The sequence below is a fragment of the Bradyrhizobium sp. WSM2793 genome, assembly GCF_000379585.1.
GTDB lineage: Bacteria > Pseudomonadota > Alphaproteobacteria > Rhizobiales > Xanthobacteraceae > Bradyrhizobium.
In genome coordinates this window covers 1-226,901 of the sequence record NZ_KB902791.1, presented here as the reverse complement: position 1 = coordinate 226,901, position 226,901 = coordinate 1, and the positions used below count along the sequence as shown (strand labels likewise).

General features: G+C 64.3%; 214 protein-coding genes and 4 tRNA genes (1 of these 218 running past the window's edge). 71 read left to right on the top strand and 147 right to left on the bottom strand.

What is annotated here, in order from left to right:
- From lpxD to A3AS_RS0124495, 15 genes are all read right to left on the bottom strand, one after another.
- A protein-coding gene (gene lpxD, locus A3AS_RS0124570) for a UDP-3-O-(3-hydroxymyristoyl)glucosamine N-acyltransferase (RefSeq protein ID WP_018320212.1) crosses the window boundary here: on the bottom strand, positions 1-213 show its beginning. 855 nt of this gene lie to the left of the window's left edge; only the first 213 of its 1,068 coding nucleotides appear in the window; its start codon is at positions 211-213; its stop codon lies off the left edge, out of view.
- Between the two features lie 125 nt (positions 214-338).
- Complete coding sequence (gene bamA, locus A3AS_RS0124565) at positions 339-2,876, bottom strand: outer membrane protein assembly factor BamA (protein WP_018320211.1); 2,538 nt, start codon at positions 2,874-2,876, stop codon at positions 339-341.
- A gap of 177 nt (positions 2,877-3,053) precedes the next feature.
- Positions 3,054-4,205 (bottom strand): RIP metalloprotease RseP, encoded by a 1,152-nt coding sequence (gene rseP / locus A3AS_RS0124560; protein WP_018320210.1) that lies wholly within the window; start codon positions 4,203-4,205, stop codon positions 3,054-3,056.
- A 44-nt stretch (positions 4,206-4,249) separates the two neighbouring features.
- The gene (gene dxr, locus A3AS_RS0124555) at positions 4,250-5,473 is read right to left on the bottom strand and encodes a 1-deoxy-D-xylulose-5-phosphate reductoisomerase (RefSeq protein WP_018320209.1); all 1,224 of its coding nucleotides are present in this window, start codon (positions 5,471-5,473) and stop codon (positions 4,250-4,252) included.
- A 4-nt stretch (positions 5,474-5,477) separates the two neighbouring features.
- Positions 5,478-6,320: a phosphatidate cytidylyltransferase gene (locus A3AS_RS0124550; protein WP_018320208.1), complete on the bottom strand. Its 843-nt coding sequence runs from the start codon at positions 6,318-6,320 to the stop codon at positions 5,478-5,480.
- Positions 6,317-7,075, bottom strand: a complete 759-nt coding sequence (locus A3AS_RS0124545; protein ID WP_018320207.1) for an isoprenyl transferase — start codon at positions 7,073-7,075, stop codon at positions 6,317-6,319. The genes A3AS_RS0124550 and A3AS_RS0124545 overlap by 4 nt, the downstream gene beginning before the upstream one ends.
- A 100-nt stretch (positions 7,076-7,175) precedes the next feature.
- On the bottom strand, positions 7,176-7,739 hold the full coding sequence (frr, locus tag A3AS_RS0124540) for a ribosome recycling factor (RefSeq protein ID WP_026202318.1): 564 nt from the start codon (positions 7,737-7,739) through the stop codon (positions 7,176-7,178).
- Between the two features lie 69 nt (positions 7,740-7,808).
- Entirely contained in the window at positions 7,809-8,525 is a 717-nt protein-coding gene (gene pyrH, locus A3AS_RS0124535) for a UMP kinase (RefSeq protein ID WP_026202317.1), read from the bottom strand.
- 60 nt (positions 8,526-8,585) lie between these two features.
- Positions 8,586-9,509, bottom strand: coding sequence for a translation elongation factor Ts (gene tsf, locus A3AS_RS0124530; protein ID WP_018320204.1), 924 nt, complete (start codon positions 9,507-9,509; stop codon positions 8,586-8,588).
- A gap of 132 nt (positions 9,510-9,641) precedes the next feature.
- Entirely contained in the window at positions 9,642-10,637 is a 996-nt protein-coding gene (locus A3AS_RS0124525; RefSeq protein WP_018320203.1) for a 30S ribosomal protein S2, read from the bottom strand.
- A gap of 222 nt (positions 10,638-10,859) precedes the next feature.
- Positions 10,860-13,406 (bottom strand): caspase domain-containing protein, encoded by a 2,547-nt coding sequence (locus A3AS_RS0124520; RefSeq protein ID WP_018320202.1) that lies wholly within the window; start codon positions 13,404-13,406, stop codon positions 10,860-10,862.
- A gap of 153 nt (positions 13,407-13,559) precedes the next feature.
- On the bottom strand, positions 13,560-14,087 hold the full coding sequence (locus tag A3AS_RS0124515; RefSeq protein WP_018320201.1) for a DUF2846 domain-containing protein: 528 nt from the start codon (positions 14,085-14,087) through the stop codon (positions 13,560-13,562).
- Positions 14,088-14,231: 144 nt separating this feature from the next.
- Positions 14,232-14,975: a carbonic anhydrase gene (locus tag A3AS_RS0124510; RefSeq protein ID WP_018320200.1), complete on the bottom strand. Its 744-nt coding sequence runs from the start codon at positions 14,973-14,975 to the stop codon at positions 14,232-14,234.
- A 128-nt stretch (positions 14,976-15,103) separates the two neighbouring features.
- The gene (dnaE, locus tag A3AS_RS0124505; protein ID WP_018320199.1) at positions 15,104-18,607 is read right to left on the bottom strand and encodes a DNA polymerase III subunit alpha; all 3,504 of its coding nucleotides are present in this window, start codon (positions 18,605-18,607) and stop codon (positions 15,104-15,106) included.
- Between the two features lie 488 nt (positions 18,608-19,095).
- A complete protein-coding gene (locus A3AS_RS0124495; protein ID WP_018320197.1) occupies positions 19,096-19,818 on the bottom strand; it encodes an outer membrane protein in 723 nt (240 codons plus the stop codon).
- Between the two features lie 253 nt (positions 19,819-20,071).
- On the opposite strand from A3AS_RS0124495, the gene A3AS_RS0124490 reads away from it, so the two are divergent.
- Both A3AS_RS0124490 and A3AS_RS0124485 read left to right on the top strand, forming a co-directional pair.
- The gene (locus A3AS_RS0124490; RefSeq protein WP_018320196.1) at positions 20,072-20,392 is read left to right on the top strand and encodes a DUF3551 domain-containing protein; all 321 of its coding nucleotides are present in this window, start codon (positions 20,072-20,074) and stop codon (positions 20,390-20,392) included.
- Position 20,393: 1 nt separating this feature from the next.
- Complete coding sequence (locus A3AS_RS0124485) at positions 20,394-20,660, top strand: DUF3551 domain-containing protein (RefSeq protein WP_018320195.1); 267 nt, start codon at positions 20,394-20,396, stop codon at positions 20,658-20,660.
- Between the two features lie 50 nt (positions 20,661-20,710).
- On the opposite strand, the gene A3AS_RS0124480 is transcribed toward A3AS_RS0124485, so the two are convergent.
- On the bottom strand, positions 20,711-21,349 hold the full coding sequence (locus A3AS_RS0124480; RefSeq protein WP_026202315.1) for an HD domain-containing protein: 639 nt from the start codon (positions 21,347-21,349) through the stop codon (positions 20,711-20,713).
- A gap of 44 nt (positions 21,350-21,393) precedes the next feature.
- Positions 21,394-21,855: a carboxymuconolactone decarboxylase family protein gene (locus A3AS_RS0124475; protein ID WP_018320193.1), complete on the bottom strand. Its 462-nt coding sequence runs from the start codon at positions 21,853-21,855 to the stop codon at positions 21,394-21,396.
- Between the two features lie 108 nt (positions 21,856-21,963).
- Here A3AS_RS0124475 and A3AS_RS0124470 point away from each other — a divergent pair, with 108 nt between their 5' ends.
- Positions 21,964-23,373 carry a PLP-dependent aminotransferase family protein gene (locus tag A3AS_RS0124470; RefSeq protein WP_018320192.1) on the top strand — a complete coding sequence of 470 codons (1,410 nt, stop codon included), beginning with the start codon at positions 21,964-21,966 and terminating at the stop codon, positions 23,371-23,373.
- Between the two features lie 22 nt (positions 23,374-23,395).
- Here A3AS_RS0124470 and map read toward each other — a convergent pair whose 3' ends face one another.
- The 3 genes from map to A3AS_RS0124455 all read right to left on the bottom strand — a co-directional run bounded on the left by map (position 23,396) and on the right by A3AS_RS0124455 (position 26,607).
- Positions 23,396-24,145, bottom strand: coding sequence for a type I methionyl aminopeptidase (map, locus tag A3AS_RS0124465; protein WP_018320191.1), 750 nt, complete (start codon positions 24,143-24,145; stop codon positions 23,396-23,398).
- 132 nt (positions 24,146-24,277) lie between these two features.
- Entirely contained in the window at positions 24,278-25,177 is a 900-nt protein-coding gene (locus A3AS_RS0124460; protein ID WP_026202314.1) for a GNAT family N-acetyltransferase, read from the bottom strand.
- A gap of 53 nt (positions 25,178-25,230) precedes the next feature.
- The gene (locus A3AS_RS0124455; protein WP_018320189.1) at positions 25,231-26,607 is read right to left on the bottom strand and encodes an FAD-binding oxidoreductase; all 1,377 of its coding nucleotides are present in this window, start codon (positions 26,605-26,607) and stop codon (positions 25,231-25,233) included.
- 33 nt (positions 26,608-26,640) lie between these two features.
- On the opposite strand from A3AS_RS0124455, the gene A3AS_RS0124450 reads away from it, so the two are divergent.
- Positions 26,641-27,624, top strand: a complete 984-nt coding sequence (locus A3AS_RS0124450) for a LysR substrate-binding domain-containing protein (protein WP_198293723.1) — start codon at positions 26,641-26,643, stop codon at positions 27,622-27,624.
- Between the two features lie 142 nt (positions 27,625-27,766).
- On the top strand, positions 27,767-29,074 hold the full coding sequence (locus tag A3AS_RS0124445; RefSeq protein ID WP_018320187.1) for a hypothetical protein: 1,308 nt from the start codon (positions 27,767-27,769) through the stop codon (positions 29,072-29,074).
- Positions 29,075-29,122: 48 nt separating this feature from the next.
- Here the strand turns inward: A3AS_RS0124445 and A3AS_RS0124440 are convergent, their stop codons facing one another.
- Positions 29,123-29,902, bottom strand: a complete 780-nt coding sequence (locus tag A3AS_RS0124440; RefSeq protein WP_018320186.1) for a helix-turn-helix transcriptional regulator — start codon at positions 29,900-29,902, stop codon at positions 29,123-29,125.
- A gap of 110 nt (positions 29,903-30,012) precedes the next feature.
- Between A3AS_RS0124440 and A3AS_RS0124435 the strand changes: the two genes are divergently transcribed.
- Positions 30,013-31,092 (top strand): zinc-binding alcohol dehydrogenase family protein, encoded by a 1,080-nt coding sequence (locus tag A3AS_RS0124435; protein WP_018320185.1) that lies wholly within the window; start codon positions 30,013-30,015, stop codon positions 31,090-31,092.
- An 85-nt stretch (positions 31,093-31,177) separates the two neighbouring features.
- Here the strand turns inward: A3AS_RS0124435 and A3AS_RS0124430 are convergent, their stop codons facing one another.
- The 10 genes from A3AS_RS0124430 to A3AS_RS0124385 all read right to left on the bottom strand — a co-directional run bounded on the left by A3AS_RS0124430 (position 31,178) and on the right by A3AS_RS0124385 (position 42,016).
- Entirely contained in the window at positions 31,178-31,882 is a 705-nt protein-coding gene (locus A3AS_RS0124430) for an ABC transporter ATP-binding protein (RefSeq protein ID WP_018320184.1), read from the bottom strand.
- Between the two features lie 7 nt (positions 31,883-31,889).
- Positions 31,890-33,170, bottom strand: a complete 1,281-nt coding sequence (locus A3AS_RS0124425; RefSeq protein WP_018320183.1) for a lipoprotein-releasing ABC transporter permease subunit — start codon at positions 33,168-33,170, stop codon at positions 31,890-31,892.
- Positions 33,171-33,260: 90 nt separating this feature from the next.
- Positions 33,261-34,580 (bottom strand): proline--tRNA ligase, encoded by a 1,320-nt coding sequence (gene proS / locus A3AS_RS0124420; protein WP_018320182.1) that lies wholly within the window; start codon positions 34,578-34,580, stop codon positions 33,261-33,263.
- A 144-nt stretch (positions 34,581-34,724) separates the two neighbouring features.
- Positions 34,725-36,287 (bottom strand): CopD family protein, encoded by a 1,563-nt coding sequence (locus A3AS_RS0124415; RefSeq protein ID WP_018320181.1) that lies wholly within the window; start codon positions 36,285-36,287, stop codon positions 34,725-34,727.
- Positions 36,287-36,817, bottom strand: coding sequence for a YcnI family protein (locus A3AS_RS0124410; RefSeq protein WP_018320180.1), 531 nt, complete (start codon positions 36,815-36,817; stop codon positions 36,287-36,289). Before A3AS_RS0124410 ends, A3AS_RS0124415 begins: the two co-directional genes overlap by 1 nt.
- Positions 36,818-36,846: 29 nt before the next feature.
- Positions 36,847-37,383 (bottom strand): copper chaperone PCu(A)C, encoded by a 537-nt coding sequence (locus tag A3AS_RS0124405; RefSeq protein WP_018320179.1) that lies wholly within the window; start codon positions 37,381-37,383, stop codon positions 36,847-36,849.
- 27 nt (positions 37,384-37,410) lie between these two features.
- Positions 37,411-37,908, bottom strand: coding sequence for a TlpA disulfide reductase family protein (locus tag A3AS_RS0124400; RefSeq protein ID WP_018320178.1), 498 nt, complete (start codon positions 37,906-37,908; stop codon positions 37,411-37,413).
- On the bottom strand, positions 37,905-39,116 hold the full coding sequence (locus A3AS_RS0124395; protein ID WP_018320177.1) for a sialidase family protein: 1,212 nt from the start codon (positions 39,114-39,116) through the stop codon (positions 37,905-37,907). Before A3AS_RS0124395 ends, A3AS_RS0124400 begins: the two co-directional genes overlap by 4 nt.
- Before the next feature lie 26 nt (positions 39,117-39,142).
- The gene (locus A3AS_RS0124390; protein ID WP_157644377.1) at positions 39,143-41,296 is read right to left on the bottom strand and encodes a TonB-dependent receptor; all 2,154 of its coding nucleotides are present in this window, start codon (positions 41,294-41,296) and stop codon (positions 39,143-39,145) included.
- Between the two features lie 345 nt (positions 41,297-41,641).
- A complete protein-coding gene (locus A3AS_RS0124385; protein ID WP_018320175.1) occupies positions 41,642-42,016 on the bottom strand; it encodes a DUF2946 domain-containing protein in 375 nt (124 codons plus the stop codon).
- Between the two features lie 481 nt (positions 42,017-42,497).
- Between A3AS_RS0124385 and A3AS_RS0124375 the strand changes: the two genes are divergently transcribed.
- From A3AS_RS0124375 to A3AS_RS0124360, 4 genes are all read left to right on the top strand, one after another.
- Positions 42,498-42,902 carry a globin gene (locus A3AS_RS0124375; protein ID WP_026202313.1) on the top strand — a complete coding sequence of 135 codons (405 nt, stop codon included), beginning with the start codon at positions 42,498-42,500 and terminating at the stop codon, positions 42,900-42,902.
- A 139-nt stretch (positions 42,903-43,041) separates the two neighbouring features.
- Positions 43,042-44,064: a sugar ABC transporter substrate-binding protein gene (locus A3AS_RS0124370; protein WP_018320172.1), complete on the top strand. Its 1,023-nt coding sequence runs from the start codon at positions 43,042-43,044 to the stop codon at positions 44,062-44,064.
- Positions 44,065-44,070: 6 nt separating this feature from the next.
- Positions 44,071-45,573, top strand: coding sequence for a sugar ABC transporter ATP-binding protein (locus A3AS_RS0124365; protein WP_018320171.1), 1,503 nt, complete (start codon positions 44,071-44,073; stop codon positions 45,571-45,573).
- A 12-nt stretch (positions 45,574-45,585) separates the two neighbouring features.
- Complete coding sequence (locus A3AS_RS0124360) at positions 45,586-46,614, top strand: ABC transporter permease (RefSeq protein ID WP_018320170.1); 1,029 nt, start codon at positions 45,586-45,588, stop codon at positions 46,612-46,614.
- Positions 46,615-46,885: 271 nt separating this feature from the next.
- Here the strand turns inward: A3AS_RS0124360 and A3AS_RS0124355 are convergent, their stop codons facing one another.
- From A3AS_RS0124355 to A3AS_RS0124335, 5 genes are all read right to left on the bottom strand, one after another.
- Positions 46,886-47,929, bottom strand: coding sequence for an ABC transporter ATP-binding protein (locus tag A3AS_RS0124355; RefSeq protein ID WP_018320169.1), 1,044 nt, complete (start codon positions 47,927-47,929; stop codon positions 46,886-46,888).
- On the bottom strand, positions 47,922-48,902 hold the full coding sequence (locus A3AS_RS0124350; RefSeq protein WP_018320168.1) for an ABC transporter ATP-binding protein: 981 nt from the start codon (positions 48,900-48,902) through the stop codon (positions 47,922-47,924). Before A3AS_RS0124350 ends, A3AS_RS0124355 begins: the two co-directional genes overlap by 8 nt.
- Positions 48,899-49,720: an ABC transporter permease gene (locus A3AS_RS0124345; protein ID WP_018320167.1), complete on the bottom strand. Its 822-nt coding sequence runs from the start codon at positions 49,718-49,720 to the stop codon at positions 48,899-48,901. The genes A3AS_RS0124350 and A3AS_RS0124345 overlap by 4 nt, the downstream gene beginning before the upstream one ends.
- A 274-nt stretch (positions 49,721-49,994) precedes the next feature.
- Entirely contained in the window at positions 49,995-50,918 is a 924-nt protein-coding gene (locus A3AS_RS0124340; RefSeq protein WP_018320166.1) for an ABC transporter permease, read from the bottom strand.
- Between the two features lie 60 nt (positions 50,919-50,978).
- Entirely contained in the window at positions 50,979-52,568 is a 1,590-nt protein-coding gene (locus tag A3AS_RS0124335; protein WP_018320165.1) for an ABC transporter substrate-binding protein, read from the bottom strand.
- Positions 52,569-52,684: 116 nt separating this feature from the next.
- Between A3AS_RS0124335 and A3AS_RS0124325 the strand changes: the two genes are divergently transcribed.
- Positions 52,685-53,734, top strand: coding sequence for a hypothetical protein (locus tag A3AS_RS0124325; protein ID WP_245283269.1), 1,050 nt, complete (start codon positions 52,685-52,687; stop codon positions 53,732-53,734).
- A 223-nt stretch (positions 53,735-53,957) separates the two neighbouring features.
- On the opposite strand, the gene mtnK is transcribed toward A3AS_RS0124325, so the two are convergent.
- Positions 53,958-55,247: an S-methyl-5-thioribose kinase gene (gene mtnK / locus A3AS_RS0124315; RefSeq protein WP_018320161.1), complete on the bottom strand. Its 1,290-nt coding sequence runs from the start codon at positions 55,245-55,247 to the stop codon at positions 53,958-53,960.
- Between the two features lie 270 nt (positions 55,248-55,517).
- Here mtnK and A3AS_RS0124305 point away from each other — a divergent pair, with 270 nt between their 5' ends.
- Together A3AS_RS0124305 and A3AS_RS0124300 are read left to right on the top strand one after the other, a co-directional pair.
- Positions 55,518-55,967 (top strand): YidB family protein, encoded by a 450-nt coding sequence (locus A3AS_RS0124305; RefSeq protein WP_018320159.1) that lies wholly within the window; start codon positions 55,518-55,520, stop codon positions 55,965-55,967.
- A 33-nt stretch (positions 55,968-56,000) separates the two neighbouring features.
- On the top strand, positions 56,001-56,264 hold the full coding sequence (locus A3AS_RS0124300; protein ID WP_018320158.1) for a GlsB/YeaQ/YmgE family stress response membrane protein: 264 nt from the start codon (positions 56,001-56,003) through the stop codon (positions 56,262-56,264).
- A gap of 67 nt (positions 56,265-56,331) precedes the next feature.
- Here A3AS_RS0124300 and A3AS_RS0124295 read toward each other — a convergent pair whose 3' ends face one another.
- From A3AS_RS0124295 to A3AS_RS0124185, 23 genes are all read right to left on the bottom strand, one after another.
- Entirely contained in the window at positions 56,332-56,700 is a 369-nt protein-coding gene (locus A3AS_RS0124295; protein WP_245283268.1) for a hypothetical protein, read from the bottom strand.
- 47 nt (positions 56,701-56,747) lie between these two features.
- Positions 56,748-57,023, bottom strand: coding sequence for a DUF1467 family protein (locus tag A3AS_RS0124290; protein WP_018320157.1), 276 nt, complete (start codon positions 57,021-57,023; stop codon positions 56,748-56,750).
- A 9-nt stretch (positions 57,024-57,032) separates the two neighbouring features.
- Positions 57,033-57,437: a methylmalonyl-CoA epimerase gene (gene mce / locus A3AS_RS0124285; protein ID WP_018320156.1), complete on the bottom strand. Its 405-nt coding sequence runs from the start codon at positions 57,435-57,437 to the stop codon at positions 57,033-57,035.
- A gap of 13 nt (positions 57,438-57,450) precedes the next feature.
- Entirely contained in the window at positions 57,451-59,121 is a 1,671-nt protein-coding gene (locus A3AS_RS0124280) for a ribonuclease J (protein ID WP_018320155.1), read from the bottom strand.
- On the bottom strand, positions 59,121-59,927 hold the full coding sequence (locus A3AS_RS0124275) for a biotin--[acetyl-CoA-carboxylase] ligase (RefSeq protein WP_018320154.1): 807 nt from the start codon (positions 59,925-59,927) through the stop codon (positions 59,121-59,123). The genes A3AS_RS0124280 and A3AS_RS0124275 overlap by 1 nt, the downstream gene beginning before the upstream one ends.
- A 1-nt stretch (position 59,928) precedes the next feature.
- Positions 59,929-61,365, bottom strand: a complete 1,437-nt coding sequence (gene nuoN, locus A3AS_RS0124270; protein WP_018320153.1) for an NADH-quinone oxidoreductase subunit NuoN — start codon at positions 61,363-61,365, stop codon at positions 59,929-59,931.
- Between the two features lie 22 nt (positions 61,366-61,387).
- Positions 61,388-62,896 (bottom strand): NADH-quinone oxidoreductase subunit M, encoded by a 1,509-nt coding sequence (locus A3AS_RS0124265; RefSeq protein WP_018320152.1) that lies wholly within the window; start codon positions 62,894-62,896, stop codon positions 61,388-61,390.
- On the bottom strand, positions 62,897-64,999 hold the full coding sequence (gene nuoL, locus A3AS_RS0124260; protein WP_018320151.1) for an NADH-quinone oxidoreductase subunit L: 2,103 nt from the start codon (positions 64,997-64,999) through the stop codon (positions 62,897-62,899).
- A gap of 8 nt (positions 65,000-65,007) precedes the next feature.
- Positions 65,008-65,316 carry an NADH-quinone oxidoreductase subunit NuoK gene (gene nuoK / locus A3AS_RS0124255; protein WP_008547737.1) on the bottom strand — a complete coding sequence of 103 codons (309 nt, stop codon included), beginning with the start codon at positions 65,314-65,316 and terminating at the stop codon, positions 65,008-65,010.
- The gene (locus tag A3AS_RS0124250) at positions 65,313-65,951 is read right to left on the bottom strand and encodes an NADH-quinone oxidoreductase subunit J (protein ID WP_018320150.1); all 639 of its coding nucleotides are present in this window, start codon (positions 65,949-65,951) and stop codon (positions 65,313-65,315) included. Before A3AS_RS0124250 ends, nuoK begins: the two co-directional genes overlap by 4 nt.
- 9 nt (positions 65,952-65,960) lie before the next feature.
- Positions 65,961-66,455 carry an NADH-quinone oxidoreductase subunit NuoI gene (gene nuoI / locus A3AS_RS0124245; RefSeq protein WP_191093171.1) on the bottom strand — a complete coding sequence of 165 codons (495 nt, stop codon included), beginning with the start codon at positions 66,453-66,455 and terminating at the stop codon, positions 65,961-65,963.
- A gap of 8 nt (positions 66,456-66,463) precedes the next feature.
- Positions 66,464-67,531, bottom strand: a complete 1,068-nt coding sequence (nuoH, locus tag A3AS_RS0124240) for an NADH-quinone oxidoreductase subunit NuoH (RefSeq protein ID WP_018320148.1) — start codon at positions 67,529-67,531, stop codon at positions 66,464-66,466.
- A 10-nt stretch (positions 67,532-67,541) separates the two neighbouring features.
- Positions 67,542-69,617 carry an NADH-quinone oxidoreductase subunit NuoG gene (nuoG, locus tag A3AS_RS0124235; RefSeq protein WP_018320147.1) on the bottom strand — a complete coding sequence of 692 codons (2,076 nt, stop codon included), beginning with the start codon at positions 69,615-69,617 and terminating at the stop codon, positions 67,542-67,544.
- A 5-nt stretch (positions 69,618-69,622) separates the two neighbouring features.
- A complete protein-coding gene (gene nuoF, locus A3AS_RS0124230; RefSeq protein ID WP_018320146.1) occupies positions 69,623-70,948 on the bottom strand; it encodes an NADH-quinone oxidoreductase subunit NuoF in 1,326 nt (441 codons plus the stop codon).
- 15 nt (positions 70,949-70,963) lie between these two features.
- A complete protein-coding gene (locus A3AS_RS0124225; protein WP_018320145.1) occupies positions 70,964-71,170 on the bottom strand; it encodes a hypothetical protein in 207 nt (68 codons plus the stop codon).
- Positions 71,170-71,781 (bottom strand): NADH-quinone oxidoreductase subunit NuoE, encoded by a 612-nt coding sequence (gene nuoE, locus A3AS_RS0124220; protein ID WP_018320144.1) that lies wholly within the window; start codon positions 71,779-71,781, stop codon positions 71,170-71,172. The genes A3AS_RS0124225 and nuoE overlap by 1 nt, the downstream gene beginning before the upstream one ends.
- Before the next feature lie 12 nt (positions 71,782-71,793).
- Complete coding sequence (locus A3AS_RS0124215; RefSeq protein ID WP_018320143.1) at positions 71,794-72,759, bottom strand: FkbM family methyltransferase; 966 nt, start codon at positions 72,757-72,759, stop codon at positions 71,794-71,796.
- A complete protein-coding gene (locus A3AS_RS0124210; protein ID WP_018320142.1) occupies positions 72,759-73,955 on the bottom strand; it encodes an NADH-quinone oxidoreductase subunit D in 1,197 nt (398 codons plus the stop codon). The genes A3AS_RS0124215 and A3AS_RS0124210 overlap by 1 nt, the downstream gene beginning before the upstream one ends.
- 2 nt (positions 73,956-73,957) lie before the next feature.
- Entirely contained in the window at positions 73,958-74,572 is a 615-nt protein-coding gene (locus A3AS_RS0124205) for an NADH-quinone oxidoreductase subunit C (RefSeq protein WP_018320141.1), read from the bottom strand.
- Positions 74,573-74,583: 11 nt separating this feature from the next.
- Positions 74,584-75,171 carry an NADH-quinone oxidoreductase subunit B family protein gene (locus tag A3AS_RS0124200; protein ID WP_026202310.1) on the bottom strand — a complete coding sequence of 196 codons (588 nt, stop codon included), beginning with the start codon at positions 75,169-75,171 and terminating at the stop codon, positions 74,584-74,586.
- Positions 75,162-75,527, bottom strand: coding sequence for an NADH-quinone oxidoreductase subunit A (locus tag A3AS_RS0124195; RefSeq protein WP_018320139.1), 366 nt, complete (start codon positions 75,525-75,527; stop codon positions 75,162-75,164). The genes A3AS_RS0124200 and A3AS_RS0124195 overlap by 10 nt, the downstream gene beginning before the upstream one ends.
- Positions 75,528-76,095: 568 nt before the next feature.
- Complete coding sequence (locus A3AS_RS0124190) at positions 76,096-78,351, bottom strand: TonB-dependent siderophore receptor (protein WP_018320138.1); 2,256 nt, start codon at positions 78,349-78,351, stop codon at positions 76,096-76,098.
- Positions 78,352-78,528: 177 nt separating this feature from the next.
- Positions 78,529-79,044 carry a MarR family winged helix-turn-helix transcriptional regulator gene (locus tag A3AS_RS0124185; protein ID WP_018320137.1) on the bottom strand — a complete coding sequence of 172 codons (516 nt, stop codon included), beginning with the start codon at positions 79,042-79,044 and terminating at the stop codon, positions 78,529-78,531.
- Positions 79,045-79,249: 205 nt separating this feature from the next.
- Here A3AS_RS0124185 and A3AS_RS0124180 point away from each other — a divergent pair, with 205 nt between their 5' ends.
- The 6 genes from A3AS_RS0124180 to pepT all read left to right on the top strand — a co-directional run bounded on the left by A3AS_RS0124180 (position 79,250) and on the right by pepT (position 84,267).
- Positions 79,250-80,440: an aromatic ring-hydroxylating dioxygenase subunit alpha gene (locus tag A3AS_RS0124180; RefSeq protein ID WP_018320136.1), complete on the top strand. Its 1,191-nt coding sequence runs from the start codon at positions 79,250-79,252 to the stop codon at positions 80,438-80,440.
- A gap of 62 nt (positions 80,441-80,502) precedes the next feature.
- On the top strand, positions 80,503-81,798 hold the full coding sequence (locus A3AS_RS0124175) for an MFS transporter (RefSeq protein ID WP_018320135.1): 1,296 nt from the start codon (positions 80,503-80,505) through the stop codon (positions 81,796-81,798).
- 142 nt (positions 81,799-81,940) lie between these two features.
- Positions 81,941-82,144, top strand: coding sequence for a hypothetical protein (locus tag A3AS_RS0124170; RefSeq protein ID WP_018320134.1), 204 nt, complete (start codon positions 81,941-81,943; stop codon positions 82,142-82,144).
- A 160-nt stretch (positions 82,145-82,304) separates the two neighbouring features.
- Positions 82,305-82,381: transfer RNA gene (locus A3AS_RS0124165), tRNA-Asp, on the top strand.
- A 203-nt stretch (positions 82,382-82,584) separates the two neighbouring features.
- A complete protein-coding gene (locus tag A3AS_RS0124160; RefSeq protein WP_018320133.1) occupies positions 82,585-82,914 on the top strand; it encodes an HU family DNA-binding protein in 330 nt (109 codons plus the stop codon).
- A 102-nt stretch (positions 82,915-83,016) separates the two neighbouring features.
- Positions 83,017-84,267 (top strand): peptidase T, encoded by a 1,251-nt coding sequence (gene pepT / locus A3AS_RS0124155; RefSeq protein WP_018320132.1) that lies wholly within the window; start codon positions 83,017-83,019, stop codon positions 84,265-84,267.
- 62 nt (positions 84,268-84,329) lie between these two features.
- On the opposite strand, the gene A3AS_RS0124150 is transcribed toward pepT, so the two are convergent.
- Positions 84,330-85,217, bottom strand: a complete 888-nt coding sequence (locus A3AS_RS0124150; RefSeq protein ID WP_018320131.1) for a hypothetical protein — start codon at positions 85,215-85,217, stop codon at positions 84,330-84,332.
- A gap of 350 nt (positions 85,218-85,567) precedes the next feature.
- Between A3AS_RS0124150 and A3AS_RS0124140 the strand changes: the two genes are divergently transcribed.
- From A3AS_RS0124140 to A3AS_RS0124115, 6 genes are all read left to right on the top strand, one after another.
- The gene (locus A3AS_RS0124140; protein WP_018320129.1) at positions 85,568-85,789 is read left to right on the top strand and encodes a hypothetical protein; all 222 of its coding nucleotides are present in this window, start codon (positions 85,568-85,570) and stop codon (positions 85,787-85,789) included.
- Between the two features lie 120 nt (positions 85,790-85,909).
- Positions 85,910-86,272, top strand: a complete 363-nt coding sequence (locus tag A3AS_RS0124135) for a hypothetical protein (RefSeq protein WP_018320128.1) — start codon at positions 85,910-85,912, stop codon at positions 86,270-86,272.
- 54 nt (positions 86,273-86,326) lie between these two features.
- Positions 86,327-87,601, top strand: a complete 1,275-nt coding sequence (ihpA, locus tag A3AS_RS0124130; protein WP_018320127.1) for a divalent metal ion exporter subunit IhpA — start codon at positions 86,327-86,329, stop codon at positions 87,599-87,601.
- Positions 87,598-88,572, top strand: a complete 975-nt coding sequence (ihpB, locus tag A3AS_RS0124125) for a divalent metal ion exporter adaptor subunit IhpB (protein WP_018320126.1) — start codon at positions 87,598-87,600, stop codon at positions 88,570-88,572. Before ihpA ends, ihpB begins: the two co-directional genes overlap by 4 nt.
- Positions 88,565-91,783, top strand: a complete 3,219-nt coding sequence (locus A3AS_RS0124120; protein WP_018320125.1) for an efflux RND transporter permease subunit — start codon at positions 88,565-88,567, stop codon at positions 91,781-91,783. Before ihpB ends, A3AS_RS0124120 begins: the two co-directional genes overlap by 8 nt.
- Positions 91,784-91,785: 2 nt before the next feature.
- Positions 91,786-92,742 (top strand): cation diffusion facilitator family transporter, encoded by a 957-nt coding sequence (locus tag A3AS_RS0124115; RefSeq protein ID WP_018320124.1) that lies wholly within the window; start codon positions 91,786-91,788, stop codon positions 92,740-92,742.
- Positions 92,743-92,947: 205 nt separating this feature from the next.
- On the opposite strand, the gene A3AS_RS0124110 is transcribed toward A3AS_RS0124115, so the two are convergent.
- Positions 92,948-93,808 (bottom strand): class I SAM-dependent methyltransferase, encoded by an 861-nt coding sequence (locus A3AS_RS0124110; protein WP_026202308.1) that lies wholly within the window; start codon positions 93,806-93,808, stop codon positions 92,948-92,950.
- A gap of 372 nt (positions 93,809-94,180) precedes the next feature.
- Between A3AS_RS0124110 and A3AS_RS0124105 the strand changes: the two genes are divergently transcribed.
- The 3 genes from A3AS_RS0124105 (at position 94,181) to A3AS_RS0124095 (ending at position 96,773) form a co-directional block, all read left to right on the top strand.
- On the top strand, positions 94,181-96,037 hold the full coding sequence (locus tag A3AS_RS0124105; protein ID WP_026202307.1) for a caspase family protein: 1,857 nt from the start codon (positions 94,181-94,183) through the stop codon (positions 96,035-96,037).
- Positions 96,038-96,169: 132 nt separating this feature from the next.
- The gene (locus A3AS_RS0124100; RefSeq protein WP_018320121.1) at positions 96,170-96,532 is read left to right on the top strand and encodes a hypothetical protein; all 363 of its coding nucleotides are present in this window, start codon (positions 96,170-96,172) and stop codon (positions 96,530-96,532) included.
- A gap of 164 nt (positions 96,533-96,696) precedes the next feature.
- Positions 96,697-96,773: transfer RNA gene (locus tag A3AS_RS0124095), tRNA-Val, on the top strand.
- 120 nt (positions 96,774-96,893) lie between these two features.
- Here the strand turns inward: A3AS_RS0124095 and A3AS_RS0124090 are convergent.
- The 3 genes from A3AS_RS0124090 to clpX all read right to left on the bottom strand — a co-directional run bounded on the left by A3AS_RS0124090 (position 96,894) and on the right by clpX (position 101,391).
- Entirely contained in the window at positions 96,894-97,298 is a 405-nt protein-coding gene (locus A3AS_RS0124090) for a GFA family protein (RefSeq protein ID WP_018320120.1), read from the bottom strand.
- Between the two features lie 71 nt (positions 97,299-97,369).
- Entirely contained in the window at positions 97,370-99,793 is a 2,424-nt protein-coding gene (gene lon, locus A3AS_RS0124085) for an endopeptidase La (protein WP_018320119.1), read from the bottom strand.
- A 326-nt stretch (positions 99,794-100,119) separates the two neighbouring features.
- Positions 100,120-101,391 (bottom strand): ATP-dependent Clp protease ATP-binding subunit ClpX, encoded by a 1,272-nt coding sequence (gene clpX, locus A3AS_RS0124080; RefSeq protein WP_018320118.1) that lies wholly within the window; start codon positions 101,389-101,391, stop codon positions 100,120-100,122.
- Between the two features lie 178 nt (positions 101,392-101,569).
- Here clpX and A3AS_RS47550 point away from each other — a divergent pair, with 178 nt between their 5' ends.
- A complete protein-coding gene (locus A3AS_RS47550) occupies positions 101,570-101,791 on the top strand; it encodes a hypothetical protein (protein WP_157644368.1) in 222 nt (73 codons plus the stop codon).
- Positions 101,792-101,859: 68 nt separating this feature from the next.
- Here A3AS_RS47550 and A3AS_RS0124075 read toward each other — a convergent pair whose 3' ends face one another.
- From A3AS_RS0124075 to A3AS_RS0124065, 3 genes are all read right to left on the bottom strand, one after another.
- A complete protein-coding gene (locus A3AS_RS0124075; RefSeq protein ID WP_018320117.1) occupies positions 101,860-102,495 on the bottom strand; it encodes an ATP-dependent Clp protease proteolytic subunit in 636 nt (211 codons plus the stop codon).
- 307 nt (positions 102,496-102,802) lie between these two features.
- The gene (tig, locus tag A3AS_RS0124070; protein WP_018320116.1) at positions 102,803-104,164 is read right to left on the bottom strand and encodes a trigger factor; all 1,362 of its coding nucleotides are present in this window, start codon (positions 104,162-104,164) and stop codon (positions 102,803-102,805) included.
- Positions 104,165-104,336: 172 nt separating this feature from the next.
- A tRNA-Leu gene (locus A3AS_RS0124065) sits at positions 104,337-104,421 on the bottom strand.
- A 154-nt stretch (positions 104,422-104,575) separates the two neighbouring features.
- On the opposite strand from A3AS_RS0124065, the gene A3AS_RS0124060 reads away from it, so the two are divergent.
- On the top strand, positions 104,576-105,904 hold the full coding sequence (locus tag A3AS_RS0124060; protein ID WP_018320115.1) for a multicopper oxidase family protein: 1,329 nt from the start codon (positions 104,576-104,578) through the stop codon (positions 105,902-105,904).
- A gap of 8 nt (positions 105,905-105,912) precedes the next feature.
- Here the strand turns inward: A3AS_RS0124060 and A3AS_RS0124055 are convergent, their stop codons facing one another.
- The 4 genes from A3AS_RS0124055 to A3AS_RS0124040 are packed head-to-tail and all read right to left on the bottom strand — an operon-like array spanning position 105,913 to position 108,472.
- Positions 105,913-106,200, bottom strand: a complete 288-nt coding sequence (locus A3AS_RS0124055; RefSeq protein ID WP_018320114.1) for an addiction module antidote protein — start codon at positions 106,198-106,200, stop codon at positions 105,913-105,915.
- A gap of 2 nt (positions 106,201-106,202) precedes the next feature.
- On the bottom strand, positions 106,203-106,499 hold the full coding sequence (locus tag A3AS_RS0124050) for a type II toxin-antitoxin system RelE/ParE family toxin (protein WP_018320113.1): 297 nt from the start codon (positions 106,497-106,499) through the stop codon (positions 106,203-106,205).
- Between the two features lie 9 nt (positions 106,500-106,508).
- Positions 106,509-106,973, bottom strand: a complete 465-nt coding sequence (locus A3AS_RS0124045) for a GNAT family N-acetyltransferase (RefSeq protein WP_018320112.1) — start codon at positions 106,971-106,973, stop codon at positions 106,509-106,511.
- Positions 106,973-108,472, bottom strand: a complete 1,500-nt coding sequence (locus tag A3AS_RS0124040) for a bifunctional ADP-dependent NAD(P)H-hydrate dehydratase/NAD(P)H-hydrate epimerase (protein ID WP_018320111.1) — start codon at positions 108,470-108,472, stop codon at positions 106,973-106,975. The genes A3AS_RS0124045 and A3AS_RS0124040 overlap by 1 nt, the downstream gene beginning before the upstream one ends.
- A 382-nt stretch (positions 108,473-108,854) precedes the next feature.
- Here A3AS_RS0124040 and A3AS_RS0124035 point away from each other — a divergent pair, with 382 nt between their 5' ends.
- Both A3AS_RS0124035 and glnA read left to right on the top strand, forming a co-directional pair.
- Positions 108,855-109,193 (top strand): P-II family nitrogen regulator, encoded by a 339-nt coding sequence (locus tag A3AS_RS0124035; RefSeq protein ID WP_007603495.1) that lies wholly within the window; start codon positions 108,855-108,857, stop codon positions 109,191-109,193.
- A gap of 151 nt (positions 109,194-109,344) precedes the next feature.
- The gene (gene glnA, locus A3AS_RS0124030) at positions 109,345-110,754 is read left to right on the top strand and encodes a type I glutamate--ammonia ligase (protein WP_018320110.1); all 1,410 of its coding nucleotides are present in this window, start codon (positions 109,345-109,347) and stop codon (positions 110,752-110,754) included.
- Positions 110,755-110,837: 83 nt separating this feature from the next.
- On the opposite strand, the gene A3AS_RS0124025 is transcribed toward glnA, so the two are convergent.
- The 10 genes from A3AS_RS0124025 to A3AS_RS0123980 form a co-directional block, all read right to left on the bottom strand.
- The gene (locus A3AS_RS0124025) at positions 110,838-111,956 is read right to left on the bottom strand and encodes a type II asparaginase (RefSeq protein WP_049814968.1); all 1,119 of its coding nucleotides are present in this window, start codon (positions 111,954-111,956) and stop codon (positions 110,838-110,840) included.
- A gap of 81 nt (positions 111,957-112,037) precedes the next feature.
- Entirely contained in the window at positions 112,038-112,799 is a 762-nt protein-coding gene (locus A3AS_RS0124020) for a slipin family protein (RefSeq protein WP_018320108.1), read from the bottom strand.
- Entirely contained in the window at positions 112,796-114,217 is a 1,422-nt protein-coding gene (locus A3AS_RS0124015; RefSeq protein WP_018320107.1) for a nodulation protein NfeD, read from the bottom strand. Before A3AS_RS0124015 ends, A3AS_RS0124020 begins: the two co-directional genes overlap by 4 nt.
- Before the next feature lie 181 nt (positions 114,218-114,398).
- Positions 114,399-114,656: a 4-oxalocrotonate tautomerase gene (locus tag A3AS_RS0124010; RefSeq protein ID WP_157644376.1), complete on the bottom strand. Its 258-nt coding sequence runs from the start codon at positions 114,654-114,656 to the stop codon at positions 114,399-114,401.
- A gap of 471 nt (positions 114,657-115,127) precedes the next feature.
- Positions 115,128-115,337, bottom strand: a complete 210-nt coding sequence (locus A3AS_RS0124005; RefSeq protein WP_026202305.1) for a hypothetical protein — start codon at positions 115,335-115,337, stop codon at positions 115,128-115,130.
- A gap of 188 nt (positions 115,338-115,525) precedes the next feature.
- A complete protein-coding gene (locus tag A3AS_RS0124000; protein ID WP_018320104.1) occupies positions 115,526-117,130 on the bottom strand; it encodes a TRAP transporter large permease subunit in 1,605 nt (534 codons plus the stop codon).
- The gene (locus A3AS_RS0123995; protein WP_018320103.1) at positions 117,127-117,666 is read right to left on the bottom strand and encodes a TRAP transporter small permease subunit; all 540 of its coding nucleotides are present in this window, start codon (positions 117,664-117,666) and stop codon (positions 117,127-117,129) included. Before A3AS_RS0123995 ends, A3AS_RS0124000 begins: the two co-directional genes overlap by 4 nt.
- A 305-nt stretch (positions 117,667-117,971) precedes the next feature.
- Positions 117,972-118,208, bottom strand: coding sequence for a hypothetical protein (locus A3AS_RS0123990; protein WP_026202304.1), 237 nt, complete (start codon positions 118,206-118,208; stop codon positions 117,972-117,974).
- Positions 118,209-119,307: 1,099 nt separating this feature from the next.
- On the bottom strand, positions 119,308-120,081 hold the full coding sequence (locus A3AS_RS0123985) for a gamma-glutamyl-gamma-aminobutyrate hydrolase family protein (protein WP_020508730.1): 774 nt from the start codon (positions 120,079-120,081) through the stop codon (positions 119,308-119,310).
- Positions 120,082-120,172: 91 nt separating this feature from the next.
- Positions 120,173-120,883 carry a hypothetical protein gene (locus tag A3AS_RS0123980; protein WP_018320100.1) on the bottom strand — a complete coding sequence of 237 codons (711 nt, stop codon included), beginning with the start codon at positions 120,881-120,883 and terminating at the stop codon, positions 120,173-120,175.
- A 141-nt stretch (positions 120,884-121,024) separates the two neighbouring features.
- Between A3AS_RS0123980 and A3AS_RS0123975 the strand changes: the two genes are divergently transcribed.
- On the top strand, positions 121,025-122,161 hold the full coding sequence (locus tag A3AS_RS0123975; protein WP_085964141.1) for an AI-2E family transporter: 1,137 nt from the start codon (positions 121,025-121,027) through the stop codon (positions 122,159-122,161).
- Positions 122,162-122,222: 61 nt separating this feature from the next.
- Here A3AS_RS0123975 and A3AS_RS0123970 read toward each other — a convergent pair whose 3' ends face one another.
- The 6 genes from A3AS_RS0123970 to A3AS_RS0123945 all read right to left on the bottom strand — a co-directional run bounded on the left by A3AS_RS0123970 (position 122,223) and on the right by A3AS_RS0123945 (position 125,904).
- Complete coding sequence (locus tag A3AS_RS0123970; protein ID WP_018320098.1) at positions 122,223-122,519, bottom strand: antibiotic biosynthesis monooxygenase; 297 nt, start codon at positions 122,517-122,519, stop codon at positions 122,223-122,225.
- Between the two features lie 103 nt (positions 122,520-122,622).
- Positions 122,623-122,862, bottom strand: coding sequence for a hypothetical protein (locus A3AS_RS0123965; RefSeq protein WP_018320097.1), 240 nt, complete (start codon positions 122,860-122,862; stop codon positions 122,623-122,625).
- A 59-nt stretch (positions 122,863-122,921) separates the two neighbouring features.
- Complete coding sequence (locus A3AS_RS0123960) at positions 122,922-124,142, bottom strand: diguanylate cyclase (RefSeq protein ID WP_018320096.1); 1,221 nt, start codon at positions 124,140-124,142, stop codon at positions 122,922-122,924.
- A 229-nt stretch (positions 124,143-124,371) separates the two neighbouring features.
- A complete protein-coding gene (rpsI, locus tag A3AS_RS0123955; RefSeq protein WP_018320095.1) occupies positions 124,372-124,851 on the bottom strand; it encodes a 30S ribosomal protein S9 in 480 nt (159 codons plus the stop codon).
- Between the two features lies 1 nt (position 124,852).
- Positions 124,853-125,317 carry a 50S ribosomal protein L13 gene (rplM, locus tag A3AS_RS0123950; RefSeq protein ID WP_011087726.1) on the bottom strand — a complete coding sequence of 155 codons (465 nt, stop codon included), beginning with the start codon at positions 125,315-125,317 and terminating at the stop codon, positions 124,853-124,855.
- 158 nt (positions 125,318-125,475) lie between these two features.
- Positions 125,476-125,904 carry a PaaI family thioesterase gene (locus tag A3AS_RS0123945; protein WP_018320094.1) on the bottom strand — a complete coding sequence of 143 codons (429 nt, stop codon included), beginning with the start codon at positions 125,902-125,904 and terminating at the stop codon, positions 125,476-125,478.
- Positions 125,905-125,989: 85 nt separating this feature from the next.
- On the opposite strand from A3AS_RS0123945, the gene A3AS_RS0123940 reads away from it, so the two are divergent.
- The 4 genes from A3AS_RS0123940 to A3AS_RS0123925 all read left to right on the top strand — a co-directional run bounded on the left by A3AS_RS0123940 (position 125,990) and on the right by A3AS_RS0123925 (position 129,472).
- Positions 125,990-126,814, top strand: coding sequence for an enoyl-CoA hydratase (locus A3AS_RS0123940; protein ID WP_018320093.1), 825 nt, complete (start codon positions 125,990-125,992; stop codon positions 126,812-126,814).
- A 123-nt stretch (positions 126,815-126,937) separates the two neighbouring features.
- The gene (locus A3AS_RS0123935; RefSeq protein WP_018320092.1) at positions 126,938-127,522 is read left to right on the top strand and encodes a CoA-binding protein; all 585 of its coding nucleotides are present in this window, start codon (positions 126,938-126,940) and stop codon (positions 127,520-127,522) included.
- A gap of 149 nt (positions 127,523-127,671) precedes the next feature.
- Complete coding sequence (locus A3AS_RS0123930) at positions 127,672-128,952, top strand: O-acetylhomoserine aminocarboxypropyltransferase (protein ID WP_018320091.1); 1,281 nt, start codon at positions 127,672-127,674, stop codon at positions 128,950-128,952.
- 175 nt (positions 128,953-129,127) lie between these two features.
- Positions 129,128-129,472: a hypothetical protein gene (locus tag A3AS_RS0123925; RefSeq protein ID WP_018320090.1), complete on the top strand. Its 345-nt coding sequence runs from the start codon at positions 129,128-129,130 to the stop codon at positions 129,470-129,472.
- Here the strand turns inward: A3AS_RS0123925 and A3AS_RS0123920 are convergent, their stop codons facing one another.
- Positions 129,473-130,555 (bottom strand): COX15/CtaA family protein, encoded by a 1,083-nt coding sequence (locus A3AS_RS0123920; RefSeq protein ID WP_018320089.1) that lies wholly within the window; start codon positions 130,553-130,555, stop codon positions 129,473-129,475.
- Between the two features lie 97 nt (positions 130,556-130,652).
- Here A3AS_RS0123920 and A3AS_RS0123915 point away from each other — a divergent pair, with 97 nt between their 5' ends.
- On the top strand, positions 130,653-130,874 hold the full coding sequence (locus A3AS_RS0123915; protein WP_018320088.1) for a DUF2842 domain-containing protein: 222 nt from the start codon (positions 130,653-130,655) through the stop codon (positions 130,872-130,874).
- Here the strand turns inward: A3AS_RS0123915 and A3AS_RS0123910 are convergent.
- Positions 130,858-131,901 carry a polysaccharide deacetylase family protein gene (locus A3AS_RS0123910; RefSeq protein ID WP_018320087.1) on the bottom strand — a complete coding sequence of 348 codons (1,044 nt, stop codon included), beginning with the start codon at positions 131,899-131,901 and terminating at the stop codon, positions 130,858-130,860. The genes A3AS_RS0123915 and A3AS_RS0123910 overlap by 17 nt on opposite strands.
- Positions 131,902-132,028: 127 nt before the next feature.
- Here A3AS_RS0123910 and A3AS_RS0123905 point away from each other — a divergent pair, with 127 nt between their 5' ends.
- Entirely contained in the window at positions 132,029-133,210 is a 1,182-nt protein-coding gene (locus tag A3AS_RS0123905) for a GNAT family N-acetyltransferase (RefSeq protein WP_018320086.1), read from the top strand.
- Between the two features lie 144 nt (positions 133,211-133,354).
- Here the strand turns inward: A3AS_RS0123905 and A3AS_RS0123900 are convergent, their stop codons facing one another.
- Positions 133,355-135,679, bottom strand: a complete 2,325-nt coding sequence (locus A3AS_RS0123900; RefSeq protein WP_018320085.1) for an exopolysaccharide transport family protein — start codon at positions 135,677-135,679, stop codon at positions 133,355-133,357.
- Between the two features lie 205 nt (positions 135,680-135,884).
- Between A3AS_RS0123900 and A3AS_RS0123895 the strand changes: the two genes are divergently transcribed.
- The 3 genes from A3AS_RS0123895 (at position 135,885) to A3AS_RS0123885 (ending at position 140,110) form a co-directional block, all read left to right on the top strand.
- Positions 135,885-137,018: a glycosyltransferase family 4 protein gene (locus A3AS_RS0123895; protein WP_018320084.1), complete on the top strand. Its 1,134-nt coding sequence runs from the start codon at positions 135,885-135,887 to the stop codon at positions 137,016-137,018.
- A gap of 120 nt (positions 137,019-137,138) precedes the next feature.
- A complete protein-coding gene (locus A3AS_RS0123890; protein ID WP_026202303.1) occupies positions 137,139-138,686 on the top strand; it encodes an undecaprenyl-phosphate glucose phosphotransferase in 1,548 nt (515 codons plus the stop codon).
- A gap of 173 nt (positions 138,687-138,859) precedes the next feature.
- The gene (locus A3AS_RS0123885; protein ID WP_018320082.1) at positions 138,860-140,110 is read left to right on the top strand and encodes an O-antigen ligase; all 1,251 of its coding nucleotides are present in this window, start codon (positions 138,860-138,862) and stop codon (positions 140,108-140,110) included.
- On the opposite strand, the gene A3AS_RS0123880 is transcribed toward A3AS_RS0123885, so the two are convergent.
- Positions 140,085-140,555, bottom strand: coding sequence for a MarR family transcriptional regulator (locus A3AS_RS0123880; protein ID WP_049814971.1), 471 nt, complete (start codon positions 140,553-140,555; stop codon positions 140,085-140,087). The two genes, A3AS_RS0123885 and A3AS_RS0123880, sit on opposite strands and share 26 nt — an antisense overlap.
- Before the next feature lie 147 nt (positions 140,556-140,702).
- Here A3AS_RS0123880 and A3AS_RS0123875 point away from each other — a divergent pair, with 147 nt between their 5' ends.
- Positions 140,703-141,899: an FAD-dependent monooxygenase gene (locus tag A3AS_RS0123875; RefSeq protein ID WP_018320080.1), complete on the top strand. Its 1,197-nt coding sequence runs from the start codon at positions 140,703-140,705 to the stop codon at positions 141,897-141,899.
- Between the two features lie 113 nt (positions 141,900-142,012).
- On the opposite strand, the gene A3AS_RS0123870 is transcribed toward A3AS_RS0123875, so the two are convergent.
- From A3AS_RS0123870 to A3AS_RS0123860, 3 genes are read right to left on the bottom strand one after another with little or no spacing between them, the layout of a single operon-like run.
- On the bottom strand, positions 142,013-143,191 hold the full coding sequence (locus tag A3AS_RS0123870) for a trans-acting enoyl reductase family protein (protein WP_018320079.1): 1,179 nt from the start codon (positions 143,189-143,191) through the stop codon (positions 142,013-142,015).
- A gap of 9 nt (positions 143,192-143,200) precedes the next feature.
- Positions 143,201-143,983 carry a DUF169 domain-containing protein gene (locus tag A3AS_RS0123865; protein ID WP_018320078.1) on the bottom strand — a complete coding sequence of 261 codons (783 nt, stop codon included), beginning with the start codon at positions 143,981-143,983 and terminating at the stop codon, positions 143,201-143,203.
- 56 nt (positions 143,984-144,039) lie between these two features.
- Complete coding sequence (locus tag A3AS_RS0123860; protein WP_198293724.1) at positions 144,040-144,789, bottom strand: YdcF family protein; 750 nt, start codon at positions 144,787-144,789, stop codon at positions 144,040-144,042.
- Between the two features lie 183 nt (positions 144,790-144,972).
- On the opposite strand from A3AS_RS0123860, the gene A3AS_RS0123855 reads away from it, so the two are divergent.
- The 3 genes from A3AS_RS0123855 (at position 144,973) to A3AS_RS0123845 (ending at position 146,855) form a co-directional block, all read left to right on the top strand.
- Positions 144,973-145,914, top strand: a complete 942-nt coding sequence (locus A3AS_RS0123855) for an acetamidase/formamidase family protein (protein ID WP_018320076.1) — start codon at positions 144,973-144,975, stop codon at positions 145,912-145,914.
- A 200-nt stretch (positions 145,915-146,114) separates the two neighbouring features.
- Entirely contained in the window at positions 146,115-146,312 is a 198-nt protein-coding gene (locus A3AS_RS0123850; RefSeq protein ID WP_007603456.1) for a hypothetical protein, read from the top strand.
- A 72-nt stretch (positions 146,313-146,384) separates the two neighbouring features.
- Positions 146,385-146,855: a GcrA family cell cycle regulator gene (locus tag A3AS_RS0123845; protein WP_018320075.1), complete on the top strand. Its 471-nt coding sequence runs from the start codon at positions 146,385-146,387 to the stop codon at positions 146,853-146,855.
- Between the two features lie 319 nt (positions 146,856-147,174).
- On the opposite strand, the gene A3AS_RS0123840 is transcribed toward A3AS_RS0123845, so the two are convergent.
- Positions 147,175-148,731 (bottom strand): porin, encoded by a 1,557-nt coding sequence (locus A3AS_RS0123840; RefSeq protein ID WP_026202300.1) that lies wholly within the window; start codon positions 148,729-148,731, stop codon positions 147,175-147,177.
- A 402-nt stretch (positions 148,732-149,133) separates the two neighbouring features.
- On the opposite strand from A3AS_RS0123840, the gene A3AS_RS0123835 reads away from it, so the two are divergent.
- Positions 149,134-149,640, top strand: coding sequence for a MarR family winged helix-turn-helix transcriptional regulator (locus A3AS_RS0123835; RefSeq protein ID WP_026202299.1), 507 nt, complete (start codon positions 149,134-149,136; stop codon positions 149,638-149,640).
- 18 nt (positions 149,641-149,658) lie between these two features.
- Here A3AS_RS0123835 and A3AS_RS0123830 read toward each other — a convergent pair whose 3' ends face one another.
- Together A3AS_RS0123830 and A3AS_RS0123825 are read right to left on the bottom strand one after the other, a co-directional pair.
- Positions 149,659-150,774 (bottom strand): S9 family peptidase, encoded by a 1,116-nt coding sequence (locus tag A3AS_RS0123830; protein ID WP_018320072.1) that lies wholly within the window; start codon positions 150,772-150,774, stop codon positions 149,659-149,661.
- A gap of 251 nt (positions 150,775-151,025) precedes the next feature.
- Entirely contained in the window at positions 151,026-151,997 is a 972-nt protein-coding gene (locus tag A3AS_RS0123825; RefSeq protein WP_026202298.1) for an SDR family oxidoreductase, read from the bottom strand.
- 487 nt (positions 151,998-152,484) lie between these two features.
- On the opposite strand from A3AS_RS0123825, the gene A3AS_RS0123820 reads away from it, so the two are divergent.
- Positions 152,485-152,724 carry a hypothetical protein gene (locus tag A3AS_RS0123820; RefSeq protein ID WP_018320070.1) on the top strand — a complete coding sequence of 80 codons (240 nt, stop codon included), beginning with the start codon at positions 152,485-152,487 and terminating at the stop codon, positions 152,722-152,724.
- 137 nt (positions 152,725-152,861) lie between these two features.
- Here the strand turns inward: A3AS_RS0123820 and A3AS_RS0123815 are convergent, their stop codons facing one another.
- Complete coding sequence (locus A3AS_RS0123815) at positions 152,862-153,827, bottom strand: alpha/beta hydrolase fold domain-containing protein (RefSeq protein ID WP_026202297.1); 966 nt, start codon at positions 153,825-153,827, stop codon at positions 152,862-152,864.
- A gap of 163 nt (positions 153,828-153,990) precedes the next feature.
- Between A3AS_RS0123815 and A3AS_RS0123810 the strand changes: the two genes are divergently transcribed.
- Positions 153,991-154,575: a TetR/AcrR family transcriptional regulator gene (locus A3AS_RS0123810; protein ID WP_018320068.1), complete on the top strand. Its 585-nt coding sequence runs from the start codon at positions 153,991-153,993 to the stop codon at positions 154,573-154,575.
- Between the two features lie 28 nt (positions 154,576-154,603).
- Here A3AS_RS0123810 and A3AS_RS45460 read toward each other — a convergent pair whose 3' ends face one another.
- Positions 154,604-155,230 carry an outer membrane protein gene (locus tag A3AS_RS45460; protein ID WP_157644367.1) on the bottom strand — a complete coding sequence of 209 codons (627 nt, stop codon included), beginning with the start codon at positions 155,228-155,230 and terminating at the stop codon, positions 154,604-154,606.
- Between the two features lie 848 nt (positions 155,231-156,078).
- On the opposite strand from A3AS_RS45460, the gene A3AS_RS0123795 reads away from it, so the two are divergent.
- The 5 genes from A3AS_RS0123795 to A3AS_RS0123775 all read left to right on the top strand — a co-directional run bounded on the left by A3AS_RS0123795 (position 156,079) and on the right by A3AS_RS0123775 (position 160,162).
- On the top strand, positions 156,079-156,543 hold the full coding sequence (locus tag A3AS_RS0123795) for an RNA ligase family protein (RefSeq protein WP_371260709.1): 465 nt from the start codon (positions 156,079-156,081) through the stop codon (positions 156,541-156,543).
- A 102-nt stretch (positions 156,544-156,645) separates the two neighbouring features.
- Entirely contained in the window at positions 156,646-157,257 is a 612-nt protein-coding gene (locus A3AS_RS0123790; RefSeq protein WP_245283266.1) for a cupin domain-containing protein, read from the top strand.
- A gap of 329 nt (positions 157,258-157,586) precedes the next feature.
- A complete protein-coding gene (locus A3AS_RS0123785) occupies positions 157,587-157,880 on the top strand; it encodes a hypothetical protein (RefSeq protein ID WP_157644366.1) in 294 nt (97 codons plus the stop codon).
- Positions 157,881-158,318: 438 nt separating this feature from the next.
- Positions 158,319-158,567, top strand: coding sequence for a hypothetical protein (locus tag A3AS_RS48805; protein WP_157644365.1), 249 nt, complete (start codon positions 158,319-158,321; stop codon positions 158,565-158,567).
- 254 nt (positions 158,568-158,821) lie between these two features.
- Complete coding sequence (locus A3AS_RS0123775) at positions 158,822-160,162, top strand: adenylate/guanylate cyclase domain-containing protein (protein WP_018320062.1); 1,341 nt, start codon at positions 158,822-158,824, stop codon at positions 160,160-160,162.
- A 353-nt stretch (positions 160,163-160,515) separates the two neighbouring features.
- On the opposite strand, the gene A3AS_RS47540 is transcribed toward A3AS_RS0123775, so the two are convergent.
- The 9 genes from A3AS_RS47540 to A3AS_RS0123725 all read right to left on the bottom strand — a co-directional run bounded on the left by A3AS_RS47540 (position 160,516) and on the right by A3AS_RS0123725 (position 166,339).
- Positions 160,516-160,695 (bottom strand): hypothetical protein, encoded by a 180-nt coding sequence (locus A3AS_RS47540; protein WP_157644364.1) that lies wholly within the window; start codon positions 160,693-160,695, stop codon positions 160,516-160,518.
- 362 nt (positions 160,696-161,057) lie between these two features.
- The gene (locus tag A3AS_RS0123760; protein WP_018320059.1) at positions 161,058-161,351 is read right to left on the bottom strand and encodes a hypothetical protein; all 294 of its coding nucleotides are present in this window, start codon (positions 161,349-161,351) and stop codon (positions 161,058-161,060) included.
- A gap of 248 nt (positions 161,352-161,599) precedes the next feature.
- Positions 161,600-161,677 (bottom strand) — tRNA-Pro (locus tag A3AS_RS0123755).
- A gap of 109 nt (positions 161,678-161,786) precedes the next feature.
- Positions 161,787-162,371 (bottom strand): MerR family transcriptional regulator, encoded by a 585-nt coding sequence (locus A3AS_RS0123750; protein ID WP_018320058.1) that lies wholly within the window; start codon positions 162,369-162,371, stop codon positions 161,787-161,789.
- Positions 162,372-162,395: 24 nt separating this feature from the next.
- Positions 162,396-162,737, bottom strand: coding sequence for an integration host factor subunit alpha (locus A3AS_RS0123745; protein WP_026202294.1), 342 nt, complete (start codon positions 162,735-162,737; stop codon positions 162,396-162,398).
- 134 nt (positions 162,738-162,871) lie between these two features.
- Positions 162,872-163,852, bottom strand: coding sequence for a beta-ketoacyl-ACP synthase III (locus A3AS_RS0123740; RefSeq protein WP_018320056.1), 981 nt, complete (start codon positions 163,850-163,852; stop codon positions 162,872-162,874).
- Positions 163,849-164,910, bottom strand: a complete 1,062-nt coding sequence (gene plsX / locus A3AS_RS0123735) for a phosphate acyltransferase PlsX (protein WP_018320055.1) — start codon at positions 164,908-164,910, stop codon at positions 163,849-163,851. The genes A3AS_RS0123740 and plsX overlap by 4 nt, the downstream gene beginning before the upstream one ends.
- 299 nt (positions 164,911-165,209) lie before the next feature.
- The gene (locus A3AS_RS0123730; protein WP_018320054.1) at positions 165,210-165,779 is read right to left on the bottom strand and encodes a DUF177 domain-containing protein; all 570 of its coding nucleotides are present in this window, start codon (positions 165,777-165,779) and stop codon (positions 165,210-165,212) included.
- The gene (locus A3AS_RS0123725) at positions 165,776-166,339 is read right to left on the bottom strand and encodes a ubiquinol-cytochrome C chaperone family protein (protein WP_018320053.1); all 564 of its coding nucleotides are present in this window, start codon (positions 166,337-166,339) and stop codon (positions 165,776-165,778) included. The genes A3AS_RS0123730 and A3AS_RS0123725 overlap by 4 nt, the downstream gene beginning before the upstream one ends.
- A 98-nt stretch (positions 166,340-166,437) precedes the next feature.
- Here A3AS_RS0123725 and A3AS_RS0123720 point away from each other — a divergent pair, with 98 nt between their 5' ends.
- Complete coding sequence (locus tag A3AS_RS0123720) at positions 166,438-166,923, top strand: outer membrane protein assembly factor BamE (protein ID WP_018320052.1); 486 nt, start codon at positions 166,438-166,440, stop codon at positions 166,921-166,923.
- Positions 166,924-167,141: 218 nt separating this feature from the next.
- Entirely contained in the window at positions 167,142-168,140 is a 999-nt protein-coding gene (locus A3AS_RS0123715; protein ID WP_018320051.1) for a tripartite tricarboxylate transporter substrate binding protein, read from the top strand.
- A gap of 172 nt (positions 168,141-168,312) precedes the next feature.
- Here the strand turns inward: A3AS_RS0123715 and A3AS_RS0123710 are convergent, their stop codons facing one another.
- The 8 genes from A3AS_RS0123710 to glyA form a co-directional block, all read right to left on the bottom strand.
- Positions 168,313-170,433, bottom strand: a complete 2,121-nt coding sequence (locus A3AS_RS0123710) for a sodium-translocating pyrophosphatase (protein ID WP_018320050.1) — start codon at positions 170,431-170,433, stop codon at positions 168,313-168,315.
- A 234-nt stretch (positions 170,434-170,667) separates the two neighbouring features.
- On the bottom strand, positions 170,668-171,708 hold the full coding sequence (gene thiL / locus A3AS_RS0123705) for a thiamine-phosphate kinase (RefSeq protein ID WP_049814967.1): 1,041 nt from the start codon (positions 171,706-171,708) through the stop codon (positions 170,668-170,670).
- A gap of 143 nt (positions 171,709-171,851) precedes the next feature.
- Positions 171,852-172,349 (bottom strand): transcription antitermination factor NusB, encoded by a 498-nt coding sequence (gene nusB / locus A3AS_RS0123700; RefSeq protein WP_018320048.1) that lies wholly within the window; start codon positions 172,347-172,349, stop codon positions 171,852-171,854.
- A gap of 3 nt (positions 172,350-172,352) precedes the next feature.
- Entirely contained in the window at positions 172,353-172,844 is a 492-nt protein-coding gene (ribH, locus tag A3AS_RS0123695; protein WP_018320047.1) for a 6,7-dimethyl-8-ribityllumazine synthase, read from the bottom strand.
- A 164-nt stretch (positions 172,845-173,008) separates the two neighbouring features.
- A complete protein-coding gene (locus A3AS_RS0123690; RefSeq protein ID WP_018320046.1) occupies positions 173,009-173,632 on the bottom strand; it encodes a riboflavin synthase in 624 nt (207 codons plus the stop codon).
- On the bottom strand, positions 173,632-174,780 hold the full coding sequence (gene ribD, locus A3AS_RS0123685; RefSeq protein WP_018320045.1) for a bifunctional diaminohydroxyphosphoribosylaminopyrimidine deaminase/5-amino-6-(5-phosphoribosylamino)uracil reductase RibD: 1,149 nt from the start codon (positions 174,778-174,780) through the stop codon (positions 173,632-173,634). The genes A3AS_RS0123690 and ribD overlap by 1 nt, the downstream gene beginning before the upstream one ends.
- The gene (nrdR, locus tag A3AS_RS0123680; RefSeq protein ID WP_011087793.1) at positions 174,777-175,259 is read right to left on the bottom strand and encodes a transcriptional regulator NrdR; all 483 of its coding nucleotides are present in this window, start codon (positions 175,257-175,259) and stop codon (positions 174,777-174,779) included. The genes ribD and nrdR overlap by 4 nt, the downstream gene beginning before the upstream one ends.
- Positions 175,260-175,274: 15 nt before the next feature.
- Positions 175,275-176,573: a serine hydroxymethyltransferase gene (glyA, locus tag A3AS_RS0123675; RefSeq protein WP_018320044.1), complete on the bottom strand. Its 1,299-nt coding sequence runs from the start codon at positions 176,571-176,573 to the stop codon at positions 175,275-175,277.
- A 334-nt stretch (positions 176,574-176,907) separates the two neighbouring features.
- Between glyA and A3AS_RS0123670 the strand changes: the two genes are divergently transcribed.
- Positions 176,908-177,228 (top strand): hypothetical protein, encoded by a 321-nt coding sequence (locus A3AS_RS0123670; protein ID WP_018320043.1) that lies wholly within the window; start codon positions 176,908-176,910, stop codon positions 177,226-177,228.
- 40 nt (positions 177,229-177,268) lie between these two features.
- Here the strand turns inward: A3AS_RS0123670 and A3AS_RS0123665 are convergent, their stop codons facing one another.
- The 4 genes from A3AS_RS0123665 to A3AS_RS0123650 all read right to left on the bottom strand — a co-directional run bounded on the left by A3AS_RS0123665 (position 177,269) and on the right by A3AS_RS0123650 (position 179,526).
- Positions 177,269-177,490: a hypothetical protein gene (locus tag A3AS_RS0123665; protein ID WP_018320042.1), complete on the bottom strand. Its 222-nt coding sequence runs from the start codon at positions 177,488-177,490 to the stop codon at positions 177,269-177,271.
- Positions 177,491-177,545: 55 nt separating this feature from the next.
- Positions 177,546-177,782 carry a hypothetical protein gene (locus A3AS_RS0123660; protein WP_018320041.1) on the bottom strand — a complete coding sequence of 79 codons (237 nt, stop codon included), beginning with the start codon at positions 177,780-177,782 and terminating at the stop codon, positions 177,546-177,548.
- Between the two features lie 198 nt (positions 177,783-177,980).
- The gene (ldtR, locus tag A3AS_RS0123655) at positions 177,981-178,499 is read right to left on the bottom strand and encodes a transcriptional regulator LdtR (protein WP_018320040.1); all 519 of its coding nucleotides are present in this window, start codon (positions 178,497-178,499) and stop codon (positions 177,981-177,983) included.
- A gap of 526 nt (positions 178,500-179,025) precedes the next feature.
- The gene (locus tag A3AS_RS0123650) at positions 179,026-179,526 is read right to left on the bottom strand and encodes a DUF6163 family protein (RefSeq protein WP_018320039.1); all 501 of its coding nucleotides are present in this window, start codon (positions 179,524-179,526) and stop codon (positions 179,026-179,028) included.
- Between the two features lie 151 nt (positions 179,527-179,677).
- Between A3AS_RS0123650 and hemB the strand changes: the two genes are divergently transcribed.
- From hemB to A3AS_RS0123635, 3 genes are all read left to right on the top strand, one after another.
- Complete coding sequence (gene hemB, locus A3AS_RS0123645; protein WP_018320038.1) at positions 179,678-180,739, top strand: porphobilinogen synthase; 1,062 nt, start codon at positions 179,678-179,680, stop codon at positions 180,737-180,739.
- 262 nt (positions 180,740-181,001) lie between these two features.
- Positions 181,002-181,544 (top strand): RDD family protein, encoded by a 543-nt coding sequence (locus tag A3AS_RS0123640; RefSeq protein WP_018320037.1) that lies wholly within the window; start codon positions 181,002-181,004, stop codon positions 181,542-181,544.
- A 122-nt stretch (positions 181,545-181,666) separates the two neighbouring features.
- Positions 181,667-182,443 (top strand): arginyltransferase, encoded by a 777-nt coding sequence (locus A3AS_RS0123635; protein WP_018320036.1) that lies wholly within the window; start codon positions 181,667-181,669, stop codon positions 182,441-182,443.
- Between the two features lie 36 nt (positions 182,444-182,479).
- Here the strand turns inward: A3AS_RS0123635 and A3AS_RS0123630 are convergent, their stop codons facing one another.
- The 5 genes from A3AS_RS0123630 to A3AS_RS0123610 all read right to left on the bottom strand — a co-directional run bounded on the left by A3AS_RS0123630 (position 182,480) and on the right by A3AS_RS0123610 (position 192,111).
- Entirely contained in the window at positions 182,480-183,961 is a 1,482-nt protein-coding gene (locus tag A3AS_RS0123630) for a Dyp-type peroxidase domain-containing protein (RefSeq protein ID WP_018320035.1), read from the bottom strand.
- Positions 183,958-185,766 (bottom strand): hypothetical protein, encoded by a 1,809-nt coding sequence (locus tag A3AS_RS0123625; protein WP_018320034.1) that lies wholly within the window; start codon positions 185,764-185,766, stop codon positions 183,958-183,960. Before A3AS_RS0123625 ends, A3AS_RS0123630 begins: the two co-directional genes overlap by 4 nt.
- Before the next feature lie 21 nt (positions 185,767-185,787).
- Entirely contained in the window at positions 185,788-186,918 is a 1,131-nt protein-coding gene (locus tag A3AS_RS0123620; protein ID WP_245283265.1) for a cytochrome P450, read from the bottom strand.
- Between the two features lie 149 nt (positions 186,919-187,067).
- Positions 187,068-190,127, bottom strand: a complete 3,060-nt coding sequence (locus tag A3AS_RS0123615) for an adenylate/guanylate cyclase domain-containing protein (protein WP_245283264.1) — start codon at positions 190,125-190,127, stop codon at positions 187,068-187,070.
- 631 nt (positions 190,128-190,758) lie between these two features.
- Positions 190,759-192,111 (bottom strand): Nramp family divalent metal transporter, encoded by a 1,353-nt coding sequence (locus A3AS_RS0123610; protein WP_018320031.1) that lies wholly within the window; start codon positions 192,109-192,111, stop codon positions 190,759-190,761.
- A 167-nt stretch (positions 192,112-192,278) separates the two neighbouring features.
- Between A3AS_RS0123610 and A3AS_RS0123605 the strand changes: the two genes are divergently transcribed.
- Entirely contained in the window at positions 192,279-193,523 is a 1,245-nt protein-coding gene (locus A3AS_RS0123605) for an MFS transporter (RefSeq protein WP_018320030.1), read from the top strand.
- Here A3AS_RS0123605 and A3AS_RS0123600 read toward each other — a convergent pair.
- Complete coding sequence (locus A3AS_RS0123600) at positions 193,520-194,779, bottom strand: adenylate/guanylate cyclase domain-containing protein (RefSeq protein ID WP_018320029.1); 1,260 nt, start codon at positions 194,777-194,779, stop codon at positions 193,520-193,522. The genes A3AS_RS0123605 and A3AS_RS0123600 overlap by 4 nt on opposite strands.
- Before the next feature lie 163 nt (positions 194,780-194,942).
- Here A3AS_RS0123600 and A3AS_RS0123595 point away from each other — a divergent pair, with 163 nt between their 5' ends.
- Together A3AS_RS0123595 and A3AS_RS0123590 are read left to right on the top strand one after the other, a co-directional pair.
- Entirely contained in the window at positions 194,943-196,097 is a 1,155-nt protein-coding gene (locus A3AS_RS0123595; RefSeq protein ID WP_018320028.1) for an MFS transporter, read from the top strand.
- Between the two features lie 31 nt (positions 196,098-196,128).
- Positions 196,129-196,320 carry a hypothetical protein gene (locus tag A3AS_RS0123590; RefSeq protein ID WP_018320027.1) on the top strand — a complete coding sequence of 64 codons (192 nt, stop codon included), beginning with the start codon at positions 196,129-196,131 and terminating at the stop codon, positions 196,318-196,320.
- Positions 196,321-196,326: 6 nt separating this feature from the next.
- Here the strand turns inward: A3AS_RS0123590 and A3AS_RS0123585 are convergent, their stop codons facing one another.
- A complete protein-coding gene (locus A3AS_RS0123585; RefSeq protein WP_018320026.1) occupies positions 196,327-197,157 on the bottom strand; it encodes an N-acyl homoserine lactonase family protein in 831 nt (276 codons plus the stop codon).
- Positions 197,158-197,238: 81 nt separating this feature from the next.
- The gene (gene dmeF, locus A3AS_RS0123580; RefSeq protein ID WP_018320025.1) at positions 197,239-198,213 is read right to left on the bottom strand and encodes a CDF family Co(II)/Ni(II) efflux transporter DmeF; all 975 of its coding nucleotides are present in this window, start codon (positions 198,211-198,213) and stop codon (positions 197,239-197,241) included.
- Positions 198,214-198,410: 197 nt separating this feature from the next.
- Here dmeF and A3AS_RS0123575 point away from each other — a divergent pair, with 197 nt between their 5' ends.
- The 4 genes from A3AS_RS0123575 to A3AS_RS47535 all read left to right on the top strand — a co-directional run bounded on the left by A3AS_RS0123575 (position 198,411) and on the right by A3AS_RS47535 (position 202,137).
- Positions 198,411-199,229 (top strand): chromate resistance protein ChrB domain-containing protein, encoded by an 819-nt coding sequence (locus tag A3AS_RS0123575; protein WP_026202293.1) that lies wholly within the window; start codon positions 198,411-198,413, stop codon positions 199,227-199,229.
- A complete protein-coding gene (chrA, locus tag A3AS_RS0123570; RefSeq protein WP_018320023.1) occupies positions 199,229-200,614 on the top strand; it encodes a chromate efflux transporter in 1,386 nt (461 codons plus the stop codon). The genes A3AS_RS0123575 and chrA overlap by 1 nt, the downstream gene beginning before the upstream one ends.
- A gap of 489 nt (positions 200,615-201,103) precedes the next feature.
- Positions 201,104-201,481 (top strand): PRC-barrel domain-containing protein, encoded by a 378-nt coding sequence (locus A3AS_RS45455; protein WP_018320022.1) that lies wholly within the window; start codon positions 201,104-201,106, stop codon positions 201,479-201,481.
- Between the two features lie 368 nt (positions 201,482-201,849).
- On the top strand, positions 201,850-202,137 hold the full coding sequence (locus A3AS_RS47535) for a hypothetical protein (RefSeq protein WP_157644363.1): 288 nt from the start codon (positions 201,850-201,852) through the stop codon (positions 202,135-202,137).
- A gap of 144 nt (positions 202,138-202,281) precedes the next feature.
- Here A3AS_RS47535 and A3AS_RS0123565 read toward each other — a convergent pair whose 3' ends face one another.
- The gene (locus A3AS_RS0123565; protein ID WP_018320021.1) at positions 202,282-203,259 is read right to left on the bottom strand and encodes an ABC transporter substrate-binding protein; all 978 of its coding nucleotides are present in this window, start codon (positions 203,257-203,259) and stop codon (positions 202,282-202,284) included.
- A gap of 402 nt (positions 203,260-203,661) precedes the next feature.
- Here A3AS_RS0123565 and A3AS_RS43765 point away from each other — a divergent pair, with 402 nt between their 5' ends.
- Complete coding sequence (locus tag A3AS_RS43765; RefSeq protein ID WP_018320020.1) at positions 203,662-203,976, top strand: RidA family protein; 315 nt, start codon at positions 203,662-203,664, stop codon at positions 203,974-203,976.
- 1,801 nt (positions 203,977-205,777) lie between these two features.
- Here the strand turns inward: A3AS_RS43765 and A3AS_RS0123555 are convergent.
- From A3AS_RS0123555 to rpoZ, 12 genes are all read right to left on the bottom strand, one after another.
- Positions 205,778-207,322: a GMC family oxidoreductase gene (locus A3AS_RS0123555; protein ID WP_018320019.1), complete on the bottom strand. Its 1,545-nt coding sequence runs from the start codon at positions 207,320-207,322 to the stop codon at positions 205,778-205,780.
- A gap of 315 nt (positions 207,323-207,637) precedes the next feature.
- Entirely contained in the window at positions 207,638-209,896 is a 2,259-nt protein-coding gene (gene parC / locus A3AS_RS0123545; RefSeq protein WP_018320017.1) for a DNA topoisomerase IV subunit A, read from the bottom strand.
- Positions 209,897-209,956: 60 nt separating this feature from the next.
- Positions 209,957-210,244 (bottom strand): hypothetical protein, encoded by a 288-nt coding sequence (locus A3AS_RS0123540; RefSeq protein ID WP_018320016.1) that lies wholly within the window; start codon positions 210,242-210,244, stop codon positions 209,957-209,959.
- Positions 210,245-210,345: 101 nt separating this feature from the next.
- Positions 210,346-211,098, bottom strand: a complete 753-nt coding sequence (recO, locus tag A3AS_RS0123535; RefSeq protein WP_018320015.1) for a DNA repair protein RecO — start codon at positions 211,096-211,098, stop codon at positions 210,346-210,348.
- 128 nt (positions 211,099-211,226) lie between these two features.
- On the bottom strand, positions 211,227-211,607 hold the full coding sequence (locus A3AS_RS0123530) for a hypothetical protein (protein WP_018320014.1): 381 nt from the start codon (positions 211,605-211,607) through the stop codon (positions 211,227-211,229).
- Positions 211,608-211,628: 21 nt separating this feature from the next.
- On the bottom strand, positions 211,629-212,555 hold the full coding sequence (era, locus tag A3AS_RS0123525; RefSeq protein ID WP_018320013.1) for a GTPase Era: 927 nt from the start codon (positions 212,553-212,555) through the stop codon (positions 211,629-211,631).
- Entirely contained in the window at positions 212,545-213,366 is an 822-nt protein-coding gene (gene rnc / locus A3AS_RS0123520; RefSeq protein WP_018320012.1) for a ribonuclease III, read from the bottom strand. Before rnc ends, era begins: the two co-directional genes overlap by 11 nt.
- Positions 213,363-214,127 (bottom strand): signal peptidase I, encoded by a 765-nt coding sequence (lepB, locus tag A3AS_RS0123515; protein ID WP_018320011.1) that lies wholly within the window; start codon positions 214,125-214,127, stop codon positions 213,363-213,365. Before lepB ends, rnc begins: the two co-directional genes overlap by 4 nt.
- A gap of 249 nt (positions 214,128-214,376) precedes the next feature.
- Positions 214,377-214,796 carry a holo-ACP synthase gene (acpS, locus tag A3AS_RS0123510; protein WP_018320010.1) on the bottom strand — a complete coding sequence of 140 codons (420 nt, stop codon included), beginning with the start codon at positions 214,794-214,796 and terminating at the stop codon, positions 214,377-214,379.
- Positions 214,793-215,545: a pyridoxine 5'-phosphate synthase gene (locus A3AS_RS0123505; RefSeq protein ID WP_018320009.1), complete on the bottom strand. Its 753-nt coding sequence runs from the start codon at positions 215,543-215,545 to the stop codon at positions 214,793-214,795. The genes acpS and A3AS_RS0123505 overlap by 4 nt, the downstream gene beginning before the upstream one ends.
- Before the next feature lie 45 nt (positions 215,546-215,590).
- On the bottom strand, positions 215,591-217,876 hold the full coding sequence (locus A3AS_RS0123500; RefSeq protein ID WP_018320008.1) for a bifunctional (p)ppGpp synthetase/guanosine-3',5'-bis(diphosphate) 3'-pyrophosphohydrolase: 2,286 nt from the start codon (positions 217,874-217,876) through the stop codon (positions 215,591-215,593).
- 204 nt (positions 217,877-218,080) lie between these two features.
- Positions 218,081-218,473 (bottom strand): DNA-directed RNA polymerase subunit omega, encoded by a 393-nt coding sequence (rpoZ, locus tag A3AS_RS0123495; RefSeq protein WP_008133017.1) that lies wholly within the window; start codon positions 218,471-218,473, stop codon positions 218,081-218,083.
- A 329-nt stretch (positions 218,474-218,802) separates the two neighbouring features.
- Here rpoZ and A3AS_RS0123490 point away from each other — a divergent pair, with 329 nt between their 5' ends.
- Both A3AS_RS0123490 and A3AS_RS0123485 read left to right on the top strand, forming a co-directional pair.
- Complete coding sequence (locus A3AS_RS0123490; RefSeq protein WP_018320007.1) at positions 218,803-219,447, top strand: NYN domain-containing protein; 645 nt, start codon at positions 218,803-218,805, stop codon at positions 219,445-219,447.
- Positions 219,428-220,102 (top strand): uracil-DNA glycosylase, encoded by a 675-nt coding sequence (locus A3AS_RS0123485; RefSeq protein WP_018320006.1) that lies wholly within the window; start codon positions 219,428-219,430, stop codon positions 220,100-220,102. Before A3AS_RS0123490 ends, A3AS_RS0123485 begins: the two co-directional genes overlap by 20 nt.
- Positions 220,103-220,111: 9 nt before the next feature.
- Here A3AS_RS0123485 and A3AS_RS0123480 read toward each other — a convergent pair whose 3' ends face one another.
- Genes A3AS_RS0123480 through dapA form a run of 4 tightly spaced genes read right to left on the bottom strand, consistent with a single transcriptional unit; the run spans position 220,112 to position 222,589 of the window.
- Complete coding sequence (locus tag A3AS_RS0123480) at positions 220,112-220,693, bottom strand: peroxiredoxin (RefSeq protein WP_018320005.1); 582 nt, start codon at positions 220,691-220,693, stop codon at positions 220,112-220,114.
- Positions 220,694-220,697: 4 nt separating this feature from the next.
- On the bottom strand, positions 220,698-221,171 hold the full coding sequence (gene smpB / locus A3AS_RS0123475; protein ID WP_018320004.1) for an SsrA-binding protein SmpB: 474 nt from the start codon (positions 221,169-221,171) through the stop codon (positions 220,698-220,700).
- Positions 221,172-221,230: 59 nt separating this feature from the next.
- Positions 221,231-221,644 carry a large conductance mechanosensitive channel protein MscL gene (gene mscL, locus A3AS_RS0123470; protein WP_026202292.1) on the bottom strand — a complete coding sequence of 138 codons (414 nt, stop codon included), beginning with the start codon at positions 221,642-221,644 and terminating at the stop codon, positions 221,231-221,233.
- 54 nt (positions 221,645-221,698) lie between these two features.
- The gene (gene dapA, locus A3AS_RS0123465) at positions 221,699-222,589 is read right to left on the bottom strand and encodes a 4-hydroxy-tetrahydrodipicolinate synthase (RefSeq protein ID WP_018320002.1); all 891 of its coding nucleotides are present in this window, start codon (positions 222,587-222,589) and stop codon (positions 221,699-221,701) included.
- A gap of 280 nt (positions 222,590-222,869) precedes the next feature.
- On the opposite strand from dapA, the gene A3AS_RS0123460 reads away from it, so the two are divergent.
- Positions 222,870-225,290, top strand: coding sequence for a lytic transglycosylase domain-containing protein (locus A3AS_RS0123460; protein WP_049814966.1), 2,421 nt, complete (start codon positions 222,870-222,872; stop codon positions 225,288-225,290).
- Positions 225,291-225,826: 536 nt separating this feature from the next.
- Here the strand turns inward: A3AS_RS0123460 and A3AS_RS0123455 are convergent.
- On the bottom strand, positions 225,827-226,901 hold a 1,075-nt coding region (locus A3AS_RS0123455), incomplete at its 5' end, for a porin (RefSeq protein WP_018320000.1).

The window sequence follows — 226,901 nt, the reverse complement described above, 5'->3', positions numbered from 1 at the left end:
CAGGCAAGCGCCGGCCTTGGTCGCCTTGAGCTCATCGGCGTATTTGAGGTTGTCGAAGAACGCCAGATGCATCGGGCCCGCTTCGTCAAGCGAAGCTAGGCCCGTGATGATGTGGCCGCCCCTGGCGGGATCGACCAGCTGCGCCTTGGTCAGCGTGGCGATGTCAGCCAGCGTTGAGGCAGGCGGCTTTGTGAAGAAGGTCGGCTGCGCCATTCCACCCCGTCGCGGTCCGGCTTCGGCATGAAGCGGTCGAGCCGCATCATGCTCCATCTCTTGGATCGGCACGATCCCTTTCGGAAACCGGTTCCAGTGATCCGGATCGTGCCGTGCTGATCGAATTAGAACGTGGTGCCGCCGCCGAACCGGAACTCCTGCGTGCGATCGTACTTGCCCTTGCTGAGCGGCACGGCGTAGTCGAAGCGCAGCGGACCGAACGGCGACTGCCAGATCAGGCCGACACCAACCGACGAGCGGACCACCTTGCTGTCGTCATACACGAGGCCGGTACAGGTTCCGGCGCTCGATGGATTGATCGACGACGGGATACAACCAGGTGCATTGACTTCGTTGGTGCCTGAGACGCCGTTAAACGCCCAGCTGGTTGGTCCTTGGTAGTCGTAGAGGCCGCCGGCGTCGGCATAAACCGCACCCTTCAGACCCACTTCCTTCGGCAGGAACCAGAACGGCATCTGCAATTCGAGCGAAGCGCCCCAGTACTTGGTGCCGCCGAGGGCGTCCTGCGTACCGAACGGATTCAAATCGCGCGGGCCGATGCCGTTCGGAGCAAAGCCGCGGACGAGGTTCGAACCCATCTGGAAGTGATCGAGCATGCGCAGATCGCTGCCCATCTTGTTCAGCATGCCGCTCTGCAGGCGGACGAGGCCGACGATGTCCGACACCAGCGGAGTGTAGTACTTCGCATCGATGACCGACTTCATGTAGGAGACGTCGCCGCCGACGCCGGCGAAATCCTGACGGAAGTCGATGAGCAGACCGTCGGTGGGGTTCTTGTTGTTGTCCAGCGTGTTGTAGGTCAGCGTGTAGCCGAGCGCCGAGGTCAAAGTCTTGCCGTTGGCAAGCTCCTTGCGCACCGGCAGCGAGGCTTCACCGTCGCTGTAGCAGCCGAGGCCGTTGGTGGAGACAAGACTGATACCGTTAGCGGCGGCGTAAGCCGGGCTTGGATTAAAGGCCGCTGAGCCGGCAACGTTGTTACAGTTCGCCAGGTAGTTCGGCAGGGTGATTTCCTGCTGGTAGATCGAGTAGCGCAGCTGGAGCGCCAGATCTTCACGCAAGGAGAAGCCGAGGCGCGGCGAGAAGCCGAGCGTCTTGGTGCCGTAGGAGATGTAGCTGTTGGACAGCTGCTGGCGCTGATAGAGGTCGAGGCCGAGCGCGACGCGGTAGTCGAGCAGATACGGCTCGACGAACGACAGCGAGTAGCCGCGTGCGTATTGGCCATAGGTCACCGACGCCTTGGCGAACAGACCGCGGCCAAGCAGGTTGCGTTCGGAGATCGAGACTTCGGCCAGCGCACCGTCGGTGGTGGAGTAACCGCCCGAGATCGAGAAGTCGCCGGTCGATTTCTCTTCCATGTCGACGATCAGGACGACGCGATCGCTCGACGAGCCGGGCTCCGTCGTGATCTTCACGCTCTTGAAATAGTCGAGGTTCTTCAGGCGCCGCTCGGCACGGTCGACCAGGGCGCGGTTGTAGGCGTCGCCCTCGGAGATATCGAACTCGCGGCGGATCACGTAATCGCGGGTACGCGTGTTGCCGCGCAGGTTGATGCGCTCGATATAGGTGCGCGGACCTTCGTCGATGTTGAACACGACGGAAACGGTGTGCGCCTCGAAATTGCGGTCGCCGCCGGGCCGGACCACGGCGAAGGCATAGCCGCGGCGCGAGGCCTCGATCTGCATCTCCTCGACCGACTTCTCGACCGATTCGACGTTGTAGAGCGAGCCGACATTGACGCGCGAATAGGCGCGCATCGACGAGGGATCGAAGTTCGGAATGCTGGAGCGGAAGTCGATCGCGCCGACGCGGTACTGCGATCCTTCCTCGATCTTGAAGGTGACGTTGAAGCCCTTCTTCTCCGGATCGTATTCGGTGAGCGCGGCCACCACCTGGACGTCGGCGAAACCGTTCTTGAGATAGAAGCGGCGGATCAGGTCGCGGTCGGCTTCGACGCGGTCGGGATCATAGATGTCGCCGCTGGCCAGGAAGCTCAGCAGGTTCGATTCGCGGGTCTTGATGACGTCCCTGAGGCGATAGGACGAGAATGCGACATTGCCGATGAACTCGATCGACTTGACGCCGGTCTTGGCGCCCTCCTCGATCGTGAAGATGAGATCGACGCGGTTGTTCGGCTGCTCGATGACCTCGGGCGTGACGCGCACGTCGTAGCGGCCGGACCGGCGGTAGATTTCAGCGATTCGCAGCGTGTCGGACTGCACCATGGCGCGGGAGAAGGTGCCGCGCGCCTTGGACTGGACCTCAGTGGTGAGCTGCTCGTCCTTGATCTTCTTGTTGCCCTCGAAGGCGATGCGGCCGATCACCGGGTTTTCCACCACGGAGACGACGATCTGACCGCCGCCGCCGCGGTTGATTCTCACGTCCTGGAACAGGCCGGTCTCGATCAGGGCCTTGAGGCCGTCGTCGATGGCGCCTTGATCCAGGCGGCCGCCCGGACCCGGCTTGAAATAGGAGCGGATCGTCTCCACCTCGACCCGGCGATTTCCTTCGACGGAAATCGACTGCACGGTCTGAGCGAGCGCAGACGAAGACACAAAAACAGCCCCGACCGGGGCAATCACCGGCGCGCCGAACATGATCAGGGTTGCGAGCAAGCCCCCCCGGAGTCGCAGTCCAAACTTCATCGCGCAACGCGCCCTTATCATTCCGAGCCAGACCCAACCCCAACGCCGGTCTGGAAGATTCCCCAAGTTCAGGCCGCTTGTAGCCAATTTCACCGACGCCGCAAACGGCCGAAAGCGCCGTAATTTCAATTTCATTCCAAGACGTTGCTCATCAGCAACGCCACAAAAAAGCCTCCATCAAGATGCCGCCATCCGCAGGATGTCGTTATAGGTCGCAAACACCATCAACATCAGCACCAAACCGAGCCCGATTCGGAACCCCATCTCCTGAGTCCGCTCGGACAGGGGTCGGCCACGGACGACCTCCGCCGCATAGAACATCAGGTGGCCGCCATCGAGCAGCGGGATCGGGAACAGGTTCAGCAGGCCGATCGACACCGACAGCACCGCGCACAGATTGATCACGAACTGGAACCCGGCGCTGGCCGCCTGCCCCGACATCTTCGCGATGCCCAGGACGCCGCTGACCTCGTTGGGATTGCCATTTCCGACGAACAGAGAGCCCAGGAACTTGAAGGTGCTGGTGATGATGAACCAGACCTGCTCGACCCCGATCTTGAGCGCCTCACCGATGCCCACCGGGGCGGTCGAGGCCTCGCCGGCCTGCGATTTGTGCTCGACGCCGAGCACACCGAGACGGTGGCTGTTGCCGAACGGATCCTTGCGCTCGAGCAGGGCCGGCGTTGCGGTCAGCGAGACGATGGCGCCGTCCCGCTTCACCTGGAAGGCAAGCGCCGAACCCGCATTCATCGCAACGATTCGCTGCATGTCGGCAAAGCTCTCGATCGGCTTGCCGTCGATCTGGACGACGACGTCCCCGATCTTGAAGCCGGCCGCGGCCGCGGCGCCATCGGCGACGACGCCATCGACACGCGCGATCGTGCTCGGCTTGCCGTAATACAGCGCCATGCCCGCGAAGATCAGCGCGCCCAGGATGAAATTGGCGATGGGTCCGGCCGCGACGATGGCCGCGCGCGGGCCGACCTTCTTGTGGTGGAAGCTGCCGGCGCGCTCCTCGGTCGTCATGGCCGCGAGCGTCTGGGCCGAGGGGGTCGAGGCCTCGCTCTCGTCGCCGAAGAACTTGACGTAGCCGCCGAGCGGGATGGCCGAGATCTTCCAGCGGGTGCCGTGGCGGTCATTGAAACCGACCAGCTCAGGTCCGAAGCCGAGCGAGAAGGTCAACACGCGAACGCCCGCCCAGCGCGCGACCAGGAAATGGCCAAGTTCGTGGAAGAACACGACGATCGTCAGGACGAACAGGAAGGGAACCGCGTAGCCGAGGAGCCCATGGCTCAACGCATTGAAACTATGGACAAAAAAGTCGATCATCGAATTCCCTCATCCAGCGCCGCAAGGCCCTGGCCCCGAACCATCTAGGATGCCTTTAAGGCAATTTGAGGCAATAGGGCGGCAGCTCTATTTCGAGCAACATGGTCAACAGAGATTGCATCATCGGCGGACGTCAGGGGCGCCTGGTTCCCGCTGCGGATCCAGTCGTCCAGTGTTGCCTCCACCAGCCGGGCGATCGCGCCGAACCGGATCTTGCCGGCGATGAACGCGGCGACCGCGACCTCATTGGCCGCATTGTAGACGGTGGTCGCCCCCTTCCCGGTCCGGAGCGAGTCGAAAGCCAGCCGTAGCCCGGGGAAGCGCTCGAAATCGGGCGCCTCGAAGGTCAGCTGGCCGATCTTGGCGAGGTCCAGCTTGGCCGCCGGCCCTTTGATCCGGTCGGGCCAGCCCAGGCAGTGCGCGATGGGGGTGCGCATGTCAGGCGCGCCGAGCTGGGCCATCACCGAACGGTCGGAGAACTCGACCATGCCGTGAATGATCGACTGCGGATGCACGAGGACGTCGATCTCGTCGGGCGACAGCGCGAACAGGTACGACGCTTCGATCACCTCGAGCCCCTTGTTCATCATCGACGCCGAATCGATCGTGATCTTCTGGCCCATGCTCCAGTTCGGGTGCTTCAGGGCCTGCTCGAGCGTCGCCTGCTCGATGTCGGCCGGCTTCCAGGTGCGGAACGGGCCGCCCGACGCGGTGATGATGACGCGGACGAGTTCGTCCCGATTACCCGAGGCAAGCGCCTGGAACAGCGCATTGTGCTCGGAATCGGCCGGCAGGATGCAGGCGCCGGCCTTGGCGGCGCGCTGCATGAAGAAATCCCCGGCGCAGACCAAACATTCCTTGTTGGCCAATGCCACATGCGCGCCGCGGTCGACCGCGGCGAGTGCCGGCTTCAATCCGGCAGCGCCGCTCACCGCCGCCATCACCCAATCGGCCGGACGCGCGCCGGCTTCGATCACCGCGCTTTCGCCGGCGCCGCATTCGGTGCTGGTCCCGGCGAGCGCGGCCTTGAGCTCGGCGAGCTTGGAGGCGTCGGCGATCGCGACGTAGCGCGCGGAGAATTCCTTGGCGAGCTTGGCCAGCGCTTCGACATTGCCGTTCGCCGTCAGCGCCTCGACGCGATAGCGCTCGGGCGAGGCGCGCAGCAGATCCATCGTGCTGTCGCCGATCGAGCCGGTGGCGCCGAGAACCGTGACGCTGCGGACGCTGGACGCCGCAGCCTTGTTATTACGCAATGGAACCGCGCTCATATCCTCACCAAACCATAAGACCGCTTCCGGCGCTATGCACACCATGGCGGAGAAAGCCGATAATCCATGCCGCCAGGATGGCGGCGACAAAACCGTCCAGGCGGTCCATAAGCCCGCCATGGCCGGGAATTAAGTGACTGGAATCCTTGACACCGAAGCGCCGCTTTACCGCGGATTCGAACAGATCGCCCAGTGCCGACACCACCGAAAGGATGGCGCTGACGAGCAGCAATGGTCCCATCTTTCCGAACCCGTAAGCCGCAAAGCCCACCGCAACCAGAAGGCTTGCGGCGAAGCCGCCCAGCGCCCCGGACCAGGTCTTTTTCGGGCTCACGCGCGGCCAGAGCTTCGGCCCGCCGATGCTGCGACCGGCAAAATAGCCGCCGATATCGGTCGCCCAAACCACCAGCAGCACGAACATCAGCGCAGAGAAGCCGTTGACGAGATCCTTCCGCACCAGGATCGAGGCCAGCAGCGCTGCCGCTGCATAAGCGAATCCGGTCGCCGCCCAGAGGAACTTGCCGCGCGCGATCAGCGTCACGATCGCGCCGCCGACGAGGCCGACGATGATTGAGGTCTTCAGCCCGCCAAAAGCGACGGCGGCCCCCATCATCGCGATGACGATCGTCCCCGCCCCGGTCAGCGCGGCCGAGCCCGCGCCCACCACCGTCAGCCATTCCGCGAACAGCCCGATCGACACCAGGGTGACGAGCAGCGCCCACAGCCAGCCGCCGGCATAAGCGACCGCGATGGTCAGCGGCGCCAGCACCAGCGCTGCGAGGACCCGCATCACCAGATTGCTCGGGGCAGGCTTGGCGCCCACCGGTGCGGCGTCTTGTTCGCTCACGAGGCGGTTTTCGCGACCAGGCCGCCGAAACGGCGCTCGCGCCTGGCGAATTCGGCGATCGCGCTTTCCAGCGCCGCCTTGTCGAAATCGGGCCAGTGGATCGGCACGAACACGAGCTCGCTATAGGCGGCCTGCCACATGAGGAAGTTGGACAGGCGCTGCTCGCCGCTGGTGCGGATGATGAGATCGGGATCGGGAATGTCGGGCGCATCGAGATGCGCCCCGAGCGTCTCGGCGTCGATCGTGGCAGGATCGCGCTTACCTTCCGCGACCTCGCGCGCCAGCTTCTGCGCCGCCTTCGCGATCTCCTGCCGCGAGCCGTAATTGAAGGCGACGACGAGCGTGAGGCGCGTGTTGTCGCGCGTCAATTCCTCGGCCTCGTTAAGCAGCGCGCAGATGTCGCTCTCGAGCCCATCGCGTTCGCCGATGATGCGGACCTTGACGCCGTCGCGATGCAGGCTCGCCAAGTCGTTGCGGATGAAGCGGCGGAGCAGACCGAAGAGATCGCCGATCTCGCTCGCCGGACGCGACCAGTTCTCCGACGAGAAGGAGAAGATGGTGAGGTAGCGGATGCCGAGCTCGTGCGAGGCACGCACGACGCGACGCAAGGCCTCGACGCCGCGGCGATGCCCTTCCGCACGCGGCAGACCGCGCGCGGCCGCCCAACGCCCGTTGCCATCCATGATGATGGCGACATGCGCGGGCGCCTCGGACCGATCGGGTCCTTCCGTTGCGGGCGCGGCGGCGTTCGACATTGAAGGTGGCCTTAAAGCATGATCCGGAAAAGTGCGAAGCGGTTTTCCGAAAAGATCATGCGCTTACAATAACCTGAAGCGCGATGACATTCATCGCGCTTCAGACGGTGAGGATTTCTTTTTCCTTGGCGGCCAGCAACTGGTCGATTTCGGTGATCGTACCGTCGGTCGCCTTCTGCACCTCGTCGGCGTGGCGCTTCTGGTCATCCTCGGACATTTCGTGGTTCTTCTCGAGCTTCTTGAGGACGTCGAGGCCATCGCGGCGGACGTGGCGCGCGGCGACCTTGGCGGCTTCCGCATATTTATGCGCGACCTTCACCAGTTCCTTGCGCCGTTCCTCGTTCAGCTCGGGGATGCGCAGGCGCAGCACCTGGCCTTCGGTCGCGGGCGACAGGCCGAGGTTGGAATCGACGATCGCCTTCTCCACCGCCTTGACCATCGACTTGTCCCAGACCTGCACCGAAATCAGGCGGGGCTCCGGCACGCTGACGGTGGCGAGCTGATTAAGCGGCATGTGGCTGCCATAGGCGTCGACCTGCACCGGATCGAGCATCGAGGCGGAGGCGCGCCCCGTACGCAGGCCGCCGAGCTCGTGCTTGAGGGACTGGACGGCGCCCTGCATGCGGCGCTTCACTTCGTTGAGGTCGAAAGTACCCGTGGGCATCACGTTTCTCCTTCAAGATCCCGGCGACCGCTCCGCAACCTTCCCTAAAGGCACCCGACGGATGAGCGGTCAGCCGGCGACAATGGTTCCGTGGCCGACGCCACGTAGAATCGCGCCGATCGAACCCGGCTCCGCGATCGAGAATACGATGATAGGCAGAGACGTCTCGCGAGCAAGCGCGAAGGCGGTCGCATCCATCACCTTGTAGCCGCCCTCGATCGCCTGCGAATGGGTCAGCCGGTCAAACCGCGTGGCGGACGGATCCTTCTTCGGATCGGCCGAGTAGACGCCGTCGACATTGGTCGCTTTCAGCACCGCCTGGGCGCCGATTTCGGCGGCGCGCAGCACCGCGGTCGTATCGGTGGTGAAGAACGGATTGCCGGTTCCGCCGCCGAGCAGCACGATCCGGCCCTCGGCGAGATATTTGTGCGCCGCAGTGCGGGTGAACAGCTCGGAAATCTCGGGCATGACGAAGGCCGACAGCGTGCGCGCCGGCGTGCCCTTGCGCTCGATCGCCGCTTCCAGCGCGAGGCAGTTCATCATGGTGGCGAGCATGCCCATGGTATCGCCGGTCGGGCGCGACACACCGCGGGAGGAGACCTCGACGCCGCGCACGATGTTGCCGCCGCCGATCACGACTGCAACCTCGGTGCCGAGCTTGCGGGCCGCGATCAGATCGTCCGCAACCCGGTCGACGGTCGGCTGATCGATGCCAAAGCCTTGCTGTCCCGCGAGATATTCGCCGGACAGCTTGATCACGACGCGACGATAGACCGGATCAGACATGAGCACTTTCCTTGTCCGAGCGCCGCTTCCGGCGGCACGCCGGAAGGAACGTTCCGGCGCTTACTTCTTGCCGCTGGCCGCAGCGACCTCGGCCGCGAAGTCGCTTTCCTGCTTCTCGATTCCCTCACCGAGAGCATAGCGCACAAAGCCGGCGATCTTCACAGCGCCGCCGACCTTGCCTTCGGCTTCCTTCAACGCCTGCGCCACCGACTTGCCGGTGTCGTGGATGAAGGCCTGCTCGAGCAGGCAGACTTCCTTGTAGTAGGTCTTGAGGCCGGACTCGACGATCTTCTCGATCACGTTCTCGGGCTTGCCCTGCTGGCGATATTTGTCGGCGAGCACGTCCTTCTCGCGCTTGACGACCGCCGGATCGAGGCCGGACGGATCGAGCGCCAGCGGATTCGCGGCGGCAATGTGCATCGCGATCTGGCGGCCGAGCGTTGCGAGCTCATCGGCCTTGCCGGGCGATTCCAGCGCCACGATCACGCCCATCTTGCCGGCGCCCTCGACGACCGCGCCGTGGACGTAGTTCGACACCACGCCCTGGCTCACTTCGAGCGAAGCTGCGCGGCGCAGCGTCATGTTCTCGCCGATGGTGGCGATCGCGTCATTGATGGCGGCCTCGACCGTGACGTCGCCGACCTTGGCGGCCTTGATTTTCTCGACATCGGAGCCAGCGTCGAATGCGACCTGGGCGACCATTTTGACGAGGCCCTGGAACTGGCCATTGCGCGCGACGAAGTCGGTTTCGGAGTTGACCTCGACCACGACACCCTTGGTGCCCTTGGTCAGGGCGCCGATCAGGCCCTCGGCCGCGACGCGGCCCGACTTCTTGGCGGCCTTGGACAGGCCCTTCTTGCGCAGCCAATCCTGCGCCGCTTCCATGTTACCGTCGTTTTCGGTCAGCGCGGCCTTGCAGTCCATCATGCCCGCGCCGGTCGACTCGCGCAGGTCCTTGACCATCGCAGCTGTGATCGTTGCCATCGTTGAAAATCCTTTGTGCCTGCTGGTTCGCCGCGGCGTGGCATCGAAGCGCCCCGCCGCGGTCCATCTCAGGGATTCGCGTCAACTGAAATGGTGGCCGGATCTTGTCCGGCCAACCCATCGCTCTCTTGACTATTCCGCTTCCGCGGTCAGCGCCTTGGCCTTGGCCACCCAGGCGTCCGCACGGCTCGGCAGACCGACTTCTTCGCCGATCGTGTGCGCGGTGTCGTGATCGAGCTCGGCGAGCTGCCAGAAGTGGAAGATGCCGAGGTCGTTGAACTTCTTCTCGATCGCACCCGACACGCCCGGGAGCTTCTTGAGGTCGTCGGCGGTGCCGCGCGGACCTGCGAGGCCCTGGAAGCCGCTCGACGAAGCCGCCGGCAGCTCTTCAGCGAGCGGACGGGCCGAGGCGCCGACGTCGATACCCGAATCGCCCTGGGCGCGGGAGATGCCGTCGATCGCGGCACGCGCGATCAGGTCGCAATAGAGCGCGATCGCACGACCGGCGTCGTCATTGCCCGGCACCACATAAGTGATGCCCTTCGGGTCCGAATTGGTGTCGACGATCGCAGCGACCGGGATGTTGAGCCGCTGGGCTTCCTGGATCGCGATGTCTTCCTTGTTGGTGTCGATCACGAAGATCAGGTCGGGCAGACCGCCCATGTCCTTGATGCCGCCGAGCGAGCGGTCGAGCTTGTCGCGCTCGCGCTGAAGCGTCAGGCGCTCCTTCTTGGTGTAGGAGCTGGCATCGCCGCCCGAGAGCACGTCGTCGAGGTGACGCAGACGCTTGATCGAGGCCGAGATCGTCTTCCAGTTGGTCAGCGTGCCGCCGAGCCAGCGCGAATTGACGAAATACTGCGCGCAGCGCTTGGCAGCGTCCGCGACGCCGTCCTGCGCCTGGCGCTTGGTGCCGACGAACAGGATGCGGCCGCCCTTGGCGACGGTGTCGCTGACCGCCTGCAAGGCGTTGTGCAGCATCGGCACGGTCTGCGCGAGGTCGACGATGTGAATGTTGTTGCGAGCGCCGAAAATGAACGGAGCCATTTTCGGATTCCAGCGGTGAGACTGGTGACCAAAGTGCACGCCAGCTTCAAGCAGCTGACGCATGGTGAAATCGGGTAGCGCCATCGTTCTAATTCTCCGGTTGGTTCCTCCGGAAACGTGTGAGCAAAACGGAGCGTCCTCGCCCCGGTTGCCACCGGACGGCCTTGTGAGCCATGTTTCCGTGTGAGATGGCGCGCTATATAGCGCCATTTCGGCCAGAAGCAAGGAAATAAGGGCCGTTCGGAGGCGGTTTTCGCCCGCGAGAGGCCCTTTCCCTGGAGACCGGGCCGCTCCCTAGCGCCCCGACTAGCATCTGGGCTGGTTCGGCGGGCATTTCTTGGCCGCCGGCGGCGGAGGCGCGGGACGCGGCGGAGGCGCGGCCGGGCGCGGCGGGGGTGGTGGCGCAACGGCCATACGCGGCGGCGGCGGGGGTGCCGGTCGGGCCACCGGCGGCGGTGGAGCGGGCCGCGCCATGGGCGGAGGCGCCGGCCGCGCGACGGCAACCGGAGGAGCCGGGCGTGGCGGCGGAGGTGCGGCCATCCTCGGTGGCGGCGCCGACACATGCGGCGGGGGTGGTGGCGTGGGCCGCGCCACGGCCTGCGGCCGCGGCGGCGGTGCAGCCGGCCTGGCCGCCTGCGGCGGGGCCGCAGATGGCAGATGCTGCGGCCTGATCGGCTCACGTGCCGCTGAAGGCGGCGGCGCGATCGGCCTCCCGGCCGCGGCCGGAGGTGTCGCCGGCGCGCCTGCACCGGCGGGCGGCGAGCCAGCAGGCTCACGGGTCGCAGACTTGGCGCGATCCGCAGGCCCGGTGCCGGGCGGCGTCTGCGCCACCGGCGGCCTGGGGGGCTGGCCGGGCACAGCAGTCGGGTTGGTCACGGCGGGCGCAGCGGTTGCCGGCGCGGCAGCCGTTGGCGCATTGGAATGAGCAGGCAGTGTTGTGCCGGGACCGGCCGTTGTGCCGGGAGCAGCTGTGGTCGGCGCCGCCGGACGAGCCGGCGGTGTCACACCGGGTGCGGTCGCCGTCGGCGGTACGGGCCTTCCGCCCGGCAGAGGCCCTGCCCCCGCTGGCGGTGGCGGCGGGCCGCCATGGGCACCAGGAACCGGCAGCGTGTTGGCCTGGGGCAGCCTGGTCTGCGGAGCAAGTGTCGGCGCCGTCTGCGGCGCAGCCGTTGGCGCTGCGGTCGGCGCGACTGCCGTCGTCGGCGTCACCGGAGGCGCGCCGGGCCTCGCCGTCGGCTGGATCGTCGCGCTTGGGGGCATCGGCGCCTTGCCCTGCTGGATCAGCGCGGCGCGCTGCACGACCGCCTGCGGAACGGCAGGCCCGGCTGGGTTGGCACGGCCGGCAATCGCTGGCGCCAGATTGCCCGGTCCGGCCCCTGCCCCGGTAGCCGGTGCTGGTGCCGGCAGGCGGTTGATCACGGTGTTGATCACCGTCGTATTATGGATGTTCTGGTAGATGATGTTGTTCGGCGGCGGCGCGACATAGACCGGCGGCCTGACGAACACCGGGATCGGCACGAACACCGGCTGCGGCAGCACGAACAGGCCGACCACGGGCAGCGGCGGCGGCAACACGACGAAATCCGGCGGCGGCGGCGGCAGATAATAGACCGGAGGCGGCGGTGGCGGCGCGAAGCCGAAATCGGGATCGCTGAAATACAGCACCGGACGGTCGACATAGACCACCTCCTCCGGCGGCGGTGGCGGCACGTCGTAGTCGATCATCGCAAAGCTGGGCGGCGGCTCGGCCGGCGCCGTGAGGATCGCGAGGCGCCGGCGCGCGTCCGCCGCATGCGGCCCGCGCGGATAGCGGCGCAGATACGACCAATAGGCTTCCGGCGTGTCGTTCCGGTAAGTGCGTCGCCAGGTGATCGCTTCGCGGCGCGCCGCGACGATCGCCATCACGCGCTTCGCCAAGGGATCACCGGGATAGGCGGCGAGAAACTCCTCATAGGCCGGCAGCGTGTCGCGCTCGAGCGCGGCGGCATAGGCATCCCGCACGCCGAGGTCGCGGATCGGCCTGCTCCGGATCGCGGCGACCTGGTCGGGCGCGGCCTCCGGCGGCGGCGCGTCAGGCCCGCGCTCGAAGAACGAGAATGGCGCCGAGATCTTCTGCTCGTTCCAGGGTACCTGCGCGCCCTTGGAGGCCTCGTTGACGCGCAGGCGAACGCGGTCGAACACCTCAGGCAACGGCAGGCCGCCGGTCCGGATCATCTCGGCCAGCGACTGGGCGTAGATGCCGTAGGGCCCCGGCTCCTCCGGCGCGACCGTGCCGGGCGCGGCGTTGAACGCGATCAGCATGTTCGGCTCCGGCTCGACCAGCGCCAGACCGCTCGCGATCGGCTGGCCGCCCTCGATGAAGGGCTGCGCGCGGGCCGCGTCGAGCACGACGATGTTGGCCTTGAGCGGGATCGAGGCGAGCTGGCGCACATAATCACTGATCCGCAACGCCTCGGTCGGAACGTCGGTGTCGCGGGTGATGTTGGAATCGACCGGGATGAAATAGTTCTCGCCGGCAAGCTGCACGCCGTAGCCGCCGAGATAGATCATCGCGACCGTGCCCGGCCCCGAGGCCTGGGCCTTCTGGATGAAGTCGCGAAAACTCTTGCGCAGCGTGTCGCCGTCGAGATCTCGGGCACCGACGACGTCGAAGCCGGCCGCCTGCAGCGTCTGCGCGATCAGGCCGGCGTCGTTCGCAGTCGTTGCCAGCGGCGACTTGGCATAAGCGCCGTTGCCAACCACGAGCGCGATGCGCTTCTCCTGCTGCTGCGCGTTTGCTGCTCCCGGCGTGCCAGCGGCAAGGGCCACGATCGGCAGGAGAAGGCAAATGAAGACTCGGAACGTCCCACGCATGGCTTGCTTGCCCGCTACTGTAGTTGAGGTGCCACCACGCATGAGGCGCGCGGCCGGCTGAACGGCGGTTGAACGAAAAGCTCGGATTGAGGCAGTGGCGTGGCCACGCCGCTGCTGGCGTCAGCTTCAGGTCAGCTTCAAGTCAGCCTCACCTTACTCCACAGCTTGCAGCTCGGCGAGCTTCGTTCGCGCGGTCGCCTCGTCCAGCGCAATGAGTTCGGCCGGCCCGGGATTCGCCTCTCCTGCCGTCGCGATGGAAACAGCCGCAAGCCCGACCAGGCCGCCGAGGACCGCGCCGCCCGTCGCGGCGTCGTGCCTGGGGCTGCTCTTGATGAGATAGAAATGCGTCCGGCCGGCTTCCATCACGATCTCGCGCTTGGTGTCGCCCGGAAACATCAGCTCCGTCACCAGCAATTCATGGCGACCCGCGGGACGATCGGCATAGGCATATTTCCCGGCGACGATTTTGCCGAGTGCAGCACCGTCGAGCTTCACCTCGCAGGCGCAGATCGCCATGCTGAGGCCATTCCTCTTGTCCTGGAGCAGGACGACGCGCGAGTGCCCGGCGCGCGGAGGCCCGACCTTTCTTGACACAGAGGCAAAGTCGGTCCCGACCTGATCGCTGACACAGCCCACCAGCATCACACCAACGGCCAACAACAACGCGCCCCGTCGCAGCATCGCACACCCCAGTCCATTCCCCGGGATTCATGCTAGCTGGAATCAGCGACAGGTTGCAACAACGCCCGGCAACCATCGCGTGGATGGCGCGGGCCGGGCGTCGGAGCTGCTGCACACGACGCCCGATGCTCCAAACGCCGGGCTCTAGCCCTGGGCGATCAGCTCGACGGTCCCCGTGCTCAGCCGGTAGATGCCGCCGACCACCTTGAGCTTGCCCTGTTCGACCGCTGCGTTGAGAAGCGGGGCGGCCGATTTCAGCTTGGCAACGTTATCGATGACGTTCTGGCGAATAGCGTTGTCGAGCGCGTTTCCGCTCTGCTGGGCCGCCGTCTTCACCGAAGGTGCGATCGCGGCGACCAGCGTCGGGATGTGTCCCGGCAGCGGCTTGTCGTCCTTCAGCGACTTGATGGTCGCATCGACCGCGCCGCAATTGTCATGGCCGAGCACCAGGATCAGGGGCGTGCCCAGAACGGCGACGGTGTATTCCATGCTCGCAACCGTCTCGTCGCCGGCAAAGTTTCCGGCAACGCGGCACACGAACAGATCGCCGCGTCCGCTGTCGAACGCATATTCGGGCGCGATGCGCGAATCGGCGCAGCTCAAGACGGCGGCGTAGGGATTCTGACCGCCGACCAGCGCTTCGCGCTCATGCGTGAAGTCGTGGCGGCGCGACACACCCGACACATAGCGCGAATTGCCCTCCATCAGCCGCTTGAGCGCAGCATCGGGCGAAAGCACGTTCTGGGGTTTGGGCGGCGCCTTCGCCTCCTTGGCTAATGCGGTCCCGCCAAACGCCGCCACTCCGAGTGCCGAAGCGGCAAGAAGCATCATCGAGCGCCGGGAGGGGGCAACCGATTGATGCAGATTTTCAGAGCATTTGTCGCACATGGCTGTTGTTCTTCCTGGCTTCGCCGATCGAGATTCTCGGAACAACAACTAATAGCTGCGTGCGAGCGACTTCGAAACCGGGCGGGAGCCAAATAGTTAAGCTTTGGTTTGCGGCGGTGCCGACAGTATCAGAGCTGCTGCACGTCCACCACGCCCGCGACCGCCTTGATCGCGCCGGCAATCTGCGGCGAGACCTTGAAACGGCCTGGCAGCTTCATCTCCACCTCGGTCTCGAGGTCGAGCATCATCACCAGCGAGACCTCGCCGTCGCCATTCGAGCGCGGCGCGATACCGGGACTGCCGACCTTCGGCGCGGCGCCGTTCGAGGCGGCCATGTCGGGACCGGCCAAGCGCTTGGCGATCGATTCCAGCGGCTTGGTGTCGCGCAGGAAGATGCGCAGGCCCTTCTGCGTCTTGGCGGCGGCGTCATCCAGCGGCTCGGCATGCAGCACGCGGGCGCGGACGTCCTCGCCCTGCAGCTCGGCACCGAGCTGCAGCAGCACGGCAGCGCCCGGCTCCAGCACGTCGCGATATTGCGCGAGACCTTCGGAGAACAGCACGGCCTCGAAGTGGCCCGTGGGATCGGAGAGCCCCATGATGCCCATCTTGTTGCCGGTCTTGGTGCGCCGCTCCATGCGCGAGACCACGGTGGCCGCGACCTTGCCGGCGGTGGCACCGGTCTTCACCGCGCGCGAGAATTCGGCCCATGACTGCACCCGCAGCCGCTTCAGCACGGTGGCGTAATCGTCGAGCGGATGGCCCGACAGGAAGAAGCCGACGGCGTCGTATTCGCGGCGGAGCTTTTCGGCCGGCAGCCAGGGCTCGATCTGCGGCAGCATGATGGTCGGCGCATCCGCCGACATGCCGAACATGTCGTTCTGGCCGATGGTCTCGGCCTGATGCGCGCGCTGGCAGGCGGCCAGGATCGAGTCCGCGCCGGCGAAGACGCGGGCGCGGTTCGGCTCCAGCGTGTCGAACGCGCCGGCGGCGGCGAGACTTTCGATGATGCGCTTGTTGATCGCGCGCGGATTGACCCGCGCGGCGAAGTCGGCGAGCGAGGTAAACAGCCCGCGCTTGGTGCGCTCCTCGATGATCTGCTCGATCGCCTGGATGCCGACGCCCTTGAGCGCTGCGAGCGCGTAGTAAATGACCTTGTCGCCGACCTCGAAGGTCGCGCCGGAGCGGTTGATGTTCGGCGGCTCGACCTTGATGCCGAGGCGCTGCGCCTCGGAGCGGAATTCCGAGAGCTTGTCGGTGTTGTTCAGGTCGAGCGTCATCGACGCCGCGATGAACTCCACCGGATAATGCGCCTTCATGTAGGCGGTGTGATAGGACACCAGCGCATAGGCCGCCGCGTGGCTCTTGTTGAAGCCGTAGTCGGCGAACTTCGCCAGGAGCTCGAAGATGGTCTCGGCCTGCCCCTTCGGCACGCCGTTCTTCACCGCGCCCGCAACGAAGATGTCGCGCTGCTTGTCCATCTCGGCGCGGATCTTCTTGCCCATGGCGCGGCGCAGCAGGTCGGCGTCGCCGAGCGAATAGCCCGACATCACCTGCGCGATCTGCATCACCTGTTCCTGGTAGATGATGACACCGAAGGTCTCCTTCAGGATCGGCTCCAGCACGGGATGCAGATACTCCGGCTCCTCGTCGCCGTGCTTGCGCGCGCAATAGGTCGGGATGTTCGCCATCGGACCCGGGCGATACAGCGCCACCAGCGCGATGATGTCCTCGAAACGGTCGGGGCGCATGTCGACGAGCGCGCGCCGCATGCCCTGGCTTTCAACCTGGAACACGCCGACCACCTCGCCGCGCGCCAGCATCTGGTAGCTCTCGGAATCGTCGATCGGCAGCGTCGCGAGATCGACGTCGATGTTGCGCGGCTTGAGCAGCTTGCAGGCGACGTCGAGCACCGTCAGCGTCTTCAGGCCGAGGAAGTCGAATTTGACGAGGCCCGCCGGCTCGACCCATTTCATGTTGAACTGGGTCACCGGCATGTCGGATTTGGGATCGCGGTAGAGCGGCACGAGCTCGCTCAAGGGGCGATCGCCGATCACGATGCCGGCGGCATGGGTCGAGGCGTGGCGGGTGAGGCCTTCGAGGCGCTGGGCGATATCGAAGGCGCGCGCCACGATCGGATCTTCGTCGCGGAACGCCTGGAGTTTTGGCTCGCTTTCGATTGCGGCCGCGAGCGTGACGGGCGCGGCCGGATTCTGCGGCACCAGCTTGGTCAGCTTGTCGACCTGGCCATAGGGCATCTGCAGCACACGGCCGACGTCGCGCAGCACGCCGCGCGCCTGCAGCGTTCCGAAGGTGATGATCTGCGCGACCTGGTCGCGGCCGTAGCGCTCCTGGACGTACCTGATCACCTCGCCGCGGCGGTCCTGGCAGAAGTCGATGTCGAAGTCCGGCATCGAGACGCGTTCGGGATTGAGGAAGCGCTCGAACAGCAGGCCGAACTTGATCGGGTCGAGGTCGGTGATGGTCAGCGCCCACGCCACCAGCGAGCCTGCGCCGGAACCGCGGCCCGGCCCGACCGGAATGCCCTGGCCCTTCGCCCATTTGATGAAGTCGGACACGATCAGGAAGTAGCCCGCGTATTTCATGCGCATGATGACGTCGAGCTCGAACGCCAGGCGCTTGCTGTAATCCTCGTCCGTCGTGCCCTGCGACAGGCCGTGGACCCGCAGGCGATTGGCGAGCCCCTCCTCCGCCTGGCGCTTCAGCTCCGCGGCCTCGACTGCGGCGGCATCCGAGCTCGACGCGGCGCCGACGGTGAAGAACGGCAGGATCGGCTTGCGCGTCATCGGGCGGAACGAGCAGCGCTCGGCGATCTCCACCGTCGAGGCCAGCGCCTCCGGAATATCGGCGAACAGCACCGCCATCTCGGCGCGGGTCTTGAAACGATGATCCGGCGTCAGCTGCTCGCGCTCGGTCTCGGCGATCAGCCGCCCGCCGGCAATGCACAGCAGCGCGTCATGCGCTTCGTAGTCGTCGGTCGCAGCGAAATACGGCTCGTTGGTCGCGACCAGCGGCAGTCCCTTGGCGTAGGCGATGTCGATCAGGCCGCTTTCGACGCGCCGCTCCTTCTCGGTGTTGTGGCGTTGCAATTCGATGTAGAGGCGGTCGCCGAACAGGCCGGCCAGACGCTCGCAGCGCAGGGCGGCAAGCTCGGCATGACCGCCGGCAAGCGCCAGCGAGATCGGCCCGTCGGGTCCGCCCGTCAGCGCGATCAGCCCTTCGGTCTCGCCCTCGAACCAGTCGAGCTTGACGAACGGCGCGTGGCTATCCGGCGACTCGAGGAAGGCGCGCGAGTTGAGCCGCATCAGGCTGCGATAGCCGCGCTCCTGCGCGGCCAGCAGCACCACGCGTGACGGCCCCATCGCGTTGCGCGCATTCGGATCCTGGTCGCCGAAATCGATCGCCAGCTCGCAGCCGACGATCGGCTGGATGCCGGAGCCCGCCATCTTGTCGGAAAACTCCAGCGCACCGAACAGATTGTCGGTGTCGGTCAGCGCCAGCGCCGGCTGGTGGTCCTTCTTGGCAAGCTCGGCCAACTTGGCGATCTTGATCGAGCCCTTGAGCAGCGAATAGGCCGAGTGAACGTGAAGGTGGACAAATCCGGCGCTCGGCATGGTCGCGTGACGGCCTCTTGCAGATGGAATGGAGCGGTCGCCGGCTCCTCAAAGGCATCATGCACTCGCCATTTGCCTTCGCTTGCCGACTCGCCTCGCAATGGTGAGGTGTCGCAGCTTCAGAGTCCACGCCGGAGCGGCCAATTGGCCGCGTCGTCCCGCTTTTCCCCAAGGGGGCACCGGTCGGGAGAGCATCGGTTTACAAAACCGCTGCCCCTAGAGCTGCGGTATGACCTGCGCCCAGATCGCGATCATCCCGACGAACAGCGTGATCGACGCCAGTGCGGCGGCCTCTTCCACGAAAACCCTGAACATGGCTTGCTCCCTTGTTGGAACGTATGCAGAACATTGTTCTCATTTCGTTCTCAAGAGTCAAGCGTGGCGGACGACCTCCAAAGGCAATGGTTAACTCGCTGAATTCACGCAATAAAAAAGCCCCGGCCTAAGCCGGGGCTTTTCGAGGACCGCTCGTTGACGAGCGATCAGTCTCAGTAACGGCCGAGGATCGGACCGCCGAACTTGTAGTTCAGGCGGACGAGACCCATGTCGACGTCCTGCTTGACGCGCTCGACAGCGCCGCTGGCAAAGGTGATGTCGTGGTCGCCGAGGAAGATGTGGTTGTACTCGACGCCGACCGTCCAGTTCGGAGCAAAGCCATACTCCAGGCCCGCGCCAACCGTGGCACCCCAGCGGGTCTCGTCAGCCCGGTCGAGGTTTGCACCCGTAACAGTGCTGTAGACGTCGTACTTGTTGCTGACGACAGCCGCACCGCCCTTTGCGTAGAGCAGGACGTTGTTCCAGGCGTAGCCAACCTGGCCGGTGATCAGACCGAACGAGTCGACGCGCGTACGATTCCGGAATCCGGTGATGCCGCTGATGTTGTCACCCGAGAAGTCGGCCCAGTTGCCCTGGCCTTCGAGGCCGAACACGAACTGGCCGGACTGCCAGCGGTAACCGACCTGACCACCGACCGTGCCGCCGGTCGAGTTGTGCGAGCCTTCCGCACCGAAGTTAACCAGGTTCCACGACGTGTCCGCCGAACCGCCGCCGCCGTTGACGCCGATATAGAAGCCGCTCCAGTCATAGACCGCGGCGATCGCCGCCGGCGGTGCCTTGGTGTACGGCCGAGCTGCGAGGTCAGCAGCCAGCGCCGGCGCAGTCGCGCTCAGCGCGACAAGGCTCACAGCGGCAAGCAACAAATTCTTCTTCATTTGAGTCCCGTTCCAGTTTCGTCGTTAGGCCCCCTGGCCGCGGCGTGGTCATAACAGTGATCGACGGAATTGCTGTAACCTCGACGCAACAGTTCGCTCCAAAGGCCCGCGCTTCATTAATGAAGATTTATCAGCGCGTTCTGGAAACCCTTTGAAATAAGTGTTTTCTGTAGTTCCATTGTCGGCGACACGAGATAAATTGCATGCGCGCGTAACAACGTCGCGCGCACATTCGCGTGATGGAGAATTGAAGATGCGCAGACGAATTGTCCTCCCCATTGTCGCCACACTTTCGCTCGCACTCGCCACATTTGCATTCGTGTCGAGCGCATCAACACCCGCGCGCGCGTTCGGCACGCATCATCCATTCTGCCTCACCGGCGATGAATGGCCGGGCCTGAGCAATTGCAGGTTCGACACCTACGCGCAGTGTCAGGCGAGCGCATCGGGACGCGCGCTGACCTGCATCGCCAATCCGTATTTCGTCGGACAGAGCGACGACCCCTACGCCTATCAGAATCGTCCGCGCGCGCAGACGCAGGGCTATTCACCGGGCTACTTCCTGCCGCGCTGAGATGCGCTGCGCTCGCCTCGCACTGGCCGTGATCGGCCTGCTTCTCGCGGGCGGATCTGCATGCGCGCAGACCTATGATCCGAGCTATCCCGTGTGCATGCAGATCTACGGCCAGGTCGGCTATTTCGACTGCCGCTACGGCTCGCTCGAGCAGTGCCGATATCTCGCCGTCGGGCGTTCGGCGACATGCGTGATGAACCCGTATTTTCCGCTGAAGAAACCAACGCGCCCTCGCCGCTCGAGCCCGCCGCCTCGCCCCGGATCCTAACCGTTCAGTTTCCGGCGGAGATAGGGCGGCGTAGGCGTGCGGCGATCGGCTCAGCTCTGCCAGGGCGTGCTGCGGATGCGCGTGCACGCATTCGGCTTGCGGAAGCTGGGATCGTGATCCTCGATGTAGTCGAAATTGACCGTCCCGAACGTCGTCTGCGGCTTCTTCAGCGCCGAGCAGGTCTGCACCTTCAGGAACTCGTTCTTGAAGTCACCGCGCGGAAACGCCGAGATCACCTGGCCGCGCTGCTCCGGCGTGTAGTCGTCATACCCAATGCCGACGACGTCCACCAGGACACCCGCGTTGGTGAGCGCGATTTCCGGCCGCATGAATTGCGGAATGCCGGGCGTGGTGTGCAGCGCGATTGCCTCCCACACCAGATCGGCTTGCGGCTCGGCGATGCCGCGCGCCCGCAAGAACTCACGCGCAGCGTCGGCTCCGTCAACCTCAAATCGCTTTGTCTGCGTGTGGTAATGGTCGACGAGGCCGAGATCGTGAAACAACGCCGCGACATAGAGAAGTTCGGGATCGAATTTCAGCTGCTGACGCAGCCCCTTCATGGCGCCGAAGACGTAGACCCGGACGGAATGGTTGAAAAGCATGTCGTCTTCGTAGCTGCGCACCAGTTCAGCCGCCTCGCGCGCCAGCTTGCTGTCGGGGATTTTGACGCCGGAAATCACACTCATCATCTTCAAGCTCCTGCTTTGCGTTTCGGCTGATGCCGCGCGATCCGTCAGGCCGCCTTCTCGAGCGCGGCCTGCGGAGTATTTCGGAAGCTGATCGACATGCGATTGTACGCATTCATCAGGCTGATTGCGATCGTAAGATCGACAAGCTCGCGCTCGCTGAAGACCTTGCGGGCGGCTTGATAGGCCTCATCGGGCACGTTGGTCTCGGCGACGCGGGTGACAGTCTCGGCCCAGGCGAGAGCCGCGCGCTCGCGGTCGTCGAAGAGATCGCCGCCCTCGGCCCAAGCCTGCAGCAGCGCGAGCTTTTCGACCTTCACACCGCTCTTCAGCAGATCCCGCGTGTGCATGTCGAGGCAGTAGGCGCAGTTGTTGATCTGCGAGATGCGCAGGTAAGTGAGGGTCACCAGCGTCGCGGGAAGCCCGCTCTGCATCACGTAGCCATAGACGCCGCCCAGTGCCTTCGCGCCTGCCGGCGCAATGTGGTTGTAGTTGAGACGTTCACTCATCCGCTTTCTCCTTGATCATCGAGGAAGCCCCTCTTTCCTCCCTCAGATGCCCCTGTCGTGGTCTATAAAAAAGAACCAAGAACGCGAGAAAATCGTGTACCAAGGATCATGACCAGATCGCTGCGGTTGAAGCTCGACCGGTCGGCGAAGACGCCGCTGGCGGAGCAAATCCACAGGGGGATCAGGGCCGCCATCGAGCGCGGCGTGCTCGCCCCGGGCGCGCGCCTGCCCTCATGGCAGGATTTGGCGGCCCAGCTTGGCGTCGCGCGCGGCACCGTGCGCTCAGCCTATGAAAAGCTCTCATCGGCCCAACTGATCATCGCGGCCCGCGCGACAGGCACGCACGTCGCCGACCGACCGTCCATTCCCGTGCGGCGGGACAAGGCGCCGGACCCCGGCTCGTTCATGGAGATGTACCAGGAGCTCACGGCGGGGCCGGCGATCTTCCAGATGGGCGTGCCTTCGCAGGAGACCTTTCCTGCGACGCTGCTCGCGCGAATGCGCGCACGGGCAATTCGCGTCGAGATGAGCGCACCTGCGATCTACCCCGATCCGCGCGGCGAGCTGGACTTGCGCCGCGAGATCGCGGCCTATCTTGCGCTGGCGCGCGGGATCGAATGCGCACCGTCCCAGATCATCATCTCCAGCGGCTTCAGCGGCGGCCTCGGCCTGGCGCTCCGTGTCCTCGACCTCGGGGAAAGGAAGAAGGTCTGGATGGAGGATCCCGGCTTTCCCTTCACCCGGCACGGCCTCGAACTTGCGGGATTGTCGATCGTGCCAATCAAGGTTGACGCAGATGGGATCGATGTCGATGACGGCCTGCAACAAGCGCCCGACGCCGCGCTGGTTGTCGTGACACCGGGGCAGCAGGCGCCGCTCGGATCCACGCTGTCACTGGCACGTCGATCGCGCCTGCTCGACTGGGCAACCCAAAACAACGCGTGGGTGATCGAGGATGACTATCTCAGCGAACTTCAGCTCAAGGGCCGGGCCACGCCGGCGCTCGCCTCGCTCGATCGCGCCGGCCGCGTCATTCACATTGGCTCCTTCAGCAAGACCGTAACGCCTGCCCTACGGCTTGGCTTTGTCGTTGCACCAGCCGCTCTGGCGTCGCGATTTGCCGAGACTGCGGCGTGCCTCGCGCCGGCACCCGGACCAGCGGTGCAGCTCGCCACGGCAGACTTCATCCGCGAAGGCCATTATCTGCGGCATCTGCGGCGCACCAAGCGCGCCTACACCGCGCAAGGCGATGCATTGCTGAAGCAGCTTCGAACGCGCACCACGAACGTTGCGATTGCAGGACTGGCCGCGGTCCTGCGCTTGCCGGACGGAGCGCCTGATCTCGCCATCGCCAGGCAAGCTGCATCGTTCGGACTGGCGCCCACGCCGCTCTCGCTCTGGTATGCCTCGAAGGCTTCGGCGCGTCCGGGACTGTTGCTGGGCGTCGCGACGTCTCCACTCAAAAGGATCGACGCGTCCTGCGACCGGCTCCTTCAGATCATCGACCGTCTGACATGATCCCACTCCGACCTCGGCGGCCTTAACCCGCCCTCGTCACGATCAAAGGTCCGTTGCGGGTGGCGACAACCGTGTGCTCGTATTGAACGGTCGGCGCCTCGGGGCTGCTGTAGAGCGTCCATGGGTCGTCGCCATTCTCCGCCCATGCGGCACCCATGGAGAGGAACGGCTCGACGGTGAACACGAGGCCATCCTTCATGATGCGGCGTTCGGAGCGGTCGGGCCAGGTTGCGATCTCCGTCGGCTCCTCATGGAGCGACAGGCCGACGCCGTGACTGGCCAGATTCCTGACCAGGCTGTAGCCGTTCTTTCGCGCAAATGTCCCGATCGCCTGGCCGATGCCGGCAATCGGCCTGCCGGCGCCAACCTGCTGCAGGCCGGTCCACATCGCCCGCCGGCCGTCCCGGCAAAGACGTTCGATCGCGCGGTTTACGGGGGGAACGGCGAACGAGGCTCCCGTATCGGCAAAGAAGCCGTTCTTCTCGGCCGACACGTCGATGTTCACGAGGTCGCCGCGCGCGATCCGCCGTTCGCCCGGAATGCCGTGAGCGATCTCCTCGTTCACGCTGATGCAGGTCGCCCCGGGAAAATCATAGGCCAGCTCCGGCGCCGAACGCGCGCCAGCGGCCTCCAGCAACTTTCGTCCGATCTGGTCGAGCTCGGAGGTGCTCATGCCCGGCTCAATCGCCTTCCCCATCGCCTCCAGCGTATTGGCGACGATGCGACCGATCTCTTTCAGGCGCGTCAGGTCGTTGTCATCGGAGATTGTCATGTCAGGGCTCTTGTCCGGGAGGCCCGGACATAGCCCCTGCAAGGTCGGCTTGCAAACGCAGCAGGTACGCCAGAATCGTTCGCGCAGCCGCGTCAGCGTTCCGCCAACGCGGGATCGCAAGTCCTGCCAGACCTACATGAAGCCCGGATTGCGCGGAAGGTAACTAACCCAATCTCCGAACTGTCGATTGGACATCAGCAGCATCGGGAACGTCAGATGCATGCCGTAGTCGGTCGCCACCTTGAGCGCCGGCTCGCTCGAACCCGGCAGGAAGGCCGAGATGGTTGCAACATCGCTCCGCGCCGCCAACGAAAGCGCAGCCGCAAAGGCGGGGCCAACCAGATCCGGCCGGCGGACCGCGAGCGGGCCAATGTGTCCATCTGAAATATAGACATACCCGATTGACTCACGGCCGGCGTGAATGGTGAACCCGTTCGTCGTGCTGTCGCCGAGGAGATATCGATGATGCTTCGCTCTGGAGACGCCGAGAGCGCTGACATCGATCGGCACCAGGTCCTCGAACCGGGCCGTCGCGGCGGCAAGAGGTTCAAGACGCAGCGGCGGCTCGGCCAACCGTGACGCCAGGCGTTCACGAGGCACGCTGACCATGTAGATCAGACAGCGCGGGAATAGTCCGTGACGGATGTAGAGGCCCTGCGACACGTTGTTGAAGGTGAAGGTGATCAACGCTTTGACGGATGCTCCGCGCGTTACCGCGTGAGCGAATGACTTGCCGAGCAATTGATTGCCAATGGCGTCGCTCTGCCGATCAGGCGCCACGAACAGCTGCGCCAAGAACCAAAGCTCGCCACACACCCAACTCCACGCGAAGCCGACAATGTCTCCGTCATCCTCCGCAACCCATAGACCTTCGGGATCATCCGCAAGCGAGAAGGCTTGAAAATGCTGCGGGCGGGAGGACGCCATCTTGCCGAACCCCCGCCGTTCCGTGAGTTCGTTGATGCTGGCGACCACGAGTTCGTCGGCTCTCGCCAAATCGTCGCTACAAGCGGGTCGGCACACGACAGCCATTCTCGAATTCTCCCGAAGACGGCCATGAGAGCGACGAAATCCTCAACCGGCCATCAGGCCAGGGGCCGGATGTTCTGGTTCATCCGAAAGAAATTCGTCGGGTCGTATTTCGCCTTGATCCGCTGCAGGCGCCGGTAGTTCGGTCCATAGGCGGCTGCGACAGGATCGCCCGTCTCGTCATCGTCGAGATAATTGACATAGCGGCCGGAGGCGAAGAAAGGTCGCATCCTTTCGTAGGTGTCGCGCGCCCAGGACATGCAGCGGCTGGTATCGCTGGCCTGCATCCACTGCGCGAGAATCAGGAAATTATAGCCCTCCTGCCGATGCGGGAATGCCGTATCCCCGGCATCGACGCGGGCCGCCGCGCCGTGGACGTGTTCGACCAGGAACTGCCCCATGGGAGTCGGGCAGCGCGCGAAGCATTCGATCATGGTCGCAATCGCGCCATCACTGAGCTCCGCGAGGAAGTTCGATTTCCAATAGTTGAAGGCGCCTTTCGGATAGTTGGCGTCGAGCATGCGGTTGAGGTCGCAATAGGGAATCGGCCCGACTGCATCCAGGATCGGAGTCCCGAACTGTTTCAGCGGCCGCACCGCTCGTTCGGCATCCGCCAGCGGTCCGCAGTGACTGGTGACCAGGACCCCGACCTCCGTGCCGGAGCCGTCCGGCGCATGCGTCAGGGATGCAAACAGCATGTGCTCGTCCGCGAGCGACCGCGTGCTGGTCCGGAAGAATTCGAGCACCTCACGGGAGCGTTCGATGGGATGGACGATCGGACCGCCGGTCATGATCGGTCCGACCGTATGAAGATCGTATTCGAGACTGGTGGCGATCCCGAAGTTTCCGCCGCCGCCGCGGAGGGCCCAGAACAGATCGGGCTCCTCCTGCCTGCTGGCGCGCAAAACCTTGCCATCGGCGGTGACGAGTTCGACGGCTCGCAGATTATCCAGTGCCAGACCGTACTTGCCCATCAGCCAGCCCAGTCCTCCGCCGAGGGTCAGGCCGGCAATCCCGGTGGTCGAGACCACGCCGCCGGTGACCGCAAGTCCGTGAAGTTGCGTTTCGCGATTGACCTCGCCCCAGGTGGCCCCGCCCTGCGCCCAAACGGTCTTGCCAACAGGGTCGACCCGGACACCCTTCATGGGCGAGAGGTCAATCATGATCCCCCCGTCGATGGTCGCGCGTCCTGCTACATTGTGGCCGCCGCCGCGAACGGCGACTTCGAGGCCGAGCTTGGTCGCAAGAGCGACGGCGTCGACGACGTCGGCCACGCTGCGGCACCTGGCGATCAATGCCGGCCGCTTGTCGACCAGCCCGTTATGGACCTTTCGCGCTTCGTCATAGCCCTCGTCCGCCGGTTTGAGGAGTTGCCCTCCAAAGGAGGTGCCAAGATCGGCGGCAGCGCTTGCGACAGATGCGATGGACGACATGACCTGATCTCCTCAGCTTGACCCGCCATATCCTTGACCGCGCACTATCTCCGCGCAAATCCGAAGAATTCAGGTGACGATGAATTAGTTTCACCTAGACTGGACGGCATGCACAAGCTCCCGCCCCTGATCGAGCTTCGGGCTTTTGAAGCCGCCGCCCGCCATCTGAGCTTCAAGAAGGCAGCGGCAGAACTCGGCGTGACGCCAACGGCGATCAGCCACCAGATCGGATTGCTCGAGCTTTATTGCGGTCGCGCTCTGTTCCGCCGCAGACCAAGGCCGCTCTCGTTGACCGATGCCGGAGCGCGGCTTTTCCCCGCCATACGCGGCGGGCTCGAGGTGTTTGCCGCGGCCATTGCGAGCGTCAAGCAGGAAGGCGCCCAACAGCCTCTCCGGGTGACGACAACCAACGCATTCGCCAGCCGCTGGCTCGTGCCCCGCCTGCCCCTGTGGCGCAAGTTGCATCCCGACGTGCCGCTGGAGGTCATCGGCACCGACACGGTGCTCGATCTGCAGGCCGGAGACGGCGACGTCGCCATTCGCTACGCGACCAGCCGAATACGGCCGACAGACGGCATCGTCGAAGATCTCTTCACCGATACATTCTGGGCCGTCTGCAGTCCGCGCCTGCTTGCAACGGGGCGCCTGAAGCGACCGGTCGACCTCGCAAATCACGTCCTGATCCACTCTTATTGGTCGCCGGCCGATCGTGAGCCGCCCACCTGGCAGCGATGGCTCTCCGCGGCTCAGCGCAGATGGCGTGATGTGCCCCCGTTCAAGGACATGCAGCATCTGAGTTTCCGCGAGGAATTGCACGCCATCGAGGCGGTGATCGCAGGACAAGGAATCGGAGTGTTCAGTGATGTGCTGACGGCCCACGACCTCGCCGCCGGTACGCTCGTGAAGGCGTTCAAGTTGAGCTTGCCTGGCTACGGCTTCCATGTGGTCAGCAAGGCAGGCCATCCGCACGCGAGAACCATCCGCGCCTTTTCGGAATGGCTGCGGTCAAATCCTTGATCCGCGTCCCTGTGCCGTTCGAGATGTCCACTCCGTGTCCCAACGAAAAAAACGTGGACCGCCATGCCACCGCAAGTTGTGATCACGCCGATCGTCGTATAGCGTCAGTCACGGTCCCTCACCATACGTAGTCGATCGCTTCATGCTCGCCCGAATATTGCTTCTGCTGGCCTTGCTGTCGCTTCCCGGCGCATTGCGTGCCGAAGGAACCCCGGCCGAGAAACCCGGCTTTGCCTCCAGGCTGACGATCTATCTCGCCAAAGGCGCGCCCGACGCGTGCGGGCCGGGCTGCGACCGCTGGATCGCGATCGAGGGCCAGATCGATCAGGACGCAGCGTCCCGCATTCGCCGCTTCCTCGCCGGCGTCAAGGACCTGCAGCGTCCGATTTACCTCCATTCGCCCGGTGGAAACGTTGAGCAGTCCTATGCCATCGCCCGGCTGCTGCGCAGCCGCAAGGCGATCGCCCGGGTTGGCCGGACGATCGCGACGGCGTGCGCCGCGGGCACGCAGATCGACGCCGCATGCCTGAAGATCAAGAACGCGACCGGCGAGGTCGAGGCCGAACTCAGCACCTATCACGCGATGTGCAACTCGGCCTGCGGCTACCTGTTTCTCGGAGCGACCTCTCGCGAGGTTGCGCCCGATGCCGCGCTGGCGGTCCATAACTCCAGGCTGATCCTCCGGTTTCGAGGCGATCCGCCTCCGGAAGTGGTCGCCGAAGCGCGGCGGCGCCGGATCGCCGGCGCCGACCGCGACCGCGCCGCGTTCATTGCGGCGATGGGAATCAGCCGCGAGCTCGATGCGCTGATCAGCACCGTGAAGTTCGAAAGCCTGCACGTGCTGACGCGGCCCGAGCTCTACCGGTTCGGGATCGACACGCGACCGTTGGCCGAGACGATGTGGCGGCTGGAAAAGGGAGCGCGGCCGTTCATCAGGAAGATCGCCGCGGTGAAGAAGGAGAGCGACGCCTCGTTCCGGACCATGGAATGGCGCCTGTATTGCGAAAACAAGAAGCGCGTGCCGCTGATGTTCGCGGGTGAGATCGACGCATCGGCCGCCGGCAAGAAAACGATTCTCATCGCAGCGAGCGCCGACATGAGCAAGCAAGCCGGAGGGCCTCCGGTGCGGTTCGGGAAGTACGAGGTCTGGAACGGCGCCGTCGACCCCGACATGGTCAAGGCGGTACTAGCCTCGCACTCCCTGCAGGTCCGGGAAACCACGCCGGAACCAGAGGGACGGGCTGACGTCACGAGCTTCAACATCGACACGACCGGTTTGGCCTCGGCGTGGACGCAACTCGGGACGTCGTGCACCTCGGTGGCGACAGGCCCGGCAAAACCCTGGCCGGCGAATTCTCTGCAGCCGACACCCTGGACGGACAATCCATGGACAGCGGGCGGTACCCTGCCGAACGCCAGCGCAACGCCCGCGGCCACGCAGTCGCCGTAGCGCGCAGGCTTGCAAAGCAGTCTTCAAGAGCTGGAGCCTGCCCCTCCCTCAGTCCTCGACCGGCGTGTAGATCACCAGCTTCAGTGCGGGATCGTCGTTGGCCTGGAAGCTGGTGTGCTCGAACCGGAGTACACCCCTGGTCGGATGATTCATGGTCTTGAGACCCGCGGCGGTGTTGCGGATGTCGTGGGCTTCCCACCATTTGACGAATTCCGGACTGCCCTGGCGCAGCCGCGTCAGCAGCTCCGTGAAAGCGGGATCGCCGGCCCAGACGTCGTGATTGGCGCGGAACATCGCGACCATGCTTCTGGCGACGTCGGTCCAGCTCGCGCCGTAGAATTTTCGCGTCTGCTTGTTGGTCATCACCAGCAGCAGCGTGTTGCGATCCTGCTCGGGCAACTGACCGAAGGCAAAGACCTCCTCGGCCGCCGCGTTCCAGGCCAGCACATCCCAGCGGCGCCCGGTGATATAGGCCGGCTGGTGCAGGCTCTCGATCATCCGCCGAATGGGCGGCGGCACGATCTCGCGCGTGAACGCCCCCCTGGCGCCGTCGCGCGCCAGCGCCTTCAAATGCGCGTGCTCGGTCTTGCTGAGGCGCAGCGCGCGGGCCAGCGCGTCGACGGTGGTGACCGACGGGCTGACGGTTCGGCCCTGCTCGAGGCGGATGTACCAGTCGACGCCGATGCCGGCGAGCTGCGCGACCTCCTCGCGGCGTAGCCCCGCGGTGCGCCGGCGCCCGCCGATCGGAAGCCCGACGGTCTTCGGCGATAGCTTTTCGCGGCGAGACCTCAGGAAGTCGCCGAATTCAACGCGGCGCGGATCGGCCATGATGTCGCTCCCCCATGGAGGGTCTTTGGAATACTAGGATAATACCAGGCCTTCTTGGCCCATCCAAGGCGGCGCATATGGGTTTCACCGCGACTTTGAGGTGAACATCCATGAAAGCAGCCGTACTCAAATCCTTTGGATCGCCGCTGGTGATCGAGCATGTCCCGGAGCCAATCATCGGAACCGGTGAGGTTGTCGTCGACGTCGTCGCCACGCGCGTGCTGTCCTACATGAACGAGGTATTTGACGGGACGCGCAATTACGCGCTCGATCTGCCTGTTATCCCCGGTCCCGGCGGCATCGGCCGGGTCCGCGCGATCGGCCCGGATGCCACCAAGCTCAGCGTCGGCGACTGGGTGTTTTGCGATCCGACGGTGCGCTCGCGCGACGACACCGTTGCGCCCGATATCGCCCTCCAGGGGCTCACCGCCGCCGGCCCCGGCGGCATCCGCCTGCAACAGCATTTTCGCCACGGCTCCTTTGCCGAGCAGATGCGCTTGCCGACCGAGAATGTGAAGCGGCTCGGCGCGATCGCGCCGGAGGAGGCGACGCAATGGTGCGCGCTGGGCACGCTGCTGGTGCCTTACGGAGGCTTCCTCGCTGCGAACCTTAGACCAGGCGAGACCGTGCTGGTGAGCGGGGCCACCGGCAATTTCGGCAGCGCCGCCGTTTCGGTCGCGCTCGCGATGGGCGCAGCCGGCGTGGTCGCGCCCGGCCGCAACGAGAAAATTCTCGCCGACCTCGTCCGCCGCTTCGGCAGCCGCGTGCAACCGGTCAGGCTTACGGGCAATGAAGATCACGACCGCGAGGCGATGAAGCGCGCTGCATCAGGCCCGATCGATTGCGTGTTCGACATCATGCCGCCCTCGGTGAGCACGGAGGTCGTGCGCGCGGCGATCATGACGGTGCGCCCCTATGGACGCGTCGTGCTGATGGGCGGCGTCGGCATGGCCGGCGGCGCGGGCCTCGAGCTGCCCTATCCCTGGATCATGCGCAACTGCATCAGTATCCACGGCGTCTGGATGTACCCGCCCGATGCGGCGAGCCGTCTGATCGCGCTGGTGCGCGCGGGGCTGCTCAGGCTGGAGGAATATGAGACGACGGCCTTCGGTCTCGACCAGGCCAACGAGGCGGTGGCGTACGCCGCGGCCAATGGCGGGCCGTTCAAGATGACGGTGATCAGGCCTTGAGTCTCAGGGTGCGACGAAATGGCGATTTTTTTCGCAAGCCCCGCCAAGCACTTGGCTACTGTGCATGGGGTTGTTTTCGCGTTTTTTACTCGAGCTCGACCACCTGGCCGTTCGACAGCGACACCCGCCGGTCCATGCGGCCGGCGAGCTCCATGTTGTGGGTCGCGATCAGCATCGAGACCTTGGTCGCCTTCACCAGCTGCATCAGGGCCTGGAACACATGGTCCGCCGTGTGCGGATCGAGGTTGCCGGTCGGCTCGTCCGCAAACAGCACGCGTGGCGCGTTGGCCACCGCACGTGCGATCGCGACGCGCTGCTGCTCGCCGCCGGACAGCTCGGCCGGGCGATGCGTGATGCGGTCGCCGAGGCCGAGATAGCCCAATATCTCCTTGGCGCGCTTGACGCTCTCGGACTTCTTCAGGCCACGGATCATCTGCGGCATCATCACGTTCTCCAGCGCCGAGAATTCCGGCAATAGCCGGTGCGACTGGTAGACGAAGCCGATATCGGTGCGGCGCAGCTGGGTGCGCTCGATGTCGGGCAGCTGCGAAGTCGGCGCGCCCGAGACATAGACCTCGCCGGAATCGGGCGCTTCCAATAGCCCCGCGATGTGCAGCAGCGTCGATTTACCCGAGCCTGACGGCGCCACCAGCGCCACCGACTGGCCGGCCCACAGCGCGAGCTTGGCGCCATCGAGGATCGTCAGCGGCACCTCGCCCTGCAAGTACTGCCGCTTTATCTCGTGGAGATAAATGACCGGAACGTCTTCCGCCCCCTGCTGCTGCTCCATCAACCCCTCACTCGTACCGCAGCGCTTCGACGGGATCGAGGCGCGCGGCGCGCCACGACGGATACAGCGTCGCCAGGAACGACAGCGTCAGCGCCATGATGACGACGGCCGTGGTCTCGCCGACGTCGATCTCGGCGGGCAGTTTCGACAGGAAATAGAGTTCTGGCGAGAACAGCTCGGTGCTGGTCAGCCATGACAGGAATTGCCGGATGGATTCGATGTTCAGGCAGATCACGAGGCCGACGACAAAGCCGACCAGCGTGCCGACCACGCCGATCGAGGCGCCCGTGATCAGAAAGATGCGCATGATCGAGCCTTGCGAGGCGCCCATCGTGCGCAGGATCGCGATGTCGCTGCCCTTGTCCTTCACCAGCATGATCAGGCCGGAGACGATGTTGAGCGCTGCGACCAGCACGATCATGGTCAGGATCAGGAACATCACGTTGCGCTCGACCTGGAGCGCGTTGAAGAAGGTCGAATTGCGCTGCCGCCAATCCACCAGGAACACCGGCCTGCCCGCAGCCTCGGTCACGGCCTGGCGGAAGGCGACGATCTGATCGGGATTGGTGGTGAACACCTCGATCGAGGTGACGTCGTTGCTGCGGTTGAAATAGGCCTGCGCTTCCGCGAGCGGCATGAACACGAAGCCGAGATCGTACTCGGACATGCCGATCTCGAACACGGCGACGATCTTGTACGGCTTGATGCGCGGCGTCGTGCCCATGGGCGTCACCGCGCCTTTCGGCGCCACCAGCGTGATGCTGTCGCCGGCATGCAGCGACAGCTGGTCGGCGAGGCGCCGGCCGATCGCGACGCCCTGCCCGTCGTCAAAGCCCTCGAGCGAGCCCTGCTTGATGTTCTTGGCGATCGAGGTGAGGTTGTTGAGGTCGTCGGAGCGGATGCCGCGCACCAGCACGCCCGAAGCGTTCCAGGGCGAGGACGCCAGCGCCTGGCCGTCGACCACGGGCGCTGCAAGCCGGATGCCTTTGACCTGGCTGAGGCGGTCGGCGACGTCCTTCCAGTCGGTCAGCGGCGATTCCAGCGGCTGCACAAGGATGTGCCCGTTCAGCCCCAGGATCTTGTCGAGCAGCTCTTTGCGGAAGCCGTTCATCACGGCCATGACGATGATCAGCGTCGCCACACCCAGCATGATGCCGAGAAAGGAGAACCCGGCGATGACCGAGATGAATCCCTCCTTGCGGCGCGCCCGCAAATAGCGCGCCGACAGCATCCACTCGAATGGCGCAAAAGGCGCGGTTTGCACGGTTTCGGTCATGGTCTCATCCATCGCTCGATAATCCCATGATTCGGGGTCAATTGTGGCCGGATTGGCGGCCGCGATATCGGGCGATGAACAATATTCAGCCGACCAGGCTTATCAGCCCACAAGTCTTGCGACCGCGTCCGCAGGCGACATGGTCTCGCGGGAGCCGTCGGCTCGCCGCTTGATCTCGACCTTGCCGTCAGCGAGCCCCTTCGGGCCGATCATGATCTGCCAGGGGATACCGATCAGATCGGCGGCGGCGAATTTGGCGCCGGCGCGCTGGTCGGTGTCGTCATAGAGCACGTCGACGCCCTTGGCGGTGAGCTCGGCATAAAGCTTCTCGCAGGCCGCATCGACGGCGGCATCGCCCTGCTTGAGATTGAGAATCGACACGCGGAACGGCGCGACAGCCTCCGGCCATTTGATGCCGGCATCGTCATGGCAGGCCTCGATGATCGCGCCGAGCAGGCGCGAGACGCCGACGCCGTAGGAACCGCCATGGATCGGCACATCGACGCCGTCGGGTCCCGCCACCAGGGCCTTCATCGCGTCGGAATATTTGGTCCCGAAATAGAAGATCTGGCCGACCTCGATGCCGCGGGTGTTCACCCGCTTGTCCGCCGGCACTTCCTGCTCGAAGCGCGCAGCGTCGTGGACGTCCTCCGTGGCGGCGTAGACCGAGGTCCATTGCTTGATGATCGGCGTCAGGTCGCTGTCGTAGTCGACGTCCTCGCCCGGCACCGGCAGGTCCAGCACGTCGCGATTGATGAAGACGCCGGATTCGCCGGTTTCGGCCAGCACGATGAACTCGTGGCTGAGATCGCCGCCGATCGGGCCGGTCTCGGCGCGCATCGGGATCGCCTTCAGCCCCATCCGCGCAAAGGTGCGCAAATACGCCACGAACATCTTGTTGTAGGCGACGCGCGCCGCGGCTTCGTTGAGGTCGAACGAATAAGCGTCCTTCATCAGGAACTCGCGGCCGCGCATCACGCCGAAACGCGGACGCTGCTCGTCGCGGAATTTCCATTGGATATGATAGAGATTCAGCGGCAGGTTTTTGTAGGACTTCACATAGGCGCGGAAGATCTCGGTGATCATTTCCTCGTTGGTCGGCCCGTACAAGAGCTCGCGCTTGTGGCGGTCGGCGATGCGCAACATCTCCGGACCATAGGCGTCATAGCGGCCGCTCTCGCGCCAGAGATCGGCAAGCTGGAGCGTCGGCATCAACAGTTCCAGCGCGCCGGAGCGGTCCTGCTCCTCGCGCACGATCTGCTCGATCTTCTTCAGCACGCGGAAGCCGAGCGGCAGCCAGGCATAGATACCGGCGGCCTCCTGCCGGATCATGCCGGCGCGCAGCATCAGCCGATGCGAGACGATCTCCGCCTCTTTCGGATTTTCCTTCAGGATGGGCAGAAAGAACCGCGACAACCGCATGGTAATACTCTGGGAATCAGTGATGGATTGCAGTGAAACCGGATTGAGAGCGAAAACACAAGACCGGGAATGAGGAAAAGCCGCTAACGCAACGGAATTCCTGTCATTTTTCCGTCGGACTTCAGGTTCAGCCCGAGCTGCGTCTCACGGCGGCGTGACGTCGAGTTCATCTTCGAGCGTGATCTGCTCGAAGTCGGTCACCAGCGCGTCGATCCGCACGTGCCAGCGGCCGGCAAAGGGCAGCTCGACCTTGCGCACATGCCAATAACCATCGGGCCCGAGCGAGGCCCTTCGCTCCATCGGCTCGATGCCGCGCTCGGGCAGGCTCAGGGTCAACGTCGCCTCCTTGGCCGCCAGCGGCGTCCCCTCGCCGGTCATGAGCTGGAGCACCACATCATTGGCCCCCGCCTTGCCTGGCGAGACCAGGACCTGGAACATCGCCTTGTCGCTATGGATGTGGATCGCCAAAGGCGTCTCCGGCACGATCGTCCGCGGCGGCGGCGCGAAGCGCCAGCCGGCGACCACCGCCAGGACGGCGAGAGCAATCGTACCTTCCAGCACGATCGAGCGCTTGAGCGCGGGCGTCCCTGTCTCGTTCCGCGCCAGAGCCGGAGTCAACCGGAACCGATTGAGCGCGGCCAGCGCCAGCAATCCCGTGACCAGAACTAGCTTGACCGAGAGGATCAGCCCGTAGCGAGTCTCGACCAGCGCTCCAGGCTTTTCGAGTTGCACGATCGCGAGTGCGAGACCGGTCAAGGCCAACACGCCGACCGCCAGCGCAGCAATGCGGGAAAAGCGGTTCACAATCGCGAGCGTCGCAATCGTCGGCTTCGACACCAGCGCCACGAGCGGCGCGAGAGCACCGATCCAGATGGTGACACCGAGGCCATGAAGAAAGATCGCAGGTCGGGTCAACGCCTCAGGCGGTGCCGTTGCGGCGTGCCCGGTCATGGCGAGCGACAGACCGACGCCGACCAACGCCATGATCGCAAGAGCACGCGCGTACCACGCACTGCGCAGCGCTATCAACGCGAGTAGCATCGCAAGCACGGCAACCAGCAGCGCAGGGCCGGCGCTGGTCGCGAGCGCGACTTTCCAGGGAGCCGCGGTCGCGAGGGCTGCCAGCGGCAGCCCGAGGAGATCGAGGCCCAACGCGCCGACGGACGCCACCGCGCTCGGGAGACCGAGCGCGAGCGCCATGCGCGGCACGGCCATGCCGGTCATCGACCAAGCAACCCAGCGCGCGAAGAACACGCCGCCGACGCCGATGAACAGCCCAACGTATAGGCCGACGCGCGCCAGCCAGATCAGCGCGTTCAACCAGCTATCCTCAGCGGCGGCAGGCTTCGTCGCGGTCGGCATGCCAATCGAGAAGATCACCGATCCGGTGACGGGATGACCGTCCTGCGAGATCACGCGATAGCTGACGACCGCGGTCCCCTCAGGCAGATCCGCCGGCATCACGACCGAAATGGTCTCGCCCAACGCGCTGACGCGCGCATCATCCCGCGCCCTGCCCGCACCATCGATCAGCCGGATCGCGCCCGGCGTTACCGCCTCGTTGAAGCGCAGCTCCACCGCCTTGGGCGCGGCCGCGAGCATGCTGCCGCTCGCCGGTTCGACCGAGAGCAGCGCCGCATGCGCCGACGCACCGCTTGCGAAGCCGGCAACGAGGAGCAGCGTCGCAAGCGCGGCGAAGAGGCGCATCAGGGTTTTGGCAACAGTTTCACGCCCGGCGCCGGCGACTTGCCCTCGGACTTGCCCTCATGTGAATGCCCTGCCCCCGCCGCCGGAATTTCGATCCAGCGGCTGACGCCGGCCTCGCATTCCTGAACGACGGGGAAGTACAGAACCGTGTTCGGCTTCAGGCTGTCGGTCAGGAACGTGCTGAGGACAAATTCGTCATAGTTCTTGTCCGGCAGCTTGCCGCCGGACCACGCCACCTCCTTGACGCCGGAGGAGAGCTTGTTGCCGTGATAGTCGTATTCCCCGGCATATTTGCCCTCGACGACATCGATGGTCCAGCCGGCCTTCGGCATCGGCTTCACCGCGATCACCCCTTCCGGAATCTGCACCCGGATCTTCACCGTCGGCGAGCCCGCGCAGCCATGCGGCACGGTGAAGACGGCCTTGTAGGACGCGCCGACCGTGGCTTGCTTGGTCTCGATCGACACGTGCGCCGCCGCCGGCGAGGCGGCGAGCGCGGCAACCAGGATCAGGCAGGATTGCTTCGACATGTTCGGTCTCCCGAGAATCCAGATCAATCTCATTTCATCTTCATTCCCGAGTGATCCGGCATTTTCTTCATGTCCATATGACCTGAATGCCCGGCATCGCCAGGCGCCTGCGCGCCGACGCCCTGGACGTCGAGGGAGACCGCGACCTTGCCGGCCTTCTCGAATTGCAGCGTCACCGGCACCTTGTCGCCCTGCTTGAACGCGCCCTTCAGCTCCTGGAGCATCAAATGATTGCCGCCGGGCGCGAGCTTCACCGTCTTGCCGGCATCGACCACCAGCCCCTTGTCGAGCGGGCGCATCTTCATCACGCCATTGTCCATCGCCATCTCGTGAATCTCGGCCTTGCCCGCGATATCGGCGGACACGCTGACCAGTCTGTCGGCCGCCGTGCCCTTGTTCTCGATGGTCAGATAGCCGCCGGCGACCTTCGCGCCGCCCGGCGTCGCCCGGCTCCAGGCCTGCGAGACGACGAGATCGCCGGCCTTGACCTCGTCGGCGACCGCCGGTGCTGCGGAGATCGCGAGAGCGAACGCAGCGAGCAGCACGTTTTTCGAGATTGTCTTCATATCGGTATTCCCTTTGCAGACTGAACTTCAGTGTTTGGAGCGTTGTTGCGCTGACCATTTTTCGAGATCGGCAATCTCAGCCGAGCCTTCGATCGTCGTGACGGTCCCTTCCGGGGAGATGAGCATGGTCCTGGGGATGTCGCCCTGCCAAGCCGGATCGATCTCGAACCGCAAACGCTCGACAAAGCCGTCGTTGAAGATGAAATTTTCGGTCGACGACAGACCCGCCTTGTCGAGCATCGATTGCGTGGCGGCCGGCAGGTTCGGCACGAGATCGGCGCTGACAGTGACGACGTCGACGTCAGGATGATCCTTGGCAAACTGGCCGAGCAGCGGCAGCTCGACCTTGCAGGGGCCACAGGTCACGCCCCAGAAATGCACGAGCACGGGGCGGCCGGCGTGCCCCCGAAGGACGCTTTGCCAAGTGCCGCGTTCGAATGGCTTCAAAGCGGGAGATACGGCAAGCGCAGCCACTGAAGCGATCAGAACGACAAGACCCGCAATGCCTACAAATCGAAATCTCATGGTTGGTCCTCGATAGCCCTGAGCCGATAGCCATCCGCCTTCGTCATCCACGACAGGTAGGTCTGCTTGCCGTTGGAGACGAGCAAAGGATGGTCGGACGTGTCGGTCGTACTCGATATCGTCTTCGGCGGCGACCACGTCTCGCCATCGTCGCGGGAGATCGTCATCTGGACCGAGGTCTTCTCGCCGTCGAACTCCTTCCAGACCATCACCGTTCCCGGCGCGCCCGCGAGCACGAAGGGGCGCGTCGGATTGCGATCCGGCCGCCCCAACGCCATCGGCGAAGAGAACGTGCGGCCTTCGTCGCGCGAGTGCGCGTAGAAAAGTCCCTTCCGCGCCTTTCCGTTGGTGTACCAGGCGACGTGATAGGTGCCGTTCGGCGCAACGGTGAGGCTCGGCCCATGGTGTGGGCAGGCATTGATCTGCCAGTCGTCGTTGCTGACCCGGCGGACTTCGCCTGGCGTCGCGACGTCGGTGAAGGTCATCACCGCGTGGTCGCGCACGCCGCCCTCAAAAATGTTCCTGAAGATTGCGACCGGCCGCCCGGACGCAGCGAATGCCAGCCCCAACCGGCAGCATTCGCAGGTGCCCTCACGCGCCAGCTTCGCGTCTGCGTAGGCGGTGCCGCCGTCGCTGGACGACGTGAAGAACAGCCCGGCCCCCTCGTACTTCTGTCCCGCTTCCTTCGCAAAAATGCGATTGCGCTTGTCCAGCCACGCCGCAAATACTGTTCCATCCTGATCGAGCGCCAGCGCCTCGAAACGTTGGCTCTCGTTGCTGGCGGTGATCGGCTTCAGCTCCGCGAAGCTTTTCCCGCCGTCGGCCGAGCGCGTGGTGAACACCTGACCGTTGAAGGCCTCGTCCCTGAAGGTCGAGAACGCGAGCGCGATGCCCCCCTTGCGGTCGACCACGATCTTCGGCCGCGCATCCGGCCCCCAATCGAGGTTCAGCCGCTTCGTCGTGACTTGAGTGGGCGTCGAGAAACTTCGGCCGTAGTCCTGCGAACTTGCGACCGAGACCTGCCCTCCCGCCATCCAGACCAGCCACAGCGTCCCGTCCGGACCGAAGGCGGGCGTCGCCTTGGTCTCACAGCGCAGCGTCGGCTCCTCGCACGCAGCTTCGGACGCGTGCTTGCCGTGCATCTGCCCCAGCGCCGCACCTTGCAGGCATGCGAGAGCGGCTATCGCGAGCAAGCCAGTTCGGATCATGGCCCTATTCCCTTCGAGAGCCCGGATCATTTGAAGGCCACCTTCATACCTGCAACGAACAGGCGTGGCGAGCCCGCATAGATCGACCCCGGTGCCGTGCTTGCGAGCGTGTTCCCTGGAATTTGCAGGCCGGCCGCCGTCACGGTGTTTGCAATGTTGTTTGCCGACGCAACATAGGTGCGATCGAATACGTTCCTGACCTCAAGAAACAGATTGAGTGACTTGAAGGTGTCCGACACCAAGTCGGTCTTGTAATGGACGTTCACATTGACCAGCTCGTAGCCCGGCGCCTTCAGCAGATTCGCGTTGTCCATGTAGAAAGAGGCCTTCCACTGGACCTCGACGAAGCCGCCGAGGCCTGCCAGCGGGCCGGCGAACTCGTCGTAGCCAATTCGAGCCGTCAGCTCGTTAGGCGAGATACCGGGAATTTTATTGCCGGCACGGTTGAAGTTGAAGACGGCGCCATTGGTGATGTTCTCGACATATTCGGTGTAGACCTCGTCGAGATAGGTGTACGCCGCCATGAACCGCCAGCCCGGAGAGAACTTCCAGTCGGCGGCAAGCTCAATGCCCCGATGCTCCGATCGCGGCGCGTTGAACGAGTAATTTACGCCCGCGACCGACGTCGCCTGGTTGACGATCTCGTTACGGAAAAACTCGTAAAAGCCGGTCGCGCTGAGCTTGAACGCGCTGTTCGGCGTCCAATCGAAACCGAGATCGTAGCCAAGATTCTTCTGGGCCTGGAGCTGGGTATTGTTGCCCGACAATCCCGTTTGAGCGACGAAAAGATTCGAGACCTGCGGTGTGCCATACCCCGTGGCAACGCGTGCCCGGAACAGCCATTCGTTGTTGAGATTGTAGAGCAGCGCCAACTCTGGCGCAGTATTTTGAAACTGCCGGTCCGCGGTCGTCGGCGTCGTCGTGGTGATGCCGGTGGGACCAGCATATGAATAGGCCGTGTTGGTGCCCTTGAGCAAGGTCGTCTCCCAACCGATACCCGCAACGGCCGTTAGCGACGATGTAAGCTCGAGCTCTTCCCTGGCACGAACACCATAATTGGTCGTCTCGCTGTAGAGATTGCTCGACAGCCTGCCGAGCGTCGCGTTGCCTCCCGGCATCACGTTTCGCGTATCGCTCGATGCCGTCAGGGTGTTGTAGAAGGCGCCGAAGAACGCGGTGGACTCCAGGCCGAGAATCTCTCCGCGCTTGGTGAGATCACTCATGTAGTTGTAGGACGGGAAGTCGCCGATCGAGCTGGTGGAGCCAGTTGGCTGACTGATGTTCCGATCGTCGAACACGAACTGGTTGCGCCAGGTCGTATTGTTGTCGAAATCATGCTCCCACCGGCCCCCGACGATGGTGCGGCGGTCGTTGCGGCCGAGCCCGGCCTGCACGGCCGTCTCCGTATCGGTCCCGGCGGTCGCGTTGAAGCCATTGTTGAACAGCCTGACCGTACCGCATCCGGGCGCCGCCGTGGCACCGGTCGCACAGCCCTGCTGGAAGGGATTGGTGTAGAACTGGTTCAGCGACTGCCGCAGCGGCAGCCGCGCGCTGAGATCGTTGTTGATGATCTTGACCGTGAAACGGTCGTCCGGTGTCGCCTTGAGCGTGCCGAGGAAGTTGACGGTCTGCGTATTGAACCAACTATTGCCGATATAGCCGTCGCCTCTTGTGTCGCTCGCAAACAGCGAGCCCTCGAAGTTCCCGACCTTCTTGCCGGCCGCAAGGTAATTGTTGAGGTAGCCATAGCTGCCGCCGTCGACGCCGTATTCGACGCCGTCGATCATGCCGCCCGGCCGCGTGCGAAAATTGAGCGCGCCGCCGGTCGCATAATTGCCGTAGAGCGCCGATGAGGGGCCGCGGATCACGTCGACCGCGCCATAGGCGTGGGGATCGATCAGGTCGCTGCGCGACAGGCCGTCCGGCTGCGTCACCGGGAAACCGTCGTCGAAGATCACGAGATTGCGGATGCCGAAACCGTTCCGGGCATTGGATCCGCGAATCGAGATACCGAAATCGCGCGGACCATTACCCTGCTTGATCGAAATGCCCGGACTGTCCCGCAAGACGTCGCTGACCGAAAACGAGGGCCGGTTGTCGAACTGGCTGCGATCGATGGTCGTCGCGGTCTGACCGGCCGGCGCCTGATTGAGACCGGCCCGCACTGCTCCGGCGGACATTGTGTTGTTCTGCCTCTGGGCGCCATCGGTCGCGTTCGGCGCGACCGGCCTCGCTGCGCGCGCCGCCGAAGTGGAGCGCTGCCGCGTTGACCGGGTGATTGGCTTGGGACGGGACGTCTTGGGCGCCTCGACCGTCACCGCGGGAATCGCTTCCGAGGCAGCCTGGGCGAGCGCGTCTGAACCGATCGGGGACACCAGTCCGAAAAGCACGGGCAAGCCCGCGCGCCCGATCGCACGAATGCATAACATCTCTTGAATTCCTGACATCCGGCACCTCGACCGGTCCATTGAGCACGCCCATCGGCACAGCAACGGCGCGCGCCAATGGTTCGGTTTGTCGCTACGTCAGGAAAATTGAGGGGGGGCGCGGGCCTGGGCGCTCGAACCCCTGGGAGCGGCGATGGCGGACGCATCCGCCGGCTGCCACACCACGCGCGCGGCATGGCGGAAGGGAATCGAGAGTGCCGCGTGCGTCGGCGAATCCAGCGACGCGCCCGCTTGGGCCAGACAACACAGGGCGCACGCACCCGCATGCGCGGTCGGGGTGCCCGTCCGATCGTCGAGGCCACCCTGATCGCTCGCACTGTGGCAGATGACGGCGACTGACAGCGGATCGGCGATGGCTTGTCCCGTCGCCCAACAGGCGGCGATCGGCGCCAGCACCTGCATCACCAAGGCGAGCAGGACCAGGGGTAGGAATTTCTGTAACCGCGCGCGCATCCGCCGAACCGTTCGTTCGTCTGCTAACTAAACACCGCGCCGGGCCCAAGTCGAGATCAGTTCCGCCGCCTTCTTGGCCCAGCGCAAATTTGTCGGAAAGCCATGGTCGGGCTACCCCATCATGGGCTCGGGGGCCGGCATTTGAGCCAGATCAAACGGCCCGACATCCACAAATTTCTTATATTTGTCATATACTTGCGGGGCCGGAAGCCCGATCATTTCGTCTATTGCTCGAATTTTGAACATTCGTTGCCGAAAATGATGACAAGTGAGAAAAGTTGATCTAGCATCCCCCTTGCTCAGGCTGGCCGTGAGGTCGAAGTCTGGTGGTCCAAGTCTCGGGAGGAGCCCCTGGCGCGCAAAACGCAGCGTCGCCCCGTCAATCAAGAGCAAATCTTAGAATCGGGGATAATAGGGTCGACACAATTTTTGAGCGGGGCCAGGGCCCCGCTCTTTTTTTGTCCGCATGGCACTTTCGCCGATGAATATGCCCTCCAATCCAGTCGAACTCAGCTTTGAACTCGCGGCCTCGCGCTGCGCGGATCTCACGCCCCTCGTCTACCAGCGCCTGTTCGACGAGCATCCCGAAACGCAGGCGATGTTCCGCTCGGAGGGCGCCGACCTCGTGAAGGGATCGATGCTCGCGCTGACGATCGAGGCGATTCTCGATTTCGCCGGGATGCGTCATGGGCATTTCCGGCTGATCGCCTGCGAGGTTGCCTCACACGACGCCTATGGCACGTCGCCCCAGCTGTTCACCGCCTTCTTCACCATTATCAGGGATACGCTGCGCGATCTGCTCGGCGATGAATGGTCGATCGAGATCGCGCAAGCCTGGGACACATTGCTCGTCGACATCGACGCACTCGCCGGCACGACGGCCTGATGCTTTGCGCTGCACCAACGCGGCGTGCTGCGATGGCGCGTGTGATTGCAGATTGAGTGGCATCAACTCTTGTGAGACACTTTCGACATCGGTTGCGCAATCAATGACGCGCCGACGATAAAATTTATGGGAGCGAGCGATGTCCGGGACGAAAGATTTCTCGACGACGAGGCGCGATCTTCTTCAGGCGGCTGCGACCGCCGGCGCCGGAGCTGCCCTCCTCGGCAGCATGGGCATAAACCCCGCATTGGCCGCCGAGGTCGGGCGAAGCGAGAAGCCGTTGAAGGCGGCGTTCTCCAATGCGGGCCTGCAGGCTACATGGTGCGCGCAAGGAAAGCAGGCCGCCGAATTCTGGGGCAAGCTGTTCAACGTCGAAGTCACCTGGTTCGACGGCCAGCTCGACGCCGTGAAGCAGCGCGCGGCCATCGACAACATGGCCTCGCAGAAATGGGACTTCGTCGCGATCCAGGCGTTCGGTATCGGCACCCTCACCCAGCCCGTGCAAAAGATGATCGACGCCGGCACGCCCGTGATCGACATGGACACGCTGATTGCGCCGCTCGACCAGATCAACGTCCACTCCTTCCTCGCTCCCGACAACGAGTTCATGGGCGCCTCGGTGACCCAGGCGCTGTGCAACGCGATGGGCGGCAAGGGCAAGATCATCATGACGCAGGGCGCGCTCGGCCACACCGGCGCGCAAGGGCGCGCAAAGGGCTTCACCAACACGGTGAAGCAATTCCCGGGGATCGAGGTGCTCGACACCCAGCCGGCCGACTGGGACGTCTCCAAGACCGCGCGCCTCTGGGAAACATATCTGACCAAGTATCCGCAGATCGACGCGGCTTTCTTCCACAATGACGACATGGCACTCGCCGCTGCCAACATCATGAAGGCGCGCGGCCGCACCAACATCCTGATCGGCGGCGTCGATGCCATGCCGCCGGCGATCCAGGCGGTGAGCGAAGGACGCATGTTCGCGACCGTCCGCAATCCGTCCTGCCGCATCCATGGCGGCGCCATCATCGCGGGCGTCTCCGCCGTGGTCGGCGGCGAGAAGAGCGGACAGGGCATTCCCAAGAACGTCGTCACCGACGGCCCGGTCGTGACCAAGGCCAATGCCGCCGGGATGCAGTGGATGCAGGATCACTTCCTGATCTGAGCTTTTATGCCCGAGGTGCGTTCGCCCATCCTTGAACTGCAGGGCATCACGAAGAGCTTCGGCGGCGTCGAAGCGCTTCGTGGTGTCGACTTCGCGCTCCATCCCGGCGAGATCCACGGTCTCGTCGGCGAGAACGGCGCGGGAAAAAGCACGCTGATGAAGATCATCGCCGGCGTGCACACCGAATTCTCCGGCCGCTTCCTGATCGACAGTCAGGAGACGCATTTCCGCTCAGCGCGCGATGCGCATGCGGCCGGCATTGCCATGGTGCACCAGGAGCTCAGTGTCGCGCCCGACCTCACGGTCGCCGAGAACGTTTTCCTCGGCAACCAGCCAACCAACGCCCTTGGCCTCGTGCAATGGCGGCGCATGGCGCGCGAGGCCGGCGAGCAGCTCGCCCGCTTCGGCATCGACGTCGATCCGATGAGCCGGCTGGGTGATTTGCCCATCGGGCTGCAGCAGCTGATCGAGATCGCGCGCGTGCTGTTCTCCGGCGCCCGCATCGTGATCCTGGACGAGCCGACCTCCGCCCTCTCCCCGCCCGAGGTCGAGCGGCTGTTCGCGACGCTGCGGCGGCTGCGTGAAGAAGGCACCAGCATCGTCTTCATCTCGCATTTCATCGAGGACATCCTGCGCGTGTCCGACACGGTGACCGTGTTCCGCAACGGGCGGAAAGTCGCAGAGACAGCCAGCGCCGCCACCAGCAAGGGCGCGCTGATCGAGGCCATGATCGGGCGCGGCGGCGAAGCGCTCGAGCACAGCTACACCGACGACCTGCTGCTGCCGCAACCGAGCGACAGCGCGGTGGTTCTGAAGGTCGACCAGCTGACGCTCGCCCGCAGCCTGAAGGACATCTCCTTCGAGGCGCGCGCTGGCGAGGTGCTGGGCATCTACGGCTTCATGGGCTGCGGCCAGCAGGAGCTGTCGCGCATCCTGTTCGGCAAGCTGAAGCCTGATAGCGGCGCGCTTCTCGTCGAGGGTCAGCCAAAAACCTTTGCCAGCACGGCGGCGGCGCGGCGCGCCGGCGTGGCGCTGGTGCCCGAGAGCCGTCGCGACATGCTGTTCCACCAGGAGCCGGTCTACAAGAACATCTCGATCAGCATTCTCGACCGCATCTCGTCTTTGCTGCTCAAGCCGGCGCAGGAGCGCGATATCGCGAAGCGTCAGGTCGAGCAATTGCAGATCCGGCCCCCGGTGGTCGGCCTCGATCTCGGCATGCTCTCCGGCGGCAACCAGCAGAAGGTGGCGCTGGCAAAATGGCTGACCTATCCGCCCAAGCTCCTGGTGCTGTGCGAGCCGACCCGCGGCATGGACGTCGGCGCCAAGAACGACGTCATCAACATCGTCCGCGACCTCCGCGCCAAGGGACTCGCCATCATCGTGCTGTCGACTGAGCCGGAAACGGTGCTGTCGCTGGCCGACCGCATTCTCGTGCTCAAGCGCGGTGCACTGGTGCGGGAATTCAAAAACGAGCCGGTCAGCAAGGACCGCCTGCTGGAAGCGGCGTGACGGAGAAGCACAATGGCGAGCAGTGAGACGGCTTTGGCGGCGGGGCAGCGGGCGCGCGGGCTGGCGCCCTTCCTGCGCTCGCAGATGCGCAACATCGCCCCGTTCCTCACCCTGATCTTCCTGTCCGGCTTCTTCGCCTTTGCCAGCCCCTCCTTCGCGACGCTCGACAATCTCGGCAACATCCTCACGCAAGTGTCGGTCACCGGCATCATCGCCGTCGGCCTCACCTTCGTGATCCTGTGCGCCGAGATCGACCTCTCGATCGCCAGCATCGCCAACGTCACGGGCATCGCGGTCGCCTACTTCACGCTGCAGGAATCCTACGTCAACATCGCCAACATTCCCCTCCCCGGCGCGGTCGCCATCCTGCTATCGATCCTGCTCTGCGCCTTGCTCGGCCTCGTCAATGCGCTGGGGCTGACCGTGATCGGCATCCCCTCCTTCATCATGACGCTGGCGATGATGCAGATCGCCGCCGGCATCTCGGCGCTGCTGGTGCGCGGCCAGATCGCCTACAAGGTGCCGAGCCTAATCACGACGCTCGGCTCAGGCTCGATCGGCGGCGTCCCCTGGCTCGTCATCATCGCCGCGCTGATGCTGCTCGGCGGGCATCTGGTGCTGACCTACACGCGCTTCGGCCGCTACGTCTACATGGTCGGGGGCAATCGCGAGGCGGCCGAATATTCCGGCCTCAACGTCAAGCTCATCCTAGGCGCGGTGATGGTGATCTCGGCGGTGTGCTCGGGCATCGGCGGCATGCTCGGCGTCGCCCATTTCGGCAGCGCGCAGCAGAACGAGTTCGACACCTATCTGCTCGACTCCATCGCCGCCGTCGTGGTCGGCGGCACCAGCCTGTTCGGTGGCCGCGGCGGCATCGGCAACACCATCGTTGGGCTTTTCGTTCTCGGTGTTCTCAATAACGGCCTTGACCACGTCAACATCGACAGCTTCCTGAAGATCCTGATCCGCGGCCTGATCCTGCTGGCCGCACTGGTCATCAACGTCTATGCGCAGCGGCTGAGGGAAAAGGCGGCGGACTAGACAGTCCTCAAAACAAAAACTGCGAAAACAACCCCATGCACAGTAGAAACTGTGAGGAAGTTCAGCTGCTTATCGAAGCCGCAAGTGCGTGAGCCCACCGAACCGGGATTGACCCGTCGGGCAAAACAGAAGCAGAAGCAACAATGACCCCGTCATCCCTAAGGTGCGGAGCAGGCGATGCGAAGGCATCACATGCGGAGCCTCGAAGGATGAACGGCCGAGGTGCCAGCCGGGCCGTCGCCCTTCGAGGGCCGCCGAAGAAGCGGCCACCTCAGGGTGACGGTGATAGGGCAAGGCTCGCTGCACCGATCTCATCCGCCCGCCAACACCTCACCGCGTGTCCATCGGCTCGCGTCTCCAGCAGCGGCCCCGGCTCGTGCCGGCACACCGCCTCCGCATAACGGCAGCGCGGGCTGAAGGCGCAGCCGTTTGGGGGATTGAGCGGGTTGGGAAGGTCGCCGCCTGTGGTCGCCAGCGAGGCATGGTGTAACGGATCAGGAATCGCGGCGATCAGGGCTTGCGTATAGGGATGCGCCGGGCGCTCGAAGATCTCGCGCCAGTGGCCGTTCTCGACGATGCGGCCGAGATACATCACCGCGACGCGGTCGCTCATGTGCTCGACGACGCCGAGGTCGTGGCTGATCATGATGTAGGACAGGCCGAGCGTGTCCTTCAGTTCCAGCAGCAGATTGATGATCTGGGCGCGGATCGAGACGTCGAGTGCTGAGACCGGCTCGTCGCAGATGACGATTTTGGGGTTGAGGATCAGCGCGCGAGCAATGCCGATGCGCTGGCGCTGACCGCCCGAGAATTCATGCGGGTAGCGGCCCGACTGCTCGGGCCGCAAGCCGACATGCCGCAGCATGATTGCGACGCGATCCTCGATCTCGCTTTTCGCGGTGACGCCGTGCACCCGCAGGGGATCTTCCAGCGTGCGGCGAACGGTCTGACGGGGATTGAGCGAGGCGTAAGGGTCCTGAAACACCATCTGCACGGTGCGCGCCAACGCCTTCCGATCGCCGGATTGCCTGCTCCTCACGACCTGCCCGTCCAGCACGATGCGGCCGCGCGTCGGCGTCAGCAGGCCAAGGATCGACAACGCGACCGTCGACTTGCCGGAGCCGGACTCGCCGACGAGGCCGAGGCATTCGCCGCGCTTCAGCTTGAGATCGACGCCATCGACGGCCCGGAGCATCCTCTTGCCGCGGCCCAGCAGGCCGCCACCCAGAGGAAAATGAACCGCCAGATCCTCGACGCTGAGGATGAGGTCATCGTCCGGCCTTCGGTCACCCAGCATGTTTTGCGGCTCATGCATGGTGATGACACCTGACCAGACCGCCCGCCGCCAGCAGATCGGTCTCCGGCGCGACTCTTCGGCAAATATCCGTCGCCTGCGCGCAGCGCGGATTGAACCGGCAGCCATTAGGGAAATTCGTGATCGCCGGGACGACGCCGGCGATCTCCTTGAGCCTGGTGCGGCCGAGCGCAGCGCGGCTGCCGAGCCTCGGCAGCGAGGCGACCAGGCCTTGCGTATAGGGGTGCGAGGGGAAACGGAAGATATCGGCCGAACCCCGCTCCTCGACGATGCGGCCGGCATACATCACGGCGACGCGGCGGCAGACGTTCGCGACCAGGCCGAGATCATGGCTGATCATCAGGATGGCCGTTCCCCGCTCGGCGCACAAATTCCGCATCAGCTCGATGATCTCGGCCTGCACGGTCACGTCGAGCGCCGTGGTCGGCTCGTCGGCGATCAGGAGATCCGGACCGCAGGCGAGCGCAATCGCGATCATCACGCGCTGGCGCATGCCGCCGGAGAGCTGGTGCGGGTAATCGTTGACGCGGCGCTCAGGCGCGGGAACGCGGACGCTCGCCAGCGCCTCGACCGCCAGCCGGCTCGCTTCCCGCCAGCTCTTGCCCTTGTGCAGCACGAACATCTCGGCGATCTGCCGGCCCACGGGCGAGACCGGGTTCAGCGCCGTCATCGGCTCCTGGAAGATCATGGCAATGCGGTTGCCGCGCAACTCCCGCTGCCTGGCGGCGGAGAGGTGCTGGATCTCCTGTCCTTCGAACCGGATGACGCCGCCGCCGATCGAGAGCGGCGGCCGCAACAGCCCGATCAAGGCCAGCGCCGTGATGCTCTTGCCGCAACCGGATTCGCCGACGAGGCCGAACGTCTCGCCGCGTGAGATGCGGAACGAAATGCCCTCGGCCGCCGCGACGCGCCTCGATCCGTCGTCGAGATCGATGCGCAAATCCTCAACCTCGATCAGCGGCGCGCCGGTCATGTCCGCCGGCTCCGCGATTGGGGATCGAGAATGTCGCGCAGGCCATCGCCGAGCAGGTTGAGGCCAAGCACGGTCAGGAAGATGGCGAGGCCCGGAAATACCGAGAGCCACGGCGCCGTCGTGATCTGCTCGCGGGCCTCCGACAGCATGCTGCCCCAGCTGGGAAACGGCGGTCGGACGCCGAGGCCGAGGAACGACAATGCGGCTTCGGACAACACCGCGCTGCCCATGCCCAGCGTGCCGATGACGATGATGGGGCCCAGCATGTTCGGCAGCAGCTGCGTGATCATGATGCGCAGATCGCCGTAGCCCAGCACGGTCGCAGCCTGCACGTAGCCCTGGCTCCTCAGCGACAGCGCCGAGGCCCGCGCAATCCGGCACGTAAAGGACCAGTTGGTCAGCCCGAGTGCGATCAGCAGGCTGGTCAGGCCAGGTCCGAGCACCGCCATGATCGCCAGCGCGAAGATCAGCGAGGGGATCGCGAGCATGAGATTGGTCAGGGCGTTGACGACATCGTCCCACCAGCCGCCAAAATAGCCAGCGCTCAGCCCCAAGGCCACGCCGATGACGCTGTTGATGAGCTGAGAGATGATGCCGACCGTCAGCGAGACCCGCGCGCCATACACGACGCGGGAATAGATGTCGCGGCCCTGGTCGTCGGTCCCGAACCACCAGGTCCAGCTCGGGGGCTCCTCCGCATTCATCAAATTGGCGTCCATGACCGGATCGGTGTGCGCCAGCCAGGGCGCGAGCAGGCCGACCAGGATCGCCAGCGCGAACAACACCCCACCGATGACGAGATTGGCGCGGAGCTTCATTGCAAGCGCTCCACCGCGAAAAGGATAATCGTGTGTGGCTTTAGCGAGAACTCGCCGCGGGCGAGTTTCGCCTCTCCCGCTTGCGGGGGCGGCCGACGCGCTCGGAGAGCGCGGCGGGTGGGGGCTCTCGCCACACAGGGAACCCCGATGCGGAGACACCCCCACCCCACCCCTCCCCCGCAAGCGGGAGAGGGGGCGCAGCACCCGTGACGCCACACCGCGCGCCTCGTATGCGATTGTCTTCCCGTCCAAGCGTGATGGAGCCCGCCCGCGCTCATGCGTATCTGATCCTGGGATCGATCACGCCGTAGAGCACGTCGATCAGCAGATTGATCGCGAGAAAGGCCAGCACCACGACGAGAATGGAGCCCTGGACCGCCGGAATATCGCGCTGCAAGACACTGTCGACCAGCAATGAGCCGATCCCCGGCCACGAGAACAGTTTCTCGACCACGACCGCCTGCCCCATCAGCGCACCGAATTGCAGGCCGACGGTGGTGAGAATGATGACGAGCGCGTTGCGCATCACATGCCACTTCACCACCCGCGTCTCGCTCATGCCCTTGGATCGCGCGGTGCGGACGAAATCGGCGGTCATGATCTCGAGGACCGCGGCGCGCGTCGTCCGGGCAAACAGCGCCATCGGCGAGACGCCGAGCGTCACCGCCGGCAGGAGCAGATATTTCAGTCCGCCATCGCCATAGCCGAAACTCGGCAGCCAGCCGAGCTTCAACGCGAACAGGTACATCAGAACCAGTCCGAGCCAGAATTTGGCGATGGAAAGGCCCGACACCGCGACGACCATGGCAAGCGTATCGACGATTCCGCCCGGTCGCAGTGCCGCGATGAAGCCAAGCGGCACGCCGATCACGACCGAGAACGCCATGGCTGCGAAGATCAGTTGCAGCGTCGGCCATGCCCGCTTGGCGATCATGGTCGTGACAGGCTCGCGGGTCCGGAACGAGGTGCCGAAATCACCGGTCGCGAGCTTGGCAATGTAGGCGCCGAAACGCACGTAAACGGGATCGTCGAGGCCGAGCTGCTTCTTCATGCGCAGCTCGACCTGCGGATCGCTGTCGTCGCTCATGGAGGAGACGATGCTGCCGGGAACGACGCTGAACAGCACGAAGACCAGCAGCACGACGGCAAGCACGGTCGGAATGGTCTGCAGCAGGCGACGGAACAGGAAGGAGAGCATCGGCACTTTTCCTCTCTCCCTCCATCGTCTGTGGCGACGGAGGGAGCGCGAGAGCGTATGTCACTTCGCGGGCGAGGTCTCGTCGACCCAGAGGTCTTCGACGTTCTGATGGGTCAGCTCCGTGGCGTTGAGCTGAATCCCCTTGAGCCACGGCTGCACCGCCATGACCGCCTTGTTGTAGTTGAAGAACCAGACCGGTGCCTCCTCATAGAGCAGCGCATTGGCCTTTTGCAGCAGTTGGGCGCGCTTTGCCGGGTCGTCGGCCTGTCCGGCCTCGTCGACGATCTTGTCGAAATCGGCGTTCTTGAAGATCATGTAGTTGCAGGCTGGCTGCGGCGTCGACGAGTGGAAGCATTTGAGGGCCGCCTGCGGATCCGGGCCGCTCGCCTGGGAATAGATGAAGGCCTGGTAGTCGCCGGTGCGAACCACCTCCGCCAGCACCGCGGTCTCGACCTGCTTGACCTTCGCCTTGATGCCGACCTTGTCCAGCATCGGAATCACGGCCGAGACGATCGGCAAGCCCCAGCTCTCGTTCTGGCTGGTGGTCCATTCGAACTCGAAGCCGTTGGGATAGCCGGCCTCGTTAAGCAGCTGCTTGGCCTTGGCCGGATCGTAAGCGTAGGGCTTCATCGCCTTGTCGTAAGCGGGCGAGGTCAGCGGCAGCCAGCTGGTGGCGCGATAGGCCTTGCCCTTGACCAGCTTGTTGATGATCAGGTCGGTATCGATCGCGTAGTTGATCGCCTGTCTCACGCGCTTGTCGGCGAACGGCTTGAATGACGGATTCATCCCCATGTAGCGGGTGAAGACCTCGGCGACCTCGACGATGGTGCCCTTGAGATTGGCGTCGGACTGATAGGCCACATATTGCGCGGGCCCGAGCACCGAGGTGTCGACCTCCTTGTTGCGGAAGGCAACATCGCGCGCCGCGGCCTCGCCCATGATCGACACGACGATCTTGTCGGCGTAGGGCCTGCCGGGCTTATAAAACCGATCCCACCGCTCCAGGACAATGCGCGATCCCGGTACGTGCTCGACGAATTTGAAGGGCCCGAGACCGATCGGCTTCTGGATAAAACTCTCCTTGGCACCCTCGTCGGCGGGATAGATCGAGGTCAGCGCGGTGAAGAAGTAGAAGCCGGGATCGACCTTCTCGGTCAGCTTCATCTCGACGGTGAAGTCGTCGATCTTCTTCAGCCCGGAGATCTCCTTGGCCTGGCCCTTCTCGACCGCGGCCGCCCCCTCGATCACGCGGACAAACCGCGCGCCGGGATAGGCCTTGGTGCCGTCCATGATGCGGGTGTAGGACCAGATGATATCGTCGGCCGTCATCTTGCGGCCATTGTGGAAATAGGCGTCGTCGCGCAGCTTGAAGGTGTGAACGAGACCGCCGCCCGAGACCACATCCTCCTTGGCAAGCTCCAGGACCGGCTTGCCCTCCGCGGAATTCCAGATGTACAGCGAGCGGTGCAGCGCCTTGGCGTAGATCTCGTCCTGGGCACGCTGCGTGGTGTGAATGTCCAGACTGGTGAAACTCGAGCCATAGGGCGCGGTCATCCGGATGGTTCCGCCCTTGCGCGGCGTCTGGGCCTCCGCAGATCCAGCGAGCGCCAGTCCCAAGCCCGCGACGATCGCCATCATCCTAAACATCATGTGTCCCCCACCAACGCAGGTATTCCGATCAGGGATTTGATCATTCGCGGCCTGTCGAATGCAAGCTTCGTTTTTGATGGAGACCAATGTCAGTTCCGGAAGGCGGCCGTTCGGCGATGCCTTCGGGGCCGGTTGCATCCGCCCGGCGATGCAAGCCCTCGATTGACGCGGTGCGTCATCGAGCAACGGGAATAGTGAACATTTCTCGCGATCGGCGCGACCAAGCTCAGGACCGTTATCTGAGCCCCAGGGATCGCGGAAAACAAGGATCGCGCAAAAAAATGACCCGCCGAACGCTAGGTATCCTGCTCGCCGGCAGTCTGGTCGCCGCGACAGCGGCGATGGCGATCCCCGTCACGCCGGACCCTGCCCGCGACGGCCCGACGAAAAACATTCATATCAATTGGTCCCACACCAAGCGGTCAAACGGGTTTGTCGACGATACATGGTGGGCACTCAGGGGCCGTTGCGCCCCGGACTATCTTGGCGAGCGCCTGCTCTGCGACACTGTCGGGCTTCTGACACAAGCCGCGAGCCGGACATTCGAGGCCAAGATGTCCGACGACATGGGCCTGCCGCTGGTCGACCGTTGGACCCTGATGACCGCGAAGAATTCGCCTTTCATGAGGTCGGCTCACGTCGAGACGCCGCTCAGTCTCGAGGACGTGCTCGGCTTCTATCGCGCTGCACTCGAAAAGCGCGGCTGGACCGAGAACGACGGAGCGGTCGTCGCGCCCGACAGAGCCGTCGTCGCCTTCACGACGTCAGACGGGCCGGCGCTGCTCCGGCTCGTCCGTCAGGGCAACACAACGATCGCCGACCTTGCGCTGCGCAAGCCGTTGGCCGCCACGGCCAAAATCCGGCCGGCGCCGGGACAAGTGATGTTGTTGCTCGGCAACAAAACGGATGAAGCGGCCGACATCACCGTCAATGAGCGAACCATCCGACTGGCGGCTCACGCCGGAGAAGAACTGATCGATTTTGACGCCGCTGCGGATGAGTTGCCTGATAGCCAGAAAATTGATCTGCCGCCGGGCCAGTACAAGGTCACCCTGAAGCTCAAGGGCAGCGCGGCCCAGACGCGTGAGTTCGAGGTCGCGGTCAACGAGACCTGGGGTCTGCTGGTCGGCCCCGAAGGCGCGCCGCTGCCGATGCGGTTGTATTGAGGGCGCGCTGGCGTGTTGGACCGTCATCCTGAGGTGCGAAGCATGCGATGCGAACGCAGCGCGTGCTGAGCCTCGAAGGATGAACGGCCGCGATGCAGCCGGGCTGTCGCCCTTCGAGGCCTTCGCTACGCTCCGGCACCTCAGGGTGACGATGAAACATTGGCGCCTGTTGCACCGCTTTGTCATTGCGAGCGCCGAGGCGCGCTCCTCGCCATGAACTCTCTCAACCCGTTAGCTCCGGCCTCCAGTCCCGCAGTTTTCGCGCAGCACCCGTTGCATCGCTAATCGTCCGAAACGTCCCTGTCTCCACCATCATCGCCCGTGCGAGCCGCACCGCGCGGGCTTCGCTGACGGCGCGCTTTTTCGGATCCTCGATCAACTCGAAATCGATGTTGTGAGCGAGGCCGAAGATGCGGCGGATGGTCTTTGCGGCGGCGAAGCCGACCGTGTCGGCGAACAGGCGCTGCATGTAGGCTTGGCGCTCGGCCTCCAAACGCGCAGCGCCCTGCGCGCCGGCAAAGAGTGAGACCGGATAGGCATCGCCAGTGCCATTCGCTCGCCAGAGGTCGAGGAATTTGCCGGCGAACTCGTTCCAGACCTGCTCGATCGTCTCCAGCACCCAGGCCTCGAACGCGGCCCGCTCGCCCGGTGCGCGCTCGTGCCCGGCGGAGGCAAAATAGGCCATCACAAGGTTGGCCAGCACGGCGCCGACGTCGAACCCCATCGGGCCATAGAATGCGAATTCCGGATCGATCACCCGCGTCTGGTTGTTCGTCACCATGATCGAGCCGGTGTGGAGGTCGCCGTGGAGCAGCGCCTCGGGGCTTGCCATGAACTTCAGCTTCAGCCGGGAGATCGCGACATGCAGCTCCATGTCATCGCGCAGGCTTGCAGCGAGCGCATCGAGATCCGGCGCAGTCCAGCGGTTTTGCTCGGCGATGCGGTAGGGATCGGTGAAGATCAGATCCTCGGTGATCTTGCAGAGCGCATGATTGCCGGCGAAGGCCGCAATGCCCTCCTTCTTCTCGGCCGCGGACAGCGCGAGGTCGGAGGTGAAGAACAGCGTTCGCGCCATGAAGGTGGTGATGTCACCGACGAAGCCCGGATATCGCGTTCCCGCAACCAGTCCCTTGCGCATGATGATGTGAGGCTCGAGCAGCTCCATCACCGTCAGCGCCAGGGCCTCGTTGTGATGCAGCAAAGCCGGCACGAGGCCGGGCGCGAGCTCGGCCTGCCGGGACAGAGCCAGATATTCGTAATGGGCCCGCGACAGCGGCAGCGGCCAGCTTTCGCCGACGAGGCGGACATAAGGCAGCGCCTGCTTGACGGCGACGCCGCCGCGCCCGCCCTTCATGATGAAGACGAGATTGAGATTGCCGTCGCCGACCTCGGTGATCTTCCATGAGGCCGGCTCACCGCCGAGGAGTGCGGCGATATCGGGAAGGCCTGCGAGATAATCCCGCAGCGCCGCTTCATGCAGAATTCGATAGTCCCCCGCCCGGTCCCCGGTCATGACGATCCCACCCCATGCTTGGCATGGCCTGGTCGTTACTCCCGCTTCTGTGAAGCTCGGGCGATCCCGGCCATTCTTTTGATCGGATCGTAGTCGCAATCAAGGCGGTCCGCCACCCGTGTATCGCCGGCGCACCCCGGGACCAGTTGCACCGAAAGTTCTTCGTGTCGGACGACCAAGCCGGGGGTCGCGAGCCCCCCATTTGCCGATTTTTGGAACACAAGCGGGCTGAGGCAGTTTTGCGTGTCTGAGATTTTGAAGGAGTTAGCGATGAGCCGCGGAATGCCCTCCATGACTGCCCTTCTGGCGATGCTGGCCATGGCCGGCTATCAGAACCGCGACAAGTTGGCAGAGCTGCTGAAAGGTGCGACCGGCGGCTCATCCGCGGGCGGTCAGCAGCCGCCTGGGGGAGTGCTTGGTAATCTCGGCGGCATGCTCGGCGCGGGCGGGATCGGGGGCCTGCTCAATGGCGGCATTGGCGAGCTCCTGGAGCGGTTCAACCAGAACGGCCAGGGCGAGGTCGCCGATTCATGGGTGAAGCCCGGACCCAACAAGGAGATCTCGTCGCCTGAGCTGAGGAATGCGATCGGCTCCGACGTTCTGGAGAAGCTCGAACAGCAGACGGGACTCTCGCAAGACGAGATCCTCACAAGGCTATCCCGGGAATTGCCCTCGGCGGTCGACAAGTACACGCCGGACGGACGTCTGCCTGAGGCATAGTTGTTACCGCTTAAATCTGGAAGAGGTGTGGAAATGGGTCTTCTCTGGACAATCATCATCGGCTTCGTCGCCGGCGTGATCGCCAAGTTCATCATGCCTGGCGACAACGAGCCGTCCGGCTTCATCCTGACGACCATCTTGGGGATCGTCGGCGCCTTCGTTGCGACTTACCTCGGGCAGGCGCTCGGATGGTATCGTGCCGAAGAAGGTGCCGGACTGATCGGTGCGGTCGTCGGCGCGATCATCGTGCTGTTCGTCTACGGGCTCTTCGCCGGCCGACAACGCCGAGCGATCTAGCCCGCCTGCGTGAGCGGCTGATCGGGCGTGCGCGAACTCGCGCCGCATCGAGCAGGCGGCGGCGCGCTCATGCCTGCGAGCGCCGGATCGTTACTCCCGCTCCAGGAAGCTCGACCCGATCCGCCTTTCTTTTGATCGGATCGTAATCGCAATAGACGCTGTCCGCCACCAGCGTGTAGCTGGCGCTGACCGTGTATTTGTCCAGCTTGGCGGAGTTGAGGCCGATCACCGAGGTGCTCTTGCCTCCGTTCCATTTGAACGGCGTCGAGCTTTTGGCCTGCTCGCAGGCCATCACGGCCTCGTTGAAGACATAGCCCTCGACGAACGCCTTCAGGGTACGCACCTGCGCGGCCATCCGCCATTCGAAATAGCCGATGGCACCGATGCCGGCGACGATCAGCACCAGAAGAGCAATGACGATCCTCTGAAAAGTCATTCGTTCCCCCAAACAATGTCGTCAGCAAAAACGTCTAGCAAGAACGTCTAGAAAGGCATTCCCATCAATTTCGACAGGCGCTCGATCGAGAGATAGCCGGCGTGATAGGCGACCATGCCGAGGCCGTAGATGATCGCCGAGATGATGGTGGTCCAGATCAGCTTGCGGCCCATCCGCGTCAGGATCGGCGCACCAGGGTCGGTGCCGGGCGCACCGACGCCATCCTCGTGCTGGCTGCGTACGCCGAACGGCAGCGTCAGGAACAGCGCGACCCACCAGATGACGAAGTAGATTGCAATCGCGGTTGAGATCTGGATGGCCATGGTTCGGCCTTATGCCTGCTCGATCTCGACCAGCGCGCCGGAAAAATCCTTCGGGTGCAGGAACAGCACCGGCTTGCCATGGGCGCCGATCTTCGGCACGCCGTCGCCGAGCACCCGCGCGCCCTCCTTCACCAGCGTGTCGCGCGAGGCGATGATGTCGACGACCTCGTAGCAGACATGGTGGATGCCGCCGTCGGGGTTACGCTCGACGAATTTTGCGATCGGCGAGGCCTCGCCGAGCGGTTCGATGAATTCGATCTTGGTGTTGGGCAGCGTCGCGAACACGGTGATGACGCCGTGCTCGGGCAGCGGCACGGCTTCCGAGATCTGAGCGCCGAACGCGGCGCCATAGATCCTGGCGGCCTTGACGGCGTCCTTGGTCGCGATCGCGACATGGTTGAGCCGGCCCAGCATGTGTCTTCTCCCCTTACACTGTCAGTACGTGTACCAGACAGGGGGGCTTTTTGCCCCAATGTTCGTTGATCACGGCCCGGACAGCACGTCGCACCGACTCGCCCAATGCGTCGGGGTCGCGGCGGCGCGCCTTCGGCAGGCCCTCGATGGTGGAGACCACGGCATCGAAGACGAGGTCGTCGAAGGGCTCGCCTGCCCTGTTCTTCTCGGGGATGCCGACCAGATCGACCTCGGGATCGTCGGCCAGCTCGCCCTGCTCGGTCATGGCAATGGCGACGAAGGCACAGCCGGAAAACGCCATGCGCCGCCGCTCGACCACGGCTCGGGACTTGGAGTCCTCCAGGATCGTGCCGTCCTTGTAGAGGCGGCCGGAAGGCACTTCGCCAATGATGCCGGGATCGCCCGGGCCGAGCTTGATCAGGTCGCCGTTGCGGACCACCAGCACGCGCGGCACGCCGGCGGCGCGCGCGAGCTTGGCGTGCTCGTTCAGGTGCAGCGCCTCGCCGTGGACGGGGATCAGGAGCTGCGGCTTCACCCAGCCAATCATGTCGCGCAATTCGTCGCGGCGGGGATGGCCGGAGACGTGGACCAGATGGTCGCGGTCGGTGATGATCTCGACGCCCTGCAGCACGAGGTTGTTGATGATCGAACCGACCGCCTTCTCGTTGCCCGGGATGGTCCGCGAGGAAAAGATGACGCTGTCGCCGCGGTTGAGCGTGATCTCGGGATGGTCGTCATTGGCGATGCGCGCCAGCGCCGCGCGCGGCTCGCCCTGGCTGCCGGTGCACAACGCCAGCACCTTGTCCTGCGGCAGATGGCCGTAAACCTCGGGCGAGCGGAAATTCTGCACGCCATCGAGATAGCCGCATTCGCGCGCGACCTGCACCACGCGCTCCATGGCGCGGCCAACCACGACGACCTCGCGGTCGGCGGCCCTGGCAGCAGCAGCGACGGCCTTGATGCGCGCGACGTTGGAGGCGAAGGTCGTGACCGCAACGCGGCCCTTGGCTGATTTCACCAGGTCGATGATGGTGCGGGCGACCTCGGCTTCCGAGGGTGAACGGCCGTCGCGCACCGCGTTGGTGGAATCGCCGATGAGGGCGAGCACGCCCTCCTCACCGAGTTCGCGCAGCCGCTTCTCGTCGGTAGGCGCGCCAAGTGTCGGGGTCGGGTCGATCTTCCAGTCGCCGGTGTGCAGCACCGTGCCGGCTTCGGTGTGGATCGCCAGCGCATGCGCCTCCGGAATCGAATGCGCGACGGGGATGAACTCGACGTTGAACGGGCCGACGTCGACGCGGCCCCCGGACGGCACCACCGTCACCGGGATCTTCGGCGCGTTGCGCTCGGCGGCGCATTTGGCCTCGAACAGGGCAGCACTGAACTGCGTCGCATAGATCGGGCATTTCAGCTTCGGCCAGAGATCGATGATGGCGCCGAAATGGTCCTCGTGGGCGTGGGTCAGCACCAGGCCCATCAAGTTCTTGCGCTCCTTCTCCAGGAAGCTGATGTCGGGCATGATCAGGTCGATGCCCGGCAGATGCTCCTCGTCGCCGAAGGAGACGCCGAGATCGACCGCCATCCAGGCGCGCTGCTGGCGGTTGCCGAGGCCGTAGATCGACAGGTTCATGCCGATCTCGCCGACGCCGCCGAGCGGCGCAAACACCAGTTCGTCGGGCTTGGCCATCACGCAGCTCCCACGGAGGCGGCCGAGCCGAAGAACACCTCACCCGCGGCGACCGGTACCCGGCGGCCCTCCGCGGTGCGGACGATCAGACAGCCGGTGTCGTCGATGGTGTCAAAAATGCCTTCCAGCGTCATCGTCCCCGTGTGGATTGCGACCCGCTCGCCGAGGCCGGCGGCGCGCTCCAGCCACAGCTTGCGGATCTCGGCAAAGCCGCTTCCATTGTCCCAGATGCCGCGGAACTCGACCCAGGCGTCGGATAGTGCCGAGAACAGCTCCTCGGCACTGATCTGCACCCCGAGCGCCGCCAACGACACCGCGGGCGTCGGCACGCCCTCGGGCGCTGCAACGACATTGGTGCCGATGCCGACGACGACGGCCAGGCGGTCGCCGATGGCTTCGGCTTCGAGGCCGATGCCGACGAGCTTCTTGCCCCCGGCCAAGACGTCGTTCGGCCATTTCAGGGCGTAGCGCGGACGATCAGGGCCGAGGCGGATTGCGGCCTCGAGGCTGACCTTCTCCAGCGCGGCCTCCTCGGCTAGCCCGGCGGCAAAGCCGAGGGTGGCGGCGACGGCCGGCGCGACGTCCATGACTTCGAGGATGCTGGCGGCGAGGTTGCCGCGGGGCGCGATCCAGGCGCGTTGACGGCGGCCGCGGCCGGCGGTCTGCTCTGACGTGACGAACCACATCGGGCCGCGCTCTCCGGCCCTCGCACGTTCGATCGCCTCGGTATTGGTCGAGCCGGTCCGCTCGAACGCCGCGAGCCTGTAGCCCGCGGACAATGCGCGAGGACCGAGCGCGAAACCCATCCTAGAACAGCGACTTTGCCGCGGCGGAGGCGACGCTCACCACGGGACCTGCGAACAGCGCGAACAGGATATTGAACAGGCCGAAAACCGCCAGCACCGTCTTCACCTCGACGCGCACCGGATCGACCTGGCCGGCCGGCTCGTCGAAATACATCGTCTTGACGATGGCGAGGTAGTAGTAGGCGCCGACCACGCTGGTCAGCACGCCGACGACCGCGAGCGTAAACAGGTTCGCCTTGATGGCGGCGACGAAGACGTACCATTTGGCGAAGAAGCCGGCGAGCGGCGGAATGCCCGCCAGCGAGAACAGCAGCATCGCGAACATGAAGGCGAGCAGCGGATTGGTCCGCGACAGGCCGGCGAAATCGCTGATCTGCTCGACCGCCTGGCCGTTGCGGCGCATGGCGAGGATGATCGAGAACGAGCCCAGCGTCATCGCGACATAGATCACGATGTACATCAACACGCCCTGCGCGCCTTCGACGGTGCCGGAGGCAAGGCCGACTAGCGCGAAGCCCATGTGGCCGATCGAGGAATAGGCCATCAGGCGCTTGATGTTGCTCTGGCCGATCGCGGCGAAGGAGCCGAGCGCCATCGAGGCGATCGCCACGAACACCAGGATCTGCTGCCACTGCGAGACGATGCCCGGGAAAGCGGTGAGCGTGACGCGGGTGAACACGGCAAGCGCGGCGACCTTCGGCGCCGACGCGAAGAAGGCGGTGACCGGGGTCGGCGCCCCCTCGTACACGTCAGGCGTCCACATGTGGAACGGCACGGCCGAAACCTTGAAGCAGAGGCCGACGAGCAGGAAGACCAGACCGAACACGAGGCCGACATTCGAGATCGTCGCGGCCGCCGCGATGCCGGTGAAGCTGACCGTGCCAGTGAAGCCGTAGATCAGCGAGGCGCCGTACAGCAGCATGCCCGAGGACAGTGCGCCCAGCACGAAATACTTCAGGCCGGCTTCGGTCGACTTGGCGTTGTCGCGGTTCGAGGCCGCGACGACATAGAGCGCCAGCGACATCAGTTCGAGGCCGAGATAGAGCGAGATCAGGTCGCCGGCCGAGATCAGCACCATCATGCCGAGCGTCGAGAGCAGCACCAGGATGGCGTATTCGAAGATGCGGCGCGAGGGGTCGGACAGGAACTCGGTCGACAGCACCAGCGTCACCGCCGAGCCGATCAGGGCCAGGATCTTCATGAAGCGGGCGAAGTCATCGACGATGAAGCTGCCGCCGAAGGTCACCTGCTTGCCCGCGGGCAGCATGTATTCGAGCACGCCGACCACGACCAGGAGCACGACCGCCAGCGAGGTGACCGCACCGGTCGTCCCCTGCCCGCGATAGGCACCCAGCATCAGCAGAGCCATGGCGCCGATCGCGAGCACGATCTCGGGCAGCACCGGCGCCAGTTGATAACCTGCAGTCTCAAAGCTCATGGCGATATCCTGACCTGCCCGATCACTGGAGCAGTGCGGCGGCCTTCACGGCCGTCACAGCGGTGTTGTAGTTGTTGACGAGTTGCTGGACCGAGGCGGCCGACATGTCGAGCACCGGCTTCGGATAGACGCCGAAGAGGATCGTCAGCGCGATCATCGGGAACAGCGTCAGGCACTCGCGGAAGGTGAGATCCTTCATGCTCGCCAGCGATGGCTTGACCAGCGCCCCGAACACGACCTTGCGGTAGAGCCACAGCGCGTAGCCGGCCGAGAGGATCACGCCGAAAGTGGCGAAGAACGCGGTCGGGATCGAGACCTTGAAGGTGCCGAGCAACGTCATGAACTCGCCGACGAAGCCTGATGTGCCGGGCAGACCGACATTGGCCATGGTGAAGACCATGAAGGTCAGCGCGTAGAGCGGCATCCGGTTGACGAGGCCGCCATAGGCCGCGATCTCGCGGGTGTGCAGGCGGTCGTAGACGACGCCGACGCAGAGGAACAGCGCCCCGGAGACGATGCCGTGCGAGATCATCTGGAACATGCCGCCGGCGACGCCCTGCATGGTGCCGGCGAAGATGCCCATGGTGACGAAGCCCATATGCGCGACCGAGGAGTACGCGATCAGCTTCTTCATGTCCTCCTGCATCAGGGCCACCAGCGAGGTGTAGATGATGGCGATGGCCGAGAGCGTGAAGATCAGCGGCGCGAAGTCGTGCGAGGCCAGCGGAAACATCGGCAGCGAGAAGCGCAGGAAGCCGTAGCCGCCCATCTTCAGCAGGATCGCGGCGAGGACCACCGAGCCCGCGGTCGGCGCTTCGACGTGCGCGTCGGGGAGCCAGGTGTGCACCGGCCACATCGGCATCTTCACCGCGAAGGAAGCGAAGAAGGCGAGCCAGGCCCAGGTCTGCAGCGACCTCGGCACGGCAGTGTGCATCAGCGTCGGAATGTCGGTGGTGCCACCATTCCAGTACAGCGCCATGATGGCGAGCAGCATCAGGACCGAGCCGAGCAGCGTGTAGAGGAAGAACTTGAACGATGCGTAGACCCGGCGCGGACCGCCCCAGACGCCGATGATCAGGAACATCGGAATCAGGCCGCCCTCGAAGAACAGGTAGAACAGCACGAGATCGAGCGCCGAGAAGGTGCCGACCATCAGCGTTTCCAGGATCAGGAACGCCATCATGTATTCGCGGACGCGGTTGGTGATCGCCTTCCAGCTCGCGATGATGCAGAACGGCATCACGGCGGTGGTGAGGATCACCAGCGGCAGCGAGATGCCGTCGACGCCCATGTGGTAGGTGATGCCGGTGGCGAGCCAGTTCGCCTTCTCGACGAACTGGAAGTCGGGATTGCTGGGGTCGAACCGCATGACCAGGATCACCGACACCGCGAAGGTGATCAGCGTGGTCCAGAGCGCGATCCAGCGCGAGTTGCGCTTGGCCGCCTCGTCATCGCCGCGGCTGAGATAGACGATCAGCGCGCCGACCAGCGGCAGGAACGTCGTGACCGATAGGATGGGCCAGGTTGTCATTTACTGGCCTCCAAAGCCGAACATGAACCAGGTGATCAGGCCGGCGGCGCCGATCAGCATGGCGAATGCGTAGTGATAGAGATAGCCGGTCTGGATCTTCACGACGTTGCGGGTGACGTCCAGGACGCGAGCCGAGACGCCGTCGGGACCGAGGCCGTCGATGATGAAGCCGTCGCCCTTCTTCCAGAGCTGATAGCCGATCCACTTCGCCGGACGGACGAAGATGATGTCGTAGAGCTCGTCGAAGTACCATTTGTTGAGCAGGAACTGGTACAGCATCGGCTGCTCTTTAGCGAGCTGCACAGGGATGTACGGCCGGCGGATGTAGAACAGGTACGAGACGAGGAAGCCCAGCACCATCATCACCGTCGGCAGGAAGGCGATGGTCTCGGGGATGTGGTGCATCTCCTCGATGATGTGCGGGTTCATCTTCACGGATTCGCGGAAGAACTCCTCGATGCCGTGACCGGCGAACAGCTCCTTGAACGGGAAACCGGCGACGATGGAGCCGACTGCGAGCACGCCGATCGGGATCAGCATCCAGATCGGAGCCTCATGCGCGGCCTCATAGTGATGCTCGTCATGCGGCTCGCCATGGAAGGTCTTGAAGATCAGGCGCCAGGAGTAGAACGAGGTCAGGCCGGCGGCGACGACCGTCATCAGGAAGCCGTACATCGCAAACGGAATGTGCGAGGCGTAGGCGGACTCGATGATCGCGTCCTTGGAGAAGTAGCCGGCGGTGAGCGGGAATCCGGTGAGCGCCAGCGTGCCGACCACCATCACCGCATAGGTGTAGGGGATCTTCTTCCAGAGCCCGCCCATGTTGCGGATGTCCTGCTCGTGGTGCATCGCGTAGATCACCGAGCCGGAGCCCAAGAACAGCAGCGCCTTGAAGAAGGCGTGCGTGAATAGATGGAACATGCCGACCGAATAGGCCCCTGCTCCCATCGCCACGAACATGTAGCCGAGCTGCGAACAGGTCGAGTAAGCGACGATGCGCTTGATGTCGTTCTGCACGAGGCCGATGGTCGCGGCGAAGAACGCTGTGGTCGCGCCGAAGAACATCACGACGGCCTGCGCATTCGGGGCGAGCTCGAATAGCGGCGACAGGCGCGCCACCATGAAGACGCCGGCGGTGACCATGGTCGCGGCGTGGATCAGCGCCGACACAGGCGTCGGGCCCTCCATCGCGTCCGGCAACCAGGTGTGCAGCAGGAACTGCGCCGACTTGCCCATCGCGCCCATGAACAGCAACAGGCAGGTCAGGGTCAGCGCATCGGCGTGCCAGCCGAGGAAGTTGATGGTCTTGCCGGTGAGGCCGGGCGCGGCATGGAAGATCGTCTCGAAATCGGTCGAGCTGGTCAGCATGAAGATCGCGAAGATGCCGAGCGCGAAACCAAAGTCGCCGACGCGGTTGACCACGAAGGCCTTGATCGCGGCCGCATTGGCCGACGGCTTCTGGTACCAGAATCCGATCAGCAGATAGCTCGCCAGACCCACGCCTTCCCAGCCGAAGAACAGCTGCACGAGGTTGTCCGCCGTCACCAGCATCAGCATGGCGAAGGTGAACAGGCTGAGATAGCCGAAGAAGCGCGGCCGGTTCGGATCCTCGTCCATATAGCCGATGGAATAGAGGTGCACGAGCGAGGACACGGTGGTCACCACCACCAGCATCACGGCCGTGAGCGTGTCGACCCGCAAGGTCCACCAGACCTGAAGATCGCCCGAGAAGATCCAGGGCAGCAGCTGGACCCTGATATCGTGGTGCATGAAGCCGACATCGACCAGCGTCATCCAGGACAGCGCGGCCGAGACGAACAGCAACGCGGTAGTGATCAGCTCGGCACCGCGCGACCCTGCCGCCGCCGGCTCGACCGGACCGTGACCGTGATCATCGTGGGCGTCGTCGTGATGGCTCTCGTGGATGACGGACGCATCCTCGTTGATCGTATCGGACGCATGGGCGTGCGCGTGCGCGTGGCCGTGGTCGCCATGATGCTCGACCTCGTCGCCCGACGGGTTGCGGGCATGCGCGCCGAACAGCGCGATCAGGCCAGCCAGAATGGCGCCCAGCAGAGGCAGAAAGACAATTGCCTGAACCATGACTGAGCTCAGCCCTTCATCAGATTGACGTCCTCAACCGCGATCGAGCCGCGGTTGCGGAAATAGACCACCAGGATGGCGAGACCGATCGCGGCTTCAGCGGCAGCGACGGTGAGCACCAGAAGCGCGAAGACCTGGCCGACGATGTCGCCGAGGAAGGTCGAGAACGCGACGAGGTTGATGTTGACCGAGAGCAGGATCAGCTCGATCGACATCAAGATGACGATGATGTTCTTGCGGTTCAGGAAGATGCCGAGGATGCCCAGCGTGAACAGGATCGCGCCGACCGCCAGATAGTGTCCGAGCCCGATCGTCATTTCACCCACTCCGCCGCGTCAGAGTCCTGGAGCCCCTGCCCCGGCGCCACCTTGCGCATCGCCATCGCCATGTCGGGCGTGCGCGCGTTCTGAACGTTGATGTCCTGCCGCTTCACGCTCGCCTTGTGCCGCAGCGTCAGCACGATGGCGCCGATCATGGCGACCAGCAGCACCATGCCCGAGAGCTGGAAGTAGTGGATGTACTTCGTATAGAGCACCAGCCCGAGCGCCTCGGTGTTCGATACGTTGGCCGGGATCGCCGCCGTGATCGTCTTGGCGACGCCGGGGTTGATAACCCAGAAGCCGACGGTGAGCAGCAGCTCGAACAGGAAGATGCCGCCGATCACCAGGCCGACCGGCAGGTACTCGATGAAGCCCTCGCGCAGCTCGGTGAAGTCCACGTCGAGCATCATGATCACGAACAGGAACAGCACCGCGACCGCGCCGACATAGACGACGATCAGGATCATCGCCAGGAATTCGGCGCCCATCAGCACGAACAGGCCGGAGGCGTTGACGAAGGCCAGGATCAGGTACAGCACGGAGTGCACGGGATTGCGCGAGACAATCACCATCACGGCCGAGGCGACACAGACGCCGGCGAAGAGATAGAAGAACAGCGCGGGAAGGATCATGCCCTCACCTCACCGGTACGGCGCGTCGAGCTCGATCGCTTTCGCGATCTCGCGTTCCCAGCGGTCGCCGTTGGCGAGCAGCTTGGCCTTGTCATAGAACAGTTCCTCGCGGGTCTCGGTCGCGAACTCGAAGTTCGGACCTTCGACGATGGCGTCGACCGGGCAGGCCTCCTGGCAGAGGCCGCAATAGATGCACTTCACCATGTCGATGTCGTAGCGAACGGTGCGGCGGGTGCCGTCGTTGCGGCGCGGGCCGGCCTCGATGGTGATGGCCTGTGCCGGGCAGACGGCTTCGCACAGCTTGCAGGCGATGCAGCGCTCTTCGCCGTTCGGATAGCGGCGCAGCGCATGCTCGCCGCGGAAGCGCGGCGAGATCGGGCCCTTCTCGAACGGATAGTTCAGGGTCGGCTTCGGCTGGAAGAAATAGCGCATGGCGAGGAAGAACGCCGAGACGAATTCCGACAGCAGAAGCGAGCGTGCAGTGGCGTTGACGTTGATACCCATGACGGCCCTCACTTCGGCGCGATGCCGGCGAAATGCAGCACGCCGGCCACCACGATCACCATCGCCAGCGACAGCGGCAGGAACACCTTCCAGCCGAGGCGCATCAATTGATCGTAGCGGTAGCGCGGCACGATCGCCTTTGCCATCGCGAACAGGAAGAACATGAAGAAGACTTTGAGCGAGAACCAGATGATCCCTGGCACCCAGTTGAAAGGCGGCAGGTCGACCGGCGGCAGCCAGCCTCCGAGGAACAGGATCGTCGCCATCGCGCACATCGTGACGATCGCGACATACTCGCCGAGCATGAACAGCAGATACGGCGTCGAGCCGTACTCGACCATGAAGCCGGCGACGAGCTCGGATTCTGCTTCCACGAGGTCGAACGGCGGACGGTTGGTTTCCGCCAGCGCCGAGACGTAGAACACCACGAACATCGGGAACAGCGGCCAGACGTACCAGTTCAGGATGGTGAGCTGCGGCAGTCCGATCAGGCTGGCGAGACCGCGGACGTGCTGGGCCTCGACCACGGCCGACAGGTTCAGCGTGCCGGCGCAGAGCAGCACCGTGATGATGACGAAGCCGATCGAGACTTCATAAGACACCATCTGCGCCGCCGAGCGCAGCGCGGCCAGGAACGGGTATTTCGAGTTCGACGACCAGCCGGCCATGATGATGCCGTAGATCGACAGCGACGAGATCGCGAAGATGAAGAGGATGCCGACATTGATGTCGGAGATCACCCAGCCGAGGTTGGTCGGGATCACCGCCCAGGCAGCCAGCGCGAGCACGCATGAGACCAGCGGCGCAAGGAGAAACACGCCCTTGTTGGCGCCGGCCGGAATGATCGGCTCCTTCAGCACGAACTTCAGAAGGTCGGCGAAGGATTGCAGCAGGCCCCAGGGGCCGACCACGTTCGGGCCGCGCCGGATCTGCACCGCCGCCCAGATCTTGCGGTCGGCGAGCAGGATGTAGGCGATCGCCACGAGCAGGACGACGAGCACCAGGACGCTCTGCGCGACCATGATGATCAGCGGCCAGAGGAACCCGGTCCAGAATGCGCTTTCGAAGAATTCCATCAGATCACGCTCACTCCGCTGCGGTCAGCATGTGCCCGGAGGCGAGGCGCGAGCATTCCGCCATTACGGCAGACGCACGCGCGATTGGGTTGGTCAAATAGAAGTCCTCGACCAGCGGCTTGAACGGCGCCTTCTCGGGCGAACCGCCCTTCCCCGCCAGCTTTTTGATCTGGTCGGCCGAGCCGGGCTCGATCTGGTCGAGGCGGATCAGGTGCGGCACGGCCTTGAAGATCGCCTGGCGCAAGGCGGCCAGCGAGTCATAGCCGAGCTTCTTGCCGAGCGCCTCCGACAGCGCGCGGACGATTGCCCAGTCCTCGCGGGCTTCGCCCGGCGGGAACGCGGCGCGGCCCGTCATCTGCACGCGGCCTTCGGTGTTGACGTAGATCGCGGACTTCTCGGTATAGGCGGCCGCCGGCAGGATCACGTCGGCGCGATGCGCGCCGCGGTCACCATGGGTGCCGATATAGACGACGAAGGTGCCGTCGGGCGCGTTGATCTCGTCGGCCCCTAACAGGAACAGCAAGTCCAGCGTGCCGAACGTCGTCATCTGCGCGGCGTTCAGGCCCCCGCCGGTTGCGGAGAAGCCGATATCGAGCGCGCCGACGCGCGAAGCGGTCTCGTGCAGCACGCCAAAGCCGTTCCAGCCGTCCTTGACCGCACCGACATCGAGCGCGAGCTTGGCGGCGGCGGCGAGAATGGCGGCGCCGTCGTGACGCGAGGCCGCGCCCGCGCCGACCAGGATGATCGGATTCTTGGCGTTCTTCAGCACGTCCATGAACGAGTGCTTGCCGGCCGCGAGCTCACCGAGCGTATCGGTGCCCGCGCCGAGATGGTCATAGTCGTAGGTCAGATCGACCTTCGGACCGATCACGCCGACCTTGAAGCCGCCGGCACGCCAGCGCTTGCGGATGCGGGCGTTGAATACGGCCGCCTCTTTCCGCGGGTTCGCGCCGATGATGAGCAGCGCATCCGCCTGCTCCACACCCGCCAGCGTCGGGTTGAAGATGTAGGAGCCGCGACCGAGCGCGGGGTCGAAGGCGTCGCCGCCCTGCACCGCCAGATTGCCCGAGCCGTATTTGGCGAGAAGATCCTTCAGCGCGAACATCTCCTCGACGCCGGCGAGGTCGCCGGCGATCGCGCCGATGCGCTTGCCGTCGGTGCGTGATGCCTTGGCGGCGATCGCGGCGAAAGCCTCGGTCCAGCTCGCCGCGCGCAGCTTGCCGGCTTCGCGGATGTAGGGCCGGTCCAGGCGCTGGGTGCGCAGGCCGTCGACGACGTGGCGGGTCTTGTCGGAGATCCACTCCTCGTTCACGGCCTCATTGATGCGCGGCAGCACGCGCATGACTTCGCGGCCGCGGGTGTCGACGCGGATCGCAGATCCCACGCCGTCCATCACGTCGATCGACTGGGTCTTGCCGAGCTCCCAGGGACGCGCCGCAAACGCATAAGGCTTCGAGGTCAGCGCGCCGACCGGGCAGATGTCGACGAGATTGCCTTGAAGCTCCGAGGTCAGCGCGTGCTCGAGATAGGTCGTGATCTCCATGTCCTCTCCGCGCCCCGTCGCGCCCATCTCGGGGGCGCCTGCGACTTCCGCCGAGAAGCGGACGCAGCGCGTGCACTGGATGCAGCGGTTCATCGAGGTCTTGACCAGCGCACCGAGATATTTGTCCTCGACCGCGCGCTTGTTCTCGGCGAAGCGGCTGGTGTCGACACCATAGCCCATCGCCTGGTCCTGCAGGTCGCACTCGCCGCCCTGGTCGCAGATCGGGCAATCCAGCGGATGGTTGATCAGAAGGAACTCCATCACGCCTTCGCGTGCCTTCTTCACCATCGGCGAACGCGTCGAGATCTCCGGCGGCTCGCCCTTGGGGCCCGGACGACAATCGCGCACGCCCCAGGCGCAGCTCGCGACCGGCTTCGGGCCGCCCTTCACCTCGACGAGGCACATCCGGCAATTGCCGGCGATCGACAGCCGCTCGTGATAGCAGAAGCGCGGAATCTCGGCGCCGGCCGCCTCGCACGCCTGAAGCAGCGTGTACTCGGCGGGGACATCGATCTCTTTGCCGTCGATGATGAGCTTGGTCATTCTTCTTACTCCGCCGCGACCATGTTCACGGGATCGCGGACGCCGATATCGTCGACATCGGCCTTATGCGAATACTGGTCGATGCGCGCTTCGATCTCGTGACGGAAATGCGCGATCAGGCCCTGGATCGGCCATGCCGCGGCATCGCCGAGCGCGCAGATGGTGTGGCCTTCGACCTGCTTGGTGACTTCGAGCAGCATGTCGATCTCGCGCTTGTGGGCGCGGCCTTCGGCCATGCGGGTGAGCACGCGCCACATCCAGCCCGTACCCTCGCGGCACGGCGTGCACTGGCCGCAGCTCTCGTGCTTGTAGAAATAGGAGATGCGGGCAATGGCGCGGATCAGGTCGGTGGACTTGTCCATCACGATCACGGCCGCGGTGCCGAGGCCCGAGCGCAGCTTGCTCAGGCTGTCGAAATCCATCGGCGTGTCGATGATCTGCTCGGCCGGCACCATGCGCACCGACGAACCGCCGGGGATCACGGCCTTGAGGTTGTCCCAGCCGCCGCGGATGCCGCCGCAATGCTTGTCGATCAGCTCACGGAACGGGATGCCCATCGCCTCTTCGACGTTGCAGGGCCGCTCGACATGGCCGGAGATGCAGAAGAGCTTGGTGCCGACATTGTTGGGACGGCCGATGCCGGCGAACCAGGCCGCGCCGCGGCGCAGGATGTCCGGCGCAACCGCGATGGACTCGACGTTGTTGACGGTGGTCGGACAGCCGAACAGGCCGACATTGGCCGGGAACGGCGGCTTCAGGCGCGGCTGGCCCTTCTTGCCTTCGAGGCTTTCGAGCAGCGCGGTCTCTTCGCCGCAGATATAGGCGCCGGCGCCGTGGGCGACGTAGATGTCGAACGGCCAGCCGTTGACGTTGTCCTTGCCGACCAGCTTGGCTTCATAGGCCTGGTCGATCGCGGCCTGCAGGTGCTCGCGCTCGCGGATGAACTCGCCGCGGACATAGATGTAGCAGGCATGCGCGTTCATCGCGCAGCTCGCGATCAGGCAGCCCTCGATCAGGAGATGCGGATCGTGCCGCATGATCTCGCGATCCTTGCAGGTGCCGGGCTCGGATTCGTCGGCGTTGACGACGAGATAGCTCGGCCGGCCGTCGGTCGATTCCTTCGGCATGAACGACCATTTCAGACCGGTCGGGAAGCCGGCGCCGCCGCGGCCGCGCAGGCCTGACGCCTTCATCTCGTTGATGATCCAGTCGCGGCCCTTGTCGATGATGTTCTTGGTGCCATCCCAGGCGCCGCGGCGCCGCGCACCCTCGAGCCCCCAATCGTGGAGGCCGTAGAGGTTCTTGAAGATGCGGTCCTTGTCCTCGAGCATATCAGTGCTTTCCGATCAACGAATGGTCTGCTTGTAGGCAAGTCCGGCGGCGCAGACGGCGAAGGTCAGCGCCCAGAGCAGAGAGGATTCCAGCGACGCGCTCAGGCCGAAGCGCTGCAGCAGGAAAATGAAAGCGGCCGCCACGGCGGCGTGCAACGCGATGAAGCCCCACTTTTTCATGGCACCGCTCTCCTGCACGGAAGGCTGCGAGAGATCACCCATCAGGTGCTCTCCTTCAGCGTGGTCGGCCCGGTGATCGGCGCCGAGAACTGGCGGCCGTTCTGCGGACCGGGCTTGGGCGGATTGCCCGAGGCGAAACCGTCGAGCACCTTGCCGAAGCTTTCCTTGGTCAGGTCCTCATAGGTGTCCTTGCCGATCAGCACCATCGGCGCGTTCACGCAGGCGCCCAGGCACTCGACCTCTTCCCAGCTGAAATTGCCGTCCTTGGAGAGATGGAAGGGCTCGTGATGGATGCGGTGCTCGCAGACGTGGATCAGATCCTCGGCGCCCCGCAGCCGGCACGGTGTGGTGCCGCAAACCTGGACATGGGCCTTCTTGCCGACGGGGGCGAGCTGGAACATGGTGTAGAAGGTCGCCACCTCCAGCACGCGGATGTAGGGCATGTCGAGCATGTCGGCGATGACGCGGATCGCGGCTTCCGAGACCCAGCCGTCGTGCTGCTCCTGGGCCCGCCAGAGGATGGCGATGACGGCGGAGGCCTGACGTCCCGCCGGATATTTCGCGATCTGCTGCTTGGCGAATGCGAGGTTCTCCTCCGTGAACGCAAAGCTCGCGGGCTGGACTTCCTTCGGTGCTAATCGGCGAACGGACATCTCTTCAATCTCTCACTGCATGCGGCGCGCTGTTTTCGCATTCAGGGCTTCGATCCTGTCCTGCCAAAATGCGCTTGCGGTGCCGAAAACGTTGTAGCCGACATGGGTCGAGACCTTGATGCGGTCGAGAATCGACAGCTCGGTCACGGTCTCCATCCGGTTGCTGCGCGGATCGAACACGATCAGCTTCAGCGGGGTCTGTTCGAGGATGAAGCGCGACACTGCATGAGAGCGGTCGCTGCCGTGCTCCTCGCACATGATGACGCTGTCGGCCTGGAGCAGACGCGCGCCGCCCTTGATCGCCTCGATCTCGACGCCCTCGACGTCGAGCTTGATCAGGTATTTGCCGGCCCTTGCGACTTTGCCGTCCTCGATCAGATTATCGAGAGCGATGACCGGCACGTCCTCACCGCCCGCGGAGGGATCGCCGGCGATGCTGAAGGCCTCGTGCTTGGTGCCTGAAAGACGCGCGGTGCCGCGGGTGGCGCCGATCGCGCATTTCATGGTCTCGAAGCGATTGCCGTTGACCCGGGCGTTGTTGGCGAGCTTCGGATAGTTCTGCCCCGACGGCTCGATCGCGATCGCCTTGTGCGAGCCGAACGGCTTGCTCGACACCAGCACCGACCAATAGCCGTAATTGGCACCGCAATCGAGCAACGTGTAGTCGACGTCGACGCTATCGGCGAACAGCAGCTCGAGCTCGTCCTCATAGTTGTAGGAGCGGTTGAGCAGCTTGCTCCAATAGCCGTCGCCGTAAGGGAACTCGAACACGGCGTCGGGATTGAGCCTGATCGCGATGTTGCGCTCGGGCAGCGTCTTCCGCAGCAAATTCGCACAGGCGATGTAGCCCATATGCGAGAAGTGCGAGCAGATCTTCGATCCCGTCACCAGCGCCAAGGCAGCCGTCCGCTCCCACAGGTTGGCCCCTTCCAGGGCCCCCGAGGCGCGGTCAAACTGGATTGGCGCCTGCTGCCCCATCACCGATCGACCTCTCCGAACACGATGTCGAGCGAACCGAGGATGGCCGAGACGTCGGCGAGCAGATGGCCGCGGCAGATGTGGTCCATCGCCTGCAGATGCGCAAAGCCCGGCGCGCGGATCTTGCACTTGTACGGCTTGTTGGTGCCGTCGGAGATCAGATAGACGCCGAACTCGCCCTTGGGCGCCTCGACCGCGGCGTAGACTTCGCCGGCCGGCACGTGGACGCCTTCGGTGTAGAGCTTGAAGTGGTGGATCAGCGCTTCCATCGAGCGCTTCATCTCGCCACGGCGCGGCGGCGCGACCTTGTTGTCGGCGACGACAACGGGGCCCTTCCCGTCGGGCGCGTTCAGCTTCTGGATGCACTGCTTCATGATGCGGATGGACTGACGCATCTCTTCCATGCGGATCAGATAACGGTCGTAGCAGTCGCCGTTCTTGCCGATCGGAATGTCGAAATCCATCTCGGCATAGCATTCATAGGGCTGCGACTTGCGCAGGTCCCAGGCCGCGCCCGAGCCGCGCACCATCACGCCCGAGAAGCCCCACTCCCAGGCCTCCTTCAGCGGCACCACGCCGATGTCGACGTTGCGCTGCTTGAAGATGCGGTTGGCGGTGAGCAGGCGGTCGAGATCGTCCACGACTTTCAGGAACGGATCGCACCAGGCCTCGATGTCGTCGACCAGCTTCTGCGGCAAATCCTGATGCACGCCGCCGACGCGGAAGTAAGCCGCATGCATGCGGCTGCCCGAGGCGCGCTCGTAGAACACCATCAGCTTCTCGCGCTCTTCAAAACCCCACAGCGGCGGGGTCAGCGCGCCGACGTCCATCGCCTGCGTGGTGACGTTGAGCAGATGCGACAGGATGCGGCCGATCTCGCAATAGAGCACGCGGATCAGCTGGCCGCGGCGCGGCACCTCGATGCCGAGCAGCTTTTCGGCCGCCATGCAGAAGGCGTGTTCCTGGTTCATCGGCGCGACGTAGTCGAGCCGATCGAAGTAAGGGATCGCCTGGAGGTAGGTCTTCTGCTCGATCAGCTTCTCGGTGCCACGGTGAAGCAGGCCGATATGCGGATCGACGCGCGCGACGACTTCGCCGTCAAGCTCCAGCACCAGACGCAACACGCCGTGCGCGGCCGGATGCTGCGGACCGAAATTGATGGTGAAGTTGCGAAGGTTTTCGGGTTGCTCGTTCATGATCAGACCTTCGGTCCCGCTTTTTCATCTCCCGGAAGCACCGGATAATCGGCCCCCTCCCACGGAGACAAAAAGTCGAACTTGCGGAATTCCTGGTTGAGCCGGACGGGCTCGTACACCACCCGCTTCTCCTGGTCGTCGTAGCGGACCTCGACGAAACCCGTGGTCGGGAAGTCCTTGCGCAGCGGATGGCCCTCGAAGCCGTAATCGGTGAGGATGCGGCGCATGTCGGGATGGCCGACGAAGAACACGCCGTAGAGGTCGTAGGCCTCGCGCTCGAACCAGTCGGCGCCGGGGAACAATTCGATCAGCGACGGCACCTGCGTGGTCTCGTCGGCCTGGGCCTTGAGGCGGATCCGCGCGTTCAGGGTCGGTGACAGGAAGTGATAGATCACGTCAAAGCGCTTCTCGCGCGACGGATAGTCCGCGGCCGTGATGTCGGTGAAGTTGATGAAGCGGCAGCTCGGGTCGTCGCGGAGGTACTTGACCACCTCGACGATCTTGCTGGCTTCGACATCAACCGTGAGCTGGTTGAAGGCCACCGAATGACCGATCGCGGCGCCCGGAAGCGCGCTAACGATCGTCTGCCCCAGTGCGTCGAGCTTGGCGTCGTCCATGACGTAAAACCTTAGCGTTCGATGGTGCCGGTGCGCCGGATCTTCTTCTGCAGCAGCAGCACGCCGTAGAGCAGCGCTTCCGCCGTGGGCGGGCAGCCCGGCACATAGATGTCGATCGGCACGATGCGGTCGCAGCCGCGCACGACAGAGTAGGAATAGTGATAATAGCCGCCGCCATTGGCGCAGGAGCCCATCGAGATGACGTAGCGCGGCTCGGGCATCTGGTCGTAGACCTTGCGCAGCGCAGGCGCCATCTTGTTGGTCAGGGTGCCGGCGACGATCATCACGTCGGACTGGCGCGGCGAGGCACGCGGCGCGAAGCCGAAGCGCTCGACGTCGTAGCGCGGCATCGACACCTGCATCATCTCGACCGCGCAGCAGGCGAGACCGAAGGTCATCCACATCAAGGAGCCGGTGCGGGCCCAGGTGATGAGGTCGTCGGTCGCAGCCACGAAGAAGCCCTTGTCGGACAGCTCGGAATTGACCTCGAGAAAGAACGGATCATTGGCCCCGACCGGCCGGCCGGTCGACGGATCCAGGATGCCCTTGGGGGCCGGCGCGATAGCCGGACCTGTGGACGACACGGGGTTCAATCCCATTCGAGTGCTCCCTTCTTCCATTCATAGGCGAACCCGACCGTCAGCACGGCGAGGAACACCACCATGGACCAGAAGCCGGTCGCGCCAAGCTTGCCGAACGCCACCGCCCAGGGAAACAGGAACGCCACCTCGAGATCGAAGATGATGAAGAGAATGGCGACGAGATAGAAGCGGACGTCGAACTTCATGCGCGCGTCGTCGAAGGCGTTGAAACCGCACTCATACGCCGACAGCTTTTCCGGGTCCGGCTGCTGGAACGCCACGACGAAGGGCGCGATCAGCAGCACGAGGCCAATGAGGCCCGCTACCCCTATAAAGACGACGAGTGGAAGATAGTTCTGCAGAATGCCGCTCATGGCGAGCCCTTTTTCCCGCAGCCTCGGGACAGCCACGGATTCGTCCGATTTGGAATTATTCTGAGCCTTAGCGCAGTGCACCAATGGGCGCAAGACACGCTCTTTTTAGGCCCTTTGCCGCCCCCAGAACGGTGAAAATCCCGGAATCACCCCGCGCTGGTATGGAGCAGATCGTCAGGGCCAGCAAGGGCGGTTCGGGCCCGCGGCCGTGGCGTCTGCTGTTTGGGAAGGCCCACTTTATGTAGGCCGCGGCGCGGCAAAATACACATTAAAACGACGATTGCCGCTGGTCGGCCGCATTCCCACCCACCAAGCCCGCAGCCGCTCCGAGCAGCCTATCCACAGGCAAGGCAGGCACGAGCCATGCATCGCGCGGGGGGCGAGCCCCGCCTCAGGCGATATATTGCAGTCCGGCCGGGGTCCAGCCGCGAGCGCGGCGACGGCGACATCCTGGGCCATCGCGCGCGCCGCGCTCGGATGAGCTTCGGGCTGGGGGGCATAGCCCGGGAGCTCATCTATCTCGTGAGGAAGAGCGGCGGCGCCAGATGGCGCCGCCCTTATCCCGCCCTCACCATTTGTAGGAGACGCTGGCGGTGACACGCCGGCGATCGCCGTAGAAGCACGACGTGGCCGACGCGCAGCTCGCGACATAGATCTTGTCGGTCAGGTTGATCACGTTCAGCGCCGTACGCCAGTTCTGCCATTCATAGTGGAGCGCGAGATCGCCGAGCACGACTGCGGGAACTTCGAGGGTGTTTGCAGCATCCGCCCAGGACGGGCCGATGTAACGCACGCCACCGCCAAAGCCGAACCCTTCCAACGGTCCATCCTTGAAGGTGTAGTCGGCCCATCCCGACACCAGAAGCTGGGGCGTATTGGTCGGCGTCTTGCCGACGAGGGTCGGGTCGAGGTCTTTGCTGTTGAAGAGATGATAGGACGTGAAGGCGCCGATGAACTTCAGCTCCTTCGTGGCATTGGCCACCGCTTCGAGCTCGATGCCGCGCGAGGTCACCTCGCCGGTCTGGTTCTGCAAGACCGGAACGCTGCCCGGTAATGTCGTCGCGACGTTTTGACGGACCAAATCGAAAGCCGAAACCGTGAAATAGCCATCGAAGCCTTTTGGCGCGACCTTCACGCCGATTTCGGCCTGCTTGCCGGTCTCCGGCAGGAACAGCTGGTTCGTCGCATTGAGGCCGATGATCGGATTGTAGCTCGTCGAATACGAGACGTAGGGCGCGATGCCGTTGTCGAAATTGTAGATCAGTCCGGCGCGGCCGCTGAACCTGCTGTCGTCACGACTGGCAACGGTTGCGCCGGTGTCCCGCGCTTCTTGCGTCGTTTCGACCCAGTCATTGCGGCCGCTCAGCACCAGCGTGAAGTTGCCGAGCTTCATCTGGTCCTGGAGATAGGTGCCGGCCTGCTTCTGTGTGATGAGGAAGTTACGGAACGGCGCGCTGGGCAACGCAACCTCGGCTCCCCCATAGGCCGGATTGAAAACGTTGATCGAGGGTACGCCGAATCCGAAGGCTTGATAATCGTCGATCTGGTAGCCTCTCAGATCGACGCCGAACAGCATTGTGTGTCTGACCGGACCGGTGTTGAAGCGATACTCGAGCTGATTATCGAGATTGGCTTGGTTGGCGGTGTTCTTCGCGTACCAATTATATCGTCCCATCGTGGCGGTGTTGATGCTGTCCCAATCGTTGCCGACATAGCCGCGGTAGCTGATGTCGACATGCGCAAAGCGGGCGTTCTGGCGGAACGTCAGGTCGTCGGTAAGATTGCGCTCGAACTGATAGCCCAGCATCTCCTGCTCGCGCGTGAATTTGTCGACGGTTGGATCTCCGACGAAGAAGCTCGTGGGAATCTTGCCGAACGGCGCGTTCGTCACCGTGCCCTGGTAGGGCAGGAAGTTGATGCCGCGGGTGTCCTGCTTCGAGGCAGACGCAAGCACTGTGAAGCTCGTGTCGGCATCCGGCTTCCACGTGAACGACGGTGCGATGAAGTAGTTGTTGTCCGGCGTGAAGTTGACCTGCGTGCCGCCGTTCTGGACCTGGCCGACCACGCGCGCGAACAGCTTGCCGTTCTCGGGGCTCGTCGCGACCGGACCGCCCATGTCGAAACTGACATAGGCATTGCCGAAATTATTGACGCCGGCCTCGATGTAGCGGATCGGCTCGGCCGGCGGCATCTTGCTGATGACGTTGACGATGCCACTCGGGCTTGATCCCCCGTAAAGCACCGCCGACGGACCGCGCAATACCTCGACCCGCTCCATGTTGGGGGTCTGCAGTTTCCAGCTGGCATAGGACGTGTAGAACAGCTGCATGCCGTCGAGAAACAGTCCGATGTCCTCGGACTTGAAGCCGCGGATCAACCACCAGTCGTTGCGGGTATCCGTGCCGAAAGTCCCTGCGCGCACGCCGGCGGTGTAGCGCAGGACCTCATCGAGCTTGTTGGGCTTCTGGTCGCGGATCTGCTCGGCGCCGATGACGGACACTGACTGCGGCGTCTCGATGATCGGCGTGTTGGTCTTGGTGCCGGACGAACTGCGACCCGCGACGTATCCGTTCACTGGGCCACGCGGCGTCTCGACGAAGCCGACGTTGCGCTGCGGCTGCGGCCTGTTCCTGTTGGCGATCTGCTCCGACGACCGCGGCGCACGGCGCTGAGGGGTCGTGGTCGCGCGGCGGCGCGCTTCCGGCGCGGTGACGGTCACCGGCGGCAGGCTCGCTGCGCCACCCTGCGCGGACGATTGTGCAAGCGATGCCTGCGGCATCAAAACCCAAGCGGACGCGGTCGCCAACACGGCCGACCGCAGCATTCCAAGACTGTTCAACGCGCCACCCCAAAGCTGCATGTTCGATGCGTCATGCCGCCTGTCCCCGGACGGCATGCGCCTGGAGGTGACGCTTATGGGAGCGCGCGAGAATTCCCTAATTGAAAGCTTCTTAGAAAGACTCTTAGAAGCGATCCAACATGTTCAGAGATTGCTGGATGATCAGCGCGCGTTCTTCTCGCTCTCGAGCATCTCGGCGGCGATCGCCGTGAGCTGGTCGACCTGTCCCAGCAGCGTGTGGAACTCGGCTTCGGTCAGCTGTTCCAGCAGGCGCCGATTGCGCTCCTGCGCGCCCTCGACGATCGCATCATGCGCGGCGAGCCCCGCTGGTGTCAGCGAGATCAGCACCTCGCGGCTATCTTTCGGATTCGCGGTTTTCGCGATCAGCTTGCGCGAGAGCAGATTGGCCAGCGCGCGGCTGATCTGCCCCTTGTCCTGGCCGACGGCTTCGGCAAGCCGCGCCACGCTCATCGGCGGCCGGCGGCCCAGCGAGGCGACGAGACCGAACTCGACCGAGGACAATCCGGTAAGGCGCTTGTAGCGCAGGATCGCGCCGCGCTTGAGCAGATTGGCAAGCACCATCAGTCGCGACGACAGCATCACGGTGATCGGGGCCGACGGTTCGCTCTCGTCCGCTGCGGGCGACGTCGCCCCGCCCCTGCTCTCGGTCTGGCTCATGATCCACCTCTGCCAAGAAAGCCCAAGCCTGCCAAGCCCGACGCTGCCAAGTCCGGGCCTGCCAAGTCCGAGCCTGCCAAGTCCGGCCGGACGCTTCATCAAATGCGATTAAGAGGCATTTGGAAGATCGTTGACATTGTCATCGAATTATCTTTCACTGGATCCAAGTGCCGAAAAGGGCCGGCCAAAGCGGGAGGAACCAGGTATGACCATCACCCAGCGGGATCGTGACCTCGGCACGGCCTATGCGATGAAGCCGGCGCACACCCGCACCGAGCTCACCTCGGTCGCGCGCGGCACGCCGATGGGCGAGCTGCTGCGCCGTTACTGGCACCCGGTCGGGCTCGTCGGTGACGCCACCGACACACCGAAGAAGGTGCGCGCGCTCGGCGAGGATCTGGTGCTGTTCCGCGACAAGCATGGCCGCGCCGGCCTGTTGCACGCCCGATGCTGCCACCGCGGCACCACGCTCTACTATGGCAAGGTCGAGGAGGACGGCATCCGTTGCTGCTATCACGGCTGGAAGTTCGACACCGAGGGCCACTGCCTGGAGCAGCCCTGCGAGCCCGGCGGCGGCCAGTTCAAGGACAAGGTGCGCCAGCCCTGGTATCCGGTCGAGGAACGCTACGGCCTGATCTTCGCCTATATGGGCCCGGCCGGGAAACGCCCGGTGCTGCCGGCTTACGAATGCCTGGAGACAATGGACGACGGTGAGCTGGTCGAGGCCGATGATTCCTCGATCGGCGGCGGTGGCCCCGCCATCATCCCCTGCAACTGGCTGCAGCATTTCGAGAACGTGGTCGATCCCTATCACGTGCCGGTGCTGCACGGCTCGTTCTCGGGACCGCAATTCACCAACATGATGGCGTCGATCCCGGAGGTGAAGTTCGAGAAATCGCCGCGCGGCGTCCTCGTGCGCTCCGAGCGCAAGCAGGACGACGGCAAGGTGTTCTATCGCGTCAGCGAGGCCGCGCTGCCGACGCTGCGCGTCGTGCCGAATCCGCGCGTCGCGCAGTTCGCGCGCGTCGAGTCGATCGGCTGGGTGCTTCCTATCGACGATGGCTCCTTCCGGATCTATGTCGCCGGCCGCGTCAAGAACCCCGGCGACATCAGCCGCATGCGCTCGAAGTTCAACGGCAAGTTCTGGTGGGACATGACCGAGCAAGAGCACCAGCAATTTCCGGGCGACTATGAGGCCCAGGTCGGCCAGGGCGAGGTGACGATCCATTCCGAGGAGCATTTCGGCCAGAGCGACCGCGGGATCCTCATGATCCGGCGCATGCTGAGCGACCAGCTCGACGCACTCGCCGCAGGCCGCGACCCGATCGGCGTCTCGTTCGATGCCGGCGCGCCGCCGGTCGAATTCGAAGCGGGGAATTACATCCGCGAAGGCTGACCTTCCAGCCGCTACTTCCGGGCTGGACCATTAACGACAATAAACACAAATTGGGGGAAGCGATGGTCGATGTGACGTCACAGATGTCGGTGCAAACGGCTGCCGCGGCAAAGCCCCCGGCGCGGCGCTATTACGTGCTGGGGCTGCTCACCATCATCTACGCGCTGAACTTCCTCGACCGCACGATCTTCAACGTGCTGATCGAGCCGATCAAGAAGGAGTTTGCGCTCAGCGACACCATGATGGGCCTGCTCGCGGGCTTCGGCTTTGCGCTGTTCTATTCCCTGCTCGGCATTCCCATCGCGCGCGTCGCCGACCGGCTCAACCGGCGCAACATCGTGGCCGTCGCCTTTGCATTCTGGAGCGCCATGACGGCGCTGTGCGGCGCGGCCACCAGCGTAACCTCGCTGGCACTGGCGCGCATCGGCGTCGGCATCGGCGAATCCGCCGGCTCACCTGCCTCGCAGTCGATCGTCGCCGATCTCTTCGCCAAGAACGAGCGCCCGCGCGCGCTCGGCATCTACGCCATCGGCACCTATCTCGGCGTCTTCCTCGGCTATTTCGTCGGCGGCTACGTCAACCAGCACTATGGCTGGCGGATGGCCTTCTATGTCGCCGGCCTGCCCGGCATCCTGCTCGCACTGGTGCTGTGGCTGACGATCTCCGAGCCGAAGCGCGGCGCGATGCAGGAGAGCTTCGTGCCCGAGCCGCTCGGGCCAACGCTACGTTTCCTGGCGTCGCAGCGCAGCTTCATCATCGTCCTGATCGGCTTCTGCCTCACCACCTACACGAACTACGCCACCGCGGCCTGGATCCCGCCGTTCCTGGCGCGCGTGCACCATCTGTCGAGCGCGGAGATCGGCACCTATGCCGGCACCTTCAAGGGCCTCGCCGGCATGGCCGGTACCCTGCTCGGCGGCTTCGTGGTGGCGCAAGTCAGCCGCCGCGACGACCGCTGGAAGCTGTGGGCGCCTGCGATCACCTCGGGCCTCGCCGGGCCGGTGTTCGCGCTGTGCATGCTGACGCAGGATTTCGCGATGATGGTCGCCATGCTGGCGCTGACCTCGTTCCTTGTCGGCTTCCATCTCGGCCCGATCTTCGCGATCGCGCAGACGGTGGCCAAGCCCAGCATGCGCGCGCTCGCCTCCGCGCTGATCGCGCTCACCGCCACCTGCTTTGGCCAGGGCGTCGGCCCGCTCGCAGTCGGCATGGTCAATGACGCCCTGAAGGGCAGTTATGGCGCAGAGGCCGTGCGCTATTCCCTGCTCTCGGCGGCGGTCACGACCACGCTCGGCGCCCTCTTGTTCATCTGGGCCGCCCGCGCGATCCGGGACGACATCGGCCGTGCCGCGGCCTGAGACCGACCCGGTGAGCCCGCCCGGCGAAACCAGCCGGGCGGCGAGATGAAACCATTTTGCGGAACCCGTGAAACCATCCGGAAACAGATGGTCCTTAAGACATGAGCCTACAGACGGCGGCAAAGCCCGTCGGGAGGCTCAGATGAACCACTCAATTCACTCTGCTGATCGTGCGACCCACCTGAAGATCGTGGTGGTGGCGCTGGTGGCTGGCATCACAGTGGCGGCCTTCGGCATCGCAGCCCGCACCAATGCCGATTACAGCCAGACCGCCCAGTCCACCCACGTCATCAAGGCCGGCAAGCCGGTGGTGGTGACGAGCGCCGGCACGTCCGAGATTCGCTGATACGTCCTCTTCCGGGCTGACCGATGGCCGCCTCCGGGCGGCCTTTTTCGTTTTCCAGAGCAATGCTTAGCCGAGTTGCACCGGTGAAGCGCAACGTCCTTGACTTCACTCAGCCCCGCCTTTAATTCCCCCCTCGTTCCGCGCGCATCGAGCGAACCACGCGGGAGTAGCTCAGTTGGTTAGAGCGCCGGCCTGTCACGCCGGAGGTCGCGGGTTCGAGCCCCGTCTCTCGCGCCATTTTGGCAATCCCTTCATAGTCTTAGCTTGAACTTCTCGACTTCTGCCGCATCTGCGCGGGCGATTGCCGGCCGCTGGCGGGAACTCTCGGCATAGTCAGCCCGCGCCCGAATCGTCTACGTCTCAAAGGACTTAGAGGGATCCCCACGCACTCTCGGCTTTTCCAGGGATACCCTGTCATTGGACAACCGAGGAGGCCAGTCATGGCTAAGAAGGATCCGGCCAAGAAGGATTCGACAAAGAAGGCAGCTGCTCCCGCCACTATCACGCTCAAGCACCTCGCCGCCGATATCGCCGAGAGCCAGGAGCTGTCGAAAAAGCGCGCCGAGGCGGTCCTGACCGACATGGTCGATTTGATCGCCAAGCACCTTAGGAAGGGCGACCGGGTCCGCATCGTCGGGCTCGGCATCCTCCAGGTCCGCAAGCGCGCCGCCCGCACCGGCCGCAATCCCGCCACCGGCGAGCCGATCCACATCAAGGCCAGCAAGAAGGTTACCTTTCGCCCGGTCAAGGAACTGAAAGAGGCGATCTGAGGCTACGCTTCGTTAAGCCTGATCCCACCTCCTTCCTGCCGCAACGCGGCCCGCTTTTCTGGTATACCGGCTGCTCCCCTGACCCCGGCGGTTTGACCAGAAATGTCCTCCCTCACCTTTTCGCATACCGTGACCGAGCGCTTCCTGCGCTACGTCACCATCGACACCCAGTCCGATCCGGAATCCCCTCGCTCGCCCTCGACCGAGAAGCAGAAGGATCTCGGCCGCGTGCTCGCCGCCGAGCTGAAGGCCATGGGCGTCGCCGACGCGTATCTCGACGATTACGGCTACGTCTACGGAACGATCCCGGCCACCACGGACAAGAAGGTGCCGGTGATCTGCTTCTGCTCGCACATGGACACTTCGCCCGACGTCACCGGCAAGGACGTCAAGCCGCAAGTTCTGAAGAACTATCGCGGCGGTGACATCACCCTGCCAGGCGATGCCAGCCAGGTGATCCGCTTCAATGAGCACCCCGCGCTGAAGAACCAGATCGGCAACGACATCATCACCACCGACGGCACCACGCTGCTGGGCGCCGACAACAAGGCGGGCGTTGCCGAGATCATGGATGCCGCGCACTTCTTCATCAACAACCCCGATGTGAAGCACGGCACCATCAAGATCCTGTTCACGCCGGACGAGGAGATCGGCCGCGGCGTCGACAATGTCGATCTGAAGAAGCTCGGCGCCGATTTCGGTTACACCATGGACGGCGAAAGCGCCGGCTGCGTCGAGGACGAGACCTTCTCGGCCGACGGCGCCACCATCACCATCAACGGCGTCAGCGCCCATCCCGGCTACGCCAAGGGCAAGATGGAGCACGCGATCAAGATCGCCGCCGCGATCGTCGAGCGGCTGCCGAAGGAAGGCTGCTCGCCGGAGACGACCTCGGGCAAGCAGGGCTTTCTGCATCCGATCGGCATCGAGGGCGCGCTGGAGCAGGCAAGGCTCTCCTTCATCGTCCGCGACTTCACCGAGGAAGGACTGAAGGAGAAGGAGGTCCTGCTCGAGACCATCGTCAAGGACGTGATGAAGGACTATCCGCGCTCGACCTACACGTTCGAGGTGCGGGAGCAGTACCGCAACATGAAGCAGGTGATCGACCGTCACCCGCACGTGCTCGAATACGCCATCGAGGCGATCCGCCGCGCCGGCCTGCGCCCGATGCGCACCGCGATCCGCGGCGGCACCGACGGCTCGCGCCTGTCCTTCATGGGCCTGCCCTGCCCCAACATCTTTGCCGGCGAGCACGCGTTTCATTCGCGGCTCGAATGGGTCAGCCGGCAGGACATGGAAAAGGCCGTGCAGACCATCGTGCATCTGGCGATGATCTGGGAGGAGAAGGCCTGACGCCTCCCATTGTTATGCATGCCGAAATGGCCGGGCTTGCCGCTCGGCCATTTGCTTTGGAGCTACGGCACCGGCATTGCGCGCGGATTGCGATGGAAGCGATTTGAGCTCGCCATCCAATTCGGCAATGGTTCTCCATCGCGGTGTCGTCCGCCGGCCACCGCCGCCGCCCACGCCACCGCGGCACCGATCAGGGTCGCGGCCGCGACCGAGAACGCCACGATGATCGAGTTGCGCCGCGCACGGTTGATGGCGGTCTTGGAGTCCGCGATCAGCGCATCGACCCGCCGTTCGGCGTCGGGGGCCTGCAGCCCCGTCAGACCAGCAACCTGCTGCACCAGATAGGCTCGGTCGTCGGTGCTGACTCCGCTATGGCTGGACGACGTCATCAGAATCCGTCCCGCCTCAGCGCGTGCCTCCCTCAGATCGATGTTTGGGGCGCGACGCGGCGCGCGGAACAGCTTGTCGAGCTCGTAGCTGAGCAGCGGCTCGGCCGCGGACGTATTGCTTGCCGAGCTGCGCATCGGCGAACGGTCGATCGCGGCAGCGCCGAGCAGCGCGAGCAGAGCCGCGCCAGCCAGCACGGCCAGGGCCCAGGAGGTCAGCCCGTGCAGGCCGTCCCGTCGCTCGCCATCGTCTTCGATCGTCGCCAGCGCGGGCGCTGGTCGCGTCGTCCGGCCGGCGATGTAGCCACCGAACCCGAAGCTGATGATCGCCTGGATGATCAGGTACAGCCCGGACAGCAGCGCCAGCGCCGCCGAGGCATCGCGCCATGTCGGCGAGGCTGAACTGACACCCAGGCCGACCGCGACGCCAAAGCCGATCAGGATGAACGACATTGCACCGGCGGCGAGAGCGCCTGCGAACACCGAGCTCCACTGGATGGTCCGGCGGTTGTCGGACGCCGCCCCGCCGCCCTCCATCATGTCTTCCCGTACGAGCGTTTCCATTGCCGTTCTCTCAGCGCAGGCCGAAGAACGACAGGATCGCCATGATCACGACGATCAGGCCGATCAGATAAATCAGTCCGTCCATAGTCCCATCCTCCTCAAACATTCCTGATCGCTAATCGGGACGAATGAGGAACGTTCCTAATTCGGCATCGAAGTGCGGAACGAACCGGCCCGATGCGCATTGTCTGCTCAAGTCCCAAGGATGAAGATTGTGAGCACGAAGGCCTCAGCCGGTCAGTTCCGGGCTGGGGCCTTCCTTTTGCGTTTCCTGTCCTATGTTAACGACGCCGGCTCTGCGATCATAAAGGATGCCACCGGGGCGGAACCTCCGGATCGGGGAGAGCCGCGTGGACCGCAGAACGGCGTGCCTTCATCAGGCAGATGCATTTCGGGAAAAGGCGATCGCCGATCCCGAACAGCACGACAGATGGATCGATGAAGCCATCAAATGGCTGGAGCGGGCGATGGAAGCCGGCCGTTGCGCAATCGTCCCGGCCGAGGACGGCGACACCGGCGATGTTCCAGAAGCGGCAGCCGACGCTCAACTGGGCCTGATCACGCGCCAATGAGAAGCGCTGGCATTTGCGGCCAGCACTGCGGCAATTCTTCAAGGGACGTAACAATGTTGCGGGTCGACACTGTTCCCGCCCCCATGCTAGGCCGGCACAGACCGCAACCAGAGTGACGTCGTGCCCGCGAAACGCCAGCCCTCAGGAACTTGCCGCCGGCGCAATTGGCGCGGGCTCCTGTCTGTGCTGATCGCGGTCGTCTATCTGCTCGCGGGCGCGCTGCATGGCTCGCACGACATCGACGTCACCACGCCCGGCGGCGGCTCGGAGATCGCCGCGGTCCTTGATGGCCCCACTGGCCATAGTCACCACAAGGCGATCGGCGAACATCATTGCCATGGCTGCTTCTCGCTGACCGTGACACAGCCGGCGCCTGCGGCCTCATCGGTCGCGCTTGCAGCTGCATCGAGCCCGCAGCATGCGCCCCGGCTCGCCGGAATTACCCCCGATACAGATTCTCCGCCTCCCAAACATATTGCCTGAACGGATTGGTCGGGCGTCCGCGCCCATTAGGTTCATCCTTCACAGGTCGGTTTTATGTTTCGCAGGAGAATGGCCGCGCGCCTGGCGTGCGCGGTGGCGTGTCTGATTGCCGGATCGGCGATTGCGCCGTCGCACGCCCAGACTTTGACGATGCGAAGCGCGCTGTCGCGCGCGCTGGCCGCGAGCCCGCGGCTGACGGCGGCGGAGCGCGACGTCGGCATCGCCACGGGCCAACGGATCCAGGCCGGCGCCCTGTTCAATCCGGAGCTGTCTTACGAGCAGGACGATTCACTCGGTTCCGGCAAGTACCGCGGGACGCGCTCGGCCGAGACCACGCTCCAGATCAGCCAGGCCTTCGAGCTGTTCGGCAAGCGCGACGCGCGGATCGCCGCCGGCGCGGCCGGTATCGAGGTCGCCGCGATCCAGCGCAAGGCGGTCAGGCTGGAGGTGCTGGCGGAGACTGCGATCGCCTTCCTCAGCGTGCTCGGCGCGCAGCGGCGCATCCAGATCCTCGACGAGCAGATTGCCGCGATCGACCGCCTGACGCCGCTCTTGCGCCGCCGCGTCGAAGCCGGCGCCTCCTCGCCGGCGGAGACCGGCCGCGCCGAAGTCGCCTCCGCCCTGGTGAAGGCCGATCGCGAGCGCTTCAAGGCAACGCTGGCCAGCGCCCGGCGCGAGCTTGCGGTGCTGATGGGCGAGGCATCCGCGAAATTCGGCGAGGTCTCCGGCCGGCTCGACACCATGGGCAAGCCGCCGACGTTCCAGTCGGTGGTCGCCGCCATCGACGCCAATCCGCAGCTGGTGCGCTGGACCGCGGTCTTCGCCCAGCGCAATGCCGAGCTGCTGCTGGCCCGGCTCAAGCCCTATCCGGACGTGCGGATCGCGGCCGGATGGCGTCACTATAACGAGACCAATGACGATGCGGTGCGGCTCTCCCTCTCGGTGCCGATCCCCGTGTTCGACCAGAACCAGGGCAATATCCTCTCGGCGCAGGAAAGCCTCGCCAAGACCAAGGCCGAGCGCGAGGCCAACCGTAACGCCTTGATCGTGATTGCCGGCCGCGCCTACGACTCGCTCCAGGGCTCGCTGCGCGAGCTCGCCGTGCTGCGTGAGATCGCCATTCCCAAGGCTGTCGAGGCGTCCGAGGCGATCTCGCAAGGCTACGGCCAGGGCCGCTTCACCCTGCTTGAGGTGCTCGACGCCCAGGCGAGCGTCACCCAGGCGCGCCTGCGCGAGCAGGAGGCGCTTCAGAATTTCCACGCAGGCGTTGCGACCATCGAAGGCCTCGTCGGCAATCCCTTCACGCTGGCGCGGGAGAGCGCACGATGAAGACGTCCTCCACCATTCTCGTCGCCATCGTTGCCGCCGCCCTCGGCGCTTACGGCTATTCCGTGCTCGCGCCGGCCACGCCCGCGCATACCGAGCACACTGAGCATTCCGAAAAGAGGCCGAACGACCATGTCGAGCAGGATGAGCACGGCGCCGACCGCATCCGCATCTCCGACGTCAAGCTGGCAGCCGCAGGCGTCACGCTGGCCGAAGCCGCGAGCGCGACCCTGACCGACACGCTCGCCTTCAACGGCATTCTGCGCGCCAACCAGGAAGCCGTGGTGCAGGTGACGCCGCGCTTTCCGGGCCTCGCCAAATCGATCCAGAAGCGCATCGGCGACAAGGTCGGCAAGGACGATCTGCTCGCCGCGATCGAGAGCAACCAGAGCCTCACCGTCTACGAGCTGAAGGCGCCCATAGCCGGAACCATCATCGAGCGGCAGATCTCGCTCGGCGAATACGCCTCCGAGCAGAAGCCGGCCTTCGTCGTCGCCGACCTCTCCACCATCTGGGTCGACCTGTCGATCTACCGGCAGGACCTCCGGCGCGTCCACCTCAACGACGAGGTGCTGATCGATCCCGACGATGGCCGCGGCGAAATCAAGGGCACGATCTCCTACATGGCGCCGATCGGCTCCAGCGAGACCCAGACCGCGCTTGCACGCGTGGTGCTGCAAAATCCGGACGGCCGCTTGCGCCCCGGCCTGTTCGTCACGGCGCGGCTGATCCTCGCCGCACGCAACGTCGCGGTCGCCGTGCGCAGGAGCGCGATCCAGACGCTGGAGAACCGGACCATCGTGTTCGTTCGCGAGGACGGCGACAAGATCGAGGCACGCCCGGTCGAAACAGGCGATTCCGATCCGCGCCATGTCGAGATCAAGGCGGGCCTGTCGGCAGGCGAGCACTACGTTGCCGAGAACAGCTTCGTCGTGAAGGCGGAGATGGGCAAGGGTGAGGCCGAACATGATTGAGCGCCTGATCGCCGTCTCGCTGCATCAGCGCTGGCTGATCCTGCTGTTCGCGCTCGGCGCCATCGCTTTCGGGACCTGGAATTTCCAGCGCCTCCCGATCGACGCGGTGCCTGACATCACCAACGTCCAGGTCCAGATCAACACCCGCGCGCCCGGTTATTCGCCGCTCGAGACCGAGCAGCGCATCACCTTCCCCGTCGAGACCGCGATGGGCGGACTGCCCAAGCTCGACTATACCCGCTCGCTGTCGCGCTACGGCCTCAGCCAGGTGACGGTCGTCTTCAAGGACGGCACCGACATCTTTTTCGCCCGCCAGCTCGTCGGCGAACGCATCCAGCAGGTCAAGGACCAGCTTCCGGCGGGCGTCGAGGTCGCGATGGGTCCGGTCTCGACCGGGCTCGGCGAGATCTTCATGTACACCGTCGAAGCGAAAGCGGGCGCCAAGACGCAAAGCGGTCACGACTATTCGTTGACCGATTTGCGCACCGTGCAGGACTGGATCATCAAGCCGCAGCTTCGCAACGTGCCAGGGGTGATCGAGGTCAACACCATCGGCGGCTTCGAGCGGCAATTCCACGTGCTGCCGGACCCGGGCAAGCTGATGGCCTACCGGCTCGGCTTTCGCGACGTCATGACGGCGCTCGCCGCCAACAACGCCAATGTCGGCGCCGGCTATATCGAGCGCAACGGCGAGCAATATCTGGTTCGTTCGCCGGGCCAGGTCGGCAATATCAGCGAAATTCAGGACATCGTCATCGGCTCGCGCGGCGGCAATCCCGTCCGGATCAGGGACGTCGCGACCGTCACGGAAGGCCGCGATCTGCGCACGGGCGCCGCGACGCGCGATGGCGAGGAGACCGTGCTCGGCACCGCCATGCTGCTGATCGGCGAGAACAGCCGCACCGTGGCCCGCCGCGTCGCGGCCCGTCTGGAGGACATAGCCAAATCGCTGCCCGATGGCGTCGTGACGCGAACCGTCTATGACCGCACCGATCTGGTCGAAGCCACCATCCGCACGGTCAAGAACAACCTCCTCGAGGGCGCGGCGCTGGTGGTGGCCGTGCTGTTCCTGATCCTCGGCAACATCCGCGCCGCGCTCGTGGTGGCCTGCGTCATTCCGCTGTCCATGGCGATGACGATCACCGGCATGGTCGAGACAAAGGTCAGCGCGAACCTGATGAGCCTCGGGGCGATCGACTTCGGCATCATCGTCGACGGTGCCGTGATCATTGTCGAGAATTGCCTGCGCATGCTGGCCGCGGCCCAACGCGAGAAAGGCGGCCTGCTCACGACCTCCGAGCGGCTGCGCGCGATCCTGCGCGGGTCGAGCGAGGTGATCAAGCCGAGCCTGTTCGGAACGCTGATCATCGCGGTGGTCTATCTGCCCGTGCTGACGCTGACGGGCGTCGAGGGAAAGATGTTCACGCCGATGGCGTTGACCGTGCTGATGGCGCTGGGCGCAGCCGTGCTGTTCTCGATCACCTTCGTGCCGGCGGCCGTCGCCATCTTCGTCACCGGCAAGGTGTCCGAGCACGAAAACCTGTTCATGCGGATCGCCAAGCGCGCCTATCTTCCCCTGCTCCGCTTTGCCATCGACAACCGGCTCGCGGTCGCCGTCATGGCTGCATTCATCGTGGTGGCAAGCGGCATCGCCGCTTCGCGGATGGGCGGCGAGTTCATTCCAAGCCTGGACGAAGGCGACGTGGCGCTGGCCTCGATCCGGATTCCCGGCACCAGTCTGACGCAATCGCTGGACCTGCAGAAGGCGCTGGAAAAGCGCATCACGCAGATTCCGGAGGTGAAGGAGTTCTTCACCCGCATCGGCACCGCCGAGATCGCCACCGATCCGATGTCGCCGGCGCAGACCGACGGCTACATCATGCTGAAGCCGCGCAGCGAATGGCCTGACCCGGAGACATCGAAATCGGAGGTGATCGAAGCCATAGACAAGGCCGCCGACGACATTCCCGGCAGTGCCTATGAGATCTCCCAGCCGATCCAGTTCCGTGTCAACGAGCTGATCTCGGGGGTGCGCAGCGACGTCGGCGTCAAGATCTTCGGCGATGACCTCGACATCCTGCAAGGCGCGGCCAAGCAGGTCGAGGCCGCGATCCGCGGCATCCGCGGCGCCAGCGACGTCAAGATCGAGCAGGTCGCAGGGCTTCCGATCCTCACCGTCCGCCTCGATCGCCAGGCGCTCGCCCGCTACGGCCTCAGCGTCGGTGAGGTGCAGGGCATCGTCGAGATCGCGGTCGGCGGCAAGTCGGCCGGCAAGCTGTTCGAGGGCGACCGCCGCTTCGACATCGTGGTTCGCCTGCCGGAGCATTTGCGTGGCAATCTCGAGGCGATCCGGGCGATCCCGATCCCGCTGCCGCCCGGCGAGGACGCAGCAACCGGCGCGGCCGTTCGCACCGCGCTGTCCGCCTCCCCGCTCACCCAGATGCGCTATGTGCCGCTGTCGTCGGTCGCAACCGTCGATGCGACGCCCGGCCCGAACCAGATCAGCCGCGAGAACGGCAAGCGGCGCATCGTCGTCACCGCCAATGTCCGCGCGCGCGACCTCGGCTCCTTCGTCACCGAAGCCGAGACGGCCGTCGCCGAGAAGGTCAAGCTACCACCGGGCTACTGGATCGGCTGGGGCGGCCAATTCGAGCAATTGGTCTCCGCGACAAAACGACTGATGATCGTGGTGCCGGTGGCGCTTCTGCTGGTGTTCCTGCTCCTGTTCATGGGCATGGGATCGGCGGCGGACGCGGCGCTGGTGTTTTCCGGCGTGCCGCTGGCGCTGACCGGCGGCGTCGCCGCGCTCTTGCTGCGCGGCATTCCCCTGTCCATCAGCGCCGGTGTCGGCTTCATCGCGCTGTCGGGCGTCGCCGTCCTCAACGGCCTCGTCATCATCGCCTTCATCGAGCGGCTGCGTAGCGAGGGGCGGCCCCTCGTGGAGGCCGTGCGCGAAGGCGCGCTGACGCGGCTGCGCCCGGTGCTGATGACGGCGCTGGTCGCCTCGCTCGGCTTCGTGCCGATGGCGCTTGCGACCGGTGCCGGCGCCGAGGTGCAGCGGCCGCTGGCGACCGTGGTGATCGGCGGCATCATCTCCTCGACCGTGCTGACATTGCTGGTGCTGCCGGCGCTCTACGTGCTGTTCCGCCGTGACGCCGCAAACGAAACGCCTACAATGGCGCCTGATTTGGCGAGGTCCGGGGAGCGCTAGAATTGGGCAGCCACGACCATCACGGTCATCACCACCATGATCATGGCGACCATGGTCACGACCACGGTCACGGCCATGTCCATGCCCCCGCCAATTTCGGCAAGGCGTTCGCGCTCGGTATCACGCTCAACACCGCGCTGGTCGTGGCCGAGGCGGTCTACGGCTATCTCGGCAACTCCACCGCCCTGCTCGCGGACGCCGGCCATAATCTGTCCGACGTCCTCGGTCTGGTCGTGGCCTGGGGCGCCTCGATCGCGGCACGGCGCGCGCCGAGTGGCCGATTCACCTACGGTTTTCGCGCCTCCACCATCCTGGCGGCGCTGGCCAACGCGGTGTTCCTGCTGGTCGCGACCGGCGCAATCGGCTGGGAGGCGATCCTGCGCCTGCGCGAGCCGGAGCCGGTCGCGGGCGTGACCGTGATGGCGGTCGCCGGCATCGGCATCCTCATCAATGGTTTTACCGCCCTGCTGTTCGCAAGCGGACGCAAGGACGACATCAATATTGAAGGCGCCTATCTACACATGGCCGCCGACGCTGCGGTCTCGCTCGGCGTCGTCGTCTCGGCCGCGCTGATCATCTGGACCGGCTGGCTCTGGCTCGATCCCGTCACCAGCCTCGTCATCTGCGCCACCATCCTGTGGAGCACGACCAGCCTCTTGCGCGGCTCGATCGACATGTCGATGGCGGCAGCGCCCAAGGGCACCGACCTCGCCGCGATCAGAGCTTTCCTGCTCGCGCGTCCCGGCGTGTCGGCGATCCATGATCTCCACGTCTGGCCGATCTCGACCACCGAGACGGCACTGACCTGCCACCTCGTCATGCCCGCTGGGGCCGGCGATGCCTTCCTGATGGAGACGGCGCAGCTCCTGAAGGCGACCCATCGCATCGGCCACACCACGCTTCAGGTCGAGACCCATCCCGACAATGGCTGCGCGCTGGCGCCGGATGATGTGGTGTGAGAGGGGTGCGTAGCCGCTCCAGTCTCCGCTGTCCTGGACAAACGAAGCGCAATCCGGGATCCATAACCACAGTGCGTGGTTTGGCGAAGACTCGGAGTGACCAGCTTCGCGCCAAAGTTCTCCCTGTGGTTATGGGTCCCTGCGCGCGCGGGAACGACACGGAGTGTGGGGCAGTACGGCACACTACGTCGCGAGGCAGCGAATCCTACCCCGCCTTCGCGGTCACGATCCAGATCGCGCCCTGCAGCGAAACCGATTGCCCCTTCTGGAACGGCGCCAGCATCTCGCGGATCGAGGCTTTTGCAGCCGCGTACGTCTCCGGCGGATGTCCCTGCAGCGCGCGGCTGGCGGGGCCGATCTGCAAGGCGCCATCAACCGCGGCATCGAGGCCGCCGCCGATCGCCACATCCATAGCCAGATTGCGCGGCTCCATCGCCATGTCGACGAAACCCGCTCCCTTCAGGATGCGCATCACGCGCTCTTCCGAGGCGAAAGCGAACGGGCCCGGCTCCTCCGGCCCGACCGGCGGCATCTTCGGCACGTGTTTGTAGACCGCCATCAGCGGCGCCATCATCCACGGATTTTCCTTTGGCTCGCGCCAGCATACGAAGGCGAGCCGCCCGGTCGGCTTCAGCGCTCGCCGCAGATTGGTGAAGGAGGCAATGGGATCGGCAAAGAACATCACGCCGAAGCGCGAGGCCAAGAGATCGAAGCTCGCCGGCTCGAACGGATGCACGGTGGCGTCGGCCAGCACGAAATCGAGCGGCAGGCCCTTTGGCGCAAACGCGCGCGCCTGTGACAGCATCGGCTCGGACACGTCGAGGCCGAGCGCGAACCCATCGGGCGCCACCGCCTTGGCGAACGCGAACGTCGTCGCGCCGGAGCCGCAGCCGACATCGAGGACGCGCTCCCCGGGCCTCGGCTTGGCGCGTTCGATCAGCGCGTCGGCAATCGGTCCGAGCAGGCTCTCCTGGGCCGCGTGGCGATCGGCCCAGCGCTGGCCGCTCGGGCCGTTCCAATAGGCGATCTGGTCGGCGTTCTGCTCGTGGCCGCTTGGCTGCTGCATGGTGTTCCCGGTCATTCCCATTCGCGATGCCCATCCCGTCGCGGTTTTGCAACCACTCAGGGGCGATACCACGTCGGGATGGCGGGCGCACCCTTCAAGGAGTTAAGGCTGGTCGCGCTCCGGGGCCCGGAATTACGAGATTACGCTGGTCGAACGGTCCTGGCTGATGCGTCGCGCTTGCCGCAGACAAGCCCGGCAGACATGTCGGTAGATGAGATCGAGCAGAGCACACATTGGCCAACCCTCCGTTGTGACTTGCGGGCGGACATTGGCCGATGCCGGTACTGGCGCCTGTGATGTTCGTCACATTAGGCGCCTTTGCCTCCAGGGCACACTGCGACTACTCTGATCACATTGCGATTTGGGGCTGCAATGGGCGCATTTCGGATTTTTCTATTTTTATTGACGGTCTTGTGTCTCGGCTGCGGATCGGCGCACGCTGAAAAGCGCGTGGCTCTCGTCATCGGCAATTCCGCCTACAAGAGCGTGCCCCGGCTGACCAATCCGGTGAACGACGCCTCGCTGGTCGGCGGCATGTTCAGGAAGGCCGGCTTCGACACCGTGGACGTCAAGCTCGACCTGAGCGTCGTCGACATGCGCAAGGCCCTGCGCGAGTTCGGCAGCAAGGCGCGCGAGGCCGAGGTCGCCGTCATCTATTATGCCGGCCACGGGATCGAGCTGGACGGCAACAATTATCTCATTCCGACCGACGCCGCGCTGGAGACCGATACCGATGTCTTCGACGAGGCTTTCCCGCTCGATCGGCTGCTGTTCGCCATCGAGCCGGCCAAGCAGCTTCGCCTCGTCATTCTCGATGCCTGCCGCGACAATCCGTTCGCCAAGACGATGAAACGAACGGTGGCCGCACGCGCCATCGGCCGCGGCCTCGCCAAGGTCGAGCCGACCAGCCCGAACACCATGATCGCTTTCGCCGCCAAGGCCGGCTCAACGGCCTCGGACGGCGACTCCAAAAACAGCCCGTTTGCCGCAGCGCTGGTGGAGCGGCTGCCGACGCCGGGGCTCGACCTGCGCAAGGCGTTCGGCTTCGTCCGTGACGACGTGCTCAAGAACACCGGTTACAAGCAGGAGCCCTATGTCTACGGTTCGCTCGGCGGCGACGACATGCCGCTGATCGCGGCGAAGCCTGTCGTCGCCGGCCCCCAGGCAAATCCCGAGAGCGAGATTCGGCGCGACTACGAATTGGCGCTTCAGCTTGGGACACGCGACGGATGGACCGCCTTCCTCAACCGCTTTCCGAGCGGCTTCTATACCGATCTCGCCAAAGGCCAGTTGAACAAGATCGCCGCCGAGGAAACCCGTGCGACCACGGCAGACAAGGCCCGGCAGGCGGAAGAGGAGAAGGCCCGCCTCGCCGCCGAGCGCGCCAACAAGGCCGAACAGGAGAAGGCGGCAGCCGCGGCCAAGGCGGCCGAGGAGAAGCGTCTCGCTGCCGAGAAGGCCAAGCAGATCGAGGAGGCCAAGGCCGCGGCTGCGGAGCAACGACGGAAGGACGCCGAGGCGGCAGTCGCGAAGGCAATGGCCGAGAAGCAGGCCGCGGAGAAGGCGCTCGCCGAGAAGCTGGCGAACGACAAGGCCGCCGCCGAGACGGCCGCCAAGCTGGCCGCAGAGAAGCAGGCCTCTGCCAGCGCGGAGCAGAAGGTCGCAGCGATAGCGCCCTCTTCGACCCCGCCGACAATGTCGCCGCAGGAAACGACGAAGCTGGTTCAGTCGGAGCTGCGCCGCGTCGGCTGTCTCTCCGCCTCCGCGGATGGCGACTGGAACGCTTCGTCTCAACGTTCGCTGACGCTGTTCAACAAATACGCCGGCACGAAGTTCGATGCCAAGCTCGCGAGCTTCGATGCGCTGGATGCGATCAAGGCCAAGCCGGGACGCGTCTGCCCGCTGGTCTGCGACCATGGCTTCAAGGCCGATGGCGATGCCTGCGTGAAGATCACCTGTCGCGCTGGCTACCGCGTCAATGACGACAACGAATGCGAGAAGGTGCAGGACAAGAAGCCGGTTACCACGCGCGATAATTCGAAAGAGCGAGATGGCGAGCGGAAACGAACGGAGGCTACGCCAGGGCCTCCACAAGCCAAATCGTCAGGACAGATAATTTGCAATGCAGCGGGATGTCGTCCCGTTCGATCGGGCTGCAGGCTCGAGGCGAATAGAGCCGGAGTACGTGGCTACGGCAGTGGACCCGGGGACGTCGAAGTTTGCAACTGACAGCGGTGTAAACTCCAGCGCGTCTCGCCTGCGCGCATTACGGCCGCATTGGTTTCACCGAATGGCCACATCGGAATCAGATGCCAACCAGATTTCCCCGATAGTTTCGCCGTTCCTCAAACTGGAAAAGGCATGACCATGCGCAGCTTCACGGCATCCGTCATCGTTGCAGCTCTCTGTCTCGGAACACCGGCTCTGGTGCAGGCACAGGGCGCATCGTCGCAACCCGGCGCGGAACAGCCGTCCACGCAGTCCAGCACGGAGATCCGGAGCATACAGGTTGTGGACGTCAAGGAATTGCAGCCGGCCGTGCGCGCGAAGGTCGATGAACTCGTGGCGCACACAAGTGACAAGGACATCCAGTCGCTCCGGCAGTCCATCGACGCCACACCGCAGGCAGCCTCCGTGCTCAAGGCCAAGGGCTTGAGCTCGTCACAAGTCGTCGCGATCAACATCGCCGACGGCGTCCTGACGATGTTCACCAAGACGGCCTGATCTCAGGCAGGAGTTTCGAGGCGAAACACGGTGACCCTGCAGCGCGCCTGCTGCAGGGCCGCTCGCGTTCGCATAAAACCCTGGCCGCGCCGCGAATTGGAGCCAGTTCGCGGCGCGCTGGGCTCTTGCTTCGGCACCCGCCGGGGCGCTAAAGAGGCGCACTTGGGCGGTTAGCTCAGCTGGTTAGAGCATCTCGTTTACACCGAGAGGGTCCGCGGTTCGAATCCGTGACCGCCCACCAGCCTTCGCTCGCTTCGCGAGCTTCGGCTCGGAGGCCGGCACTAGTGCTCGTGGCGCGAAGCGAGCGAAGGCTGCCGCGCCGAAGCCCAACGGGCGAAGGCGGGCCTGTAGCAAGCCAACCTCAATCCTGCGGCCTCCCCGGCAGCAGCGGCACCGCGTCGATCCACACCGCCGCCGACTGGCACCAGATCTGCCTGACGGGGCGCAATTTGTCGCGCTGGCGGATAGAGCCCCAGCGGATGCCCCAATCATCGGCCTGGTCGCCCTCGCCGCTGGTGAACAGCGGGGAACCGCAATCGGCGCAGAAGTGCTGGAAGCGCATCCGGCCGTTGTCACCACGCTTGCCGTAGATCTTGGGCGCGCCGCCGGTCAGGCGGACATCAGCGCCGGCACAGACGGCGGTCACCCGGAACGGCGAGCCGGTCAGCGTCTGGCAATCGGTGCAGTGACAGACCGAGACGGCCTCCGGATCGACCTCGGCCTCGAAGGTGATCGTCCCGCAATGGCATTGCCCGTCGATCTGCATCGGCCTCCTCCCCCTGCCCCAAAACAAAAACGGCGCCCGGAGGCGCCGTTTTATCATCTTTTCGTTGAGCCTCAGTGAGCGGTCAGGCCGCCGGCGGCTTCATCGCCGTCCGGCTTCACCGTCACCTTGGTGTCCTCTTCCCAGACGATCGGCACCGGCTTCTTCACCAGCGCCTTGGCGACGACGTCGTCGAGGCGCGAGACCGGGATGATCTCCATGCCGCCCTTGATCGCATCGGAAATCTCCGTGAGATCCTTGGCGTTGTCCTCGGGGATCAGCACCGTCTTGATGCCGCCGCGGGCCGCAGCCAGCAGCTTCTCCTTCAGGCCGCCGATCGGCAGCACCCGGCCGCGCAGCGTGATCTCGCCGGTCATCGCGACATCGTGGCGGACCGGGATGCCGGTCATGACCGAGATGATCGCGGTGGCCATGGCGACGCCCGCGGACGGACCGTCCTTCGGCGTCGCGCCCTCCGGCACGTGCACGTGGATGTCGCGGCGATCGAACATCGGCGGCTCGATGCCGTAATTGATCGCGCGCGAGCGGACGTAGGACGCCGCCGCCGAGATCGACTCCTTCATCACGTCACGCAGATTGCCCGTGACCGTCATCTTGCCCTTGCCGGGCATCATGACGCCTTCGATGGTCAGCAACTCGCCGCCGACATCGGTCCAGGCAAGGCCGGTGACGATGCCGACCTGCGGCTCGCTCTCGATCTCGCCGAAGCGGTACTTCGGCACGCCGAGCAACTCTTCCAGAGTCTTCTCGGTGACCTTGACCGACTTCTTCTTGGAGATCATCAGCTCCTTCACCGCCTTGCGGGCGAGTGTGGAGAGCTCACGCTCCAGGTTACGCACGCCCGCTTCGCGAGTGTAGCGGCGGATCAGAAGCAGTAGCGCGTCGTCGTCGATCGAGAACTCCTTGGAGTCCAGGCCGTGCTTGGACACCGCGTTCGGGATCAGATGCTTGCGCGCGATCTCGACCTTCTCGTTCTCGGTGTAGCCGGCGATCCGGATGATCTCCATGCGGTCCATCAGCGGGCCTGGAATATTGAGCGTATTCGCGGTCGTGATGAACATCACGTTGGACAGATCGTAGTCGACCTCGAGATAGTGGTCGTTGAAGGTCCCGTTCTGCTCGGGGTCGAGGACCTCGAGTAGAGCCGAGGACGGATCGCCGCGGAAATCGGCGCCCATCTTGTCGATCTCGTCCAGCAGGAACAGCGGATTGGACGACTTCGCCTTGCGCATCGACTGGATGATCTTGCCGGGCATCGAGCCGATATAGGTGCGGCGGTGACCGCGGATCTCGGCCTCGTCACGCACGCCGCCGAGCGAGACGCGCACGAACTCACGCCCCGTCGCCTTCGCGATCGACTTGCCGAGCGAGGTCTTGCCGACGCCGGGAGGACCGACGAGGCACAGGATCGGGCCCGTGAGCTTGTTGGCGCGCGACTGCACCGCCAGGTACTCGACGATACGTTCCTTGACCTTCTCCAGCCCGTAGTGATCGGAGTCCAGGATGGCTTGCGCCGCTTCCAGATCCTTCTTCACCTTGGACTTCTTGTTCCACGGGATCGACAGCAGCCAATCCAGATAGTTGCGCACGACGGTCGCTTCCGCGGACATCGGCGACATCTGGCGCAGCTTCTTCAGTTCATGCTGCGCCTTCTCGCGCGCTTCCTTGGAGAGCTTGGTCTTGGCGATCTTCTCTTCGAGATCGGCGAGCTCGTCGCGACCGTCGTCGTCGCCGAGTTCCTTCTGGATCGCCTTCATCTGCTCGTTGAGATAATACTCGCGCTGGGTCTTCTCCATCTGGCGCTTGACGCGTGAGCGGATGCGCTTCTCGACCTGCAGCACCGAGATCTCGCTCTCCATCAGACCTAGCACCTTCTCCAGGCGCGTGGTGACGGACAGAGTCTCCAGGATACCCTGGCGATCGGCGATCTTGACCGCGAGATGCGAGGCAACGGTGTCGGCGAGCTTGGCGAAATCGGTGATCGCCTGCACGACGCCGACGACCTCGGCCGAGATCTTCTTGTTGAGCTTCACATAGCTCTCGAAGTCGGACACGACCGAGCGCGCCAGCGCTTCCGCCTCGACCGACTTCGCATCGGTATCGGCCAGCGCAATGGCGGTCGCTTCGTAATAGTCGGCGCGATCGGTGTATTTCTGCACGCGCGCACGCTCGAGCCCTTCGACCAGCACCTTCACGGTGCCGTCGGGAAGCTTCAAGAGCTGCAGCACGCTGGCAAGCGTACCGGTCTCGTAAATGGCGTCGGGCGCCGGATCATCGTCGGACGCGTTCTTCTGCGTCGCGAGCATGATCAGCGCGTCGTTCTTCATCACCTCTTCGAGCGCGCGGATCGACTTCTCGCGACCGACGAAGAGCGGAACGATCATGTGCGGGAAGACGACGATGTCGCGCAGCGGCAGCACGGGATAGGCGTGCGTTTCGCCATGAACGATGGTTGGCCTGGGTTTTGGATTAGTCATGGCCTTTTCCTTTTGCTTTGCCCCCTTGCACGCAGCCCGCCATGCTCATGCGCAACCGCCACAAGGTGCCGAGGTGATCCGCAAAACCGATCGGTCCGTTTTTCGCGTTGGACCGGCTCGCCGGATCGGAACTGAGGCGAATCTGGAAGAGAATTTTCGCTCGCCGCCGACATTAGGTGGCTATCGACCCGGGGGGTGTCAAGTCATTGAAAAACGCGCGCCATCAGGCGCTTACGCAACGCGGTAAGCGACGCAACACCGGCTGCGGAGATACATTTCCGCAGCCCAGTTTGAGGATACAATTGGAGCGTTCCAGCGCCGAAAGATCAGGCGCTGGCGTTCTCGACGGCGCGATCGGACCGATCGGCGTAGATGTAGAGCGGACGCGCCGTTCCTTCCACGACTTCGCGCGAAATCACGACCTCTTCCACACCTTCCAGGCCCGGCAGATCGAACATGGTCTCGAGCAGGATCGCCTCGAGGATCGAACGAAGGCCCCGCGCACCGGTCTTGCGCTCGATCGCCTTGCGGGCAACCGCGCCAAGCGCCTCGTCGGCGAAGGTCAGCTCGATGTTCTCCATCTCGAACAGCCGCTGGTACTGTTTCACCAGCGCGTTCTTCGGCTCGGTGAGGATCTTCTTCAGCGAGGTCTCATCGAGGTCCTCGAGCGTCGCCACGACCGGCAGACGGCCGACGAACTCGGGGATGAGGCCGTACTTCAGGAGGTCCTCAGGCTCGACGTGACGGAAGATCTCGCCGGTCCGGCGGTCTTCCGGCGCCATCACCTGGGCCGCGAAGCCGATCGAGGTCGACCGTCCGCGCGCCGAGATGATCTTCTCGAGGCCGGCGAAGGCACCGCCGCAGATGAACAGGATGTTGGTGGTATCCACCTGCAGGAATTCCTGCTGCGGATGCTTGCGGCCGCCCTGCGGCGGGACCGAAGCCACCGTACCTTCCATGATCTTGAGCAGCGCCTGCTGCACGCCCTCACCCGACACGTCGCGCGTGATCGAGGGGTTGTCGGACTTGCGGCTGATCTTGTCGATTTCGTCGATGTAGACGATGCCGCGCTGGGCGCGCTCGACGTTGTAGTCGGCGGCCTGGAGCAGCTTCAGGATGATGTTCTCGACGTCCTCGCCGACATAGCCGGCCTCGGTCAGCGTCGTCGCATCGGCCATGGTGAACGGCACGTCCAGGATGCGGGCGAGCGTCTGCGCAAGCAGCGTCTTGCCCGAGCCGGTCGGACCAATCAGCAGGATGTTCGACTTCGCGAGTTCGACGTCGTTGTGCTTGGTCTGGTGGTTGAGGCGCTTGTAGTGGTTGTGCACCGCGACCGACAGGACCTTCTTCGCATGGCTCTGGCCGATCACGTAGTCGTCCAGGACCTTGCAGATTTCCTTCGGCGTCGGAATGCCGTCGCGCGACTTGACCAGCGAGGATTTGTTTTCCTCGCGGATGATGTCCATGCAGAGCTCGACGCACTCGTCGCAGATGAAGACCGTGGGACCCGCGATCAGTTTGCGGACTTCGTGCTGGCTCTTGCCGCAGAACGAGCAATATAGCGTGTTCTTGGAGTCGCTCGTGCCGACCTTACTCATTCATGTCTCCGTCCGCGGTTCGATCCCGTTCCGCTCGATCGCTCCATTCCGACACGATGGTCGGCATGAAGCTTAAGTAGAGCAAATTCCGTACCAAAAAAGACCCTACGCGTTACATCCCGTGCGAATCACGGTCACTCGATTCTCCGCGATCATAGCCGATCAATCGTAGCCAACCATGCTGTCACCCGACTATCAAGAATTCGCTAATCGGGGGTCGCCGGCTACCCGTGACAATACCGTGATTTCCGGTCTTGGCACGGGCGAAGTGATCGAAATCACCCCGGCGTTGCTGGATTACCACGAAAAACAAGCACGAAAGCGGAACTTTCTGCTTGTCGCAGGGCGCAAATACCGTTTTGCGACGCGCGCACGCGTCCATAGCGTGAACGCCACCTGATGGTATGAGGCGATCCCAAGGAGTTGCCCAAGGGCCTGACAAGGGATCGCCGCAGAGCCCCAGTAGTGCTACGGGGTCTTCGCCGCCGCCGGTTCCTCGGCACGCTTGTCGATGACCTTGTCGACCAGGCCGAACTCCTTGGCGTCGTTCGCGGTCAGGAACTTGTCGCGTTCCAGCGCGTCCTCAATCGCCTTGTAGGTCTGGCCGGTGTGCTTCACGTAGATCTCGTTGAGCCGCTTCTTCAGGTTCAGGATTTCCTGCGCGTGCAGCATGATGTCGGTGGCCTGGCCCTGAAAGCCGCCGGAGGGTTGATGCACCATGATGCGCGCGTTCGGCAGCGAGAAGCGCATGTCCTTCTCGCCGGCGGCGAGCAGCAGCGAGCCCATCGAGGCCGCCTGCCCCGTGCACAGCGTCGAGACCGGCGGGCGGATGAACTGCATGGTGTCGTAGATCGCAAGGCCCGACGTCACCACGCCGCCCGGCGAATTGATGTACATCGAGATTTCCTTCTTCGGATTTTCCGCCTCGAGGAACAACAGCTGTGCGACGACCAGCGTCGACATGCCATCCTCGACCGGACCGGTCAGGAAGATGATGCGCTCCTTCAAGAGGCGCGAGAAGATGTCGTAGGCGCGCTCGCCACGGTTGGTCTGCTCGACCACCATGGGCACGAGGTTCATGTAGGTTTCAACCGGATCGCGCATGAGTCACCTAGGGTTTTTAAGAGGCGGACATCGCCAGGCTTGACTGCCAGTTTGAGCTGGATCTGCTGAAGGCCGATGGACGTCCCGTGATGCAGGAACTTGGTAGAGGTAGAAGGCGTACCGACAGATATAGCCCAATTCGCGCCTGACAAGTGCGGAGCGCATTAAGGCTTAATCCGTCGGGCAGTTGAAGCTGATTCGCACACAAAGAGGCCCAGCCGGCCATCTGGCTAGCTGGGCCTCTTCGCTGATCATCCTTAATGGATGGCTGCCTCAGAGCCCCATTCCGATGGTATCGGAACGGGCCTCAGGCCGCGGTCTTTTCCGCTTCGTCGTCCTTGTAGAGGTCCTCGCGCGAGACCTTCTTCTCGGTCACGTTGGCGAGCTCGAGGATGAAGTCGACGACCTTGTCCTCATAGATCGGTGCACGGAGCTGGGCCAACGCCTGGGCGTTGCTGCGGTAATAGTCCCAGACCTCCTTCTCGCGGCCGGGCATCGAGCGGGCGCGCTCGATCACGGCGCGGCCGACCTCGTCGTCGGTCACAGTGATCTTGTTCTTCTCGCCGATCTCGGAGAGCACGAGACCGAGCCGCACGCGGCGGTCGGCGATCTTGCGGTACTCCTCCTTGGCCTTGTCTTCAGTGGTGTCCTCGTCGGCAAAGGTCTTGCCGGCGGAGTCCATCTCGGCCTTGACCGAGTTCCACATCAGATTGAACTCCTCGTCGACCAGCGAGGGCGGCGCCTCGAAGCGATGGGCTTCGTCGAGGCGGTCGAGCAGCGCGCGCTTGACGCGCTGGCGCGTCGCGCCGGCGAACTCGACGTTCAGACGCTCGCGCGCGGCTTCCTTGAGCTTGTCCAGCGATTCCAGGCCAAGCGTCTTGGCGAACTCGTCGTCGATCGCGATGTCCTGCGGCGCCTCGATCGAGGTCGCGGAGGTCTCGAACTCGGCCGGCTGGCCGGCGAGCTTGTCGTTCATGTAGTTCTTCGGGAACGACACCTTCAGCGTGCGGGTCTCGCCCGCGCCGATGCCGATCAGTTGCTCCTCGAAGCCGGGAATGAAGGTGTTGGAGCCGATCACGACCTGGATGCCTTCGCCGGTGCCACCCTCGAAGACTTCGCCGTTGATGGAGCCCTTGAAGTTGATGGTGACGCGGTCGCCGGAGGCGGCCTTTTCGCCCTCGGCCTTCGCGGCATAGCCGCGGTTGGTGTCGGCGATGCGCTTGATCGCCTCGTCGACATCGGCGTCGGTGACATCGGCGACGGGCTTCTCGACCTGGAAGGACTTGAAGTCGGCGAGCGCGATTGCCGGCACCACCTCGATCGCAACCGTGTAGGTGAGATCGGTCTTGCCGCTCAGGAGCTCCTCGACCTCGGCCTGCTCGCTCGGCATGGTGATCTTGGGCTCGGTCGCAAGGCGGAAGCCGCGCTCGGAGAACAGCTGCGTGTTGGTGTCGCGGATGGTCTGGTCGATGGTCTCGGCCATCACCGAGCGGCCGTAGACCTTCTTCAGGTGAGCAACCGGCACCTTGCCGGGACGGAAGCCGTTGATGCGGACCTTGTCCTTGAGGTCAACGAGCTTGGCACCAGCCTTGGCGTCGAGATCAGACGCGGGAACGCTGATCTTGAACTCGTGCTTCAAACCTTCCGAGAGGGTCTCTGTGACCTGCATGGCGTCCAATCTTCTTCTCGTTCGGTCCCGGCGCGCATGCATCGGGACGCTGTCATCAATCGATCCGGCGCGAGGCAAACGCCTCAACGCCGGTGCTTCATCGAACCGGCTCCCGGCGGACAAACTCCGCGCGAAAGCAGGTCTCGTAATCCGTGCAAACGCGATAAGCGCTTGGTGCGGGCGGAGGGACTCGAACCCCCACAACTTTCGTCACTGGAACCTAAATCCAGCGCGTCTACCAGTTCCGCCACGCCCGCGTGAATTTGCATCCAAACCGGCCGCGATGCCGCGGGCGGCCGGGCTTATAACATGTGCCTGACTGTTCGCAGCAAAAAAATGGCCCGATGGAGGCAGGCTTTACGTAGGCACGATCGCTGGACTTATCCAGCGTGGCGTGGTCCGGATCGGCCCATGAAAACGCGGTTCTTTGACCCGACCCGACGTGAGCTTTTGGCCGGCCTTGCCGCCGGGCTTGGCACCGGGCTTGGCGCCTCGGCGGCCGGGTTGGTCGCCAGCAGTGCCGCGCCGGCCCTGACCGCCCAGCTTTCCCTTCAGGCAAGGCCGCAAACCCTGGCTCTCAGGCCGGGGCAGCCCGCTACACCAATCTGGGAGCTGGCCGCCGTAAGCCACCTCGGGAACGTCCGTCTCAAGCGCGGCGATCGCTGCGAGGTGGCGTTTCGCAACGACCTGCCTGTCCCGCTTGCCCCAACCTGGTACGGCCTCAATGGCCCAGCCGCGGCCGACCCGCTGCGCGGGCGCGCGCCCGCCCAGCCCGGGACGACCGAAACCTCAATTATTTCAGTACCAAGCGCGGGAACCCTGCTGGCGGACTTCCGCCTGTTCGAGGACGTCCTGACGCGGCCTGCGCGCCCGCTTCCGGTCATCGCGCAGGAGGCAAACACTGGCATCGTCGATCGCGACGAGGTCCTGCTGATCGAGGAGTGGCGGCTGCGGTCAGACGGCACCGCACTCCCCCCGGGACGCGCTCCAAAGGACGCGACGCCGCTCTATACGCTTAATGGACAAACTTCATTTGAACTCTCAGCTGCAGCTGGTGAGCGTTTGCGGCTGCGCTTTATCAACGGCTCCCAACGCACTGTTCTGGCGATCAAATTAGAAAACCACGACGTCCGGGTGATGGCTCTGGACGGACAACCAGCCGAACCGTTTCCGGCGCGCAATGGCGCTCTGGTCCTGGCCCCGGGCGGGCGTGCCGATGCCATTGTGGATGCGGCCAGCTCGGCCCCGATTCTGCTCCATGACGGCAAGGAGGCGCATCCGATCGGCTCGCTTGCCGTCTCCGGCAGGCTGGAGCGCCGCGCGCCGCTGTTGCCGCCGCAGCCGCTTCCTTCCAATGACCTGCCCGACAAGCTCGATCTCAGAGGAGCCCTGCGGTTCGATGTCGCGCTCGGCGCAGCCGATGCTGGGTGGGCACGGTGTGCCGACTTCTCCCGATCCTCCGCCCCGGCCTTCCGCGCCAAGCCCGGCCGCACCGTCGTGCTGGCCCTCAAGAACCCCGGCCCAATGTCGACCGTCTTCCATCTGCACGGCCACCACTTCCGCCTGCTCGACAAGCTCGACGACGGCTGGAAGCCGTACTGGCTCGACACGCTCGCGGTCGAGCCCGGCCAGACCCAGCGCATCGCCTTCGCGGCGACCGCATCCGGACAATGGCTGCTCGAATCCGTCGTCACGGACTGGGCCGCGCCGCGGCTGGTGCGCTGGTATGGGGTGGAGTGAGGTTGCGGCTATGCGTGCGGTTTGGCCGTCAGTTCGATGCCGAGCGCCTTCATCACTGCGATGGTCGTTTTGAGCGTCGGATTGCCGTCGGTACTGAACGAGCGATAGAGCTGCTCGCGAGAAAGACCGGTTTCCTTGGCAATCTGCGCCATCCCCTTCGCACGGGCGACGACGCCAAGCGCATGCGCGATATAGGCGGCGTCCTCGGTTTTGAACGCCTCTTCCATGAACACGGCAATGGCTTCATCGGATTGAAGGTCCTCGGCCGGATCGTAAGTCGTCAGCTTCTTGCCCATCTTTATTCGCTCCACATCTCGGCAAGGCGCTTGGCCTCCTTGATGTCTTTCGCCTGCGTGGCCTTGTCGCCCCCACACAGCAAAATGATGATCGTCTTGCCCCGCTGCTGAAAATAGATCCGATAGCCGGGGCCGTGGTGGATACGCAGTTCGCTCACCCCATCGCCGACCGGCTCAACGTCGCCCGCGTGGCCTTGAGCTAGCCGATCCAACCACGACGCGATCAACGCTCTGGCGCGCTCATCCCGCAGACGCGATCGCCACTTTCGGAACGTCTCAGTCTGCCTGAGTTCGACCATCTGTAGTTTTTAGACTACAATCGATCTCCGATCAAGTGGTCTTCGCTCCCAGAGGTAGCGAGCATCGGGCTCCTTCTCCTCGCTCCTCGAGCCGTCGGATTCATCGACCAACTCGAACCCACGCGCCTCATAGAAGCGCCGCGCCGGCGCATTACGCTGGAAGGTCCAGAGCTCGAGCCGGTGGTAGGCGCCTTTGGCGACGTCGAGGAGCTCACTGCCGGCGCTGCGGCCCTGGGCCGGGGGGAGCACGTAGAGCTGCTCGATCCAGCCCTCGCGGAACGCGATGATCCCGCTGAGCACGTCGCCGTCAAAACATCCCCACACCCGGCACGTCGGAAAGACACGCTCGCGATAGAACCAGCGGTCCTCGTCCGGCGTGTGCAGCCCGGCGAGCCATGGCATCGCCTGGTCAAACGAGATCCGATGGACTTGCGCCGCTGCGCCCATGTCGGCGAGCGCGAGCTGTCTGAGCACTAGTACTCCACCCCCAGCGCATCATAAATCCGCCGGTGCACGGCCGGCAGCGTCTCGGTCAGGTCCTCCGCGATCAGGCCCGGCCCGGCTTCGCGTCCCGCCTCGCCATGCATCCAGACGCCGATGCTGGCGGCCTCGAACGCCGGCACGCCTTGCGCCAGCAGCCCTGCGATGATGCCGGCGAGCACGTCGCCGGCGCCCGCGGTGGCGAGCCAGGGCGGCGCGTTGGCGGCGATGGTCGCGCGGCCGTCGGGGGCGGCGATCGTGGTGTCGGGTCCCTTCAGGAGCACGACGGCGCCGGAGCGCTCGGCGGCATCGCGCACGCGCTCCAGCTTGGAGCGGCCCGGAAATTTGTTGCTGAGGTCGGAGAACAGGCGCGGAAATTCGCCCTCGTGCGGGGTCAGCACCACCGCAATGTCTTGCGAGGACTTGATCGATTCGAACAGGCGCTCGGGGGTTGCGGCAAAGCTCGTCAGGGCATCGGCATCGAGCACCAGACGACGCTGCGCACCGAGCGCGGTGTGAACGAGATCGCAGGTGCGCTCGCCGATGCCCGCGCCGGGGCCGATCATGCAGGTGTTGTAGCGCTTGTCGCCGAGCAGCTCGCCGAACTCGACGACGGTATCGACGGGGCGAACCATGACGGCCGTGAGCGCGGCCGCGTTGATCGCGAGCGCATCGCGCGGGCTCGCCAGCGTTACCAGGCCCGCCCCTGCCCGCAGTGCACCGCGCGCGGCCAGCCGCGCAGCGCCGGTCGCCGCCGCATCGCCGGAGACCGCCAACACATGCCCCCGCGCGTATTTGTGGCCGTCGATACGCGGTACCGGAAAAGCGGCGCCCCAGACATCCGGATCGTCCTCGAACGTCTGCGGCGCGATCTCGTCGAGCACCTGCGCGTCGATGCCGATGTCGGCGACGCGCACGCGGCCGCAATGCATCCGGCCGGGGAGCAAGAGATGCGCCGGCTTCTTGCGAAAGAAGGTGACGGTCTCGGTGGCATTCACCGCCGCGCCCATCACCGCCGCGCTGGTGCCGTTGATGCCGCTCGGCAGGTCGACCGCGAGCACGGGGGCGCCGTTGGCGTTGATCGCCTCGATCATCGCGCGCGCCTCACCATCGACGGGACGGCTGAGGCCTGCGCCGAACAGCGCATCGATGATCAGCGCCGGCCGTCCGATCGCCTGCGGATTGAACGGGAGCACCGGGTGCTTCCAGCCGCGCGCGGCGGAGGCCGCGTCGCCCTGGAGCTGGTCGCGCTCGCACATCAGGATGACCGAGACCTCCCGCCCCTGCGCGGCGAGCTCGGCGGCTGCGACAAAACCATCACCGCCATTGTTGCCGGGGCCGGCCACGATCAGGATCGGCCCCTCCTCCACCAGCGCCTGGGCGGCATCGGTGACGGCCTGGCCCGCGCTCAGCATCAACTTGAAACCGGGCGTGCCGGCCGCGATGGTGAGCTGGTCGGCGCGCTGCATTTCAGCGGTGGTCAGAACTTCCATGCCACTTCCCTGGTCCAAACGCCTTTTCAACAGGCACGTTCCGTTCCGCCCCACCCTCGGGAACATCGATCTGCACACATATTGAACCGTTTGCCTATTTCGTAGTCTTCGGTATTTTGTGCAGGTCGGCACCACTACTCAGAGATGCTCGTTAAAAGGCTGATAACGCTCCAATAATCAGGGCATTTGCAACTTGGCATAGACCCTGCTTTCGAGGAAGCCGCTTCGGTTCGTCGTGCTCACTGGCATTTATCAAAGTGTGGCCGGCCGTTGTTGCCGGATTGGTCAGGGATCCCGGCATAGCGAAGACAAGATCGTGCGTTAAGAAAAGCGCATCCTGACGAAGACGTTGCTATTTGATCGAAAGGCCGGGAGGCGCGCAGTGAAGAAAATCGAAGCCATCATCAAGCCATTCAAGCTCGACGAGGTGAAGGAAGCGCTTCAGGAAGTCGGCCTTCAGGGCATCACCGTCACCGAAGCCAAGGGCTTTGGACGGCAGAAGGGGCACGCCGAGCTCTACCGCGGCGCAGAATACATCGTCGACTTCCTGCCCAAGGTGAAGATCGAGATCGTGATCGGCGACGATCTGGTCGAGCGCGCCATCGACGCCATCCGCCGCGCAGCGCAGACCGGCCGCATCGGCGATGGTAAGATCTTCGTCTCCAACATCGAAGAGGCGATCCGCATCCGAACCGGCGAATCCGGGCTGGACGCTATCTGAGCCGGGTGCTATCCCGAATTTCGCGACACTCCGACTAGAAAGAAGGCTGCTTCGGCGGCCTGATTTCGTTTGTGCGGTCGCGCAAAACTCGCCCGAGCGAGAATAATTTTGCTCATCTGGAAACCGACCCGCAGAGCCAAAAGGGGTATGCATGAAGACCGCCAAAGACGTCCTGAAATCGATCAAGGACAACGACGTCAAGTACGTCGACCTGCGCTTCACCGATCCGCGCGGCAAGTGGCAGCATGTGACGTTCGACGTCAGCATGATCGACGATGACATCTTCGCCGAAGGAACGATGTTCGACGGCTCCTCGATCGCCGGCTGGAAGGCGATCAACGAGTCCGACATGTGCCTGATGCCCGATCCGGTCACCGCGACGATCGACCCGTTCTTCGCCGAGACCACCATGGTCATCACCTGCGACGTGCTCGAGCCGACCACCGGTGAGCCCTACAACCGCGACCCCCGCGGCATCGCCAAGAAGGCCGAGGCCATGGTGAAGTCGATGGGCGTGGGCGACAGCGTGTTCGTCGGCCCCGAGGCCGAGTTCTTCGTGTTCGACGACGTGCGCTATTCGGCCGAGCCCTACAAGACCGGTTTCCGGCTCGACTCCTCGGAGTTGCCGACCAACTCCGACACCGAATATGAAGGCGGCAATCTCGGCCACCGCATCCGCACCAAGGGCGGCTACTTCCCCGTCCCGCCGCAGGACTCGGTGCAGGACATGCGCTCGGAGATGCTCGGCGCCATGGCCAAGATGGGCGTCAAGGTCGAGAAGCATCACCACGAGGTCGCGTCCGCCCAGCACGAGCTCGGCATGAAGTTCGACACGCTGACGCTGATGGCCGACCACATGCAGATCTACAAGTACTGCATCCACCAGGTCGCGCACATCTACGGCAAGACCGCCACCTTCATGCCGAAGCCGATCTTCGGCGACAACGGCTCGGGCATGCACGTGCACCAGTCGATCTGGAAGGACGGCAAGCCGGTGTTCGCCGGCAACAAATACGCCGACCTGTCGGAGACCTGCCTGCATTACATCGGCGGCATCATCAAGCACGCCAAGGCGATCAACGCCTTCACCAACCCGTCGACCAACTCCTACAAGCGTCTGGTCCCGGGCTATGAGGCCCCGGTGCTGCTCGCCTACTCCGCGCGCAACCGCTCGGCCTCCTGCCGCATCCCCTACACCGCTTCGCCGAAGGCCAAGCGCGTCGAGGTGCGCTTCCCCGATCCGATGGCCAACCCGTATCTCGGCTTCGCCGCGATGCTGATGGCCGGCCTCGACGGCATCAAGAACAAGATCGATCCGGGTCCGGCGATGGACAAGGACCTCTACGACCTGCCGAAGGAAGAGCTGAAGCAGATCCCGACCGTGTGCGGTAGCTTGCGCGAGGCGCTGGAAAATCTCGACAAGGACCGCGGCTTCCTCAAGGCCGGCGGCGTGTTCGACGACGACTTCATCGACGCCTATATCGAGCTGAAGATGACCGAAGTCGCCCGCTTCGAAATGACCCCGCATCCGGTCGAGTTCGAGATGTACTATTCGGGCTAAGCAGCCAGGACGTCTGCGACAAGCAAAAGGCGCTCCGCAAGGAGCGCCTTTTCGTTTGAATCGTAGCGTGTACGACCTGCCCGCTACCAGGTCGCCGTAAAAGCCTTCTGCAGCTCGGCCGGCGCCGTCACGCCGCCCGCGATCAGCAATTGCGTGAGCACGCGCGCCTTCTGCGGATTGAGGTCCTCGGACACGACGAAGCCGTTCTTGTCGTCGTCGACCTCGACGTTGCGCGTCACGAAGCCGGAGCGAACCCGCGTCGAGCGCACCACGATGATGCCCTTCTTCGCCGCAGCTTCGAGCGCGTCGAGCGCCGGCTTCGAGGTGTTGCCGTCGCCGACGCCGGCCAGCACGATGCCCTTGGCGCCGTGCGAAATGGCATCCTCGATCGGAACGGCGTCCATGTTGGCGTGCGAGTACACGATCGCAACACGCGGCAATTGCTCGCCGGCCGGAAGCTGATAGGTCGCGCGCTTGAGACCTTGAGCCTGCGCCATGAAGCGAATGCCGCCGGCGGTGTCGACATAGCCGACCGGCCCGTCATTGGCGGAACTGAACGTCTCGATGCTGGTGGTGTTGGTCTTGGTGACCGAGCGCGCGCCCTGAATCTTGTCGTTCAGCACCGCCAGCACACCGCGGCCGCGCGAGCGCGGGTCGGCCGCCACCTGCACCGCCTCGTAGAGATTGCCGGGGCCGTCGGCGCTCACCGCCGTCGCCGGCCGCATCGAGCCGACGATCACCACCGGCTTGTCGCCGCGCACCACGTTGTCGAGGAAGAACGCGGTCTCCTCGAGCGTGTCGGTGCCGTGGGTGATGACGATTGCATCGGCCTCGTTCTTGTCGAAGGCCTCCTGGATCCGACGGGCCAGCGCAAACCAGACCTTGTCGTTCATGTCCTGGGATCCGATCGACGAGATCTGCTCGGCATTCAGCTTTGCGAGCTTGTCCAGGCCCGGCACCGATTGCATCAGCTGCTCGCCCGAGATCTGGCCGGATTTGTAGGCGCCGGTCGCTCGCGCGTCGGCCTGGCCTGCGATGGTGCCGCCGGTCGCAAGCACGAGAATGCGCGGCAGGCCGGCAGATTCCGCGGCCTGCGCCGTCGCGATCCCCCACGACCAAAGCGCGAGGGCGATCAGCGGAACGGCGAGGATCAATGGCCGATTTCGGCCGTGGATTGCGGGTCTGGCGGCATGCTTCGTCATCGAATTCTCCTCCCGTTCAAGTTGGGAGCGACATTCGATACGCCCATTGAGGCCGAAGATGGTCCTCCCAATGCTTTATGGCTAAGGATTATCCCGCCGCGGCATAAAATGGTCGAGCAAGCCCGTCGGCAGCGGAAAGACCACAGTCGACGACCGTTCGCCCGCAATATCGTGCAGGGCCGCAAAATAACGCAGCTGCATCGCCTGAGGCTCCTGCGCGAGAATCCGGCCGGCCTCGACGAGCTTTTCGGCAGCCTGCTGCTCGCCCATCGCATTGATCACCTTGGCGCGCCGCAGGCGCTCCGCCTCGGCCTGTTTGGCAATCGCGCGCACCATGGTTTCGTTGATATCGACGTCCTTGATCTCGATGCCGGTCACCTTGATGCCCCAGACGTCGGTCTGCTTGTCGAGGATCTCCTGGATGTCGGCGTTCAACCTGTCGCGCTCGGCAAGCATCTCGTCGAGCTCGTGCTTGCCGAGCACCGAGCGCAACGTCGTCTGCGCGAGCTGGCTGGTGGCGGCCATGTAATCGCCGACCTTGATGATGGCTCGTTCGGGATCGACGATGCGGAAGTACAGAACGGCGTTGACCTTGACGGACACGTTGTCCCGCGAAATCACGTCCTGCGGCGGCACGACCTGCACCATCACCCGGAGGTCGACCTTGACGAGCTGCTGCACGACCGGAATGAGGATGATGAGGCCCGGGCCCTTCACGCCGGTAAAACGGCCGAGCGTGAAGATGACGCCACGCTCGTATTCGCGCAGGATTCGAATGGCCTGGGATAGAAACATGATGACAAGCAGCAGAAGCGCCGCATAAGTCAGATATTCCAGCATCATGATGTACCTCCCTCGCCGGTCCTGGCCGGTGCGCGCCGTATCAGCAGCGTCAGGTCGACGACGTTCGCGACTTCGACCGTCTCTCCGGGCTTGAACGTTTCGGCGCCGCGCGCCTGCCAACGCTCGCCATGGGCGAAGACGTGACCTTCGCTCCCACTCCAGTCGAGAACCTCGGCGGGCAAGCCTCGCATCGCCTGCGCGCCGACCCGCTCCGGAGCCCGGGCGGCACGCCGAAGCGAACCAAGCACGACCAGAGCAAAGCCGGCGAACACGGCTGCCGTGATGCCGATCACCCACCACGACAGGTGGTAACCGGGCGCCTCGACCCTGAAGAGCATCAGCGCTCCCAGCACGAAAGCGATGATCCCCCCGAGACCGATCACCACCGTCGGATTGAAGGCTTCGACGGTGAGAAGAACGATGCCAACCAGCATCAGGGCAAGGCCGGCATAGTTGATCGGCAGCAAATTGAGCGCATAGAGACCGATCAGCAGGCAGATCGCGCCGACCACGCCGGGAGCGACGGCCCCGGGAGACATGAACTCGAAGATCAGGCCGTAGATGCCGACCATCAGTAGAATGAACGCCACATTCGGATCGGTGATGACCGCCAGGAAGCGGGATATCCATCCGGGGTCGATGGCTTCGACGACCGCATCCTTCGTCGCGAGACGCTGCGTCTTGCCGCCTGCAACCTCGACCTCGCGGCCATCGAGCTGCCTCAGCAACTCAGCCTGATCGCGCGCGACGAGTTCGATGGCATGGGACTGCAGCGCGCCGTTGGCAGAGAGAGTGGCGGCCTCACGGACCGCCTTCTCCGCCCAATCCGCATTGCGGCCACGCAGCTCCGCAAGGCTGCGGATGAAGGCAACCGCGTCATTGGTCACCTTTGCCGTCATCGCATCCTTGAACTGATCCTTGGACTGATCCTTGGGCTCGCTCTGCTGGTCGCCGTCCTTCTTGTCCTTGCCGCCCTTGTCCGGTGTACCGCCCGGCAGCCCCGGCAGCGGTCCGCCAATCTGCACCGGCGTTGCCGCACCGATATTGGTGCCCGGCGCCATCGCCGCGATGTGGGTCGCATAAAGGATATAGGTCCCCGCGCTCGCCGCGTGGGCGCCGGAGGGAGCGACGTAACCGACGACAGGGACGGGCGAGGCCAGCACATCCGCAATGATCTCGCGCATGCTGGAATTGAGACCGCCGGGCGTGTTGATTCTCAGAAGCACGACCTCGGCGCGCCGTTCGCGTGCCTTGGCCAAGGCCTCCTTCACGTAACTGGCCGACGCAGGGCCAATGGCCCCTTCGATCGACACAATCAGTGCAAGGCGGCTGTTCTCCTCCGCTGAGCTGGGAAGGAGGCAGCAGATCAAAGCAACGACGCCAATCGCCGCAACGAGGGCCGCCTTCATGGTCTGCACGGCAGGGCTCCCTTGCAGAGCATATGGTGTTGGTCTCTCGAACCTCAATGCAGCTGTGCGCTGGTGCAGGCCCCTGTCGTGATTGTGCGATGCAATGGAAACCGCCCCGTAGATCGGTTGAGCACGGGGCGACGGCGGGCGGACCATGCCTTGAGCTGATCCGCCCACGCATTCCGTGCTGCTAGCGCCGCGCGATCCGCGCCCCGTCCGCTCCGATCGCGCCGAACGTGCTCGCGATGATCTCAGCGGTCGGCTGCATGCCGCCGAGCGACCAGTGCGAGGACTCCTGCTCATCGATCCCGACCCAGACGTTGCGGCGGAAATCCGGGCTGCCCTGCCCTTCGACCTCGACCAGGAGGTCGGTAACGCAGCCGATCAAGGCGATCGCGCGCACGACCGGCCATGAGGACGAGAGCAGCTTTCGCAAGGCGTTCCGCAACCGCACCTTGATGTCACCGCAGGCCTATCGCGCGCGACGGATGGAGCGGACGATGTGAGGCGCCTTCGAGCCGCCCGCTTTCGTTCTGCATTCGACTCCACTTCGTTCTCAAAGAACAAATCAGAGCCGCAAAAATCGGGGCGGACCAATTCCTACTGATTGGTTTACGTGGGGCGGATTAGCCGAAGGCGTAATCCGCCGACTGCTGGTGACGCTCACGCGCTCTCCAAAGTCGCCATCCGTGCTGCCGTCTCTTGCCCAGTCCTCCGGAAATAATCCGGACTGTACGTCTCGGGGCATTGAAGCTGCCCAATCAAGACAAGATGGCGGATTACGCCTTCGGCTAATCCGCCCTACGGCGCGCTTTGGGCCAATGCGGCGGATGCGAGCAGGAGAAGGACGGCGACGGTAGCGCTGCGCTTCATCGCGAGGCCATCCCATCGCGGGAGAAATTCGGCCATTGAGCTGCCCTTAGCGAACAACGCCAGCCGCGTCGTCGCCGCTCGGAATCAGCCAATCGAGCCCGATCAGGCACGCTTCGAGGATAACGAACGCGACAATGCCACCGACCCAGCCGAAGAAGACGATGGAAAAGGTCCCGAGCAAGATTGCGCAAAACAGGTCGGCAAGCACCTTGCAGACGCTGAAGTCTCGGTCTTGTCCAGATGGGAAATACGGCATCGGGCTCCCCTTTCGCTGCTCTGGACCTGAACTTAGCCACAGCGCGAGGCGACCGTCTACTCCGCCAGCCTGCTGATCAGTTGCGACGTCGCAATCGAGGTCTAAGGCTCCCTGCGCAAGGGCAGCGTTCGCAGGTCACCGACAGGCCTCTAATATTTTTGGATCAATCCCCGGGCGGGGATACCTCCTCAGTTCTTCGGCTGGCCGAAATCGAGCGGCGGCGGCAGCTCGATGTCGGGAATTTCGATCTTGATCTTGTCCAGATCCACCTTGGTGGGAGCATCCAGCAGCCCGGTGACCGTGATCGGAAATGCGATCACGACCGCAACCATGATCGCCTGCAGGCCGATCCAGGGCATCGCGCCCCAATAGATGTCCGAGCTCTTGACCTCCTTCGGCGCCACGCCGCGCAGGTAGAACAAGGCGAAGCCGAAGGGAGGATGCAGGAAGGAGGTCTGCATGTTGACGCAGAGCATGACACCGAACCAGATCAAGGCAGCGTCCGCCCCGACGATGGGGGTGAGCAGCTTCTGCGCGATCGGTGCGATCATCGGGATGATGATGAAGGCGATCTCGAAGAAGTCGAGGAAGAAGGCGATGAAGAAGATGAACAGGTTCATGAAGATCAGGAAGCCCCAGACCCCGCCCGGCAGCGATGTCAGCATGTGCTCCAGCCAGACACCACCGTTGCAACCGAGAAAGACGATCGAGAAGCAGGTCGATCCGATCAGGATGAACGTCACCATGCAGGTGATGCGCATCGTGGTCTCGTAGCCCTGCTTGACCAGCAAGCGCAGGTCCGGAATCCTGATCGCCTCGATGCAAACCCAGGCGACGGCGAGATAGGCAATCGCGAAGGCGATCTTGAACGGCAGATTCGGCGTGAGGTAGATGCCGATGATCGTGCCGACACCCGCCGCCGCGACGCCGACGAGCAGCACCTTGTGACCGGCCGAGCTGAAATCCTTGTGATGGATGACGGCAAGGACGATCGCGCCGACGGCGCCCATCGCGCCGGCTTCGGTCGGGGTGGCAAGGCCAAGCATCATCGTGCCGAGCACCACGAAGATCAGGACGGCGGACGGGATGATGCCCAAAAGGCATTTGCGCCAGAGCGCCCAGCCCGTGAGCGTCCTTGCTTCCTTGGGCACTGCCGGGACGTGGCCCGGCTTGATCACGCTCAACGCAAACGTGTAGCCGGCGAAGAGTGCGATCTGGAGGATCGATGGGCCCCAGGCGCCCAGATACATGTCGCCGACCGACTTCCCGAGCTGGTCCGCGAGCACGATCAGAACCAGCGAGGGAGGCACCAGCTGGGTAATGGTGCCGGAGGCTGCGAGCACGCCGGTGATGTAGCGCATGTTGTAGCCGTAGCGGATCATCACCGGCATCGAGATCAGCGCCATCGCAATGACCTGCGCCGCCACCGTCCCCGTGATCGCACCGAGGATGAAGCCGACGATAATCACGGAATAGCCGAGACCGCCGCGAACGGGGCCGAACAACTGCCCCATCGAATCCAGCATATCCTCGGCGAGGCCGCATCGTTCGAGGATCGCGCCCATGAACGTGAAGAATGGAATTGCCAGCAGCAGCTCGTTCGCCAGAACGCTGCCATAGATACGCTCCGGGATGGCCTGGAGGAAGCTGAATCCGAAGAATCCTTCGTGGATCGCGAGAAATCCGAACGAAAGCCCGAGAGCGGCCAGCGTGAAGGCGACCGGAAATCCGATCAGCATGGCCAAGACCAGCCCGCCGAACATCAGCGGCGGCATCATCTCAATCGTGATCATTGGGTCGGCCGCTCATATTTTGCGTCGATGGTGACTTCACCGCGCAAGGCGGCGGCGCGTTTGATGGCCTCCGAGACGCCCTGCAGAGCGACCATGAAGAACCCGGCCGGCAGCACGAACTTGATCGGCCACCGCAGGAGACCGCCCGCGTTGTTGGACATCTCTCCGATGATGAACGAGTTGTAGAACATCGCCCATGAGAGGTAGCTGAGGAGCAGGCACGCCGGGACGAGGAAAACCAATGTCCCGATCAGGTCGAGCCACAGCTGGCCGCGTTCGGACAGCATGAGGTAGAGGATTTCGACGCGCACATGCTCGTTGCGCTTGAAAGTGTAGGACGAGCCGAACATCACGACGACGGCGAACATATACCACTGCGTCTCGAGCCAGCTGTTGGAGCTGTAGCTGAAGGCATACCGGATCATCGCATTTGCAGCGCTGACCACGCAGGCCGCGAGCACCAGAATATTGCAGACGTTACCGACCTTTTCGTTCAGCCAGTCGATAGCCGTACTCACCGCCAACAATGGGCGCATCGATGCCTTTTCCCCGCTCGCTGAGTGCTACCCCCGAACGCGCAGGACCATGCCGCTGAATCAGCGACCGTCCAGGTCTGCGCGGGAGCTAGTTCACCCTCCTGATGCTTCCGCTCATTATTGTTGTCGGTTTTCGCCGGGATGTATTCGGGTCCCGGCCGCGCGTGAAGCACGGCACCTTTACCGTCAGCAATTTCGTGGTCAACAGGAAAATGGACAGTTTGCCGCAGTGACCTCAAAAATGAGTCACTGTGCCTAATTTGGTCGATGCACGAGGCAGCCGGCAATCCGGCTCTCGGACCCGCCTAACCCTCGACGTCGTACTGTTTGCAGAGGTGATCGCCGATCTGGACAAGCATGGCGACGCATTCAGGGTAGCCGGGCCGATCCGAGGTGGCCCGGTCTGCGCTGGCTCGAAACTCCCAGGAATTGCCATCACGGAGGATCGAAATCGTCATTCCATCGGGACAATCGGCATGAACCTTCAACTCGGCCTTGGCCATGGCGATCAGCTCGCTTTCAGTCTTCACAGGTCTGCTCATGAAAGTCATCCTCCGTCCCGGGACAGAACTTAAGGTGTATCTGCCAAACCCACCAAGCAAGTCTTTCCGATAAAGCGGCTCCCGGCATTGGGATAGCGCAATGCGTCCCTGCCAGGGCCCCTCCCGAGAGGCGTCGGGCAAAACACCCGGTCAAGCCCTCCACGGAAAAATATTCCTCTTTCCCGAATTTCGGATTTGTGGCATAGACGCCTCATCCCGGCCCTGCCAAAGGGGCGCTTCGCGATCGTCACGAAATGCGGGCCGGGTGGCGGTGGACGCGGTAGCGCCGGCGCGATCAGCCTGATGACAGGGCGGGCAACCGTGATTCCTCAGGCGACGCGATACGACCCGGCGCGGTCACAGCGGTTTCGTCGATGCCTGGGGGCGAGCACACGCAAGCCTCCGGGTATTCCGGCGGGATCGTCCGCGGACGGAGAAGTCGTGTGGTCCTGACGCCCGGGGTCTGTGCGTCAAGGCTTGCGGTGATGCGGCGGCCCGACCGGGCACGTGCATCGATCATTCCCGCAAGGCGACGGGGGCAATAGTGCATCGCTCCCCGGGGAGAGCACGAAGGACACCGTTAAAACCAGCCGCGCAGGGAAGGCCGGGCGACCGGCATCACCTGTGGTCCACCCCGTGTGCATCTTCGTCGCGCACGGACTTGCGGGTGCCGCCGGCGCCCGGCCTTCCCTGCGCCCTTTGGTCTTCATGGGGCGCGACAACAGCAAGCCTCGGGCGAGATGCGCCGCGAGAATGCGAGCGCGCGTCTGCCACCACACACTCCCTGTCATCGCCCGCGCAGGCGGGCGATCCAGTATTCCAGAGGCCATCGTGATTGAACCGAGAAGCCGCAGCGTACTGGATTCCCCGCCCCAGTGCGCAAATGCGCACAAGGCGGGGAATGACAGTGTCATTTGGAGAAGCACACTGCCGGCCCACTCTCTGTCATTGCGAGGAGCTCTTGCGACGAAGCAATCCAGACCGTCTACGCGGAAAGACTCTGGATTGCTTCCGCCTTCGCCAATGCTTCGGCGGACAAGTCGCTGCACTCGCAATGACGAGCTTAACGCAGCTGTGCGCCAGATTTCGCTCTCGTGCCCTACGCCGCCGCGCGCTGCCGCGCGGCCAGCGCTTCACCGAAGGCTTCGAACAGCTTGCGGTTGATCGGATTGTGCTGCGGATCGTATTCGGCGTGCCATTGCACGCCGAGCGCGAAGGTCGGGGCTTCCGCGATGCGGATCGCCTCGATGGTGCCGTCCTCGGCGACGCCCTCGACCAGCACGCGCTTGCCAGGCTCGAGGATGCCCTGGCCGTGCAGCGAATTGACCCTGATCTTCTCGCAGCCGAGCAGTTTTGCGAACGCCCCGCCCGGCGTCAGCTCGACGTCGTGACGGTCGGCGAACACCACGGTCGGATCGGGGTGGATCTCGCCGTTCTCGAGCCGGGGCATGCGATGGTTCATGCGGCCGGGAATTTCGCGGATCTCCGGATGCAGCGAGCCGCCGAAGGCAACGTTCATCTCCTGGAGGCCGCGGCAGATGCCGAACAGCGGCACACCGCGGGCGACGCAGGCGACCGAAAGCGCCAGCGCCACCTCGTCGCGATGGATATCGTACGGCTCGTGGCGCTCACACGGGTCGACATTGAAGCGGGTCGGATGGACGTTGGCGCGGGCGCCAGTGAGCACGATCCCGTCGACCACGTCGAGCAGCGCGCCGATATCGGTGATATCGGGCGCACCCGCGAACATCATCGGCAGGCCACCGGAAACCTCGGCCACGGCGCGCAAATTGCGCTCGCCCACCATCTGGACCTGAAATCGATTTTCGACGCGATGGGCATTCCCGATCACGCCGACGACCGGCTTTCTCATCTGTCGTTCCGCGCCTCTCCGATAAGAAGATTCTCCAAACATGCCCTTGGGCTGGAACAAATTCAACAGAAGGGATCGCGGGACGGCAATGCTATTTTCGCGCAAATGCCTCCCGGGCCTCGCCCCCGGCGGGCAGCCCGGCGGCCTGCAGCGCGGTTGCGGCCGGATCGCCCCGCGCGGCCAGCCAGGGCAGTTTCGCGTCGATGCCGCGCGTCACGGGCTCTCCGAGCGCCCCACCGAAATCAACCGGCCAGAACCCGTTGGGCACGACTTCGACCGTGATGCCGCGGATCGCATACCCCTCGCCCAGAACCGCCTCCGCGTGGTCGCGGGCGACGAGGCGCGCGGTCTTGGGATCCTTGGGATCGCCGAAGCTGACGAGCACCGGCACGAGGTCTCCCTGCACCGGGACAACGCCGGTCTGCCGGTGGATATCGTTGAACGAGACGCGGTTGCCACGCGCGGCGCCATAGGCACGGAGCGCGACATAATTGATGTCGTCGAAGTCCAGCTTCGCGTCCTGCCGGTGCGCCAACAATGCCACCAGATTCTTGCCTTTGGCGCCGGCCTGGCCGAGGTCGACGAACACGGCCTCCCCGCGCGTGGTGGTGCGGCCGCCGCGGTTATAGTTGCGGTCGGGCACGACGGCCAGAACGCCGGATCCGGTCTTGATGCCGTCAGGTGTCGTGACCTCGACCGTGAGACGAAATTTGTGGCCGGGCCGGTTGATCCGGATCTGGTCGCCGACCACGAGCACGGCCAGAAGCCCGAGCAGACCGGCCCATTTGCTGATGAAGCTCAAACCGCCCCCATTGTTCTTTCCTCATCGCTCTGCACCGTTGGCAAGCCGACGTCAAACCAGCGCGTTGACGCGGTCTTGATCCGAAGCGCGTTTGTCGAGAGAGTGCAGCGCGCATTGCGCTGAAAAGGACCCGATGTGACCATGTCGTCCAAAGATGAACGCTCCCGGACCCGCGGCGACCTCGCTTGGGCGATCTCGGTCGGGGGCATCGGTGTCGTGCTGTTCACCGCGCTGCTCGCCTTCACCTGGTATTTTGCTGCCACCCTGCTGCTGATCTTCACCGGCATGCTGCTTGGCCTCGGCCTCAACGCGCTGACGGGCGCGCTCGGCCGCCGCGTGCCCCTGCCGCATCCGGTGCGGCTCGCGATCGTCTGCACCGCGCTCGCTTTGATGCTCGCCGGCATCGCCTATCTCGGCGGCGCCACCATCGCCGAACAGGCTTCGCTGCTGAGCAAGACCATCAAGTCGCAGATCGGGAACGTGAAGTCGTTCCTGGACAACCACGGCATCGACACCAGCTTCTTCGATTTCGGCAACGGCGCGACCGACGCCTCGGCCACTGCGCCCTCGGAGACGGCGCCCGCACCAGCAGCGCCCTCGCGCGGTCCCCTGCCCGGCGCCGGCGCGCTGGCCTCCAGCGGCGGCGCGATCGTGAGCCAGACCTTCAAGCTGCTGCTCGGCACCATCCACGGTGTCGGCAACATCTTCATCGTGCTGTTCCTGGGCTTCGCCTTCGCCGCCCAGCCGGCCGTCTATCACGATGGTCTGCTGTTCCTGGCGCCGGCGAGGCACCGCACCCGCGTCGCCCTGATCATCGACCGCACAGCCGAGACGCTGGAGCGCTGGCTGATCGCGCAGATCATCGTCATGCTCGCAGTCGGCGTGGTGACCTGGATCGGGCTTGCCGTCATCGGCATCCCCAGCTCGTTCATCCTGGGAATTCAGGCCGGCCTGCTCGCCTTCATCCCGACCATCGGGGCCATCATCGCCGGCGTCGTCGTGGTGCTGGCGAGCCTCGCCTCGGGCTGGATCCCGGCGCTATCGGCCTTTCTGCTCTTCATGGGCGTGCACGCCATGGAGAGTTACGTGCTGACGCCGATCCTGCAGCGGCAGGCGCTGGACATCCCGCCGGCCACCCTGTTCGCGTTCCAGATCCTGCTCGGCGTCGTGTTCGGCATCTGGGGCCTGGCGCTGGCACTGCCGCTAGTGGCCATCGCCAAGGTCATGATCGACCATTTCAAGACCTATGAGGCGGCGCCTCTGGCAGAAGCGGCCTAGAGCATGATCCGGAAAAGTGTGCAGCGGTTTTCCGATAAGATCACGCTCCCGACATGAAGCCTCAGGTCGTGAGCACAGTCTCGGTGTGCTCGACCTCGGGCGGCGAGGCAAAGTACAGGCCAACGAGGCCGCGCCATTCGGTGAAATTCTCAGAGCCGCGGAAATCGACGGTGTGGTTTTCCAGCGTCGCCCATTTCACCATCAGCCGGTAGCGCTGCGGCTTTTCGATCGATTTGTGCAGCTCGAAGCCGTGAAAGCCCTTGGAGCGGCCGAAGGCGGCCTTGGCCTTGGCGACGGCGGCCTCAAAGTCCTTCTCGCTGCCCGGCTTGACATCGATTTGCGCGATCTCGGTGATCATCGGTTTCCACCCGTTTTTTGTTCGATAGGCGTGTCTAGCGCAGCCGGCGAAAAAGAAAAAGGCGCCGAAACGGCGCCCTGGTCGGTCCAAAAATGCAGGTCTCTCAGATGAGCAGCAGAACGCTGCCCGCCACGATCAGGGCGCAGCCGATGAACAGCGCGAGCGGCCAGTAACTGCGGCGGCCTTGCGTGTAACGCCCCTGCGCGCGGCGCTCGGTGATCAGCGCGCTCTCGTATTCATCCGCAGTGGAGAACAGACAGGCGAAACCGCTGCGTGCCGAGGCCGCAGCCGCTTCGAGCGACATCAGGGCAGCTTGCGGATTCTGTCGACGGATCGATTCCATGACCGCAATGGTAGGGATCGAATGGTAAACAGAGGATTACCGCGATGCTGCCCTGCGTCTCAGGCGGTGGCCGGCCGCGGCTGCGGCGCACTGATCCGCGCGGCGCTCTGGCGGCGCCAGTTCTCCAGCGACAGCGGCAGCTCCTCCGCCGCCTCGACGCGGTTACGGCCGCCGCGCTTGGCCTGGTAGAGCGCGGTGTCGGCGGATGCCAGCAGCACCTCGAGCTCGGTGCCGGCAGGTCCGCCGGCGACGCCGATGCTGACGGTGGTGTCGACCGGGCCTTCGTCGACCACGACGCCGGAGGTCTCGAACGCCTCGCGCACGCGCTCGGCGACCAGCACGCCCTCCTCCAGCGAACACGGCAGCAGCGCTGCGAATTCCTCGCCGCCGATGCGGCCCGACATGTCGGTGATGCGCAAATTGCTGACGACGACGGTCGAGAACAGTTTCAGCATCTCGTCGCCGGCGGGGTGGCCGAAGCGGTCGTTGATCGACTTGAAGTGATCGATGTCGAAGATCATCACGGTCACGGGACGTCCGGCCTTGGCCTCGCGCTCGATCACGCGGCCGCAGGCTTCCGAGAAGCCGCGGCGGTTGAGCATGCCGGTCAAGGGGTCGGTCGACGCAGCGGTGCGGTGCGCGGTCACGGTGCGCTCGGACACCAGCATGAAGATCACGAACACGGTGCCGACGGCATAGAGGATCAGTTCGACCGCGAACACCTTGACCCAGATGCTCTGGGAGAAGCCGGCATCGTGCGGACGCAGGAAGCTGCCGATCAGGACCGGCAGCATCAACACGCAGCCATGCATCACCGGCATCACGAAGGCGGGCCAGCGCCGCTGCAGGCTCTTGCGCCGTTCGGTCCAGAGCTCGCTGGCGGTCAGTGCCGCATAAACCGAGACGATGCCGGCGCCGACGATCATCCGCAACATGGATGCCTCGGGGGCGAGCAGCGTGACGGCGGCGACCCAGGCGAGCGCACCGAGCACGAGGCCCGGCCAGTTCGGCTTGCGGCCGTGGAAGACGCGCGCCGCATTCCACACCATGCCGCAGGCGACGAAGCCGACCGCGTTCAGCGCAAGGTAAAGATGCGGGCCCAGCCTGTCGCCGGCTGCGGTCCACAGCGCGACGGAGGCGGCACCGAGCAGATACGCGGTGCCCCACCATTTCAGAGCAGGGCTGTTCTCCTGCCTGCCGAAAAACACCATCATGGCGCCGAGCAGTGCGGCAACCATGGTGGCGACCAAATAGAGCGTGATGCTATCGAGCGACATCATGTCGGCCCCCTTTAAGACATAGCAGTTACGCGACCGGCCCCAGCCGTTTGCGCGCCCTTCCGAATGCGACGCTAGGTCGCGCGAGTTCCATTCAGGTTTTCGCGGGAGGCCAAGTTTTCGGGAAACACGCCATCAATTTGCATACAAACGAACAACAAAAAGGGCGCTGAAATCAGCGCCCTTTTGCATCTCATTGAAGCCGCTTTCGCGGCGAATGTGATCGAAGCGATTAACGCTTCGAGAACTGGAAGGACCGGCGGGCCTTGGCCTTGCCGTACTTCTTGCGCTCGACCACGCGGGAGTCGCGGGTCAGGAAGCCGCCCTTCTTGAGCACGGAGCGCAGCTCCGGCTCGAAATAGGTCAGCGCCTTCGAGATGCCGTGACGGACCGCGCCGGCCTGGCCGGACAGGCCGCCGCCGGCAACCGTGCAGATCACGTCGTACTGGCCGGAACGCTGGGCCACCGAGAACGGCTGCTCGATCATCATGCGCAGCACGGGACGGGCGAAATAGACCTCGACCTCGCGCGAGTTGACGGTGACCTTGCCGGCGCCCGGCTTGATCCAGACGCGGGCGACCGCGTCCTTGCGCTTGCCGGTGGCATAGGCGCGGTTGAACTTGTCGACCTTCTTCTCGTGCTTGGGCGCATCGGGCGCCGCCGCCGTCTTGAGCTGCGAGAGCTGGTCGAGCGACTGGATGGATTCGGCCATGTTATGCGGCCCTCGTGTTCTTGCGGTTCAACTTGGCGATGTCGATCTTCTCGGGCTGCTGCGCCTCGTGCGGATGATCGGCGCCGCCGTAGACACGGAGGTTGCCCATCTGCACGCGACCGAGCGGGCCACGCGGGATCATGCGCTCGACGGCCTTCTCGAGCACGCGCTCGGGATGCTTGCCCTCGAGGATCTGGCGCGCCGTGCGCTCCTTGACGTGGCCGACATAGCCGGTGTGCTTGTAATAGGTCTTCTGCTCGCGCTTGCGCCCCGTGAGGACCGCATGCTGCGCATTGATGATGATGACGTTGTCGCCGCAATCAACGTGCGGGGTGTAGGTCGGGAGGTGCTTGCCGCGCAGGCGCATGGCAACGATGGTGGCGAGGCGGCCGACGACCAGACCCTTGGCGTCGATCAGCACCCACTTCTTCGTCACCTCAGCCGGCTTTGCCGAAAAGGTTTTCATGTCAGAGTTTCCGTGGACGGGGAGCATCGGCGCGAACACCGCGCCGGACTGCGCGGTTTTCTAGAGAAGAGACGCGCAACGGTCAATGCCCATGAACCGAAATTAGCATCGCAATATCAACGACTTAAAAATATGGTGCTATATTACCTGCAAAAAGCTCAAACATTTGGAATGGAATAGGTCGAGGTGACATGGGCGATCGGATCGGGCGAGCTGCCGGACAGCAGTTTCACCTCCCCGACCGCCAGCCGCTTGCCGAGCTTGAGCAGCCGCGCCTCCGCCAGCACGTCCTGACCGGGCTGGCCCTTGCGCAGGAAGTTGATGTTGAGATTGGTGGTCACGGCGAGCCCGACCGGCCCGATCGCGGACAGCAGCACCACGTACATCGCGAAATCGGCCAGTGCCATTAGCGTCGGGCCGGACACGGTTCCGCCCGGCCGCAGCATCCTTTCACTGTAGCGCTGGCGCAAAAGGCAGGTCTGGCCGTCCGCGCTTTCGATCGTGATGTCGTCGCCGCTGAAGGCCTGGGGAAACTCGTGACGGAGGAACTGCTCGACCTCTGCCACGCTCATTTTCGCTGATGCCATGCTGTTCCCCACCCTCGCTTCGCTTGCCCTGTTACATTAAGTTATCTGCGTCATTCAAATGCAATAATCCAACGGAAACGCTTCGATGTCCGCCCAGGCTGCCCGCGCCCCCTCCCCGCAACCGCCGATCCTGCTGCGCGAGACCGTAGGCCCGATCGCCGTGCTGACGCTGAACCGCCCCGCCGCGCGCAACAGCCTGTCGGCGGCGATGATCGCCAGCCTGCATGCGGAGCTCAACGAGATCCGCGATGACAAGGCCGTCCGCGGCGTCGTGATCGCGGCCAACGGTCCGGCCTTCTCCGCCGGCCACGACATGAAGGAGCTGACCGCGCGTCGCATTGACGCCGATCGCGGCCGCGCCTTCTTTGCCGAGATGATGACCGCCTGCAGCGCGATGATGCAGGCGGTCGTGCACCTGCCAAAGCCTGTGGTCGCTGCCGTCCAGGGCATCGCGACCGCGGCTGGCTGCCAGCTCGTGGCAAGCTGCGATCTCGCCATCGCCTCGGAGGCAGCACACTTCGCCACGCCCGGCGTCGACATCGGCCTGTTCTGCTCGACACCAATGGTGGCACTGTCGCGCAACGTGCCGCGCAAGCAGGCGATGGAGATGTTGCTGACGGGCGAGCCGATCCCGGCGACCCGCGCCCGCGAGATCGGGCTCATCAACCGCGTGGTGCCCGCCGGCACTGAACGCGACGCCGCGATCGAGCTCGCGCAACAGGTCGCGCTGAAATCCGCCTACACCGTCAAGCTCGGCAAGGAAGCATTCTACCGCCAGGCCGAGATGAGCCTTGCGGATGCCTATCGCTATGCCGCAGAGGTGATGACCGAGAACATGATGGCGCGCGACGCCGAGGAAGGCATCGGCGCCTTCATCGAGAAGCGCGCGCCGACATGGCGGGACGAATAGTCAACTCCTCATCCCGAGAAGCCGCGGAACGCGGCGTCTCGAAGGATAGAGGCCCGACTGTGGCTTGATGGTTCGAGACGCGCGTGCCGCGCTCCTCACCATGAGGGTCAGAGAAAGAAAAAGATGAACCACGACGCCTATTCCGACAATTACATCCGCGCCATCCTCAACAGCGTGAAGTCGATCGCGATGGTCGGCGCCTCGCCGGTCAACGTGCGACCGAGCTATTTCGCGTTCAAATATCTGGCGCAGCGCGGCTACGACATGATCCCGGTCAATCCCGGCCATGTCGGCAAGGAGCTGCTCGGCAAACCCTTTATCGCCTCGCTCTCCGACATCGGCCGTCCCATAGACATGATCGACATCTTCCGCAATTCCAGCCACATCATGCCGGTCGTCGAAGAGGCGCTCACGCTCGACCCGCTGCCGAAGGTGATCTGGATGCAGCTCGGCGCGCGCGATGACGCAGCGGCGGCGAAGGCGGAATCGGTCGGTATCAAGGTGGTGATGAATCGCTGCCCCAAGATCGAATATGGCCGCCTGTCATCCGAGATCTCCTGGATGGGCGTGAATTCGCGCACGCTCAGCTCCAAGCGCGCGCCGGCACCGACGCAAGGCATGCGGCTATCCCTCAATCGGATGAGCGTCGGCGGCGGCGACACTGCGGCCTCCGATCGCGCGGCCAAAAACAAGTCCGAGCAAAGCTGACGCAATTGCGAGGGATTCATTTTGCCAACTCGACAATGCGTAGCAAGATCATTCCCAAATGGTCTTGACGTGAAGCGGCGCCTTGACGGCGGGCGCGGCGCCCATCAGCATGCCGCGCGATTTCAGACCAAGAGAACAGGACGCCCTCAATGAGCGATCGCCTTCCGGGATTTTCAACCCTCGCCGTGCATGCCGGTGCACAGCCCGACCCCACCACCGGTGCGCGCGCGACGCCGATTTATCAAACCACCTCGTTCGTGTTTAACGATGCCGACCACGCCGCCTCGCTGTTCGGTCTGCAGGCGTTCGGCAACATTTATACCCGTATCGGCAATCCCACCAACGCCGTGCTGGAAGAGCGCGTCGCCGCGCTCGAAGGCGGCACGGCCGCGCTTGCGGTGGCCTCGGGCCATGCCGCGCAGGTCGTGGTGTTGCAGCAATTGATGCAGCCCGGCGACGAGTTCATCGCTGCGCGAAAACTCTATGGCGGCTCGATCAACCAGTTCACGCACGCCTTCAAGAGCTTCGGCTGGAACGTGGTGTGGGCCGATCCCGACGACGTCGTGAGCTTCGAGCGCGCGGTGACGCCGCGCACCAAAGCGATCTTCATCGAGTCCATTGCCAATCCCGCCGGCAGCATCACCGACATCGAGGCAATCTCGACGGTGGCCCGGAAGGCGGGCGTGCCGCTGATCGTCGACAACACGCTGGCCTCGCCCTACCTGATCCGCCCGATCGACCACGGCGCCGACATCGTCGTGCACTCGCTGACGAAGTTTCTGGGCGGTCACGGCAATTCGCTCGGCGGCATCATCGTCGATGCCGGCACCTTCGACTGGTCGACCGGCGGCAAATATCCGATGCTGTCGGAGCCGCGGCCGGAATATCACGGCATCCGCCTGCAGGAGACCTTTGGCAATTTCGCCTTCGCGATCGCCTGCCGCGTGCTGGGCTTGCGCGACCTCGGCCCCGCGCTGTCGCCGTTCAACGCCTTCATGATCCTGACCGGCATCGAGACGCTGCCGCTGCGCATGCAGAAGCAATGCGACAATGCCAAGGCGATCGCCGAATTCCTCGCCGGCCATCCGGCGGTGACGTCGGTCAGCTATGCCGGCCTTGCGAGCGACAAGTACAACCAGCTCGCGCGCAAATACGCGCCGCGGGGCGCAGGCGCCGTGTTCACCTTCAGCCTGAAGGGCGGCTATGACGCCGGCGTCAGCCTGGTGTCGAAACTGCAGCTGTTCTCGCACCTGGCCAATGTCGGCGACACCCGCTCGCTGGTGATCCATCCGGCCTCGACCACGCACAGCCAGCTCGACGACGCCGCCAAGGTGAAGTCCGGCGCCGGCCCCGACGTGGTGCGGCTCTCGATCGGCATCGAGGACAAGGAAGATTTGATCGCCGATCTGGAACAGGCGCTGGGGGCGTAGTCACCGCCGTCATTCCGGGGCGCGCGGCAGCGCGAGCCCGGAATCTCGACGCCCGGTTCGGTGCTTTGGCACCGCCCCGGAATGACGGTGGCTTTGGCGACCGTCAGTTAACGATCATTAACCATATCTGCCCCATACATCGTCTTTGGATCGCCCCTTTGATTCGGAGCCGACGATGCTGCGCTGGATGGTGCCTGCCCTTGCGGCGATGCTGACGGTTTCAGCCGCCGTTGCCGCCGACTTGCCGGCCACGCCGAAGCGGCGGGCCGCAGCTCCCCCGCAGGAGCCGCCGCAGGTCTATGTCGATACCGATCCAGATGCGCTGATCTCGCCGGCCTATGGCGTCGGCAGCTACATCCGCAACCTGCCGGGCACACCGCTGCTGCCGGGCTCGCACACCCTGCCGGGCTATTATGGCCGCCCCTGGAGCTACGACTATCAGGGTGCGTATTACGGCGGGAAGCAGGTCGATTATTTCTGGCGCCTGCCCTATTCGTGCGGCATCTACGGCTATTGCTGATCAGCCGGGCTGGCCAACTGGAACCGCGCGCGGCTGCGCCTCCGCAGGTCGCCGCGAAGCGAGCCGCTCCACCTGCATCACCGCAAGCGTCAGCACGACGATTGCGACCGCCTGGTGCGACAGCGCGAGATCAATCGGCACCTGGTTGAGCAGCGTGAGAATACCGAGCACCGCCTGCAGGCTCACCGCCGCGAACAGCCAGAGCGCGCCGCTTGCCGCTGCACCTGCGCGCGAGCGCGCCGCGTCGATCGCGTGGAGCGCGGCCAGCGCGAACAGCGCATAGGCGGTCATGCGGTGCTCGAACTGCACTGTCAGCACATTGTCGAACATGTTGCGCCACCACGGCGTCTCGAACCACAGCCGCTCGGCCGAGGGAATGAACGCGCCGTCGATCTGCGGCCAGGTGTTGTAGGCGCGCCCCGCGCGCAGGCCCGCAACCAGTGCGCCGAAATAGATCTGCACGAAGGTCACGACGAGCAGCAGCGCGCTCGTGAAGCGCAGCCGCGCCGGTGCTGCGATCTGCGGCCGCTCCTTGAGCCGCCGCACCGTCCAGACAATGCCAGCGAAGATCAGCAGCGCGAGCACGAGATGCGTCGCCAGCCGATATTGCGACACCTCAACCCGTCCCGTCAGGCCCGAGGCCACCATCCACCAGCCGACCGCGCCCTGAAGCCCGCCAAGCGCGAACAGCAGCCACAGCCTGCGCTTCAATTCACCGGACAGGCCACCGCGCCACAGGAAGAACAGGAACGGCAAGAGATAGGCGACGCCGATGAAACGACCGAGCAGCCGATGGCTCCACTCCCACCAGAAGATCTGCTTGAACTCGGACAGGCTCATCCCCGCATTGAGCTCGCGATATTGCGGGATCTTCTTGTAGGCCTCGAACGCCTCGGTCCACTGCGCCTCCGACAGTGGCGGCACGCTGCCCGTGACCGGCTTCCATTCGACGATCGAGAGGCCGGATTCCGTCAGCCGTGTCGCGCCGCCGACCAGCACCATCAGCGCGATCAGTGCGGCGACCGAGATCAGCCACCAGCGCACGGCGCGATGCGGGTTAGTTGGGACAAAATTCGTCGTCATTTCAGAGGTTAAAACCAGGGCTTGAACCGGACTGCGTGCCCCTTATAGTCCCCCGCTCCCGCAGCGCAAGTTACGCGAAAGCCGCTAGTAGTCCGTCATGACGATCCGCACCCGCAAGTTCCTCGGCGCCATCCTGCTCCTCGTGCTGGCCACGGTCTGGGCCCTGCTCGGCATGGCGGCGGCGCAGATGCCGTGGATCGCCGAGTCCGGCTGGCGGCAAGCGATCTATTACGTGGTGGTCGGCATGGGCTGGGTACTGCCGGCGATGCCGATCGTGAGCTGGATGCAGCGGCCTGATCGCGTTAAGTCTGGCTCGTAGCGGTCGGCCTCACCGGCGCAAACGCAACACCCGACACCAGTACGCGCAACATGCGCAGCGAGCGCACGCGGCCATCCCAGGAAATCCGCGGCAGCGCGCGCAGATTGGTCCGCCCCTCCGCGTCCACGATGCCCGGGATCGTCGACACCGCGCTGGCAAAGCCGGCCTCCTCCGCCATCACGACGTGGCTGCGCCGGAACGAGGTGCGGTCGCCGAACGGAAAGGCGAGATGCCTGACATCGCGGCCGAAAGCGGCTTCGGCAACGGCCCTGCCCATCGCCATCTCGCGCAGCGCCGCACTGTCCTTCATGTTGGCGAGAACGGGATAGTTCACGGTCGCGCTGCCGATCGTGACGAGTGGATCGGCAGCCAGCTTCGCCAGATCCTCCCAATCCATCGACGCCTCGCGCGAGAGCGTGGCAAGATCAATGCGGTAGCGCGTACAGAGATCGGCGATCGCGGCCGATAGATCCGCCGGTGACAGCGAGCGCAGCCAGCTCTCGAGATGCGAGAACAGCGCCTGCTTCTCGGCATTGCCGGTGACGGTGAAGCGCTGCTCCCTCTCGCCCATCATCAGGCTGATGCGGCTCTCGCGCGCGATCACCTGTTCGAGCCCGAGCCACCAGGCCTGCCCGACACCATCGGGAAACGCGGTGGGCACGTAGACCGTGAAGGGCACGGCGTGATGCGTCAGCACCGGGTAGGCGAAGTCGATGAGATCCTTGTTGGCACCATCGAAGGACAGCGCCACGAAACGCCGTTTCTCCGGCAGTGTCACCGCGCGCCGGCAGACCTCGTCCATGCCGAGAAAATCGTAGTTCCAGCGCTTCAACGCGCGAATGGCACGGTCGAGAAATTGCGGCGTGATCTCGTTCGCGCGCAGCGGCTGAAACCCGCCGCCCCGCTGTGGCCGCACCCGCGCGAAGCGCAGGATGGCGCCGGCACCTCGGCTGCGCAGCGCGGCGTGGCCGGTGAACCAGGCCAGTTCGAGGCGCAGCCGTTCCAGCCATCTGTCGTCGGATGCCAAGATCCCACCTTCGCGCCCCCAAGGCGCCGTTCCCTCTCCATTGTCCTTACCCTTTGTTGACCTTTCTTTGCAAAGGTCGGCCACAGGCCGAATTACGTCTATTTTGATTTCTCGACAGGTTTCGCGAATGACCATGGCTGCGGCGATGCAAAGCCGGACGGCAGAAGCGCCAGCGCGGTCGAAAGCGAGCCGTATTGCGCATGTCGATATCGTCACCGATCTCGGCGCCGCCGAGGCGGTCTGGCGCGCCTTCGAGGAGCCCGGCCATCTCTTCACGCCCTATCAGCGGTTCGATCTGCTTGGCCCCTGGCAGCGCCTGGTCGGCGAGCGCGAAGGCGCGCGGCCCTTCGTCGTGATCGGTCGCGACGCCGATCGCAAGCCGGTGCTGCTGCTGCCGCTCTCGCTGCGCCAGAGCCACGGCGTGCGCACGGCCGCTTTCATGGGCGGCAAGCACACGACCTTCAACATGGGCCTGTGGGATGCCGCGTGCGCCGCACAGACCAGCGCCGCCGATCTCGAAGCACTGCTGGCGCCGCTGCGCGAACATGCCGACGTGCTCGCGCTGACACAGCAACCGCCGCGCTGGCGCGACCAGCCGAACCCGTTTGCGCTGCTGCCGCGACAGAGCGCGATCAACGGCTGCCCGCAGCTGGTGATGGAGCCCGGCGGCCCGCCGCCATCGCGGATCAGCAATTCGTTCCGCCGCCGCCTCAAGAGCAAGGAAAAGAAGCTCCAGCACCTCGCCGGCTATCGCTATCATCTGGCGACGTCCGATGCCGACGTCACCCGCCTGCTCGACTGGTTCTTCCGCGTCAAGCCGGCGCGGATGGCCGAACAGAAGCTCCCGAACGTCTTCGCCGAGCCCGGGGTCGAACAGTTCATCCGCAGCGCCTGCCTCGCGCCGCGCGGCGAAGGCCGCGTCATCGACATCCACGCGCTCGAATGCGACGACGAGGTGATCGCGATCTATGCCGGCGTCGCCGACGGCCAGCGCTTCTCGATGATGTTCAACACCTACACGATGTCCGAGCACGCCCGCTACAGCCCCGGCCTGATCCTGATGCGCTACATCATCGATCGCTACGGCGAGCGCGGCTACCGCTCGCTCGACCTCGGCATCGGTTCGGACGACTACAAGCGGATGTTCTGCAAGGACGACGAAGATATCTTCGACAGTTTTGTTCCGCTGACCTCCCGCGGAAAACTCGCAGCGATGGCGATGTCATCGCTCAGCCATGGCAAGCGGCTGGTGAAGCAGAACCAGATGCTGTTTGATCTGGCCAGGCGGCTGCGGCAGGCGTTCGGGTAATATCTCTCCGCGAACGCCGATATCGTAGGGTGGGCAAAGCGAAGCGTGCCCACGTCTTTTGTTACCGTATCGGACAGGCCGTGGGGACGGCGCAAGTGCGCCTTTGCCCACCCTACGATTCAGAGTGCGCGGAGAAAGAAAAGCCTACGCCGCCACCACGCGGGGCGCATCCACCGCACCCGAAGCCTGCACCGGCTTGCTCAACATCGTCACCTCGCTGAAGCCGACCGCCCTCAGCTGCTCGCACATCAACGTACGCGCATCCGCCGTCATCGACGCATCGGGCACCACGACGGCGCGGGCATGCGCCGTCAGCAGCTCGGCCGGAAGGTCGGAGGCGCTGCCGGCGTCGATCAGCACGTGATCATAGGCGCGCAGCAGCGCGTCGATGGCCAGCGTCACCCGCGGCGATTGCAGCACGCTGCGGTCGAAGCCGGGACGGCCGGCCATGACGAGATGCAGCCGCGATAGCTTGTCCCGGGTGATGATTTGCGCGAACGACGCCTCGCCCTGCATCAGCTCGGCAAGGCCGGGCGCCGAAGCGTCGACCGACACCGCGGCAATCGTCGGCGAGGACGCGGCGAGATCGACCACGACGACGCGCGTCTCGCGGGCCAGATGCCGGGCGAGCGTCAGCGTCGACAGCGTGATGGCTTCACCGGAAGCGGTGCCGAGCACCGTGACCTTCCTCGCCGCAGCGCCCGCGGCGCGCAGGCTGCCGGCCAGACGTTCGATCTCGGTGAATTCGGTGACGTCGGCATCATCAGTCATGTCCGGCTGAAGCGGCGCGGTCTCTGCCATGACCGGATCGGCGATCGGCTCGACCTCGGGCCGGACAACCGGCTGGACAGCCGGTTCCTGGCGCACCGGTGCCTGCGTTTGCACCGGGCTGAACGCGGCCACCGTGCGGGGCGCGGTCTGGCGCAACAACTCGCCGGTGACGACGACGCCGGACGAGAGCAGCAGCGTGGCGATCGTCGCGATCAGCACGATCGGCAGCTTCTTCGGATAGGCCGGCGTGTTCGAGACGATGGCGCGCGAGATGATGCGGCCGTCGGTCGGCGCCGTGTCGATGGTCTCGCGGGTATTGGCCTCGCGGTACTTGGCGAGATACCCCTCCAGCAGGTCGCGCTGCGCCTTGGCCTCGCGCTCGAGCGCGCGGAGCTGGACATCCTGGCCGTTGGTGGCGGCCGCCTGCTTCTTAAGCTGTTCGAGACTTATCGACAGCTCCTGCACCCGACCGCTGGCGGCCTTCGCATCGTTCTCTAGCGCGCGCGCGATCTTGGCCGCCTCGTCCCGAATCTGGTTGTCCAGCTCGGCGAGCTGCGCCTTCAGTTCCTTGATGCGCGGATGGTTGCCAAGCAGCGTCGAGGATTGCTCGGCGAGGGTCGCCCGCAATGCCACACGCTGCTGGGAAGGCCCGCGCACCGCGTCCGAGTTCAGAACTTCAGACGCCTCGATCGGCTTGCCGCTCTGGAGCATCTCGCGGATCAGGCGCGCCTTGGATTCCGCATCTGCCTTCAGCGCGCGCGCATTGTTGAGCTGGGTGTTGACCTCGCCCATCTGCTGGTTCGACAGCGTGGTGTTGTTGGTGCCGACGAACAGGCTCGACTTGGAGCGGAAGTCCTCGACCCTGGCCTCGGCGTCGGAGACCTTCTTGCGCAGGCTCTCGATCTCGCCGGCGAGCCACTGGCTGGCGTTCTTGGCCTGCTCCTGGCGCGCGCCCTGCTGGAGCACGAGATAGCCGTCGGCGATCGAATTGGCGACGCGCGCGGCAAGGTCCGGATCGGCGGACTGGAATTCGACCACGATCACGCGCGACTTGTCGACGGCGTAGGCCTGGAGACGATCGTAATAGGCATCGAGCACGCGCTCTTCCGGCGTCATCGAGAACGGATCGCGGCCGATACCGATCATCGCGGCCAGCGACTTCAGCGGCGAGATGCCTTGCAGCACGGGATCGAATTCGGGGCGTTCGGCGAGCTTGTTCTTCTTGATGATTTCCCGGGCCAGATCGCGCGACAGCACCAGCTGCACCTGGCTGGTGACGGCCTCGGCGTCGAGCGCCTGCCGCTCCTCGGTGCGGTCGCTGCTCGGACGCAGGAACACGTTCTCGCGGCCATCGATCAGGATGCGCGATTCGGACTTGTAGCGCGGCGTGACGAGATTGACGACGGTAACGGAGGCGACGAGCGCCAGCACCGTCGGCACGATGATCCAGCCGCGCTTGCGCGCCAATGCCGCGCCGAGCGCGTGCAGATCGATATCGCCGGATTCGACTTGGGCCTGCTTGGTGACGACCGGCGCAGGCTTTGCTTCAAGCCTGACTTCAGTCTTGGCCTCGACCTTGGTCTCAGGCTTGGTCTCAGGCTTGGTCTCAGCCTTGGGCGCGACTTCGGGTTTGGCCCTTGAGACGGCTCGCGCAACCACGGCCTTGTCCTTGCCGGCACGCCAGAACGCTAAACGCATCGAACACTCCCGCAGGGGCAACGCCACTAAGCTACCTCAACCGTGGCGATTACACTCCATTAAGGTTGCCGCTGGGTTAATCGCGGCATGCGGCGACGTGCGCAGGCGCGCTCGTCACCGTTTGTTAACCACGAGGCCCCTTAATCCGTCTCGATATTTTCCGAGGAATTGTTCGGCATTCGCCGTCGCGCGCTGGTTTTGACTCATGCCCCCCTCTCCTGACCGGCCGCTTCGCATCCTGCACGCCGTGCGTGCTCCGGTCGGCGGCATCTTCCGCCACATCCTCGACGTCGCCAACGGCCAGGTCGATCGCGGCCACCATGTCGGCATTCTCGCCGACAGCCTCACCGGCGGCGAGCGCGCCGACAAGGCCCTTGCCGAGCTCGCGCCGCGGCTGAAGCTTGGCGTGCACCGGCTCGCGATCCGCCGCGAGCCGTCGCCGGACGACGTTCTTGTGTGGCTGCGCATGCGGCGCCTGATCGCCACGCTCAAGCCGGACGTCATGCACGGCCACGGTGCCAAGGCCGGCGCCTTCATCCGCATGCGGCGACGCTCCGACGACACCATCCGCATCTACACGCCGCATGGTGGCTCGCTGCACTATCCCCTCAACACCTTCAAGGGCGAGTTTTACGCGCGGCTGGAACGGACGCTGATGGACGCGACCGACCTGTTCCTGTTCGAGAGCGCGTTCGCGCGCGACACCTATCAACGCATCGTCGGCACGCCCAAGGGCGTGGTGCATTGCGTCTTCAACGGCGTCACGCCCGAGGAGTTCGAGCCCGTCGTGACCACCGACGATGCCACCGACCTCGCCTATGTCGGCGAGTTCAGGCACATCAAGGGCGCCGATCTCCTGGTCGATGCCGTGGCGCGCCTGCACGAGGGCGGCAAGAAGGTCACGCTGACGCTTGGCGGCGACGGCGAGGAAACCGCGGCGCTGAAGGCGCAGGTCGAGAAGCTCGGCCTCACCAATGCGATCCGTTTCATCGGTCACGTCAAGGCGCGCTACGGCTTCTCCAAGGGGCGGCTGCTGGTCGTCCCCTCGCGCGGCGATTCCATGCCCTATGTCGTGATCGAGGCCGGCGCGGCCGGCATTCCCATGATCGCTTCCCGCATTGGGGGCATCCCCGAGATCTTCGGCTCCGACAGCCCGGCCCTGTTCGCGCCGAGCAATTCCGAGGCGATGGCCGAGGCGATTGCCGCGGCGCTCGATGATCCCCAGACCACCGCGCAGCGCGCCGTGTCCTTGCGCGAACGCATCTCGGCGCATTTCTCGCAAGCCGCCATGGTCGACGGCGTGATCGCCGGCTATCGCGACGCATTTGCCAATCATTAACCATCGTTAAGCCCGCTTTAGAAAATCTTCCGATTTGTTCGATAATCGAAGGACCAGGGGATGCCGCCCGGGGCGCCAACGCTATTGGCCCGCGGGTGCTTGAAATGGACGTGGAAGCCCGTGGAACCGCTCAACGCACGCTCGATGCTCGATGCCGCGACCAGCGCCGCGGCCAAGCCCGCTGACCAACCCTTCGTGGAGCGCCGCCGCCGGCTCTCACCCGCAGCCCTCGACGTCGTCAACCAGAAGGTCGCTCGCGCCTATTCGCCGATCGTGATCGCCGGTTTCGTGCGCGTGGCCGACTTCGCGCTCCTCAGCCTCGTCGGTATCGCGCTCTATGCCGGCTATGTCATGCCGCTCTCCGGCTTCAGCTGGGTCTATCCCGCGGAGGTCATCGCCGTATCGATCGCCGCCGTGGTCTGCTTCCAGGCCGCCGACATCTATCAGGTGCAGCTGTTCCGCGGTCAGCTCCGGCAGATGACACGGATGATCTCGTCCTGGTCGTTCGTCTTCCTGCTGTTCATCGGCATCTCCTTCTTCGCCAAATACGGCAGCGAAATCTCGCGGCTGTGGCTTGCCGCCTTTTACTTCCTCGGTCTCGCCGCGCTGCTCGCCGAACGCCTTGTGCTGCGCTCGCTGGTGCGTGGCTGGGCGCGCCAGGGCCGGCTCGACCGCCGCACCATCATCGTTGGCTCCGACAGCAATGGCGAGCAGCTGGTCGAAGCGCTCAACGCGCAGGAGGATTCCGACATCCACGTGCTCGGCGTGTTCGACGACCGCAACGACAGCCGCGCGCTCGACACCTGCGCCGGCGCGCGCAAGCTCGGCAAGGTCGACGACATCGTCGAATTCGCCCGCCGCACCCGCGTCGATCTCGTGCTGTTCGCGCTGCCGATCTCGGCGGAAACGCGCATCCTGGAAATGCTGAAGAAGCTCTGGGTGCTGCCGGTCGACATCCGCCTCTCCGCGCACACCAACAAGCTGCGCTTCCGGCCCCGCTCCTATTCCTATCTCGGCGAGGTGCCGACGCTGGACGTGTTCGAGGCGCCGATCACCGACTGGGATCTGGTGATGAAATGGCTGTTCGACCGCGTCGTCGGCAGCCTCGCGCTGCTCGCGGCCCTGCCGGTGATGGGCCTGGTGGCGCTGGCGGTGAAGCTCGACAGCCCCGGTCCGGCGCTGTTCCGCCAGAAGCGCTTCGGCTTCAACAACGAGCGCATCGACGTCTACAAGTTCCGGTCGATGTACCATCATCAGGCCGATCCGACCGCCTCCAAGGTCGTGACCAAGAACGATCCGCGCGTCACCCGCGTCGGCCGCTTCATCCGCAAGACCAGTCTCGACGAGCTGCCGCAGCTCTTCAACGTGGTGTTCTCCGGCAACCTCTCCCTGGTCGGCCCGCGCCCGCATGCGGTGCAGGGCAAGCTCCAGAGCCGGCTGTTCGACGAAGCCGTCGACGGCTATTTCGCCCGCCATCGCGTCAAGCCCGGCATCACCGGCTGGGCCCAGATCAACGGCTGGCGCGGCGAGATCGACAACGAAGAGAAGATCCAGAAGCGCGTCGAGTTCGACCTCTATTACATCGAGAACTGGTCGGTGCTGTTCGACCTCTACATTCTCCTGAAGACGCCGATCTCGCTGCTGACCAAGAACGAGAACGCGTATTGAGCTTCCGTCATGCCCCGGCTTGTGCGCGCTTGCGCACTGGAACGGGGCATCCAGTACGCCGCAGCGGCAGCTGTTTTGCGCAATGGCCGCCACGGCGTACTGGATCGCCCGGTCGAGCCGGGCGATGACAGCGGAATTTGTGACGACGAGTTGCGTAAGCGTATGAGCATGTGATGGCGTATGCGGCGACAGCCGATGGAGTGAACGTAGCCGTACCGGCTGCGCCCGGCGTGCTGGCGCTGCAGCGCGCGCTGGGGTGGCTGGTCGGCGCCTCCGGCGCGGTCGTCTTCATCGAGCCGAGCCCCTACGAGATCATGACGCTGCTCGCGGCGGTCACGTTCTTCGCCACCGGCCTGCGGCTGCGGCTCGCGCTGATGCCGCTGGTGCTGATGCTGGTCCTGCTCAATGTCGGCTACACGATCAGCGCCATCCCGCTGTTCGAGCAGTCCGAGGTGGTGAGCTGGATCGCGACCTCCTGGTACATGGCGGTGACCGTGGTGTTCTTCGCCATGGTCACGTCCGAGGATACCGCAGCCCGGCTCGACATGCTCCGCCGAGGCCTCGTGGTCGGCGGAATGATCGCCTCGCTGCTGGCGGTCGCTGGCTATTTCCACCTGGTGCCCGGCGGCAACGACCTTCTCACACTCTACGGCCGCGCGCGCGGCACGTTCAAGGACCCGAACGTGCTCGGCGCCTTCCTGATCCTGCCCGCGCTGTTTGCGCTGCAGAGCGTGGTTTCGGACAGACTGGGGAAGGCGTTCCGCAACGTCATCGCCTTCGGCATCATGTCGCTGGCGATCCTGCTCGCCTTCTCACGCGCCGCCTGGGGCGGCCTGGTGCTGACCTCCGCCTTCATGCTGGCGCTGATGGTGCTGACCAGCCGCACCAACGCGCAGCGCTCGCGCATCATCATCATGGCGATCGTCGCCGCCGTGCTGGGGCTGGCGCTGATCGCGGTGCTGCTGTCGTTCGATTCCACCGCCGAGATGTTCAAGCAGCGCGCGAGCTTCGACCAGAGCTACGACGAGGGCCGCTTCGGCCGGTTCGGCCGCCACATCCTGGGTGCGGAGATGGCGCTCGACCTGCCGTTCGGCATCGGCCCGCTGCAATTCCACCGTTTCTTCCCCGAGGACACGCACAATTCCTATCTCAACGCCTTCATGTCTGGCGGCTGGCTCTCCGGCGTGTGCTATCCCGCGCTGGTCTTCACCACCGTCATCATGGGCTTCAGGCACATCTTCGTCCCGGTGCCCTGGCAGCGCGCTTATCTCGCAGTGTTCTCCGCCTTCGTCGGCACCGTCGGCGAGAGCTTCGTGATCGACACCGACCACTGGCGGCACTTCTGGATGATGCTGGGCGCGATGTGGGGCATGATCGCCGCCGCGCAGATCTACAAGATCAGGGACGACGCTTCTTCAACTTGAGAGCCGGACGCTTTTCCGGTGGCGTGTCGAGCAGGCCCTTCAGCGCCTCGGTCGCTGCGAGCACACCCTTGTAGCCTTCGTTGGCGAAACGCAGCAGCAGCCGCAATTCCTCGTCGGAATAGCCGCCGAATACCTTCTCCATCGCCTGCTGCATCGGCACGTAGAATTGGCCGATCTTCATCGCCGCGTCCGGCACGACGGCGATGAAGACCTTGCGGCGGTCTTTCTCATCCCGCTCACGGCGCACCAGGCCGGCCTTTTCGAGCCGGTCGACCACGCCGGTGATGGCGCCCGTCGTCAGGCCCGTGACCTCGGCGAGCCTTCCTGCGGTGACGCGTCCCTCGAGATACAGGATGTCCATGCATTCGAGATCGGAATTGGCAATTCCGGCAACGTTGGCAACGGTTTGCCCATAGAGCACGCCCTGCGCCGACGACCTGCGCATCGCCTCCTCGAGCTCCTGCAGCAGCGCGTTGCGCGCCTTCTTCCTTGACAAGGCCGACCTCATATCTTAGGCGATATATATCTTAGTCACTAAGAGATTTAGCGACCGTAATTCCTCCTAGCACCACGGAAACGTCGGGAGCAAGCCATGTCCTATCGACCACGCAAGGCCCTGATCATCGGCGCCGGCATTGCCGGACCCGTGGCCGCGATCCTGCTCCGCCGCGCCGGCATCGAGTCCGCGATCTACGAGGCCTGGCCCTATTCCAAGGGCATCGGCGGCGGCCTGCAGATCGCGCCGAACGGCATGCATGTGCTGGACGAGATCGGGCTGGCGAATGAATTGATCAGCCGAGGCTCGATCGCCGAATCCTTCGACTTCTATTCGCAGGGCGGCGCGAGGCTCGGCTCGATCAACCGCGACATGGAGCGGCGCTTCGGGCAGCCCGCGGTAAATGTCTGTCGCGCCACGCTGAACGAAATCTTGATCGACAAGGCCTGGTGCGCCTGCGTTTCGCTCTATTTCGAGAAGCGCTTGATCAAGATCGAGGACCGCGGCGACCAGTCGATCATCGCCTATTTCGCCGACGGCACCACGGCCGAGGGTGACTTCCTGATCGGCGCCGACGGCGTGCACTCGATCGCCCGTCGACAGGTGGTGCCGGACGGACCGCAGCCCTTCAACACCGGACTGATCGGCTTCGGCGGCTTCGTGCCGCACGCCGTCCTCGACGGCAGGCCGATCGGCCGGCACGTCGAGACCACGTTCGGCCAGAGCGGCTTCTTCGGTTATGGGTATTGCAGCCCAGATCCCACGGACGGCGTGATGTGGTGGAGCACGCAGCCCGCGCACGGCATGGACGCCGCGATGTTTCGCGCCCTCGACCCGACGACGCTGAAGCAGCATCTGCGCGGCTTCCACCGCGGCTGGCACGACCCGATTCCTGATATCATCGAGGCCGCCGAGAACATCGTCGTCACCGACACGCTCGACGTCGCGACCCTGCCGACCTGGTCGCGCAAGCGCTCGCTGCTGATCGGCGATGCCGCGCACGCGACCAGCCCTCACGCCGGCCAGGGCGCCTCGCTGGCGCTCGAGGACGCGATGCGGCTTGCCCGCCTGATGCAGGAGGGCCAGGAGCTCGGCGCCACCTTTAGGGCATTCGAGGCGGAGCGCCGCCCGCGCACTGAGAAGATCGTCGCCATGGCGCGCCGCAACGGCAACAGCAAGCGCGAGTTCAGCGCCACCGGCGCGTGGGTGCGAAATCAGATGCTGAAATGGCTGTTGCCGCTGGGATCGAAGAGTATGGAGTTCATGTACGCGTATGATGCAAGGGCGGTCTAGCGGCACCAATGCTGCCGTAGGGTGGGCAAAGCGCAGCGTGCCCACCATCTCTCTCCAATCGGGACAATGGTGGGCACGGCGCGTTGCGCCTTTGCCCACCCTACGGCACCGAGCTAGCTCTCAACGGTGAACGTCAGCCCCGCATTGTCCTGCAGCCGCTTGATCAGCTTGTGCTGCATCGCTGCGCCCGGGGTCCAGAACCCGGCCGGAACGTCCGAGGCGTCGCGGAGCAGGCAGATCGCGCATTCGGAAATCATCTTCGAGGTCGAGCCGTAGCCGGGATCGCGGTCGCCGGTGACGCCGGCGCGGACCTGGCGGCCGTCCGGCGCGATCGCGACATAAAGCAAATTGAAGAGTCCGTTCTCGCGCTCTTCCTTCGACGGCCCCTCGCCCGGCTTCGGCGCGTTCGGGCCGGTCTTCTCGGCATTGACCGCCATCACGCGCTTGGCGTTGGCCTCGCCCTTCTCGCCGGGACCGGTCAGAACCATCTCGTCGTAGACGAAGTCCTGGCCGTAGGGAAAGCCCATCAGCATATTGGACCGATGGACGTTGCGCGTGTTGATCAGTGCCATCATGAACGGCGCGGCCCAGGATTGCAGATCCTCCTCGTAGGCCGCTCTGTTGCCTTTCGGCTGCTTCGGACCGGTAAATCCGGGGGTCAACGCAAAATGGTCGTTGAGAATGGCGACGAGGCTGAGATCCTTGGCGACGGCATCGAAGGTCGCTTTCGCGCTCGCCGCGGTGCCGCCCGACAGGGTGCCGCGCATGTCGCGCACGCGGCCCTTGACGCGCGCAGCCGGCGCACCGAACACGCGCCTGGCCTCTTCCTGCACGAAGAACGTGCCGAGCTCGAACGGCACGGAATCATAGCCGCAGGAAAACACGATGCGCGCGCCGCTCGCCTTGGCCGCCGCATCGTACTTGTCGATCATCTGCCGCATCCAGACCGGCTCGCCGCAGAGATCGAAATAGTCTGTGCCCGCGGCGATGCAGGCCGCGAGCAGGTCCTCGCCATAGAATTGGTACGGACCGACCGTCGTGATCACCGATCTGGTCTGCGCCACCATCGCCTTCAGCGAGGCCGCGTCCGATGCATCCGCCACGATCAGCGGCGTATCCGCGGGCGCACCGATCGCGTCGCGCACCGATTTGAGCTTGTCGAGGCTACGGCCTGCCATCGCCCACTTCAGCGCCTTGTCGTCCTTGTAATTCGCCGCCAGATACTCGGCGACGAGCTGGCCGGTGAAACCGGTCGCACCGTAGACGACGATGTCGAATTTCGCAGAGCTCATGACTGGCCTTTACTTTTTCGCGTAACTTACGCCCATACCGGCGCGGACGTCGCTTTGAATGCCATAGGGCGGGATCGGATAGCGCAGGCCGTTCTTGGCCAGCGCCTTCATGCCTTCAATTGCCTTGGCGAGATGCGAAGGCTTCAAGGCCATCAGCATCTCCTCGTCCGGCACGCCGCCATAGCGCCGTTCGGCATAGCATGGCAAGGACAGGCTGGGCTCCCCGGTCTTGAGCGCCCGGCCCCAGGAATCCGCGCAAGCCGTCTCGCCGACGACGCCCCATTCGAACTTCTTGTAGCCGGTATATTGCAGCCCGTTGATCAGGATGATCATCTGACCGGGGGTCGCATAGACGAGGCAGATGTCGGGCGGATCGAGCCGGCCGCTGGCGAGCGGACTGACGGCAAGCGCCTCATAGTGTCCGAACGGAACCACGTCCAGCGCCTCCTGGCGCTTGCGCGCGTCCTCCGCGGTGCCGTGCCAGACCCCGACATAGTTCTCGCCGGCGAGCCATTTGTCGTCCTGCGGCGCAAGGCCGATCACCGCGCGGCACGGTGCGCCGACAAGGTCGACAGCGGTGATGCCGACGGTCCAGCCGAGCCGTGCGGCCATGCTGACGATCTGGTCGGTGGTGTGGATCGCATTCGGCCGCCGGATTTTCGGGATCGCCTCCATGTCTGCGGCGCGGGCGAACAGCTTCATGCCGATCACATTCGTCTTCAGCCGCAGCAGGCTGTTGAGATCGGCGACGAGGCCGCCAAGATCGATGCTGTCTGCACTCTGCTGTTGCATGGCTTCCTCCGGCCCGGCGATCGTGCGCCGTCTGTTCTTGTTTTACGGTTCTCGTTCTAGTCCTTGCCCGGTCCCGGAAGCAACTCGCCGGTCCTGCCCATCAGACGGTAGGCCACCAGGCCGATCCACTCGCGCACAGCAACTTCGGTTCGGCCCAGCCCGTCCGCGCCCATATTGGTGAAGGAGAACAGATCGCCACGGCCGCCCATCCGCCAGTCCACGGGATAGGCCTCGACGTCAAATCCGGCCTTGCGGAAGATCCCCATCGAGCGCGGCATGTGGAAGGCCGATGTCACCAGAAGCCAGCGCTCGCCCGGCTTCGGCGCAACCAGCTCTTTCGTGAAGATCGCATTCTCCCAGGTGTTGCGGGAGCTGCGCTCCAGGATGAGGCGCTGCTTCGGTATGCCGAGATTTTCCATGATCGGCGCGGAGTAGTCGGCCTCCCGCGCGTCGGTCGCGACCAGGTTCGCGGTCCCCCCGGTAAAGACGATGCGCGCATTCGGATAGCGGCGCGCGAGCTCGGCCGGTGCAAACAGACGATCGGCGGCGTGCGCGACCACGGGCGTGCGATGCGCCGCCGACAAATCGGTGTCGACCGAGCCGCCGAGCACGATGATGCCGTCGGGCGCGCCGCGCGAGGGGTCCCACGCCGGAAAGCGCGACTCCAGCGGATAGATCAGGAGATTGCCGAGCGGCGAGAACGCCGCCAGCGCCAGCAGCACCAGCGTTGTCACCGCAAGCTTGCGGCCGAGCGCGGCAAAGCGCGTCGCCATCAGCACCAGCGACAGGATACCGAGCTCGACCATGAAGTTGATCGGCAGCAGCGCGGTGCCAAGCGTCTTGGAAAGCACGAAAAACAGGGGAGCCTCGCTGGAATGAACTGGCCGGTCCGCGGGGCTTGACCTGCCCGGCGATCTTCAGAAATCTTCTTGAAAGAGGATCGATCGCCGGGTCAAGCCCGGCCTGATGAAAGCGACCGGACGCGGCAAATGACCCATCACCACCTGCATTCCAGCCCCAAGACCTGCCATTGGGGCTTCTTCGAAGCCGCGCTCAAGCCCGTGCTGACGATCAAAAGCGGCGACGAGGTGACGGTCGACACCATCAGCGGCGGCGCCGACATGCTGCCCGATCGCGACAAGTTTCACATTCCGCCGGAGATGTTCGAGGTTCATGCCAATAACGAGCGCATGCTGCCCGGCCACATTCTCACCGGCCCGATCGCGGTCGAAGGCGCCCAGCCCGGCGACGTGCTCGCGGTCGAGATCCTCGATGTCCAGCTCCGGCAGGATTGGGGCTGGAACATGATCAAGCCGCTGTCCGGCACTCTCCCCGACGATTTCCACGAGACCCGCATCCTCAACATCCCGCTCGACCGGGCGCGGATGGTCGGCCGCATGCCGTGGGGCCTCGATCTGCCGCTGAAGCCGTTCTTCGGCGTGATGGGCGTGTCGCCGCCCCCTAGCTGGGGCCGCATCTCCTCGCTGATCCCGCGCGCCATGGGCGGCAATCTCGACAACAAGGAGCTCGGCGCCGGCGCGACGCTCTATCTACCGGTGTTCGTGCCGGGGGCGATGTTCTCCTGCGGCGACGGCCACGGCGTGCAGGGCGACGGCGAGGTCTGCGTCACCGCGATCGAGACCGCGCTGCAGGGCCGCTTCCGCCTGACGCTGCGCAAGGACCTGAAGTTCGACTATCCCCGCGCCGAGACGGCGACCCACTACATGACCATGGCGATGGATCCCGACCTCGACCAGTGCGTCGTGCGCGCGCTGCGGGACATGATCGCGCTGCTCGGCGAGACGCGAAACCTGTCGCGCGAGGATGCCTACACGCTGTGCAGCCTGGCGGCCGATCTGCGCGTAACCCAGACCGTCAACGGCGCCAAGGGCATCCATTGCATGATCGAAAAGGCGATCGTGCACGGCTGAGCCGGCCCGCTCCTCCCGACCTGTCGACGCCACGCCGCCGCCGGGACTCTCGCGCGGCGCGCCTCGTCGCGTCTAATTTCCCGTGCGATTCCAACATGCTGAGCATCAAGCTCAGCCCGCATTTGACTTCCACCCCCGAACCTAAATAGAGTCTTAATCGTTACTTTTATGTACCCGAGTAAGAGGCTAGCGTTCGGGCCATGGCCACCGAAAAAGCCGAGACTGACCGTATTCCCGTAACCTTGGCGCTCTCGACCATCACCTATTTGGAGAAGCTGGTGAGACAGGGCACCCACGGCACCAGCGTTCCCGGCGTCGCACGTACCCTGATCGAGGAAGGCATCCGTCTCGCCATCAAGGACGGGCTTTTGTCGATTCGCGACAATGGCAGGACGTGAGCGCGCGCCGAACGTGAGGCGGACGGATCTCGGAAGGCGGATGGCTACATCTGCAACCTGGGACCGTGACACATGCCTGTTCTTTCACCCACCTGGACCGACGATCGCATCGAACTTCTGAAGCGGCATTTCGAGGCCGGCCTCTCCTGCCGCGAGATCGCCGCCGATATCGGCGTCAGCCGCAACGCGGTGATCGGCAAGCTGTCCCGCCTCAATCTCACGCGCGGCCGCACCATCGACGAGCGCAAGGTTCAGGACCGGCCGGCGCGGGCGCCGAGAGCCGTGCCGCGGCTGCAATATGAGATGCTCGCCACGATCTATGGCGACACCGACGCACCCGTGGCCACAGGTCCAATCGACGACGCCAATCGCTGCTCGCTGATGGAGCTGGCCGAGAACCGCTGCCGTTGGCCGATCTCGACGCCGGGCGCCGAGGATTTCTGCTTCTGCGGCAATGCCGCGCCCGACGCTCAGCCCTATTGCGCCGGCCACAGCCGCCTCGCCTACCGACCGAACGGACGCGCCCGCGTGATGCGCAGTTAGCATCTGCTTGACGCGTTTTCTTGACGCGAACCGGTATCCACTTTGCTCGAAAACGCTGTGCCTCCCAAAAACGAAAAACCTCCGGCGGGGCATCGCCGGAGGTTTCTGGAGGCTTAGCGTGAAGCTAAGAGCCGCAACTTTCGTATTTGGCTTGGAGATATATAGCTTAGTAACTCATGTAAGTAAATAAATCTGAGGCGATTGAATCGCATAGCTCGTCTTCGTCCGCCGCACGGACGGTCGGATTGCGAAGATCTCCGCAAATAAAAAGCCCCGGCGGTCTCCCGCCGGGGCCCTGTCGCATCGAGGGACGTCAAGCTTACCAGTTGCGCTGGGCGCGCAGCAGCATGCTGTAGGTGTCCTGGTCCTTCAGCTCGTAGGTCGCCGCCGGCTTGGCGACGCCCGTCAGTGCTCCGGTCGTGATCACGCCCGAGTACTTCTGGTCGAGATGGCTGTAGGTGAAGTCAGCCGAGAAGGTCAGGTTCTTCACCGGCGTCCAGCGTGTGATGACACCGACCTGGCCGATGTTGAAGTCCGGGTTGCAGGAGCCGGTCAGGGTGGCGAACGCCGCGCTGCCGCAGATCATGCTCTTCGCCGTGCCGCTGTAGTTGACCGCAGCCCACGCGCCGTACAGCGCCGTGTTCCAGTACGGGCTCCAGTTGTGGGTGAAGGCACCCCGGAAGCCGTAGGTCTTGGTCAGCTCGAGCTGGCCGCCCGGTCCGAACACCGCGTCGGACACGCCGGCGAAGCCGATGCTCTGATAGGCGGCATTCGAGCTGCCGAACATCGAGTAGCTGGTCGCGGCCAGCTCCTGGAAGTTGTAGCGGCTGGCGCCTTCGGTGTAGACGCCCGAGATGTTGATCACGTCGCCGGCGCCGGTCGGGATGTTCTTGATGCCCAACGCGAGCTGAACGGCCCAGCCCCATTTGTCTTCGGGATGACCGGTGGCTTCGGTCGCACCGTAATAGGCGACATGGTTGTCGTGCGCGGCGACCGACGCCTGGAACAGGCCCCAGGCCTGGTCGACGCGAACCATGGCGACGAGGTCGGGCGAGCGGGTGCCGCCGAGGTCGTTGGAGCCGTAGGCACCGCCGAGAACGCCGGTGGTGGACATGCCCGCGGTGTTCCAGATGTTGGTCTGGAAAACCTGCGTCTGGTCCTGCGCCGAGAACGCGGCCGTCACACCCTGGCCGAAATCGGCGGTGTAGGTGAACTGGGTCACGCCGTTGGTGGTGCCGCTGCCGCCGACGAGCTGGTCGAAATTGTTGCCGGGATAGTTGATCCAGGGCGCGTCGAACTGCGACACAGCCTTACCCATGGTGAAGCCGGCGAACTGGACGAAGGCGTAGTAGACGCCGAGCGCGCCGCCGGAAAGATTGCCGTCGGTGCCGTTGATGTTGCCGCCGCTCGAGCCGGTGAGGCCGGTGCCGGCCGCGTTGAGGCCGATCGTGCCGCTGTACTGGGTCGCACCCGTGCCCGAACCGGTCCCGCCATAGCTGCCGGTCGTCCAAGTGAAGACCGCGTCGAAATAGGTGCGGACCACGCCGTACTCGGTCGCGGTGCGCGTGTCGATGTTGAGATCTTCACGAGCGCGCATCGAGTAGTAGTTGGTGAGGCGGTTGTTGGCCGCGAACACGCCGTTGTACTGGGCGCTGTAATTGCCGCCGGCGTTGAGCGCCACTTCGGCACGCACATAGCCGCCGAGCTTGATGCAGGTGTCGCTGCCCGGGATGTAGTAGAAACCCGCGCCGTACAGCGTGCAGATCTTGACGTACTCGACTGCCTTGGCCTTGACCGGAAGATCGGCCGCCTGGGCTCCAGCGACGGCGATCAGACCCGCCGCAGTGCCGAGCAAAAGGCTCTTCACCACTTTCATCTCAAAAACCTCCAAGTTGCTCATTTTACGGAGACCGGACCGTGAGGCCCCCCAAGATCCCCGTCTCCATCAATCCGCTCGGCCGCTTTCGGACACACCCGCTTTCGACGCGAGCAACGTGAGCGAACCACCTGCAACGGGACGATCGAGAACCCCCCACCGTCACGGACCAATATGCCTGCGTCGTTCACTAATCAAAATACTTTATTAAGTCAGCTTTCCGGTTTTCGCTAAGCCTGTGCCCCGCGCGCAACACCGGGGCCGGGCCAATCGCTGACCTGATCATCTTTGTAGTTTTAGTGACGAAATTACCCTGCCCTGCACTTGCGTCAGAGCAGGCTTGCGTGGACTATGGCCCTCCACGAACACCGGCCTGAACAATCGGTTCACGGGAGTGACGCTGTGTCCGCGACGAGGAAAGAAGGAGCGCGCCTGCGCTCGATCGGCAATCTGGATATCATCAGGCGCTTCACCTGGGAGATATCGTCGATCAACATGTATCTGGAGGAGCTGCGTCAGTTCTGGGCGAAGACGCTCGGCATCAGCGGCCCGCAATGGCTGATCCTGATGGCCATCTCCGATCTCGACAAGGACGACGGCATCCCGGTCAACGTCGTCTCCAAGCTCCTCCACGTCGATCCGTCCTTCGTCACCACCCAGTCCAAGCTGCTCGAAAAGAAGGGCCTGCTGCGCCGTCGCCCCTCGCCGACCGACGCCAGGGTGGTCCGGCTGTCCCTGACCGACAAGACCCAGAAGCACATCGCAAGCCTCAATGAGCAGTACAAGACGATCCGCGAGTTCGTCTTCCAGGAGTTCGACGAGAACGAATTGACGGAATTCACCGGCAAGCTCGCGACGTTGAAGAACCGCCTTCAGAAAGCCTGCGTCCGGATCTCGCTTGACTTCTAGGGTCCTAGGGCCCCGCGCTCAGATCCGCCGCGCGGCGGTGCCGAGCCGCGATTCGAGCCAGTCGAAGATGTATTCGTTGGCAAGGCTCGGATTGTCTGCATGGGCCTGCGCCGCGCCGGTTTCGGCCGCGGTGAACACCTTCAGCATGACATCCGAGGTGGCGAGCCGGGAGCTCTCGACGATCTGACGCGCCCGGTCGGCCTTGAGCCAGCCGTCCTCGCCGAGCGTGATCAGCACCGGACAGTCGGCGCTGGAGGCCATCAGCGGCGCATGCGGCACCGGCACGATGCTGACGTCGCTCATCGCAAATCGGCTGGCAAAGAAGGCCCGCTCGTGCAGGTCCCACAGGCCGCCGTCGCAGACGGCGGCGGCAAGCCGCGGCTCCTGCAACACCGCGCGCGCCACGAAGGACGAGCCCCAGCCGTCGGCGATGATCCCGACCCGGGCGAAATCGATGTCGCCGCGCGTCTCCAGATAGTCCATGACGCCGGGAATCGCGCTCTCGAGATCCCGGCGCCGCAACAGCGCGTCGAGATAGTCGTCGCGCTGGTCGCCGAACAGGTCGAGCGCCAGCATCGAGAATCCACGCTCGCGCGCATGCGGCACGAGCTTGAACAGGAATTCCTCCTTGCGATGGCCGGGCTCGCCGATGCAGATCACGGTCGGAGCCCGTCCGCTTTCCGACGGCGCGGGAAGGAAATAGCCCTGCAGCGCATGTCCGTCGAGCCAGGGGATCGTCACGACTTCGCCGGCCGGGCCGCGCGCCGCGAGGTAGCGGCGGGCACATTCCTGCATCGCGAGCACCGCGACCCAGCGGCGCTCGTCGGCCGGGTCGAGCGGCATCGCCGCCGCACCGTAGTAGTTCATGGCGCGCAGCCAGTTGCGCTGCGCGCTCGCCATGTGGCCCTCCGCGAACGCGGCCTCGGCGCGCTGCCGATTGGCCTGCGCGAGCTTCTTCCACTCGCGATGCCAGGACCGGTCGTCACCGCGCTTCAGCTGCCGCGCGATCATCAGGCATTCGGCGATCGTGGCGCCGCCCTCCTGGGCCGCGGTCAAGAGCCGCGTAAATTCAGCGGAGATGTCCTCCCGCTCCGGGCAAAGGATCCAGTCGTCGGAGAGGCATGCGGGAATCATCGGAGCTACGCTCTATCATCGCGTTATCCCTGATTGACTAAACTATTTCAGTTTACCGACCAAGCAGCCGTGCACCGAATGATAGCCGTTCGAGATCACCATCGCTTGAACGAAACGGCCCCCTCGCATGCGTGACATTCCAATTCGTCATGAGGGTATGAACATTGGCAGGAGGTGGCACGTACAATTACCTGCGCACCTCTTGCCATGATGATTATCATACCTATATCCGCGCGCCTTTCGAGGCGATCTCAACCGAGCCGCCAGCCGACCTCCTGCGTAAAGCTATCGTAGAAGGCGCGGTCATAGGCCTGCTCCGGCGTAGCGCGCACGCGTTCGTCGAGACCCTTGGCGTCCTCGCCGACGAGGATGCGCCATCGCTCCGCCTTGACCCCGTCGAGAATGATCTTCGCGGCCTGTGCCGCCGTCGTCGGCGCATCCTCCAGGAAGCTGCGGGCGCGCTCGGCGAACGCCGCCTGGATGTCCTCGTCCGACATCTTGTCGGCATCCGGCACGCCGGCCGCGACCATGCGCTTGCGGGTCAGCGCGACCTCGTCCGCGTTGAGCCGCTCCGACCCGTCGGCGCTCTGCACCTTGCGCGAATTGGAGACGATCGAGGTGCCGATGTGACCGGGCATCACCACCGAGCATTTGACGTGCGGGGCGTGCAGTCGGAGGTCGTTGATCAGTGCTTCGGTAAATCCCTTCACCGCGAACTTGGCCGAGCTGTAGGCGGTGTGCGCCTGGCCCATGCCGATCGAGGCCCAGAAGCCGTTGACGCTCGCGGTGTTGACGATGTGGGCCTCGTCCGCCGCGACCAGCATCGGCAGGAAGGTGCGCACGCCGAGATAGACGCCGCCCCAGCAGATGTTGAAGGTGCGCTCCCACTGCTCGCGCGTGTTGGTGAACAGGCTGCCGCCACCGCCGATGCCGGCGTTGTTGAACAGCAGATGGATCCTGTCGGTCTTCTGTTGCTCGGCGAGCTCGTCGCGAAAACGCTTCAGGTGATCCTCGATCGAGACGTCGGCGACATGCGTCGTGACGCGCAGGCCTTGCGGCAGCTTCTCGATCTCGCAGAGCCGCTTGGTCTCCGCCATTGCGGCTTGCGAGACGTCGCACATCGCGACATTGCAGCCCTCGGCAACGAGTTGCCGCGCGAGCTCGCGCCCCATTCCCGTGCCGCCGCCGGTGATGACCGCGATCTTTCCTGCGAAATCCTTCATGGGACTTTCGGCCCCTCCCTTGTCGGTATGTTTCTTCACAGCGCCGCTGCCGGACGCGCGCACGAAATGTAGCAGCGCCGCATCCGCAAATGAAAGCGGATCGGCGAAGCAATCTTCGGCATCAATTATTTCGGCGTGCGGACTATTGGCCTGCAGTCGCCACGCTGTCGTTGCAGATGAGAGGAGACCGCGACGCGGTCGTCTCGAAGGACGAGGCGCTGCTCAATCGTCGCCGGAAGCACACGCGATAGCCCGGCCGTTGCGCGGGAGCGTCCGCGGCGCTGCTGCCACAGTTGGGGCAAAAGTGCCCGGTTCCCGTATTTGTCCGGCTTCGGTTGATGGGTAATTTTTTTACAATCCGAATCGTCAAATGGACTCCGGACGCTGGGTCGAGTCGGCCAGGCCAGCGTGTTGTTTGCGTGTCACAGGCTCTGGCACTCCGCTTGCATCCTCTTCGTGGTCTGAAACTACCGATGAGGTGACAGGAATGTTCGTGACCGTCGTTGCCGTGCTCTGCCGGCTGAGTGCAGCCAGCTCAGGCAGTTGCATCGAGGAAATCGTGACCGACAGCAACATGACGCCCGAGATGTCGATGATGCAATGTGCAATCGGCGCACAGGCGCCTTTGGCGAAATGGATGGGCGAGCATCCGATCTATCGCGCCAATTGGCGCCTGGATCGGTACAAATGCGTGCCCGGCCATTACGAGATCAAGGGCCACGCCTAAGGCCCCGCAAAACTACTGATCCGAAGACGACGGATACGAGGAAACGCCCGGGGGCCGCTTGTCCCTTCGCGGGCACTGCCAGCGCCAAGCCCCAGCGAGGCGGCGCGCCCTGTGACCACGGTCACACGCTTCTCCCATCACGCCACCGCGCGCATGATGAGCGTCCGCGCCTTGCGCCCCTCCGGGGTCGGCATCAGCGCGTAATTGTGCGGCTGGTCACGCAGCAGATGCAGCTCGACCGGCACGCCCACCGCCCTCGCCCGCTCGGCGAGATCGACGCTGTCGGGGTAAAGCAGATCGCGCGTCCCTGCGAAGATCGTCATCGGCGCCAGTGCACGGAAGGCACCGTTGAGCGGACTGACGAAGGGATGGCCGATATCGAGCTCGCCGGCGTAGAGTCGCCCGGCCTCGACGATGCCCGGAATGTCCTGGATCGGATCGCGCTTTGCGATCTCGATCTGCTCCGGACGGCTGACCGAGGCATCGGCCGCGGGCGAGATCAGCATCATCTGGTCCGGCTGCCGATGCCCGCGATCGCGCAGCCATTGGCACGCCGCGAGTGCGAGCCCTGCGCCGGCCGAGTTGCCTGCTACCGTGACCTTCGCAGACCCGGCGTCTTCCAGCAGCATGCGCAACAGCTCGGCCGTCGCCGGCACGACATCCTTCGCGGTGGCGCGCGGCGCCAGCGGATAGATCGGCACGACGCACACGACGTTCGCCTTGCGCGTCATCTGGCCTATGAGGCGCCAATGCGCCGGCACGATCTCGTTGATGTAGCCGCCGCCATGCAGGAACATCACGAAGTTGCAGCCCTCATGTCCCGACGCCGGCGCGGTGTAATAGACCGGCCAGCCGCCCATCTTCGTCAGTGTCACCTCGACGTCACGCCCCAGGTTCGGCGGCTCGAACGAAGCCGGTTGCAATGCGAGCTTCTGCACATGCGCCTGCACCGCTTCGGCTGATGCCAGCTGCTGCTTGTAGGGCAGCAGGGCGAGCAGCGCGTTGAAGCCGCGGCTCTGCAGGCTCGGCCCGGGTTCGCGACTCCGAGGCGCGCAAAGATCTGGACAAAACTGCAGGGCCGACACGATCCTTGCGACGCTCATGGTCAGTTCTGCGCCTGGCTGGGCATCCATATGGCGACGAAGAGGCTTGCCGACAGGTCGCCATATGCGCGTATAATGCGAGCATTCGCTCGCTTTTCCTACTCGCATTCGGATCGCAAAGCCCATGGCGCGCACGCCACCGACAAAACCCCGGAAAAACGCTTTGCAGGCGCGATCACGCGCCACCGTCGACGCGCTGGTCGAGGCGACTGCTCGCATTCTGGTCCGCGAAGGTTTCGAGAAGGCCAGCACCAACCGCATCGCCGAGATCGCCGGCGTCAGCGTCGGCTCGCTCTACCAGTATTTTCCGAGCAAGGAAGCGCTCGTCGCCGCCGTGATCGACCGTCACAACGAGGAGATCATGGGCATTGTCCGCACCGCGCTCGCGGAAGTCGCCGACCTACCGATCGACAAGGCGGTGCGAAAGCTGGTCACCGTCGCAATCGAAGCCCACCGCATCGACCCGAAACTGCACCGGGTGCTCGCCGAGCAGATCCCCCGCACCGGCCAGCTCAAAGACGTCGAAGCCTTCAACCGCGAGGTCCATGACCTCGTGCGCACCTATCTCGAAAGCCGCCGCAAGGAGATGCGCAAGATCGACCTCGACGTCGCAACCTTCGTCTGCGTCAGTTCGATCGAGGCGGTCGCGCACAACACGGTGCTGAACGGACCCGAAATCCTGTCGGAGAAGATGGTGCGGACGCTGGTCGACGAGACGACGCGGATGGTGGTGGGGTATTTGAGGTAGGCGGCCCTTAGAGAGATCTGATCCAGGCTCAAAAGTGATAGTTCACGCCCACTCGCGCCACGTGGAAATCCGCCCGGCCGAAATTCGCCGTGTATTTGGACAGGGTCGGGCCAATGCCCGTTGCGAGTGCGGTGGCCGTCACTGCCGATTTGCCGAGGTCGACGTAGAGATATTCGGCCTTGAAGCTCCAGCGAGGCGCAAAGCGCCATTCGCCGCCTCCACCCACCGTCCAGCCAGCCTGAATGCGGGAATCGGTGCCCGTAAAGCAAGTCGATCCGATCGTACAGCTGAATGAAGTGCCGGCGACGGAGACACTGAAAGCGCCACCCGGTCCGTTCGCGATGTAGTCGTCGAATGTCGCCACTCGACCAAAAGCAAAGCCGCCGGTCCCATACAGAAGAACGCTGGGCGTGACCAGCGCCCCCAGACGCCCACGAATGCTCCCCCACCAGTCAATCTTTTGCTCGGCCGAGATGGTCTGCGCGAAAGCTGGGGGCAGAATCGGCGTTGTTTCGCGACCGCTTCCGCGCAAGCTGGATGCGCTCAAGTCACCTTCAACGCCGACGAGCCATTTGCCACCCGGCTGCCAATTGTAGCCCGCTTGCAGGCCCCTCGGTACGGCTCTCCTGGCGCTGGCGACCATCGGATGTTCCACGTTTATTTCCGCTGCCCTTTCTGCCGCGAGGGATGCAAAGGCCGCAACATTCTCAGAACGGTTCGCGCCGGCAATGACTCTCCCAGCCGGCTAGGTCCGCCAGCGTGAAACGGCGAGCCGATTGCGACCGCCTTAATGGGGAGCTTTGCCTTCTCGGTTGAGCAGCTCCAGTCGTCGTTCTAGCTCTTGCTTCTTCGCCGCAAGCTTCTCCGCCAAAACATCATTGACGACGGTGTGGAGTCGCCACAGCTCTTCGAGAGACATGCTCTCAAGAGGCTTCCGATCCATGAATCCCCCCGACTCACGTATCGCACAAGGTTAGCGACAAAAACGAGACACTGCCACTTTCTCCCGACGAGATTCACATTTGCGAATGAAGGTACAAAGGTGAATGCCCTCCCTTAGCTTGCTGGGCATATTGGTTGGGAGCATGCTGCATTGACTGATAACATTCCGGCGCAGAGCCGATATTTCGTTCGAATGGGCGGCAAGGGTTGGATGGTTTACGATCGAGTACGCAAGGGCCCGACACTGATAGGGACCGCCTGGGCAGCCAATTTGACAAAGGAGCAAGCCGAACAAATCCTACGCTCGCTTACTTCTTCGGCCGCGGAGAAGCCACTTTCTGCAACCGACCGAGGCCCACGCTAGCGCGATACCGGAGCGGCCTCAAAAGGGCGGCCTCAGCTGGGGCGGCAGCTGAGGCCATTGGGGTCTGCTCCGGCTTCAGGGGGGCTTAGGATGGCCGGAGCAGAGAGACAATTCGCCCGATTGCCACTTGTTCCCGATCTCGCAAATTGAGCGGGAAGTCTTATTTTCGGTCCATGCGTATGACGTACGAGCTCTGCTTGGCTACCGCCGCCAAGCACGTCCCTTCAGGGCCTGACTGGATCCACGAGGTAAAGTACGACGGCTACCGAATGCTGGTCATTCGGCAGAACGAGCGGGTGCGCCTCCTCTCTCGCAACGGTACGGATTGGACCAAGCGCTACCCCTGGATCGTCCAGGCCGCGCTGAAGAACCGCGAGCGGCACTTCGTCGTCGACGGAGAGGCCGTGGTGCTCGGCGTCGACGGCGTCTCCGACTTCAACGCCCTGCATTCGCGTCGGCATGATGACGAGGTGCAGCTTTACGCCTTCGATATCCTTGTGCGCGGCGGCGAAGATCTGCCCCTCTCGCTGCGCAAGAGCAACCTGGCGCGCTTGCTGCGCGGGGGCTGGTCTCCAAGCGTCGCGATCGGCGCTATAGCAGCGGTCGCTCCAAGGACTGGATCAAGGTCAAGAACCGGACGCATCCCGCGATGTCGCGGGTGATGGACGCCCTCAATAGCCCTTCCGTTTGATGCGGTAGTGGTCCCGATCTGAACACGGGAAAGCCGCTGTCATGTCAGCTGTCTGGAGAGGACCGAACGTCACATGATCGTTCGCCTGACGGCTGCTCATGACCCAATTCGGACTTGGTTTGCCATGGGCGATTCAAGCCCTTCCGAAAATGAATTTAAGCGGTTCAGTCTGAGTATTTTTGTAGTATCCTGTTGGACCTTCCAGCTCCGCAATATTTGGGAGGAGGTTTGGATGAACAAGTCCTTTGCCGGTGCCATTTTGATCGCGTTGGCAAGTTCTGCGATGGCTCAAGATGCGATGAAGGTGGTCAAGCCCGATGGGTTGACGTGGATAGAGCATCCGGTCTTCAGGGGCGCGCAAACCGCCCTCTTGATCGGTGACCTAACAAAGGCCGAGACGATCGTCCAGCGGGTCAAATTCCCGCCGAATTATAAAGTTCCGCCGCATACTCATCCCTATGCCGAGGTCGTCACCGTGATGAGTGGCAGCTTTGGGAACGCCATGGGGGAAAAGTTTGATCCCTCGAAAGGCGAGATATTGAAGCCGGGCTCCGTCTTCACGCTGCCGGCGAAGCACCCCCACTATGTATGGACGACAAACGAAGAAACGATGGTCCAAATTGTATTCACCGGGCCGGGGGGCATTGTGTTCATCGATCCAGCCGACGATCCGCGCAAGAAGTAAAAACGAAGCGCCGAAGCATAAAAAGAGGCCACCTCAATCGGGTGGCCTCTTTCGTCATTCCGACACCGGCGCGATGTCGGCTGTTGGCCCTTAGCGGACCTTCACGGGGATGCTCGCTGAGGGCCGCTTGTGACCCAAAGCGGACCTTTGCGCTGGCAGTTCTCGGCAGCTATGATCCCAGCCCATGAAGACAGCATCTGACATAGCAACGAGGCTTGTCGTCGATGAGACTAGTGTGCGTGTTCCTGTTGCTTGCATCGATGCAGTCCGTCGGTGCGCAGCAGCAAAGCTCGAAAATAACTTTACGCTGCACTGGAACGAGTAGGTTGGTGGGTAAGCCCGGAGCAGAGTTGGAATTTACGCCCCTCTCCAATCTCAGCATCATTGTGAACGACGTCGATCAAACAGTGTCGTTCCAGGATAAGATCGTACCGATCACGAAGATTACTCCCTTGCTTGTCGGGTTCAGCAGCCAATACGCGAATGGGAGGCCAACCATCTCTGGCCGGATCGATCGGCTGACCGAGAGCGTCGAAATCGATTGGAAGTACGAAAACGTCAGCGAGAACACCCATTGGGAGCTTAAATGCCGTCCCGAAGGTCCCTTTCGTGATTGGGGGTGAGCAGCCTTACCTAGGGAGTCGGTTCATCCTGACCGGGCACCATAGGGCGCGGCTTATCGATGATATCTGGGCCGACGTGCCACTTTCCGTTTCTGGCCCTCAGCTGACCAATCGCGGCATGATCGGCGATGGCAGCGCTTGACCCGTTGCGGACAATATGATCCCGGAAATTATGCACCCTGAGAACAGTGACGGAACGCCTCGTTGTAAGCTCTCGCCTAGGTATCGAGCCTACCAAAGTTTGCAACCAGTTAAGGTGAGCGGTGGTAATCTAGGTAGATGCACTTAACCGTTGTGTCGATCATTAGCTTCATCGGGGTCGTCTCGCCTCGAATCGCGTTCGTCGTAATCGCAACCCTGGCCTGGCGAAGGTCGCAGACCGAAGAAGTGCAACGAGCTTCACTAAATAAGCTTAAGCAACTAAAGCTGCCAGACATAATGCTGTTTCTCAAACGGCTCATCGCTGGCGCGATCATCGCGGCATTTACTATTGTCACCCCGATCGGCCTGTTCGCGCTCATCGCATTTCTTCCAACCATTACCTGCCACGGAGGTGGTTCGGGCGGAAATTGCGGTGAAGGTTATCTAGCTTCGCTTCCAATTGCTCTGCTCACCATCCCGCTCGACCTCGTAGCGGCGTTCTTTGTTTGCAAAGTCTTGGCCGATGGTCTCTGGCCGAAGCGATAGTGGACGCGGTTAAGCAACAACGGCAGCCTCTTTCTTCGTCTGCTTATGGCCCATAGCTGACCAACCTCGGCATGGTGCGTGATGGCAGCGTCTGACCCTAAGCGGCCTTCGCGGCCGTGGCATCACTCTGGTTTCCCCAGTTTTTGCCGGTACCTACGGGTAGGCGGCAGTCAAGCCCGTCAAAAGTCCCACTAGCCTGACGCGGAATGTGATACGACACTCGCGCAGCGTGGTTTGTCGCGCAGTAGGCCAACATGGCTGACATCCCGACCACTCACTACGTCAAAAGTGATGACGTCCATATTGCCTATCAGGTGATTGGCGACGGTCCACGCGACCTGCTGTTCGTCCCCGGTTTTGTCTCCAATGTTGAAGCGCTTTGGCAATCGCCGGGCCGCGCCTATTTTTTCCGCAGGCTTGCAACGTTTGCGCGAGTCATCATTTTCGACAAGCGCGGCACCGGAATGTCTGATCGCGGTTCCCAGATCTTCACACTTGAACAGCGGATGCACGATGTACAGGCGGTGCTGGACCAAGTCGGTTCCCAGCGGGCCACCTTGTTTGGCGTATCCGAGGGCGGTCCGATGTCGCTGCTCTATGCCGCGACGTATCCCGAACGCACGTCCGCTCTGGTTCTTTGTGGCACTTATGCGCGACGCGCGTGGGCTCCTGACTACACATTCGGATGGACTGATGCGCAGTGGAGCACTTTCCTCGATGACATTGAGCACCACTGGGGCACGACAGATGCAATGAGTTTGCTGATGTGGGCGCCCAGCCTTGCCGGCAATACGCAGGCACTTGAGCAAGTTGCTGCCTACTTCAGGGCCTCAGCAAGCCCAGGGGCGGCATCCGCGATCATGCGCATGAACCGGGAAATTGATGTCAGAAATATCCTCCCCGTCACGCGTGTACCGACCTTAATTTTGCATCGCACCGATGAGCGCGTCATCGACGTGAAGCATGCGCGCTACATGGCGCAGATGATTCCTTCCGCCAAACTGATTGAGCTCAGTGGTCAGGACCATGTGGTCTGGGTAGGCAGTCAGGACGCAATCCTTGATGAGGTCGAAGAATTCGTCACGGGGCATCGGCAGGCAGCCCAGCCAGATAGAGTGCTTGCGACTGTGCTGTTTGTCGACATTGCGGGATCGACGGAACGCGCCGCCATGCTCGGCGACGGCGCCTGGCACGTACTGCTCGACGCGTTCTATGCCAAAGCGCGGGGCGTGCTCGGCCAGTATCGCGGGCGCGAAATCAACACCGCCGGCGACGGTTTCCTTGCCACGTTCGACGGACCTGCGCGCGCCGTACGCTGCGCCAGCGCAATCCGCGATGCGGTGCGCTCGCTCGATCTGAAGGTCCGTTGCGGTTTGCATACCGGTGAGTGCGAATTCGTCGCGCACGATATCGTTGGCATTGCCGTGCATATTGGCGCGCGCGTGGCGGCGCTAGCTGCGCCGGGTGAAGTTCTGGTCTCACAGACGGTTCGCGACCTCGTAGCAGGCTCCGGATTGACGTTTGAAGAGCGCGGCCGTCACACTCTCAAAGGCGTGCCTGACGAATGGCGTCTGTTCCGTGCGGTGATTACCTAGCCCGCTTTCACCCCGCCATGTGGTCAGAGCACCGAAGGACCGCTTTTGGCCCTTCAGCGACATTGGAAGATTGCTGCTTCTCCGCCGCTGTTCGGGCTTAAGCGGACATTAGCTGCGGCCAGCCGCTTAATGAGTACACGGACTAGTCATCGAGCTTTTCGGACGTGATCGCGCCGGTCTTGGCGTCGGCGTGAAATTCCATTCTCTGGCAGCAGCAAGCATCCATGAACGCCAAGAACGTGGCATAGTCCCCCCAGTTGCGATTCCATCCCATGCTATCGCTTCGAGTTTTAGTGTCGCAATACACGCTGGAAGAAGTCCCTGATATTCTCTTCCGATTCTTCGCCCGCGAACTATGCCGGAGGTAGCGGCTCGAGCTCTTCCTTGCCGTAATAGCCAATCACGCGGTAGGAGACGACTTTGCCCGATGACCGCGATACAACAACATCCACAAAATAGATTGCTTGATAAGGATTTTCTTCGTCCCCGATCATTTGCTTTTTTAGATGGCTCATCTCGTCAGTGAAAAACACTGCATGCGGCTTTTCATCTATTTCCTCTATCAAAGCACGGTCTGGAGTTGTTTTTGGCTTCCGACTTCACGGAGTCTCTGTCCAACCTTTTCCAAACCATAGGTACGCGCTGCAAAACCTCCGCCTTCGGATTCTGAAGTAGCGTCTTTTCGAGCGCAGCGGTTTCAATAATCGATGACGCTTCCTGAGCTGTGACAGTCAACAATTGAACGGGAACCGGACCGTTGATCACATTGAATGTCTGCGATCCGCCGTGACTTGCGATCGGTTTCACTATGTTCGTTGCATCGTCGCAGTCTTTAATGGAGATATTGTCGGCTGCTGTCGCCTCTCGCTTCTTAGCAAAAAGGTCGATCAGAGACTTAAGATGCTTGCCGAACCTTTCGATCAGCGACCTTGTCGATTAGTGGTGCCAGCAAGGGGCCGGCCATTGCCACGGTTGAGACGAGGTCGGGTACTAAGTTGATGTCGATACTGCCGGGTTTGACAACCGACACCAGAAGGCGCGCCTCTGAGTTCTTAGTGGCTAACTCGTTCTCAACAGCATACGTTTGGTACTGCCGCGCAATTGCAGCCAGCGCCCCCGTGAGCTCAGAAATTTCAATCGGCTCTTCAGGCTCTAAGTAGAACTGAAGGCTCGGCTCGGCGAGCACCATTGACCACCACCCCAACCCTGCTCGGTTATATTGAACCGACTAGTTTGAGCTTTGGCTATCGGATTAGTTGAATTTCTCTAAGTGCGTTGCCCTAATGGGCAAAGGGTTTCTTTAGGACGCGTCCTAAATGCTGCTCCCCTATGCACGACTGAAGAACAGCGCCAGAACGATTATTGTAAACTGCCTGTAAAGCGGCGGCTCTTTAATAACCGGCCGGCCCACGGGACCATTGAAATATTTGAAGAATTTGGTCGGAGCGAGAGGATTTGAACCTCCGACCCCTAGTCTCCCAGACTAGTGCGCTAACCGGGCTGCGCCACGCTCCGAACGTCGTTCCATTAGCTAGGATCGGCGCGATGCGCAAGGCGAGGCCGCAGCATTTTGCCGTCCCGGCCACAGTCCCCGGAACTGCCAGCAAGCCGGCGAAGCCCGCCCCTAGCCGTCCTTCAGTGCCTGATCCAGCATCTCGCGGCAGGCGACGAGGTCGGCGAGGACGCGCCCTAACCGTTCCCGGTCGATGGCGCTGGGGCCGGCCGGGGCCGCGGCAGCCGTGCCGCCCTTGCGGAAGGTGGTGAGGATTTCCTCGTCGTCGACCTCGGTGAAGCGGAAGTCGATGCCCTCCTCCTCATCACCCTGGTAGTCGTCATCGTCGGTGTCGGTGACGCCCTTGATGGGCGCCTCCTCGTCGTCGGGCTCCATCAAGCTGGCACCGATGGCGTCCTCGATGGCGCCGAACGAGACCGCGGCGGCGCTGTCGGCAAGGCCCTGCACCGATTTGACGCCGTGCTCCTTCAGGATCCGCTGCACCCCGCGGATGGTGTAGCCCTCCCCGTAGAGCAGACGGCGGATGCCCTTGAGCAGGTCGACGTCGTCGGGGCGGTAATAGCGGCGGCCGCCGCTGCGCTTCATCGGCTTGATCTGGGAGAATCGGGTCTCCCAGAACCGCAGCACGTGCTGCGGAATGTCGAGCTCCTGCGCTACTTCGCTGATGGTTCGGAACGCATCCGGCGCCTTGTCCAAATGCCAAATCCTTTGCGAGAGGCGTTACGCCTCTTGTGGAGCCTTGCTGGCGTCACCGTTGGCGCGGTGCTGGCCGTTGATCCGCTGCTTCAGGATCGCCGACGGCTTGAACACCATGACGCGGCGCGGCGAGATCGGCACCTCGGTGCCGGTCTTCGGGTTGCGGCCGATGCGCTGACCCTTCTTGCGGACCATGAAGGACCCGAACGAGGACAGTTTCACCGTCTCGCCCTTTTCCAGGCAGTCGGTGATCTCCTTCAGCACGAGTTCCACGAAGGCGGACGATTCCGTGCGCGACAGGCCTACCTTCTGGTAGACGGCTTCGCACAGATCGACACGCGTTACGGTTTTACTTTGATCGGTCATCGCCCTGCCCCACATCACGGCGAACAATTGTTGTCTGAAATTATGAGGTTACGATACGGCGGTCAACAGCGCTCATCAATGCACACGCATCGATAATCGGCGCTGATTCCGGCAAAATTTTATCGACTGTGGCCCTACCAGCGCACGAGCGCGGAGCCCCAGGTGAAGCCGCCTCCCATGGCCTCCAGCAGGACCATGTCGCCCTTCTTGATGCGGCCGTCCTTGCGGGCCACCGACAGCGCCAGCGGAATCGAGGCGGCCGAGGTGTTGCCGTGACGGTCCACCGTCAGCACCACCTTCTCCGGCGCGATGTGGAGCTTGTGGGCGGAAGCGTCGATGATTCGCTTGTTGGCCTGGTGCGGCACGAACCAGTCGATGGTCTCGGCATTGAGCCCGGTCGCCTGGAAGGCATCGACGATGACGTCGGTGATCATGCCGACCGCGTGCTTGAAGACCTCGCGGCCCTCCATGCGCAGATGGCCGACGGTCTGGGTCGAGGACGGCCCGCCGTCGACGAACAGCTTTGCCTTGTGGCGGCCGTCGGAGCGCAGATGCGTGGTGACGATGCCGCGGTCGGTCGCGGCCTTGCCCGGCTGCTCCTGCGCCTCCAGCACGACCGCGCCGGCGCCGTCGCCGAACAGCACGCAGGTGCCGCGGTCGTTCCAGTCGAGGATGCGCGAGAAGGTCTCGGCGCCGATCACCAGCGCGCGCTTGAAGGCGCCGGTGCGCAGGAAATTGTCGGCGGTGGCGAGCGCGAACACGAAGCCGGAGCATACCGCCTGGAGGTCGAAGGCCGCGCCGTGGGTGATGCCGAGCCCGTGCTGCACGGCAACGGCCGTCGCCGGGAAGGTGTTGTCCGGCGTCGAGGTCGCGAGCACGATCAGGTCGATCGACTGCGCGTCCATGCCGGCATCGGTGAGCGCGGCCTGCGCCGCCTTGATCGCCAAATGCGAGGTGAACTCGCCCTCGGCCGCGATGTGGCGCTCGCGAATGCCGGTGCGCTGCACGATCCACTCGTCGGAGGTGTCGATACGCGCCGCCAATTGGGCGTTGGTCACCACCTGCTCCGGCAGATAGGAGCCGCAGCCAAGCACGACCGAACGAATTTGAGTCACGAAACAGCCTCCTGCGCGGCCTGCACGGAATTGAGTGCACCGCCCTCGCGGTTGAGCATCTGATTGATCTTGTTCAGGAGATCGTAGTGAGCCATCTCATAGCCAACATCGATCGCATAGGCAAAGCCTTCGGCGCTGGTTCCGCCGTGGCTCTTGACCACTAATCCGTTCAAACCCAGGAACACGCCGCCATTGGACTTGTTCGGGTCCATCTTGTCGCGCAGGGCCTGGAAGGCGCTGCGCGCAAAGAGATATCCGAGCTTCGACAGCCAGCTCCGCCGCATCTCGTTGCGGAGTAAGTCCGCCATCTGCCGCGCGGTTCCCTCGGCGGCCTTGAGCGCGATGTTGCCGCTGAAACCTTCGGTCACAATGACGTCGGCCAGCCCCTTGCCGATGCCGTCGCCCTCGACGAAGCCGATATAGTCGAGCTCCGGCAGGTTCCTCGCACGCAGGATCTCGCTGGCCTCGCGGATCTCCTCGTGCCCCTTGATCTCTTCGGCCCCGATATTGAGCAGCCCGACCGTGGGGCGCTTCTTGTCGAACAGCACGCTCGCCATCGCCGCGCCCATCACCGCGAGCGACACCAGATGGTGCGCGTCACCGCCGATGGTGGCGCCGAGGTCGAGCACGACGGACTCGCCGCGCCTGGTCGGCCATATCCCCGTGATCGCGGGACGGTCGATCCCGGGCAGCGTGCGCAGGTGGAAGCGCGACATCGCCATCAGCGCGCCGGTATTGCCGGCGGAGACCGCGACATCCGCCTCACCCTTCTTCACGGCGTCGATGGCAAGCCACATCGAGGAGGTCTTGCGGCCGCGCCGCAGCGCCTGGCTCGGCTTGTCCGAGCCGCTGACGGCCACGTCGGTGTGGATGATCTTCGAAGCCGCTTTGAGGGCGGGATGCTTCTCAAGCTCGGGCTCAATCCTGGCGCGGTCCCCGACCAGCAGGAACTCGGTCTCGCGATGCCTCTGAAGCGAGATGGCGGCGCCGGGAATGACCACGGCGGCGCCGGCGTCGCCCCCCATGGCGTCCAGCGCGATGCGAACCTTGCTTGGCATAAAAGTCCTGGAAACCTGGTCTGGTGCGGTCTTGGATCAGCGGGACCGCAAAATGAGTTCGCCACGGACATGGCGGCCGGCCAAGCGCCACGCCGCACCCGGGCCGGGGCGCGACAATAGCGTTTTGTACCCCCGAAACAACCTCTTGCCCCCAGCCTTTTGCATCCGGGGCGATCCGGCCGCGAACTCCTGAATCTGCAAGAAATGCACTGAAATCAGCCAGATAAAGAAGGCTTTGAAACCATCCCGGCAAATGCCTCGCGCACCGCCGCAAGACGATCCCTGGGGGAAATGCCCGGCTATTGGCCCTTCTTGTTGTCCTGCAGCGCCTTCAGGGCCGCGAATGGATGGTCCTCGGGATCGGGGGCGGTGACCTCCGGCTCGAACACGACCCCCTCCTTGCGCGGATAGGGATCGATTGCCAGGAACAGGGCGTCGGTGGCGAGCCGGCCAAGGTCGATGATGCCACCCACGATCGCCTCGGGCGGGTCGGCGACCTCAGGCGCCGCCTCCTCGTCCTGCCCCTCCGCGATCAGGTCGGCCAGACGGCGCGCCTCGGCCTCGGGGGCGAACACCAGGTCCACCTCCTCCTCGATCTCGCTTTCGATCGGATCGAGCGTGACCACGCAGGTCTGGCCGATTCGGGCCCGGACGGTGCCGGTCACCTGGACCCGGCCGCCACTCCTGGGCACCACGTCGAAGTCGGCCTGGGCGGACAGGACCTCACGGAGGCCAGCGACCTCCGCCATCGCCTGCCGCTCGACGGCCGAGGCCTCGAGTTTGCGGTGCAGGCCGGTGTCGGGGATTTGCGCGACGATGACGGGGGCCCGCCAGGGATCGGGCTCGGATCCGGTATTGGGTCGGCTCATGGCGTGTCGCCCTCGAGAAACGCTGGAGGAAACCTGAAGGAGGCGCGCAGCAGCGCGGCCTCGTCGGCCCGGCCGAGATCAGCCTCGGTGGCCCGGGCATAGGCCGCGAGTCGCCTCGCCTGGTCCGGGCTGGTCCCATTCAAGATATTCTTGCAGATCGCCTCTGCCAGGGCCTCGCCGCCGGCCTCGATGGCCTGGTCATAGGCCTGGACGCGGCCGTAAAACGCCTCGCCGAACGCCCGCATCCGCTTCGGCACGGTCTGGTCGCCGACCCCCATCTCGCGCAGATTGTCGTCCATGTCCTCGCAGAAGCGGTCGAACAGCGCCTGCGACAGCTCCGAGGCTCCTGCGGTGGCGCCCTGGACCGTACGCAGGCGCCGCAGCAGCAGCCACAGATGCAGCAGCAACAGGTCGAAACGCCCGTTAACCGTATCGGGCACGCCCAAGTCGCGGTAAAATATGGGTTCTCGCGCCTGCGTCACGATCATGCCATAGATGGCTTCAATGGTGCCCGACGGGGTTAGCCGGGGTTTCCTGAAGTGATTGAACGGCCAAAGCATTGTGGTTTCCGCAAGCGGGCGCGAGCGAGTTGCATTCAGACGCCCAGCCCGGTACTTCAGCGCCTCGCGCGACGCAAGGGGACGGAATCAGTTCCGCTATGACGACAACGAACCAGATCAGCCTGCGCGCGGACAAGCGGCGCGGCCTTCACGCACGCTGGCGCGGCTTGCGCATGCTCGCCGCCGTCGCCCTGGTCGGCGCCGCGCTCACGGGCTGCACCGGCGAGCAATTCCAGAAGGGTTATATCCTGCCGCCCGGTGCGCTGGAGCAGATTCCGATCGGCGCGAGCCAGGACCAGGTGCTGATCGTGATGGGCACGCCCTCCACGGTGGCGACCCTCGACGGCGAAGTGTTCTACTACATCTCCCAGCGCTCGGAGCGCATGGTCGCCTTCATGAACCAGAAGGTGGTCGACCAGCGCGTCATCGCGATCTATTTCGACAAGAACCGGCGCGTGCGGCGCCTCGCGAATTACGGCCTGCAGGACGGCAAGATTTTCGACTTCATCAGCCGCACCACGCCGACGTCGGGCCAGGAGATGAGCTACCTCACGCCGCTGTTCAAGCTGCTCAGCTTTAACTGAGCCCCGGAGCGTTTTCGGGCGAAGCCGGCGACCGGCTCACTTCAGGAAAACGCTTCAAGACAAGCACCCAAAACGCCTTCCAATTCCGCCGGAAGGTATATGCCCCTCGCCTGCGGCGTCGTGCCGCCCTCCGCGCGGCACTGACCGCCGCGCGCGACTTGCCGTCGCATCTGCGGTTTCCTACGCTCCCTGCAAAGAAAGAAGCAGGGAGTGGATTCGTGCCTAAGACTTTGTCCCGACGTCGCGTGCTCACCGGTGTGGCCGGCCTTTCGGCCGCAGCGATCCTGCCGCGATCGAGCCTTGCCGACTGGAAGCCGACCGAAAACGTCCGCCTCGTGGTGCCGGCTGCGGCCGGCGGTTCGACCGACGTGTTGGGCCGGCTCCTGGCCGCGCATCTGCAAACCGCCTGGGGTCAGTCGGCCGTCGTGGAAAACCGCTCGGGCGGCGGCGGCACCATCGGCACCGCCGAGGTGGTTCGTGCCAAGCCCGATGGCCACACCATCCTGGTCGGCAATCCCGGTCCGAACGCGATCGCCTATAGCATCTTCAAGAATCTGACCTACAAGCCGGACCAGCTCCAGCCGGTCTCCAACATGATCCGGATCCCGAACATCGTGTCGGCGCATCCGAAGACCGGCATCAAGTCGATCGCCGAGCTGATCGCCTATCTCAAGGCCAATCCGGACAAGCTCAGCTACGCCTCCTCCGGCGTCGGCCAGAGCCCCCACCTCACCGGCGCCTGGTTCCTCCAGCTCACCGGCCTCAAGATGACGCACATCCCGTTCCGTGGCGCCGGACCCGCGCTCCAGGCGGCGCTGGCGGGCGACATCCAGATCCTGTTCGACAACCTCTATCCGAGCCTGCCGCAGGTGCAGAACGGCACGCTCAACGGCCTCTGCGTCACCACCACCGAGCGCAGCGACCTTGCGAAAGACCTGCCGACCATGCGCGAGAGCGCGCCGGAGCTGGCGAATTTCGACGTCTCGTCGTGGTTCTCGGTCTTCCTGCCGAAGGGCGTCTCGCCCGAGGTGCTGAGCGCGCTCAATCTCCAGGTCAAGGCGATGCTGGAGCGCGACGACATCAAGAAGCAGATCGCGGCCATGGGCGCCCGCGCCGACTACGGCACGCCCGAGCAGTTCGCCGCCTTCGTGGATGCCGAGACGAAGAAGTTCGCCGGCATCATCCAGAAGGAAGGGCTGCAGATGGACGTGCAGTGACGCACGGCCGCGATCTGTAGGGCGGATTAGCGAAAGCGTAATCCGCTTTCGATGCGGTTCGGGCGATGGCGGATTACGCTTCGCTAATCTAATCCGCCCTACGCACTGTCACTACAAACAAAAACCCCGCGGCTCGCGCCGCGGGGTTTTGTCTTGTCTCGTCTCCCGCCGCTCAGTGCGCCAGGATCGCCAGCAGCAGCAGGGCCACGATGTTGGTGATCTTGATCATCGGGTTCACCGCGGGACCCGCCGTGTCCTTGTAGGGATCGCCGACGGTATCGCCGGTCACCGCCGACTTGTGGGCGTCAGAGCCCTTGCCGCCGAAATGACCGTCCTCGATGTACTTCTTGGCGTTGTCCCAGGCACCGCCGCCCGAGGTCATGGAGATCGCGACGAACAAGCCCGTCACGATGACGCCGAGCAGCATGGCACCGACGGCGGAGAACGCCGCCGACTTGCCGGCCACGCCGCCGCCCGCGATCGCGTAGATCAGGAAGTAGACGACGATCGGTGACAGCACCGGAAGCAGCGAGGGGATGATCATCTCCTTGATCGCCGCCCGGGTCAGCAGGTCGACCGCCTTGCCGTAATCCGGCTTGTCGGTGCCCTGCATGATGCCCGGCTTCTCGCGGAACTGACGCCGAACCTCCTCGACGATCGCGCCGGCGGCACGGCCCACCGCGGTCATGCCCATCGCGCCGAACAGATACGGAAGCAGGCCGCCGAACAGCAGACCCACCACCACATACGGGTTGTTGAGCGAGAAGTCCGGATTGACGCCGGCGAAGTAGGGATGGCGCGCGGAGTCTGCAACGAAGAACTTGAGGTCCTGGTTGTAGGCCGCAAACAGCACGAGCGCACCGAGACCGGCCGAGCCGATCGCGTAGCCCTTGGTGACCGCCTTGGTGGTGTTGCCGACCGCGTCGAGCGCGTCGGTCGACTTGCGCACCTCCTTCGGCAGGCCCGCCATCTCGGCGATGCCGCCCGCGTTGTCGGTGACGGGGCCGAACGCGTCGAGCGCGACGACCATGCCGGCCAGCGCCAGCATGGTGGCAGTCGCGATCGCGATGCCGAATAGGCCGGCGAGGCTATAGGTGACCAGGATGCCGGCGATGATCACGATCGCGGGGAGCGCGGTCGCTTCCATCGAGACGGCAAGGCCCTGGATCACGTTGGTACCGTGGCCGGTCACCGAGGCCTGGGCGATCGACTTCACCGGCCGATAGTCGGTGCCGGTGTAGTATTCGGTGATCCAGATGATCAGCGCGGTGACGACGAGGCCGACCACGCCGCATTGGAACAGCGCCATGCCGGTATAGTCGACGCCATCGAGCTTGCCGAAGCCGATCAGGTAGTAGATCACCAGCGCGATGCCGATCAGCGACAGGACGCCGGTTGCGATCAGGCCCTTGTAGAGCGCACCCATGATCGACTGGCTCGGCCCGAGCTTGACGAAGAAGGTGCCGATGATCGAGGTGATGATGCAGATGCCGCCGATCGCGAGCGGCAGCGTCATCATGTTGGCGAGGATCGGCGTCTTGGCGAAGAAGATCGCGGCGAGCACCATGGTGGCGACCGCGGTCACCGCATAGGTCTCGAACAAATCGGCAGCCATGCCGGCGCAATCGCCGACATTGTCGCCGACGTTGTCGGCGATGGTGGCCGGGTTGCGCGGATCGTCCTCGGGAATGCCGGCCTCGACCTTGCCGACGAGGTCGCCGCCGACATCCGCACCCTTGGTGAAGATGCCGCCGCCGAGACGAGCGAAGATCGAGATCAGCGAGGCGCCGAAGCCGAGCGCCACCATGGCGTCGATGACGGTACGGCTGTCAGGCGCAAGCTTCAGCGAATGCACCAGGAAGCCGAAATAGAGCGTCACGCCGAGCAATGCCAGACCCGCGACCAGGAGGCCGGTGATCGCGCCGGCCTTGAAGGCCAGTTCGAGGCCGCCGGCGAGCGAGGTGGTCGCGGCTTGCGCGGTGCGCACGTTGGCGCGGACCGAGACATTCATGCCGATGAAGCCGGCCGCCCCCGACAGGACGGCGCCGATCAGAAAGCCGATGGCGACGTAGATTCCGAGGAAATAGACAAGCAAGAGGAAGATGACCACGCCGACGATGCCGATCGTCGTGTACTGGCGCCGCAGATACGCCTGTGCACCCTCAGCGACCGCTCCCGCGATCTCCTGCATGCGCGGCGACCCCGCATCCGCGCTTAACACCGAAGACGTCGCCCAAATCGCGTAGACGACGGAAAGCACTCCGCAGAGCACTATCAACCATAATGCTGTCATGTGATTTTTGCCTCAGATCCTTGATGTACCCCCGGCGCCTTTTGTTGTCCGTCGAGCGGTGCGGCGCCTTGATTTCGAACAAAGCCGCCCCTTGCCCAAAAGGGGCGGCCTTAGTCGGTAGCAAGCTTGCCAAAATCAAATTGAGGGTGCAACGCCGGATAAGGCCGAAAACGCCGATCTCGGCAGGTATTTAGGCCAAGTGCAGCGAACTAAGATGCCGGTTTGGAGCAATTCCTAGAAGTGGCTGTAGGACAGCCGCTTCAAAACCAATTCCTGGCCCTGCCCGTCCAGGAAGCGCGGCCCCTGCTTGCCCGCAACGATCGTGCCGATCGCGGTGACGGCAAGGCCGGCCGCCCGCCCCGCGACCATCAGCGCATCGCCCTGCGCCGGCGAGACGGTGCACAGCACCTCGTAGTCGTCGCCCCCCGCAAGCAGCGTCTCGACGCAAACCACGTTGCGGGCAACCAGGCTTGCTGCCGCGGCCGAAAGCGGCACGCTCGTCACGTCGACCGTGGCCGAGACCCCGGACGCCGCGCAGAGTTTGGTCAGATCGCCGGCGAGGCCGTCGGAGACGTCCATCGCTGCGGTCGCATGATCGCGCACGGCCCGTGCCAAGGGGTTGCGCGGCTGCGGCACGCGATAGCGTGAGATCAGGGCTTCCCTTGCAGCGGGATCGGTCGTGAGCGCAGCCGCAGCGGCACCGCCCGTGAGCACGTCGAGGCCGAGCGCAGCGTCGCCGATCGTGCCGGTCACCAGGATGCGATCGCCTGGCCTCGCGCCGGTCCGGCCGACCATCCGCCCCTGCGGCACGCGGCCAAAGGCCGTGATCGAGATCATCTGCGGGCCCGGCGTCGAGACCGTGTCGCCGCCGAGCAGCGGACAAGCGAATTCCTTTGCATCTTCGCCCAGCGCGTCCGCAAAGGGCCGGAGCCAGGCATCCTCCTTGCTCCGCAGCGCCAGTGTCAGCACGAATCCCGCCGGCGTCGCGCCCTTGGCGGCGAGATCGGACAGGTTCACCCGCAGCGCCTTGCGCGCGATGGTGTCAGGGGGATCGGTGGCAAGATAGTGCACGCCTTCGACGACGGCGTCAGTGGTGACGACGATGTCGTCGCCGGACGACGACAGCACCGCCGCGTCATCGACCAGACCGAACGCACCGGGATCGGTCGCCAGCGGCTTGAAATAGCGCGCGATGAGGGAGTCTTCGGGGGAGGGCTGTGTTCGGTCCTGTGTCACGATAGCAGACCCGTCATCCCTGCGCGATGGCGAAGCCATCGTCGATGGAGGTGCGAGCCCTTGCGAGCCTCGAAGGATGGACGGCCGAGGTGCACCTTCAGTGCCACGCCGTCGTCCTTCGAGGCCTCCGCTTCGCTACGGCACCTCAGGATGACGGCTACTGCAGGGGCCATCGACTGTTCCTACCCCCGCCCGAACTCGTCGCCGCGAAACTGGCGGCCGATCTGGTCGAGCACGGCGTTGACCATGCCGGTCTCCTCGCGGTCGACGAAGGCGTTGGCGACGTCGACATATTCGGAGACGACGACGCGGCCCGGCACGTCCTTGCGGTGCTCCAGCTCATAGGCCCCTGCCCGCAGCACCGCGCGCAGGATCGCCTCGATCCGCTTCAAGGGCCAGCCCTTCGACAGCGCCTCGTCGATCAGGGGATCGAGCTTCTTCTGGTCGCGCACGACGCCCGAGACGACGTCGCGGAAGAACGCCGCCTCGGCCGGCAGGTAGGTGTCGCCCTCGACCTCATTGCCGAGCCAATGGCTCTCGAACTCGGCAAAGATGTCGTTGATGCCGGCGCCGGCGATATCCATCTGGTACAGCGCCTGCACGGCCGCGAGCCGCGCCGCGCCGCGCCGGTTTGCCTTCTTCTCGTTAAGCCCTGCCGGCTTCTTGGTGGGATCAGCCATGGCTCAGGCCCGCGCCATGCGGCGTTTGATGCGCAGCATCGCAAGCGCCGCACGCGCGGCATCGCCGCCCTTGTTGAGCTCGCTGGCGCGCGCCCGCGCCCAGGCCTGCGCCTCATTATTGACGGTGAGGATGCCGTTGCCGAGCGGCAGCTTTCGCGCCACGGCAAGATCCATCAGCGCGCGCGAGGATTCCTGCGACACGATCTCGAAATGAATGGTGTCGCCGCGGATCACGCAGCCGAGCGCGATCACAGCGTCATAGGGCTTGCCGTTCGCCGCCGCCGCGTCGATGGCGATGGCCACCGCGGCTGGAATCTCCAGCGCGCCGGGAACCGTGACGACGTCGTGGGTCAGGCCCGCCGCCTTCAGCTCGGCGATCGCGCCGTCCAGAAGCGCGTCCTGGAGATCGTCATAGAACCGCGCCTCGACAATCAGCGCGCGCGCGCCGGAAATGTCAGTCTGGTCCTTCAGGGGTGCGCGCCGCGCGTCTGTCATCGTCTCAATCCGTTTACTGGGGTCGGCGCGTTATGTAGTCGCCGCAGGCACGTAAGCCAAGTTTTAAAGACACTGTCATTCCGGGGCGATGCGAAGCATCAAACCCGGAATCTCGAGATTCCGGGCCTGGTCCTGCGGACCATCCCGGAATGACGGCTCTGCCGTCACTTCATTTCCGTCAACCGCGCCGCATAGCGGGCCATCAAGTCGACCTCGATATTGACCTCGTCCCCCGCCTTCCAGCCACCGATCGTCGTGACCGAGAGCGTGTGCGGGATGATCAGCACCGAAAAAGTCACGTCCTTGACCGTATTGACCGTGAGCGAGACGCCGTCGAGCGTGATCGAGCCCTTGGTCGCGATGAACCGCGCCAGCTCCCGCGTGGTCGAGAGCTCGAACCGCGCCATGTCGGGCAGATCCTCGCGGCTGACGAGGGTCGCGATACCGTCGGCGTGGCCGGCGACGATATGCCCGCCGAGCTCGTCACCGATCTTGAGCGCGCGCTCGAGGTTGAGCCTGGTGCCGACCTTCCAGTGCTTGGCCGTCGTGAGTGCCAGCGTCTCCGCCGCAGCATCGACGTCATACCAGGTCCTTTGCTGGGAGTCCTTGCCGCCTGCGACGCCGGACGCAACCACAGTCAGGCACACGCCGTTGCTGGCGATCGAGGCGCCGTCGGCGATGGTGGTCTGATCGTAGCGGCAGGCGATGCGCAGCCGGTGCAGCTGGCCCTGTGCCACGGGCGTGAAGCTGATGATCTCGCCGATATCGGTGACAATGCCGGTGAACATTACGCGCGCTCGTAGATGGTGAGAGTATCCTTGTCGAATGTTCTGCTAGCATGAACCTTGTAGGCCTGCGACTGCGTGATTTTCGACAGGGGCAATGCATCGAGCGCATCGACGCCGCCACTGCCCACCGCTTCCGCGCCGCGGAACAGCCAGATCTCGTCGACGAGGTCGGCCGCGACGAACGAAGCCGCAACGCGGCTGCCGCCCTCGACCATCAGGCGGGTGATGCCCTTCCCGGCCAGCGCATGCAGCGCGGCCGGCAAATCGAGCCCGGAGGCACCTGCCGGCGGGATGCGGATCACTTGCGCGCCGGTCGCGCCGAGACGTGTTGCTGCTGCGGCTTCCGCAAGGTCGCAGCCCATCACCCAGAGCGGCGTCTCGCGCGCGGAGCCCACAAGCTTGCTCGCCCCGGGAATACGCAGGCTCTGGTCGAGCACCACGCGTACCGGCGAGCGCGCCGCCATGCCCGGCAGCCGGCAGGTGAGAAGCGGATCGTCCGCCAGCACCGTGCCGATGCCGACCAGGATGGCATCGCTCTGCGCGCGCAGGAGATGCACGCGATTGCGCGTCGCCTCCCCCGTGATCGCGACCGGCTTGCCGCCGGCGGCGCCAATCTTGCCGTCGGGCGAGACCGCGAGCTTCAGGATCACATGCGGGCGCTTGTCCCGGATGCGGCGGAAATGCCCGGCATGGTCGAAGGCGGCTTCCGCCGCGCACAGGCCCACGTCCACGTTGATGCCGGCCGCGCGCAGCCGCGCGTGCCCCTGCCCCGCGACCTCAGGATTGGGATCCTCGATCGCCGCCACCACCCGCTTGATGCCGGCCGCGATCACCGCGTCGGCGCAAGGCGGCGACTTGCCGAAATGCGAGCAAGGCTCGAGCGTGACGTAGAGCGTGGCGCCGCGTGCGGCTTCACCGGCGCGCCGCAGGGCTTCGGGCTCGCCATGCGGCCGTCCGCCCGGCTGGGTCCAGCCGCGGCCGACGATGACACCGTCCTTGACGATGACGGCGCCGACGGCCGGGTTGGGCCAGGTGCGTCCCTGCCCGCGCCGGCCCAGCGCCAGCGCCAGCTGCATGAAACGAAGGTCGGCGTCCTTGGCCTCGCGGGCTTTCTGCGCGAACTGATCCTCCAGGATGCGGAAGATCATTTGCGGATCGCGGCGAGCCGCGCTTCCTCCTCACCGGAGAGCTCGCCGAGCACGTCGGCGAAATCCTTGGCCTCGCGGAAATTACGGTAGACCGAGGCGAAGCGCACATAGGCGACGTCGTCGAGCGTGCGCAGATGCTCCATCACGGTCTCGCCGATCACCTCGGAGGAGATCTCGGCCTCGCCCCCGGTCTCGAGCTCGCGCACGATGGTGGAGACCATCTTCTCCACCCGCTCCGGCTCGACCTGCCGCTTGCGCAAAGAAATCTGCACCGAGCGCATCAGCTTGTCACGGTCGAACGGCACGCGGCGGCCGTTGCGCTTGATCACCGTGAGCTCGCGCAATTGCACGCGCTCGAAGGTGGTGAAGCGGAAATTGCAGGCGACGCACACGCGCCGCCTGCGGATCACGGAAGAGTCCTCGGTCGGACGCGAGTCCTTTACCTGCGTATCGAGACTGTTGCAGTTCGGACAGCGCATCCGCGTGACCCAGCCTTACTGATAGATCGGAAACCGATCGGTGAGCGCCTTGACGCGTTCCTTGATCGCGGCTTCCACCAGCGGCGCCTTGCCGTCGTCCGACTGCGCGATCGCGTTGAGGACCTCGGCGATCATGCCGCCGACCTGCTGGAATTCCGCGACGCCGAAGCCGCGGGTGGTCGCCGCCGGCGTGCCCAGACGAATACCGGAGGTCACAAACGGCGACTCGGGGTCGAACGGAATGCCGTTCTTGTTGCAGGTGATGGCGGCGCGAACCAGCGCCTTCTCCGAGGCGTTGCCCTTCAGGCCCTTCGGCCTGAGATCGACCAGCATCAGATGGTTGTCGGTGCCGCCGGAGACGATGTCGAAGCCATGGCTCTTCATCGCCTCGGCCAGCGCCTTGGCGTTCTCGACGACGTTCTTGGCGTAGACCTTGAAGTCCGGACGCAGCGCCTCGCCGAAGGCGACCGCCTTGGCCGCGATCACGTGCATCAGGGGGCCGCCCTGCAGCCCCGGGAAGATCGCCGAGTTGAACTTCTTGGTTAGCGTCTCGTCATTCCACAGCATCAGGCCGCCGCGCGGGCCGCGCAGCGATTTGTGCGTCGTCGTCGTGGTGATGTGGGCGTGCGGCACCGGCGAGGCATGCACGCCGCCAGCGACGAGGCCCGCGAAGTGCGCCATGTCGACCAGGAGGTACGCGCCGACGCTGTCCGCGATCTCGCGGAAGCGCTTGAAGTCCCAGGCGCGCGAATAGGCCGAGCCGCCGGCGACGATCAGCTTCGGCTTGACCTGTTCGGCCTGCTTGGCAACCGCATCCATGTCGATGATCTGGTCCTCGCGGCGCACGGTGTAGTGCGCGGCCTTGAACCACTTGCCGCTCATGTTGACGGGCGAGCCGTGGGTGAGATGGCCGCCCGCCGCGAGGTCAAGACCCATAAAGGTGTCGCCGGGCTGCAGCAGCGCCAGGAACACCGCCTGGTTCATCTGGCTGCCGGAGTTCGGCTGCACGTTGGCGAATTTGGCGCCGAACAGCTTCTTGGCGCGGTCGATCGCGAGGTTCTCGGCGACGTCGACCCACTCACAACCGCCGTAGTAGCGCGCGCCCGGATAGCCTTCCGCGTATTTGTTGGTCATCACCGAACCCTGCGCTTCCAGCACGGCCCGGCTGACGATGTTCTCGGAGGCGATCAGCTCGACCTCGTGGCGCTGCCGGCCGAGCTCGCCCTTGATGGCGGCGGCGATTTCCGGGTCGGCCTGCTCGAGCGGAGCGGTGAAAAACGAATCGGGCGCGGAGGCGGTTTTGGGTGCGGTCATCTTGCGAATATCTCCACCGCCGCAGCCTTTTGGCGGGCTACGGGCGGTCTGGTGTGGCGATCGGAAGCGGCGAGCGCGATCTACCACATCGCCCGCAACAGGCCAAGCATTTGCGGGTCGGGGATCTGAATTGTGCCAGATATGGTGGGAATCGGGGGAATTCGGAGGCGCTGGACCCTAGCCTTGATCCCTGACCGTTGCGAAGGCCGACCCGCAACCCATCTAAAATTGCGCCTATAATCAAGCGCACGCAGAAGGAGACAGACTTTCGGCGGGCCGGCGGGCTATAGGATTACCAGCGCGGCTTGGGCCGCTAAGGGAACGTGGAGGCATAATGTCAGTCAAGATCGAGCACTGCGTGAAGGTGCACGTCCCTTTGTCGAACCCCGGTCGTGGAACAGCCGAGGAACACGCTTCCATTCACAGCGTCTCCGACAGGCTGCAAGACGCAATCGTTTTGCAGGAAGTCGGCGAATTTGATGGCGACGAGTTCGGTGGCGGCGAATGCCAGCTGTTTATGTACGGCCCAGATGCAAATGCACTTTTCGAGGCAATCCTCCCGATCTTGAGCAGTTGGCCAGCTCTCAAGGGAGGATACGCCGTGAAAAGGTTTGGTCCTCCCGGATCACGGACCGAAAAGGTCAAGTTCGACTAGAGCTGCGGCCGATCTGGGTGCCGTAGCCCGGCCTCCCCTCCTACAACCCGGTATACCCCGCCTTCACCGGGTCCACGCTGCCGTCGAGCTGGCGCAGATACGTCAGGCCGCAGACCGTCAATCGGTGGGTGTCCTTCTCGCCCGCTTCCATCAGGATGTTGAGATAGTTCGTGACCTTCTCCCTCGCCTCCTCGCTGGCCGCGGCGGTGCGGTTGGCGAGCAGGTCATAGGTCTGCATGATGCGGTCGATGGCGGCTTCCATGGCACCCTCTGGTTCGTGCGATATTCTGGCTTCGTCGGTATTTTGGGACTGTTGATCAGGCAACGGCGCGGGCCTCGGCCTGCGCCTGGAACCGGGCGATCGCCGTGTTGGCGAGCCGGATCTTGTTGAACTCCCCGTTCTGGAGCAGCTTGATGATGATCCCGAGCAGGCGTTCGTCGGTGACGAGCGTATCGGGGATCGCGCCGGAACGGCGAAGGTAGTTTGCGGCGATGGCGTAGGCCTCGCTCACGAGTTCCACGTTCATCGCCTGCAGCCCGCGCTCGACCAGCATCGACCTTTCTCCGATCCGAAGGAGATAAGCGCCAGGCCCGGAACTGGTTCCTCGGGTCGCAAAATTTTCTTCGCAGGTGCAAAATGCAAAACGCACCGGTCCGGGGCAACTCCGGGCCGGCGCGCTGGGGAAGTTGAGGCACGTTCGGGCGGCTTGCCGGTCTTGTTGCGGGCCGGCTTGGCCTTATCCCTTGGAAACTCAGAGCCGATACAGGATCTGGTCGGTCCAGAACCGCTCGAGGCGGTGCAGTGACTTGTTGAGGGTCGAGAATTCCTCGCCCGAGATGCCGCCGACCTGCTCCACCGTCTTGACGTGCTTCTGGTAGAGCGCATCGACGATGCGGCGGACTTCCTGGCCCTGCGGGGTCAGGCGAATGCGCACCGAGCGGCGATCAACGCGCGAGCGCTGATGGTCGAGGAAGCCGAGCTCGACGAGCTTCTTCAGATTGTAGGAGACGTTGGAGCCGAGATAGTAACCGCGCGTGCGCAGCTCGCCCGCGGTCAGCTCCTTGTCGCCGATGTTGTAGAGCAGGAGAGCCTGCACCGAGTTGATGTCCGCGCGGCCGCGGCGATCGAATTCGTCCTTGATCACGTCGAGGAGCCGGCGATGCAGCCGCTCCACCAGAGTCAAAGCTTCCAGATAGAGCGACTGCACCGAACCCTGCTGGCCGGAGACGCGCTCTGCGGTATCTGCCGCAGTTGCGACGGCTTTCATCATGACACTTCCCCTGTTGTCGTTTTTATCGACACTTATTCGACGAAACTTGTGTCCCGTCTGATAGGTGCAACTTAAGGGGCTCGTTTGAAGATCGGCTTAAATAAGAGAATAAAGAGATCATGAATTTAAGACAGTGAATTGCGGATTAAGCCTGTGCCACAAGCACTTTTCGAAAGCCTCTGTTGACCTTCGCAAGGTCCTGTTCACCCTCCGTCCGCTGCAACTGTCGCATTCCAGAACAGCCCCGCTCCGTTTCGAAACGGGCGCGTAACGGCTGTGGCGGAACCGGCTGGTCAACGAAAACTTACCGCAAATTTTAGGCAACCAACGGTCAACCAATCCGGCACAACTCCGCGCCTTCGCTCTCGTGTCCCGGACAAGCGCAGCGAAGCGGAGCGCAGAGTCGGGACCCAGAAAGCCACAAACGAGATCGCGGAGAGATGGGCCCCGGCTCTGCAACGCATCACGCCGCAAGCGCGGCGCGCTGCGTTGCGTCCGGGGCACGAGAGCGCGCGTTGTCCGCGCGCTACGGCGGCCGTTCGCGCGCGGCCATCCAGGCGAGCGCGAGATAGGCGGCGAGCATGAAGGCTTCGACGCCGACGACGATCAGGCTGCCGCCGTAGATGCCCGGGAACATCAGCTCGATCACCGCCATCGACACCACGGTGGTGAGCCACACCACCGCGCCCCACGGCGTTGCCAGCCACAGGCCGACAGCGGCGACGAGTTCGATCACCGCGAAATAGACGGTCGCGGCCTGCCAGGCCATCGACTGGTTTTCGAACGCCTCGTCCTCGCCGCCGACGAAGCCCGTCACCTGCGCCCAGTGATAGAGGCCCTTCAGGATCGAGAGCAGCGCCATCACCCGCAGGAACAGCACGAGGCGGCGCGTCCAGACATTGTCGTCGGACTCCGAGCGCTCCGACGAGATCGCAGCCACCGACATCGCGCTGTCTCTGGCGCTGTCTCTGACGGCGTCCCTGGGGCTGCCGTCACGGGCCGCATCGCGGGTGGAAATCTCGGACATGGCCCCCTTCTGGCTGCTTCGGACTGCAAAATCAATCGGCGCCCAAGCTCGACTGCCAAGGTCAGCTCAATTCTGCCTTGCGGCAGGTCAAGCCGCGGTGGCGGGAACCATGCGAGCTGGTATAAGAATAATTCCAGCCGGAGGAAGAGTGATGGCGATCAAATACGGACGTCCGATCGAATTGCGCGAGGTTTCGCGCCGCGAGGGAGCGGCGGTGCCCCATGCCCTCGATCTGACCGTCCGCCCGCGCCGCAACCGCAAGGCCGAATGGGCCCGGCGCATGGTGCGCGAGAACGTCCTCACCACCGACGATCTGATCTGGCCGCTGTTCTTGATCGACGGCACCAGCAAGCGCGAGCAGGTCGCCTCGATGCCCGGCGTCGAGCGCCTCAGCGTCGACCAGGCCGTGCGCGAGGCCGAGCGCGCCATGAAGCTCACCATCCCCTGCCTTGCGCTGTTTCCCTACACCGAGCCCTCCTTGCGCGACGAGGAAGGCTCTGAAGCCACCAATCCGAACAATCTGGTCTGCCAGGCAGTGCGCGCGATCAAGAAGGAGTTTCCGGAGATCGGCGTCCTCTGCGACGTCGCGCTCGACCCCTTCACCAGCCACGGCCATGACGGCCTGATCTCGGACGGCAGGATCTTGAACGACGAGACGGTCGCCGTGCTGGTGCGCCAGGCGCTGGTGCAGGCCGAAGCCGGCTGCGACATCATCGCGCCCTCCGACATGATGGACGGCCGCGTCGCCGCGATCCGCGAAGGCCTGGACCGCACCGGCCTGCTCGACGTGCAGATCATGGCTTACGCCGCGAAATACGCCTCAGCCTTCTACGGCCCGTTCCGCGACGCCATCGGTTCGGCCAAGACGCTGACCGGCGACAAGCGCACCTATCAGATGGACAGCGCCAACACCGACGAGGCGCTGCGCGAGGTCGAGCTCGACATCACCGAAGGCGCCGACATGGTGATGGTGAAGCCCGGCATGCCCTATCTCGATGTCGTCCGCCGCGTGAAGGACACGTTTGCGATGCCGACCTTCGCCTACCAGGTCTCCGGCGAATACGCGATGATCGCGGCCGCCGCGAACAACGGCTGGCTCGACGGCGAGCGCGCCATGATGGAGAGCCTGCTCGCCTTCAAGCGCGCCGGCGCCGATGGCGTGCTGAGCTATTTTGCGCCGAAGGCGGCGGAGAAGCTGCGCGCGCAGGGATAAGGTGCCGTAGGGTCGGCAAAGCGAAGCGTGCCCACCAATCCATCCATCGCGCAAGATAGCGGGCAATGGTGGGCACGGCGCTACGCGCCTTTGCCCACCTTCCGGCACCGGTGTCCTGCGCGCGAGCGCCGCGCCCCATCCGCCCCCGAATCGCCGGAATATTTCGGCTTGTTAACGTCCCTGCGCCCTTGGCAGGGGAAGAGCCTGTTCCCATGTCCTGCCTTGAGGGTTTTCCTTCTGTTTCCCTCTGGGAGGACGGATCATGTCGTACGACTCGGGCAATTCGGGCGCCTGGCGCAATGACGGCGGCGCGCAGCCGCACGCCTACGACCCCTATCTGCACCCGGAGCTGTTCCGCGGCGTTGCGACGCGGCGCGTGTTCGCCTTCCTGATCGACATGGTAGTGATCTCGGTGCCGGTGATCCTCGGCTACATCTTCATCGCATTGTTTGGCGTGGTCACGCTCGGCATCGGCTGGGCGCTGTTCTGGCTGGCCTGGCCGGCCTCCGTGATCTGGGCCATCGTCTATTACGGCGCCTGCATTGGCGGCCCCTCCTCCGCGACGATCGGCATGCGGGTGATGGATCTGGAGCTACGCACCTGGTACGGCGCACCCGGTTACTTCGTGCTCGGCGCCACCCATGCCGTGCTGTTCTATGTGACGGTCTGCTTCCTGACGCCTTTCGTCGTGCTGCTCGGCCTGTTCAACGGCCGCCGGCGCTTACTGCACGATTTCGTGCTGGGAACGGTCGTGATCAACAATTCCGTCCGCGCGCCGGTGCCGCAGGCGGCAAGGACCTGGTGATCAACCGCCTACTAACCGGGATCCACTAAGGTGACTGCTGACCTGACCTGCCGAGCTGACCAATTGACCGGGGGCTTCCGTAGCGCGATGCTGATACTCACTTTGGAGGCCCACGACGTCCCTTGACCCAGCACTCGCGCGATACCCCCCAATTTTACCTTACGGCGCCGTCCCCCTGCCCGTATCTGCCGGGTCGGCATGAGCGCAAGGTGTTCACGCACCTCGTGGGAGAGCGCGCCGGTGACCTCAACGACCTCCTGACCCATGGCGGCTTCCGCCGCAGCCAGTCGATCGCCTACCGCCCGGCCTGCGACCAGTGCCGCGCCTGCGTCTCGGTCCGGGTCATCGCCAACGAGTTCCGCCCCTCCCGCAACTTCCGCAAGGTGATGGCGCGCAACGCGGACATCATCGGCGAGCAGCGCAGCGCGGTGCCGACCTCCGAGCAATATTCGGTGTTCCGTGCCTATCTCGACGCCCGCCACCGCCATGGCGGCATGGCCGACATGACCGTGCTCGACTACGCCATGATGGTCGAGGACAGCCATGTCGAGACCCGCATCATCGAATACCGCAAGCGCGGCCCCGACAGCGGCATCACCGGCCGTGGCGAGGAGCTGATCGCGGTCGCACTCACCGATGTGCTCAGCGACGGCCTATCGATGGTCTATTCATTCTTCGAGCCGGGCCAGGTCAGCCGCTCGATGGGCACCTTCATGATCCTCGACCACATCGCCCGCGCCCGCCGGCAAGGGTTGCCCTACGTCTATCTCGGCTACTGGATCGAGGGCTCGAAGAAGATGGACTACAAGGCCCGCTTCCTGCCACAGCAGCGCCTCGCGCCCTCGGGCTGGCTGCGGATCGACGCACAGGGCGATGCGGCGTCCGAGCCGCAGGATTAACCCTCACGGTTGCCCCTTCCGACCTCGCGCCGGCTTTCAACGCGCCAGAGCTACGACTGCCTCCGGGCCGGCCGCTTTGGAAATGCCCTCGCGGCCGAGGATGAATTTGAGCGCAGAGATTCCGGGAAGGAAGAAATAGCCTCCCCCCAGCGTCCGCGTAAAAGCAGCCAGCGACACTTCCTCGCCGCTTGCCAATCCCGGCATCGAGAAGCTCCTGGTGGCAGCGGGCTTGCCGACGAGAGGGTCGTCCTGGTCGTTGAGGCAGACGAACCGGGGATTTCGCAACCAGCGCTGGTAGATGAACTCGAACTGCCGCTCGAGATCGGCGTTGCACGCGATGAAGAAGATGCCCTTGCGCGGCTTATCGTTCGCAACCTCCTCGCGATAGGGCCGACCTCGGCGCAGCAGCCGGTGCAGCTTGACCGACTTGATGCTCGATTGCACGTCGATGCCGAGCGTATCCCTCGGATTGACCCGGCGGATATGGGCTCCCTTCGGACAGCCAAAGCCGTTCGCGTCGTCGACACGAAAGCGAAATGCATCGGCTTCCGAATCCGAAATCGAAACGTCGGGATCGCCCTGCCACGACAATGGCTTTCCATTCTTTCGACGGCCCATCACCTTCTCGCAGACGGCCTGGCCGTAGACCGCTTCAAATTTCGCGAACGCGTCGACATCCTGCTCAATCTGGCGAACCGCGAGATAGGTTCCGTTCAGCGCGAAGCGGCCGCTCGTATACGTGGCATCGCCCGGCCATCGCTTGACGTTGGGGCAATAGGTCAGCTCGTCATATTCGTTGCGATAGCCCAGAATGAATTCCCCCGGGGCGACGACGCGATCCTCGTACAGGATGCCGGCATCCCGCCTGATTTTCCTGCGCTCGGCGCCGCGCTCTTCCCTGAGCTCGCTGATCACGGGCTGCGCGAGGCCATCGCGAAACCCGAAGGACTCGTACAATCTCTCTTCTTCGTCGCCCGCCTTCTGCTGGAAGGCGCAGGGGTCGTTGTCGATCTTGATGACATCGAACACGCTGGGATCAGGATCCAGTTCTGCTGACTTCTCCGGCGCGCTCGCCATCTCGGCAGCGTTCCGTCGCATTCTCCATTCGCCAACCAGGACATGCACGGGGTCGCCGGCACCGCCTTCAACATCGGACCAGCGCCATTCTCGCGGGCTGTCCCTCAACAGCAACGCGCGCAGGTCGCAGCCCATGCCGCTGCTGAACGGGGACGGGAACGGATGCGCAGCAGTCTCGTCGCATCCGAGCTTTGCCAGCCCCAAATAGCTGAAAGCGATCGCGACGGCATCGTCGACGGGGTGGGTCCTCGATTTCCTGACATCGGCGGCACTGACGACCAGCTTCTTGTCGACGAGCCCTGCGAGCCACGCCCGGGCATCGTCCTCGCGGCCCGCCTTGATCGTCAGCAGCCAGAAGCGGCTGGTCTTCAACCAGCCAAAGCCGCTTCCGAGCATTCCCTGAATGTCCTCGAGCTGTTCGGAGAGATGCGAAGCCTTCATGTTTCGATCGCCCTCATGATGAAGTCGTCGTTCCTGTCGTTGCGCTCGCCGAACAGGGCATCGCGCAGGCCGGTCGCGAGGTCGATCTCCTCGATCGTCGCTTTGCACGCGTCGAAGCGATACATGTGCGGAAGCATGCTGTCGCGGGCGTAGGACTTGAATTTCAACTCGCACTTCACACCGCGAAAAAGCACGAAACGCGTCGGCGGAAAATCGCGCGGCACCTTGATGTCCGGCTGCCCGACCGCCGCCGATCCCCGCGGCCTCAGCGTCGTCCATCGCCAGGCCAACGTGGTCCCGATCGTCGCGCCGTTGATGAAATCGTCGAGGTAACCGCCGAAATTGCCGTCATAGTTCGAGCAGAATAGAAAGCGCCGGCCGTCCTCGATAATGTGCCAATGGCCGAAATGGATACCCGGTGCATCACCGAGCCGCCCCTCGGTGAAGAACACCCGCCCAAAGAAGGTCACGACACGCAGGGACACACGGATCCACCAGGCACTCCATCCGTTCGGGCTGCGGATATCAGTCAGGCTGACCATGTGCGCGGTCCCACTGGCCAACAGCGCTTCGCACTGGTCGATTGACGGATGAACCTGCTGGGCCCGGGCAACATCGTCTTCGTAGGGATGAAAGAACCACTTGCTCAAGGCCTCAAACCGGCGATTGATCCAGGAGAAGAAGGTCCCGATGCAGAGCAGCGCGACGATCGCAAGCACGCCGAAGAGGGCGAGCTCCCATCCCGGAACCCGCGCAGTCAAAGCCGTGATCCCTTCCATGATCGGCTTGGGATAGAAGACGAAGACCACCGCGCACACCAAAATGGCAACGAGCAACGGCACGACCACGATCCAGCCGACCACACGGGTGGAGAATGACGACCACGTCTCGGTCGGCCGTTCGAGTTCGCGGCGGACGCTGTCCACCCATCGCCGCCAGGGCGCGAACAGGGCCGGCAGCGCGACCAGGAGCAGCCACCCCAGGAACAGCAGCGCGACAAAGGCGAGAAGCGCCCTGACGCTCGCCCACACGATCGCCATGCTCACAGTGCTTATGACGTCCACCACGGACTGCACGTCGGGCCAAGATGCGCCGACGAACCAGGTGATCGCGCCGAACAATCCTTTCGGCAGCGCGCCCACGAGCCAGACCAGGGCCAGCCACAAGCCGAAAATCGTGAGCCCATAGCCGACCTTTGCCGAGATGCTCGCACCCTTCCCGCGCCAATAGGACCGCGGTGCAGGCTGCATCGCCCAGTCGAAGCGCGGGTCCTGGAATGCCCGCTGCGCCAGCGCAAGCGCGAACGATGCACGGTCATCGCCGTACATGGCTCTCAACTTGCGTCCCTCGTCCCGGGTCCATATCAGGAGATCGTGCTCCTTCCTGATCTGGCGGGCCGTTCGGTCGCGAGGACCGACGAAACCGCCATCGGCGAGACTGAGCCACCCGATCAGCTTGTCGAACAATTGTCCGTTGCGCGCGCTCACCAGCGCAGGCCCGCCGCCGGGCCAGTAGGAGCTGAAGAGCGACCACATCGCGCCGCTGGGATGATGGACCAGCCTGTACAGCATGTCCTTGGGGTCGATGCCTTCCTCGACGGCAAGCTCGAGCATCAGCAGCGGCGCCTGGTCCTCTGCGTCCGTGCGCGCCGGCAACAGTGCGATGGACGCGAACTGAATGACAGCAACATCGTCAAACAGTGCATTCAGCGCGGACTGCATGTCTCCCGAGTCGGAAAAATCCACCGCGCCGCGCCAGCCTGGCGCAATGATGCAGATCATCTGTTGCCGGACCATTTTGAGCATGGACTGTCCTTCCACGATCCGTCAGACGAACTTCACGCGCATGCGAGACATCAATGGGCCGTCATAGGCGATGGCCTTGCCCTCGCCCCGCGTCAGTCGCAGCTCGGGCAGGATCAGCAGACCGATCAGCGCGCTGGTCAGGATTTCGACCGCGTAATCCTTGGCAGGACATTGGCGGGTGCCGTATCCGAACATCAGCCAGCGCAAATCCTGATGCGGCCCCCAATTGCGGGCGGGACAGAACTGACGGCTCTTCTTGACCACCCTGGAATCGAACAGGGCGGCAATCGACCAGATCGCCATCTTGCCGCCAGCGGAGCACGGCGCGTTGTGCCGCGCCCCGGTCTCGAATTCCGTATCGCGCGGCACGTCGCGCGCGAGCAGCGGAAAGATGGGCCGAAAGCGCATCAGCTCGAGCACGTGCTCGCGCACCAGATCGCGGAACTTGGCGTCTTGCCAAACGCGGGCCGGCCCGAGCCGCTCGGCTTCCGCCCGCAAGGCCCGGTGAACCCCGGAGCGCCCGAGCAACTCCTGCACGGCCAGTGCCCCCGATTGCACCGTGACCGGATGCGAAATCCAGGCAAGACCGGCGGCATTCCGCGTGATCTCGCTGGCGGTGCTGTGGACACCCCAAGCCTGTTCGATGTCGCGGCTCACGGCGGCGATACGTGCCCGCAACGCATCCGAGCAGAGTTCTGCCCGTCGCTGAACCCTCAGCGTCGCAGTGCTTCCGGCAAGGAGCTGGCCTGCGACATATCTGATTTCCAGGAGATATTGCCGTTGTAGCCCCGGGTCGTTGAAATTGCCATGCGCGCCCGCCACCACCTTGCCCGTTGCCGCTCCGAACAGCGGATCCATCGCTCGAAACACGATCCACATCAGGTAGTCGTCAATGAGGTCGAACGACTTGTTCGTGCCGAGTTGCCCAAGCTGCTCGACGAGTCGCTGAACCTCCTGATCGGCCGCAGCCGGCAAGCTCGCAGCCAGCAAAGCCAACCGGGCATCGAGCAGACGCCGGTCGTCGTGGTAGGTAGGGCCCGGATCCATGCCAATCAGGTAATCGCCGGCGGCCAGATTGGCCGCATGGGCAGAGTTCGAGAAACTCTGCGGCCTGGTCAGGACACCCTTGACCGCACTGGCGCGTGCCGCCATGCCGAACCAGCCGCCCGCGAACGGCCAAAGCCGAAACAGGGCACCGACGGCTCGCAATGCCCTCGGACGGCGATTGGCCCAACAGAAGATCCCATAGGAGAGGCTGCGGAGCCCCGGCGGCATTGCATCAGGAGTGCCAGCTGAGATTTTCATGCTGCGTACCCGTCCTTCCGCCAATCTGCGAGCGCCGCGGCGGCCCGCATCCGGTAGTGAGGCATGCCCAGACGCTCCGCCGCCTCGGCGGTTCGCTTGAAATGCGCTTCGGCCCCGGCCTGATCGCCGGCCTGCCGCAGCGTTTCGGCGAGCTCATACAGGGCTTCGGTCTGGTGTCCGTATTCCTCGGCGGCTTGCTCGACCGCTTTGCGTCCGACGGCGATCGCATCGTCCAGTCGTCCGAGCTTGCGATAGGCGACACCCAGGCTCACACGCATGAACGTCCTGCCATAGGGGCCGGCCGCCTCGTAGATGCGATCGGCGAACCCCTTCTCCAGCATGGGCACCGCTTCGGCGGCCTTGCCATTGCGCGCCAGCGCGCTGCCGAGAACGCCGGTGCAGACGGACAGCATGGTCGGCACGTTGTGCGTCATGCATTGCTGCACACCCGTGCGCATCAGGGACTCGGCACGGTCGAGCTCCTCGCGTTCGACCCAGATCTGCGATTGGACCGTGTCGATCAACAGACGGGAATATGGGTGATCGATGTTCGACAGAATCTCATAGCTCTTGGCGAAGAAATCGTCCGCCGCGCCGCCATCCCCGAGGCGCCACAGCGTGCTGGCGTGAAATGCGTACAGGTTGATGATCGGAATCGCCGCCCAGCCGGGCTGGACATAATGCGCCGACAATTCCGGTTCGTAGTCCGACAGCAGGATCCGGCCCTCGGCCGCCGCGTCCGCGTACCGCCCGAGCGCATGCAGATGCATGAGGCGGGTCTGATGCGCCGCCATCATCATGTGACGACGCTGTGCGAGGCGAGCCGCTTCCAGTCCCTGCGAAGCGTAGCCCAGACCTTGCTCGAAACGTCCGCGCATCCACAGAAACACTGCCGTCTCGGTCGAAACCGCCGCTCGTGCACGCTGATCGTTCAGTTGCACGGCGATGGCTTCAGCCCGCTCCATGTTGTCGAAGATCTCGTCGATCTGCCCGAGAGCCAGCATTGCGCCAATGGCCTCCAGCCGGAGCGCGAGTTCCAGGGTCTGGGCGGTCGTCGCGCCCTCGACGCGCCGTGCCGCCTGGATGCCCTTCTCCAGCAATTGGACGGCCTCCCGATTGGCCGAGCGCGAGATGGCACGCGCCATCGACTTGACGGCGAATCTTGCCGCCTGCTCCCATTCCTCGCCCCCGAAGGCATGATGCGCCAGTGCCGGCGCGGCATCGACATCGGCGGCCCCGGGCTGGGCGTGCAGCGCCAGGAAGGCTTGGCGATGCAGCGCCTTGAGCCTGGCGCGCGTGAGCACCCCGAGCACGACGTCACGGACCAAGGCATGGCGGAACGCGAAGGCGTGCGATCCGTGCGAGCCCCTCGCCTGGTCCGGACTCGTCAGCAATCCGGATGCGACACAAAGGCCTAGCAATTCTTCGGCGCGATCGAGGTCCACGGCCTGCATCGCGGCAACCAGATCGCGCGTGATGGGATCACCAAGGATGGCCGCAGCCTCGAGCGCCGACTTTGCGGCTTCGGGCAGCCTGTCGACCCGCGCCCCGATCACCGCCGCGATGGAGCCCGGCACCCGCAGCTCTCCGAGAGGCCTCTGCAAACGGTAGGCGCCGGGGGTCCCTTCCAGCGACCCGTCATCGATCAGCGTGAAAACCAGTTGCTCCAGGAAGAAGGGATTGCCGTCGGCACGGGCGACCAGTTCGGTCATGACGCCAAGCACGGACGGATCATCGCCGAGACAGGCGCGCGCGAGCTGGAGCATTTCTCCGTCGCCCAGCGGCTCGATCACGCGCTCGGAAAACCAGGACGCCCGACGCCACTGATGGTCGAAATCCGGTCGATAGGTGACGCAAATCAGGACCGGCAGCGCCTGAAGTTTTGGAAGCAGGCCCTCGAACAGCCGCCGGCTCTCGCGGTCGGCCAGGAAGACGTCCTCGAGCACGAGCAGGAAAGCGCCGGACCGCACGCGTCTGCGCACGAGCCAGAGCAACGCCTCGCCGATCCGGCGCCGTCGTTGCGCCGGGTTCAGCGCCAGCCAGGCCTCATCCGGCGCCGCAAGTCCCAAGAGATCATTGACCGCCGCCAGATGCTCGGCGCCGTCATCGGGCCATTTCGCAATCAACGCCTGCTTGGCGGAATGCCGAATGTCTGCCGCGCTGGTTTGCGCAAGCCCGACCAAACTTGCAGTCAGATCGGTGGCGGTGCTGTAGGCCCGCGTGCTCGCATACCCTCTCGCCTGCGAAAAGCAGACGTCCACGCCCTCTTGCGCGAGGCTGTCCATCCAGTCGACGATCAGGCGCGACTTGCCGATCCCGGCATCGCCACACAACCCGATGGTTCGCATTCCGGACTTTTGAACGGTCTCCAGGGTCCCTTCCAGGATCCTCAAGGTGTCTTCGCGTCCGATCAGAGGCGCCCAGCGCGGCTTCCGCGTCAATGGCGCAGCCGCCGAACTTTCGGTCTCCACCACGACTTCATGCACTTCGATCGGAACATCCAGTCCGCGCACGATCCGCACGCCCGCCGTACGCGTGTCGATCTGCTGCGCGACCAGCCGCTGCGTCGCGGCGCTGATCAGGATGCCGCCGGGCGGCGCCATCTTCTCAAGTCGCGAAGCGAGATGGATTGTCTTTCCGTCCGCGCCGTAATGGGACCACCGGTACTGTCCGACGATACCGACCAGCACCTCGCCCGAATTGATACCGATGCGCAGCGTCGGGCTGACAACGCCTCCCACGTCATGGGCTGGAATGGATGCTCTCTGCATCTTGAGAGCGGCAAGGCACGCCCGCAAGGCGTGGTCTTCCTGCGCCACGGGCGCGCCGAACAAGGCGACGAGTCCATCGCCGAGCAACTGGCTCACCGTGCCGCCATAGGTCTCGACCGCTTCAGCCAACCGGTCCAATGCCCTGCCGAGATAGGCGCGGGCTTCCTCGGGGTCGACATGCTGCAACAGGGAGGTCGAATTGCAGACGTCGACGAACAGCACGCTGACCTGCTTGTTTTCAGTCAGCATCTGCGAGCGAACGGGAAGATGATGGTGCAGCTGCACGACGTGCGCATCGCGGTCCGGGGCGCCCGGCTCCTCCGCGTTACGATTGAGACTCGCACCACATTGAGAGCAGAAGCGATGCTCGCGGGAAATACGGGCTGAACAAGCGGGACACCTGGTCACGGCAGCACACACTCATCAATGACTTGTACGAAATTACCAACGCGTTCTGGCTTGAACATCGCCCCTTCGGGGCGTGAACCCGCTCAGCAGAAAAACAAGCTGTCGATCAATCCAAACGATCAAATCAAAAATTTCGTGCGCCAACTCTATTCGCGCACAACCGATAGATGAGTCCGGAGAATTGCAGTGGTCGCTCTTGGTCCGGCGCAGGACCCGCCGATCATCCCGCCGGAAGCAAAATCAATGCTGAAACAGGGGTTATTATTGTACGCCCGGTCAGCAATTGCAACTAGTATACGCGCGCCGCGCAAATTGAAAAGTGACAGTTTGCCAAATCGAGTTCCGACGCCAGGTTTTGCAACCCCTGCGCGCGAAATCGAAAGCAAAGTCGCCAGCTAAGACACCTAACGGGGCAGATGCTCGCTTTCGCAAAGGTCACGCTCGCTGCCTGATCGGGGGCCGTTCGAGCAAGGCCCACTTGAACGGGCCGGATAGATAGCCGCCGCCCTCACCCGAACAGCGTATCTACCAGCAGCTTCACGTTCAAAATCACGATGACGCCCGCGACGATCCACGCGATCGCCGCGACATATCCCGGAATCGCGAACTGCCCCATCTTGCGACGGTCGGAGACGAAGCGGACCAGCGGGATCACCGCAAAGGGCAGCTGCATCGACAGCACCACCTGGCTGAACACGAGCAGATCAGCGGTGCCGCGCTCGCCATAGATCGCCGTCACCACGATCACCGGAACGATGGCGATGCCGCGGGTGAGCAGGCGGCGCGCCCAGCTCGGCAGGCGCAGGTCGAGAAAGCCTTCCATCACGATCTGGCCGGCGAGCGTCGCCGTCACCGTCGAGTTCAGGCCGGAGGCGAGCAGCGCCACCGCGAACAGCGTCGAGGCGATACCGAGGCCGAGCAGCGGCGATAGCAGCTCGAAGGCCTGGCCGATCTCGGCAACGTCGGAATGGCCGCTCTTGTGGAAGGTTGCGGCTGCGACCACCAGGATCGCGGCATTGATGAACAGCGCCAGCATCAGGGCGATGGTCGAGTCCATCGTCGCCCACTTGATCGCCTCGCGCCGGCCGGTGTCGTTGCGCTCATAGGCGCGCGTCTGCACGATCGAGGAATGCAAATAGAGATTATGCGGCATCACCGTCGCGCCGATGATCCCGATCGCGATGTAGAGCATCTCGGGGTTGGTGAAGATCTCGCTCTTCGGCATGAAGCCGTGCAGGACCTCCGCCACCGGCGGCGCCGCAGCCACGATCTGGACCGCGAAGCAGACCGCGATCACCGCCAGCAGCGCGATGACGAAGGCTTCGAGGAAACGGAAGCCGCGGTTCATCAGCAGCAGCAGCAGGAAGGCATCGAGGGCCGTGAGCAGCGCGCCGCCGATCAGGGGAATGCCGAACAGCAGCTTCAGCGCGATCGCGGTGCCGATGACCTCGGCGAGATCGCAGGCGATGATCGCCGCCTCGCAGGCGAGCCAGAGCAGGAAATTCACCCCGGGCGAATAGGTGGCGCGGCAGGCCTGCGCGAGGTCACGGTCGGTGACGATGCCGAGCCGTGCCGCCAGCGACTGCAGCAGGATCGCCATCAAATTCGAAAGCAGGATGACCGACAGCAGCGTGTAGCCGAACTTGGAGCCACCGGCGAGGTCGGTCGCCCAATTGCCGGGGTCCATGTAGCCGACCGAGACCAGATAGCCCGGGCCGACAAAGGCGAGCAGCCGGCGCCACCAGCGGCCCGCGGCCGGAATGGCGACCGTGGCGTTGACCTCGGCGAGACTTTTGGTGACGGGCGCATCAGCGCGCCAGCCGGCGGCGTCGGGACTCAAATCAGGCGATCGGGCATCCATGCGGCGAGAATACCGAAATCGAGTCTTATTGCAACTCATTTGCAACTGCATCTAGCGGCATGGGTTCCCGCTCCGGCCGTTATTCGCCGCCGTGTCGGGAAGCGGGTGGGTTTGGCGGCCGTTGGCGCCGGATACTGGCGCCAACCCGACTTTGCAGGAAATGAGCCATGTCAAACCCGCCTCGCCTCCCCGACACCTTTGGCCGCCTCGCCTGGTCCAACCTCGCGGCGCAGTCGGCCGAGCAGATCGCGCTGGCCGCAGCTCCCATCGTCGCGGTGCTCACGCTCGGGGTCGCGGAAGGCCAGACCGGCCTGCTGCAGACCGCGCTGACCCTGCCCTTCGTGCTGTTCGCGATTCCGGCCGGCCTGCTCGCCGACCGCATCTCGCGCCGCTCGCTGATGGCCGGGGCGGAGGCGCTGCGGGCGGTGGCCCTCGGGACAATCGTGCTGCTGCTCGCGCTCGGCGCCCTCAATCTTCCGCTGCTGGCGCTGCTCGGCTTCGCAGCCGTGTGCGGCACCGTCGTCTACAGCGTGGCCGCGCCGGCGCTGGTGCCGTCGTTGGTGAGCTCCGACCTCCTGCCGGCGGCGAATGCCCGGATCGAGCTGGCGCGCACCGTCGCCTTCGCCAGCGGACCCGCCCTCGGCGGCGCGCTGGTGGGATGGTGGGGCGCGAGCCCGGCGTTCGGCTTCGCCGCGGCGCTCTCGGCGATTGCGGTGGTGCTGCTCTCGGGCATCTTCGAACCGGCGCGCGCGCCCGCCCCGCGGCGACCTCCGTTCCAGGATATCCGCGAAGGCGCGGCCTTCGTATTCCATCATCCGCTGCTGCGGCCGGTGTTCATCACCCAGTTCATCTTCAACACCGGCTGGTTCCTGCAGATCGCGGTGTTCGTGCCCTATGCCGTGCGCCATCTCGGCCTCACCGCCGCCGGCGTCGGCACGGTGCTGACCATGTACGGCGTCGGCATGGTGATCGGCGCGCTGTTCGCGACGCGCGTGATGCAGCGCGTGGCTTTTGGCACCGTCGTCGGCCTCGGCCCGGTGACGGGCTTCGTTGCAGCTGTGGTGATGGCGCTGACGGTGCTGGTCCCCTCGCCCTGGCTCGCGGCGTTGAGCTTCTTCCTGCTCGGCGTCGGGCCGATCCTCTGGGTGATCTCGACCACGACGCTGCGCCAGTCCGTGACGCCGCCGCGCCTCTTGGGCCGCGTCTCCGCCATCAACATCATGAGCTACGGCGCGCGCCCGCTCGGCTCGGCGCTGGGCGCGGTCGTCGGCGGCCTCTGGAGCGCCGAAGCCTGCCTTTATCTCGCGGCCGCCGTGTTCGGCGCGCAGGCGCTGGTGATCTGGCTGTCGCCCGCGGTGGCGCTGGATCGGCAGCCGGACATGGTGGGGGATGAAGTCGCGGCGCGGTGCTAATTCGCCAGGTACCGCTCGTAGCTCCCCGTCACCGGCTCGCTGGCGTCGACCTCGGGATCGAGCGTGTAGAGATCCTGCGCACGGCCGATGCCACGCAGCGCGTAGCGGCCGGTGGAGACCAGATAGCGCCGGCCGGCGGCATCCAGGCCCTTGTAGAATTCCGCCGATGCCAACAGCTCGCGGTCGACCGAGCGGCTCATCGAGGCGATGCGGCTGACCTCGTTGACGGTCGGCCCGACCACCGTGAAGTCGAGCCGGTCCTCGCTGCCGATATTGCCGTAGAAGACCTCACCGACATGCAGGCCGATATAGGCCGACGTGGTGGGACGGCCGTCGGCCTCCCGCCGCCTATTCAATGCCGCGACGTTCTTGCGGAACAGATGCTCGGCGCGGAGCGCAGCGCGCCGCGCATCCGCCATGTCCTCACCCCAGAACATCGCGAGCACGCCGTCCCCGATCAGCTTGAGCACGTCGCCGCCGGCCTCGTGGATCGCGTCGATCACGGCCTGCGCGTAGTCGTTGAGGAACGGGATGATCTCGTCGGGGCCGATGCTCTCGCTGATTCCGGTCGAACCGCGCAGATCCGAGTACCAGAGCACGGCGTTGATGCGCTCGGTGACGCCGCGCGAGATGCGGCCGCGCAGCACCTGCTCGGAGGCGTCGCGGCCGAGATAGACGCGCCCGAGCGTGCGGGCGATGTCGACCTGCTGGGCCGATTTGATCGCGAGCCCCAGCACCGGCACGAGATCGCGTAGCGCTTCGAGCTCGCCGCCGGAGAAGCCGCTGTCGCGGCGCGTGGTCCAGCAGGAATAGAGGCAGTCCATCAGGCCGAGCGCGCCGTTCTCGCCGAAGCGGTGCACGAAGGCGAGATAGTGCTTGTGGCCTTTTTCGGCGAGCTCGCCGATCTGGGAGAAATCCATCGACGGCGCGTCGGCCAGATCGATCACCATCTCGTCGTGGCCATGCTCCAGCATGTGGAAGAACACCGAGCGGCGCCAGCTTGCGGCGGCGTCGCCCTCGGCGGTCGAGCGGTATTCGAACGCGTCGCTCTCGTTGCTGGGACGGTCGCTCCAGCGGAAGCCGCGGCCCTCATAGATCGGATGCAGCGTGTCGATCACGACCAGCGCACGCGACAGCTCCAGCCCCTCGGCGCGGCAGCGCTCGCAGAAGCCGCGGAGCAGTTCGTTTTCGGGAAGGCCCGTGAGCCCCTGGCCGGTCAGCCAGTTCATCAGCGCAAGGCGCGAGGTCAATTGCATGCGCCATTATGGCGTGCATTCGTGACGGGCGAAAGGCCGCGCGCGAACGTGCACAACGAGGCTCCCGCCCGCAGCAGGTCGAATATGCCACAGGCGCGGTTGACGCGCTGTCGTGCCGGCTGCAAATGGAACCGATGTCACTGCCGACCAGAAATACAGGAATATGAGCCAGCGCCAGCTTCCGATCATCCTGGCGCTCGGCACCACGCAGACCCTGGCCTGGGCATCCAGCTATTATCTGCCGGCGCTGATCGCCGATCCCATGGCGCGTGACCTCGGCGTCTCCTCCAACTGGATCTTTGGCGCGTTCTCGGCCTCGCTGGTGATCTCGGCGATGCTCGGCCCGCGCATCGGCCGTCAGATCGATCTCGTCGGCGGCCGGCAGGTGCTGTCGGCTTCGAACCTGACCATTGCCGCCGGCCTCGCGCTGCTTGGCTTCGCACATTCCGTCCCGGTGATGGTGTTCGCCTGGCTTGTGCTCGGCATCGGCATGGCGATGGGGCTCTACGACGCTGCCTTCGCCGCGCTGGGGCGCATCTACGGCACCGAGGCGCGCAGGCCCATCACAGGCATCACGCTGATGGCGGGCTTCGCCTCCACCGTCGGCTGGCCGCTCACGGCCTGGGGCCTGTCCCATATCGGCTGGCGCGAGACCTGCTTTGCCTGGGCCGCTGCCAACATCCTGATCGGCCTGCCGCTCAACTTCTTCATGCTGCCGACGATCAAGGGCGCCAGGCAGGCGGCGGCGGCTGAGAAGCCGCATCTGCCGCTCGACCGCACCATGGTCCTGCTCGCCTTCATCTTCGCGGCGGTCTGGACCGTCACCGGCGCCATGGCCGCGCATTTCCCGCGCATCCTCGAGACGACAGGCGCAACCCCGGTCGAGGCGATCGCCGCCGGCGCGCTGATCGGCCCGGCCCAGGTCGGCGCGCGCATCCTGGAAGCCGGCTTCCTCAGCCGCTTCCATCCGCTGTGGTCGACCCGGCTCGCCTGCCTGACCCACCCCATCGGCGCGGTGATCGTGGCGATCTTCGGCGGCGCCGCGGCGAGCGCGTTCGCGCTGTTCCACGGCTCGGGCAACGGCATTCTGACGATCGCGCGCGGCACGCTGCCGCTGTCGATCTTCGGCCCGAAGGATTTCGGCTACCGTCTCGGCATCATCGGCGCCCCGGCACGGATGGCGCAGGCGGTGGCGCCGCTGACCTTCGGCCTGCTGATCGACCTCATGGGCGCCAAGGTGCTGATCGTCTCGTCCGCGCTCAGCCTCTCGGCGCTGGCGGCGTTGTTCCTGATCCGCACCAAGCCGCGGCCGGATTGACCATGCCCGAGGTTTCGCGCACAAGCGGGCCATGACCGACGACGCTGGCCCGCCCCGCACATTCAAAAGCCTCCTGCGCTGGGCCACCACCCCGCCGCAGGCCTGGGGCGTCTACCTCCTCGCCGTTCTCTTGATCTGGCTGGTCTCATTCTACGCCGGCACCCTCAAGCCGAAGAAGACGCCGGACGCGAGCCCGCCCACAGTGACGGCACCAAAAGGCTGATCCGCCTTAGTCGTAAAACTCCGGCGCCAGCTTCTGGCTGTCGCGCTGGGCCTTGTCGTGGTTGATCCAGAGCTGCGCCTTCTCCTTGGCCAGGGTGTCAGCGATCTTCTGCATCGAGGCCGCGGTCTGGTCCTTGTCGACGTTCATGCTGGGCACGCGGCGGTTCTCCCAATTATCCCTAAAATGGACGGCGTCGCCCGACAGCACCACCGCGCCGGTCTTCGGCAGTTTCACCAGCAGCGACTGGTGCCCGGGCGTGTGGCCGGGCGTCGACAGGATGGTCACGCTGCCATCGCCGAAGACGTCCTTGTCGCCGTTGAGCAGCTCGACCGGGTGCGATGGCTTGAAGCGCGGCTCGTTGTTGGCGCCGGGCCAATCATATTCGGCCTTCTGCACGTAGAGCGTGGCCTGCGGGAACAGCTCGACATTGCCGGTGTGGTCGGGATGCGTGTGCGAGACCGCCATCGCCTTGACGTCATCGGGCTTCAGCCCAAGCTGTTCGAGCTGGGCGGCAAGCGTCTTCGGCCGGCGCCAGGTGGTAGCCTTGGGATCGGCGGGCACGAGACCATTCGGCATGCTCGCGACGGAATCGGCGATGCCAGTGTCCCACAGGAACCAGCCCTTGCTGTGCTTGACGAGGTAGCAGGTGTCGACGAAGTCCATCGACTTGCCTTCGTTCAGGCCGGGCGTCCAGCGCGAGATATCACCTGCGGTGCCCTCGCCGCAGTTGAGCACATAGAGCTTCTCGACGCCGGCCTTTTCCGATTGCGCCAGCGCCGCGGGGCCGGACAGAGCGAGCGCAGCGAGGGCGACGGCGAACGTGATCCTGGGCATCATTGTTCCTCCGATACAGCCATGCGGGCTGCGACCGAGGATCAACCCCGGCCGCATCGCAGAATTCCGCTCGCGTGGTTCACGTCAATGCAGGCAGGTCTCGACCTCCACCGTGACGTGACTGAGGCCCTTCAGCCCGGCGAGCCGCCGCTTGTAGACGGCCGGCTGCTTCGGCTTGTCGGACACCACCGAGAGCAGCACGGCGCAATGGCCGGGACCGACCTGCCACAGATGCAGATCAGTGACGCGGTCGTCGCCGACCTCCATGCGCGCCCGGATCACCCGCTCCAGCTTCTCATCGGCGCGTACGTCGAGCAGCACCGCGCCTGACGACTTGATCAGGCCGAACGCCCAGGCCGCGATCACCACGCTGCCGATCAGGCCGACCGCCGGATCGGCCCAGACCCAGCCCGAATACATGGCGACGGCAAGAGCTGCGATCGCCAGCACCGAGGTCGCGGCATCGGCCATGACATGGACATAGGCCGCGCGAAGGTTGTTGTCGTGATGGTGGTGATGGCCGTGATGATCATGGTCGTGATCCCCGTGGGCATCATGCGCATGGCTGTGGCCGTGATCATGACCGTGATGGTGATGATCGTGGCTGCCTTGCAGCAGCCACGCGCTGGCGAGGTTGACGCACAGTCCGAGGACGGCCACCGCGATCGCCTCGCCATACACGATCGGCACCGGATTGATCAGCCGCAGCACGCTCTCATAGGCGATCTCGACCGCGATCAATCCCAAAATGATCGCGCTGGCGAAGGCGGCGAGATCGCCGAACTTGCCGGTGCCGAAGGTGAAATGCGCATTGCCCAGATGCCGCCGCGCGAAACGATAGGCGAAAGCGGCGATGCCGAGCGCCGCCGCATGCGTGCCCATGTGCCAGCCGTCGGCGAGCAGCGCCATCGAGCCGAACAGCGAGCCGGCGACGATCTCACCGACCATCATGACCAGCGTCAGGACGACCACGAACCAGGTGCGCCGCTCGTTCTCGTCGTGCTTCTGGCCCAGAAAGGCGTGGTCATGGGTCCATTGTTCGATGGAATGGGAATGCATCGAATTCTCCAGGGGATTCAGGTCTGCTGGGGTTCAGTATAGACCGGCGGGCAGCACTTTTCGAAGGTCCAATCGTCCCGCGGATTGACAGTGCTTCTTAGTTTCGATGTAATCTGCGCCATGGGGATTTGAGCGATCTCCCCACGAGGCGACACGCCCAAGCATCGCGTCCCGTTCGGTTCTTGCGAGGACGCATCATGTCTACATTCACGACCATATCGTCTGACAAATTGGCACGGTTGATCGGCACGGCGAACACGCCTGTCCTGATCGACGTGCGGACTGAAGAGGATTTTGCCGCCGACCGGCGGCTGATCCCCGGCTCTATCAAGCTCAGCCACGAGAATGTGACCGACTGGGGCGGCGACTTCGCCGGCCGCCGGGCTGTCGTCTCGTGCTTCCGCGGCGAGAAGCTCGCGCAGGGCACGGCGGCCTGGCTCCGCCAGCTCGGCGTGGAGGCCGAGACTCTCGAGGGCGGCTTCGAGGGCTGGAAGGCGGCCAAGCTGCCGCTGGTCGACGCCCGCAAGCTGCCGCCGCGCGATGCCAAGGGGCGCACCGTCTGGGTCACGCGGGCGCGGCCGAAGGTCGACCGCATCGCCTGCCCCTGGCTGATCCGCCGCTTCGTCGATCCCAATGCGGTGTTCCTGTATGTGGCGCCGTCCGAGGTGGTCGCCGTCGGCGAGCGATTCAATGCTGCCCCCTTCGACATCGAGAACGTGTTCTGGAGTCACCGCGGCGAGCTCTGCACCTTCGACGTGATGATCGAGGAGTTCGGCATTGCGACGCCGCCTTTGCTGCGGCTGGCCACGCTGGTGCGCGGCGCCGACACCGCGCGGCCCGACCTCGCCCCGGAGGCGCCCGGCCTGCTCGCGGCCTCGCTCGGGCTGTCGCGGATGTATGACGACGACCTCGCGCAGCTCGAGGCCGGCATGACGCTCTACGATGCCTTCTACCGCTGGTGCCGCGACGCCACCACCGAGACCCACAACTGGCCGACCAACAAGGTGAAGGCGTAATGGACACGCGGAATGTTCAAGCAGGAGCTGATGCCGGTCACGGCATCAGCTTCAGCGAAGCGTTCCGCGTCTGGCTTCGCGTCGCCTGCCTGAGCTTCGGCGGGCCCGCGGGCCAGATCGCGGTGATGCACCGCATCCTGGTCGAGGAGAAGAAATGGATCTCCGAAGGCCGTTTCCTGCATGCGCTGAATTACTGCATGCTGTTGCCGGGACCTGAGGCGCAGCAGCTCGCCACCTATGTCGGCTGGCTGATGCATCGCACTGCCGGCGGGCTGATGGCGGGGGGGCTGTTCATCCTGCCCGGCATCATCGCCATCATGGGCCTCAGCTACATCTACGCGGCTTTCGGCAACGTCAGCTTCGTCGAGGCGCTGTTCTTCGGGCTCAAGGCCGCCGTGCTCGCCATCGTCATCGAGGCCGTGGTACGCGTCGGCAAGCGCGCGCTGAAGAACCGCATCATGATCGCACTCGCCGCTGCGGCCTTCGTCGCGATCTTCTTCTTCGCAGTGCCCTTCCCGATCATCATCATCGCGGCAGGCCTTATCGGTTATGCCGGCGCGCGAAGCGGCCGCGCCGAATTCGCGCCGGCCGGTCACGGCCATGGCGCTAGCGGCGCCGCGATCGACAGCATGCTCGGCGAAGCCGTGCCCGACCACGTCAAACCCAACATCGCGCGCGCGATCCGCGTCGGCGCACTGTGGCTGGCGCTCTGGCTGGTGCCTGTCATCGCACTGCTCCTGGTGCTCGGGCAAGGCAACGTCTTCAGCCAGATCGCGCTGTTCTTCTCGAAAATGTCGCTGGTCACCTTCGGCGGCGCCTATGCGGTGCTGGCCTATGTCGCCCAGCAGGCCGTCGAGCACTATCACTGGCTGAAGCCGCACGAGATGCTCGACGGCCTCGGCATGGCCGAAACCACGCCGGGCCCGCTGATCATGGTGCTCCAGTTCGTGGGCTTCATGGCGGCCTATCGCGACCCGAGCGGCCTGTCGCCGATGCTCGCGGCGACGCTCGGCGGATTGCTCGCGACCTGGGTCACCTTCACGCCGTGCTTCCTCTGGATCTTCGTCGGCGCTCCCTATATCGAGCGCCTGCGCGGCAACACCGGCCTCGCCGGCGCGCTCAGTGCGATCACCGCCGCCGTCGTCGGCGTGATCCTCAACCTCTCGATCTGGTTCGCGCTCCACACGCTGCTCCGCGAGACCGTGCCGGTGCATGCGTTTCCGCTGAACTTCGATATGCCGGTGCTGAGAAGCGTCGATGTGCCGGCGCTGCTGCTGGCGATCGCAGCAGCAACGGCGATCTTCCGGCTCAAGCTGGGCATGCTGACGGTGCTGGCGGGCAGCTGCGCGGCGGGCGTGGCGCTAAGGCTGGCGGGGGTGATTTGAGGCACGTACTCGTCGGTTCGTTGGTCCGGTTTGCTGTTGGAAGGCGACATCGAAGCCGACGCGGCTGCATGGCGGCTTTGGGCCAGCAAGAGACTCGCGCATCGCACTCGGCCGTGGTCGCCTGAACTATCGGTAGAGCCACGCCGAGGTTGCGCGCCGTACTGGGCACCTCATCGGCTACCAACAGCTTATGCATCGGGTTGTCGGGATTGACCAGGATCGCGATTTGCGAGGCCCCGGGCACCAATTCCCGGAGGATTTCTATTCGCTTTGCTACGAAATATTGCGTCGCAAAGCGGCGCGAAGCGACCCGGCCGGTCGTCGCGAGATCTGCGCCTCATCGTCGTCCCTCTGTTTGAGCTCTTAAAGTCCATGTCAGCGTCGCTAGGCTGGTCATCGGCGCTACGACCGTTACGCCTAACGCAGGAACACCCTCGGAGCGGCAGAGTTAAGCCGACAAACCACCTACCCCATGAAGGAGAAAAAGTCATGGCCCGCGCAACAGCCCATCCGGATCATCACTGCATCTCAAGCGAAGACATTCAAGGAACCGAGGTGTATGGAGCAGATGGAAAGAATATCGGTGAGATTGATCACCTAATTATCGACAAGGTGTCAGGTCGCGTGGCTTATGCCGTTATGAGCTTCGGCGGATTTGTCGGCTTGGGTCACAGCCATTACCCCATTCCCTGGGGCGCTCTGACGTATGATACGTCACTTGAAGGCTTCCGAACCAATATCACGGAGCAACAGCTGAGGGACGCGCCTGAGTTTAGCGATGACTCCTGGGAAGATCGAAATTGGGAAACCCGAACCCACCGGTATTACGGGACGCCCACCTACTGGGAAGGGCGAGGTGGCCTATAACGCCGACTAGATCAGCGAAATCCGATCGTGAGTGCCAGCTGAACTGATCGGCCGGCCCCCACGCGGTCGGATCAGATCTGGCAGCTTTTGATTTCGTCCCAAGGTTAGGAACCCCAATCCGGTCGCCAATGGCGGCGAGGTCTCAAGCTTGGATGACGTTCGCTGCCGCATTGTCGAGCGAAGCTCTGGCCTGTTCCTGATCCATTGGCGCTGCCTTGCCAGCCGCACTGTGGGCCCCCCGATGTCCCGTTCGGGTCACGAGTGCCATTTGGAATGGTAGGCTGGTTGCTTTCGGTCTCCCCAATGAGCCTCCTAGCTTTCGCCCTACCGGCTCGGCGCGAGAGCGTACGTACGCCTAAGGAAGAGGGATGACTGTTTCAGAGGAAGTCCGAGTTTGGCGGTTACGAGCGCGAGTCTTTGCGGTTGCTGGAGCCCTATGTCTCGCCTTGATTTTCTTGCTGAAGATTCTCGATCCAACCGAGTTCGCGAAAGGCTTGATTGGTCCGCTTGTTCTGGTGCTCGTTTTCCTTTGGCTGTACGGGCTGTTTTGCACCTATCGGTATTGGAAAGATTTTAGAGAAGATGAAGTACGGCGCGGCGGATCAGCGGAAACCGCGCGTGAAAAATGGCATAAACTGCACCCGCCCGCAGGCTAGATGCTGGTGGGACGCAACGGGCCAAAAGCAGCAATAAACGCCATCCTGGATTGCCGTCGGGATTGCCTCTGAAAGCCGAACTGACACGGGTTCGAGCCATCAGCTGCTAAGGGCCATATCCGGACTCATGCAGCGCAGCAAACTCTATTCAATCACTTCATCCGCGCGAAGGAGCAACGAGGTCGGCACGGTGACGCCGAGCGCTTTGGCAGTCTTCATGTTGATCACTAGCTGGAATTTGGTCGGCTGCTCGACCGGCAGATCGGAAGGCTTCGTGCCTTTGAGGATCTTATTGACGTAACCGCCTGCACGGCGGAACAGATCGGCTATATCGGGGCCATAAACGACCAATCCGCCATTCGCGAATTCTCGTGAGAGATGAATAGCGGGCAAACGATGCTTCGCTGCGAGCGCAACAATTCGGGGGCCCTGGACCACAGTCAGAGGGTCGCCAAGAACGATCATTGCATCGGGGCGCTGGGCGGCGGCCGAGGCAAAGGCGGTATCGAGCTGCTCAGCCGAGGTCGCCTCCACTATCGGCAGAGCCACGCCCAGGTTCCGGGCTGTGGGAGGAACCTCCTCGACTAATATCAGCCTGTGCATCGGATTGCCCGGATTGACTAAGAGCGCGATTTTCGAAGCGCCGGGCACTAGTTCGCGGAGGATTTCGATTTGCTTTCCGATTGTTACCCCTGCGGAGGTCGCGAGACCCGTTATATTGCCGCCTGGACGCGATAGGCTTTGCACGAGGCCAAGCCCCACGGGATCGAACACTGCCACGAATACGATTGGGATGGTGGCAGTTGCGGATTTCAGGGCTGTGGTTGCCCGCGGCGCCGCAGCGACGAGCACATCGGGACTGAGAGCAATCAGGTCGGCAACTGAAGCTGGCAGTCGGTCTGGGGGTTGGGAAAAACGATACTCGACAATCAGGTTTCTTCCATCGATCCAGCCCTGCTTTTGCAGCCCATCAAATAACGCAAGCTCGGCTTGATTGAGGGCCCGCCCGCTCCCATCACCTATAGCAAGGAAGCCAAGTCGATGGCGTCTACCCTGCGCCCACGAACGTCTCGGCGAAACCAGCAGCGCCGCAGTACCCGCTATGAACTCCCGCCGCTTCATTCGATCCTCATCGCAGCTTGAGGACGAGGTGACGCAGCGTATCACGCATCGATGGTCGTCGCACCTGCTGAGGCGGCAATTGCTGCGTCGCAATTACGGGGCATCGTGCAAGACGGCTACAGGTCAAAGGCCGAAAGTCTCGCTGAAAGCAAATCTGGTCTGCACTGCCGCAGATGGCAGACATCGATTCGGCCGTGAGGATTTCTCAGTCGAGCCAGCAGACGAAGTGTCGCTTGTCGCCTTCGTATGTTCTATTCGTCGTAGTTGCGCCGTTGACCGCGGCAAAAAACAAGGAGCCCCAATGACCCGTCCGTCCATGTTGCTGCGGGACTCTTTGATAGCCGGCCGTATGGTTTTGCTCAGGTTACAGTCATTCGGACGCCGTTCGGTGACGTGGTAAATGTGTCCGGCCAGGTCGCTTGGGATGCCGATCGAAACATCGTCGGTGCCGGTGACATCGGGCGTCAACTTGAAAAGAGCCTAGAAAACCTGGCTGTCGCATTGGCATCGGTTGGCGCGACGCTCGATGACGTCGGCTCACTCCGACTCTACATCAAGCTAAGTCACATGCATGAAAGTGGAGCGATCACCACCGCTCTCAGGGCGGCGTTCGGCGAGAACCCGCCCTGCGCAACCTGGATCGGGGTGCCGAGCCTCGCCAACGACGCTTTCCTGATCGAGGTCGAACCCTCTAACGTTTTTCTTGCGCGCAAGTAGATGGCTGACGGCAGCAATGGGTCATAAGCCGTCGATGATGACCAAGCTGGGCGACTTCCGTCTTGCTCTTGGAAGCTGTCATTCACGAGCACCCGTCCTCAAGGAAAAGCTCGTCGCAGCGCGCCCGTCGGGCAAAACAGCCCGGTCAGTTTGACCAAGCCGCCTGTCAAGCCCTACCTCGCAAAATATTCCATTTTACCGAAATTCGGATTTGTCGTACACACTGCTCACCCTGACCCGAGACAAGGGGCGGATCGCGATCGTCACGAACCGCGGGCTGGGTAGCGATGGACGCGACGGCGTCGGGCGCGAGCGGGCATTGCAGGGCGGGACACCGTGAGCAATGGCTTCGCGCAAACGACACGGCGCCGACAGCGTCTTCGTATGGCTTCGGGGGCGAGCACACGCCACCCCTCGGATTCCCAGCGAGGACGTGCGCGGACGGAGAAGTCGTGTGGTCCCGGCGCCCGGGGTTCTGGCGTCAAGCCTTGGCGGTGATGTGTGGCCGACCGGCACGCGCATCGATTATCCGCAAGGCGACGGGGGCAATAGTGCAACGCTCCCCGAGGAGAGCACGAAGGACACCGTTAAAACCATTCGCGCAGGGAAGGCCGGGCGATCCGGCGAGACCTGTAGTCCACCCCGTGTGCATCTCTTCTGGCGCACGGACTTACGGGTGCCAGCCGGCGCCCGGCCTTCCCTGCGCCCTTGTCTTTGTCGAGGGCGGCACCTGGAGCAAGACTCGGGCGAGACGCGCCGCGAGAAGGCGATGGTGCGCCTGCTTGATGCCTCCGTCAGAGTTTTAGAGCCTCTCAAACCTATCCCGCACCAAGAGCGAAGGCTGTAAGCTACCTCACAGCCAGCCAAGATCTTCGACATGGCCGAGGGCACTCGCCGCATGCCTGCGTGCTGCCGACACGGGCCGCTTCCTTCTTGCCACCCGCTCAATCGGGATGGCAATTCATCGTGTGGGAGCGGCGGGCGGCGCGAAAAGCTCGTCCGCGTTCCATTGGAAAGGCGCAGATCGAAGCCGACAACCTGTCTGCGCGCGAGCGAGTTTCGGCTTGCTCGGCCCCGCACCGGCAAGCATCCTTTCCGACGCAAGATGAAATGGACCCGGAATAGAAGCGGCAATCCCAGCAACAACGGACTTGCCCAACGATGTCGCTGCAATCGTGATGGTCACCAAAGATAGGGCGACGACAAGCACATCGGTCACAATGCGCTTCGAAAGGTGCCTTGTCATGAGTGGGACCCTCACAACCAAAATAAAGCACTGCGCAACTGGAATCTTGCATCGTAGGCAAATGGGTATTGAAGCGTGCTCACCGCACGTGAAGTGCTTGCGGCGGTTATACGCCGCTGATGAACAATGGTGTAGCAGCGATCCAGACCTAGTCTGGTGCGAAACGCGCAACAGGTTCTGCGGCTCCCTGGCGCTCGCGAAACTCGACTCTCGTAACCAGAGATCGTGTCGTCGACAATCTCAAGATCGTGGATTGTGCATTCGCGACCTCGAGAGATAGGGAAGTGCGGTCGATCTGTGAACTGGTGAGCAAGGTCCCGCCACTTGCTCGGTCGTTGCGAGCGTAGCGAAACAAGCGGCGCGTTCCCATCCATCACCGTCACCCTGAGGTGGCCGCTTCTTCAGCGGCCCTCGAAGGGCGACGGCCCGGCTGGCGCTGCCAAGATATCGAAACATCTCGGCCGTTCATCCTTCGAGGCTCTCGGCGCGATGCTCTTGCATCGCGCCACTCGCACCTCAGGATGACGGAATAAGTGGAATCTGGCGCGGCAGAAACTACCGCATCATCATCCGCGCGATCGCTTCGCCGATCACTACCGTGGTGAAATGCGTGTTGGCGCGGCAGTCGGACGGCATGATCGAGGCGTCGGCGACGCGCAAGCCCGCGATGCCTTTCACGCTGCCATCAGGATTGACCACGCCGTCGGGGTCGCCAGCGCCGGTCATGCGACAACTGCCGGCGGCGTGCTGGATGTCGCCGGTCTCACGGCGCAGCACTGCATCGAGCTCATGATCCGGCAGCGCTGCCGCCTGCGGCAGCGTCAGGTCGGTGTCGGCGAGCCGGATCCAGTCCGCGATGCCTGCCAGCGCCGGCTGCGACGTGATCACGGCGAGCCGCCTCACCGCATCCATCATGCGCAGCATGTCGCGGGGATCGGCGAGCATGTTCTCCTCGACGACGGGATCGATCGCCGGATCGGTCGAGGCCAGCTTCAGCGTGCCACGCGAATAGGCGTTGAACAGGCCCGCGCCGATCGCCCCGGGATTGCCGATGCCGCGATGATTGAAGGCGATCAGGATCATGTCGCGCTTGCCGCCCTCGGCGAGGCCCGAGGAATAGGTCACGCAGCAATTGGTGTGACGGGTGTCGGGGTCGGTGGGACGCAGCTCCTCACGAAGCTGAATCGTCGTGCGAAACAGCGGATGATCAAAGTAGTGGCGGCCGACCGGCAGGTCGCGCGCGACGCCAATTCCCATCGCCTTCAATTCCTCGGCAGGGCCAATGCCCGAGCGCAGCAGGATCGCCGGACTGTGGATCGCGCCGGCGCAAAGCACGATCTGCCGCGCACTGATCTCATGAGTGCCCTGCCCTTCGATATGGACACGGACACCGGTGGCGCGGCCGTCGCTGATCAGGACGCGATCAACCAGTGCATGGCCGCGGATTTCCAGATTGGCGCGGCCTCGCGCCGGCTCGAGATAACCCTCATTGGTGCTGATGCGGCGACCATCGCGGCTGTTGATGGGATAGCAGGCAACGCCCTCGCCGTCGGGGCCGTTGAGGTCGGCGCACCAGGGATAGCCGCTGGCGAGCGCGGCATCGCGCAAGCCCCGATCGATCGCGCCCCAGGTCTCGGGCGGCGCGCGATAGACCGGCAGCGGTCCGCCGCGGCCATGGCCTTCGGCGGCGCCGAATTCAAAATCGTCCTCGATCACCGAGAAGAGCGGCATCACCTCGCTGGCCGACCAGCCGGTGCAGCCATGGGCGGCCCATTCGTCGAACGCATCGGCAACGCCGCGGATCGCGATCTGGCCGTTCATCATCGAGGAGCCGCCGAGCCCCTTGCCGCGCCAGTAGAAGCGCGGCTCCTGCCCGGCGACGCGGCGCGACAAGAGATCTGGCCACTGCCATTTCTCCTGGTACTCGCGCTTGTGGATGATCGGGATCGGGTTCGGCGTCCGCACCTCCCAGGGCGCCTCATCGGCGCGCCAGTCGCGCCCCGCCTCCAGCAGCAGGACGCGCCGGGCGGGATCCTCGGACAGCCGCGCCGCAACAGCCGCGCCAGCGGAGCCGCCGCCGACAACAATGACATCGTACATCGCGCTATTTCTCGACATTCCAGAACACCAGCTGGCGAACGGTATCAGACCGCGCGGAGTGGTGGAATGCGAATTGGAGAGCGGCGCCGTCGCAGCCCGTCATTGCGAGCGCAGCGAAGCAATCCAGAATCTTTCCGCAATGACGGTGTGAAAAGAGATGTGCGCAACACACACGCCTGTGCCCCGGACGCAGCGCAGCGCTACTTCAGCGGTGCGCTGCAGAGCCGGGGCCCATGTCTCCGAGCAATCCGTGTGGCGTGGATCCCAGCTCTGCGCAGCAGCGTTGCACGCTGCAGCGCGTCCGGGACACGAGCCCTACCCGATCACCTTGCCGAACTTGTTCGACTTCGGGAAACCCTTCGGCGGCAGGCGGCCGGCGTCGGCGCGGGTGCCTTGCCACTCGCTGAGCTCCTTCATGGTCGCCGAGAATTCGCGGCCCGCGGAGTCCTTCCAGGTCAGACCCGCCTTGGCCTCGAACACGGCAACGTCGGAGAGACCGCCGTCCTTGTACTTCTGCAGGCGGACGCCGCGGCCGCGGGCCATCTCCGGCACCTGGTCGAGCGGGAAGATCAGCATCTTGCGGTTCTCGCCGATGACCGCAACGGTGTCGCCGATCACCTCGGTGACCGTGCGCGCCTCGTTCGGCATGTCGACGTTGAGGACCTGCTTGCCCTTCTTGGTGGTGCCGACGCAATCGTCCTCGTTGACGACAAAGCCCTGGCCCTCGTGGCTCGCGACCAGGAATTTGCGCCCACCCTTGTTGACGAACAGCGCGACCGGCGCGGCCTCCTGCTCGAGGTCGATGAACAGGCGGATCGGCTCGCCGTGGCCGCGGCCGCCCGGAAGCTTGGCGACGTCGAGAGAGTAGAATTTGCCGTTGGTGGCGAACAGCAGCAGCTTCGAGGTCGTCTCGGCGAAGAAGGCGAAGCCGAGCTTGTCGTCCTGCTTGAAGGCAAGGCCCGAGAGATCCTCGACATGGCCCTTCATGGTGCGGATCCAGCCCTTGTCGGAGACGACGACCGTCACCGGCTCGCGTTCGACGAAGGCCTCCTCGATCGCGGCGAGATCGTGCTCGGGCGCATCGGCAAAGGTGGTGCGGCGCTTGCCGAGCGGCGTCTTCGGTCCGAACATGTCGCGGACCTTGCCGACCTGCTCGCCGACCTTCTTCCACTGCTCGGCTTCCGAAGCGAGCACTGCGTTGATGCCCTTGAGCTCGGCACGGAGGTTCTTGTCCTCGGTGCGGATCTCCATCTCCTCGAGCTTGCGCAAGGAGCGCAGGCGCATGTTGAGGATGGCTTCGGCCTGCACCTCGGTGAGCTTGAACTCCTTCATCAAGGCCGGCTTCGGCTCATCCTCGGTGCGGATGATCTTGATGACCTTGTCGATGTTCAGATAGGCGATCAGGAAGCCGCCGAGGACTTCCAGCCGGTGCTCGATCTGCGCCTTGCGGTAGTTGCTGCGGCGGATCAGGACGTCGCGCAGATGGTCGAGCCATTCGCGCAGGCACTCCGCAAGACCCACCACCTTGGGCACGCGGCCCTTGATCAGCACGTTGAGGTTCAGCGGAATCTTGTTTTCGAGCTCGGTGAGACGGAACAGCGATTCCATCATCAGCGCGGGATCGACGTTCTTCGATTTCGGCTCGATCACGATGCGGACGTCTTCGGCCGACTCGTCCCTGATGTCGCCGACCAGCGGCAGCTTCTTCTGGTCGAGCAGCTCGGCGACCTTCTCGATCAGCCGCGACTTCTGCACCAGGAAGGGAATCTCGGTGACGACGACGACCCAAGCGCCTCGTGCGCCCTCCTCCTGCTCCCACCGCGCGCGAACGCGGAACGAGCCGCGGCCGGTGGTGTAGGCCTCGGCGATGGCCTGCTTGGAATCGACGCAGATGCCACCGGTCGGGAAATCCGGGCCCTTGACCCACCGCATCAGCGCCTTGGACTTGGCGTCGGGCTTCTCGATCAGATGCAGCGCGGCTTCGCAAAGCTCGGCCGCGTTGTGCGGCGGGATCGAGGTCGCCATGCCGACCGCGATGCCCTGCGCACCGTTGGCGAGCAGGTTCGGGAAGCCGCCGGGCAGCACGACCGGCTCCTTCGACTGGCCGTCGTAATTGGCGCGGAACTCGACGCCGTCCTCGTCGATGCCGTCGAGCAGAAGCCGCGCGACGTCGGTCATGCGCGCTTCGGTGTAGCGGTAGGCGGCGGGATTATCGCCGTCGATATTGCCGAAATTGCCCTGGCCGTCGACCAGCGGGTAGCGCGAGGAGAAGTCCTGCGCGAGGCGCACCATGGCGTCGTAGATCGCCTGGTCGCCGTGCGGATGGAACGAGCCCATCACGTCGCCGACGATTTTGGCGGATTTCTTGAATGCCGTGCCGGGGTCGAGCCTGAGCAGGCGCATGCCGTAGAGGATGCGCCGGTGAACCGGCTTCAGGCCGTCGCGCGCGTCGGGCAGCGCGCGGTGCATGATGGTGGAGAGCGCATAGGCGAGATAACGCTCCTCGAGCGCTTCACGCAGCGGCACCTCGTGAATTTCGGCCGGTTCTTCCGGCGGAACGATTCGTTTTCCCATGCCGCCCGGTTAAACCGTGGAAGCGAATCGGGCAAGGATGGATTGGTTCCCAGTGGGCGCCTAATGCCCCGCCCAGCCGGCTGTCACGGTCTGGGTCTGGGTCCCACCAGGCGTTTGGGCAGGCGCCGGCACGTTGGTCAGGCACCGCCGGGCGGCCTCGATTTCGGCCTCCGTCGCTCCCTTCGACCGCGCCCATGTCTCTGCGGCCGCAGCAGAATATTTCGCCACATAATACCGGACGACCGTGCAGGACGCCCGGCGAAACACGCCGGGTTGCGGCTCGCCGGCCATTGCATCAGGCGCAAACGTGAGCAGCGCCGCGGATAAGGCGAATCCTCTGATCAACATTTAGGCTGTCCCCGCTATGGAACCTGAGGAAGCGAACTCAACCAGCCCTACTTCGTTCCCCCGGAACCCATACTCGCAGGCAAAGCAGAGTCCCACTCCGCTCATGGCGCGGGAATCGCCGCCTTCGCCTGCTGCCGGATCAAGGCGTTGATGAAGCCCGCGCGCGCGTCGGAATGGCCCTGCCCGCGCGGCTCCAGCACATGGCGCAGCAGGAACAGGCCGGTGAGCCGAAAACCGTCTTGGAGATCCTGCTCGGTGAGGTCGCTTGCGGTTTCGCCTTGGCGCAGAAACGGCGGCAGGCGCAACAGGCGGTCACGCCACGCCTCGCCAGCGCCGCGCGACACCGCGCCGCCGGATTTCGGCGAGACATAGATCAGGTCGGTGGTCTCGCCGGTCACGGCACAGTTTTCGAGGGCCAGCCCAAAGCCGAGCTCGGCGAGCATCGCCAGCTCGAAATGGATGAGGTGCACCGCCGCACCACCGATATCCTCGAAATCGTCGAGCGAATGCTCGAGCAGCGCGAAGATCTCCTCATGCGGATCGCGCTCCGGCAAGAGGCGCGCGATCGAGGCGAGATGGGTGACGCCGTAGACGCCATGGGACGAACCCAGCAGCGCCGCCGCGCGCAGCTTAAGCCCTTCGATGGCGTAGGTGCCGAGATGCTCGTCGAGCCGCGCTCGCCATACCGCGCTGACGCTGTTCCCCGGCTGCAGCAAGGGCCGCATCCGCGAGCCGGCGCCGCCGCGGACGAGGCCGAGATGGCGGCCGTGCGCGCGCGTCAAGAGCTCTACGATGGCGCTGCTTTCGCCATGCCGCCGCACGCCCAGCACGATGCCTTCGTCGGTCCATTCCATGAAGGAAGTTTAGCGCATTTAAAGCTGCCGTAGGGTGGGCAAAGCGAAGCGTGCCCACCAATTTGATCGACGGCGCGAGATGGTGGGCACGGCGCGCAAGGGCGCACCCTACGGTACCGCGCGAAACCTCACGCGTTGAACCAGCCCTGCGCGTCGCCGCTGAAGGAGAAATACAGGCCTACCGTCGTCAGCGCGCAGGAAACGATCTCGATGGCGCTGTCGAGCTCCAGGCCCTTCTGGCCGATGATCTGGCCAAGCGAGATCACCGACAGCACGAGCGCCGCCGCCAGCACCCAGCGCGGCCAGTTCTTCCGCTCATGCGCGGCGAGCCTGACGAAGTAGACTAGCAGCAGGATCATGCCGCCGGCGAGCAAGGTCCCCGTCATGATCATCTGCTCGGTCACCTCCGCATTGGGCGTGCGGTCCTGCACCGCAACGGACAAAGCATCCAGCATCAACGATGCATAGAGCAGCGCTTCGAAGCGCCGGACATTGCTGGGCACGCTCATCGGATACCGATCTGTTCTTGGTTATTCTCTCGGAAAGTCCAGGCCCATCTCGCGGTAGCGATCGGGATCGTCGCCCCAGTTCTCGCGCACTTTGACGAACAGGAACAGATGCACCGGCACGTCCAAGATCTGCATCAGCTCCTTGCGCGAGTCCGCGCCGATCGACTTGATGGTGGCGCCGCCCTTGCCGAGCACGATCTTGCGCTGGCTCTCGCGCTCGACGAAGATCGTTTGCTCGATCCGCACCGACTTGTCCTTGCGCTCCTCCCACTTGTCGGTCTCGACCGTGGACTGGTAGGGCAATTCCTGGTGCAGCTTCTGATAGATCTTTTCGCGCGTGATCTCGGCCGCCAGCTGCCGCATCGGCGCGTCCGACATCTGGTCCTCGGGATAGAGGAACGGACCCGGCGGCACCATCTCGGACAGCGTCTTGCGGATATCGTCGACGCCGTCGCCCGAGATCGCCGCGATCATGAAGGTCCTCGCGAACTTCATGCGCTCGTTGGCGGCCTGCGCCAGCGCCAGCAGTTTCTCGCGCTGGACCAGATCGACCTTGTTGATCACCAGGATCTTCTCGTGATTGACGCTGGCCGCCTTGCTGAGGATCGCCTCGGCTTCCTCGTCGATCCCGGTCTTGGCGTCGAGCAGCACGCAGACGAGATCGGCGTCATGCGCCCCGCTCCAGGCGGTCGAGACCATGGCGCGGTCAAGCCGGCGCTTTGGCAGGAAGATGCCGGGCGTGTCGACCAGGATGATCTGCGCGTTGTTCTCGATCACGATGCCGCGGATCAGCGCGCGCGTGGTCTGCACCTTGCGCGAAACGATCGTGACCTTGGCGCCGACCAGCGCGTTGACCAGCGTGGACTTGCCGACGTTCGGCGCGCCGATCAGCGCAACGAAGCCGCAGCGCGTGGCAGTGGGCGCCTCGCCGCTTGTTTCAGCCGTCATTGCCGCCGCCAACGCCTTCACGTTCGATCATCACTGAAGCTGCTACTTTCTCTGCCGCGCGCTTGCTGCCGCCGATGCCCTCGGCCGGCGCGAGCCCCGGCAGGTCCACCGCGACGCGGAATTGCGGATCGTGGTGCGGGCCGGTGCGCTCGACCTCGCGGTAAACCGGCGTCGGCAGCCCTTTGCCCTGCGCCCATTCCTGCAGCACGGTCTTGGGATCGCGCAAGGGACGGCGCGGCTTGTGCATGCGCTCGGTCCAGTTGCGCTTGACGAATTCGGCGGCCGCCGCATGGCCGCCGTCAAGGAAGATGGCGCCGATCACGGCCTCGCAGATGTCGCCGAGGATGGACTTGCGCAGGCGCGCGTCGGCGCTGGAGCCGACCGAGCCGAGCTTGATGTCGTCGAGCAGACCGAGCGACTTGGCGACGTCGGCGCAGCTTTCCTTGCGCACGAGCTCGGCAAGACGCTTGGACAGCTCGCCCTCATCAGCGTTCGGGAACGCGTGATAGAGCATGTCGGAGACGACGAGCCCGAGCACGTGGTCGCCGAGGAATTCCAGGCGCTGATAGCTGTCGCCGCGCTTGCGCCCGGACTTCAGCGCCGAGACATGCGTGATCGCCTGCATCAGCATATTCGGGTCAGCGAAGCTATGGCCGATGCGCGCCTCGAGCGCCGCGTTGGCATCGGTGCCCTTGGCCTTGCTGCTCCGCGTCCGCTTCTTCTTTGCAGGCGTCTTCGCTGCAGCTTCGCTCTCAGGAGCGGCTTGCGCCTCGGTCGGTTGGATCGCGATGTCCTTGGCTTCGTCTTTCATCGGACGATTTTGAAGAACCGATTCCAGCGCACCGCCCACGGCCAGCGCCAGAACATCCAGGCATGCTCGCCTTCGGCGATGGAGAAGAAGATCATCTGGGCGCGGCCGATCAGATTCTCCTGCGGCACATAGCCGACCTGGCCGAGGAAGCGGCTGTCGGTGGAATTGTCGCGGTTGTCGCCCATCATGAAGAAATGGCCGGCCGGCACGGTGTAGACGTTGGTGTTGTCCACGTAGCCGTTGTCGGCACAGTCGAGCGTCTCATAGGACACGCCGTTCGGCAGCGTTTCCTTCCAGCGCTTCACGCGGGAGATACCGCCACCTTCCGAGCCGCAGGGCTCCTCGCCGACATATTCGCTCATGCGCTGCCGCTCCACCGGCGTGTCGTTGATGTAGAGCAGCCCGTCCCGCATCTGGATGCGGTCGCCTGGAAGGCCGATCACCCGCTTGATGTAATCGGTGGAATCGTCCTTCGGCAGCCGAAACACGACGATGTCGCCGCGGTTCGGATCGGAGCCCCAGATCCGCCCGGAGAACAGCGGCGGCGAAAACGGAATCGAATAGTGGCTGTAGCCGTAGGAATATTTCGAGACGAACAGATAGTCGCCGACCAGCAGCGTCGCCTTCATCGAGCCGGACGGGATATTGAAGGGCTGGAACAGGAACGTGCGGATCACCAGCGCGATCAGGAGAGCGTGGATCACGACCCGGATCGTCTCACCGACGCCGCTCTCAGTTTTCGTTCCTGAAGTCACGCTCATTGCTCTCTCAATTCCGGCCGGCGATCACAGAGCGCCCTCCTCCCGCGAACGGCCCACCGGTTCGCGGCGCAAGGAGATTGTCCTGATTCTGATAGTGAGGGCCAATTCCGGCGTAAAGCCGAATTCGCCCAAGCTGATTTGCGTCCGCGGACTTTTAGACGGTTGTCGGAGGCCACGCAATCAAGGATCGCATCAAAACTGAATAAGGTATTGATTTATAACACAAATCATAAAATCGCCGGGGCCCCCTCAGGGTTTCGGCAGCGGGACGGCCGAAATGATCACGAAGGCCTGCGCCAACGGCCAGTCGTCGGTGATCGACAGGTCGATCCGCGCCTCGAACCCCTCCGGGGTCAGGGTCTGGAGCCGGGCCAGCGCCCCGCCGGTGAGCTGCATGGTCGGCCGCCCGCCCGGCAGGTTGACCACCCCCATGTCGCGCCACCAGACGCCGCGCCGGATCCCGGTGCCGAGCGCCTTGGAGCAGGCCTCCTTGGCGGCGAAGCGCTTGGCGTAGGTCGCCACCACCATCTTCTCGTTCTTGGCCCGCCGCTCCGCCTTGGCCCGCTCGGCCGCGGTGAAGATGCGGTCGAGGAAACGCTCGCCGTGGCGCTCGATCACCTTGGCAACGCGGGTGATGTCGATCAGGTCGGAGCCGACGCCGATGATCATGCCCGGCTCCGGCCGCGGTCCATCGCCGCGCGCATGCTGCGCACCGTCTCGGCAAGACCGACGAACAGTGCTTCGCCGATCATGTAGTAGCCGATGTTGAGCTCCATGATCTCTGGAAGGGCGGCAATCGTCTCCGCCGTCGCATAGTCGAGCCCGTGCCCGGCATGAACCTCGAGCCCGGCCGCCTTCGCCAGCTTCACGCCCGCCACGATCCGCTGCCATTCGGCCTCGGCCTTGGCGGTGTGGCCGTCGACGACGGCATCGCACCAGGCGCCGGTGTGGATCTCGATCACAGGCGCACGCAGCCGCGCCGCCATCTCGATCTGGGCGGGATCGGCGGCGATGAACAGGGAGACCCGAATGCCGGCATCGTTCAGTCGCGCGATATAGGGCGCGAGGGCGTTGTGCTGGCCGACCACATCCAGCCCACCTTCAGTGGTCACTTCCTGCCGGCGCTCCGGCACCAGGCACACCGCGTGCGGCTTGGTGGCGAGCGAGATGCGCATCATGTCGTCGGTCGCCGCCATCTCGAAATTGAGCGGCTTGGAGATCTCGGCCTTCAGCCGCGCCATGTCCTCGTCGCGGATGTGGCGGCGATCCTCCCGCAAATGGGCGGTGATGCCATCGGCGCCGGCTTCGATCGCCAGCAGCGCCGCGCGCACCGGATCGGGATGGCGGCCGCCGCGCGCGTTACGCACGGTTGCGACGTGATCGATATTGACGCCGAGGCGAAGCTTCGAAGCGGGCATTTCAGAACTCACGAAATCGGAGGGACGGACGGCTGCGGAGGACGCCTATCCATTAACACGTTCGACTTTGGCGACGACCGCCTTCGCGCGCAGCTGGGCCAGGATCGCGCTGAGGTGCTTGAGATCGTAGACTTCGAGATCGATCGTCGTCTCCGTGAAATCAGGCGAGCGGCGCTGCATGCTGATGTTGTCGATATTGCCGTCGTGCTCGGCGATCACGGTCGCGATCTGCGCCAGCGCGCCGGGCTCGTTGACGTTCTCGACCTTGATGCGGGCCGGAAAGCGCTGCGGCGCGGAGTCCTCGATGTCCCAACGGACGTCGAGCCAGCGCTCCGGCTCCTCCTCGAAATCCTTCAGCGCCGGCGCCTGGATCGGGTAGATCGTGATGCCCTCGCCCGGCGTCACGATGCCGACGATGCGATCGCCCGGCACGGCGCCGCCATTCGGTGCGAACTTGATCGGCAGGTCGGAATTGATGCCGCGGATCGGGATCGCGACCGGGCTGCGCGGCGGCTCCGACGACTTCTCCTTGAGCTTGGCGGCAAGCCCCTTCTTCACGCCGTAGCGCGCGATGCGCTCCTCCTTGTAGTCGGGGTACATCGCACGCGCGACGTGGGAGGCCTTGATCTCGCCGCGCCCCACCGCCGCCATGACGTCCTCGATCGAGGTGCGCGCGAGCCGCGGCAGCGCGCCCTTGAGCTTGTCGTCGGCGTATTCGATCTTGGCGCGCTCGAACAGGCGCTCCACGATGCGCCGGCCGAGACCGGCGTATTGATCGCGCACCGCAGTCCGCGTGGCGCGGCGGATCGCAGCGCGCGCCTTGCCGGTGACCGCAAGCGTCTCCCAGGCCGAGGGCGGCGCCGATTGCGCTTCCGAGGTCAGCACCTCGACCTCGTCGCCGTTCTGCAGCTCCGAGGACAGCGGCGCGAACTGGCCGTTGATCTTGCAGCCGACTGCGCTGTTGCCGACGTCAGTGTGCACGGCATAGGCGAAGTCGATCACGTTGGCGTGGCGCGGCAGCGCGATCAGCTTGCCCTTCGGGGTGAAGCAGAACACCTGGTCGTGAAACAGCTCGAGCTTGGTGTGCTCGAGGAATTCCTCCGGATTGGCGCTTTCCGAGAGGATGCCGATGGTGTGGCGCAGCCAGGCGAACGCATTGGATTCGCGCTTGAGGAATTCGGTCGGCGAGCCGACGCCCTCCTTGTAGAACACATGCGCGGCGATGCCGCGCTCGGCGATCTGGTCCATCGCCTCCGTGCGGATCTGCAGCTCGACGCGCTGGTTGCCGGGGCCGATCACCGTGGTGTGGATCGAGCGATAGTCGTTCTGCTTCGGCGTCGAGATGTAGTCCTTGAAGCGTCCCGGCACGACCGGCCAGGTGGTGTGGACGATGCCGAGCGCGCGATAGCAGGCCTCGATGTCGTTGACGACGAGACGGAAGCCGAAGATGTCGGACAATTGCTCGAAGCCGACCGACTTGCGCTCCATCTTGGTCCAGATCGAGAACGGCTTCTTGCGGCGGCCATAGACCCGCGCCCCTAAGCCCCGGTGGCGCAGATTGTTGGAGAGCTGGTCCTCGATCTCGCCGATCAGATTGCGGTTGCGCTCGGCGAGCGCGTCGAGCCGCTGCATCACCACCGAATAGGCTTCGGGATCGAGGGTGCGGAAGGACAGATCCTCCAGCTCCTCGCGCATTTCCTGCATGCCCATGCGGCCCGCCAGCGGCGCATAGATGTCGAGTGTCTCCTCGGCGATGCGCCTGCGCGATTCCGTCGGCACGAAATCCAGCGTGCGCATGTTGTGCAGGCGATCGGCGAGCTTGACCAGGAGCACACGGACATCGTCAGCAATGGCCAGCAACAATTTGCGCAGGTTCTCGGCCTGCTTGGCCTCCCGCGACACCAGCTCGAGCCGCTTCAGCTTGGTCAGACCCTCGACCAGCGCGCCGATCTCCGGCCCGAAGATCTGGTCGATCTCGGCCCGCGTCGCTTCGGTGTCCTCGATGGTATCGTGGAGCAGCGCGGCCACGATGGTGGCGTCGTCGAGCTTGAGGTCGGTGAGAATCGCTGCCACTTCGAGCGGGTGCGAGAAATACGGATCGCCCGAGGCGCGGGTCTGCGAGCCGTGCGCCTTCATGGCGTAGACATAGGCGCGGTTCAGCAGGTCTTCGTTGGTGTTGGGATTGTAGGACCTGACGCGCTCGACGAGGTCATATTGACGCATCATGCGCGCGCGCGGCTTGGCCGGGCGCGCGACCGGCGCAGTCGGGGCCACGGCAACCGACTCGGTTGCGGCCTGCATCTGCGTGGATCTGCGGCGCCGATATACCATCCCGTCCTGCCTTCAAACGAACCCGAGCCGGCCCGCTGTATACATCTTAGCTCCGATCGCGCTTGTGTCCGATCAATTCAGTGACAGGACGCATCGCCAACTACAACGCATGGTAACCACGAAAACGTCAACAAAAGCAAAGGCCCGAACACCGGTTCGGGCCTTTGATAAAATCACAAGAAATCGACGATCGCGACGGACGATTTACTCGTCTTCCTCGGGCTGCTCCTCGGGCGGCGCGAGGCCTTCGAGACCCTTCAGGAGCTCCTCTTCGGTCATGCGCTCGACGGCGACTTCGGTATCGTCCGCATCGACGCTCGCGCCCGCGGAACCGATCAGCGGCACAGTATCCGGCTCGGGCTCGTCGACCTCGACGAACTTCTGGAGCGAGTGCACCAGCTCCTCGCGCAGATCCTCGGGCGAAATGGTCGTGTCAGCAATTTCGCGCAAAGACACAACAGGGTTCTTGTCGTTATCGCGGTCAACCGTTAGTTGTGAGCCGGACGAAATCATGCGGGCACGGTGGGCGGCCAGCAGGACCAGGTCAAACCGGTTGTCGACCTTGTCGATACAATCTTCTACGGTGACGCGAGCCATGGACTGTCGCTCCGTTGTGGGTGGGACGAAATATGTGGATGATTGGGGCTAGTTATAGGGGCTGGGGCGGTTTCGCAAGGCCAATTTGTGATTTGGCCTCGCCAAACGGCTCTGCTACCCCCACATTGGGGCTGGGATGGGCGGTTACCCGGGCTGCCATCGAGGGCGGCGCCGGGTCTATGAAAGTCCGCCATAACTATACCTTGTTTGCCCCGACTTCTCCGGATTTGCGGCTTCGACGGATTTCGGCGGCACCCTAGAACTGCGCGGCCTGCTGCCGCCGCGCCAACAATAAACGATCAATCACGAACACTACGCGAGCAAACTGAATGTCACCTTCCTCCACCGACAAGATCGCGCTCTTCATCGACGGAGCCAATCTCTACGCGACGGCGAAAACTCTGGGCTTCGACATCGACTACAAGCGCCTGCTGAAGGAGTTTCAGAGCCGCGGAACGTTGCTTCGGGCGTTCTACTACACCGCCATCATCGAGGATCAGGAATACTCCTCGATCCGCCCGCTGATCGACTGGCTGGATTACAACGGCTACACCGTCGTCACCAAGGCGACCAAGGAGTTCATCGACGCCTCCGGCCGCCGCAAGGTCAAGGGCAACATGGACATCGAGCTCGCCGTGGACGCCATGGAGCTTGCCGAGCACATCGACCAGATGGTGCTGTTCTCCGGTGACGGTGACTTCCGCTCCCTGGTCGAGGCCGTGCAGCGCCGCGGCGTTCGGGTCACGGTGATCTCCACCATCGCCAGCCAGCCGCCGATGATCGCCGACGAGCTGCGCCGCCAGGCCGACGTCTTCACCGACCTCGTCGAGCTGCAATCCAAGCTCGGCCGCGATCCCTCCGAACGCCCCGCCCCGCGCGACCGCGGTGATCGCGAGGCCCGCCACCACGCCCCGCAATTCCTCCAGCGCGCAACCACGATGGCGCCGAGGGGCGATGACGACTTCGAGGAGTGAGGCGGCCCGGTCAAGCCGCCAGCCTCCCACCCTCGTTCCCGACCGCAATTGTCCGCTCTGTCCGCGCTTGGTCGCCTTTCGTGAGGCGAACCGGGCGCGTGAGCCGTTGTGGCACAATGCGCCGGTTGCGCCCTTCGGCGACATCAAGGCCCGCCTGTTGATCGTCGGCCTCGCGCCGGGGATGCAGGGCGCCAACCGCACGGGACGGCCGTTCACCGGCGATTACGCCGGTGACCTGCTCTACGCCACCCTGCTCGAATATGGATTTGCCAAGGGCACCTATCAGGCGCGTCCCGATGACGGCCTGAAGCTGGTCGACTGCCGGATCGCCAATGCCGTGCATTGCGTTCCGCCACAGAACAAGCCGCTGCCCGTCGAGATCAACACCTGCCGCCAGTTCCTCGTGGCGAATCTCGAGACGATGCCGAAGCTGCGCGCGATCATCGCGCTCGGGCGGATTGCGCACGACAGCGTGCTCAAGCCGCTGAACCTGAAGGCCTCGCAGGCCCCCTTCGGCCACGGCGCCGTGCATCAGGCCGGCGCGTTCAGGCTCTACGACAGCTATCATTGCTCGCGCTACAACACGAACACCGGCGTGCTGACGCCGGACATGTTCCGGTCGGTGTTCGCGAAGGTGAAGGCGGATCTCGATTAGCGCCCTGGTTCAGGCCTTGGCCGGATTGGCCTTCAGCCAGTCCAGGACGTCGCCGGCGTTCCGGTCGGGCGGAAACACCGGGTAGAACACACGCGTGATCCTGGCGTCGTCGATGATCAGCGCAAGACGCTTGATCAGCGTCAGGCCCGCGACCTCCATCGTCGGCAGATTGAGCGCGCGCGTCAGCGCCAGCTTCTCGTCCGACAGCACGGGGAACGGCAGATGCAGCCGTGACGCCATCTCGGTCTGGTACTCGTTGCTCTGGGTCGAGAGGCCGAACACGTGGGAGGCGCCGGCGCCCTTCAGCTCGGCGAACAGATCGCGAAACGCGCAAGTCTGCGGCGTGCACCCGCGTGCACCCGGGATCATGTCCCAATCGTCGACCAACGAAATCTTGCCGGGTTCGCCGGTGCGGGGATAAGCGAACACCACGGTCCGGCCGCGCAGCGCCGACAGCGTCACCGAGGTGTCGTTGGTCGCGAGCAGGCCGATTGGCGGCAGCGTCATGCCGGTCAGATGCGCGGCGGCGCCGTCGTCTTCAGGTGCGGGAATCTGGCTCCAATCGACCTCGAGCAGGTTCCGTTGATTCATCTCGCTATCCCCTCGCCCGCATCAGGCGGCCCTTCTCCCGGCTCCAGTCGCGCTTCTTCTCGGTCTCGCGCTTGTCGTGGAGCTTCTTGCCTTTTGCAACCGCAAGCTGCAACTTGGCGCGCCCACGCTCATTGAAATAGAGCTTGAGCGGGATCAGCGTCATGCCCTCGCGGTCGACGGCGCCCATCAGCTTGTTGATCTGCCGGCGATGCAGCAGCAGCTTTCGCGGCCGCTTCGGCTCGTGATTGAAGCGGTTTCCTTGCAGATATTCGGGAATGGTGGCGTTGATCAGCCAGATCTCGCCGTCCTTGGAATCGGCATAGGACTCCGCGATCGTGCTCTTGCCGTTGCGGATCGACTTGACCTCGGTGCCGGTCAGCGCAATCCCCGCCTCGATCGTATCCTCGATCGCATAGTTGAAGCGGGCCTTGCGATTTTCCGCCATGACCTTGATCGGACGTTCGTTCTTTTCAGCCATGGCGACGAAACCTGAGCGCGATGCGCAGCGATGCTAACAGTTTGGATGAAGCGCGCGCGTCACTTCTTGAGGAGATCGCGGATCTCGGTCAGCAGCACGACCTCCTCCGACGGCTTCGACGGCTCCGCGGGCTTGGTCTCTTCCTTCCGCTTCAGCGTGTTCATGGCGCGGATCACCAGGAACAGCACGAAGGCGACGATGATGAAGTTGATCGTCAGCGTCAGGAAGCTACCGTAAGCAAGTACGGCGCCTTGCTTTTTCGCATCCGCTAAGTTGGTGGCGGTCACCGACTTCGACAAGGGGGCGAAGTAGTTCGAGAAGTCGAGGCCGCCGGTCGCAGCGCCGATGATCGGCATGATGATGTCACCGACAAGCGAGGTGACGATGGCGCCGAAGGCCGCGCCGATGATGACGCCGACCGCGAGATCGACGACGTTGCCCTTCATGGCGAACTCACGGAACTCCGTGAGCATCCGCCTGCCCTTTTCGTCGACGCTCATGAACGGCCTCCCCGATAGGTCAACCCATCAGTTGATCAGGCCAGCGTGCACCATGGCGCTGCGCACGGCAACGCGGGTCGGCTCGGAGACCGGCACCATCGGCAGCCGCAGCGTCTCGTCGAGCTTGCCGAGCAGCGACATCGCGTACTTGATCGGCGCCGGGTTGCTCTCGATGAAGAGGTTGTTGTGCAGCGGCATCAGCTTGTCGTGGATCTTCAGCGCGGTGGCATGGTCGCCCTTGGCCCAGGCGGCCTGGAACTCCGAGCACAGGCGCGGCGCGACGTTCGAGGTCACCGAGATGCAGCCGTGGCCGCCATGCGCCATGTAGCCGATGATGGTCGCGTCCTCGCCCGAGAGCTGGTTGAAATCCTCGCCCATCGCCGCACGCTGCTGCGACACGCGCACCATGCTGGCGGTGGCGTCCTTCACGCCGGCGATGTTCTTCAGCTCCCACAGCCGCTTCATGGTGTCGACCGACATGTCGATCACCGAGCGCGGCGGGATGTTGTAGATGATGATCGGAATGCCGATCGCGTCGTTGATCGCCTTGAAGTGCTGGTACATGCCTTCCTGGGTCGGCTTGTTGTAGTAAGGCGTCACCACCAGCACGGCATCCGCGCCCGCCTTTTCGGCGTGCTGAGCGAGCTCGATCGCCTCCTTGGTCGAGTTGGAGCCCGCACCCGCGATCACAGGCACGCGGCCCTTGGCTTCAGCGATGCACCATTCGACCACCTTCTTGTGCTCGTCATGGCTGAGCGTCGGGCTCTCGCCGGTGGTGCCGACCGGCACCAGGCCGTTGGTGCCCTCCGAAATCTGCCAGTTGACCAGGGATCGGAATGCCGCCTCGTCCAGCGAGCCGTTCTTGAACGGCGTGACCAAGGCGGTGAACGACCCCCGGAATTTCGTCTTGGCTGCCATGGACTTCCTCCGTACGCGGCTATCTCTTGAGCAAGCCCCTTTCATATCGGGTCTATCCCGCCGGTAAAAGGCCCGCTTCCGTGTGACGCACCGTTTAGGCCGCGATTTTGCCGCGGTAGTGGTGCAAATCGGCCCCGCGGTAAGCGGCTGTTGGTATTTTGTCCGCATATTCAATCAAATACAGCTAGATCTTGAGCCACTTGACTGATTCGGGGCGACCAAACCCGTGACCTCATTCCCTCGTGCCGCCTGGCGATCCACCGGTCTGATCGTGTGCCTGATGGCAGGGCTATCGGTCGGCTGCGCCGCCCTCGCCAAGTCCAATGAGACCACGGCGGAAGCTGGCAAGGACACCGCGAAGCCAGCCGCCAAGGACACTGCCAAGGACAGCGCGAAGGGCTCGTCCAAGGGAACCGGCAAGGAAACTTCGAAGGACGCGGCCAAAGGAGCAAGCCAGGGAGCAAACAAAGGCGCAAGCAAGGGTGCAGCTCCTGCCCCGGCCAAGGACGCTGCGAAGAAACCGGCCAAGGAGGCAGGCAAGGACGCCGGCAAGAGCGCCGGAAAAGAGCCCGCGAAGGACAAGCCCAAGCCCGCCGCAGCGGCCCCTGCGCCGAAATCGCATCCGGCCGCCAGCGGTTCGCCGCCGAAAACGGCCCCCGCGCCGGCCGTGACGGCTACCGTCAGGCCTTCCGCCCCTGTCGCCAGACCGGCCGCAGCGCCGGTGCTGGCGCCGGCGACGCGCCAGCACGCCGCGCCGCGCAAGCCGGCCATACCGGCCGCGGTCGCTGCGACGTCGTCGACGCCCCAGGGTGACAAGGACGCCCTCGAGAGCGTCATCGAGCTCGTGCGCAAGCGCAAGGCGGGTGAGGCCAGCAACGTCGCAGCGGGCATCTCGGATCCGGTCGCGCGAAAACTCGCGGAATGGATCATCCTGCGCAGCGAGGACAATGGCGCGACCGTGGAGCGCTATCGCGCCTTCCTCTCCGCCAATCCGAGCTGGCCGTCGCAGACCTTCCTGCGCCGACGCCTCGAGGCCGCGATGTGGGACGACAGGCGCGACGATTCCGTGGCGTGGTCGTGGTTCGAGAACGAATCTCCGATCTCCGCCAAGGGCCGCTTCACGCTCGCCAAGGCGATGCTGGCGCGCGGCGACCGCGCCAATGCCGAGCGGCTGGTGCGCGAGGCCTGGCGCAGCGATCCGATGTCCGAGGATACCGAGAACAACGCGCTCGACCAGTTCGGCGCCCTGCTGACGCCGGGCGACCAGAAGGCGCGGATGGACACCCTGCTCTACGGCAGCGAGAACGAGGCGGCGTTGCGCGCCGCAAAGCGCCTGGGCGCCGGCTATGTCGCACTCGCCAAGGCCCGCATCGCCGCCGTCAAGAAGGCGCCGAACGCGCGCGCGCTGCTCGACGCCGTGCCGCGCGAGCTGCACAACGACCCCGGCTTCACCTTCAGCAAGATCCAGCTGTTGCGCCGCGAGGAGAAGTTCGCCGAAGCAGCCCAGCTCATGCTGTCGGCGCCGAAGGATCCGAACCGGCTCCACAATCTCGACGAATGGTGGATCGAGCGGCGTCTTTTGGCGCGCAAGATGATCGACACCGAGGAATTCCGCAGCGCCTATCTGATCGCGCGCGACGCCGCACTGCCCTCGCGCGACATCTACAAGACCGAGCAGGAATTCACGGCCGGGTGGATTGCGCTGCGCTTCCTCAACGACGCCGCGGCCGCCACCCAGCATTTCGCCCGCATCGGCGTCGGCAGCGTCAATCCGACCGCGCTGGCGCGTGCCGGCTATTGGCAGGGCCGCGCCGCGGAAGCGGCGGGGCGCCAGCAGGAGGCGCGCAACGCCTATGCCCGCGCCGCCGAACAGTCGACCAGCTATTACGGCCAGCTCGCCCGGGCCAAGCTCGGCCTGCCGCAGATCGAGCTCAACAGCCAGCCGCGCGGCCGCGGCACCGAGCGGCTGGAGATCGTCCGCGCCGCGCACCTGCTCTACGAGCTCGACGAGCGCGAGATAGCGATACCGCTGCTGGCCGACATGGGCGAGAACGGCGATCCCGAAGCGCTCGCCGGCCTCGGCGAGCTGACCCAGCGCTACAACGATGCGCGCGGCATGCTGCTGCTCGGCAAGGCCGCGCTCAATCGCGGCCTGCCGTTCGACTTCTATGCCTATCCAGTCAACGGCATTCCGCAGTTCACGCCGATCGGTCCCGAAGTCGAGCGCAGCATCGTCTATGCGATCGCGCGGCAGGAGAGCGCATTCAATCCGTCAGTGGTCTCGCCGGCCCAGGCCTACGGCCTGATGCAGGTGACGCCCGACGCCGCGCGCTATGTCTGCAAGCGCCACGGCGCGACCTACGATCTGGGACGGCTGAAGAACGATTCGGTCTACAACGCCACGCTCGGCTCGGCCGAGCTCGGCGGACTGCTCGAGGATTATCGCGGCTCCTACATCATGACCTTCGCCGCATACAATGCCGGCCGCGGCAGCGTGAAGAAGTGGGTCGAGCGCTACGGCGATCCGCGCGATCCCAAGGTCGATGCGGTCGACTGGGTCGAGCTGATTCCGTTCTCCGAGACGCGCAACTACGTGCAGCGGATCATGGAGAACCTTCAGGTCTACCGCGCCCGCTTCGGCGGCGGCACGCGCCTGCAGATCGAGGCCGATCTGCGCCGCGGCGCCGGCAGCGTGGAATAGCGATCCGCTCTTTCGATTCAGCCGCGAGCATGGGTGGCAAGCGCCGCCGTTGCCTCGCGTGCAGATGAAGGCGCCTATCGCCACCGCTGCAAAGGCAGATCAGCGAGGCGTTGCACGGCCCCACGCCGGCCAACGACAGTCCTCCCCCAGCGCGCCGCTGTCAGAGATGGGAAGCGCGGAGCTCCCCTCTCCCAACCAGAGCAATCGCAATTGGGAGCGACTTCTGTGTGGCCATCCTTCGAGACGCCCGCCATTGGCCGGCTCTCAGGATGATGGGTGCGCGGCGGCAGACTTGACGGGCATCGACGCTGCTTGGCTGCTAGGAGATCGCCACCGGGTCCGCGCAAAGCGCGGCCCGATGACAGGCTTCTCGAATGACACGGCGCGCGCTCAGCTTGCGGAAAATGCCCTGTGCGATCGCCCTGCTCTGGCGATGCGCCAAACTTGGCCCATTGCGCCAAGCGAGAAGGCAAGGGGCAAAAGAAAAGCCCCGGCGGTTTCCCGCCGGGGCTCTCTGTCAGGTCGTTAGACCGAACTTACCAGTTGCGCTGAGCGCGGAGGAGCAGGGTGATGGTGTCCTGATCCTTCAGCTCGTACACAGCGGCCGGCTTGGCCGTTGCGCCAGCACCGGCGTAACCAACCGTACCGGAGTACTTCTGGTCGAGGTGGGTCCAGTTCAGGTCAGCGGAGAACGTCAGGTTCTTGACCGGGGTCCAGCGGGTGATGACACCGACCTGCGCAACGGCGAAGTCAGGATTACAACCCGTCACACCGACCAGGCCACCGAACACGCCGCCTGCACCGCCAGCGCCGCAAAGCGTGGTCTTGGCGAGCGAGCCGAACTGCGCCTGAGCGTAGGCACCGTACAGCGCGGTGTTCCAGTAGGGATCCCAGTTATGGGTGTAAGCGCCGCGGAAGCCCCAGGTCTTGACGGTTTCCTGCGAGCTGCCGGTCACGAACACGGTGTCCGGAGCGATGGCGAAGCCGACGCTCTGGTAAGCAACGCCCGAGCTGCCGAACATCGAGTAGCTGCCGCCCGCGAGGTTCTGGAAGTTGTAGCGGGACGCGCCGTCGGTGTAGACGCCCGAAATGTTGATCACGTCACCCGCACCAGTCGGGATGTTCTTGATCGACAGAGCGAGCTGAACAGCCCAACCCCACTTGTCGTCGGGGTGGCCAGTCGGCTCGGTGGCGCCGTAGTAGGCAACGTGGTTGTCATGCGCGGCGACCGACGCCTGGAACAGACCCCAAGCCTGGTCGACACGAACCATACCGACGAGGTTCGGCGAGCGCGAACCGCCGATGGCGTTCGAGCCATACGAACCGCCGATCATGCCAGTCGCCGAAGCGCCGGTCATGTTGAGGTTGCCGGCCTGGTAGTAAGCCGTCGCGTCTTCCGCCGAGAACGACGCCGTCACGCCCTGACCGAAGTCAGCGGTGTAGGTGAACTGGTTGACACCAGTGACCGTGCCGGAACCGCCGACGAGGCTGTCGAAGTTGTTGCCGGGATAGTTGGTCCAGGGCGCGTCGAACTGCGACACGGCCTTACCCATGGTGAAGCCGGCGAACTGGATGAAGGCGTAGTACACGCCGAGCGAACCGCCCGAGGTG

Coding starts and splice junctions, on each gene's coding strand:
- bamA (WP_018320211.1), bottom strand. CDS start 2,876: ATGAAGTTTGGACTGCGACTCCGGGGGGGCTTGCTCGCAACCCTGATC.
- rseP (WP_018320210.1), bottom strand. CDS start 4,205: ATGATCGACTTTTTTGTCCATAGTTTCAATGCGTTGAGCCATGGGCTC.
- dxr (WP_018320209.1), bottom strand. CDS start 5,473: ATGAGCGCGGTTCCATTGCGTAATAACAAGGCTGCGGCGTCCAGCGTC.
- A3AS_RS0124545 (WP_018320207.1), bottom strand. CDS start 7,075: ATGTCGAACGCCGCCGCGCCCGCAACGGAAGGACCCGATCGGTCCGAG.
- frr (WP_026202318.1), bottom strand. CDS start 7,739: ATGCCCACGGGTACTTTCGACCTCAACGAAGTGAAGCGCCGCATGCAG.
- pyrH (WP_026202317.1), bottom strand. CDS start 8,525: ATGTCTGATCCGGTCTATCGTCGCGTCGTGATCAAGCTGTCCGGCGAA.
- tsf (WP_018320204.1), bottom strand. CDS start 9,509: ATGGCAACGATCACAGCTGCGATGGTCAAGGACCTGCGCGAGTCGACC.
- A3AS_RS0124525 (WP_018320203.1), bottom strand. CDS start 10,637: ATGGCGCTACCCGATTTCACCATGCGTCAGCTGCTTGAAGCTGGCGTG.
- A3AS_RS0124520 (WP_018320202.1), bottom strand. CDS start 13,406: ATGCGTGGGACGTTCCGAGTCTTCATTTGCCTTCTCCTGCCGATCGTG.
- A3AS_RS0124515 (WP_018320201.1), bottom strand. CDS start 14,087: ATGCTGCGACGGGGCGCGTTGTTGTTGGCCGTTGGTGTGATGCTGGTG.
- A3AS_RS0124510 (WP_018320200.1), bottom strand. CDS start 14,975: ATGTGCGACAAATGCTCTGAAAATCTGCATCAATCGGTTGCCCCCTCC.
- dnaE (WP_018320199.1), bottom strand. CDS start 18,607: ATGCCGAGCGCCGGATTTGTCCACCTTCACGTTCACTCGGCCTATTCG.
- A3AS_RS0124495 (WP_018320197.1), bottom strand. CDS start 19,818: ATGAAGAAGAATTTGTTGCTTGCCGCTGTGAGCCTTGTCGCGCTGAGC.
- A3AS_RS0124490 (WP_018320196.1), top strand. CDS start 20,072: ATGCGCAGACGAATTGTCCTCCCCATTGTCGCCACACTTTCGCTCGCA.
- A3AS_RS0124485 (WP_018320195.1), top strand. CDS start 20,394: ATGCGCTGCGCTCGCCTCGCACTGGCCGTGATCGGCCTGCTTCTCGCG.
- A3AS_RS0124480 (WP_026202315.1), bottom strand. CDS start 21,349: ATGATGAGTGTGATTTCCGGCGTCAAAATCCCCGACAGCAAGCTGGCG.
- A3AS_RS0124475 (WP_018320193.1), bottom strand. CDS start 21,855: ATGAGTGAACGTCTCAACTACAACCACATTGCGCCGGCAGGCGCGAAG.
- A3AS_RS0124470 (WP_018320192.1), top strand. CDS start 21,964: ATGACCAGATCGCTGCGGTTGAAGCTCGACCGGTCGGCGAAGACGCCG.
- map (WP_018320191.1), bottom strand. CDS start 24,145: ATGACAATCTCCGATGACAACGACCTGACGCGCCTGAAAGAGATCGGT.
- A3AS_RS0124460 (WP_026202314.1), bottom strand. CDS start 25,177: ATGGCTGTCGTGTGCCGACCCGCTTGTAGCGACGATTTGGCGAGAGCC.
- A3AS_RS0124455 (WP_018320189.1), bottom strand. CDS start 26,607: ATGTCGTCCATCGCATCTGTCGCAAGCGCTGCCGCCGATCTTGGCACC.
- A3AS_RS0124445 (WP_018320187.1), top strand. CDS start 27,767: ATGCTCGCCCGAATATTGCTTCTGCTGGCCTTGCTGTCGCTTCCCGGC.
- A3AS_RS0124440 (WP_018320186.1), bottom strand. CDS start 29,902: ATGGCCGATCCGCGCCGCGTTGAATTCGGCGACTTCCTGAGGTCTCGC.
- A3AS_RS0124435 (WP_018320185.1), top strand. CDS start 30,013: ATGAAAGCAGCCGTACTCAAATCCTTTGGATCGCCGCTGGTGATCGAG.
- A3AS_RS0124430 (WP_018320184.1), bottom strand. CDS start 31,882: ATGGAGCAGCAGCAGGGGGCGGAAGACGTTCCGGTCATTTATCTCCAC.
- A3AS_RS0124425 (WP_018320183.1), bottom strand. CDS start 33,170: ATGGATGAGACCATGACCGAAACCGTGCAAACCGCGCCTTTTGCGCCA.
- proS (WP_018320182.1), bottom strand. CDS start 34,580: ATGCGGTTGTCGCGGTTCTTTCTGCCCATCCTGAAGGAAAATCCGAAA.
- A3AS_RS0124415 (WP_018320181.1), bottom strand. CDS start 36,287: ATGCGCCTCTTCGCCGCGCTTGCGACGCTGCTCCTCGTTGCCGGCTTC.
- A3AS_RS0124410 (WP_018320180.1), bottom strand. CDS start 36,817: ATGTCGAAGCAATCCTGCCTGATCCTGGTTGCCGCGCTCGCCGCCTCG.
- A3AS_RS0124405 (WP_018320179.1), bottom strand. CDS start 37,383: ATGAAGACAATCTCGAAAAACGTGCTGCTCGCTGCGTTCGCTCTCGCG.
- A3AS_RS0124400 (WP_018320178.1), bottom strand. CDS start 37,908: ATGAGATTTCGATTTGTAGGCATTGCGGGTCTTGTCGTTCTGATCGCT.
- A3AS_RS0124395 (WP_018320177.1), bottom strand. CDS start 39,116: ATGATCCGAACTGGCTTGCTCGCGATAGCCGCTCTCGCATGCCTGCAA.
- A3AS_RS0124390 (WP_157644377.1), bottom strand. CDS start 41,296: ATGTCCGCCGGAGCAGTGCGGGCCGGTCTCAATCAGGCGCCGGCCGGT.
- A3AS_RS0124385 (WP_018320175.1), bottom strand. CDS start 42,016: ATGCGCGCGCGGTTACAGAAATTCCTACCCCTGGTCCTGCTCGCCTTG.
- A3AS_RS0124375 (WP_026202313.1), top strand. CDS start 42,498: ATGAATATGCCCTCCAATCCAGTCGAACTCAGCTTTGAACTCGCGGCC.
- A3AS_RS0124370 (WP_018320172.1), top strand. CDS start 43,042: ATGTCCGGGACGAAAGATTTCTCGACGACGAGGCGCGATCTTCTTCAG.
- A3AS_RS0124365 (WP_018320171.1), top strand. CDS start 44,071: ATGCCCGAGGTGCGTTCGCCCATCCTTGAACTGCAGGGCATCACGAAG.
- A3AS_RS0124360 (WP_018320170.1), top strand. CDS start 45,586: ATGGCGAGCAGTGAGACGGCTTTGGCGGCGGGGCAGCGGGCGCGCGGG.
- A3AS_RS0124355 (WP_018320169.1), bottom strand. CDS start 47,929: ATGCATGAGCCGCAAAACATGCTGGGTGACCGAAGGCCGGACGATGAC.
- A3AS_RS0124350 (WP_018320168.1), bottom strand. CDS start 48,902: ATGACCGGCGCGCCGCTGATCGAGGTTGAGGATTTGCGCATCGATCTC.
- A3AS_RS0124345 (WP_018320167.1), bottom strand. CDS start 49,720: ATGAAGCTCCGCGCCAATCTCGTCATCGGTGGGGTGTTGTTCGCGCTG.
- A3AS_RS0124340 (WP_018320166.1), bottom strand. CDS start 50,918: ATGCTCTCCTTCCTGTTCCGTCGCCTGCTGCAGACCATTCCGACCGTG.
- A3AS_RS0124335 (WP_018320165.1), bottom strand. CDS start 52,568: ATGATGTTTAGGATGATGGCGATCGTCGCGGGCTTGGGACTGGCGCTC.
- A3AS_RS0124325 (WP_245283269.1), top strand. CDS start 52,685: ATGCCTTCGGGGCCGGTTGCATCCGCCCGGCGATGCAAGCCCTCGATT.
- mtnK (WP_018320161.1), bottom strand. CDS start 55,247: ATGACCGGGGACCGGGCGGGGGACTATCGAATTCTGCATGAAGCGGCG.
- A3AS_RS0124305 (WP_018320159.1), top strand. CDS start 55,518: ATGAGCCGCGGAATGCCCTCCATGACTGCCCTTCTGGCGATGCTGGCC.
- A3AS_RS0124300 (WP_018320158.1), top strand. CDS start 56,001: ATGGGTCTTCTCTGGACAATCATCATCGGCTTCGTCGCCGGCGTGATC.
- A3AS_RS0124295 (WP_245283268.1), bottom strand. CDS start 56,700: ATGACTTTTCAGAGGATCGTCATTGCTCTTCTGGTGCTGATCGTCGCC.
- A3AS_RS0124290 (WP_018320157.1), bottom strand. CDS start 57,023: ATGGCCATCCAGATCTCAACCGCGATTGCAATCTACTTCGTCATCTGG.
- mce (WP_018320156.1), bottom strand. CDS start 57,437: ATGCTGGGCCGGCTCAACCATGTCGCGATCGCGACCAAGGACGCCGTC.
- A3AS_RS0124280 (WP_018320155.1), bottom strand. CDS start 59,121: ATGGCCAAGCCCGACGAACTGGTGTTTGCGCCGCTCGGCGGCGTCGGC.
- A3AS_RS0124275 (WP_018320154.1), bottom strand. CDS start 59,927: ATGGGTTTCGCGCTCGGTCCTCGCGCATTGTCCGCGGGCTACAGGCTC.
- nuoN (WP_018320153.1), bottom strand. CDS start 61,365: ATGAGCTTTGAGACTGCAGGTTATCAACTGGCGCCGGTGCTGCCCGAG.
- A3AS_RS0124265 (WP_018320152.1), bottom strand. CDS start 62,896: ATGACAACCTGGCCCATCCTATCGGTCACGACGTTCCTGCCGCTGGTC.
- nuoL (WP_018320151.1), bottom strand. CDS start 64,999: ATGGTTCAGGCAATTGTCTTTCTGCCTCTGCTGGGCGCCATTCTGGCT.
- nuoK (WP_008547737.1), bottom strand. CDS start 65,316: ATGACGATCGGGCTCGGACACTATCTGGCGGTCGGCGCGATCCTGTTC.
- A3AS_RS0124250 (WP_018320150.1), bottom strand. CDS start 65,951: ATGATCCTTCCCGCGCTGTTCTTCTATCTCTTCGCCGGCGTCTGTGTC.
- nuoI (WP_191093171.1), bottom strand. CDS start 66,455: ATGGGTATCAACGTCAACGCCACTGCACGCTCGCTTCTGCTGTCGGAA.
- nuoH (WP_018320148.1), bottom strand. CDS start 67,531: ATGGAATTCTTCGAAAGCGCATTCTGGACCGGGTTCCTCTGGCCGCTG.
- nuoG (WP_018320147.1), bottom strand. CDS start 69,617: ATGACCAAGCTCATCATCGACGGCAAAGAGATCGATGTCCCCGCCGAG.
- nuoF (WP_018320146.1), bottom strand. CDS start 70,948: ATGCTCGAGGACAAGGACCGCATCTTCAAGAACCTCTACGGCCTCCAC.
- A3AS_RS0124225 (WP_018320145.1), bottom strand. CDS start 71,170: ATGGGTGATCTCTCGCAGCCTTCCGTGCAGGAGAGCGGTGCCATGAAA.
- nuoE (WP_018320144.1), bottom strand. CDS start 71,781: ATGTCCGTTCGCCGATTAGCACCGAAGGAAGTCCAGCCCGCGAGCTTT.
- A3AS_RS0124215 (WP_018320143.1), bottom strand. CDS start 72,759: ATGGGGCAGCAGGCGCCAATCCAGTTTGACCGCGCCTCGGGGGCCCTG.
- A3AS_RS0124210 (WP_018320142.1), bottom strand. CDS start 73,955: ATGAACGAGCAACCCGAAAACCTTCGCAACTTCACCATCAATTTCGGT.
- A3AS_RS0124205 (WP_018320141.1), bottom strand. CDS start 74,572: ATGGACGACGCCAAGCTCGACGCACTGGGGCAGACGATCGTTAGCGCG.
- A3AS_RS0124200 (WP_026202310.1), bottom strand. CDS start 75,171: ATGGGATTGAACCCCGTGTCGTCCACAGGTCCGGCTATCGCGCCGGCC.
- A3AS_RS0124195 (WP_018320139.1), bottom strand. CDS start 75,527: ATGAGCGGCATTCTGCAGAACTATCTTCCACTCGTCGTCTTTATAGGG.
- A3AS_RS0124190 (WP_018320138.1), bottom strand. CDS start 78,351: ATGCTGCGGTCGGCCGTGTTGGCGACCGCGTCCGCTTGGGTTTTGATG.
- A3AS_RS0124185 (WP_018320137.1), bottom strand. CDS start 79,044: ATGAGCCAGACCGAGAGCAGGGGCGGGGCGACGTCGCCCGCAGCGGAC.
- A3AS_RS0124180 (WP_018320136.1), top strand. CDS start 79,250: ATGACCATCACCCAGCGGGATCGTGACCTCGGCACGGCCTATGCGATG.
- A3AS_RS0124175 (WP_018320135.1), top strand. CDS start 80,503: ATGGTCGATGTGACGTCACAGATGTCGGTGCAAACGGCTGCCGCGGCA.
- A3AS_RS0124170 (WP_018320134.1), top strand. CDS start 81,941: ATGAACCACTCAATTCACTCTGCTGATCGTGCGACCCACCTGAAGATC.
- A3AS_RS0124160 (WP_018320133.1), top strand. CDS start 82,585: ATGGCTAAGAAGGATCCGGCCAAGAAGGATTCGACAAAGAAGGCAGCT.
- pepT (WP_018320132.1), top strand. CDS start 83,017: ATGTCCTCCCTCACCTTTTCGCATACCGTGACCGAGCGCTTCCTGCGC.
- A3AS_RS0124150 (WP_018320131.1), bottom strand. CDS start 85,217: ATGGAAACGCTCGTACGGGAAGACATGATGGAGGGCGGCGGGGCGGCG.
- ihpA (WP_018320127.1), top strand. CDS start 86,327: ATGTTTCGCAGGAGAATGGCCGCGCGCCTGGCGTGCGCGGTGGCGTGT.
- ihpB (WP_018320126.1), top strand. CDS start 87,598: ATGAAGACGTCCTCCACCATTCTCGTCGCCATCGTTGCCGCCGCCCTC.
- A3AS_RS0124120 (WP_018320125.1), top strand. CDS start 88,565: ATGATTGAGCGCCTGATCGCCGTCTCGCTGCATCAGCGCTGGCTGATC.
- A3AS_RS0124110 (WP_026202308.1), bottom strand. CDS start 93,808: ATGCAGCAGCCAAGCGGCCACGAGCAGAACGCCGACCAGATCGCCTAT.
- A3AS_RS0124105 (WP_026202307.1), top strand. CDS start 94,181: ATGGGCGCATTTCGGATTTTTCTATTTTTATTGACGGTCTTGTGTCTC.
- A3AS_RS0124100 (WP_018320121.1), top strand. CDS start 96,170: ATGACCATGCGCAGCTTCACGGCATCCGTCATCGTTGCAGCTCTCTGT.
- A3AS_RS0124090 (WP_018320120.1), bottom strand. CDS start 97,298: ATGCAGATCGACGGGCAATGCCATTGCGGGACGATCACCTTCGAGGCC.
- lon (WP_018320119.1), bottom strand. CDS start 99,793: ATGACTAATCCAAAACCCAGGCCAACCATCGTTCATGGCGAAACGCAC.
- clpX (WP_018320118.1), bottom strand. CDS start 101,391: ATGAGTAAGGTCGGCACGAGCGACTCCAAGAACACGCTATATTGCTCG.
- A3AS_RS47550 (WP_157644368.1), top strand. CDS start 101,570: ATGCTGTCACCCGACTATCAAGAATTCGCTAATCGGGGGTCGCCGGCT.
- A3AS_RS0124075 (WP_018320117.1), bottom strand. CDS start 102,495: ATGCGCGATCCGGTTGAAACCTACATGAACCTCGTGCCCATGGTGGTC.
- tig (WP_018320116.1), bottom strand. CDS start 104,164: ATGCAGGTCACAGAGACCCTCTCGGAAGGTTTGAAGCACGAGTTCAAG.
- A3AS_RS0124060 (WP_018320115.1), top strand. CDS start 104,576: ATGAAAACGCGGTTCTTTGACCCGACCCGACGTGAGCTTTTGGCCGGC.
- A3AS_RS0124055 (WP_018320114.1), bottom strand. CDS start 106,200: ATGGGCAAGAAGCTGACGACTTACGATCCGGCCGAGGACCTTCAATCC.
- A3AS_RS0124050 (WP_018320113.1), bottom strand. CDS start 106,499: ATGGTCGAACTCAGGCAGACTGAGACGTTCCGAAAGTGGCGATCGCGT.
- A3AS_RS0124040 (WP_018320111.1), bottom strand. CDS start 108,472: ATGGAAGTTCTGACCACCGCTGAAATGCAGCGCGCCGACCAGCTCACC.
- glnA (WP_018320110.1), top strand. CDS start 109,345: ATGAAGACCGCCAAAGACGTCCTGAAATCGATCAAGGACAACGACGTC.
- A3AS_RS0124025 (WP_049814968.1), bottom strand. CDS start 111,956: ATGACGAAGCATGCCGCCAGACCCGCAATCCACGGCCGAAATCGGCCA.
- A3AS_RS0124020 (WP_018320108.1), bottom strand. CDS start 112,799: ATGATGCTGGAATATCTGACTTATGCGGCGCTTCTGCTGCTTGTCATC.
- A3AS_RS0124005 (WP_026202305.1), bottom strand. CDS start 115,337: ATGCCGTATTTCCCATCTGGACAAGACCGAGACTTCAGCGTCTGCAAG.
- A3AS_RS0124000 (WP_018320104.1), bottom strand. CDS start 117,130: ATGATCACGATTGAGATGATGCCGCCGCTGATGTTCGGCGGGCTGGTC.
- A3AS_RS0123995 (WP_018320103.1), bottom strand. CDS start 117,666: ATGCGCCCATTGTTGGCGGTGAGTACGGCTATCGACTGGCTGAACGAA.
- A3AS_RS0123990 (WP_026202304.1), bottom strand. CDS start 118,208: ATGAGCAGACCTGTGAAGACTGAAAGCGAGCTGATCGCCATGGCCAAG.
- A3AS_RS0123985 (WP_020508730.1), bottom strand. CDS start 120,081: ATGAGAAAGCCGGTCGTCGGCGTGATCGGGAATGCCCATCGCGTCGAA.
- A3AS_RS0123975 (WP_085964141.1), top strand. CDS start 121,025: ATGTCGTCCAAAGATGAACGCTCCCGGACCCGCGGCGACCTCGCTTGG.
- A3AS_RS0123970 (WP_018320098.1), bottom strand. CDS start 122,519: ATGATCACCGAGATCGCGCAAATCGATGTCAAGCCGGGCAGCGAGAAG.
- A3AS_RS0123965 (WP_018320097.1), bottom strand. CDS start 122,862: ATGGAATCGATCCGTCGACAGAATCCGCAAGCTGCCCTGATGTCGCTC.
- A3AS_RS0123960 (WP_018320096.1), bottom strand. CDS start 124,142: ATGATGTCGCTCGATAGCATCACGCTCTATTTGGTCGCCACCATGGTT.
- rpsI (WP_018320095.1), bottom strand. CDS start 124,851: ATGGCCGAATCCATCCAGTCGCTCGACCAGCTCTCGCAGCTCAAGACG.
- rplM (WP_011087726.1), bottom strand. CDS start 125,317: ATGAAAACCTTTTCGGCAAAGCCGGCTGAGGTGACGAAGAAGTGGGTG.
- A3AS_RS0123945 (WP_018320094.1), bottom strand. CDS start 125,904: ATGGCATCAGCGAAAATGAGCGTGGCAGAGGTCGAGCAGTTCCTCCGT.
- A3AS_RS0123940 (WP_018320093.1), top strand. CDS start 125,990: ATGTCCGCCCAGGCTGCCCGCGCCCCCTCCCCGCAACCGCCGATCCTG.
- A3AS_RS0123935 (WP_018320092.1), top strand. CDS start 126,938: ATGAACCACGACGCCTATTCCGACAATTACATCCGCGCCATCCTCAAC.
- A3AS_RS0123930 (WP_018320091.1), top strand. CDS start 127,672: ATGAGCGATCGCCTTCCGGGATTTTCAACCCTCGCCGTGCATGCCGGT.
- A3AS_RS0123925 (WP_018320090.1), top strand. CDS start 129,128: ATGCTGCGCTGGATGGTGCCTGCCCTTGCGGCGATGCTGACGGTTTCA.
- A3AS_RS0123920 (WP_018320089.1), bottom strand. CDS start 130,555: ATGACGACGAATTTTGTCCCAACTAACCCGCATCGCGCCGTGCGCTGG.
- A3AS_RS0123915 (WP_018320088.1), top strand. CDS start 130,653: ATGACGATCCGCACCCGCAAGTTCCTCGGCGCCATCCTGCTCCTCGTG.
- A3AS_RS0123905 (WP_018320086.1), top strand. CDS start 132,029: ATGACCATGGCTGCGGCGATGCAAAGCCGGACGGCAGAAGCGCCAGCG.
- A3AS_RS0123900 (WP_018320085.1), bottom strand. CDS start 135,679: ATGCGTTTAGCGTTCTGGCGTGCCGGCAAGGACAAGGCCGTGGTTGCG.
- A3AS_RS0123895 (WP_018320084.1), top strand. CDS start 135,885: ATGCCCCCCTCTCCTGACCGGCCGCTTCGCATCCTGCACGCCGTGCGT.
- A3AS_RS0123885 (WP_018320082.1), top strand. CDS start 138,860: ATGGCGTATGCGGCGACAGCCGATGGAGTGAACGTAGCCGTACCGGCT.
- A3AS_RS0123880 (WP_049814971.1), bottom strand. CDS start 140,555: ATGCGCAGGTCGTCGGCGCAGGGCGTGCTCTATGGGCAAACCGTTGCC.
- A3AS_RS0123875 (WP_018320080.1), top strand. CDS start 140,703: ATGTCCTATCGACCACGCAAGGCCCTGATCATCGGCGCCGGCATTGCC.
- A3AS_RS0123870 (WP_018320079.1), bottom strand. CDS start 143,191: ATGAGCTCTGCGAAATTCGACATCGTCGTCTACGGTGCGACCGGTTTC.
- A3AS_RS0123865 (WP_018320078.1), bottom strand. CDS start 143,983: ATGCAACAGCAGAGTGCAGACAGCATCGATCTTGGCGGCCTCGTCGCC.
- A3AS_RS0123860 (WP_198293724.1), bottom strand. CDS start 144,789: ATGGTCGAGCTCGGTATCCTGTCGCTGGTGCTGATGGCGACGCGCTTT.
- A3AS_RS0123855 (WP_018320076.1), top strand. CDS start 144,973: ATGACCCATCACCACCTGCATTCCAGCCCCAAGACCTGCCATTGGGGC.
- A3AS_RS0123850 (WP_007603456.1), top strand. CDS start 146,115: ATGGCCACCGAAAAAGCCGAGACTGACCGTATTCCCGTAACCTTGGCG.
- A3AS_RS0123845 (WP_018320075.1), top strand. CDS start 146,385: ATGCCTGTTCTTTCACCCACCTGGACCGACGATCGCATCGAACTTCTG.
- A3AS_RS0123840 (WP_026202300.1), bottom strand. CDS start 148,731: ATGAAAGTGGTGAAGAGCCTTTTGCTCGGCACTGCGGCGGGTCTGATC.
- A3AS_RS0123830 (WP_018320072.1), bottom strand. CDS start 150,774: ATGATTCCCGCATGCCTCTCCGACGACTGGATCCTTTGCCCGGAGCGG.
- A3AS_RS0123825 (WP_026202298.1), bottom strand. CDS start 151,997: ATGAAGGATTTCGCAGGAAAGATCGCGGTCATCACCGGCGGCGGCACG.
- A3AS_RS0123820 (WP_018320070.1), top strand. CDS start 152,485: ATGTTCGTGACCGTCGTTGCCGTGCTCTGCCGGCTGAGTGCAGCCAGC.
- A3AS_RS0123815 (WP_026202297.1), bottom strand. CDS start 153,827: ATGAGCGTCGCAAGGATCGTGTCGGCCCTGCAGTTTTGTCCAGATCTT.
- A3AS_RS0123790 (WP_245283266.1), top strand. CDS start 156,646: ATGATCGTTCGCCTGACGGCTGCTCATGACCCAATTCGGACTTGGTTT.
- A3AS_RS48805 (WP_157644365.1), top strand. CDS start 158,319: ATGCTGTTTCTCAAACGGCTCATCGCTGGCGCGATCATCGCGGCATTT.
- A3AS_RS0123775 (WP_018320062.1), top strand. CDS start 158,822: ATGGCTGACATCCCGACCACTCACTACGTCAAAAGTGATGACGTCCAT.
- A3AS_RS0123760 (WP_018320059.1), bottom strand. CDS start 161,351: ATGGTGCTCGCCGAGCCGAGCCTTCAGTTCTACTTAGAGCCTGAAGAG.
- A3AS_RS0123745 (WP_026202294.1), bottom strand. CDS start 162,737: ATGACCGATCAAAGTAAAACCGTAACGCGTGTCGATCTGTGCGAAGCC.
- plsX (WP_018320055.1), bottom strand. CDS start 164,910: ATGCCAAGCAAGGTTCGCATCGCGCTGGACGCCATGGGGGGCGACGCC.
- A3AS_RS0123730 (WP_018320054.1), bottom strand. CDS start 165,779: ATGAGCCGACCCAATACCGGATCCGAGCCCGATCCCTGGCGGGCCCCC.
- A3AS_RS0123725 (WP_018320053.1), bottom strand. CDS start 166,339: ATGCTTTGGCCGTTCAATCACTTCAGGAAACCCCGGCTAACCCCGTCG.
- A3AS_RS0123720 (WP_018320052.1), top strand. CDS start 166,438: ATGACGACAACGAACCAGATCAGCCTGCGCGCGGACAAGCGGCGCGGC.
- A3AS_RS0123710 (WP_018320050.1), bottom strand. CDS start 170,433: ATGACAGCATTATGGTTGATAGTGCTCTGCGGAGTGCTTTCCGTCGTC.
- thiL (WP_049814967.1), bottom strand. CDS start 171,708: ATGGCTTCGCCATCGCGCAGGGATGACGGGTCTGCTATCGTGACACAG.
- nusB (WP_018320048.1), bottom strand. CDS start 172,349: ATGGCTGATCCCACCAAGAAGCCGGCAGGGCTTAACGAGAAGAAGGCA.
- ribH (WP_018320047.1), bottom strand. CDS start 172,844: ATGACAGACGCGCGGCGCGCACCCCTGAAGGACCAGACTGACATTTCC.
- A3AS_RS0123690 (WP_018320046.1), bottom strand. CDS start 173,632: ATGTTCACCGGCATTGTCACCGATATCGGCGAGATCATCAGCTTCACG.
- ribD (WP_018320045.1), bottom strand. CDS start 174,780: ATGATCTTCCGCATCCTGGAGGATCAGTTCGCGCAGAAAGCCCGCGAG.
- nrdR (WP_011087793.1), bottom strand. CDS start 175,259: ATGCGCTGTCCGAACTGCAACAGTCTCGATACGCAGGTAAAGGACTCG.
- glyA (WP_018320044.1), bottom strand. CDS start 176,573: ATGACCGCACCCAAAACCGCCTCCGCGCCCGATTCGTTTTTCACCGCT.
- A3AS_RS0123670 (WP_018320043.1), top strand. CDS start 176,908: ATGTCAGTCAAGATCGAGCACTGCGTGAAGGTGCACGTCCCTTTGTCG.
- A3AS_RS0123665 (WP_018320042.1), bottom strand. CDS start 177,490: ATGGAAGCCGCCATCGACCGCATCATGCAGACCTATGACCTGCTCGCC.
- A3AS_RS0123660 (WP_018320041.1), bottom strand. CDS start 177,782: ATGCTGGTCGAGCGCGGGCTGCAGGCGATGAACGTGGAACTCGTGAGC.
- ldtR (WP_018320040.1), bottom strand. CDS start 178,499: ATGATGAAAGCCGTCGCAACTGCGGCAGATACCGCAGAGCGCGTCTCC.
- A3AS_RS0123650 (WP_018320039.1), bottom strand. CDS start 179,526: ATGTCCGAGATTTCCACCCGCGATGCGGCCCGTGACGGCAGCCCCAGG.
- hemB (WP_018320038.1), top strand. CDS start 179,678: ATGGCGATCAAATACGGACGTCCGATCGAATTGCGCGAGGTTTCGCGC.
- A3AS_RS0123640 (WP_018320037.1), top strand. CDS start 181,002: ATGTCGTACGACTCGGGCAATTCGGGCGCCTGGCGCAATGACGGCGGC.
- A3AS_RS0123630 (WP_018320035.1), bottom strand. CDS start 183,961: ATGAAGGCTTCGCATCTCTCCGAACAGCTCGAGGACATTCAGGGAATG.
- A3AS_RS0123625 (WP_018320034.1), bottom strand. CDS start 185,766: ATGCTCAAAATGGTCCGGCAACAGATGATCTGCATCATTGCGCCAGGC.
- A3AS_RS0123620 (WP_245283265.1), bottom strand. CDS start 186,918: ATGGCGGCACGCGCCAGTGCGGTCAAGGGTGTCCTGACCAGGCCGCAG.
- A3AS_RS0123610 (WP_018320031.1), bottom strand. CDS start 192,111: ATGGATGCCCGATCGCCTGATTTGAGTCCCGACGCCGCCGGCTGGCGC.
- A3AS_RS0123605 (WP_018320030.1), top strand. CDS start 192,279: ATGTCAAACCCGCCTCGCCTCCCCGACACCTTTGGCCGCCTCGCCTGG.
- A3AS_RS0123600 (WP_018320029.1), bottom strand. CDS start 194,779: ATGCAATTGACCTCGCGCCTTGCGCTGATGAACTGGCTGACCGGCCAG.
- A3AS_RS0123595 (WP_018320028.1), top strand. CDS start 194,943: ATGAGCCAGCGCCAGCTTCCGATCATCCTGGCGCTCGGCACCACGCAG.
- A3AS_RS0123590 (WP_018320027.1), top strand. CDS start 196,129: ATGACCGACGACGCTGGCCCGCCCCGCACATTCAAAAGCCTCCTGCGC.
- A3AS_RS0123585 (WP_018320026.1), bottom strand. CDS start 197,157: ATGATGCCCAGGATCACGTTCGCCGTCGCCCTCGCTGCGCTCGCTCTG.
- dmeF (WP_018320025.1), bottom strand. CDS start 198,213: ATGCATTCCCATTCCATCGAACAATGGACCCATGACCACGCCTTTCTG.
- A3AS_RS0123575 (WP_026202293.1), top strand. CDS start 198,411: ATGTCTACATTCACGACCATATCGTCTGACAAATTGGCACGGTTGATC.
- chrA (WP_018320023.1), top strand. CDS start 199,229: ATGGACACGCGGAATGTTCAAGCAGGAGCTGATGCCGGTCACGGCATC.
- A3AS_RS45455 (WP_018320022.1), top strand. CDS start 201,104: ATGGCCCGCGCAACAGCCCATCCGGATCATCACTGCATCTCAAGCGAA.
- A3AS_RS47535 (WP_157644363.1), top strand. CDS start 201,850: ATGACTGTTTCAGAGGAAGTCCGAGTTTGGCGGTTACGAGCGCGAGTC.
- A3AS_RS0123565 (WP_018320021.1), bottom strand. CDS start 203,259: ATGAAGCGGCGGGAGTTCATAGCGGGTACTGCGGCGCTGCTGGTTTCG.
- A3AS_RS0123555 (WP_018320019.1), bottom strand. CDS start 207,322: ATGTACGATGTCATTGTTGTCGGCGGCGGCTCCGCTGGCGCGGCTGTT.
- parC (WP_018320017.1), bottom strand. CDS start 209,896: ATGGGAAAACGAATCGTTCCGCCGGAAGAACCGGCCGAAATTCACGAG.
- A3AS_RS0123540 (WP_018320016.1), bottom strand. CDS start 210,244: ATGTTGATCAGAGGATTCGCCTTATCCGCGGCGCTGCTCACGTTTGCG.
- recO (WP_018320015.1), bottom strand. CDS start 211,098: ATGGAATGGACCGACGAAGGCATCGTGCTGGGCGTGCGGCGGCATGGC.
- A3AS_RS0123530 (WP_018320014.1), bottom strand. CDS start 211,607: ATGAGCGTGCCCAGCAATGTCCGGCGCTTCGAAGCGCTGCTCTATGCA.
- era (WP_018320013.1), bottom strand. CDS start 212,555: ATGACGGCTGAAACAAGCGGCGAGGCGCCCACTGCCACGCGCTGCGGC.
- rnc (WP_018320012.1), bottom strand. CDS start 213,366: ATGAAAGACGAAGCCAAGGACATCGCGATCCAACCGACCGAGGCGCAA.
- lepB (WP_018320011.1), bottom strand. CDS start 214,127: ATGAGCGTGACTTCAGGAACGAAAACTGAGAGCGGCGTCGGTGAGACG.
- acpS (WP_018320010.1), bottom strand. CDS start 214,796: ATGATCATCGGCGTCGGCTCCGACCTGATCGACATCACCCGCGTTGCC.
- A3AS_RS0123505 (WP_018320009.1), bottom strand. CDS start 215,545: ATGCCCGCTTCGAAGCTTCGCCTCGGCGTCAATATCGATCACGTCGCA.
- A3AS_RS0123500 (WP_018320008.1), bottom strand. CDS start 217,876: ATGGTATATCGGCGCCGCAGATCCACGCAGATGCAGGCCGCAACCGAG.
- rpoZ (WP_008133017.1), bottom strand. CDS start 218,473: ATGGCTCGCGTCACCGTAGAAGATTGTATCGACAAGGTCGACAACCGG.
- A3AS_RS0123490 (WP_018320007.1), top strand. CDS start 218,803: ATGTCACCTTCCTCCACCGACAAGATCGCGCTCTTCATCGACGGAGCC.
- A3AS_RS0123485 (WP_018320006.1), top strand. CDS start 219,428: ATGACGACTTCGAGGAGTGAGGCGGCCCGGTCAAGCCGCCAGCCTCCC.
- A3AS_RS0123480 (WP_018320005.1), bottom strand. CDS start 220,693: ATGAATCAACGGAACCTGCTCGAGGTCGATTGGAGCCAGATTCCCGCA.
- smpB (WP_018320004.1), bottom strand. CDS start 221,171: ATGGCTGAAAAGAACGAACGTCCGATCAAGGTCATGGCGGAAAATCGC.
- mscL (WP_026202292.1), bottom strand. CDS start 221,644: ATGCTCACGGAGTTCCGTGAGTTCGCCATGAAGGGCAACGTCGTCGAT.
- dapA (WP_018320002.1), bottom strand. CDS start 222,589: ATGGCAGCCAAGACGAAATTCCGGGGGTCGTTCACCGCCTTGGTCACG.
- A3AS_RS0123460 (WP_049814966.1), top strand. CDS start 222,870: ATGGCAGGGCTATCGGTCGGCTGCGCCGCCCTCGCCAAGTCCAATGAG.